This is a genomic window from Bradyrhizobium betae, from assembly GCF_004123905.1.
Classification (GTDB): domain Bacteria; phylum Pseudomonadota; class Alphaproteobacteria; order Rhizobiales; family Xanthobacteraceae; genus Bradyrhizobium; species Bradyrhizobium betae_A.
In genome coordinates this window covers 1-225391 of sequence record NZ_MZXW01000013.1, presented here as the reverse complement: position 1 = coordinate 225391, position 225391 = coordinate 1, and the positions used below count along the sequence as shown (strand labels likewise).

The following is a 225391-nucleotide window of genomic DNA, read 5'->3' as shown; positions in this document are numbered from 1 at the left end:
GGTCGCCGAAGCGTCCATAATTCGACTGCTACCGCCGTAGCCGTTAAGTCATGGACGAACGCCAAATCATCCATCATTCTGTCCGCGCTCCGCCGGCCCATCGGTCGGGGTCTCGCCAGCCCAAAATGTCAAAAGACAGGTGGCGGGGACATGCATCTGAGGGAGGACGGAATTCCATGGCGGGCATCCACGCGCTCGATCGGTTCATCGGCAACGACTATCCGGAGCTTTTGACGGACGCAGAGGTCCGGGCCTTCGAGCAGGTCCCTTACGCCGACCGCGTCGCGGCCGAGAGCACCTATGATGCCATCAGGCTTGGTGCAGCGCGCAATCCCGATGGGGCGGCGATCCAGTTCCTGCAGAATGCCGATCCCGCCGACACGCCGGTTGTGGTCACCCATCGCGATTTCATCGGCCGCGTCACGCAGGCCGCCAACATGTTTCATGCGCTCGGCGTCGAGAAGGGGGATGTCATCAGCTTCATGCTGCCGCTGGTGCCCGATGCCTTCGTGACGCTGTTCGGCGCGGAGGCGGCGGGCATCGCCAATCCCGTCAATCCGCTGCTCGAGCCGCACCAGATCGCGGAGATCCTGGAAGCCGCCAACACGAAGATCCTGGTGGCGCTCGGGCCGATGCCCGGCACCGACATCTGGCAGAAGGTCGAGCAGATCCGCCCGCAGCTGAAACATCTCAAGGCGATCGTGCAGGTGTTCGGTGGTGGCGACCCCGCCAAGGGCATCTATGCCTTTGGCGACCTCATCAAGCAGCAGCCCTCCGATCGGCTTATCAGCGGGCGCAAGATTCTTGGCAGCGATATTGCCGCCTATTTCCATACCGGTGGCACCACCGGCACGCCAAAGCTGGTGCGGCATACTCACACCAATCAGGTCTATCAGGCCTGGGCGCTCAACCTGCTGCTGAAGGCGAAGCCCGGCGCCAACATGCTGTTCGGCATGCCGCTGTTTCATGTCGGGGGATCGCTGACCCAGGTGCTGCTGACGTTGTCGGCCGGCGGTTCGCTGGTGGTGCTGTCGCCGAGCGGCTGGCGCAATCCGAACGCGGTGAAGAACATCTGGGGACTGGTCGAGCGCTTCAAGCCCGAGGCGCTGTCGAGCGTGCCGACGGTGCTGGCGGCGACGCTGGCGGTGCCGCCGGGCAACGCGGACATCTCCAGCCTGAAATATGCAGCCGGCGGTGGCTCGGCGATCCCCGTCGCCGTCGGATCGGCGATCCAGGAGAAGCTCAAGCTGCCGGTGGTCGAAGTCTACGGCATGACGGAAACGTCGAGCGTGCACACGCTGGCCTATCCCTCACGGCCGATCCGGCTCGGCTCGGTCGGCCTTCCTATGCCCTATGCGCGCGTGCGCATTGTGCAGCTCGATGCCGACGGCCGCTTGATCCGCGACTGCGCGCCGGACGAAATCGGCGTCGTCATCATGGCCGGGCCCGGCGTGTTCGGCGGCTATCTCAATGACGAGCACAACAGGGGCGCCTTCGTCGACGAGGCCTGGGTCAATTCCGGCGATCTCGGACGGCTCGATGCCGACGGTTATCTCTGGATCACCGGCCGCGCCAAGGATCTCGTGATCCGCGGCGGCCACAACATCGACCCGGCGCCGATCGAGGAGATCATGTTCCGCCATCCCGCCGTCGGCTTCGCCGCGGTGGTCGGCCAGCCCGACGCCTATGCCGGCGAGCTGCCGGTCGGCTACGTGCAGCTGAAGCCCGGCGCGACAGTCGAACCGGGCGAGCTCGAGACGTGGGTGCGCGAGCGCACGCCGGAGCGTGCTGCCGTTCCGGTGCAAGTGATTCCGATCGATCCGATGCCGGTGACCGGCGTCGGCAAGGTGTTCAAGCCGCAGCTGCGCTGGGATGCCGCCCAGCGCGTGTTCGCCAAAGTGCTTTCGCCGCTCACTGAGCGCGGCATCGATTGCAAGGTGAAGGTCGGCGCCCACGGCAGCCACGGTTCGATCGCAACCGTGACCCTTACGAACCTGTCAGCGAACCAACGCGAAGTGGTGGCCGGTGAGGTGCACACGCTGCTCGCGCCATTCGTGATGCGGCACGAGGTGGTTTTCGCCTGACCGGCATTGTCGAGCGGGCCGGGCCGATGGGGCCGCGCGCAGCGTGGTTCCAGCCCTGCCGATTGGGTGACGTCTCGCCGCTACCCGCGGATCGCCGCATTGGCCCTTTCGGCTGCGCCCGTCATCGCATCCTTCGCCGATTTCGCGCCGTTGACCACTTCATTGACGCCGATCATGAAGGCGTCGAGGATCGGTCTCGATTGCGGATGGAAGAGGATTGCCTTGGCGCGGTCGACATCCGCATTCTGCAAGTTGGTCAGTGCCGCGTCGGCGGCTTGCGAGCCGAACGCCTTCTTGAAGCCCTCGCTCGACCAAGCCGACACGCGTGTCGTCGCCAGCCCCGCTGCGGCGGTCCGCAGCGAGGTCGCCTTGCTCGTCGCCCAGAGCAGGAACAGGAACGCCGCCCGCTTGTTTCGAGATTTGGAATTGATGCACGCCTGCCAGTGCGACATGAAGGGGACGGGCCCGCGACCGGCGAGATGCGGAAAGGTTGCAAATCCAGCCTGCTTGGCGACTCGGCTTTTCGCCGGATTGGAGATGTCGGTCGCGAAGTTGCTGCTGTCGATTGCCATGGCCGTCCGCCCCTGCAGGAAGTCGTCCAGCACGTTGTACCATTCATAGCTGCCGACGCCGGCAGGCCCGGCCTGGCTGAGCAGCTGTCCGTACATCTCGACGGCTGCGATCGCCTCCGGGCTTGCGAAAGCGACCCTGTTGTGCTCGACCATGGCCCCGCCGTAGGAGAACACGAAGCCCATGGCCGGTGGGGAGGAATTGCCGCCGGCCTGGGCTCGCATGGCGATCCCCGACATCCCGCTCGTTTTGACCGCCTTGGCGGCGACAAGGAGCTCTTCGAAGGTCTGGGGAATCGGCTGGTCCTTGGCTGCCAGCGCATCCCCGTTGATGAACAGGGTCATCGCCTCTGAGGTAATCGGGACGGCGTACCGTTCGCCGTCCGACCACAGCGGGAAGGCTCGGGCCGTCTTGAGCAGGTCGCTCTCGTCATACCAGGCGGCGTCGGTCAGCGACCTCATGGAATAATATCCGTTCAGTGGCTCCAGCCATCCGTTCGAGATGCCCTGGCCATAGGTCGTGAACATGAAGACGTCGGGCGTGCTGCTGCCGCGGGCCAGCCTGATCGGCAGCGCGCCGAGATACGTGGTTTCCAGCTGGAAATCGATGGCGACGTTGATGCCGGTGAGGATGGTGAACTCCGGCAACAGCGGCGCGATCGCATTCGACCACGGATGGATCGCGCCCGAAAGTGCGATCGCCTGTCCCGCAAATTGCTTCCAGTCGATCGCGGCGTTGGCACGGATCGCGGCGGCATCCTGGGCAAAACTCCACCGCGGCAGCATGCCAAGGGCCGGCAGCACCGCCCCCGCCGCGCCGAATCCCTTGACGAAACTGCGCCGGCTGACCGGCATTTGACGGTTCAGTGAGTTTTCACCCTGCGCCATGCCAATGCTCCTTCACCAAGGCAGTCATTCACGGCACGTGAGCGCGCCGCCGCACCCTGCGACATCGTCGCCCTCGCCAGACCACTTACGGGGTCCGAAGCCGATGTAGTCTGGTCGGCTTCGCGGCTCACCCATGCGGGCCTATCCATGCTATCATCCTAGCAATGCTCTGGCCTTGGCACCAGAAGACGCGCCGGTCACGCGAGCATGAGCCTAGACAAATGTCAGCCCCTGCTCCGGCCTTGTCTTTGCGATGGTTTGCTCGTCCGCTGATCCTTGCGGTCGCAGTGCTTGTGACCCTGTTTGCCGCCACAGGCTTCCTCGGCCTGCAATATTGGCAGGAGCGGCAAGCAGCTCATCACTTCATCGAGCATAGCCGCCAGGTCCTCGAAACGCTCGATCGGTTGCGGGCGATCGTCGCGGAACTGGAGACCGAAAGGCGCGGGTATCTGATGACCCTCGACCCCGCCTATCTCAAGGCCTACGGCGTCTCTGACGAGAGCGTACGACGGGAGGCTCAGGCGCTGCAGGCGCTGGTCGCGGACGATCCGTTGCAGGGCCTTCGGGCCGGACATGTGGCACTGACCATTGCAGCAACGCTGCGCGAGATCGACGAGCTGCTGAAGACGGCCGGCACGTCCGGGTTGGCCGCGCTGGCAATGATCCGCAGCATGGACGAGATCCGCTCGCAAATCGACCAGATGGTGGATCACGAGCGCTTTCGGCTCGCCGATCGGGAGTCGCGCGCCGAAGCATTCGAGCGACGCTGGACCTGGCTGATCGCCGGCGCCGTTGTCCTCGTCGTCGCGCTGGCCGGAGCGGCGCTGGCGCTCGCGCGGCTCGAAGCGAAACGGCGGAGAAAGGCGACCGAGGAGAACATCCAGCTCCAGAGTGATCTTGCAGCACGAGATATCAAGATCAGGCGCCTGTTCGACGCCAACATCATCGGTATCATCATCTGGGAAGTCGAGGGGCGCATTCTCGAGGCCAATGATGCATTCCTGCGCATCGTGGGATACGACCGGGAAGATCTCGCCTCAGGGCGCCTGCATCGGACCGACCTCACGCCGCCGGAATGGCGCGACCGCGACTTGCATACCGTGGCGGAATTGAAGCGGGTCGGGACGGCCCACCCATTCGAGAAGGAGTATGTGCGCAAGGACGGAAGCCGTGTGCCCGTGCTGATCGGCGGGACCATGTTTGGAGAAGCTACGGATCAAGGTGTCGGCTTTGTCCTTGATCTGACGGCTCTCAAGCGGGCGGAAGCCGAATCGCGCGAACACGAGCGGCGCTACCGTGAAGCCCTGCTGGAGCTCGCGCACGCCAATCGCGTCACCACGATGGGGCACCTCACCGCTTCGATTGCCCATGAAGTCAACCAGCCGATCGCCGCAATCGTGGCCAACGCCGAGGCCGGGTTGAACTGGCTGGAGGCTCAACCGCTAAATCTGGAGCGGGTTCGACAAACGTTCGGCTGGATCACCAGTGACGGCATGCGAGCGGGCGATATCATCGGTCGGATCCGGGCACTCATCAGGAACGCTCCCCCGCAAAAGGAGAATCTGGAGATCAATCAGGCGGTGCTCGAGGTCATTGCGCTGACACGCAGCGAAGCGTTCAAGAACGGCGTCTCGGTGCGAACGCAGTTTGCCGAAGGCTTGCCGCCCATTCAGGCAGATCGGGTTCAATTTCAGCAAGTGGTGCTCAACCTGATTGTCAACGCGATCGAGGCGATGGCCGCGGTCGGCGAGGGAGGGCGCGAGTTGCTGATCAGCACCGGCCGGGATGCCCCGGACGGCGTGCACGTCACCTTGCGGGATTCCGGTCCGGGGCTGGATCCGAAGAATGTAGAGCGCCTGTTCGACGCCTTCTACACGACCAAACCCACCGGCATGGGAATGGGCCTCGCCATCTGCCGCTCGATCATCGAGGCGCATGGCGGGCGGATGTGGGCGGGCGCAAACGAGCCTCGGGGCGCCGTCTTTCAGTTCACCCTGCCTCTCGCGTCGGACGAGACCGCATCCCGCCTGCTGAGGGCGGATGAGCCAACGGGTCTACGCTCTGCGGCCCGATGACGGATTCGAGGAGGTGGGACCAGGACCGCAAGCAGAGCGATGCCGCGCCCTCGGCGCCTCAGGCAAGCGGGCAGATGATCTGCAACAACGTCGGCTGCAGGCCGGTCGAAAGGGGTGCCGTCTCGGGCCGGTCTCCAATGCAAACGGCAGCGCCAAGATCACCGGCGAAGTCTGCAATTGATGGCCAGGCATCGGTGATGTTCGGCCGCACCAGAGACGTCTGCGGTTGAGGTGAGGGCGGACGACACGAGGCTTGCACGCCTCACCGCAAGCGCGCATCATCCTCCAAAAAAATGGGGGAAACCGATGCCTCAACTTTCGCGCCGCCGGCACCTTCAGCAATTGTCCGCCGTGTTCGGATCGGCCGCGCTGTCGGGTTGGTCGAGGCCGGCATGGGCTTCGGAAGCGGACGTCCCGCCGGAGGGGATCGGCAAGGGCATCCAGCACATCTCCTACAGCGATATCGGCGGACGGCCTGACAGCGTGCAGGTGATGTTCAACCGGCAACACGTCTATGTCGGACACATGTTCAGCGACGGCGTGACGATCCTGGATGCGTCCGATCCGCGGGCGCTGAAGCCGGTCAATTTCTTCACCGCGGGGCAATACACCCGCACCCACCATCTCCAGGTGGCGGAGGATATGCTGCTGCTTGCCAACGGCGCCAACATCGTCGCGATGCAGTCCTACGACAACATGCGCGGCTATTTCGAGAACACGCTGGTCGACAGCATCACCAAGGCCAAGAAATTCCGTTCCGGCCTTTCGATCCACGACATCTCGAAACCCGGCGAGATGCGCGAGATCGCATTCCTCGAAATGCCGGGCTTCGGCATCAACCGTCTGTGGTGGCCGGGTGGCCGCTGCGCCTATGTGTCGGCGCATCTCGACGGCTTCACCGACCACATCCTGTGCGTGGTCGATCTCAAGACCATCACGAAACCTGAGATCGTCGCGAAATGGTGGCTGCCGGGCATGAACCGCGCAGCCGGCGAGCCGGCAACGCCGAAGGGCAAGCGCTTTGCGCTGCATCACATGATCACGGCGGGCGATCGTGGCTACGCCGCCTGGCGCGACGGCGGCTTCACCATCCACGACATCAGCGATCCCACCAATCCGAAGCTGCTGTCCCACATCAACTGGTCGCCGCCGTTTGCCGGCGGCACGCATACGCCTCTGCCGCTGCCGAAGCGGCAGCTCGCGATCGTCGCGAATGAAGCCAACGCGGACCAATGCGCCAAGGGCCTGTTCCACACCTTCGTGCTCGACGTGCGCGCGCCGCAAAACCCGGTGCCGATCGCAACCCTGCCGACGCCGCGCGACCGCGATTTCTGCGTGAACGGCACTTTCGGTCCGCATAATCTGCACGAGAACCGCCCGGGTGCATTCCAGAGCGAGGAGACGATTTTCGCGACCTACAACAATGCCGGCGTCAGGGTGTTCGACATCAAGGACGCCTTTGCGCCGAAGGAGATCGCGTACTGGGTGCCGCCGGTACCGAAGAAGCTCGTCGATCCGCGCCCAAACGTCGCGCTCGCGGCCAAGACCTGCGACGCCTATGTCCGGCCTGACGGGATGATGTTTGTCAGCGACTGGAACGCCGGGATGCACGTGCTGCAGTATCAGGGATGAACTGCCGCCCGGGCGACGCTGCCGTAGGGTGGGCAAAGGCGCAACGCGCCGTGCCCACCACTCGCAATGGTGGGCACGCTTTCGCTTTGCCCACCCTACGAGACTAGCGCTAGCCGGCTGCCATCCGCGTCTCGACCAGACGCGCCCAGAACGAGGCGCCGTGACCCAGAATGTTGTCGTTGAAGACATAGGCCGGGTGGTGGCACTCGTTGCCGTCGCCCATGCCGACCAGCACCATCGCGCCGGGGCGGGCTTCCAGCATGAAGGAGAAGTCCTCGGCGCCCATCATCGGAATGAACTTGTCGTTGACGCGCTCGGTGCCGACGATATCGCGGGCGATGTCGGCGGCAAGGCCGGCCTCGCGCGCATGGTTCATGGTCACCGGATACATCCGCGTGTACTTCGTCTCCGCCGAACCGCCATAGGCACGCGCAATGCTGTCGGCGACTTCGCCGATGCGGCGCTCGACCAGATCGCGCACTTCGGGATCGAGCGTGCGCACGGTGCCGCCGAGCTCGGCGATCTCGGGGATGATGTTGAAGGCGGTGCCGGAGTGGAATTGGGTGATCGAGATGACGGCCGATTTGAGCGGATCGACGTTGCGCGCGACGATCGATTGCAGCGCATTGACGATCTGCGCGCCGATCAGCACGCTGTCGACCGATTTGTGCGGACCGGCGCCGGCGTGGCCGCCCTTGCCGTGGACCGTGATCTGGATGTTGTCGGAGGAGGCGAGCATCGCGCCGGGCGTGGTGGCGAAATGGCCCTCGGGCAGGCCCGGCATGTTGTGCATGCCGTAGACCTCCTGGATGTTCCAGCGCGTCATCAAGCCGTCCTCGACCATGGCCTTGCCACCGCCGCCGCCTTCCTCGGCGGGCTGGAAGATCAGAACCGCGTTGCCGTCGAAATTGCGCGTCTCGGCGAGATATTTGGCGGCACCGAGCAGCATCGCGGTGTGGCCGTCATGGCCGCAGGCGTGCATCTTGCCGGGGACCTTTGAGGCGTAGGCGACGCCCGACGTCTCCATGATCGGCAGCGCGTCCATGTCGGCGCGCAGCCCAATGGTCTTGCTGGAGCCGGACTTGCGGCCGCGGATCACGCCGACCACGCCGGTGCGGCCGATGCCCGTCACCACCTCGTCGCAGCCGAACTCGCGCAAGCGGTCGGCGACGATGCCGGCGGTGCGGTGGACCTCGTAGAGCAGCTCCGGGTTCTCGTGGAAGTCATGGCGCCAGGCGGCCATTTCGTCGGAGAGGGCGGCGATACGGTTGACGATGGGCATGCGGAGGGGTCCGTTTCTTATGATGAATTCGGTCGGTGGGTCAGCGTAGCGTAACCCACCGCCGTGTCACAGGAGCTTGTCGATCAGGCCGGCGCGCTAAGTCGGGGGGGGGACTGGGGGGGCCGGGCGGCCCGCCAGGCGGGGCCTGCAGCGCCGGGGTCGCAAAAATTAATTGTCAATCACGGATCATTGACTGACAGATATTGAAATCTGTCAGCGAGACGTGTATATCCGTTCCCGGACGCTCCGATTGGGCGTCACGCGGCAATCCCTCCCGGGGAGCCCGAGGTTCGTAACGATTTCGAACCAAGGGACGTCATTTTGGGGTGGGGACCGCGGACGAATGGAGACTTAAGACGATGACGACCGAAATCATCAATCTCACCGGAACAATTGGGCATTGGCTCAATTTGCTGGTGGCGCGCCAGATCGCGGCGCAGGCTGCAAAACTGCCTCATTAAGGCGAGAGCTTTCCGAAACGACCGGTTGGGGCGCTTCGGAAGCAGCTCCATCGCCGGGTGAACCCTGAACGGGAACAAGGTGCTGGCATGAATGAAGCCGTTATCCTGACGCCGGAGCGGATCCTCGAAGTCACCGAGGACGTCTTGCGGCGCTACGGACTTGCCAAGGCCACCGTTGTTGACGTTGCCCGTGCGCTCGATGTGAGCCACGGCAGCGTCTATCGCCATTTTCCGAGCAAGGCTTCGCTGCGCGAGGCCGTCGCCAAACGCTGGCTGGACCGCATCGACGCGCCGTTGCTGGCGATCGCCAAGGAGCAGGGCCCCGCGCCTGACAGGCTCGACCGCTGGCTGCGGACGCTGTTCGCGGCCAAACGTTCGCGCGTGCTCGACGACCCCGAGATGTTCGATACTTATCTGACGCTGGCGCGCGAAGCCTGCGCGGCGGTCAAGTGCCACAAGGATACCATGATCGACCAGATCGCGGGGATCCTGGCCGACGGCGTGAAGCAGGGCGTGTTCGCTGTCGACGACGTCAAAACCACCGCGCGCGCGATCTTCGATGCGACCGTCCGTTTCCACCATCCGGCGCACGCCGACGAGTGGAAGGATGCCGATCTGCCTGCGCGTGTGGATGCGACGCTGGCGCTGGTGCTGCGCGGGCTGAAGGCTTGCTAGACCGCTGCAGCCTTCGATACGCGCTGCAGCCAATCAACTTCTGACCTTGTTGAGAACGACGCCATTGCGGGCCGATGGCGAAGACGTGCGTGCTCGGAAAGTGGCGGCGGACGATGGGATGATGGGCGGACTCTCCGGATATGCATTGATCGCGATTTCGACGTCGTCCTTCGATCGCTTTCGAAGCCGCTCGAATGTCAGATCCTGATCGAGGGCGGGGCAGCGGAAATGGACGACGGCGGTATCGGGGAGGCGGCAGAGTTCGTCGATGAGATCGCCGACCGTGATGATCGCCGGATGGGCGACCGCCTTGTGATGACCCTTACTCATGACTCCTACTCCTTCACCCTGCTAACTGGAACGGAATAGCCTCTGTTCCAATCCGCCCGGCAGATTGAGAGATTTCATGTCATCTGAGGGAATGTGGAATCCTGCTGCTAAATCTTCGTCAGCCCGCAACTCGCAGCAAGCCGCACCAGCTGCGCATCCGTGCGTGCGCCGGTCTTGGTCTTGATCAGGTAGTGATAGTTCTGGACCGTCTTCACACTGAGATTGAGATGCGAGGCGATCTGCTCGGTGGTGGCGCCGCCGGCGAACTGGCGCAAAATCTCGATCTCGCGTTCACCGAGCTGATCCAGCGCCGAGCCCGCCGACAGGCTGTCTTCGGCCAGAATATGCGCGATGTCGTCGCTCATGGCGCGTTCGCCGCGGGCGACGCTGCGGATCGCGGTGACGACAGCGGTCGGCTCGCTGCTCTTGGTGACGAAACCGGAGGCGCCGGCGCCGAACGCGGCTTTCACCAGCACGGCTTCGTTGTGCATGGTGAAGACGAGGATGCGCGCCCGCGGATTGCGCGCGCGGATGTTGCGGATCGCTTCCAGCCCACTCGCGCCGGGCATCGAGATATCGAGCACGACGACATCGGGGTCGTGCGTCTTGAAAGCACCGTAGGCATCCGCAGCGTTGTCGGCCTCCGCCACGACGTGGAGATCGCCCTGGCTCTCCAGCACCCGCCGGTAGCCTTGCCGGACGATCGGATGGTCGTCGACCAGCAGCACCGAGATGCCTGTTGCCGCGACATCGCTCATTTGGACCTCACGCGGCGAGCGGGATGGTGGCGGCGACGCTGAGGCCGCGCTTGGCAGGCAGGATCGAGAGAGATCCGCCGGCCGCAGCGAGGCGCTCGCGAATGCCGGTGAGGCCGAAGCCGGCCGAGCGCGCGACACGTTCCGCATCGCCGCCGCCGTCGTCCTCGACCTGGATCAGCAGCGAATCGTCCTCGCCCGCGCGCCGCTCGACACGCAAGGAGATTTCGCGCGCCGCACTGTGACGCAGCGCGTTGGTCAGGCATTCCTGCGCCACGCGATAGGCGGTGGTGGCGGCCGGGCCGCTGATGTCGGTGAGATCGCCCCTGAGATCGAGCTGGATCGCTGGCCGCGCGGCGCTCTGCGAGCGCCAGCTGTCGACGAGGTTGACGAGGCTGGCCTCGAGCCCGAGCTCCTCGGGCAGGGGATTGCGCAGCCGCTTCAGCGCATCGCGCAGCGAGGCCATCAAATGATGGGTGGCCTGCGAGATTATGCGCGCATCCTGTGCGATGCCGCTGTCCACTTTCTCTTTCGCGCTCGCCGTCTCGATGGTGTTGGCGAAGGCGAGGATGGCCGAGAGATTCTGGCCGAACTCGTCGTGCAGCTCGCGGGCGAGCGCCCGGCGCTCGTCGTCGCGGATCTCGATCAGGCGCCGCGTCAGCGCCGCGCGCTGTTCGGTCGCTTCCTCCAGCCGGCCGCCGAGCTCGCCGACGGCGCCGCCGATCATCGCCAGCTCCATCGATCGGAAGTGCGGCAGTTTTGTGCGATACTGACCGCGCGCCATGCGCTGGAGCGCCGTGACGATGGTGCGCGCTGGCGCCAGCGCATGTGCGATCGCGAGCGAAGCGAGCAGCGAAATCGCCGCCGCCATCAGCAGCGCGACATCGACCACGTTGAGGAGATACTCCCAGGCGAGCGAGATGGCCGCCGCGGCATCCGGCGTTGCGACGACTGTCCCGGCGGCCGTCGCGCGGGGGCTGACGGGTCTTATCACTTCGGCGTGGCTGCCGAGGAAGATGGGGACGATCGATGCGAACCAGCGCGGCGGTGTCTTGCCGATCCCCTGGCTCTGGCCGCAGAGCGGCTTTTCGAATGCGATCGCCGGCTGGAACTCGACGCAGACGCCGGGCGAGATCAGCTTCATCGTTTCCAGCGTGCGCCATTCCGGAACCGGCAGAAGCTGTTCGCGCGTTCTGCTGCTGCGCAACAAGAACTCGTGCCAATACAGCGCCTGAAGCGCCTGGGCGACCCGCTGCGCCGAGGCCGCCGTCGCCCGGTCGACGCTGCGATAGGCATCGAACGTGGCCCAGACGGTCGCCGCGCCAAGGCAAAGAGCCACGATGAGAAGCAGACGGGCGACAAGCTGAAGCACGAGGCGCATGCGATCATCCCCGACGTTTGGTAAGCTCAGCCTAACAATGCGGCCGCGCCTTGCCAATTGCGGGGTTCGGGCCGGATCGCAGCTCGGGCAAATTTCCCAAGCCGGCTTGGGCATGGGTCTTTGGACCTGAAACGGCGGCTTTGATCTAATTGGGTGGAATCGTTGCAAGCCAGTCCTTGCAAGCCAGGAGCGGTGCAGCATGAGTTCGATGACGATTGGACCGATCGCGAGGCCTGCTGCCGACCCATCCGAGCGCAGTGCGCTGCTGTTCTGGATGATCTTCACCGGGCTGTCGATCTTCGCCGTCGTGCTGCTGTGGCGGTTCGGCTTGATCCGCCTGATGCTGACCTCGGACCGGACCTACATTTCGAGCGTCATCGCGGGGCTCTATATCCTGACCTGCGGCCATTGCTTCCTGCGCACGCGGGCGATCGCGCGGGAGGGGGCGGCGGCGCGGCGTTGCCGCGAGGCGCTCGCGGCGCCCGACGGCAGCAAGGTGCTCAATGCGAGCGCTACCGCGCTGCCGCGCGGGCTGGTGCGCGATCATATCGACAGCCTGGTGACCAAGGCTGCCGCGCAGGACTACAGGCCGGTTGACCAGACGCTTTTGCTGCGGACGCTGGCCGATCGCTTACGCGGCTCCAACGGGTTCGGCGCCTTCGTCTCGGACACGCTGATGAAGCTCGGCCTGCTCGGCACCATCGTCGGCTTCATCATCATGCTGGCGCCGATCGCGGGGCTTGACGCCGCCGACAAGGTCGCGATGCGCTCCTCGATGGGGCTGATGAGCGACGGCATGGCGGTCGCGATGTACACGACGCTCGCCGGCCTGGTCGGCTCGATCCTGGTCCGCATCCAGTACTACATGCTCGATGCCGCCACCCAGCGGGTGTTCTCGGATGCGGTGGTGCTGACCGAGACCTATGTCACGCCGGTTCTGGAGCGCAAAGGCGCTGGAACCCCGTCATGATGGATGATTTCGGTCTCTATCCGCGCGAGGAGCCGTTCGATCCGCTGGGCGTGATGCTGTTCAAGGCGCTCCAGGTGATCGCGTTCCTGTTCTTCCTCGCACTGCTCGCGGTCTCCCCCGATGCGAAGGACGGCAAGATCGACTCCAAGGCGGAGTTCATGATCACGCTGGACTGGCCGGACAGCCACCCCGACGATCTCGACCTGTTCGTGCAGGATCCCGCCGGCAACATCGCCTGGTATCGCCACCGCGAGGCCGGTTTCCTCACGCTTGACCGCGACGACCGCGGCGGCGCCAACGACTTCATCATGGTCAACGGCAAGAAGATCGTCTCGCCGATCCGGGAGGAGATCGTCACGGTGCGCGGCATCATCGCCGGCGAATACACGGTGAATGTCTCGCATTTCGTCGCGACGACCGGCGAACCCGTCACGGCCAATGTCAAGGTGCAGAAGCTCAATCCGACCGCGCAGGTGGTCTTCGACAACAAGTTCACGCTCGATCACACCGGCGACGAGAAGACGGCGGTGCGGTTCCGGCTCGATGCCGAAGGCAAGGTGGTCAATGTGGACCAGCGGCCGAAATCGCTGCTGGAGACGTTCCGCAGCAGCTGGCGCAACGGGGCCGATCTCGACCCGAGGACCGGTGTGAGCAAGAACGCTGCGAGGGTGCGCCGTGACTAGTCTGCAAACGGTCATCCTCACCCTGTCGGTCGCCTATGCCGTGATCGGCGCGCTGCTGCTGGTCGTGCTGGTCTATGCGCGGCTGCATTGGTCGATGAAGGCGGTGGCGGTGGTCGTGACCAGCGCCTTCTATATCGTCAGCTTCACGGAGATGCGCGGGCTGCTCGGCTGGGCCAGCGCCGAGCGGCTCCCCGCCTCCTTCAAGCTGCTGAAGGCCCGCATCGTCGAGCCGCATTCGCTGGAGGGCGATCCCGGCTCGATCTATCTCTGGGTCGAGCAGCTCGACGAGGATAATCGCCCGAGCGGCATCCCGCGGGCCTTTCGCGTGCCCTACGATGACAGGCTGGCCGACAAGACCCATGCGGCGGAGAACGAGATTGCACTCGGACATCCGCAGGGCGGCCGGGCCGCCGATTTCGGCGGCGGCGATGGCAGCCTCATCGACATGGTCCGGGAATATGTGACACCCAAGACCATTCTGGAGACCACCGGCGGCGATTCCTCGACCGGCGAATTCCTCGCGCCGCCAGCGGGTGCGCAAGGAGCGGTGTTCACCCCGATTCCGCCGCCCCGGATGCCGCCGAAGGACGAGCAATAGGCTCTTCACCATTGCTGCAGGGCAGCGCTGGCAAACTGCGCTGCGCTGGCGCATGTTCTTGACGTCCCTCAATTTGGCCTTATCGGCTTCGAATAAGAATCTGAGGGTGGAGGGTGCGTGCTTCTCGCGGTTTTCTCGGATATCCACGGCAACCGGCAGGCGTTCGAGGCATGCCTGAAGCTTGCCCGCGCGAAGGGCGCGGAGCGGTTCGTCCTGCTCGGCGACTTTGTCGGCTATGGCGCCGATCCGGAATGGGTCGTGGATACCGCGATGGAACTGGTGGCCCGGGGCGCTATCGCCGTCCGCGGCAATCATGACGAGGCGGTCAACACCACCACCGAGAGCATGAACAACGAGGCGCAGATCGCAATCGAATGGACCCGAGGGCGGCTCGACGTGGCGCAGCGGCGGTTCCTCGCCGAGTTGCCGATGGCCGTGGACGAGAAGGAGCGCCTTTACGTCCACTCGGAGGCCTCCAGCCCCCAGCGCTGGCACTATGTCCGCTCGACAGCGGATGCGGCCAAGAGCCTGATATCGACGCCCGCCCATGTCACCTTCTGCGGCCACATCCACCGTCCGGCGCTGTATTCGATGTCGGTGACGGCGAAGATGACGGGCCTCGTACCCAAGACCGGCGTGTCCGTGCCGCTCCTGCGCGGACGGCAATGGCTGGCGGTGCTCGGCTCGGTCGGCCAGCCCCGCGATGGCGATCCATCCGCGGCCTTCGTGCTGTTCGATACGGTCTCGTGCGAGATCACCTATTGCCGTGCGCCCTATGACATCGAGACGGCCGCGAGCCGGATTCGCGAGAACGGCCTGCCGCCCTGGCTTGCCGACCGCCTGTCGCAGGGGCGTTGACGGCCGATGCCGAAACCCCTGGTCAAATCAGGCGCGGAGATCGACGGCTACACCATCGGCGAATGCGTCCATGCCGGCGGCATGGCGACGCTGTGGACGGTCACCCATCCCGGCATCGACGTGCCGCTGCTGATGAAAATTCCGCGGGTGTCGGAGGGGGAGGACCCCGCCGCGATCGTCTCCTTCGAGATGGAGATGATGATTTTGCCGCGGCTTGCCGGGCCGCACGTGCCGTCTTGTTTCGGCACTGGTGATTTCGCGCACCAAGCCTATGCCGTGATCGAGCGCATTCCTGGCACCACGCTCTACAAGCGGTTGCCTGATTTGCCGCTACCCTACGAGGAGGCGCGGCTGCTGGTTGCGAAGATCGCGGCCGCGCTCACCGATCTGCACCGGCAGAACGTGATCCATCACGACATCAAGCCGAGCAGCATCATGTTCCGCGAGAGCGGTGAGGCGGTGCTGATCGACTACGGCCTGTCGCATCACAACCATCTGCCCGATCTGCTGCAGGAGGAATTCCGCCTGCCTTACGGCACCGCGCCCTACATGGCGCCCGAGCGGCTCCAGGGTGTGCGCGATGATCCGCGCAGCGATCTGTTTTCGCTCGGCGTGCTGCTGTATTTTTTCACGACCGGCGAGCGGCCGTTCGGCGAGGGCGAGACGCTGCGCGCGATGCGACGGAGGCTGTGGCGTGATCCGTATCCGCCGCGAAGTTTGCACACCGACTATCCGCCCTGGCTCCAGGAGGTGGTGCTGCGCTGTCTCGAGATCGATCCGGCGTGGCGCTATCCGACCGCGTCCCAGCTCGCCTTTGATCTCGCCCATCCGGACCAGGTCAAGCTCACGACACGGTCGGAGCGCCTGAAGCGGGATCCGTTAAGCGTGGTGTGGCGCCGTCGCTTCAATCTGGGCGCCATCCAGCCGCGCGCGAAAGCGGATGTCGCAGCTCAAATCGCCTCGAGCCCGATCCTCGCGGTCGCGCTCGACACGGTGGAAGGCGCGCCCGAGCTGAACGAGGCGCTGCGCGTCACCACCGAGCGCATTCTGGCGACGCTGCCCTCGGCACGGCTGGCCTGTGTCAATGTGCTGAAGCTGAACCGCATCGCCATCGACAAGACGCTGGACGAGCAGGGCTCCAACAAGCATATCGACCGTCTGGTCGCGCTCCGGCATTGGGCAACGCCGCTCAAGCTGGATGAGAGCCGGCTGACGGTTCACGTGCTGGAGGCGATCGATCCCGCGGCGGCGCTGCTGGAATTCGCCGAGATGAACTCGGTCGACCATCTCATCGTCGGCGCTCGGCAGGGCTCGTTTCGGCGCACGCTGCTCGGCAGCGTCTCGGCCAAGGTCGCCTCGGAAGCGGCCTGCACCGTCACCGTGGTACGGCCGCCGCGGATGGCGGCGGCAAAACCAGGCGCCGGCGTGGTATGGGGCTAAATCAGGCCGCGTGAGCGGTGTGGCCGGAGCGCTTGCGGCGGATCGGCCAGGAAAATTGCGGACCGGGCCCGCCGTGATCCGCGCTGCCGCCGAAATACTGGATGATCTCGCGGCAGGGTTCGCAGTTGAAGAGATTACGCGACGCGGACGCCTTGGTCATTTCCTTCAGGCAGTTCGGGCAGTGCGGCTTCATCGCTTCAAGTCCGGAAAAGGGATGTCAATGCCGGCGCGGTGACCGGAGCGGGTGATCCAGGTCCGCCGTATCGGGCCCGGTGTCGTCGCGCATCTCGCCTTCGGTGCGTTCGAGCCGTCCGAAGAAATAGTCGAGGTCCGGATGCGGGCGCCGCGGGATGCGGCACCTGCGCTTCGGTTGACGCTTCACGAGTGCGAACTGCACGGTGTCAGATCCGATTGCGACGGCTGTGACGCGCCGAACGTGCCGGGACCTGCGCCGGTCCGGCCGATGGGCCAAACACAACAAACGCACAAAAACCGATCCACAACGCCACGCCAGTCCAAACCAGGGTCGTCGTCATGATGTGCTCCCGCGAAAACAGGCAGGAATCACTAGCGGTGATTTGCGCGAATCCGGGAAGTCCGGAGGAGTACGGATCAAGGTTGCAATTTTAGGCATTGGCGCGCCGCCATGCCCGTAAAACTCGCGGCAAACGCTCGCCGCCGACCCATCCGGACAGGGCTTGTCTTTCGCCCGAAGATCAACCTATAGTAGTTCCTTGGCGATGGTCCCGATCCGGTGGTGTCGTGAGTGACGTGTCCGATCGCGAGCGGTTCGACTTCGAGCGCGAGAAATGGCGCGCAGACGTTACGTTGCGCGAGCGCGATACGACGCTCAAGGAGAAGGATAGCGCGGCGGCGCGGTGGCGCAGCCCGCTCGTGGTCGCCATCTTTGCCGCAGCTGTGGCCGCGGTCGGCAACGCCGGCGTCGCCTATCTCAACGGTTCGCAACAGCTGGCGGTCGAGAACGGGAAAGCGGAATCGGCGCGCATCCTGGAGATGATCAAGACCGGCGACTCCGACGCCGCTGCTCATAATCTGGATTTTCTCCTCAAGGCAGGTCTCATTACTGATGCCGATCGCATCCAGCGAGTCGCCGCATTTCTCAAGACCAGACCCGCCGGGACGGGACCGGCGCTTCCTTCGCCGTCGGGACGGGTCGCGTTCGAACCGACCGATGCGCTGAAGGATGGCATGCGGCAGTCGCTGGACAATCTGCTCCAGGGCTACATTGCGCGACTGGATGGTCTGGGCTTTCCCGCCGGCGAACGGGTCAGCATCAAGGTGGAGTCGACGGGATCCTATCCGAACGCCTACTACAAGGAGAACGCGATCGTCATCGATCCGAAGCTGGTGGTCGACCGATCGGTCCCTTTGCGCGAATACGGTCATCATGTTCTGACGGCCGGTCGAAACGTCGAATGGCGTGGCTTCTACGCGGCGATCGAGTCCGGTCTTGCCGACTATCTCGCCTGCAGTTACCTCGACAATCCGCGATTGGGTGAGGCGGTTGCGAAGCTGTTCTCGGACAAGCCGTTCATCAGGAATCTCGCCAACGACAAGAGCTTCGCCGAACTCCAGGCAGTCACATCGCGCGACGATATGGATATGCCCTACAAGGGGGCCGAAGTCTGGGGCGGGCTGTTCTGGAACTTGCGTAGCGAGCTCGGTCGCGATTCCGCCGATGCTCTCGTCGCCTCGGCCTGGCTCGCCACGAAATGGCCCGAGGCTGAGGACCAGAAGTCATCGGCTTTCACTGCCGCATTGCTCGCAGCCGCGGTGCAGAAGGTACCGGCGGATGCCGCGAGAGTCAGGAAGATCATGACGGCGCGGCGATTTCCGGTTCCGAGCTGAGGGACCGCGCCGACCCCGCAAAGCCGTGCTTGGTGAACCCGGTCAGATCGCTTCGCCGCGTGCCGTTGCCGCTGCGTTACGGATCGCGGCGATGTTGGTCTTGTAGGCGTCCTGCGTGCCGCCCCTGAAGACGGAGGTGCCGGCGACGAAGGCGTTGGCGCCGGCCGCGGCCAAGGGACCAGCGACGTCGGGGCCAACGCCGCCGTCGACCTCGATGTCGATCGGCCGGCCCGCCGTCATCGCGCGGATGTCGCGGATCTTGCCGATCGCGGACGGGATGAAGGCCTGGCCGCCGAAGCCGGGATTGACCGACATCACCAGCACGAGGTCGACGAGGTCGATGACGTATTCAAGCACGCTGATCGGCGTGCCCGGGTTGAGCGAGACACCGGCCTTCTTGCCGAGCGCGCGGATCGCCTGGAGCGAGCGGTGCAGATGGGGACCGGCCTCCGCATGCACGGTGATGTGGTCGCAGCCGGCTTTTGCGAAGGCCTCGAGATAGGGGTCGCAAGGCGAGATCATCAGATGCGCGTCAAAAATCTTCTTGGTGTGCGGGCGCATCGCCTTGATGACATCGGGGCCATACGAGATGTTGGGAACGAAGTGCCCGTCCATCACGTCGAGATGGATCCAGTCGGCGCCCGCGGCATCCACCGCGCGCACCTCTTCGCCGAGCCTGGAGAAATCCGAGGCCAGGATCGAGGGCGCGATGGCCAGGGGGCGGGGGGCGAAGGCTTGGGTCATGGCGCGGTTTCCCGTGGCGGCCGTGAAAGATGAACCCCGCCTAACATGGGCCTCTCGGCCGGGCAATGCAGGGACGGCGTGCTTCCTGTGGGCGGAAATTTCTGCCGCGACCGGCATGAATTGCCGGTGTTCCCCGGCCGCGCCATGCGCGGCAAGTGCGGATTTCATTGAGCTTTTTGCGCTGGCATGACGCTTGCTGACTTCACCGCCAGAACATTGGCCGCGGCATGCCGCATCGGTTGGAGTTGTGCAATGTTGTTTGCCCTGAGTGCCGTATCGAGCGCACTCGACGCGATCCAGTCGCTGACGAACTCGAAATCGTCCTCGTCGACCCAGAAGACGGGGTCTTCGCAAAGCGCGACGACCAATCCGTTCGCGATCGACAGCAGCAGCAACAGCACGTCCAGCGGCGCGACCTCGTCGGTCAATTCGGGCAATTGCGCGCAGATCTCGCCGGAGACGATGAGCGCGCTGATCGCCGCGCAGAGCCAGTCGTCGGACAGCAGCGCGGCGACCTCGACCTCCGCCTCCACCTCGTCGAGCTCGACCCCCTCGACGTCGACGAGCCGGGACGCTGCGCTCAAGGACCTGTTCTCGCAGATCGACGCCGACGGTGACGGCAACATCACCAAGTCCGAGTTCGAGAACGCGCTCGGCGCCGGCGGCACCAACACGGCGCAGGCTGACGACGTGTTCTCGAAGCTGGATTCGAATTCCGACGGCGACGTGAGCCTGGATGAGATGTCGAAGGCGCTGAAGAGCGGCCATGGCGGTCACCACGCGCAAGGTGCGAGCGGCTCGGGCGATGCTTCCGGCAGCGGATCGGATTCCTCGTCCTCGTCGAGCGGTGGCTCGACCTCGACCACGACGACCGCTGCGGACGGCTCGACCACCACGACCGTCACCTATTCCGACGGGTTCAAGATGTCGACGACGGTCCCGGGCACGTCCAGCTCGTCGAATGTGAACGGCGGCGGCAATTCGGCCTATGATCTGTTCGCGCAGTTGATGCAGCGGCAGGGCGGGCAGGGGCAGGGCTCTTCAGCGGCTGCCGGCTCATCCATGTCGATGAGCGTGTGAGCCGGATCCGAGCTATTCAGCATGCTCGTGAGTGATGTCACGATAGACGTAGCGATCGCGGATGTCGCGATTGAAAAACGTACCTTTTGAACGCGCCTCCCCGAACGCGGCGGCCACTTCAGGCGGAACCTTTTCGTAAATGTAGAGCCGGCCGCTGACGAAGGTTACCTTCAACTCGCGCGTGTCGGCGGCGTAGCGAAAAAAGCGGATCACAGAAGACGGCATGACGTGCACCTGGTCCCGTCAGACAACGCCCTTTGTGCCCATTCGTTTTTAGCCGAAGCGGTCCTTCCAGGCCGGCTGCGCCCCCGCAAACGGCAGTGCGTTCGCGCTGTAAACGCCCCGCGCGATCGCGCGCGCGACCACGTTGGCGGCGACGGTGCCGAGCTCGGTGAGGCCGACCAGCGGCTCGATCGGCTTCTCGCAGGTCGCGGCTGCAAACAGCACGTCGCCGTCGGTCGGCGCATGAACCGGGTAGATGGCGCGGGCAACTCCCGTGTGCGCGATCATCGCCAGACGCTTGGCTTGTGCCTTGGTCAGCGTGGCGTCGGTGACGACGAGGCCGATGGTGGTGTTTTCCCGCGCGCTCGCGGCGGGGCCGCCCTTGATGCGCATCGCCAGCATGTCCGGCGTGAATTTGGGCGGCAGGCCGCGCCCGCCGAATTCGCTGTTCTCCTCGAACGGCGCGGCCCAGAACCACGGCCCGTCGCCGATTGTTGCGCTGCCAACCGCGTTGACGACCATGAGGGCGGCGACCTTGATGCCGTTGGCGAGGACCGCCGAGGCCGAGCCGAGCCCGCCCTTGAAGGTCGCGGTGGTGGCCCCCAAGCCTGCGCCGGCGCTGCCCAGCGTGAAGTCGTGGCCTGCGGCCATCGCCGCGGCGTAGCCAAGATCGCGATAGGGGGCGAAGCGGCCCCAGCCCTTGTCGCCGCCATTGAGCAGGTCGAACATGATCGCACCCGGCACCAGTGGGATCACTGCGCCCCGGATATTGAGACCGCGGCCCTGTTCGGCGAGCCAGGCTTGCACGCCGCCGCCGGCCTCGATCCCGAAGGCGGAGCCGCCGGACAGCGCGATCGCATCGACCCGTTCTTGTGTGCTGGCAAGATCGAGCAGCGCTCCCTCGCGCGTACCGGGGCCGCCGCCGCGGACGTCGATCGCCGCGATCGCGGGGGAATCGAAGATGATCGCCGTCGTGCCGGAGGCGACTTTCGCGTCTTCGGCGTGGCCGACGCGAACGCCGGCGATATCGGTGAGAAGGTTTTTCAAGGACGGCACTCCATGCGCGGGAGCATGATCCGGAAGAGCGCGAAGCGGTTTTCCGAAAAGATCATGCTCGAACAAAGACCTGAAGCGCGATGACCAGCCAACCAAATCGCATCGCGCTGCTAGCTATCTGCGATAGCGTACCGATGCCGCAGGCTCAACTCGCAAGCGCCGTCCTGAGCATCTTGGCGAGCTCGGATTTGCGGTAGGGTTTTGCGAGCAGCAACACGCCGGAGTCGAGCCGGCCATGATGGACGATCGCGTTCTCGGTGTAGCCCGAGGTGAACAGCGTCTTCAGGTCGGGACGCCGCCGCACCGCCTCATCGGCAAGCTGGCGGCCGTTCATGTGGCCCGGCATGATGATGTCGGTGAAGAGCAGGTCGATGCCCTTGTCGGCATCGATGATGGTGAGGGCTTCGGCCGCGTTAGCGGCCTCGAGCGCGGTATAGCCGAGGCTCTTGATCTGGGTCACGACATACTGCCGGACGAGCGTGTCGTCCTCGACGATCAGGATCTTCTCGCTGCCCCCCGTGATGGGTACGTTCTGGAGCACCTCGTACTCGGTTTCCTGCACGCCAGTCGAACGCGGCAGGTAGATCTTCACGCTCGTGCCGTGGCCTTCCTCGCTGTAGATCTTGATGTGCCCGCCGGACTGCTTGACGAAGCCGAACACCATGCTCAAGCCCAGGCCGGTGCCCTTGCCGACCTCCTTGGTGGTGAAAAAGGGATCGAACACCCGCTCGATCAGATCCGGCGGAATGCCGGTGCCGGTGTCGCTGACCGCTATCATCACATAGTTGCCGGCGACGACGTCGGGATTCATGCTGGCATAGCCGTCGTCGAGGAAGATGTTGCGGGTCTCCAGCACCAGGGTGCCGCCATCAGGCATGGCGTCGCGCGCGTTCAGCGCAAGATTGAGGATCGCGGTAGAGAGCTGGCCCGGGTCCACCAGTGTCGGCCAGGCGTCCTCGGTCAGCTGCGGCATGATGGTGATCTGCTCGCCCAGCGTCGGATGCAGCAGCTTGGCGGCCTCGAGCGTCAATGCGTTGACGTCGATCTCGCGTGGCTGGAGCGGCTGCTTGCGGGCAAAGGCGAGCAGGTGTTTTGTCAGTTGCGCGCCGCGTTCGGCGGCGTCGTCGATCAGCTTGGTGATGGCGGCGAGCTCGGGCCGGTCGGCCACGGCATCCGCCAAAATGCCGATCGTGCCGGTGATGACGGTCAGCACGTTGTTGAAGTCGTGGGCGACGCCGCCGGTCAGCTGGCCGATGGAATCCATCTTCTGGACCTGCCTGAGCTGGGCCTCGGCGGCCTGCTTCTCGGTCAGGTCGCGGCCGATGAAGAAATGCCGCTTCACGGGCTCCGACCAGGTGCCCATCCAGTTCAGCGTGACCTCGTGCCCGTCGTGGTGGTAGTAGCGCGCCTCGAAGCTGCGCTTGACCGCGCCGCGCCGCGCCGTGCGCATCTCGTCCCGCGTCTTCTCGAGGTCATCGGGGTGAATGAACTCGGTCGCACTGTGCCCGACCATGTCGTCCGGGCTGAGGCCGAGAATGGCGGTGACGCTGGGGCTGACCTGGACGAAATTGCCAAATCCGTCGGTGACCAGGATCAGGTCCTGCGAGGTTTCGAAGATGCGTTGGCGCTCCTCGATCTCGCGGTTGAGAGCGGACTCCGCTCGCTTCCGCTCGGTGATGTCGCGGACCACTTTGGAGGCGCCGATGATGTTGCCGTCGCGCGATCGCAGTGGAACCTGGCTCAGCATCACGTCGATGGGCTGGCCGTTCTTGTGTAGCCGCACGGTCTCGTGCTGGTCGATCACCCCGCCGTTGCGGGTGCTGGCCAGCATTTCGTCGACTTCCTCGCGCTGTCCCTCGGACATGATGATGTCGACCTGACGGCCGATCGCCTCCTCGGCGGAATAGCCGAAGACGCGCTCCGCAGCATGGTTCCAGGACGTGATGGTGCCGTCGAGCGACTTCGTGATGATGGCGTCGTTGGAGGACTCCACGACCGCGCTGAACAGCCGCTCGCGCTCCGCATAATAGTTTCTCTCCGTGCTCGACTGCCGCTGGAGTGCGCCGACCATGCCCGCCATGTTGGCCTGGAGGCGCACGTTCTCGATGAGCAGCACCGCGAGCACGAAGCTCGACGCGCCGAGGCCGTAGAGCCGGCCGGCATAGAAGCCGAGATCGAAACGCGCGACGTTGACGATCGCCGACAGCGCGATATCGAACAGCCAGGCGCACATCGTGACCATGAGCCAGACGTCGATCACGGTGTGCGGCTTGCGAAACCACAGCATGAACAGCGCGGCGAAACTCAAGGACCACACGAACGAGACCACGCCGATCATGGTGCTGGTGTAATGGCCGTCCTTCAGCAAGATCGGCAGCAGGTCGTGCTGCGCCGTCACGAGCCAGGCGAAAACGGCCATTGCGATGAGCACGCCAACGACGGAGAGAGCAACCGCGCGCGACGTCGAGCCCGCAATCCTGTTGCCGCCAGTGTTGTCCTTCCGCGAGGCATAGCCCAGGACGAACAGCGGGAAGCCGCCGTGCCAGATCATGTAGAGCCAGACGGTGGTCTGCGAGCTGGCGCCGAACAGTCCGGTCGGGGCAAACAACCCCGGGAAGGTGAGGGCGTGGGTTACCGCAGCCGTGGCCGTGAACAGATAGCCGGTCGACAGCAGTAGCAGCCCGCGGCTGCGCAGGACGGCAAACTGCGACAGCAGCAGAACGGCAGTGATGATGTCGCTGACCGCGAGCGCCGACTGGTAGCTCGCCACGAAGGCTGGCACCTGCACGAGCGGCATGCCGGCAAACGGTACCGCCAGCGCGAACAGGATCGCGGAGATCCCGACGATCGCCATTGCCGTCCTGCGGTCGCTCTGCGTCGCCGGCAAGGTCGACAGGAAGGTGCTTCGGTCGTTGGGCGCTAGCACGTCGATCTCTCGTAAGCCGGCATGGTGACCTCGTACGTCAATCTCTTCCGGCCGGACAGCCGCTACTTTCATGGTAGCGGACTCCGGGCGCGCATCCTGACGGAAAGCGCTTGCGACTCAACCGAGGGTTACAGCTTACTTAACTTGGAGGGCGACTCGGAACGGGTAATTGGTAAGAAGTGCTTTACTGGCACGTATTCATACTGCCTTGTCGCCCTTTTGCGGTGAATTGAACCAATTAATGAGACGGATCCGGGAGTTGTTCCCATGCCGCGTGTGCTCGTTGTCGACGACCAGAAGGACGTCCGCGCGATGGTGGCGATCGTGCTTCGGGTCAACCATTATGACGTGGTCGAGGCCGAGAGCGGCGCGGCGGGCCTGAAGGCTTTCGGCGAAGGCGTTTTTGATGCCGCGATTGTCGATATTTTCCTGGCCGACACCAGTGGCGTTGACGTCATGGTGGCCATTCGTGAGCGGGTTCCGGGGTTTCCGATCGTCGCAGTCTCCGGCATGACCGCGCTGGATTTCATCGGCGAGGCTCCCGGGCTGGCCGACGTGGTGTGCCTGCAAAAGCCGTTTCGGCCGAACGATCTCCTGCAAGCCCTGCGGAAGGCCCAGGCTGCAGCGGGCGGCGAACTCTCGGCCGTCGTCTGACCGTGCTGCAAAAGGAAACGCCCCGGCGAACCGGGGCGTTGGGGCCGATCTGGTTAAAGGCGATTGGTTAAAGGGTCAGCCTTCCTGTCTCAGGTGCCGTTGCCCTTGATCTCGGCGTAGCCGCCTTTGGCGTCCCACTTGTACACGACATAGTCGAGCTGCTTGATATCGCCCTTGGCGTCGTACTCGATCGGGCCGATCACGGTGTCCCACTTGCCGGCCTTCATCGCTTCCATGACCTTCTTGGCGTCGGTGGTGCCGGCCTTCTTGGCGGCCTGCGACCAGACCTGCATCGCCGCATAGGTGTAGAGCGTGTAGCCTTCGGGGTCGATGTTCTTGGCCTTGAAGGCATCGACGATCTTTTTCGCGGTCGGCTTGTTGCGCGGGTCGGGGCCGAAGGTGAACAGCGTGCCTTCGCCGGCCGGGCCGGTGATGGAGGCGAACTCCTTGTCGGCGAGCGCGTCGCCGGCCATCAGAATGGTCTTCAGGCCCTGGTCGCGCATCTGGCGCACCATCAGGCCAGACTCCTGATGGTAGCCGCCGACATAGACGAGGTCGATGTTGTCCTTCTTCAGGCGCGACACGATCGCGTTGAAGTCCTTGTCGCCCTTGTTGTAGGACTCGTACATCTTCTCGGTGATGCCGGCCTTGTTGAGCGCCTTCTTGGTCTCGTCGGCCAGACCCTTGCCGTAGGTGGTCTTGTCGTTGAGGATCGCGATGTTCTTTCCCTTGAAATTCTTCGCGATGTACTGCGCCGCGATCAGGCCCTGCTGATCGTCGCGGCCGCAGACGCGCGCCACGTTCCACAGCTTGCGCTCGGTGAAGAGCGGGTTGGTGGAGGCTGGGGTGATCTGGAGCACGTTACCGTCGGCATAGGCTTCCGAGGCCGGGATCGACGACGACGAGCAATAGTGCCCGGCGACGAACGGGATCTTGGCGCCGGCGATCTTCTCGGCGATCGAGCGCGCCTGCTTGGGATCGCAGGCATCGTCCTCGACGGAAAGCGCGAGCTTCTTGCCGTTGACGCCGCCGGCGGCGTTGATGTCAGACACGGCCATCTCGGCGCCGTTCTTCATCTGGCGGCCGAAGGCGGACTCGCCGCCGGTCATCGGACCAGCGACTGCGACGGTGACATCCTGCGCGAATGCTGCGCTCGATAGCGCGAGCGATGCGCCGAATGCCAGACCGATGAGCTTCAGTGATTTCATGAGATACCTCGCGGGTGGTCGCCTGTGGAAGTTGCCGGATACGCCCGGTCCAAACCGGCGCCATTCTTGAATGAATCCTGGGAGAAGTCACCGGCAAAATACGGGCATTGGCGGAGATATCTCGCCGCATTCGGCCGCACATGGCCGTCTCAGCCGTGCCGGCCGCCTTCCAGATAGGCGGCGCGAATCTCGGGGCGCTGCAACAACTCGGCGCCGGTGCCCGCCAGCGTGATCAGGCCATTGACCATGACGTAGCCGCGATGGGCGAGCTTGAGCGCATGGTTGGCGTTCTGTTCGACGATCAGCACGGTCAGGCCGTCCTGCCGGTTCAGGGTGCGGATCGCGTCGAAAATCTGGCGGGCGATCAGCGGCGCCAGCCCGAGCGAGGGCTCGTCGAGCAGGAGCAGGCGCGGGCGGCTCATCAAGGCGCGGCCGATCGCCAGCATCTGCTGCTCGCCGCCCGATAGCGTTCCGCCGCGCTGGGCGTAGCGCTCCTTCAGGCGCGGAAACAGCGAGAACACCCGCTCGAGCGTCGCGTCGCGTTCCGCCTCCGTGCATCCGGTGGCGTCCGCCCCCATCTGGAGGTTCTCCGCCACGCTCATCCGTGGGAAGATGCGCCGCCCCTCCGGCGACTGCGCGATGCGCAAATGCGCGATCTCGTGGGTGGGAACGTCGGTGATGTCGCGGCCCTCGTACAGGATCTGGCCGGAACGGGCGCGCGGCTTGCCGAAGATCGTCATCATCAGCGTCGATTTGCCGGCGCCGTTGGCCCCGATCAGCGCCACGATCTCGCCGGCATTGATCTCGACATCGACGCCCTTCAGGGCCTCGATCTTGCCATAGGCGGCGCGAAGGCTGCGGATCGCGAGCAGGGGAGCGGGGGACGTCACGACCCGCTCTCCATCACGGCCACGGCTTCTTCCTCGTCGGTGCCGAGATAGGCTGCGATCACCTTGGGATCGTCGCGGACCTCGCGCGGGGAGCCTTGCGCGATCTTCACGCCATGGTCCATCACCACGATGTGGTCGGAGATTTCCATCACCACCGACATGTCGTGCTCGATCAGCAGGATCGAGGTGCCATCGTTACGGATCGACAGCAGAAGCTCGCTCAACGCCGCGCTTTCGCGGGCATTGAGGCCGGCGGCGGGTTCGTCCAGGCACAGCAGCGCGGGCTCAGTGCACATCGCGCGCGCGATCTCGAGCCGGCGCTGGTCGCCATAGGCGAAATTGCCGGCAGCGTCGTCGGCGCGGTCGAGCAGGTTGACCCGCTTGAGCCAGTCGGTGGCGAGATCGATCGCACGCTTTTCGGCATCGCGGTAGGTAGGGACGCCGAGGAGGCCGAGGAGGGTGAAGCCGGAGGCGCGCATCAGCGCGTTGTGCTGCGCCACCATCAAATTTTCCAGTGCGGTCATGCCGGGAAACAGGCGGATGTTCTGGAAGGTGCGGGCGACCTTGGCCTGCTTGGCGATGCGGAAATCGTTCAGCCGCTCCAGCGCGATCGTCCTGCCGTCGTCATGGCTGAGGCGAATGGTGCCGCCGCTCGGCTTGTAGAAGCCGGTGATGCAGTTGAAAACGGTGGTCTTGCCGGCGCCGTTCGGCCCGATCAACGCGGTGATCTTCTTCCGCTCGGCCGCGAAGGAGAGGTCCTGCACGGCGACGATGCCGCCGAAGCGCATGGTCAGCCGGTCGACGCTGAGAATGGTGTCGCCGCTCATCCGTGACCTTCCTTGACGAGGTCGGAGGAGATCGCCTGCGCCTGGGTCAGGTACACGGTCGGGGCGCGATGGCCGATCAGGCCGCGCGGCCGCCAGATCATGATCAGCACCATGGCCATGCCGAACACCAGCATGCGGTAGGTCTCGAGGCTGCGGAACAGCTCGAAGCCGCCGATCATGGCGAGGGCGGCGAGCGCAACACCGAGCTGCGAACCCATGCCGCCGAGCACCACGATCGCAAGCACCAGCGCCGATTCCTGGAAGGTGAAGGATTCCGGGCTGATGAAGCCCTGGCGCGTGGCGAAGAATGCACCGGCAAAGCCGCCGAACATCGCACCCGTCGCGAACGCGGTGAGTTTTGTGGTCGTGGTGTTGATGCCGAGCGCGCGGCAGGCGACCTCGTCCTCGCGCAAGGCTTCCCAGGCCCGACCGATCGGCAGGCGGCGCAGCCGGATCGTCACCCAGTTGGTGAGCAGCGCGAGCGCCAGGATCAGATAGAACAGGAAGATGATGCGATGGGTCGTCGAGTATTCGATGCCGAGCTTGGCAGCGAGCCCGTCATCGCTGTTATCGAGCGGAATGCCGAAGAAGGACGGACGGGGAATGCCGGAGACGCCGTTTGGGCCGCCGGTCAGCTCCTGCCAGTTGATGATGACGAGGCGGATGATCTCGCCGAAGGCCAACGTCACGATGGCGAGGTAGTCGCCGCGCAGGCGCAGCACGGGGAAGCCGAGCAGCACGCCCCAGAACGCGGCGAGGATGCCGGCAAGCGGCAGGCAGACCCAGAACGACCAGCCGAAATTGGTGGCCAGCAGTGCGTAGGAATAGGCGCCGACCGCATAGAACGCGACGTAGCCGAGATCGAGCAGGCCCGCGAGCCCGACCACCACGTTCAATCCCCAGCCCAGCATCACATAGGTGAGCACGAGGATCGCGAGATCGAGGATGTAGCGCTGGTCATAGAAGATGACCGGCACCAGCAGCGTGAAGATCAGCAGTGCCGGCGCGAGGTAGCGGCCGACGAACGACATGCCGCTCTGCACCGCCGGCGGAATGAGCTTCTCAGTGCCGGTCGGGCCGATCCATTGCCGCAAGAGATCGATCACGATCGAGCCGCCGAAGACGGCGGCGACGAGGGAGGCGAGCTCGCCGAAGCGCGTCCAGTAGGTGAGCTGGCCGTCGGAGCCCGCCTCGGTGCGGACGCCGACCATCAGCGAGAACAGCACCAGCGCGATCAGCGCGTTGACGAAGGCTGTCTTCAGGAGGGCGAGGATGCCCGTTGCAGGTTTGGCCGTATTGGTCGAGGGAGCTGTCACGCGGCGGTCCGTCAGACTTTTTCGACTTCGGGACGGCCGAGCAGGCCGGTCGGCATGAAGATCAGCACGACGATCAGGATCGAGAACGCCGCGACGTCCTTGTACTCGACCGAGAAATAGGCCGACCAGAACGTCTCGATCAGGCCGATCGCAAGACCGCCGAGCATCGCGCCGGGCAGCGAGCCGATGCCGCCGAGCACGGCCGCGGTGAACGCCTTGATGCCGGCGACGAAGCCCATGAAGAAATCGACCAAGCCGTAATAGAGCAGGTACATTAGGCCCGCGACCGCGGCGAGCGCCGCGCCGATCACGAAGGTCATGGAGATGGTGCGGTCGACGTCGACGCCGAGCAGCGCCGCCATGGTCTGGTCCTGCTCGCAGGCGCGCATGTCGCGCCCGAGCCTTGTGCGCGACACCAGCCAGGTGAAGAGCGCCAGCAGCACGATGGTGGTGACGACCACTATGATCTGGATGTTGGAGAGCTGGATGACGAACCCGTCCGCGCTCTCATGCAGCGTATAGCCGCCGGTGACGAGCGGCGGGATCGGCTTGACGCGGGCGCCTTGCGCGACCTGCGAGTAGTTGGTCAGCACGAACGACATGCCGATCGCCGACAGCATCGGGGCGAGGCGGAAGGAATGGCGCAGCGGCCGGTAGGCGATGCGCTCGATGGTCCAGCCATAGAGCGCGGTGATCGCCATCGCGACCAGCAGCACCACGAGCAGGATCACCGGGATCGCAGTCAGGCCGAGCGAGACCAGGATCAGGAAGGTGATCAGGGCGATGAAGCCGCCGATCATGAAGACATCGCCATGGGCGAAGTTGATCATGCCGACGATGCCGTAGACCATCGTGTAACCGATGGCGATCAGGCCGTAGATCGAGCCCAGGACGAGACCGTTGATGAGTTGCTGGGCGAAATAATCCATGCGCTGCCGTTACCAAACCTGACGTGGCTCAAAGGGAGCTTTTCGAGAGAGGGTGCTTTGAGTTTCTTGTCGGGCCCCGGCAGCCCTAAGCATTCTTCTCGTTTTGTAACAGGAGGGAACTGGCGGCTGCAACTGGGCTGGCCTCGGCATAAGGGCTTGTACAGAGGTCATTTCGGCTACGGATGTCACGGCCCGGTTCCGTAAATGCGAGGAACCTGGTTCCGCGAGCAACCAAACGAGCAAACTAGCAACCAAAATGGATGCCCGCCGTTAGCTCCGTCCTGACGTCCAACCAGGGAGTTCCCCCAATGACGAAGCAGCAGAACCAGAATCCGGGCCAGCAGGGCCAGAACCCGGGCCAGCAGCAGGGTGGTGGCCAGAAACCCGGACAGCAGCAGCAGGATCCGCAGCGCCAGGGCGACAAGCCCGGCCAGCAGCAGGGCGGTAAGCACGGCCAAGACAACAAGTAGCTACAACAAGTAGCTTTGGAAGCCCAGATTGGCCTCGCCGTAAGGCGGGGCCTTTTCTTTTGGGCGCGCCGCCCGGCAGCCCGGTTAAGGTAAACAAAGGGTTTAAATTGCCGCCACAGTCTCATGCGAGTTAGCTCCCGGCAAAGCCTTCCCATTGAAGGCGCGGTGCAGGCGAAGCGGGAAGCGGCATGTTCAGGAATTGGCGGATCGGCACAATCAACGGCGCGCTGCTGGCGGCCTATTTCATCCCGGCCTGGACGCTGGTCGCCTTCAACATCATGGTCGCGCCGGTGCACGGTCTCTACGAGCGGCCGAGCGTCGCGGTGGCGCTGTTCCTGAGCGACAATCTTCAGATGGCGGGGATGGACACGGTGCGTGCCGCCTGGCTGCTGGCGCTGGGCCGGCTGACCGTCGTGGCGTTCTTCGCGATCTATCTTGCGCTTCTGTGCATTCCGCGCGTCCGCAAGAATGGCGGCAGCGACGAGGCGCTCGGCATTGCGCTGGCGATCGGCAGTATCATCTCGTTTGCGAGCATGGTCATGGCCTCGAAGGTCGGCGAAATGGCCGCACTCCGGCTGCACGCCACCGAGCTGCTGCTGCTGCTCGGGGCCGCCATCGTGGTGGTCATCGAACGGCCCGAGGCGACGCCGAAGACCGTCGAGGTGACGGCGCCGCTAGCTCTTGAGCAGGCCGAGCTCCTGCACAATCGCTGAGGCTTCCTTGACGGCGTGGTTCGCCGCCGGCACGCCGCAATAGATCGCCTGCTGCAACAAAATTTCCTTGATGTCGTCAGGGGTGAAGCCGCCCTCGGCGAGCGCTGCGCGCACATGCAGGCGGAACTCGTCCCATTGCCCGAGTGCGACCATGGTGCCGATCACCAACACGCGCCGCGTCCGTTCGTCGAAATGCGGACGCGTCCAGATATCGCCCCAGGCATAGCGCGTGATCATGTCCTGGAAGTCGGTGTTGAAGGCGTTGCGGTTGGCGATCGACTTGTCGACCCAGGCATTGCCCAGCACCTTTCGGCGTACATTCATGCCGGCATCGCGGCGCTTCTGGTCGTCCATTGTTCTTTCCTCCTTCGTCATTGCGAGCGAAGCAGCAATCCAGGAATGTGTCCGCGGAGACAGTCTGGATTGCTTCGTCGCTACGCTCCTCGCAATGACAGCTGTTGTCAGCGCTGCGTCAAAAATCCCACCACCGCATCCGTAAACGCATGCGGCTGCTCGACATTGGAAATGTGGGCGGCGTCGATGATGGTCATGCTGGCGCCGGGAATGTTCGCGCGGATCAGCTCGCCCGCGGAGATCGGCGTTGCCATGTCATGGCGGCCGGCGATGACAAGCGTCGGGCTCTTGATCTCAGGCAACAACTCGCGCTGGTCGAGCGTCGACAGCGCCTCGCAGCAGGCGAGATAACCCTCCACAGGGGTCGCAAGCAGCATCGATTTCATCTTCGCAGCGATGTCGGGCTCGCGCTCGCGAAAATCCTGGGTCAGCCAGCCCGCGATCACGGCATCGGCGACGGCCGCGATGCCGCCCTTCTTCAGCGCGTCGATGCGCTCCAGCCATTTGGTCGGCTCGGCATAGTAGCAGGAGGTGTTCGCGAGGATGAGCTTGCCGAAGCGCTCCGGCGCATTGGCGCCCAGCCATTGCCCGACCATGCCGCCCATCGACAGGCCGCACCAATGCACCTTCTCGATGTTGAGGTCGTCGAGGATCGCCAGCACGTCGCGGCCGAAACGCTCCATCGTGTAGGGGGCGGGCGGGACGTTGGATTTGCCGTGGCCGCGGCGGTCGTAGCGGATGACGCGGAATATCTGCGTCAGCGCCTTCATCTGCGGCTCCCACATCTGCAGCGTGCAGCCGAGCGAGTTGGACAGCATCAGGGTCGGTCCGCCGTCGCGGCCCTCGACGGAGACGTTGATCAGGCAACCGTCGGCATCGATCATGGGCATGCGGCGTCTCCGTCGTATCTTATTCGCGGTCGAGGCTGTCGAGCAGCCGGTCGATCAGGGCCTGGGAAGCCCCTTGATAGGCCATCGGCTCGAACAATGCCGCAATTTTTTCCGGCGTCAGATGCGCAGTGACCAGCGAATCGGCCGACAGCACCTCGCGCAGATGCTTCTTCTCGGCGACCGCGCGCTTGCTGGCGGCCTCGATCAGATGATGCGCATCGCTCTTGCCGATCTTGTCGGCCAGCGCGAAGGTGACGGCCTCGGCCATGATCAGCCCGTGCGTTGCATCGAGATTGTTGCGCATGCGCGCGGCGTCGACGTCGAGGCCCTCGGCGATATCGACGATGGCGGCAAGCGCGCCGGAGGTAACCAGCATCAATTGCGGCAGCGTCGGCCATTCCGCATGCCAGGGCCCGGCGCTGCGCTCATGGTCCTGCACTTGCGCTGCAAATATCGTCGCGGCGAGCTGCGGCGCCATGGTCGCGCAGCCCAGCGCGCTCGCGGCAGCAACCGGGTTGCGCTTGTGCGGCATGGTCGATGAGCCACCGCGGCCTTCGCCGGCGGGCTCGAACGCTTCGCCGACATCCGTCTGCATCATCAGCGAGACGTCGCGCGCGATCTTGCCGCAGCTCCCGGCGAGAATCGCGAAGCATGATGCGGCTTCCGCAATCCGGTCGCGATGGGTATGCCAGGGCGCCTCGGGCAGCGGCAGGTTGAGTTCCTGCGCGAGTCGCTCGGCAACTGCGAGTCCCTTGTCGCCGAGAGCTGCAAGCGTGCCGGCGGCGCCACCGAATTGCAGTGCCAGGCCCTCGCGATTTAGCCGCCGCAGGCGGCAGCGGGCGCGGGCGAGGCTCGAGGCGTATTCGGCGGCCTTCAGCCCGAACGGCATCGGCAGCGCGTGCTGAAGCCAGGTCCGCGCCACCATCGCGGTGTCGCGGTGCTTGCGTGCCAACGCGGCAAAGCCCTTGATGGCGCGGCTGAGATCGGCGTCCAGCGCAGCGATGCCGGCGCGGAGCGTGAGCATGGTCGCGGTGTCGATCACGTCCTGGCTGGTCGCGCCCCAATGCACGTAGCGCGCGGCCTCCGCATCGGCCTTGCCGACATTGGCGGTCAGCATCTTGACCAGGGGAATCGCGAGATTGCCGGATCGCGTCGCAGCCTCGGCCAGGGCTGCCATGTCGAAGGCGTCAGCCTTGCAGGCGGCTTCGATCGGGCCCACGGCGGATGCGGGAATGACCCCCGTGGCGGCCTCGGCCCGTGCCAGGGCTGCCTCGAAATCGAGCATGTTTTGCAGCGTGGACCGGTCGTCGCAGACGGCGCGCATGGCTGCGCTCGACAGCATCGGCGCGAGCAGGGGGGAGAGGGCTGTGCTCATGTTGCGCGCGACCTAATCACCATGGCTCCGCTGTGCCAATCCCAAACCGGCGGCGCAAGCCTTTTGCAGGTGCGAATATGCATTGCACGTGACCGGGGGGCACCCTTTCCTTTGCGGCCTTCGTGCGTTACTTGAGCAGCATTATAGTGACGCATCCCGGGAGGCACCCCCATGGCCATGACGATGAACGGCGAAGTCCAGCTTGCGGCGCCGCGCGAGGCCGTGTGGGAGAAGCTCAACGATCCAGTGGTGCTGAAGGCCTGCATTCCCGGCTGCGAGGAGCTGGAGAAAACCGACGATGGCGGCTTCCGCGCCACGGCGAAAATGAAGGTCGGGCCGGTGTCGGCGCGCTTCAAGGGCAAGGTCACACTCAGCGATCTCGACCCGCCGAACGGCTACAAGATATCAGGTGAAGGCGAGGGCGGCGTGGCCGGCTTTGCCAAGGGCGGCGCAGTGGTCAAGCTTGCCGAGAAGGATGGCGGTACGCTTCTGTCCTACGAGGTCGAGGCGCAGATCGGCGGCAAGTTGGCGCAGCTCGGACAGCGCCTGATCAACGGCGCCGCCAAGAAGCTGGCCGACGAGTTTTTCACGAACTTCGCCAAGGCTGTACAGGGCTAACGGTACAGGACTGAAGGCCATCCTTTTGGCATGGCGCCTTGCGTCCGGGGCGATGTTGCCCCCGGGCATAATGGCCCATATGATAGGTTGGAATAACTATAAGAAAGAACCGCTTCGACGGGACCCGTCGGGGCGCTGACAGAGAGTGCTTATGGCAAAAATCTCCCTCATCGTGAACGGCAATCCTGTTACGGCCAACGTCGATTCCCGCACACTCCTGGTGCAGTTCCTGCGTGAAAATCTGCGCCTGACCGGCACCCATGTCGGCTGCGACACCTCGCAGTGCGGCGCCTGCGTCGTGCATCTCGACGGCAAGGCCGTGAAGTCCTGCACCACGTTGGCGGTGATGGCCGATGGCCATGAGGTCAAGACCATCGAGGGGCTGGCCGCTGACGGCGCGCCGCTTCATCCGATGCAGGAAGCCTTCCGCGAGCACCATGGCCTCCAGTGCGGCTTCTGCACGCCCGGCATGATCATGACCGCGATCGACATCGTCCATCGCAAGGGCAACGAGCTCGACGACCACACCATCCGGGAAGAACTAGAAGGCAATCTCTGCCGCTGCACCGGCTACCAGAACATCGTCGCCTCGATCTCCGCCGGCGCCAAGGCGATGGCGAAATCCGACCTCGCCTAAACCGCGCGCGCATTCCGCGATCAGGACATTCAGATGTACGAATTCAAATACCATCGCCCCGGCACCGTCCGGCAGGCCGCCAACCTCCTGGTGAAGAACGAAGACGCCAAGCTGGTCGCCGGCGGCCACACGCTGATTCCCGTCATGAAGCAGCGCCTCGCCAGCCCCCCGCATCTCGTCGACCTCTCCCATATCGAGGGGCTCAACACGATCGAGATGAAGGGCCGCGCGCTCGTGATCGGGGCCACCGCCAAGCATGCCGAGGTCGCGACTTCCGCGATCGTCGGTGAAGCCATTCCGGCGCTTGCGAGCCTTGCCGGCGGAATCGGCGATCCCGCCGTGCGCCACAAGGGCACGATCGGCGGCTCGCTCGCCAACAATGATCCGACCGCGGACTATCCGGCGGCCGTGCTCGCGCTCGGCGCGACCATCGTCACCAACAAGCGCCGCCTCAAGGCGGAAGAGTTTTTCCAGGGGCTGTTCACGACGGCGCTGGAGGCCGACGAGATCATCACCAAGGTGATGTTCCCGCTGCCGAAGAAGGCCGCCTACGTCAAGTTCCGCAACCAGGCCTCGCGCTACGCGCTGGTCGGCGTGTTCGTGGCGCGGCGTCCGTCGGACGTGCGCGTTGCCGTCACCGGTGCCGGCTCAGATGGCGTCTTCCGGGTCGAGGCGTTCGAGGAAGCGCTGAAGAAGCGTTTTGCTTCGAAGGCCCTGGAAGGCATCGAGGTGCCGGCGAACGGGCTCAACAGCGACATCCACGGCAGCGCCGAATACCGCGCGCATCTCATCGGGGTGCTGACGCGGCGCGCCCTCGATGCTGCCAACGCCAAGGCGTGAGTGAACCTCACGCCTCGGCCCAAACTTGTCCCCGGTGAGGGCGTAGCGAGACTGGCTTTTTCATGACTCTCACGGCTCTGCCGGCATCGGTCGATGCGATGCTCGAACTTCTCACTTCGCGCGGCTATCTCGCGGAGCGATCGCTGGCCACGGTGACCTATTTGTCGCTGCGTATGGGCCGGCCGCTGTTCCTGGAAGGCGAGGCCGGCGTCGGCAAGACCGAGATCGCAAAGGTGCTGTCGGCGGCGCTGGGGCGCAAGCTGATCCGCCTGCAGTGCTATGAGGGCCTCGACGTCTCCTCGGCCGTCTACGAGTGGAATAGCGCTGCGCAGATGATCGCGATCCGGATGGCGGAAGCCGCTGGCGACACCGATCGGGACCAGCTCTCGAGCGACATCTTCGCCGACCGCTACATGATCAAGCGGCCGCTGCTCCAGGCGCTGGAGCCCGACGTTGCGGGACCGCCGGTGCTGCTGATTGACGAGCTCGACCGCGCCGACGAGGCGTTCGAGGCGTATCTTTTGGAAATCCTCAGTGACTTCCAGGTGACCATCCCCGAATTCGGCACGGTGAAGGCGCCGCATCCGCCGATCGTCATCATCACCTCCAACCGCACCCGCGAGATCCACGACGCGCTGAAGCGGCGCTGTCTCTATCACTGGGTCGATTATCCCGCCGCCGACCGCGAGCTCGCGATCGTCAAGTCGCGCGTGCCCGGCATCTCTGCCAAGCTGTCGCAGCAGGTCGTGCGCTTCGTGCAGGCGCTGCGCAACCAGGATTTTTACAAGTCGCCCGGTGTCGCCGAGACCATCGATTGGGCCACGGCGCTGTCGGAACTCGACGCCCGCTCGCTGACCCCGCAAGTGGTCGGCGACACGCTTGGCGCGCTGCTCAAGTACCAGGACGACATCACCCGGATGCAGGGTGACACCCTGCAAAAGGTGCTGAAGGAAGCGACGAGCGACTAGCTCGTCATTCCAGGCTCGCGCCGGCGCGCCCCGGAATGACGAGGGGATGGATACGAGACCATGGCCATCAACCACCTTGCGCCCGAGCAGACCGAGCAGTTCGCCGACAACATCGTCGGCTTTGCCCGTGCGCTGCGTTCGGCCGGCATGCCGGTGGGCCCAGGCGCTGTCATCGACGCCATGAGCGCGCTCCAGGTGATCGATATCGGCAATCGCGCCGACGTCTTCACCACGCTGGAGGCGATCTTCGTCAAGCGTCACGAGCATGCGCTGATCTTCAAGCAGGCCTTCAACCTGTTCTTCCGCGCCTCGGAAGAGTGGAAGCACATGCTGGATTCGGTGCCGCTGCCGGAGCAGGCCAAGAAGAAGCCGCAGGCCGGCTCCCGCCGCGTGCAGGAGGCGATGTCGCAGCCGCGCATGACCGAGACATCGCAGCACCAGGAGCAGGATCTGCGCCTGTCGGTCTCCGACAAGGAGATCCTTCAGAAGAAGGATTTTGCGCAGATGAGCGCGGCCGAGATCACCGAGGCGTTGCGCGCCATCGAGCGGATGCGGCTGCCGCAGGCCGAGCTGCTGACGCGCCGGCACCGGCCCGATCCGCATGGCCTGCGGATCGATTTGCGCCGCACGCTGCGCACCTCCTTGCGGACCGGCGGCGAGATCATCGACATCCAACGCCTGGGGCGGATCGAGAAGCCGGCGCCGATCGTGGCGCTGCTGGATATCTCGGGCTCGATGAGCGAGTACACCCGCCTGTTCCTCCATTTCCTCCATGCTGTCGGCGACGCGCGCAAGCGCGTCTCGGTGTTCCTGTTCGGCACCCGCCTCACCAACGTCACCCGGGCGCTGCGCCAGCGCGACCCAGACGAGGCGCTGGCGAGCTGTTCGGCCTCGGTCGAGGACTGGGCCGGCGGCACGCGGATTTCGGCTTCGCTGCACAACTTCAACAAATTGTGGGCGCGGCGGGTGCTGAGCCAGGGCGCCATCGTGCTGCTGATCTCCGATGGGCTGGAGCGGGAGGCCGATTCCAGGCTGTCCTTCGAGATGGACCGGCTGCACCGGTCCTGCCGGCGGCTGATCTGGCTCAACCCGCTTTTGCGGTTCGGCGGGTTCGAGGCCAAGGCGCAGGGCATCAAAATGATGCTTCCGCACGTTGACGAATTCCGTCCGGTACATAATTTGAGTTCGATCCAGGAGCTGATCACGACGCTCTCCCGGCCGCTGCCGCCGCATCACCGCAGCTTGATCCGCTCCGCAGCCTGAGAGGCAAAGCCATGCTCGATCGCGACGAGGATATCCTGAAGGCGGCTGAGGACTGGCAGAAGGCCGGCCGTGGTGTCGCGCTGGCGACGGTCGTGGAGACCTGGGGCTCGGCGCCGCGCCCGGCGGGCTCGAGCCTCGTCATCAACGACGAAGGCACCTTCCTGGGTTCGGTCTCCGGCGGCTGCGTCGAGGGCGCCGTGGTCACCGAGGCCATGGATGTGATCCAGAGCGGCAAGCCGCGCATGCTGGAATTCGGCGTCGCCGACGAGACCGCCTGGAATGTCGGGCTGTCCTGCGGCGGCACCATCCGCGTCTTCGTCGAGAAGGTCGGCTAGCCGTGAAGCTCGCAATTTTGCACGAACTCAACGCCGAGCGCGCCGCACGCCGCCCGGCGATCCTGGTGACCGACACCGAGAACGGCGAGCAGCGCCTGGTCAAGGCCGCAGATTTTGCCAATGACCCGCTGCGTGCCGAACTCGACAAGCAGCTTCGCATGGGCAAGAGCGGCAATGTCGAGGCCGGCGGCAAGAAACTGTTCCTCAACGTCTACGCGCCGACCGCTAAGCTCGTCATCGTCGGTGCGGTCCATATCAGCCAGGCCTTGGCGCCGCTGGCGCGCTCGCTCGGCTATGACGTCACCGTTGTTGATCCGCGCACGGCCTTTGCGAGCCCCGAGCGTTTTCCTGACATTCCGCTGGTCGCAGAATGGCCCGACACGGCGTTGCCGCCGCTCAATGTCGATGCCTACACGGCTTTCGTCGCCGTGACGCACGATCCCAAGATCGACGATCCCGCACTGCTGCACGCCTTCGAGCGCAACTGCTTCTATATCGGCGCGCTCGGCTCGCGGAAGACGCATGCCAAGCGCGGCGACCGCTTGAGGGCTCAGGGCGCCAAGGATGCGGACATCGCGCGTATCCACGCGCCCATTGGGCTAGCGATCGGCGCGGTCTCGCCGTCCGAGATCGCGGTGTCGATCATGGCCGAGATCACGGCGGTGCTTCGGCTGCCCCCCAAAGAAAAAGAAGAAGCGGCATGAAGTTCGGCCCGGCGAGCCCCATGGATGCGATCGGCGGGGTGACCGTCCACACCCTGCGTCAGGGACCGCTGGTGCTGAAGAAGGGCACGACGATCGGCCCGGCCGAGGTCGAGTCGCTCACACGTGCGGGCATCAAGGACATCGTGGTGGTGCGGATGGAGGAGGGCGACGTCTCCGAAGACGTGGCGGCTGCCAGCATCGCGCTCGCCGTCGGCGGCGAGGGCATCCATGTCGAGCGCGCCTTCACCGGCCGCGCCAACCTGTTCGCCGCATGCCCGGGCGTGCTGGTGATCGACCGCGCCGCGGTCGACCGCATCAACAATATCGACGAGGCCATCACCTTCGCGACGCTGACCGCTTTCAAGCCGGTGGTCGAAGGCGAGATGGTCGGCACCGTCAAGATCATCCCGTTCGGTGTCGAAGGCCATTTGCGCGATGCCGCGGTGAAGGCCGCCGGCCACGACGTGCTGAAGATCGCGCCTTACACGATCAAGCGCGTCGGCGTGGTCTCGACGCTGCTGCCGGGGCTCTCTTCGAAGGTGATCGACAAGACCCTACGCGTCACCGCCGAGCGGCTTGCGCCGGCTGGCGCCAGCATTATCGCCGAGCGGCGGGTGCAGCACGAAGAGCGTGCGCTGTCCGCCGCGATCAAGGAATTGCTCACTCTTGGCGCCGAGCTTGTCATCGTGTTCGGGGCCTCCGCGATCGCCGACCGTCGCGACGTGATCCCGGCAGCGGTCACGAGTATCGGCGGCGAGATCGAGCATTTCGGCATGCCGGTCGATCCGGGCAACCTTCTGCTGATCGCGCGCGCCGGCGGTGTGCCTGTGCTGGGCGCGCCGGGCTGCGCGCGCTCGCCGGTCGAGAACGGGTTTGACTGGGTGCTGATGCGGCTGCTCGCCGGCATCAAGGTGACGCGCTCCGAGCTGATGGGCATGGGCGTCGGCGGCCTCCTGATGGAGATCGTGACGCGGCCGCAGCCCCGAGCAGAACCCGCGATCGAAGGCAATAGCCACGTCGCGGCCATCGTGCTCGCGGCCGGACGCTCGACGCGGATGGGCGGACCGAACAAGCTCTTGGCCGAGCTCGATGGCAAGAAGCTGGTGCGAATTGCGACCGAGCAGGCGCTGGCCTCCAAGGCATCCGAGGTGATCGTCGTGACCGGCCATCAGACCGAGCTGGTCGAGCAGGCGCTGCAAGGCCTGAACGTCAGGTTCGTCAAGAACCCGGATTTCGCCGGCGGCATCGCGAGCTCGGTCAAATCAGGCATCGCGGCCGTGCCGGAGACTTGCGACGGCGCCGTGGTTTGCCTCGGCGACATGCCGCTGATCGATGCCGGCCTGATCGACCGCCTCATCGACGGCTTCGCGCCGGACCGCGGCAACTTGATCGTCGTGCCCGTCAGCGAGGGCCGCCGCGGCAATCCCGTGCTGTGGTCGCGCCGCTTCTTCAAGGAGTTGATGGCCCTCGACGGCGACGTCGGCGCGCGGCATTTGATCGCGAAGCACACCGAGGCGGTCGCCGAAGTGCCAGTGGATGGCGAGAGCGCTTTCCTCGACATCGACACGCCGCAGGCCTTGGAAGCGGCAAGGCGCGGATAGTGCCGTAGGGTGGGCAAAGCAAAGCGTGCCCACCAATTTTCGATAGCGGATAGATGGTAGGCACGGCGCTTCGCGCCTTTGCCCACCCTACGGCACCTCTCGATCCTCCCGATTTCAACTCCCCGTTCACCATCTGGAAACGACCGGCGCTTACAGTGGCTTCCACTTGCCTTGGGGGGAGGGGTTTTTCCATGGCTTCGAACGTCGTCGCGCGCCGCTGCGCGATGTTTTTCTTTGCGCTGTCGGTTTGTGTTGCTGGCGCTCGCTATATGACAGAAGCCCACGCCGCCGGCGCCTTTGCGGTCGGCAAATGCGGGGCCTATGGCCAGGCCTTTGATTATGGCGCCGAGCACGACGCCCGCGCCGCGGCGCAGAAGCAGTGCAAGGGCGACTGCACGACGGTCACGATGAAGCGCGCCTGCGCTGCGATGTCGGTCGATCTGTCCAACCCTTGCGGCGCCTATGGCTATGCCGTCAAGCCGAAGATCTCCGCCACGCTCAACGCCGCCACGCGCGAATGCTACAAATACGGCGGCAAGGAATGCGTGATCCGCGCCTGGGCCTGCGACGCGAAGGGTTGATTCCCCTTGCCGTCATTCGGGGGCGATGCGTAGCATTGCCCGAGGAATGACATTCGAGGAATTGCATGCAGTTCGACACCAAGATTGCCGCCGTGATCCGCACCGACCTTCAGGCCTGGCAGAAGCTCAACGTCGCGGCCTTTCTCACCAGCGGTATTGCCGCGGCCTTTCCTGAATGCATCGGTGAGGCTTACGAAGACGCCTCGGGCACGCCGTATCTCTCGCTGATCGGCCAGCCGATCCTGATCTACGGCGCCGACGGTCCGGCGCTGTCGCGCGCGCTCGACCGTGCGCTGACGCGCAACGTCAAGCCGGCGGTCTATACCGAGGACATGTTCAAGACCACGCATGATGCGGCCAACCGCGAGGCGGTGAGGGCGGTGGCGCGAACCGATCTCAATCTCGTCGGCCTCGCCATGCGCGCCGAGCGCAAGGTGATCGACAAGATCGTCGACGGCCTCAAGTTCCATAGCTGACGGCGGGCTCTGCGCCACATCGTCATCGCAGCGTCATGATCGCGCCTGCGATCAATAAACTTGTGTTGTTTGACTCCAATCAAGGGCGCGCCAACTGGCATCGCTAGTCTGCTCCAAATATTGCAAAGGAGCAGACACATGCCGACCATGAAAGCCGCAGTCGTCAGACAATTCGGCAAGCCGCTGGTGATCGAGGACGTGCCGGTGCCGCAGCCCGGTCCCGGTGACGTCCTGGTCAAGGTCAAGGCCTGCGGCGTCTGCCACACCGATCTGCACGCCGCCTCCGGCGACTGGCCGGTGAAGCCGGTGCCGCCCTTCATTCCCGGCCATGAGGTTGCCGGCACCGTTGCGGCACTCGGGCCCGGCGTGAAAAATCTCAAGGTGGGCGACGCCGTCGGCGTCGCCTGGCTGCATGATGCCTGCATGTCTTGCGAATATTGCGAGACCGGCTGGGAGACGCTGTGCGAGCACCAGCACAACACCGGCTATAGCGTGAATGGCGGCTTTGCCGAATATGTCATCGCTTCGGCCGCCTTTGCGGCAAAGCTGCCGGCGACGATCGATTTCGCTGCCGTCGCGCCGATCCTCTGCGCCGGCGTCACCACCTACAAGGGATTGAAGGAGACCGAGGCAAGGCCCGGCGAGTGGGTCGTGATCTCAGGCGTCGGCGGGCTGGGCCACGTCGCGATTCAATATGCCAAGGCGATGGGGCTCAAGGTCGCAGCCGTCGATATCGCCGAGGACAAGCTCGCGCTTGCACGCGAAACCGGTGGCGATCTCGCCGTCAATGCGCTCGCGGCCGATTCCGTGGACAAGGTGCTCGCGGCAACCGGGGGAGGCGCCCACGGCGTGTTGGTGACGGCGGCGTCGACCGCGGCGTTCGCGCAGGCGCTGAAGATGGTCCGGCGCAAGGGCACGGTCAGCCTCGTTGGCCTGCCGCCGGGTGAATTCCCGACGCCGATCTTCGACGTCGTGCTCAAGCGCATCACTGTGCGGGGCTCCATCATCGGCACCCGCCGCGACCTGAACGAAGCCATCGCCTTCGCCACCGACGGCAAGGTGAAGGCCGAGGTGACGAAGGTGCCGCTTGCGCAGATCAACGACGTCTTCGAGCGGATGGAGGCCGGCAAGATCGACGGCCGCATGGTGCTGGATTTCGGCTAGCACCTCACCCTGGCGGCATGCCGGCGAATTTTGGCAGGTCGGGATCGAGGCGATCCCAATCATGTCCGCGGGCGGCGTAGGTGACGACCTGCGGCTTGTATCGCGCAGGCTCGTCGAGGCTTGCGGCGCGGATGGTGAAGATGTCGGGCATGGCGGCGAAGGTCAGGTAGACCGGCAGGCCGCATTGCGTGCAGAAACCGCGCGTCTTCACATTGCCGCTGTCACCGGTCATGTCCCAGTGCTTGGCTTCGCCCGTCACGGTGACGCCTTCGCGCGCGAAGGTCATGTAGGAGCCGTGGCCGCTGCCGCTTTCCCGCTGGCAGTCCCGGCACTGGCAGTGATTGCTGAACAGCGGCTCACCGGTGATCTCATAGCGGATCGCGCCGCAAGCGCAGCCGCCGGTAAAAGGTTTGTCCATTGCGATATCTCCTCACTCTTCGCCGCTGATGTCGTCGAGCTGGCGGACGACCTTCTTCCAGCCGCCGCTCATGCCCGTGTAGGCCGACTCGTTCCTGGGCAGGACAAAGCCTGCATGGACGAGGCGGATCCGCGTGCCGGCTTCGACCGGGGTGAGGGACCAGGTCACGACGGTGTCGAGTGGCGCGCCGTAGCCGGTGTTGCGCGCATCGCCGCCTTTCCAGGCGTAGACGAGGCGCCTGAAAGCCACGACCTCCAGAACCCGGCAATGGATCACGCCGTCCCAGGCGCCGCCCGGTTTGGTCTGGAACGTGAAGGCTTTGCCTTCGACGGCTTCGAAGCCGGTCGGCTGCATCAGCCAGCGCGCGATCAGTTGCGCACTGGTCAGCACCTTCCAGACCGTCTCCGGCGCATGGGGGAGCACCTCGTCGATAACGATGTCTTTTGTTTCAGCTTTCAACGCGGCAGCACTCACGGATCGATCTCCTTCAAGAGGTCACGCAGATTCTGGAAGCGCTCACGCCAGAAGACGCCGTAATGATCCATCCAGGTCACCAGCGGCTCGAGCCCTTCAGGCGCGGCGCGGTAATAGACGTTGCGGCCTTCGGCGCGCTCGGCGACAAGGCCGGCCTTCTTGAGCGACTTCAGGTGCTGCGAGATCGCGCCCTGGGTGACGCCGCTGCCGCGCGTCAGCTCGGCGACACTGATCTCCTTGCTCTCGAACACGCGCTCGAACACGGCGCGGCGAGTCGGATCGGCGAGGGCGCGCATCACGGTGGTGACGGGATTTGGGGTGGCTTCGATCATGGCGTTTCAATTAGCGGATGCTAATGCATTAGTCAATGCTAATTAATTGCCTGGTTGTGTCTGCCTTCTTGACTTGACCATGACTGACCAGTCAGTCATATATTGAACATGACAAAGAAGCCCGCCAAAGCCGCTGCGCCGTCCGCAACTCGCGCGAATCCCGAGGGCCCCGCGCCTGCTGGTGGTGAGGAGGCGACGACCTCGAACCGCGCCACGCGCGCGGCGGAGCGGCGGGCCGCGATCGTGGAGGCCGCGATGGAGGAATTCATCGCGCGCGGTTTTGCCGCGACGCGGCTCGATGACATTGCGAAGCGCGCAGGTGTGGCGAAGGGCACGATCTACCTGCACTTCAGAGACAAGGAATCGATGTTCGAGGAACTCGTGCGCACCGTGATCGTGCCAGTGGTGGCGAAGCTCAATGCGCTGCCGCCGCCGACGGGTTCGGTGCGCGACCTCGTCGAAGCCTTTGCCGGCAACTTTTTGAAAGAGGTGATCGGCACCAGGCGCGGCGATCTCGTGCGCCTGATCGTGGCGGAGGGGCCGCGCTTTCCGTCCGTCGCCGATTTCTACTACCGCGAGGTCGTCTCGCGCGGGATCGCCGGCATGCGCGCGCTGATCGAGCTCGGCATCGCCCGCGGCGAGATCCGCGAAAAAGACCTCGCGCGCTATCCGCAGATCCTGGTCGCGCCGGCGATGATCGCGGTGATCTGGCAGAGCCTGTTTGCGCGGCACGCGCCGCTCGACGCGCAGGACATGCTGCGCGTCCATCTCGATTTGATTTTTGGCGAACGGAGGACGACATGAGGTCGTCACGAGTCATTTCTGCATTTGCATTGGCCGTCGTGCTCGCAACTGGCCTTGCGGCTTGCACGGAGAAGCGCGATCCCGGCTTCCAGGGCTGGGTCGAGGCTGACATGATCTTCGTCAGCCCGGATGAAGCGGGCCGGGTGACCAAGCTCAACATCCGCGAGGGCGACGAGGTCAAGGTTGGCGATCACCTCTATTCCGTCGACGACGATCTCCAGCTTGCCGATCTCAACCAGAACAAGGCGACGCTCGCGAATGCGCAGCAGACCTATGACCGCGCGGCCTCGCTGAACAAGACCGGCTCGGGCACGCAGGCCAATCTCGACTCCGCCGTGTCCGCCTTGCGCGTCGCGGAAGCGCGGGTAGCGACGTCGGAGACACGCATGGCGCGTCGCAAGGGCTTTGCGCCTGTCGCCGGCACCATCCAGCAGATCTATTTCCGCGAGGGCGAGATGGTGGCGGCGCAGCGGCCGGTGCTCTCGATCATGCCGCCCGGCAACATGAAGCTGCGCTTCTTCGTGCCGGAGACCGAGCTGCCAAAACTTGCGATCGGCGACACGGTGCGGGTCGCTTGCGACAATTGCGCCGCCGATCTCACGGCGAAGATCTATTTCATCGCGACCTCGGCCGAGTACACCCCGCCCGTGATCTACAGCCTCGAAGAGCGAAACAAGCTCGTCTATCTCATCCAGGCGCGGCCTTCGCGGCCCGATGCCCTGCGCGTGGGACAGCCGATCGATGTCTATCTCAATCCAAAAACGCCGGTGGCGGAGAAGCGATGAACAGCGGCAACGGCATCGCGATCGACGTCAAGGGCCTGACCAAATCGTTCGGCGGCCGCGAGGTCGTGCACGATCTGTCGATGCAGGTGAAGCGCGGCTCGATCTACGGCTTCCTCGGCCCCAACGGCTCGGGCAAGACCACCACCATCCGCATCCTCTGCGGCCTGCTCACGCCCGACAGCGGCGAGGGCACCTGCCTCGGCTACGACATTTTGCGCGACGCCGACAAGATCAAGCGCCAGGTCGGCTACATGACGCAGCGCTTCAGCCTCTATCAGGATCTCTCGGTCCGCGAAAATCTCGAATTCGTCGCGCGGCTCTATGGCCTCGCGGATGCGCGCGGTGCGGCGCGCGAAATGATCAAGCGGCTCGGGCTCTCGGGCCGCGAGGAGCAGCTCGCGGGCGAGCTCTCCGGCGGCTGGAAGCAGAGGCTGGCACTGGGTGCCTGCACACTGCCCAGTCCTAAGCTGCTGCTGCTGGACGAGCCGACCGCCGGCGTCGATCCCAAGGCGCGCCGCGACTTCTGGAACGAGATCCACGCGCTCGCGGCCGATGGTCTCACCGTGCTGGTCTCGACCCATTACATGGACGAAGCCGAGCGCTGCCACGAGATCGCCTATATCGCTTACGGCCATCTGCTGACGCATGGCACGGTGGAGGAGGTGATCGCGGGATCGGCGCTGACGACCTACACGGTAACAGGCAAGGACCTGAACGAGCTCACGGCCGCGCTCACGGGCAAGCCCGGCGTGGACATGGTGGCGCCGTTCGGCACCTCGCTGCACGTGTCTGGCCGCCATGTCGCCGCGCTCGAAGCCAGCATCGCGCCGTGGCGCGACAAGAGCGGCCTGCACTGGCACCAATCGTCGCCCTCGCTGGAAGACGTGTTCATCGAATTGATGAGCCGCTCCAAGGACAATTTCCAATGAGCACCGTCGAGCATCCCGCATCCGGAATTCGGGAACGCTTCGGCTTCTGGAAGCGCTCCTATGCGATGCTGATCAAGGAGTTCATCCAGCTCAAGCGCGACCGCGTCTCGTTTGCGATGATCGTGATGCTGCCGGTGATGCAGCTTTTGCTGTTCGGCTATGCCATCAACACCACGCCGCATAACCTTCCGAGCGCGGTGTTGCTCCAGGAGGATTCCGATCTCGCCCGTTCGGTGCTGAAAGCGCTGGAAAATACAAAGTATTTCCGCTTCCTCTACGAGGTGCACGACGTCGAGGATTTCGACAATCTGCTGAAATCCGGCAAAGTGCTGTTCGGCGTCGAGATCCCGCGCGGCTTCGAGCGGGCGGTGCGGCGAGGCGACAGGCCGGCGCTGCTGGTCGCGGCCGACGCCACCGATCCCGTGGCGGCGAGCGCGGCGATCGGCTCGCTCGGCATGGTCGTGCAGACCGCGCTCAAGCACGATCTTTATATCGGCGATCCCCCGGAGATGCCGTTCGAGATCCGCGCCCATGCCCGCTACAATCCGGCGGCGGCCTCCAGCCTCAACATCGTGCCGGGCCTCGTCGGCACCATTCTCACCATGACCATGCTGATCTTCACCGCGCTCTCGGTCACGCGCGAGGTCGAACGCGGCACCATGGAGGCCCTGCTGTCGATGCCGATCAAGCCGGTCGAGGTGATGTTCGGCAAGATCATCCCTTACGTGCTGGTCGGTTTCGTCCAGGCCTTCCTCATCATCGGCATCGGCGTGCTGCTGTTCGGCGTTCCCGTGCTCGGAAACCTGATCCTGCTGGCGCTGCTCACGACGCTGTTCATCGCCACCAATCTGTCGATCGGCTACACCATTTCGACGCTGGTGCAGAACCAGCTCCAGGCCATGCAGATGTCGATGATGTTCTTCCTGCCGAGCATCCTGCTGTCCGGCTTCATGTTCCCGTTCGCGGGCATGCCGGCCTGGGCGCAATATGTCGGCGAAGCACTGCCCTTGACGCATTATTTGCGCATCGTCCGCGCCATCATGCTGAAGGGCGCGACCATGCAGAATTTGCGCTTCGACGCGCTGGCGCTGGCGCTCCTGATGGCGGTCGCCATGACCATCGCCGTGACGCGCTTCCGCCGCACGCTGGATTGAGGCACAATGCCCCGGAATCGAGGGGTGGAATGGCCAGGTTTGCGAGCAGGAAGACGCGGCATCACGCCGTGCTCTCGGAGGATTTCGAGCGCGAGCTGACGCGAGAGGTGCTGCGCACCGAGCTGCTGCGAGTGCGGGCGCTGATCATGACGGGCTGCGTCATGATGCTGTTCCTCACGGCGATCTATCTGGTCGACCCCGCCGTCGTGGACCGGGTCTGGCGCGGTACTGAAGGACTTGCCGAGGTCTATGGCTTGCTGGTCGGCTTCATCCTGTTCGAGGTCTGGGTCCACACCCAGATCAGGAAGAACCTCAGGCTCGATCGCGACCTGCCCGTTGTCAGGCGCTATATCGGCGCGCTGATCGAGACGTCGGTGCCCACGGTGATCCTGATCCTGCAAATCCGCTCGATGGGCGCAAGCCAGGCGCTCGGCTTCGCGGTGCCGCTGATGTATTTCATCTTCATCATTCTCTCGACCCTGCGGCTCGATTTCTGGCTCTCCACCTTCACCGGCTTTGTCGCTGCGGCCGAGCTGTTTGCCGTCGCGCTGATCACCGATTCCTCGATCTTCGGCGAGCCGCAGACCTATTTCCACGCCGTGCGCAGCATCATCATTCTGATCTGTGGTGTCCTGGCGGGCTCCGTCGGCGCGCAGCTCCGCCGGCAATTTGCCGCAAGCATCGCGGCGGCCACCGCGCGCGACCGCGTGACCAATCTGTTCGGCCAGCACGTCTCGCCACAGGTGGTGGAACGGCTGATGGCGTCGGGCGCCAGCACAGGCGGCGACGTTCGCCGCGTCGCCGTGATGTTCGTCGATTTCCGCGGCTTCACCGCCGGCGCGCAGTCGCGCACCCCGCAGGAGGTGGTCGACCGGCTCGACGGCGCCTTCGCCGTGCTGGTCGACATCCTCGACCGCGAGGGCGGCATCGTGAACAAGTTTCTCGGCGATGGTTTTCTCGCACTGTTCGGCGCGCCGCTTGCGGCCTCGGACGCCGCGCACCGCGCGGTTGCCGCCGGCCGCGAGATGCTGACTGCGATGGATCGCATCAATGCGGAGACGAGCTGGCCGCTGCGGATCGGCATCGGCATTCATTTCGGCGAGGTCGTCGCCGGCAATATCGGCTCGCCCCGCCGCAAGGAATACACGGTGATCGGCGACACCGTGAACTTCGCCTCGCGGCTGGAGGCGCTCAACAAGGAGTTTGGCTCGCAACTCCTGATCTCCGCGTCCGTGCGTGAGGCGCTGGGCGACGACGGCAAGGATGCTGTCGCGCTCGGCGAGGTCGAGGTGCGCGGTTACGAGCAGAAGGTGGCCGTGTTTCAACTTGGGTAGACTGCTCGCGTTTCGTTGAACGCGCGTGATGAAATATCGCGCGGGAATATCCGCTCCTGCACTCAGGAGGTCGAACCTCTCGGCTTCCGTTTGTCACGCGGAGAAAATCCATGACCCGATTGCCCCTTGTCGCGGCCGCCCTGATCGCCGCCGCTGTCTACCAGACCCAGGCCGCTGCCGCCCGCGACGCCGCCCCGCGGCGCACTCCTCCGCAGGCGACTGCGGATTGCGTGAGGGCTCCGGCGGAGGGCGCGTATGCCTCGGCTCCCTACACGCAGCCGCCCTGCATGCCCAAGACCACGAACTGACGATCAAGACCGGCGAGATCGGGCTGGAGAAAGCCACCAGCCCGGTCTTGCGTCCTGCGAGGGTGCGGTATCCCAGTAGTTCTTGACTCCGTCATCATCTAGTCATCTATATGACTATATGAGTTCAGCCCCGCGCGACCAGCGCCTGCCACGCTACCAGCTTCTGCGCGACGACCTCGCCGCGCGGATCAACCGCAATGAATGGCGGCCGGGCGAGCCGATCCCGTCGGAGGCCGAGCTCGGTGCTCATTACGGCGTTGCCATCGGCACCGTGCGCAAGGCGATCGACCAACTGGTCAGCGACAATGTGCTGGAACGGCAGCAGGGCCGTGGCACGTTCGTACGACGGGCGCGCTTCAATTCCTCACTGTTCCGCTTCTTCCGTTTCCAGTCCGAAAGCGGCGAGCGGCGCGTGCCGAAGAGCCGGATCATCCGGCGCAAGAGCGTGCCGGCGAATTCAGCCGTCGCCTCGGCGCTGCGCATCCCCGTCGGTGAGGCCGTGATCAGCCTGTCGCGCCTGCGCCTGATCGACGATGTGCCGCTGCTGGCGGAAGAAATTTGGCTCCAGCAATCGCGCTTCGCGAAGATCCTCGAGATCGACACCGCCGAATTCGGCGACCTGCTGTATCCGCTCTACGAGGAACGGTGTGGCGAGGTCGTGGTCTCCGCCGAGGAAATATTGACGGTCGAGACCGCCAACGAGATGCAGGCGCGCCTGCTCAGGCTCGAGTCGCATGCACCGCTGATTGTGATCGAGCGTCTCGCGCTCGACCTCGAGCGGCGGCCGATCGAATGGCGCCGCTCGCGCGGACCGGCGGATCGCTTCCGCTATCACGCCGAGATCAGATGAAGCGGCTCTTCAACGATATCAAGCAATAACGAGTACAGGGGTAGGAAACATGTCGAACTGGTACAGTGAAAGCTCGCCGCTGGAGCGGCGCACGTTCTGGGCAAGTTTTGGCGGCTGGGCGCTGGATGCGCTCGACGTGCAGATGTTCGGCCTCGCCATCCCCGCGCTGATCGCGGCCTTCGGCATCAGCAAGGCCGATGCCGGCCTGCTCGGCTCGGTCACGCTGTTCTTCGGCGCGTTCGGCGGCTGGCTCGGCGGTGCACTCGGCGATCGCTATGGTCGCGTCAAGGCGCTCCAGATCACGGTCGCTACCTTCGCGCTCGCGACCTTCGCCAGCGCGTTTGCGATGACCTACACCCAGCTCCTGATCTTGAAGGCGATCCAGGGCCTCGGCTTCGGTGCCGAATGGGCCTGCGGCGCGGTGCTGATGGCCGAGATCATCCGGCCCGAACATCGCGGCAAGGCGCTCGGCGCGGTGCAGAGCGCCTGGGCCGTCGGCTGGGGAGCCGCCGTGCTGCTCTCCGCGCTGGTCTTCACCTATGCGCCCGCCGACATCGCCTGGCGGCTGCTGTTCGCGCTCGGGCTGTTGCCGGCGCTCCTCATCATCTTCATCCGTCGCGGTCTGAAGGAGCCGCCGCGCGCGGTCACAGCCGACAAGACGCCGTTCTTCGCGACGCTCTCGGGCATCTTCCATCGCGACGTGCTGCGCTCCACGCTGATCGGTGGCCTGTTCGGCATCGGCGCGCATGGCGGCTACGCCGCGCTCACCACCTTCCTGCCGACCTATTTGCGCGAGGTGCGGCATCTCTCCGTGCTCGGCTCCAGCGGCTATCTTGCCGTCATCATCGTCGCCTTCTTCTGCGGCTGCGTCGCGAGCGGCATTAGCAGCGACCGCATCGGCCGCAGGGCCAATGTCGCCTTGTTCGCCAGCGCCTGCGTCGTCACCGTGCTGATCTACATTTTCGCGCCGCTGACCAATGGCGAGATGCTGGTGCTCGGCTTTCCGCTCGGCTTCTTCTCCGCCGGCATTCCCGCCAGCATGGCGGCTTTGTTCAGCGAGCTCTATCCCGCCGGCGTGCGCGGCACCGGCGTCGGCTTCTGCTACAATTTCGGCCGCATCGTTTCCGCCGCGTTCCCCTTCCTGGTCGGCTATCTCAGCGACCATATCGGGCTTGGGCCCGCAATCGGCATCGATGCGGCCTTTGCCTATTCGCTGGTGCTGATCGCTGTGGTGTTGTTGCCTGAAACCCGCGGCAAGGTCTTTGAACAGACCGCGCGCCCCTGACGCGGGATGGGGAGAAGCCACCATGACATTCGTCCCGCGCGGCCTCACGCGCCGCCAGTTCGGCGTGGCTCTCGCGTCGCTCGCCACGACGGCCGCGACCACAGCCAGGAGTGAGGCGGTCTTGCCTGTTATCGATACCCACGCCCATGTCTTTCACCGTGGCCTCAAGCTCGCGCCGGGGCGGCGCTATGCGCCCGACTACGATGCGCCGCTGGCGCTCTATCTGGAGCAGCTCGACCGCAACGGCATGACCAATGGCGTACTGGTGCAGCCGAGCTTCCTCGGCACCGACAATTCCTACCTGGTCGAATGCCTGAAGCAGGCGAATGGACGCCTGCGCGGCATCGCCGTGGTCGATCCCGCGGTGTCCGCGGACGAGCTGCGCACGCTCGATCGCGCCGGTGTGGTCGGCATCCGTCTCAATCTCGTTGGTCAGCCTTTGCCCGATCTCGCGGCGAGCGAATGGAAGACGCTGCTCGGACACGTGAAGGCTCTCAGTTGGCAGGTCGAGATCCAGCGCAACGCCTCCGATCTCGCCATGCTCGCGCCGCAGCTGCTCGATCACGGCGTCACTGTGGTGCTCGATCACTACACGCTGCCGGATCCAAAGCTCGGTGTCAGCGATCCCGGCTTCCAGCCCGTGCTGAAGCTCGGCGCGACGCAGAACGTCTGGGTCAAGATCTCCGCGCCATATCGTAACGGCGCGGCCGGCGAAGATTTTGCGAGGGCGGCCTATCCGCTGCTGCGCAACGCCTACGGTCTCGATCGACTGCTGTGGGGCAGCGACTGGCCGCACACGCAGTTCGAGGCGTCGCAGAGCTATGAGAAGAACCGGCAATTTCTCGACACGCTGATCGCCGATCCCGTCGAGCGTGCGCAGGTGCTGGCATCGCCGCATCAGCTCTTCCGCTTCTGACACGCCGTCCGCGATTGCTCCGATTGCACTCAATTTTGGGGCATGACGGACAATGTCGCGCGCTTGTAGAGTGCTACGCGAAGCGGCCGGTTGCGGCCGCCATTTGCGTGAGGACTTAGCCATGCAGCGCCGCTACATCACCGTCGACGTGTTCACCGACCGCGCCTTCGGCGGCAACCAGCTCGCGGTGGTGCTCGATGCCGGCGGGCTCACGACCGCGCAGATGCAGGCGATCGCGACCGAGTTCAATTATTCCGAGACCACCTTCGTGCTGCCGCCGCGCGACAAGGCCAATGACGCCGAGGTGCGCATCTTCACGCCGGTGCTGGAGATCGCCTTTGCCGGTCATCCCAATGTCGGCACCGCCTTCGTGCTGGCCTCGATGGCGAAGGAGCCGAAGCCGCGTCTGCTGTTCGAGGAGAAGGCCGGCCTCGTGCCGGTCGAGGTCGTGCGAGACCAGGGTCGGGTGGTCAGAACCGAGCTCACCGCGCCGCAGCCGCTCGAGCGACATGCGCCGCTGTCGGCTGCTGAAGCCGCGAGTTGCATCTCGCTCACCGCAGGGGACATCAAGACCGACAATCACGCGCCGCAGGTCGTGGGTGTTGGAAATTCGTTCCTGGTGATGGAGCTGCATTCGCGCGAGGCGCTGAAGCGGGCGCGGCCCGATGCTGTGGCCTACGGCAAGGTCTTGCCGCGCGACGGCGCCCGCTCGGTGTGGTTCTATACGCGCGACGTGCCCACGGCAGAGGCGCCTTGCGAGCGGCAGGCGCGGATGTTCATGCGCGGCGCCAGCGGCCTCACTGAAGATCCCGCCACCGGCAGCGCGACGGTCGCGGCCGCCGCGCTGTTTGCCGATCTCGATCCGACGCGCGACGGCGAGTTGAAGCTCACGGTCGGCCAGGGCTTTGACATGGGCCGGCCGAGCATTCTGCGCACCCGCGTGCGCAAGCAGGACGGCAAGATCGTGTCCGCCCATGTGGGCGGCAGCTGCGTGCAGATGATGGAGGGGACGTTTAAGCTGGCGGGGGAGGGCTGAGCACCTTCTCCATCCGTCATCCTGAGGTGCGAGCCCTTGCGAGCCTCGAAGGATGCACGGCCGAGGTGCAAACTTCGGGGCACGCCGTCGTCCTTCGAGGGCCGCTGAAGAAGCGGCCACCTCAGGATGACGGCTACGGATACAGTCGTCGTCTCGTCCTCTTCCGCGCGAACGGCAGCTACGCCTGCCGTCCCGCGAGATTCCTCACCGCGACCCCATCGCGCTCCTCGATGATCTCCGCGATCATCTGGCGGTGGCAGTGGGTGTGGTCGCGCTCGTAGCAGAGCAGGCACACCGGGCCGGCCTTCATCACCAGCGCCGAAAGCTCGTCCATCTCCTCCCGGGCCTGCGGCGTCTTCAGGTGCTTTGAATAGATTTTCTCCAGCACATCGTATTGCCCGCGGCGTGCGGCAAGCCGCCCCTCCTTGGGGGTGCCGAGCGCGGCAAGGTGGACATAGGCGATGCCGCGCTCATCGAGGCCGGCGGAGAGCTGCTTCTTGGAAAAGCCCGGCCGGCGCGATGACGTCACCGCGCGCACGTCGACCACGAGCTTGACGCCGGCCTGCTCCAGCTCGTCCAGCACCGCCTTGGGCGGTGTCTGCTCATAGCCGATGGTGAAGAGCTTTTTCGCCTTTGCCACGAACCATCCTCAGCTCACCCGCGCGATCAGTTCCATGGCGCCGTGCGGTGCGCGCACCTTGCCCTCGTGGATGACATAGGCGAACACGTCGCGCGGTTCTTTCTTCGGCTTGGTCTTGTCGACTTTCGGCAAATCGTCTGGCTCGCCGCCCTCGGCCCAGGCCTGAAGGCGCTCGGCCCAGGCGTCTAACTGCTTCGGCGGATAGCAGGTCTTGATCTCGTCATTGCCCTTCTGCAAGCGCGCATAGACGAAGTCGCTGGCGACGTCGGCGATCGCAGGATATTTGCCGTGCTCGGCGAACACGACGGGCGTCTCGAACTCGCGGATCAGCGCGATGAAATCTGGCGTGCAGAAACTGTCGTGACGCACCTCGACGACATGGCGCAGCGCGCGCCCGTCGAGCTTGCGCGGCAACAGCTCGAGGAACTTGCCGAAATCGGCGCCGTCGAACTTCTTGGTCGGCGCGAACTGCCACAGCACCGGCCCGAGACGGTCGCCGAGCTCCAGGACGCCGGAATCATAGAACCGTTTGACCGAGTCGCCGGCCTCGGCAAGCACACGGCGGTTGGTGGCGAAGCGCGGTCCCTTCAATGAAAACACGAAACCATCAGGCACCTCGCCCGCCCATTTGCGAAAGCTCTCCGGCTTCTGCGAGCCGTAATAAGTGCCGTTGATCTCGATCGAGGTCAGCTTCGAGGCGGCGTAGGACAGCTCCTTCGCCTGCGTCAGCTTCTCCGGATAGAACACGCCGCGCCAGGGCTCGAAAGTCCAGCCGCCGACGCCGATGAAGATGTTGCCTGATTTTTTGGACGCGGTTTTTGCTTTGGCCACGGAAGGATCTCGCATCGACGGGGAGGGACGCTTCATCCTAATCAAACCAGATGTGATTGGCCAGTTGGCCCGTCCCGTCTAAGCTTGCGACGTAACCCGCGAAAAGGAGAACAAGAATGCGGATGCTGATGGCGGGAGCGGCGCTCGTGATGATGACATCTGCTGCCATGATATCTTCAACGATGGCGGATGACGATGATGCCAAGGGTGCGCAGAAGCTCGCCATTCAGGGCCGGGACTATTATTGGCATTGTCTGGCGCGGGAATATTCGCGCGACAGCAATCAGGGACTGTCGGAACAGGATTTCGGCCGCTCGGTTGCAGGCGCCTGTCCATCGGAGCGGCAATATTACCGGGTGGCGTTGCTCGACTTTCTCACCGAGCAATATCCGGCCATCGATGCCGGCGCCCATCTCGCCACCGCGAACAAAGCGGTGGAAGCGGCGCAGAAGGACATCGTGACGGCCTTCGTCAAGCACCGGCCACCGCAGAAATAGCCACGCGCCTATGCCGTCCGGGAGCCCTTCCGGCCCCGCGTTCATTCGTGGTATCACTGGCCCCATCTGGAACAGGGATGGGTTTGCATGTCGTCTGAGTCGGTGGGTGGCATTCTGGGCGCGATCGTCGCGGCGGTCGTGCTCGCGGTCGCCGTCGTCTTCGGGCCGATCGGCCAGTACGGCAAGCCGCCCAAGCCGGTGAAAGTCGAGCCTGCCGCTGCTGCGGCGCCCGCAGCCCCGGTCGCGCCCGCGCCGCGCGGCCCGGTGATCAAGGAAGTCCCGAACTAGGTCCGGCCCGGAAAAAGTCTGCTTTCACCCCCTTGAAAAGCGGTATTGCCGTCCCCATTTAGCTTGTAACGGCGACGTTGAGCGAAAGCTCCGGCGCTGGGACGACCTTGGAATAGCTTGGGCTGCGCCGGATGTACGCGCGGTCCGCCGTTCCGGGGTCGTTGGCATTTTGGGGCCCTTTTGGGCCATCCCCCAGAGAAAACCCCGGCTTATAGCTCAAGAACTTGGCAGCGCAGGGCGCGGCGGATATACGCTGCCGTCATGAATGAAGTGATCAGACCGGGCGCCGACAATCCGCCACTGGCCCAAAATCAGGCGCAAGAGGGGCCGGAACTGTCGGTCATCGTCCCGACCTTCAACGAGCGCGACAACGTCACGGTGCTGTACCGGCGGCTGGAGGCGACCCTCGCCAATGTCGCTTGGGAAGTCGTGTTCGTCGACGACAATTCGCCCGACGGCACCTGGGATGTTGTACGCGAGCTTGCCCAGAAAGACAGTCGGGTGCGCTGTGTCCGCCGCATCGGCCGCCGCGGCCTGTCCGGGGCCTGCATCGAGGGCATCCTGGCCTCCAGCGCGCCCTTTGTCGCCGTGATCGACGCCGACCTCCAGCACGACGAGACGCAGCTGCCGAAGATGCTGTTGCTGCTCGCCAGCGACCAGGCCGATCTCGTGGTCGGCAGCCGCTATATCGAGGGCTACAAGACCGAAGGTTTTAACAAGCAGCGCGCCGGCGCCAGCGCGCTGGCGACCGAACTCGCGAGGAAGGCGCTGCGGGTCGAGATCGCCGATCCCATGAGCGGCTTCTTCATGATCCGCCGCGACCGTTTCGAGCAGCTTGCGCCAAAGCTGTCGGTGCACGGCTTCAAGATCCTGCTCGACGTCGTCGCCAGCTCGAACGGCACCTTGCGCGCCGTCGAAATCCCCTACACGTTCGGTGAGCGCCAACACGGCGAGAGCAAGCTCGATTCCATGGTCGCGCTGGACTTTCTCGGGCTGGTGCTGGCGAAGTTCACCAACGATGCCGTCTCGCTGCGCTTCGTCCTGTTCGCGATGGTCGGCGGCATCGGCCTCGTGGTGCATCTCACCACCCTGTTCATCGCCCTGCAGATCTTCAAGGCGCCGTTCGCGGAGGCGCAGGCGGCGGGCGCTCTCGTTGCCATGACCGGCAACTTCATCCTCAACAACTTCCTCACCTATCGCGACCAGCGGCTGAAGGGTTTTGGGCTGCTGCGCGGCCTGATCGCGTTCTACATCGTGTGCAGCGTCGGCCTCCTCGCCAATGTCGGCGTCGCCTTCTCGGTCTACGACCAGGAGCCGATCTGGTGGCTGGCCGGCCTGGCCGGTGCGCTGATGGGCGTGGTGTGGAATTATGCGATGTCCGGACTGTTCGTCTGGCGCAAGAAATAGCCGCAGGATGGGCGGGGCCGACGCGCGGATCGTCCGCAATACCGCGCTGGTGATCCTCGCGCTGGTTGGCTTGCGGCTGGTCGCGGCCGCATTCACGCCGATCACCTTCGACGAAGCCTATTACTGGATGTGGTCGAAGAATCTGGCGGGCGGTTATTACGACCACCCGCCGATGGTCGCCTACGTCATCCGCGCCGGCACCTTGATCGCCGGCGACACCGAGCTTGGCGTCCGCCTCGTCTCGATCCTGCTCGCTCTGCCGATGAGCTATGCGATCTATCGCTCGGCCGCGATCCTGTTCGGCGGGGCGCGGGTGGCCGCGACCAGCGCCATCCTGCTCAACGTGACGCTGCTGGCCTCGGTCGGCACGCTGATCGTGACGCCGGATGCGCCGCTGCTGGTTGCCTCCAGCTTCGTGCTGTTCTTCCTCGCCAAGGTGCTGGAGACCGGGCGTGGCGTCTGGTGGCTCGCGGTCGGCGTCGCCGTCGGCGCGGCGCTGCTGTCGAAATACACTGCGATGTTCTTTGGCGCTGCGATCCTGATCTGGCTTGCTTCCGTGCCAAAGCTGCGGCGCTGGTTCCTCTCGCCCTGGCCCTATCTCGGCGGCCTCATTGCGCTCGCGCTGTTCTCGCCGGTGATCCTGTGGAATGCGGATCATCACTGGGTCTCGTTCGCAAAGCAGCTGGGGCGCGCGAAGATCGAGGACTTCCGTCCCGTCTTCATCGCCGAGCTGATCCCGACCCAGATCGCGTTCGCGACCCCGCTGGTCTTCATCCTCGGCGCGATGGGACTGCACGCGCTGACCTGGCGCCGGGCCGGCGCGCTGGCCTCGCGCGTGCTGATCGAGACGATGTTCTGGACCATCGTCGCCTATTTCGTCTGGCATTCGCTGCATGCCCGCGTCGAGGCCAACTGGTTCGCGCCGGTCTACCCGCCCTTCGTGATTGCGGCTGCGGCCGCGGCCAACCTTGTGCAGTGGAAGCCGCGCGCGCGGCGCCTGGTGGATTTTTGCCTGCGCTGGGCTGCACCCACGGGCATCGTGATGTTTGCGGCTCTCATCGTGCAGGCCAATACGGGCTGGCTGTCCGGCTATCGCCGCGACGCGACCGTACGCAGTGTCGGCGTCGGCTGGCGCGAGCTCGCCGCGGGAATCGAAGCCGTCCGCGTCCGCAATGGCGCGACATGCGTGCTGGCGCCGGATTACGGAACCACGGGCTGGCTTGCCTTCTACTTGCCGCGCGGCAGCTGCGTCGTGCAGCAGAACCAGCGCATCCGCTGGGTCAACATGCCCGAGCCCGATGCGAAGCTGCTCGCCGGCAAGCTGATCTATGTCGATGAGCTGCGTGCGGATGGTCAGACCGCTCTCAAGGACCTCTTCACGCAGGTGACGCAAGTCGCGCAATTGCAGCGCAAGCGCGGGCCGCTCGTCGTCGAAACCTACGGCATCGATCTGCTGGAAGGCGCCAAGGGCGACGTGCTCGACCGTTCGCCGCCGCCTGAGCTCCAGCGCTGAGCGATCACAAGCTTTTGCCGCTGATCGCCGATTGATGCACGTAATGCAGGGCGGCGACGATGAGATCGCACTCGTCGTCGGTCATGTCGTTATAAACCGGCAGCGCAATCACGTTGTAGGCAGTGCGCTCCGTCACGTCCAACTTCACGTCGTTCTGAGTCCTGTAGGCCGTCATGTGGTGGCATGGCGGGCTGTAATACTTCCGGACGAAGACGTTGCATTTCTCGAGCGCGGCTGCCACCGCTTCACGGTCGAGACCAAATTGTTGGGCATCGATAATGACTGGCAGGAATAGCCAGTTCGCTTCCACGCCTTTGGGCTCTCGCCCCACGTGCAGGCCTGGAATTTCGGAAAGCCCGCGTCGCATCCGCTCGACTGCCCGGCGGCGTGTCGTAACGGCGAGCTCGAACGTCTTGAGTTGCTCGATGCCGATGAGGGCCGATACTTCCAGCATCTTGCCGTTCAGACCTGGCTCACCACAATCGGAACTGTCGACTTGCCCGAAATTGCGTACCGCTTTGACGCGGGCGAGCAATTCCGAATCGTGGCTGGAGACACATCCGCCTTCCATCGTCGAGAAGGTCTTGGTGGCGTGGAAGCTGAACATCTGCGCGTCCGCGAATCTCCCGACCGGTTGGCCATCGACGCGGGTGCCGAACGAGGGCGCGCTATCGACGAGAAATTTGAGCTTGTGGCGCTTGGCGATGTCGGCAAGTGACGCGTAGTCGCTGGCTACGCCGTAGGCATCTACGGCGAGGATGGCGACGGTGCGATCCGTGATCCTACGCTCGACATCATCAGGGTCGAGGCGCATGGTCAGATCATCCATGATGTCCGCGAAAACAGGTTCGGCGCCCACCCATTCAACGGCATGCGGTGTGGCGCAGAACGTGAATGACGGCACGATCACTTCGCCGGAGGTAATTCCGGCGGCCCGCAGCATGGCCATCAACCCGATCTGGCCATTGCAGAAGACGAGGGACGGGACGCCAAGATATTCGCTTAAGCGCTTCTCGAATTCGACAACCCAGCGTGAATTGTTCGCGACCTGTCCGGTTTCCAGCGCGGTCTCGAAGGCGGCCAGGAACTGCTCTGTCTTCGGAAAGCTGGGACGCACGATATTGAGAGGATTTGGAGCCCGGGGCATCGGAAATTCAGGCACGACCGTGTCAGTCCTCTCAAGGCGGCGACGAATACCGATATTGTCCTGCAACTTTTGCTCCATGGTGATGTGGCATGCCCAAGCCACTTGTATTCGCGACTGGAAGCAGATCGACTAATGATACTCTTTCTTTCCTGTCTGCGAGATGATCGGGATTTTCCGCAGCCAGAGCTGACGCGACCAGCGCTCCGTATTTTCGCGATACCAGTTGATCGTCCGCTTGAGGCCATCGTGCCACGTAAAGCTTGGCTTCCAGCCGAGCACGCGATTGATCTTCGACCAGTCACCGGTATGTCTCACGACCTGTCCGGGACGATCGCCGATGAATTCGATCTTGGCCGGTGAATAATTCATCTCGGATATGATGTCGTGGGCAATCTCGTTGATCGTGCGGTGTTCGCCGGTCGCGACATTGAAGACCTCGCCATGGACGAGCTCGCCGGGGGCCTGAAGGACGAGATCGATCGCGCGGCACGTATCCTCGACGTAAACGAAATCGCGCGCGGCCACACCGCCGCCGTGAACCGTCAGCGGTTCGTCGAGCATCGCGCTGGTGACGAAGCGGGGAACGAGCTTTTCGAGATGCTGCATCGGGCCGAAATTGTTGAAAGGCCGAACGATCACAACGGGGATCTTGTAGGTCGCCCAATAGGAATAGATCAGCCGGTCGGCACCGCATTTGGCGCTTGCGTAAGGGCTCATCGGATTCAGCGGGTGGTTTTCATCCATCTTGTCTGCGACCGCATTTCCATACACCTCGGATGTCGAGACATGGACAAAGCGTTTGATATTGCGTCCGAACCTGGCAACTGCATTCGCGAGCGTCTGGGTCCCCAGCACGTCGGTCTGGAAAAACTGGAGGCTGTCGTGAATCGAGCGCGTGACGTGAGTCTCCGCCGCAAGATGGATCACCACGTCGGCTTCTGCCACGAGCGTGTCGACCAGTGCAGCGTTGCAGACATCGCCGTACCAGAGCGATCCGCGAGCATCGTGCAGGCGAACCATGTCGGGCGGAAGATTTTCGACGGCGCCCGCGTAGGTCAGCGCGTCCAGGACCACGACCCTATCGGAAGGATACTTCCCCATAAGGTAGTGAACCAGATTTGCGCCGATAAACCCTGCACCCCCAGTAACCAGAATAGTGCGCATTCGAAATCCTGTTCGTAACGCGTTGCAAGGCTACGAAGACCCGACTTTCAGGCTGACATCTACGGTGCCCAATTTCATGCATGGCGGCCGCATCAGTCATCGCGAGTCCACGATGTTGGTAGGTTACCGATATCGGCTCTAGCTTGCGCGGAGCATGCCGTGCCGCGGGGCGCCGTCACAAACACGCAGATTTTGGAATGACGGGAGATGGCGAATCAGGGATCGATTGCTGGCTAATGGATCGTATCGGCATCCGCCTCAACGCCACGGTTGAAAACATGAAGAACTTCGTCGTCAATCTCGATCGCCAGCCGGAAAAATTCGAAAGATTCCTGAAGCGGAATGAAGGCTGCGGAATCGCCTTCGAACGTTTCCCTGCGGTCGACGGATCGAAATTGACCGACGAGGAGGTCATGGCGATGGGGCTTGTCGCCCCTGGTTCGCGGTTTGCCCCGGGTACTGTCGGTGGTACCGCCTCGATGTCGAAGATATGGAAGATGGTCGCCGAGCAGGATGAGCCGGCCCTCGTGTTTGAGGACGATTGCACCATCCGTCACGACACGCTTGCGCGCTTGTCGACGCTTCTTCCGACCCTTGGCGACTGGGATATTCTGGTGCTTGGCTGCAATACGGATTCGGTCCTCGATGTCGAGTGGGCGCCAGGCATGAAGGCGATGATGGGCTTCAGGCCCCAGCACCCGGATGACGTGAGCGATGCCGCTTTCCAGAGAGCGACAACCCAGGTTGCGGCCTTCCGCTTGAACTGCTGTTTCGGTCCGGGCGGGTACGTCCTGTCCCCTGCAGGTGCACGGCGCGTGTATCCGTATTGGCTTCCGATGGACAACCGGCTGGTGACCATCGAGGCGCTTGGCAACCGCGCGGTGCCGACGATGGGCGCCGATATGATGGCGAACAGCATCTATCGTTTCATCAAGGCGTACGCGTGTTTCGCACCGCTCGTGGTGCCCCGCAACAATATCGCGGCCTCGACGACTCAAAGTCATATCGCGAGTGCGGCGCGGACTTGGGGTTAGGATGGGAGCTAGGATTTGAGGCCAGGTTGCACAAGATGAAACTCGCGATCATGCAGCCGTATTTTCTGCCCTACATCGGCTACTATCAGCTCATTGGTGCGGTCGATGTTTTCATCGTCTACGACAACATCAAATATACGAAGAAGGGATGGATCAACCGCAACCGGATGCTGGTCAACGGGAAGGATGCCTTGTTCTCGCTTTCCTTGAAGAAGGATTCGGATGCCCTGGATATTCGGGACAGGGAATTGGCGGCCGATTTCGACCGTGCAAAGCTGCTCAATCAATGGCAGGGGGCCTATCGCACTGCGCCCTTTTTCAAGGACACCTTTCCGCTTCTGGAAGAGATCGTCGGCTTTCAAGACCCCAATCTGTTTCGCTATCTCTTCAATTCGCTGCGCATGACCTGCGCGCATCTGGGCCTGAGAACCGCCTTCAAGATCTCGTCCGAGATTCCCATCGACCATTCGCTGAAGTTTCAGGACAAGGTGCTCGCATTGTGCGAAGCGGTGGGGGCGCGGGAGTATATCAACGCTATTGGCGGCCTGGAACTCTACGATGCGGATGCTTTCCGCGCCCGCGGAATCGAATTTAAGGCGCTCCGAACGAGGCCGTTTCCCTATGAGCAATTCGGCCAGGCCCAGGTGCCGTATCTCTCCATCGTGGACCTGCTGATGTTCAACTCGGTTGCGAAGCTCCAGGATGTCATCGCCGACAACTATGACCTGGTTCGAGGTGCTCACTCCGAATCGTCGGGTCTGCTCTTCCAGGCGTAGAAGGCTTGTTCCCGCCATTGGGTCGACGGCGGGAACAAGCGACGAAGAGAAATCACAGGGTTCAGGCTTTCGATCGTCCAGGTTCGCAAACCAGGAAGATGCTCGAACAAAGATCCGGGTACTGCTGCCCCAACTTGTAGGCTCCCTCGAGATAGGCGTCCGAAATGATGTCCGTCTGCAGCAGGCGATCCCACTGGAAGTTGGCGAGGGCTTTAAAGAAGACCCCGGAGCGATGGATGACATCAAGCCCCGCTGCAACCGCATCACGTTCCAGCGTATCCAGCGAATATGTGATGCGATGGCCGTGCTCTGCTTCGGCAGGTGTAATGGCGGAGTTGTGCGAGATCAGTCCCATCTTGACCGCAATCTGCCTCGACGGGGCGTGTGCATTCGGGACTGCCAGAAACAATCGCCCGTTCTCCGAAAGCCACTTTTCGTTGATCAAGCGCAAGACGAGCTGGGGGTCGTCGAGATGTTCGAGAACATGGGTCATCACGATATTGTCGTATCGCTTCGGCAGTTGCAGGGTTTCAAATGTGGAATTGATGAACTGGATTCGAGAACCGTAACGGTCCTTGGCTTCGGCAATCGCGACATCCGATGCCTCGACACAGGTTACGTCCTCGAAAAACGGCAGAAATCTCCTGGTGAATTCGCCTTTGTGACTCCCTAGCTCGAGAAGAGAGTCGCCTCTGAAGAAGGGCGCGAAGGACCGGACCATGAACGGCTGGATCACATCAAAGTCGAACTGGTAGGCGTACTTCTGATTTTCGGCCTTGCCGGAGTCGTCCAGCTCTCGATTGTAGTTTCTCATTTGCGACATAAGGGCCTCTCAAAGATTTCGTGGTTACACCAGCTCGGCTAGTCCAAAGCCGAATTTTCCAAACTCGTTGCCGTTGTAGAGCATGTAGACTTTGTCATCGCAGGCGAAAACATGCGGATAGCATTGCATCTGCGAATCCCAGCCGTCCTGCGAAAGGTCGATACCGGCCTTTGAATCGTCTCGCGTCCAGCTGATCTGGTCATGCGAATAAGCGTATCCGAGACGATAGCTGTCGCCGCCGTTCCGAAACCCGTGACAGGGACGGAAGCAGAAGTACATGTGGTAGAGATCATTCCGGCGAAATACCGTCGGCAGCGCCTGGCATTCATCTTCGCCGAGGCGGTCAGAGATGATCTGTTTTCCGTCCCTTTGCCAATTGATTGCATCGACAGATGTGGCACAGGCGATCTTGTAAACTCTGTCGGGCGGCTCGTTTTCCGAAGACGATTTCCATTTCGTCCCGAAAATGTACCACATGTAGTAAATGCCACCGATCGACATCACGAACGAATCGGCGATCAGAAAGGGCTCGTTCAAAGAGGCGGCCATGATTGGACCCGTTCCGTGCTTCTGGAACGTCCGTCCGCTGTCTTTGCTGATAGCAACGCCAATGGCCGAATCTACTCCTACCGAGATCTTTCGATTGAACCCCGTGGTAAATCCAAGCACTTTATCGCCATCATCAAAAACATGCATGGGGAAAATACCATGCTCGTCGAAGGCACCAAGTCCGCCCAGTTCTATGACAGTGTGCTTGGAGATATCGAGAATCCCGTGCATGTCCCTGTCGAAATCGACATAGGCGATGTGGCTCAGATATTTCCCAAGCTCGTCGCGGCAACGAGTTGAAAAATAAACGCGCACACGATCCCCCAGAACAAGAGCCTGCGGCGATTGGGCAAACTCCAAACAATCGTTGGGCAGTTTGTGCTCAGTGGGGTCGAATATCTTCCCGAGCTTTCTCCACTTCATGGCTTGAACCAATCCGGACAATTTTGCAGGCGCGCCAAACCGATGCCCGTTCGTCCCATTTCATTTCCTTGATAGATCATGTACGTCTCGCCGTCCAAACTGAACACGTGACCATAGTTTGCCATTTCGGAATCCCAACCGTCGGCGGAAACGCCAAGTCCGGCCAGCTCGTCATTTCGTTTCCATTTCACCAGATCGTCCGAAACAGCGTAGCCGATGCGGTATCCGCCGTCCTTGCCTTTGTAGTTCTGGCTTTTCCGATAAGAATAGAACATGTGAAAACGGCCCGCGCGTGCGATGACATCGGCGCCTGCCTGGCATTCGTCTTCATCCAATCTATCTTCGATCAAATCGGCGCCGTCCCTTCGCCAATTCAATCCGTCGGAGGATGTGGCCACGCGAATTTTGATAATTGGCTCGGTCCGGCTCGCGGTTTTTATCCACCGCTTGCCTCCGGCGTACCAAAGATACCAAGTGTCGTTGAACCGTCGAATCCGGGGGCTTCCCAGCAGATACGGTTCATACGGCGTGTACGAGAGGACCGGACCTTCGCCAATTCTCTCGAAGGACTCGCCATTGTTGTTGCTGATGGCAACGCCGATCGCGGCGTTGAAGCGGACTGACTCGCATCGGGTCCATCCGGCGTAATACGCACGGATATGGTTCTCGTGCCGGATCACCGAGACCGGGTTCGTGCCGAATTCGTCGAAGGTCCCGAACCCGCCGAGATCCAGCGCCGGCTTGTCGCAGATGCGGAGCACGCGCGAAGGATTCTTTCGGTCAAGATCGATAAACGCAATGTAGCTCTTGTATTCGCCCTTCTCGTCGGGCGCCGGCCTTGAGCAAAAATAGACCCTGATGATGTCATCGAAAACCAGCGTGCTCGGAGATTGCGCGAATTCGCGCATCCAGGGGTGATCCTTGTGGTCGCGGGGGTCGAAGAGCTTTCCGAGCTTTTCCCACTGCAGCATGGTCTGATCTCAATCCTCAAGCCGTTGAAGCCGGTTCGCACCGGTCTTCAGTCCGCCGTAGTAGTAGTCGTTGAAGCCTGCGGTCTCCATCAGCTCGAATACCTTTCGCATGTCGTACGCGACCCGATGCAGTTCGAAGCTGTGGCCGTCAAAGATTGCGAACGCCGCGCGTGGATCGCCGTCGCGCGGTTGTCCGACCGATCCGGGATTGCAATAGGTCTTCTCCCCGAAGTGATGGAGACTTTGCACGTGGGTATGGCCGCTGACGAAGATGCTGCCGGGCAGTCGCGCGAAATAGGCTTCGTCGGGCTCCCTGAGGTATTCATCGATCGGATCCGACCACCCGCCATGGACGATTTGAGCGTCTCCCACCTGCATGTGCACACCGAACGTCCTGAGCCAGTTCAGGTTCTCGGACGTGATCACCTTCCTCTGATAGGCGAGGCAATCGTTGACGCTTTTGGATCTGATGCAAAAGCCGCCGAAGCCCAGGTACCAGTCGTGGTTGCCAAGAAGGCTCTTGATGCCGCGCCGTTTCAGCTCGTCGCAACATTCGTTGACCTGCGCATAATAGCCGACCACGTCGCCCACGCAGACAATCTCGGTGACATGCATGCGATCGAGCTCGGCGAGAACCGCCGTCAGCGCCTCGAAATTTCCATGGATGTCAGAGATGAACGCTATTTTCATAGAAGATATGATCCTCCGTGTAGCGGACGGCCCGACCGCGCTTGATGTCCGGCTGGCGCGGCATCCGGTTCTCGATGGCCAGTTCGACCGCCATCAACGCTTCGTTGTATCCAAAGGCGGCGCGTATCGATGTTGACGAGGAAATCCTCGGATTGATCTCGAGCAGCCTCAGGCCATGGTCGGTCTCGCGAAACTGAAAGTTGGTGGGGCCAACGGGAGAAAACCCCCGGCATAAATCCCGAACGGCTTCGGAAAACTCGGCCTCATCGACAACCTCTGCTTTCTCCGTGAATCCCTCCCTGGAGAGTTTTCGCCGCAGCGCCATGATCGCCGAATAGCTTCCAAGACCATCGCAAAACGCGGATACGGTGAATTCCTCGTCATCGCGTCCGACGATGGGTTGGGCCATCAGTGTCGCTTTTGTCGCGGGATCAATCCCGGCAAACTGCTCGGCAGTCGCGACCGCCACGATTCCCTTGGACCCAAAACCCCGGCGAGGTTTCAGCAGGAACGGCAGGCCGCATGTCTCCGTGAGAAAATCGAAGTCCATGTCCAGATAGCTCGGGATCGCGTAGGGCAGCTTCAGTTCCAGCTGGCGCTGGTAAAACGCCCATTTGTCGGAGCATCTGGCAATCAGGTCGGGCGAATTGATAACGACCTTGGTTCCGGTCGATTCAATCTCGGCCAGCCGGTCCGCCCATGTGTACATGTCTGCATCGATGCCGGGGATCGCCACGTCGACCTGATGCTTGCGGAGCAGCGCAACAAGCTGATCAAGGTAATCAGGCGCATCCGTCCTGGGCACCCGTTCAAAGACGTCGCAGAATCCCGGCGCCACCGAATCTGTATAGATCGAGGTGCCCACGAGCTTCATCGGCCTGTTCGAGCTTTTCAGCGAGCGCAAAATTCCATAGCCGACGATTCCGGCGGCGCCGGAAACCAGTATCGTTCTCATGCCGCCCGCCTTCGATGGGCTGCTTCCATCTGCATGCCCTGCGTCATGGAGATGTGGGGAAAATAGTCGAGCAGTCGGAACAATGTCTCATCGCAAGCAAAGCCATTGCTTGGAATATCAGGCTTGTCTTTCAGGAACGCGACCTTGCTCTTGCTTTCAAAGGCCGAAATGGCCGCGGCCGCAATTTGCGAATAGGTGACATTGTCGGGGTGCGCACAGCGATAGGTGCCTTCGAGTTTCGTCGCGACAGCGGCCGAGATGAGTTTCGCGACGTCCTGAGCGTGAATGAAATTCCGCAACGGGTCATTCAAACCAAAAAGATTGATGTCTTCATGGCTCTGGGCCTTGTCCATGATGGTGTAAAGGAATGGCTGATGCCGTCGAAACCCTGGCCCCACACCATAGATCTGGGATGGTTTTAGCACCGCGACCGGCAGCCCGAGCTCCCGGCCGCAAAATTGCGTGACCTCTTCGGAGTGTCTCTTTGAGAGCGAGTAGGCTCCGAAGAAGGGAGACGTGCTGTCGAGATCCGAGAAAATGCTGGAGATGTGTACAAGGTGTTTGGCGCCTGCCTTCGCGCTGGCATGACAGAGCTTCATGACACCGAGCACGTTGACATCCATCGCTTGCAGGATGTCGGTCAGCTCCTTGCCCCCGAACGCCGCGGCCAGATTCACGACGCAGTCGATCCCGGCGGGGAGTTGTATGTCACGCGAGGATAAATCGAGCGCGATATCGCAACCGTTCCGCCCGGCCGTCAGCAGTTCGCACTGTCCATGAAGGAGCGCGATAAGCGCCTGCGCCAACGACGAGGTTGCTCCAACGATCAATACTCTCATGATCGGGCCTGACAGATCGGACCAGCTGCCGATGTAGCCCGCAATCTCGCGTCGATTGCGCGAGTTAAAATCCGTGGTCCGGTCCCCTCGGGTAGAAGGTGGTCGAAATCACCAAAATATTCGTCAGGAAATCCAACGCCATCGTAACAGTTCAGCACGGAACTGATTTGGAATTCGCCGCAGATATCCATCAGTTCCTGGAATAGCTTGGTGGAGCGAGGACCAACAGCTTCTCGGTAGTCGGAGCGAACAGGAGGGATGACGATGCAGAGATTGTGTTTGAGGTGCCTGGCAAGCCGGATGATCTTGATCAAATACTGATTTGCATCGCTGCTGGGCCATTTGAGGTGATCATTCGCCCGTCGTGCCGCCCCATAAGTGTCTGGAGTGATGATCTGCACCCACTTGGGGAGGAACCCGTGCTTCCCTTCCAGTTGGATCACGACGTCGATGAAAGCGTCTCTTATCTGTTCAGAGAGCGCGGCGAAACGGTTCTCCTCGTATTTCAGCCCGAGAGAAAACAATCCATTGAGAGCAGGAGACAGGATCTTTTCTGATCGGGTGTTCTCCATGAAAAAGCCGGCCGAAAACACCGAGTAGAAAACAATGATATTTTTCAGGTTCGGTGCCAGCTTGCTGGTTGTTTCATAAAGCGCATACGAGTGCTTCAGGTCCTGCGTTCTGCTGCAGAGATTGAATGACTCATCGCAGAACTGCGGATCGAACCCATGGTCGCCATGCGACGATCCGAGAGCCAATGTCCGCAACTCGCCAATGTCTTCACGGAGCATTGCTCTTTTCGCGGCAAGAAGCACGATGGCGTCTTTCAACGGGCCCGTCACAAAGCTTTCCAGGAAGGCGTTGGTCTTGACGTCCAGAACGGCATCGGTCTTTGCGGCCATAACCTGGCCTTTCCCGATTGAAGTTTTGATTTCACGAAAATCAATGGCCAAACGACCGTCCTCTTTACCGAAGACCATTTCGGAAGACCGGACAAGATGCGCCGGTCACTGTTTGCTGCCATATCAGCGGCCCTTTTGATTCGCCACGCGCCGGCGCTGCCGCGCGAATGCGGTGCCAAGCTTCGTGCAAGCTACGGGCGGGATAGTCGAATGGCGGCGAGCTTCCCGAGGATCTGGGAATCGGGGTGACGCCTGCTGTCCCATGACCCGGAAGGTCCCCGATGAATTATCACGACGGCACTCTCGCAAGAACAGACGAGACCTCGACAGAGCCGTCGTCGCTGACGCGGGATGAATATTACCAGATCTGCCTGCGGCACCTGAAGACAGGCGAGCTGGCGCAGGCCGAAGCGCGCTGCCGGGAGGGGCTCGCCGCGGACGCAAACCATGCCGGTTTGCTTCATCTGATGGCGGGTGTGTCTCTGCTCAACGGCGACTTCGATGCCGCCATCAAGTGGGCCGGCCGTGCGCTCACAAACGAGATGAAGGCAACTTATCTGGCGACGTTCGGGACCGCCCTGCAAGGCAAGGGGCTGCAGGAACAGGCGCTGGAAGCGTTTCAGCGCGCGGTGGATCTCGATCCCGTCGATCCCTCGATCTGGGAGAATTATGGCCATGCCCTGAGCCGGGCGGGGCACGGCAACCAGGCGAGCCTTTGCTTCGTGATCGCGCGGGCCTATCAGAAGATGCCGTTCCTTGGCGAGTGCCGTTCTGCTCCTCGCAACGGCTGGAATGCCCTGACGGCGCAATTCAATGCTCATCTTCAGAACCGCTCGGGGTCGGAAGAGGCTCGCGATCTCATTCATTGCTTCTGGTCGGACACGCTGCCGAGCGAGATGTCGCATCTCGCGCTTCGATCGATGATCCGCCAGGGCCATCCGGTCAAGCTGTACACTTACGACGACGTGGCCACCATGCAGGCGCTTGTGCCATCAGGAGTCCTGGTGGCCGACGCGGCAAGCGTGGTGCCACGTTCGACCTACCACCACGCTCTCGTGCACAGCGAGATCCGCTACTTCAGCGACATCTTCCGCTATGCCGTTCTTCAGGAGTTCGGCGGGTGGTGGCTCGATACGGACATCGTGCTCCTCAAGCCGCTGGATTTCGCATCGGAGCACGTGTTTTCCACGCAATGGTCCGGTGTCGAGAACGGCCATGTCTGCGTCGGCGGCGTGATGCGCGCGCCCAAGGGCTCGCTGCACATGGCCAATCTGTATGCCCTGGCCCTCCAGCGCCTTTTCAGCGAAAGGCGCGTCGAATACGGTGCGGTCGGGCCGCTGTTGCTGAGCGAATATCTGCTCGGGTCAGACGACCAGCAGCTGCTCTCGTCCATACTGCCGCCGACGACCTTCAATGCGATCGACTGGCACGAAGTGGATTTGTTCGCCACCGAAAGCCGGGCCGGCTTCGAGCTGTTGAGCGATCCCCGTGTCACGGGTGTGCATCTGTGGGAAAAGACGTGGGCCGAGCGGGGGCTGCGCCTCGATGCTGTCTCCAAGCAGAGCGTTGCGGGTCATCTCAAGAAGCTGGTTCTCGAACCGAACTGATTTCAGTCGATCATCTCGGCTTTGGTTGCGGTCTGACCCGGTTGGTCCTGATCGCGCCAGAACCAGACGGTCACGACGCCGGAGCGGCCACGGACCTGCGTGAGCAGGGGGCCCGTCAGGATTCCGTCGGGAGCGCCGTGGAAGTCGGCTGCGTCCAGCAGCGTATCGGTCAGCGCGAGCCACGCACAGTTCTGCGCCGCAACCTCCATCAAGCGGCTCGCGACATTGACGGTGTCGCCGGTCGCCGTGATGTGCTGGTGGCTTTCGCCGAGGCGGGAGGCGATGATCGGGCCGAAATGCGCGCCGATCTTGAAGCCGAGTTGGCGGCGGATCGCTGATGGCAGCGAGGCGATCCAGCGATCGACGCTGCGATACAGGTCGATCGAACATTTCAGCGCGCGCGCCGCGTCGTCGGGCATCGGGTGTGGCAGGCCGAACAGGATCATGGCGCCGTCGCCGAGAAAGCCGGTGATCAGGCCGCCGCAATCGACCGCGGCCTTGTCGATCAGCGCATGAAACGCCTTCAGAAGATCCTGGAGTTCGTCCGGCTCGATCCTTTCGCTCAGCGCCGTGAAGCCCGAGAGATCGATGAAAACGACGGCCGCATCCTGCCGGACCGGCGTGGACAGAAAGTTCGGATCGCGCGTCAGCCATTCCTGCACGGCGGGCGCCTGGAATTGCGCCAGCGACCGGCTCTTGGCGGCGAAATATTGCGTGCGGCGGCCGCCGGCCCACAGCTGCACGCCGGCAAACACCGCGACCGGCGGCACGGCGGCGGCGAGCGTCGTCGCGGCATTCAGCCAGACGCCGTGCGTGAACGCGAACAGATTGAGTCCGCCCCAGGCGATCATCACCGCGGCTGCCGCGATGATGCCGAACGCGCTGCGCCGCCAGGCGAGCAGACCCACCAGCAGCACCGGCAGCAGGATCGCAGTCAGCGCGTCGGCGATGTGAACCTTGCGGTCGCGCACGATGTTGTCGCCGGCGACGAGATGCGTGATCGCGGTCGAGACCACTTCGACGCCGGGCATCAGCGAATCGAACGGCGTCGGATAGAAGTCGCCGCCGCCGGCGACCGCGGCGCCGATCACGACGATCCGGTTCTCGATCGCGGCGCGATTGAGTGTGCCGTCGAAGATGCTCTGCGCGCTGACGGTGCGGATGGTGCGGCGCGGGCCGTAATAGGTGATCGGCAGCGCGAAATCGGTGTCGGTCGGCACCGCGCGATCGCCGAGCATGAGTCGATCGGGCGCGATCGTCAGCGGCTTGTCGAGCGCGCGCGTTGCGACCCGCAAGGGAAATGACAGCTCGACCTTGTCGCGGGTCCGGAACAGCATCGGCACCGAGAGCGGCGAGCCCGATTGTCCGGTGGCGACGTTGACGACGCCGACCTCGGCGTGATCGGCGAAGGCCGGCAGCGGCAGCAGGAAGCGCTCGGCCTGCGGCAGGGCGGCGAGGGGACCCTGGCTGCCCGGCTCCACCGTCTCGCTGGCGGACGGAAAGATCGCCGCGGCGGCAAGCACCACGGGACCGGTGGCGAGCGTGTTGGCCAGCGTGGCGTCGCCGATCGCGGCGCTGCGGTCCACCAGCAAAAGGTCGATCGCGACGACCTTCGGCTTGAACTGAACGATGGTGTCGACGACACGGGCGAGATCGGCGCGCGGCAGCGGATAGCTGCCGCCGCGCTTGACCACGGTGTCGTCGATCGCGACGATGGTGACGAGATCGGGCGGAGCCTGCACGCCGCGGACCTGCGTCCGCAAATCAGTCAGTGTTGCCTCGAGCTGATCGAGAAAGCGCAGACGGCCGTTGGCGTGAGCCGCATAAATGCCCGCGCCCCACAGAGCGGTGAGAACGAGGGCCGCCAGGATCTGAACGCGTCTGGTCATGACGTACTGCAATCTTCTTTGTCGCCCACGCCTTGCTGCGAGGGCCTTAAATTGTCCAAGCCTTGTTGGCCAAGCCTCGTTGTTGGCCAAGCCTCGTTACTGACCAAGTCTCCTTATTGACCAAGTCCTTATTGACCAAGCCTCGCCATCAGCGCGTCGACGCGCGGCTGGCCCCATGTCTTGACGGTCAGCGGCCCGGTTGCCTCGACGTCGACGCCTTCGCCCGGGCCGAGCACAACGCCGCGTCCGCGGCTCCTGCGGGTGACGCCAACACGGCCATCGGCGACGAACACCGAGGTCTTGGCCTCGGCGACATCGACCGCCCATTTGGTGCCGCGCACGGCGGCGATGGCCTGCGGCGTCAGCACCCTGAAGGGATTGCCGCCGGGCTTCTTGGGCACCTCGACCAGCAGCGCTTTGCTGCTCAATTCGACGGAGTCTATATGTCCGTCGCGGTTGGCGTCCTTAAGTTCAAATCTGGCGCCGTTTTCCGCAACGATGGTGATGCCATTGTCGCAGCGCCAGACCTGCGTGCCCGCGGCCGCAGGCGATGCCGTGCAGCCCGCATTGGCAGCAGGCTGTGCACTTGCAGTCCCGGTCGATTGAAGTAACCACGCCAGAGCGAAAATACCGGCGCCCGCGATCCCTCTCATGCCAGCCTCCATTTGCGTGCGTGGCACAGTTCAAGGCGATGTTGATACGGTACCGTATCACGCGCAGAGGCTGCTGAAAAGTGCCGCTCTCGCAGCTATTTCCTCGCTGCGGTCTTTTCCAGACCAGTGCGATCAACTTTCAGTCAGGGCGCACACCTTCCTTCTTCCTCTCTCGTTCCTACAGGGGGAGAGGGCGAAGCAGAGCGAGCGCGCGCCAGCCTCGCGCAACGCTTCCCCGCTATCTTCCGGGTATTGAAGACCACGAAAAGGACTTGGTTGGTGCGTTTAGAGAGGCGGCCGGAACACGTCCGCAGAACGCGCCGACCCGGCCAAGAATTATAGTTAACAGACGCGTCTAAGTCCGTAGTTCTGCGGGCTTTTTTCTCAGAATGAGACAGCGTTAACCCGGTGCCCCACATCTGCCCGAACTTAATCCGCATTTAACTAAAAGTCGCCTTAATGACGCTCCGACCCTCTGCGAGATGCTGTTCCCGGATCGTGACCAGCTGCACTTCGAAGGGGGACTGAGTGACACTGTCCTGGACGCAAGGCGAATGAGTACGAGTATCGCTGCGCAGAGTAACGCGGCACGTAAGTCCAAAAATCCTGGCAAGAATTCATATCGGAAGCCTTCCCGGAAAATGACCACCCAAAACGTGCTTGGCGCCGCCGTGATCGGCTGTGTCGTGCTTGCCGGCTGGACCGTCTACAACAACATCTTCGCCGCCAGCGCCTTCCCGACCGTCGACAGCGCCGGTTACGACGAGCCCGTGATCAAGCGCGCGCCCAAGGTTGCGTTGCGCGAGGCGGGCGACGCCATCAAGGAAGCTTTTGCGCTGCTACCCGACCGTTTGCAGGTCGCAGCCCCGATCTCGCGCGAGATGTTCAACGAGCGTTTTGCTGCGGCGGCCACGCAGGGCGTGGAGTCGAATGCGGCCAGCGCCGCGCCCGCGACCAAGGTTGCCGAGGCCCCGAAGCAGAGCGTGATCGCGAAGGTCGCCGAAGCGCTGAAGCCGGCGGCCTCGTCCAGGATTGCTGACAAGGGTGCGGACAAGGCCAAGCGCGCGCCAGACGCGCAGATGCAACTGGCTTCGGCCGACCCAGCCGAGATCGTGCCGGCGCCGGAGGCAAAGCCAAAATCGTTTGCCGACCGTGCCAAGGCCGCGGTGATGTCGATCACCGGTCCGCGCCAGTCGATGGTCGAAAAACTCTGGGGCAAGCGTGAACCGTCCGGCGGGTTGCTCGCCTATGCCTCCGCCGATGCCAGCGTGACGTCTGCCATCGCGCCGAAGGAGCAGAACCCCATGCTCGGTGGTTCGTACCCCTACGAGCGTGACACCGCGGTCTACGACATCACCGCCAAGACGGTTTATCTGCCCGACGGCACCAAGCTCGAGGCACATTCCGGCCTCGGCTCCAATCTCGACGATCCGCGCTCTTCGCGCACCCGCATGCGCGGCGTGACGCCGCCGCACATCTACACGCTGAAGCCGCGCGAGGCGCTGTTCCACGGCGTGCCGGCGCTGCGCCTGACCCCGATCGGCGGCGAGAGCGCGATCTACGGCCGCGACGGCCTGCTCGCCCACACCTTCATGCTCGGGCCGAACGGCGACTCCAACGGCTGCGTGTCGTTCAAGGACTATTACGCGTTCCTCGACGCCTACCGCAACAAGGGCATCCGCAAGCTCGCGGTGCTGGCGCGGGTCGAGTGATCTCAGCTCATTCTGAATAACGCAAAAGGGCCGCTCGCAGCGGCCCTTTTCTTTTTGTGCTCAGCCCGGCCAACACTGTCCGCCGCCGTCGATCCGCAGCACCTGGCCCGAAACGAAGACGCCCATGGGCCCGGCGAAGAATTCGACGACGCGCGCGACCTCGTCGACGGTCGCGATGCGGTCGAGCGTGCCGGTCTCGACCATCCGGTTTGCGTCCACCGCGCGCGTGCCGAGGAAGCGGCCGGTGCGGGTATCGCCGGGCGCGATGCAGTTGACGGCGATGTCGTAGGGGCGGAGCTGGTCGGCGAGGCATCGCGTGTAGTGGGTCACGCCGGCCTTCGACACCGCATAGATCGCGCCCTGGGTGCGTCCCTTGAATGCGGCGACCGAGCCGAGCGTGACGATGCGGCCGCGTTTCCGTTCCATCATGCCCTTCGCGACCGCCTGGCAGGTCAGGATGGTCGAGAGCAGATTGCGCTCCAGCACCGCGCGCACATCGGCCTCCTTGATGTAGACCGCGTCGTTCGGGTTAGGCTTGCCGCCGGCAGCGGCGATGTCGCCGCCGGCATTGTGCACGAGAATGTCGATCGGGCCGAGCTTGGCTTCCGTCTCGGCGATCACGCGCGCGATGTCCTCGCCCTTGGTGAGGTCGCCGAGCACGCGCTGGCTGCGGACACCGAATTGCCGGCCGATCTCTGCGGCCACCGCGGTCAGCGTCGTGCCCTCGCCATATTCCGCCGGCCCGTTCTCGCGCATGCCGTGGATGGCGACGTCAGCGCCGAGCGCGGCGAGCTTCTCCGCAAAGGCGCGGCCGAGCCCACGCCCCGCGCCGGTCACGAGCGCAACCTGTCCTGACAATACTTTCCCGTCATGTGCTGCCATGATCTTCTCCTGTTCTGAAACACCCTAGTCTGCCGCGAGATCGAGTCCGATCGCCATCGCCTGCACCAGGCACATCGGCGCGACCAGCGTGCGCAGCGCCGGCTCGGGCATGTCCTGGATCTCGAACACGACGCGCGCGCCCTCGACGATCGGGCTCAACAGGCTGTCGGTGATGGAGATCGTGGGCACGCCGCGGGCGACGAGTTCGGGGAATAGCCGCGCCGTATCCGGATAGTAATTGCGGAAGCTGATCGCGACCAGCGCGTCCTCCGTGGTCGCGGCATGTGACTGCTCGTGGATGCTGCCGCCGAGACCGTCGAGCAGGACGACGCGCCGCCCGAGCTTGCGCAGCACGTAGGCGAGGTGGATCGCCACCGGAAACGAACCGCCGAGGCCGAGCAGATAGATGTCGCGCGCTTTTGCAAGGATCGCGGTTGCGGTGTCCAGCTCGCGCGCATGGACGGACTGGCTCAGCGCGACCAGCGACGATTGTGCTTCGGCGACGAAGCGTGACAGCACTGCAGCCGGCTGGCGGCCGAGCACCGATTTCTCCTCGCTCTTCATGCGAGCGAGTCGCGCCTTGTAGCTCGGCGCGACGCCGGCGACGAGGCGCGAGCGGAACACCTGCTGCATCTCGGTGAACCCGCCGAATCCGAGCGCGTGGGCAAAGCGAACGATCGCCGACGGCGGTACACCCGAGCGCTGCGCCACCTCCGCCACGGTACCGAGCGCGACATCGGTCGGATGATCGAGCACGAACTCCGCGATCTGCTGCAACCGGCCGGACAGCGCCCGGTGGCGCTGCGCAATGGCGCTGCGCAGCTCGTCGTAGCTCATCGCACCCTGGGCCTTGTTCATCGTCTCGGGTCTCCGGATCGGTCGCCTCTTTAACGGCATTTCACCGTTTGGATCAAATATTCCACTTTACATAACAAATGGAATGAATATTCTAATCGCACAAAAAAGCAAAAGACTTTGAAAACGGGAGGAAACGATGAGAGGGCGTCAGATCTCACGGCGAAGCGTTCTGAAGGGCAGCTTGATGGCCAGCGTCATCGGCGGCACGGGCAGCTTCTTTGGGCCGTGGAAAGAGAATCACGCGTGGGCGCAAGGCGCGGCCAAGCCGATCAAGCTCGGCCTGACCTGCGATGCCAGCGGCCAATACGGCAACAGCGGCCAGGATGATTTCCGCGGCATCAAGATGGCGATCGACGAGATCAACGCGAAAGGCGGCGTGCTCGGGCGCCAGGTGACGTTCATCACCGCGGACACCGAGACGACGCCCGCCACCGGCAGTCGCGTCGCCGAACGCTTCATCACCCGCGAGGACTGCACCATCCTGATCGGCGCGCTGCATTCCGGCGTCGCCAACGCCATCACGCAGGTCGCCAGCAAATACGGTGTGATCTACATGAACACCAATTCCTCCGCGCCGAGCGAGGCCGGGGAGAATTGCTCGCGCGTGAAGTTCGTTTGGGACGGCAACGGCACCAATTTTTCCAAAGCGTCGGTCAAGAACTCGGTCGATTCCATCGGCAAGAACTGGATGCTGCTGACCAACGACTACGTCTGGGGGCGCACCACGTCTGCCGCGACCAAGGCGCAGGTCGAGGCGGCCGGCGGCAAGATCGTCGACAATCTGCTGGTGCCGCAGAACACGCGCGACTTCACCGCTTATCTCCTGAAGATCCAGCAAGCCAAACCCGACGTTGTCGCAACCGCGATCGGCGGCGACGACATCAAGGCACTGCGCGAGCAGGTGGCGCAGCTCAAGCTCGACGGCAAGCCGGCCTGGATCAACAACCAGCAGGACTGGCCCGACGTCTGGGGCGCGCCCGATAGCCTGTTCGGCGTGTTCGGCACCACCTGGTATCACAAGCTGCCGCTGCCCGGCGTCGCCGAGTTCGTCAAGAAGTGGCAGGCCGCCAACAAGGACGGCCCGATTCCGGTGCCGGGCAACGTCTCCTACAACGGCTACATGTCGACGCGTGAATTGCTCCGTGCGATAGAGCGGGCAGGGTCGACCAACAACGTCAAGATCATCAAGGAGCTCGAGAACCTGAAGGTCTCGGCGACCGACCGCATGCAGCATTTCGATGCCTACATGGATCCGGTGACGCACCAGATGCAGCAGACGATCTATCTGGCACGGCGCAACGCCAAGCCGGCCGACAATACCGATCTGTTCGAGATCATCAGCTGGACCGAGCCGAAATCGGCCGCCGATGATGCGGCCCCCGGCAAGTGTAAGCTCACGCCGTACGAGCAGGTGCCGACCGTCGACTCCTAAGGGACGACGCATCACATCGCAGAACGAGCGGCGCGCAATCTCGCGCGCCGTGAGCTCCGGACCATCTTCGTCCGCGGTAAGCAATGCCAGTTGCGAGAGCCAAAACCTTGTTCGACCTTCTTCCGCATCTTCTGAACGGCCTGACGCTCGGGCTGTTGTTCGCCCTGATCGCGCTCGGCTTCATGCTCATCGTCGGGCTGATGGAGCAGATCAATCTTGCGCACGGTTCCCTGTTTGCGCTGGGGGCTTATGTCGCCATGCAGCTCACCGGGCCGCGCCCGCCATTGCCGGCTGACCTCGCCAAGGCATGGCTCGCGCTGCCGCTCGGCTGGCGCTACGCGGCCACGCTGGTTATTGCGCCCGTGATCGTCAGCCTGGTCGGCATGCTGATCGAGCTCTGCATGCGGCGTACCTACGGCAAGGACCCACTTTATGGGCTTCTCCTGACCTTCGGTGCGGCGATGGTGATCGAGGAGTTGATCCGTCTGGTCTGGGGGACGCGCGACTACGTGCTGCAGGTGCCGTCCGCCATCAACGGCGGCTTCCTGTTCGGCGATCTGATCTGGTCGACCTATCGCTTTTATGCGGCGGGCATCGCGGCCGGAATCATCGGCCTGCTCTGGCTGTTGATCGAAAAGACCTCATTTGGTGCGACGGTCAAGGCCGGCGCGCATGACAGCGAAATCGTCCGTGCACTCGGCATCAACCTGTCGCGATTGCGGCTGCTGGTGTTCGTGTTCGGCACGATGCTGGCCGCGGTCGCCGGCATCATCGTCGCGCCGATCTGGGGTATTCGTCCGCATATGGGCGTCGACGCCGTCATCCCCGCGTTCCTGGTGATCGTGCTCGGCGGCGTCGGCAGTTTTTGGGGCGCGGTCGTGGCGGGTCTGCTGGTCGGACTGTGCGTCGGCCTTGCCGGCGCCTACGCGTCCGAATGGTCGCTGTTGTCGATGTACATCCTGCTCGTTGCCGTCGTGACGTTCCGCGCGCGCGGCCTGTGGGGCAAGAAGAGCGTGCTCGAGGCCTAAGGGAATGATTGTGGGATCAAATTCTTCGTCCGACGCCGCGCGCCTCGTCACGCCGACGATGCTGGTGCTCTGGCTCGTGCTTGCAACGGTGCCGCTCTGGATCACGCGGATCGGACTCTATCCTTATCTCGGGATCGAAATTCTGATCTGGTCGCTCTATGCGCTGGCGTTCAATCTGGTGCTGGGCAGGGCCGGACTTCCGTCGTTCGGACACGGCGCCTATTTCGGCATCGGCGCCTATTCGTTTGGGCTCTGCCAGTTAGACATCGTCGCCAATCTCTGGATCTGCCTTGCTGCGGCGGCGGTGGTCGCTGGTCTCGCCGGGGTGCTGGTGGCAATGTTCATCTCGCACCGGCGCGGCATCTACTATGCCTTCATGACGATCGCCTTCGGCCAGATTTTCTGGACGCTGGCGATCAAGTCGCACCGGATCACCGGCGGCGAGGACGGCCTTCTCAAGATCAAGCGGCTGCCGGCCGATTTCGGGCTGGTGTCGTTCGATCTCACCGACAATGTCGCGTTCTACTATTTCGTGCTCGCCGTCTTCGCAGTCGGCGTTGCCGCATTGTGGCGGCTGGTGCATTCGCCTTATGGCCGCGTGGTCGCGGCGATCAGGCAGAGCGAGGTTCGCGCGGCCCATCTCGGCTATAATGTGTGGCTCTACAAGGCATCGGTCTTCGCGTTGTCGGCTGCCGTTTCCGGCTTTGCAGGCGGACTGTTCGCGATGGCGCAGCTCGCTGCATTCCCTGATGTGATGAGCTTGCATCAATCCGGCTACGTCGTGATGATGACGCTTGTTGGTGGCGGGCTTGTCAGCTTCTGGGGTCCGGTGATCGGCGTGTTTCTCTTCCTCACTGCGCGCGACGTGATCGGCGCGCTGACCAATGCCTGGATGCTCTATTTTGGTCTGCTGTTCATCGCGATCGTGCTGTTCCGTCCTGAAGGCATTGCCGGCGCGCTCTCGGCCGCTATGCAGCGGCACTCACTCAACGCGCTGCGGCGCCGCGGCACGTCCGCGATGCGGCTGTTGGTCGGAGGCGGCCGATGAGCATGTTGGAGGCTGCGGGCGTCCATGTCCGCTTCGGCGATCGCGTTGTGCTGGAAAGCGTCGATCTCGCGGTTGCCGAAGGCGAGTTTCACGGCGTGATGGGCCCGAACGGCGCGGGCAAGACCACTTTCTTCAACGTCCTCACCGGTCGGGTGAAACCGAGCCGCGGCAAGATCCGTCTCGGTGGCGAGGATGTCACGGGCTTGAGCCCACATCGCATCGCGAACAAGGGCATCGCCCGCTCGTTCCAGATCATGACGTTGTTCGACGAGTTCTCCGCTCGCGACAACGTCATGATGGGCTTGCCCGAGTTTCGCGCGCGCGGGCTCGATATCGCGCGCGCAGCAGCCGGCGACCGCAGGTTTGCCGAGCAGGCCTCCGACGCGCTCGCTGCGGTCGGGCTCGCCGACAAGGGCGATGTCCGCGCCAAGGACCTTTCCTATGGCGACCGCCGCGCCCTGGAGATCGCGGTCGCGCTGGCGCAGGCGCCGCGCGTGCTGTGTCTGGACGAGCCGACCTCCGGCCTCGGCTCCGACGGCGTGCAGCGCCTCGCCACGCTGGTCGCGCGTTTGAAGGGCAAGCTGACCATCGTCGCTATCGAGCACGACATGGAGTTCCTGTTCTCGCTGGCGGACCGCATCTCCGTGATTCATTGGGGCCAGGTCGTCGCGCGCGGTACGCCGCACGAATTACAGCAGAACGAATGGGTGCGGCGCTCCAATCTCGGGAAGTTCGCATGATCCTCGAAGTGGACACGGTCGATACCTTCTACGGGGAGACCCAGGCGCTGTTCGGCGCCTCGCTCGCCATCGAGCACGCAAAGGTGTTTGCGCTGCTCGGGCCCAACGGCGCGGGCAAGACCACCATGCTGCGGTCGATCCTCGGATTGACGCGGCCGCGCCGCGGCGCTGTCCGGTTCGACGGTCACGACGTAACGCGCGATCCGACCCACGAGATCGCGCGCGCCGGCATCGGCTGGGTGCCCGACGACCGGCGGCTATGCCCGACCTTGTCGGTGGCGCGCAATCTCTCGATCGCGCAGAAGCGCACGCGCTTTCGCAACTGGAGCGTCAAGGAGGCGGCTGCGATCTTCTCGCCGCTCGAATATCTCATGGAACGCGACTGCGAAAACCTGTCGGGCGGCGAGATGCAGATGGTCGCGATCGCCCGCGCACTGGTGGGTTCGCCGGGGCTGGTCCTGTTCGACGAGCCGAGCCAGGGTCTTGCGCCAAAGATCGTCGGCGACGTGCTCGCCACCATCTTGCGGATGAAGGACGAGGGCATCGCCTCGCTGGTCGTGGAGCAGAATGCCGAGATTGCGCTGTCGGTCGCAGACCATGCCGCGGTGATCGACCGCGGGCGGATCGTGTGGACCGGCGAGGCCGCGACCCTGCGCGGTGATCGCGACCTTCGACACCGCCTGCTGGGAGTACAATAAGTGGCCGCACCGCTGCTCGTTCTCGACGATATTCGCAAGGTCTATACCAGGGGCCGTATCGTCCGCCGCCCGACATTCACGCTTCAGGCAAACCTGTCGCTGGACGAGGCCGGTATTGTCGGCGTCGTCGGGCCGAACGGCGCCGGCAAGACGACCTTGTTCGAGATGATGACCGGCTCCAACGCGCCGACCTCGGGGCGCGTGCTGGTGGCGGGCACGGATATCCACGGCGTCAAATATCGCGAGCGCGACCGGCTCGCGATCCATTATCATCAGTCCTATCAGGTCCGGCGTTTCCGCAAGCGCGTTCCGTCCGCATTCCTCGCACCGTCGCCGACCAGGACGCCGCTGGTTCACCTGTTCGACGAGCCGCAGTTCAACCTGCAGGACGGCTATATCGGCTTCATGCTCGATTTCTTCCGCAAGCTGCGCAACGATGGCAGGCTGGTCATCCTCTGCATGCACCCGACGGCGGCCTGGCACCTCGACATCCTCGCGGAGATCGCGGGACGCTTCCTGTTCGTGGCCGGCGGCGGCGTGACGCCCATGGCGGACTTCGGCGCTCTCGTGGCCGATCCGCGTTGCCGTGCGTATCTCGGACCGGAAATGACAAAGGCGGCGGACGCGATTTGTCCAGGCGCCGTTCACAGCTCGACCTAGAGGAGATTCCATTGGCTTATTCGAACACTCAGCTTTTCATCGGCGGAAAATGGCGCCCGGCCCATTCGGGCAAAGTGATCGAGGTGCGCAATCCCGCGACCGAAGAGGTGATCGGCACCGTCGCCCATGCCGGCCAATCCGATCTCGACGAAGCACTGGCCGCGGCCAGCGCCGGCTTCAAGGTCTGGCGCAACGTCGCGCCGTTCGAGCGCTGCAAAATCATGCGCAAGGCTGCCGCCATCATGCGCGAGCGCAATGACGAGATCGCGCCGCTGCTGACGATGGAGCAGGGCAAGACGCTCGGCGAAGCCAAGATGGAGGCGATGGCCGCGGCGGACGTGATCGAGTGGTTCGCCGAGGAATCCAAGCGCGCCTATGGAAGGCTGATCCCCGCGCGCGGGCCCGGCATCTACCAGATTGCGATGAAGGAGCCGGTCGGCCCGGTCGCGGCGTTCACGCCGTGGAATTTCCCGATCAATCAGGTCGTGCGCAAGCTCTCGGCCGCGCTCGCCGCCGGCTGCTCGATCATCGTCAAGGCGCCGGAGGAGACGCCGGCTTCGCCCGCGCAGCTTATCCGCGCGTTTGCCGACGCCGGCGTCCCCGACGGTGTCATCAACCTTGTCTACGGCGTGCCCTCGGAAATCTCCGAATATCTGATCCCGCATCCGGTGATCAGAAAAATCTCCTTCACCGGCTCGACCTATGTCGGCAAGCAGCTCAACGCGCTCGCGGGCCTGCACATGAAGCGGGCCACGATGGAGCTGGGCGGCCACGCGCCGGCGATAGTGTTCAAGGACGCCGATGTCACGTCAGCCGCGAAGATCCTGGCGGCCGCGAAATATCGCAATGCCGGGCAGGTCTGCATCTCGCCGACGCGAATGCTGGTGCAGGACGACGTGTTCAGGCAATTCGTCGACACTTTTGTGGACAGCGCCAAGGCATTCAAGGTCGGCAACGGCCTCGATCCCGAGTCCAAGATGGGCTCGCTCGCCAATCCGCGTCGCGTCACCGCCATCGAGGGCATGGTGCAGGATGCCGTCGGCAAGGGTGCGAAGCTCGAGACCGGGGGCAAACGCGTCGGCAACAAGGGGCATTTCTTCGAGCCGACCGTGGTGAGCGACGTGCCGAAGGATGCCCGCGCCATGAGCGAGGAGCCGTTCGGCCCGCTCGCGCTGATCTCGCGCTTCTCGTCATTTGACGACGTCGTCGAGGAGGCCAACCGGCTGCCGTTTGGCCTGGCGTCCTACGCCTTCACCAGCTCGGCCAAGACAGCGGCGGCGATCGGCGCGGCGGTCGAGGCCGGCATGATGTCGATCAACAGTTTTGGGCTGGCGCTGCCCGAGGTGCCGTTCGGCGGCATCAAGGATTCCGGCTACGGCTCGGAAGGCGGCACCGAGGCCATGGAGGGTTATTTCAACACCAAGTTCATCAGTCAGACCGGTGTGTGACAGCGGTTAGCGCTTGACGAAGACCAGATTGCAGGCGCGCGCCTCGTTGCACTTGCCGGTGCCGCGGGTGCGATCGAACTGCGCATCGACCGTGAAGGCGTAGGGCGAGCCGGGCGCGAGGTTGTTGAGGGTGTAGGTGCTCGCCCCTGTGGTGCCGCGCGCACTCAACGTCGTCTTGCCGTCCGCCGGGATCTGGCCGTCGATCTCCAGCCGGTTGACGTTGTTGCCCGGGCCCTGCGCCTCGGCGTGAAACACGCCGTTGGTGACGGTGGCGACCAGGGGGCGGGTAAAGCCCTGCGCCTTGCCGGTGGCTTGGCAGTTCGAGGTCACGTCTCAGTTGCCGTCAAAATCCTTGCTTCCCGTGGTTCTGGCGTTGCCGCTCGGCGCCACCGCTAACCTTCTGCTTCAGGCCTTCAACGCGCGCCGTGACGTCCTGTCACGCTGCGCTCACCCCAGCGTTTTCCGCAGCGCCATCTCCGTCGCAATCACCTCCCGCACTGCGGGGCGCGCCTGCATGCGCTCGAGATAGGCCGACAGGGATGGCCATTGCGCGATGTCGATGCCTGCGGGACGGAGCAGCAGCAAGGCCCAAAGGAGGTGGGCATCCGCGACGGTGAAACGGTTACCGACGAGGAATTCGCGACCGGCGAGATGCGCCGATGGCACCGCCAATGTCTGCGTGATCCTCGCCCGCGGCTTGGCGAGCGAGCCGTCGTCCTTGTACCAGAAGGTCGGAAACAGGAACGCCTTGTGGATCTCGGCGCCGACAAAACTCAGCCATTCCTGGAGGCGGTAGCGATCGGGATCGCCGAAGGGCGGAGCAAGGCCAGTCTCCGGCCTCCGATCGGCGATGTATTGCAGCACCGCCGCGCTCTCGGTCAGCCGTTCGCCGTTCTCCAGCACCAGCACCGCGCCTTTCGGCGAGATGCTGCGAAAGTCACTGTCGTCGTCGACGATCGTTTTGGTCCAGAGATGCACCAGATGATAGCGCGCATCCAGGCCTGCTTCCATCAGCGCGATGCGGCTCGCAAGCGAGCAGGCCATCGGCGAGAAATAGAGTTGCAGCATCGCGTTGCTCCGTTATGTCAGCGCATCGCCGCGCGCGATGATCGCGAAGCGGTCGGATAGCTCGGCGAGCGCAACCTCGTGGATGGTCCGGGCGTCCAGCGTGCCGCCGCGGCCGTCGGGCAGGTCGCGCGTGGCGCAGGAATCGGCGTCGATCGTCGTGCGAAAGCCGAGGTCGAGCGCGGCGCGCGCAGTGGAGGAGACGCACATATGCGTCATGAAGCCGGCCAGTACGATGTTTGTCCTGTCGGTGGCGGCAAGGCGTGCTTGCAAATCAGTGCCGGCAAACGCATTCGGCAACTCCTTCTCGATCACCAGCTCGCCGGCACGCGGGCTTAGCTCGGCGACGATGGCGCCGCGGTCGGCGCCGCGATCGAACAGGCTGCCGGCCTTGCCGCGATGGGCGATATGGATGATCGCGGCTCCACTCTCGCGGGCCCGCGCCAGGAGCGCCGCCGCCCGCGCGATCGCAGGTCGGGCGTCGGGCAGAGCGAGAGGACCTGCGAGATATTCGTTCTGAATGTCGATCAGCACCAGCGCAGCGTCGCCAAGAAGCGGCGGGTTGAGATCGGCGCCGGCGAGCTGCAGCAGGGTCTTTGCGGCGGTCATGGTTTTGGAAATCTCCGGGGCAAAACGCGCGACAAGCATAGCCGGTGGAGCGCCTGCCGATATGCAGGAATATTGCAGCTAGTGGCTGCGATATTGCAGGCTGCTTCCGGCCGGTATAACCTCGCGCCATGAACTGGGACGATCTGCGCATCATCGCTGCCGTCAGGGACGAGGGCACCTACGCGGGCGCCAGCACGCGGCTGCGCATCGACGAGACGACGGTCGGGCGCAGGCTGTCGCGCATCGAGCGTGCGCTCGGTTTGCGTCTGTTCGAGGCCGCCGACGGCGTCCGCAGGCCGACGCGGAGTTGCGAGGCGGTGCTGGCGCATGTCGAGGCGATGGCCGTACATGCCGCCGAGATCGGTCGCGTCGGTGAGAGTCTGGCAGGTCCGGTGGGACGCCTGCGCATCGCCTCCACCAACACGGTCGCCGAGGAGGTGCTGTCGCCGCGCGCGAGCGACTTCCTGCGCGCCAATCCCGGCCTGGCGCTGCAATTCCTCACGTCGAGCGAGAACGTCAAGTTCTCGCGCTGGGAGGCCGACCTCGCCATCCGCCTGCGCAAACCCGACAAGGGTGACTTCGCGATCTCGAAGCTCGGTGACATCAAGCTCTATTATTTCGAGCCTGTTACGACCGAGCGCGAGCCGGTGCTGTGCGCCTATCCGGACGAACTCGGTGCAATTCCCGAGATGCAATTCCTGCGCACGAAGCAAGGCCGCGCGCGCTGCGTCACCGACAACGTTCGCGTCATCCGCAGCGTGATCCGCGCGCATGAGGCCGCCGGCGTGTTGCCGGAGTATGTTTGCGCGGATCTGCTCGCCGATCGCCGCCTGCGTGCCACGCTGCTGCCGAAGCGACGCGACGTCTGGCTGCTCGTGCAAAATCACCTCAAGCGCGACGCCGCAACGCGCGTGACGATCGACTGGGTGAGGGTGTGTTTTCAGGAGATGTCCCGGGCGTGACGCGATGTCGCGTTGTGCTTGTCGCGTCACAGTGCAGGAGGCGCGATGAAAAATCTTGCCGCTCCCCCTTGCAACCCGAACGTGCTTCGTCTATTAGCCCGCTCCTTCGCTAGGCTGTGTGTCCGGGCTCTCTGAGATCCCGGCTGGCGCGAGCCGGTCTCCGGTTTCGTGTTCCGCCGAATGAAGGCCAAACGCAGGACGTAGCTCATGGAGAGCGTCGGGCTTGAACACCCGAAGGCATCGGTTCGATTCCGGTCTCTTGCACAAAAGGATAGCTCAGTTGGTAGAGCAGATGACTGTTAATCATCGTGACGCGGGTTCGAATCCCGCTCCAGCGCTCCGTTTCAGCCTGAAAAGCTGATTCCTCTGAAGGGGACCGGACGCGCGCTTCAGTCGCAGTCCGGCCGTTTTGCCGCAAGGCTTTCCGTCCGAACCTGGACACTGTGAGACCGGCTTCGCGCCGCGGTGGATACCGCTTGCGCTGATGCCGGGTGGCTCCGCTCGGCCACGCGACATCCGTCGCGTGATCGCGCGCGCGCGCCTGTCATCGTGCAAGCTCAAGCCCCGGCCCGCCGATATCATGGGAAGCGTCGTCCGCGTCCTCACGTCCTTTGCAAACGAAAACCTGTTGTTCGGCATCCGGCCGGGCGCGAACGAAGGAGGCGTGCCATGACTTGGCATTTGCTGATGACCACGATCACCGTGAAGGACGGTGAGCGCGCGCTACTCACGCGAAACGGCCAGCTCGAGCGTGTGCTCGCGCCTGGGCGGCATCGCCTGTTCGATCTGCGCAACGAGCTGACGGCCACCGTGTACAACGTCGTGGGGACCGAATTCCCCACGGATCGCTACGCGGTGCTGAAGGCCGCGCGGCCTGATCTCGCCGCCGAGCTGTTCGAGGCGGTCGAGACCGGGGCGGACGAGGTTGCCATCGTCAGCCTCGACGGCCGGCCCGTGCATCTGATGACGCCCTGGCAGGTGCGCGTCTACTGGAAGGTCGCGACCCGCATCGATGTCGAGCGCATCGATGTGTCCGTTGATCCCCGGGTCGGCGCGCGTCATCTGACCATGATCGAGCGCAACCGCTCGACTGTGTCGTCGGAGACGGTGGTCGAGAACCACGAGGCGGGTCTTCTCTACGTCGAGGGCCGGCTCGTGGAGCGGCTCGCGCCCGGCCGGCACGCGTTCTGGACCGTCGGCCGCAAGATCGAGGTGAAGCGCCTCGATCTGCGGCCCCAGGCGGTCGAGATCACCGCGCAGGAGATGCTGACCAAGGATCGCATCGCGCTGCGGGTGACGCTGACGGCGTTCCGCAAGGTGGTCGATCCCGAGCGCACGGTTGCCACCGTGCCCGACGTGGATGCGTGGCTGTACCGCCTGGTGCAGTTCGCGATCCGCGAGGCGGTCGCGGGCCGGACGCTGGACGAGGTGCTGTCTGCGAAGGCGGCGCTGGATGCGGAGCTGCGCGACTATGTGCGGGCACGCGTCGCAGAGTCCGGCGTGGAGGTGACCGAGCTCGGCGTCAAGGATGTGATCCTGCCCGGCGAAATCCGGGAGCTGGTGAACAAGGTGGTGGAGGCGGAGCGGCTCGCGAAGGCGAACCTGATCCGCCGACAGGAGGAGACCGCGGCGACGCGATCGCTCCTGAACACCGCCCGCCTGATGGAGGAGAACCCCCTGCTGCTGCGGCTCAAGGAGCTGGAGTCGCTGGAGCGGCTGGTCGAGAAGGTCGGTCGCATCGATCTCCATGCCGGCAACGGCGAGGGCCTCGATGCCCTCCTGACCCGGCTCGTGCGCCTGAAGGCGCCCGAGAGCACGTGAAGCAGAAGGGTCGCCCACGGGCGGCCCTTCATTTGTCCGTCCTCCTCGCTTGCCGTGAACGCGTGCGCGTGCCGACCAAAAACGTGCGCAGGTATTGCACGCGCGCGAAGGTTGCGTAAGCTTACCGCGACGATCACAGTCTTGATCAGGGCAGGCCAATGACCACGCTCCAGCAAACCATCCGTCCCCCGGCGCAATCGCGGGAATGGAAGGCGATCGTCGTCCTGATCCTGCTGGTCCCGGTGCTGTGGTCGCCGCCGTTCCTGTTTCGCTTCTTGCTGTATCAGCCGTTCAATATCCCGTCGGGGTCGATGACCCCGACGCTGGTCGTCGGCGACTACGTGCTCGCCTCGAAGCACGCCTATGGCTACGGTCCTTATTCATTTCCCTTTGCATCGTCACTGATCTCCGGCCGTGTCCTCGCGGCCGAGCCTGAGCATGGCGACGTCGTCGTGTTCCGGTCGCCAAAGGACACTTCGGTCGACTACGTCAAGCGCGTGGTCGGCCTGCCCGGCGACCGCATCCAGATGCGGCAGGGCCAGCTCGTGCTCAACGACCGCCCGGTGACGCGCGTCGCTCTGGGAAGCGTGCCCGGAACCTCCGCCTGCGGTGTGGATGATGGCACCAAGGTCAAGCGCTGGCGCGAGACGCTGCCGAACGGCGCGAGCTACATCACCTACGACTGCGTCGATAATGGATATGTCGACAACACCAATGTCTACACGGTGCCATCAGGCCATTTCTTCGTGCTCGGCGACAACCGCGACAACTCGACCGATAGCCGCTTCATGTCGGTGATGGGTTTCATCCCGATGGACAATCTCGTCGGCAAGGTGACGCGGATCTTCTGGTCGCTCGACACCCACGGCCGGCTGCGCGCGGAGCGGATGGGGAAGGTGTGGTAGCCCCGTCATTCCGGGGCGCGCGCTTCGGGTGCCCCGGAATGACGATCCCACAAACAAAAACCCCGGCATCGCTGCCGGGGTTTCGTAGTTCTTGAGGGTGCGGGACCTTAGAAGTCCATGCCGCCCATGCCGCCGCCCGGGGGCATTGCCGGACCGGCGCCGCCCTTCTTGGGCAGCTCGGCGACCATGGCTTCCGTGGTGATCAGCAGCGCTGCAACCGAGGCTGCGTTCTGGATCGCGGTACGGACCACCTTGGTCGGGTCGATGATGCCCTTCTTGACGAGGTCGCCGTATTCGCCGGTCTGGGAGTCGAAGCCGTAGGCGTACGACTTGTTCTCCAGCACCTTGCCGACGATCACCGAGCCGTCTTCACCGGCGTTGATCGCGATCTGGCGAGCCGGAGCCGACAGCGCCTTGCGGACGATCTCGACGCCGGTCTTCTGGTCGTCGTTCTTGGTGCGCAGGCCCTTGAGCTGCTCGGAGGCACGGAGCAGGGCGACGCCGCCGCCCGGGACAATGCCTTCTTCCACGGCCGCGCGGGTCGCATGCATCGCGTCATCAACGCGATCCTTGCGCTCCTTCACCTCGACCTCGGTCGCGCCGCCGACGCGGATCACCGCGACGCCGCCCGCGAGCTTGGCAAGACGCTCCTGGAGCTTCTCACGGTCGTAGTCCGAGGTGGTTTCCTCGATCTGCGCCTTGATCTGGGCCACGCGCGCCTCGATGTCGGCCTTCTTGCCGGCGCCGTTGACGATCGTGGTGTTCTCCTTGTCGATCATCACCTTCTTGGCGCGACCGAGCATGTTGAGCGTGACGTTCTCGAGCTTGATGCCGAGATCTTCCGAGATCGCCTGGCCGCCGGTCAGGATCGCGATGTCCTGCAGCATGGCCTTGCGGCGATCGCCGAAGCCCGGAGCCTTGACGGCCGCGACCTTCAGGCCGCCACGCAGGCGGTTGACGACGAGGGTGGCGAGGGCTTCGCCTTCGACGTCCTCGGCGACGATGACCAGCGGCTTGCCGGTCTGCACCACGGCCTCGAGCAGCGGCAGCAGCTCGTTCAGCGAGGAGAGCTTCTTCTCGTTGATGAGGATGTAGGCGTCGTCCATCTCAACGCGCATCTTGTCGGCGTTGGTGACGAAGTAGGGCGAGATGTAGCCGCGATCGAACTGCATGCCCTCGACGACGTCGAGCTCGGTCTCGAGCGACTTGGCTTCCTCGACGGTGATGACACCCTCGTTGCCGACCTTCTTCATGGCGTCGGAGAGGAACTTGCCGATCTCCTGGTCGCCGTTGGCCGAGATGGTGCCGACTTGGGCGATCTCGTCGTTCGAGGTGACCTTCTTGGAGTTCTTGACGAGGTCCGCGACGACGGCTTCGACCGCGAGATCGATACCGCGCTTGAGGTCCATCGGGTTCATGCCGGCGGCAACCGACTTGGCGCCTTCGCGCACGATCGCCTGGGCGAGCACGGTGGCGGTGGTGGTGCCGTCGCCGGCCGCGTCAGCGGACTTGGAGGCGACTTCGCGCACCATCTGCGCGCCCATGTTCTCGAACTTGTCCTCGAGCTCGATCTCCTTGGCGACGGTGACGCCGTCCTTGGTGATGCGGGGAGCGCCGAACGACTTGTCAAGCACGACGTTGCGGCCCTTCGGACCGAGCGTGACCTTCACCGCGTTGGCGAGAATGTCGACGCCGCGCAGCATCTTGTCGCGCGCTTCAACCGAGAATTTGACTTCTTTGGCTGCCATCTGGAATTTTCCTTGGATAATGTTTGACTGGAGGGAGAGAGGGGCTGTTAGGCCGCCTTCTTCTTGGAAGCGGGGACGTCGAGGACGCCCATGATGTCGCTTTCCTTCATGATCAAGAGATCGACGCTGTCGATCTTGACCTCGGTGCCGGACCACTTGCCAAACAGCACGCGATCGCCAACCTTCAGGTCGATCGGGATCAGCTTGCCAGCCTCGTCGCGGCCACCCGGGCCGACGGCGACGACTTCACCCTGCGAGGGCTTTTCCTTGGCAGAGTCGGGAATGATGATGCCGCCGGCGGTCTTCTCTTCTGCGTCGATGCGCTTGACCACGACGCGGTCGTGAAGCGGACGGAATTTCATGCAGTCCTCCTAAGTAATTGCACTAGTTGGGAATTTCTGGATGTTAGCAGTCTGTGCCCGCGAGTGCTAGCACAGGCGAGGCTGAAATAGGACAGGAATTTTGCGGGGGCAAGGGCTTCTAGCAGAAAATTCAGCACTCTGAAGGCCTGGGTGCCAAATTCCTTGACCATCGTTAACCGGTCTGAGGAGCCCTCTGGGGACCGTATTAGCACGGAGCCCTCTCTGCTGCTAACGCATTGAATTTCAACAGCTTGTTAAACTTTTGGGCTTGAGATGGATTATCAGTTTGCGTCACATTTCTCTCATGTGAGCGCATCTCCACCGGGTGGCTCGTAAGCAGCGTACCGGCAAGCCACCCCTTGAATATGCGCTCCTGCACAGGAGGTTGGCATGGTCTCGCGGGTTGGGGTTGTTTCCGACGATTTCCGGAAACAGGTGCTGGGTTACGGGCTGACGACGGCGGAAATTCTCTACCGGATGCCGGATCACAAGTCGCTGCTTCAGACCTATGTCTGGCAGAACTACGACATGTTTCCGAAATTCCCGGCGCTGACGGACTTCCTGGCGTTCTGGCAGGAGAAGCTCGACGGTCCGCTGTTCTCGGTGACCGTCGCGCATTCCAAGCTGATCAAGCCCGCCGAGCTGCGCGCCGTCGACGGCGTGTTCCGGCTGCATTGAGGCGAGATGCCGTAGGATGGGTTTCGCTGAAGCGAAACCCATCGTCTTCGCAAGTTGCGAGATGATGGGGTTTCGCAAGGGCTCTACCCATCCTACGAGTCCTGTTCTTGTGCTAGCCTCCCCGCATAACAACAGCGGGAGGCCGGCCCATGGCCAAGAAAGCCAACAAGAAAACAAAATCGCGCAGCGCAGCCCAGACCGCAGCTAAGAAGCGGAGCGCTGCCAAGCCCGCCGCGCGATCATCCGCGCGCAAGGCGGTGAAATCGAAGGCGCGCACGACCCCGCCGAAAAAGCCCGCCCGCCCGAAACAGCGCGTCGCCATCAGCCATCACCACGAGGAAGATTTCAGAGCGGACGGCCTGCGCACCTACGCAAAGTACCGCGACCTCGGCATCGCCGCCGCAAGCAATGGTCTCGCGCAGGCGCACGTCATCCGGCTGCAAGGTCCCTGCAATCCGGCCGAGGTTTCAAAGCTGCACTTTCACGACGTCGAATTCCAGATGGTCTACGTGCTCAAAGGCTGGGTGAAGACCTACATGGACGGCGAGGGCGAGACGCTGATGAAGCAAGGCAGCGCCTGGACCCAGCCGCCGAAGATCAAGCACATGATTCTGGATTACTCGGATGACGTCGAATTGCTGGAGGTGATTCTGCCGGCAGAGTTCAAGACGGTGGAGTTGAAGGCGTAGGCCTCATCTCTCTCCACGCGTCATTGCGAGGAGCTCGCGACAAAATTGCGAAGCAATTTTGCGCTGATGCGACGAAGCAATCCAGACTGTCTCCGTGGATGCATTTCTGGATTGCTTCGCTTCGCTCGCAACGACGAATGAAGAGTTCGTAGCCCGGATGGAGCGCAGCGCTGCCTGCGACGGCGCACACCGTCCCGGATTCCATCCGGGCTACGGACTCGGTTCAAACCCCCACCACCGGCCGATCGCTAGAATGCGATCAATCCGGGAAACCAGGCCGTTACCAGCCGGAAGGTTCCAGCCGCCCCGCAGGACGGGCGCTAACCAGTCGAAAACAATCCTCCCGTCAACTCGAGGCTGTGAAAACGCGGGACATGCTTTCATGGCAACCAACACGTTTGGCCGACGCGGCGTCGTGGCGCCGCCTCCGAGAGGATCGTTTCAACCTGCATCGCCTCAACCCGTCGCCGTGCCGATCGCTCCTCGGCCCTTGTCCCCCGAGGCGACGCTGTTTCGCGACAACAAGCTGCTCGCCGATATCCCTTTCCTCACCATCGGCCTGATCTTCGTTCTGCTCCTGATCTACGCTCTGCAACGCAGTCTGGCCATCGACGTTGCCAAGGACGGCTCACTCGATGTCCGTTCGCTGATCGCCCAGGGCGCATCCGGCTACGATCTGGTCGTCGGAAGGAACGAGTGGTGGCGGATCGGCCTTGCGCCGCTTCTGCATGGCAGCCAGTGGCACCTCATCGGCAACTGCGTTGCGCTGTTCATCGTCGGCGTCAGGCTGGAGAGTCTCATCGGGCGTGGCTGGTTTTCGCTGATCTTCGTGGCCAGCGCAGTGGCAGGCGAAGCCGGCTCGCTGCTGGGCAATGGCCCCGCCGTTGCGGTGGGCGTCGGTGCGTCCGGCGCCATCACCGGACTCATCGCCGCGCTGTTCGTTGCGAGCTTCGAGCCGGAGGCTGACGCCGGCCAGACCATCTCGCGACTGAAGACATCGCTCTTCTTCGGCATTCCCGCACTGCTGCCGCTGGCCTTCGGCGCCTCCGGCAATGTCAACTATTATGCCCATGCCGGCGGTGCGGTGGCCGGCGCCGCGCTTGCCATCACGCCGTGGCTCGCCTTCTGGTCCTATGAAAGCCTGCCGCGGAGCGCCGGCATGACGTTGCTCGCGGGATTGGCGGCGTCCCTGGTCTGCGCCGGCTTCGCCGTCATGCATTATTCGTCCTACATGGCCGACGCCGCGCATTACATCCGCGCGTCGGAAGCGCCGACCAATGCCGAAGAGATGGCCAGCCGGTCGCTCGATCTCGTCACCCGCTATCCGAAGGACCCGCGGGCTCATCTGTTCCGCGCGATCGCCTATTTGGAAAAAGCCAGCTTCAATGCCGCCGAGACGGAAGCGCGAACCGCCATATCGCTCGCCGCCTCGGATGTGGCGGGTGGGCCAGTGCGCTCCGGCGCGCAGGGCTTGATGGCGGTGTTGCTGTTGGCGCAGGGACGAACCAGCGAAGCGAAGGCCATGGCGGCCGAGCCGTGCCGCGCCAAGATGGCCGAGGTGCGTCGCATCTTGCAAAAGCAGAAATTGTGCGGCTGAGCGGAATTGCGCTGGCCGCCTAGCGCTCGAGATAACCCAACTCCGCGCTCATGACCTTGCGAGCATATTCGCTGAAGGCATCGATCAACCGGCCGGGCGCGGCATGAGGTGGATAGAGCAGTGCGATCGTCACGGGGACAACAGGATTGAAGGGGCGCGTGGTCAGAGCCGCGCCGGAGCTTTCATCGTGTGCGGCAATCGGGTTGATGATGCTGACGCCGAGGCCAGCTGCGACCAGGGCACAGACCGATGCGCCGAGATCGGTCTCGGCAACAATGCGGCGTGTGACGCCGGCCTGCGCGAAGATCGCATCGATGCGGCCGTGAAGTGGACTCCCCGTGGCGAAGGAGATGAAAGCCTCATTGGCGAAATCGGCTGGGCGCAACGTCTTCTTCCGTGCAAGACGATGCGCCTTCGGCATGATCGCGACGCAACGTGTCCTGAGCACCGGCTCGACATGCACGCCCGCAACCTCGTCGTAGAGCATGGCCAACCCCATGTCGCAAAGCCCGGAGTTGACCCAGTCGTGCACGGCACTCGCCGTGCCGGATCGGATCGAGATCATCACGTGCGGATAGTCCATTTTGAAGCGCGCTGCGATGTGCGTCAGCAGGCCGCCGGCCAGACGCGGCATCGCCGCAACGCTGAGCCGCCCCATGCCGAACGAGCGGATGCTGGCTGCGCTGGCCTCCAGGCCGGCCAGGCCGATGAAAGTCTTCTCGACCTCCTGGAAGAAGCGCGATCCGTCCACGGTCGGGCGGAGGCGGCCGCCACTGCGGTCGAACAGCGGGAATTGCGTGATCGCTTCCAGCTGCCCGATCAGGCGGCTGATCTGGGGCTGCGAGGTATGCATGCGCTGGGCTGCCTGCGTCATCGATCCCGTCAGGAAGACGGCCCGAAAAGCCTCCACATGCTTCAAGCCCATGCGTCTGGTGGCCATATCAAATCCGTATAGGACAGTGTGAAACTGGAATTTCCATCAGACCGGGCTTTTGGACGATAGTCCAGAGCACGAAGCCGTTCGCACGGAGCTGTTCTGGCGTTGCTCCCTGGGTGTGGGCGGCGTCACGCACATTCGCGACGAGAGGGGACGACATGAAAGCGACGACGATCAAGGCACTCGCCACGGCGACCGTCGTGGCATGTCTTCTCTCCAGCGAGGCCGTGGCCCAGGGGGCGGGCAGGCTGGATAAGATCCGTGAGAGCGGCTCGATCACATTGGGGTATCCCGAGACCTCGGTGCCCTTCGCCTATCTCGACGCCAACCAGAAGCCCATCGGCTACACCGTGGAAATCTGCGAACAAGTGGTGCAGTCGATCAAGACGGCCCTCAAGCTCCCCAAGCTCGAGATTCGCTACGCTCCCATAACCTCGGCCACGCGTATTCAGCTGCTCGCCAACGGCACGATTGATCTCGAATGCGGCAACACGACCAATAATGTCGAGCGGCATAAACTGGTCGCCTTTGCTCCGACCATCTTCGTTGCGCAGGTCGTTCTCGTCGCGCGGAAGGATGGCGGGGTCGATGTCAACGACCCGAATTCGTTTCGCGGCAAGGCCATCGCCGCCCAGGCCGGCGGCCAGACGTTCAAGGTGATTACGCTGATCAATGCCAAGAGCAATCTTGGTATCACGGTCGTGCCGGGCAAGGACACCGCCGAGACCTTCCTGATGCTGTCGACCGGCCGGGTGGCCGGTACGGCCAACGACGACGGTCTCGCTTATGCCACGGTTGCCACGTCCAGGACCCCGGATGACTTCGTGATCGGCAGCAAGGGTCTCGAGACCGCGCCTTACGGCATCGTCGAACCCAAGGATGATCCTGCCTTCAAGAAGGTCGTCGACGAGGCCGTGATCGACATGATGAAGAACGGACAGATTGTGGCGCTCTACGACAAATATTTCAATTCACCGATCCCGCCGCATGGCCTCAATCTGAAATTTCCGATGAGCGCCGCCCTCAAGCGCGCGTTGGCCAACCCGACCGATTCCGGCGACCCCGCAGCCTACGAATGAAGCGCCAGGCGCTTGAGAGGTTCCGCAATGGCACATCAACCTGAGACGAGTCCGGTGGGTGCAGAGTTGCCGCCGGTCGACCTGCGCAGCGATACGGTCACCAAGCCAACCGAGGCGATGTATGCCCGCATGGCTTCGGCGCCGATCGGCGACGACGGGCTGGATGGTGACCCCACGGCACGGGAGCTGGAGCAGGTCGGAGCGGCTGCGTTGGGCAAGGAGGCCGGCCTGTTCGTGCCGAGCTGCACCATGGCCAATCTGCTCGCGACGCTCGCACAGTCGGAGCGCAGCGAACAGGTCGTGCTGGAATCGGCCGCCCACATGTATGTTTCCGAACGAGGGGCGGCGACGTTTACGGGGCTGTTCTACCTTGCAGTTGCCGGCACCGCCGGCGCGATGGACCTGAATGTGCTGGAGGACGCCCTTCAGGGCGAGGGGCTCAAGCTCAGAACCGCCCTCGTCGCGATGGAAACTTCGCACAACAATGCGAGCGGCGCCGTGCTGCCGCTGGAGCATATGCAGGCGGTCCACGCCATGGCCTCGTCCCGCGGCGTCCCGGTGCATCTCGACGGAGCGCGGATCTTCAACGCCGCAACAGCCCTTGGCGTGGCGCCGGATCAGGTCGCGAAGCATTGCGACACGGTCGCTCTGTGCCTGTCGAAGGGCCTGAGTGCGCCGGCCGGCGCCGTGCTCGCCGGGCCGCGCGAAGTGATCGACAGGAGCCGCAGATTTCGCCGCATGCTGGGAGGCTCGCAGCGCCAGATCGGCGTCCTGGCCGCGGCTGGCCTCGAGGCCGTTGAGGTTATGGGCAAACGCCTGGCGGAGGATCACCGCCGTGCGCGAGCCCTGAGTGATGCGTTGAACAAGATGCACCCAAAGCTCAGCGCGACAATCCCGCAGACGAATATCCTGCAGGTTGATGTCTCGCGCTCCGGACGCGACAGCGCCGCGTGGTCGGTGGCCCTGGAGACGGCGGGCGTGAAGGCGAGACCCTGGGGCAGGCAGCGATTGCGCTGCGTGACCCATCGCCATATCGACGATGCGGATATCGAGCGCGCGGTCATGGCATTTCGCGCCGTGGCCTCAGGTCTGGTTGAGAGCATCCGCTGATTTGACCCGGGGGAGGGGAGTTCGTAGCTCCTCGTCATTGCGACCCTAGCGAAGCAATCCAGACTGTCTCTGCGGATGCATTTCTGGATTGCTTCGCTAGCTCGCAATGACCGCGGAGATATCTACGTCAACACCCCCACCACCGCGCCCATCAGGCACGTCGTCAGCGTCCCTGATACGATCGACTTCAGCCCGAGCGCGTTGATCTCCTCGCGCCGCTCCGGCGCCATGACGCCCAGGCCGCCGATCATGATGCCGAGGCTGGCGAAATTGGCGAAGCCGCACATCGCGTAGAGCATGATCAGGCGCGAGCGCGGATCGAGCGCATCGGGCGGCAGCTTTGCAAAGTCGACATAGGCGATCAATTCATTGAGCACGGTCTTGGTGCCCATCAGGCTGCCAGCGGTCACCGCCTGGTCCCACGGCAATCCCATCAGCCAGCACACCGGCGCCATCACCAGGCCGAGCAGCCGCTGCAACGAGATCGTGGCGCCGCCAATATTCGGCAGCAGGCTGAGGACCGCGTTGACGAGATAGACCAGCGCCACCAGCACCAGCAGCATCGCGACGATGTTGATCAATAGCTCGATCCCCGCGCCGGTGCCTTTGACGATCGCATCCATCGTGCTGGAGACTTCCATCTCCGGATCCTCCAGCGCACCGCCGGTACGTTTGTCGGAGGTTTCAGGGACCATGATCAAGCTGACGAGGATCGCGGCCGGTGCGCCCAGTACGGAGGCGATGACGAAATGCGCGGCGGCGTCAGGGATGAGCGGCGCCAGCAGCGTCGCATAGAGCACCAGCACGGTGCCGGCGATGCCGGCCATGCCGCCGGTCATCACCAGAAACAATTCGCTGCGGCTCATCTGCGCCAGATATGGCCGTACGAACAGCGGCGCCTCGACCATGCCGAGAAAGATGTTGGCGGCGGTCGAGAGCCCGACCGCGCCACCGACCCCTAACGTCCGCTCCAGCAGCCAGGCCATGCCGCGCACGATCGGCGGCAGCACCCGCCAATAGAAAAGCAGCGTCGTCAGCACGCTCATGACCAGCACGATCGGCAGCGCCTGGAACGCGAGGATGAAATCGGCGCCCGGCACTTTAACGTCGAAGGGCAGGGGGCCGCCGCCGATATAGCCGAACACGAAGGCGGAGCCGGCGCGTGAGGCCGCCGAGATGGCACCGACCGCGTCGTTGATGGCGCCGAAGGCGCGGGCGACGACAGGCACCTTCAGGAGAACGAACGCGGTAACGAAGGTCGCGACGAGGCCGATCGCCGCCTGCCGCAGCGAGACGGCGCGCCGCTTCTCTGCCAACGCGAAGGCGATCAGCAGCAATGCGAAAATGCCGAGTGCCGATTGCAAGCGCAGCATGATGTCCCCAAAGCCCCAATGATTATGGCCGCGCCTGCGTTGCAAAGGCAATGCCGGAAGGCCTCCCGAGCCGCCCGCTGTTGACAAGCCGGTCTGCGTCAGTCACGCGGAGCACGTCCATAGGAGCGACGGTCAGGGGTGACCCAACAGGCGATGCCAGAGCAGCCAATATCCGCAAATCCGCCGGTCAGCGCCGGCGCGCTGCTCGCCCACCCTGCCTTCCTGTTCTTCCTGCTCTCGCGCAGCCTGTCGCGCTTTTCCAGCCAGATCGCGGCGGTCGCGATCGGCTGGCAGATCTACGATCTCACCGGCTCGGCCTTCGACCTCGGCATGGTCGGCCTCGTGCAGTTCCTGCCCACCGCGCTGCTCGTGTTCGTCGCCGGCCACGCCGCCGACCGTTTCGAGCGCAAGCGCGTGGTCCAGCTCTGCCAGCTCGTGGAGGCCGCGACCGCGCTCTATCTCGGTGTCATCACTTATCTCGGCGCGGTCAGCGAGGTGCAGATCTTCATCGCGACCTTCGTGCTCGGCATTGCCGGCGCTTTCGAGAGCCCGACCACCGCGGCGCTGTTGCCGGCGATCGCACCGCAGGGCTCGCTCCAGCGCGCCACCGCTGTCTCCAGCGGCGCGGCGCAGGTCGCGACCATCACTGGCCCCGCGCTTGGCGGCTTCGCCTACGCGATCGCGCCGCATTTCGCTTATGCCCTCATGCTGCTGTTCTGGATTCTTGGCATGATCCTGACCGGCTTCATCCGGCCGCGCCCGCAGGCGGTCGCCAGGGAGGGGACGGACTCGGACAATATCTTTGCCGGCGTCCGATTCATCCGCAGCAATCCCGCGATCCTCGGCACCATCTCGCTCGATCTGTTCGCGGTGCTGTTCGGCGGCGTCACGGCGCTGCTGCCGATCTACGCCCGCGACATCCTCCAGACCGGCCCGATGGGGCTCGGGATCTTGCGCGCCGCGCCCGCGGTCGGCGCACTGCTGATGACCATGGTGCTGGCGCGCCACGCCATCTCGCGGCATGTGGGCTTGCGCATGTTCCAGGCGGTGATCGTGTTCGGTATTGCGACGATCGTGTTCGCGCTGTCGTCCTGGATGTGGCTGTCGGTGCTCTCGCTTGCGATCCTGGGCGCAGCCGACACGATCAGCGTCGTGATCCGCTTCTCGCTGGTGCAGCTGTCGACGCCCGACGAGATGCGCGGCCGGGTCGGCGCGGTGAATTTCCTCTTCATCAACGCCTCGAACCAGCTCGGCCAGTTCGAGAGCGGCGTAGCGGCCGCATTGTTCGGGGCCATGCCCGCCGCAGTCCTCGGCGGCGTCTGCACCGTCGCGGTCGCCTTGCTGTGGATGAAGCTCTTCCCCAGCCTGCGCAAGGTGGAGAGCCTGGAGTAGGGGAAGGTCTCGTGTCCCGGACGCGGTGCGGCACGAAGTGACGCGCCGCAGAGCCGGGACCCAGAACGCCAAGAACGAGATCGCGGGGGCATGGGCCCCGGCTCAGCAGCGCGTCATTGCATGCCGCGCTGTGTCCGGGGCACGTGATATCGACTCAGCCTCGTCCGACGAACGGCATCTTGGTCGCCATCACCGTCATGGTCAGCACGTTGGCGTCGAGCGGCAGGCCGGCCATGTAGGCCACCGCATCGCCGACCGCCTTGGCGTCCATGCGCGGCTCGTGCTTCATGGTGCCGTCGGGCTGCATCACGCCGGGACCTGCGACCATGCGGTCGGTCATGGGCGTTGCCGCATTGCCGATGTCGACCTGGCCGACCGCGATGTCATACATGCGGCCGTCGAGGTTGGAGGCCTTCGTCAGGCCCGTGATGGCGTGCTTGGTCGAGGTGTAGGCGGCCGAGAACGGTCGCGGTGCATGCGCCGAGATCGAGCCGTTGTTGATGATGCGGCCGCCGCGCGGGTTTTGGTCCTTCATGATGCGGAAGGCGTGCTGGGTGCACAGGAACGGGCCGGTGAGGTTGGTGTTCACCACCGCCTGCCACTGCTCGAGGCTGAGGTCCTCGAAATTCACGGGCGGCGCGCCCATGCCGGCATTGTTGAAGAGCACGTCGAGCCGGCCATAGGTCGCCTTCACTTTGTCGAACAGCGCGGCAATCGAGTCCGGCTTGGTCATGTCGGCGGTGACGCACAGGCTCTTGCCCGCGGCGCCGAGCTTCGCGGTCTCCTCGAGCATCTCCATTCGGCGGCCGACCAGCACCACGGTGAAGCCGGTGTTCATCAGCGCCAGCGATGCCGCGCGCCCGACTCCGGTGCCGGCGCCTGTCACCACTGCGATCTTTTTTGCTTCACTCATCGTTTCCTGCCTTTTCTCTTAAGCTGTCAGGTTTTGGGTTCTTTATCGTTCTTGTAGGGCGGGCGCGGGATGTTCTGATGCGCCGCGCGCAGCGCCGCCGACCAGCGCGAACGCAAATCGTGGAAATAAGGCTCGCCCGCCTCGATGCGGTGGTTCAGATCGGCATCGCAGGCATCCGCCCGCACCACCAGCACGTCGATCGGCAGGCCGACGCCGAGGTTCGAGCGCATGGTCGAATCCATCGAGATCAGGCCGGTCTTCAGCGCCTCGTAGAGCTCGACGTCGTAATGCATGGCGCGGTCGAGCACCGGCTTGCCGTATTTGTGCTCGCCGATCTGAAGGTAAGGCGTGTCGGTGGTGCACTCGATGAAATTGCCTGCCGTGTAGACCATGAACAGGCGCATCCGCGCGCCCTTGATCTGGCCGCCGAACAGGAAGGAGACGTCGAACGAGACGTCCTCCGATTTCAGCGCCGGCCCTTCGGTCGCATGCACCGCCCGGATCGCCCGGCCGATGCGCTGGGCTGCCTGGAACATGGTCGGCGCGTTCATCAGCGTCTCGATGTCGCCGGTGTTGGGGTCCTCGAGGCCTTCGGTCAGCGTGGACAGCACCGACTGACTGATGGCGAGGTTGCCGGCGCTGGCGATCGCCATGATGCGGTCGCCGGGCTTGGAGAAGATGTGCAGCTTGCGGAAGGTCGAGACATTGTCGAGGCCGGCATTGGTACGGGTATCGGCGATCATCACCAGACCGTCCCGAACCAGAATTCCGCAGCAATAGGTCATTTCCGGTCCCCGAACGCGTTTGCGGGGAATTACTAGCCAATTTCAGGGAGGCATGAAACCCCCGATTACCGGGGGCGGGACCTCAGTCGGCCGCATCGACCAGAAACGCCGCGTCGACGGGGACGCCGAGCGCCGTGACCAGCCGATTCGTCTCCGCGGCCATGCCGACGATGGCGAGCAGCTCGCCATATTCGGCCTCGGTCATGCCTTTGGCCCGCGCGGCGGCGGTGTGGGAGTGGATGCAGTAGCTGCAGCCATGCGCGATCGACACCGCGACATAGAGCATCTCCTTGACCTTTGGATCGAGCGCCCCCGGCGCCATCACCTCCTTGATGCTCTCCCAGGTCCGCCGCAGCGTCTTCGGATCGTGCGCCAGCGCGCGCCAGAAATTGTTGACGAAATCCGACTGCCGCACCTTGCGGATGTCGTCGAAGACGGCGCGCGCCTCACTGGAGAGCTCATCGTCTGAAAGCAGTTTTACGGTCGCCATGGGGGCCTCGCGGGATCGGGTCTGATCCCGCGAGTGTAGCACGGCTCACGCGGTCAGCCGGCCTGGTCGGCCGAGCGGCGCAAGGCCAGCTTGCCGACATCGACATAGAGCCGCTGCTGCGCGTGAGCGTGCTGGGCTCCGACGTGAAGGTCGCGCAGGCGCCGCTGCAGCGGCGAGCTGTCGTAGACTGCGCTGCTGCCGGCCAGCGCAAAGCAGGCATCCGCGATGCCGACGCAGGTCGTGGCGAGCCAGACCGCGGATCTCGCCCCCTCGATCATGAGATCTTCGTCTCTCAGTGTGCCGGCCAGCGCACGGCGCCAGTGGCTGGCGATCTGGACTTCGAGAAAGGCCTGCGCCGCCTTAAGGTTGGCAGAAATCCGTCCGAGCTCGTATTGGAAGGTCTCGGAGTCTCGCATAGGTACGGCCGCGTACAATTGCTGCCTCCCGGTGTGGGCCAGCGCGAGCAGGTCATCGACGGTGCCCTCGGCCATGCCCACCGAGAATGTGCCGTGAAGCAATGGCAGCCATTGCCGCAATGCATGGTAGAGTGGACCCGACATGCGAGGAGGAGCTTCGAGATCGAAGAGATGAGTCTCGGGAACCAGCCTCTCCCGCAGCGTGATGTGATGGCTGCCGGTACCCTTCAGCCCCGCCGCGTACCAGGTGTCCTCGATGTCCCAGTCGCGCGCTGGCAGCACAACGACGCGAACCAGCGGCTTGCCCTGCGGGCCGGGGATCGGCTTGCCATTTTCGGTGACGATGCAGAACCCGCCGATCCAGTCGGCGTGGGTGCAGGAGCTGGCGAACGGCCAGCGCCCCTTGATGCGATAGCCGTCGGCCACACGCTCTGCCGTTCCGCCCGGCTGCGATGAGCCGCAGATCGCCACGTCCGGTCCATCCTGATAGACTCGCTGGTACACGTCAGGGCTTGCCGCGGCGGCGAAAAGGCTGCCGACCCCGCCCACGATCGAGATCCAGCCGATCGAGCCGTCAAGGCGGGTCAGAGCCTTGATGATCTCCAGTCCGGCCGGAAAATCGAACTCGAGCCCGCCCTGGCTCCGCGGGACGAACATCCGAAAGAGTCCGAGGTATCGCAGCCGTTCCACGATATCGGGCGGAACGCGGCGCGCAGCTTCGATCTCGGCGGCGCGGACCTTGATTTCGGGAGCCAATTCCTGGATGCCCGCAAGGATGTCCTCGCGGGGATCACGCAGTGGCAGGGAACGCTTGCTGATCTTTTCTTGAAGCTGCATCTGTCTTGACCTCTGTTGCAGGAAACGGATCGCAACGGAGGTTGGACAGACGGCGCTACGGGGTGGTTTCAGGGCGGCGGTCGCGGGTTACGGCTGTAACTACCCGCCCGATGATGTCCCGCCTGCTTCGTGGCGAGAGATCGCCGCGCCTAGCTTTGCCGCTGGGACTGCGATTGCGACTGCCCGCCGCGGCCGGCATGCTCGACCTTGACCGCCACTGACAGCGTCTCGGCGCCGCCGCCATAACGGGTGCCGCGCACCGGGGCTGCGCCGAGATAATCGAGCCCGATCGCGACGCGGACATGGGCGTCGGTGGCGCAGATGCTGTTGGCGGGATCGAAGCCGACCCAGCCGAGACCGTCGACATAGGCTTCCGCCCAGGCATGGCCGGCGTCCTGGTGCACGGTGCCGTCCGAGCGCAGGAAATGGCCGGAGACGAAGCGCGCCGGCACGCCGCCGCTGCGGGCGCAGGCGATGAAGATGTGCGCGTAGTCCTGGCACACGCCGCGCTTGAGCGTGAACGCTTCGGCCGCCGACGTGCCGCTGTTGGTCGGGTCCTCGTCGAAGGTCATGTGATCGCTGATTTGCGACATCAGCGTATGGAGGAAGCCGAGCTTGTCGCTCTCGGCCTCGCTGCGCAGCTGTCGCGCGACGGCCATCATTGCGGGATTGACGGAGGTGAGGTCGGTGGAGCGCAAAAACATGTCGGCCGGAAAGCGCTCGTCGGCGCCGCGCAGCACGCCGCCAGTGTCGTGGGTCTCGATCAGGCCCTCGGCGGTGATCTTGATGTCGCTGACCGGCCCGCAGGACAGCACATGGGTGACGTTGCCGAACGCGTCCTCGTGGGTGTCGAGCCTGGTGTCGGTCGAGACATCGATCTGCCACTCCGCCACATATTGCCCGTCATGGCTGCACGGCGTCATGCGCAGGATCTGGATCACGCTCGTGGCCGCCGGCTCGTAGCGATAGGTCGTGATGTGCTGGATTCGCAGGCGCATGGTGGACCACAGTTCTTATGCCGTCATTCCGGGGCGGTGCGCAGCACCGAACCCGGAATCTCGAGATTCCGGGTCTGGTCCTTCGGACCATCCCGGAATGACGGAGGTCAAATCAAATACTGCTTCGTGATGATTTCGCCCAGCCTGGAATTGTCCGAGATGAATTCCTGAATGAATTCATGCACGCCATGCTGGAAAATGTCGTTCATATTGCTGTGTTCCAGCCGGTTGCGGATGCCGCGGGCGTGACGCTGGGCGGGGCCCTGGCGGCCATAGGCGACGCCGATCTGGTCGAGGTTGCGCGTGAGATTGTCGTAGCAGCTCGCAAGCGAGCGCGGCAACGTGCCGTTGAGGATGAGCAGATCCGCGACCAGCCACGGTTTCAGTGTCTCGCGATAGACCCAATGATAGGCCGTCAGCGCCGACACCGAGCGCAGGATCGAGCTCCACTGATAGAAGTCGAGCGGGCCGCCGACATGCTCTTCCTCGGGCAGCAGCACGTGGTACTTCACATCGAGGATGCGTGCAGTGTTGTCGGCGCGCTCCAGGTGCAGGCCGAGTCGCGAGAACCAGTAGGCGTCGTTGCGCAGCATGGTCCGGTACGCCGAACCGTCGAAGCGCAGCGAGGTCTCCTGCACGAAGCGCAGGAATTTTGCGAGATCCTCGCGGGTCGAGGTGCCCTTGCTCCAGACCTCCTGCAATTCGATCCAGGCCGAGTTGATGGTGTCCCACATCTCGCTGGTGAGCGCGGTGCGCACCGAACGAGAGTTCAGCCGCGCCGCTTCGATGCAGTTCCGGATCGAAGACGGGTTGTCGGCCGAGAACGAGAGGTAGTCGACGACGTTGCGCTCGTTGGCTTCCTCATAGGTCTGATAGAAGGTGGTGGCGACGCCGGCGGTGAGAAGTGCCGAGTCCCATTCATTGGTCTTGCCGATATAGGCGGCGGGAAGCGCGGTGACGCGCAGCGTCGCATCGATGGTGCGCGCGAGATACTCGGCCCGTTCGACGTAGCGGGCGAGCCAGTAGAGGTTTTCGGCAGTACGCGACAGCATCTCTCTACTCGTCCAAAATCCAGGTGTCTTTGGTGCCGCCGCCCTGGCTCGAATTCACCACCAGAGAGCCTTCCTTCAGCGCGACGCGTGTGAGCCCGCCGGGCACGATCGTGGTGGTCTTGCTGCCGGTGAGCACGAAGGGCCGCAGGTCCACGTGGCGCGGCGCGAGGCCGGACGCCGTGCAGGTCGGGCAGGTCGAGAGCGCCAGCGTCGGCTGCGCAATGAACCCTTCCGGCTCGCGCTTGAGCTTCTCGCGGAACGCTTCGATCGTGGCCTTGGTCGCGGCGGGGCCGATCAGCATGCCGTAGCCGCCGGAGCCGTGGACTTCCTTGACGACGAGATCGCCGAGATGGTCGAGCACATAAGCGAGATCCTTCGGCTCGCGGCAGCGCCAGGTCTGAACGTTCTTCAGGATCGGCTCCTCGCCGAGGTAGAATTTCACGATCTCCGGCATGTAGGAGTAGATCGCCTTGTCATCGGCGATGCCGGTGCCGACGGCGTTGGCGAGCGTGATGTTGCCGGCGGCATAGGCCGACATCAGCCCGGGCACGCCGAGCGCGGAGTCGGGCCGGAAGGTGAGGGGATCGAGGAAGTCGTCGTCGACCCGGCGGTAGATCACGTCGACCCGTTTCACGCCCTCGGTCGTCCGCATGAACACTTCGTTGTTCTTGACGATGAGGTCGCGGCCCTCGACCAGCTCGATGCCGAGCTTGTCGGCAAGGAAAGAGTGCTCGTAATAGGCGGAGTTGTAGACGCCCGGCGTGAGCAACGCGACCGTCGGCTCGCCCGAGGCGCTTTGCGGCGCGACCGAGCGCAGCGCGGAGAGCAGTTCGTCCGGATAGCGCTCGACCGGCGCCACCCTGTGGCGGGCGAACAGATCCGGAAACAGCCGCATCATGATCTCGCGGTTTTCCAGCATGTAGGACACGCCCGAGGGCGTGCGCGCATTGTCCTCCAGCACGATGAAGTCCTCGGCATCGACCCTGATGATGTCGATGCCGGCGATGTGCACGTAGACGTCGTGCGGCACCTGCTGGCCGTTCATCTCGGGCCGGAACACCGGGTTCTGGAAGATCAGATCGTCGGGCACGATCCCGGCGCGGAGGACATCGCGGCCGTGATAGATGTCGCGCAGGAACATGTTCAGCGCCTTAACGCGCTGCTTCAGGCCCTTCTCCAGCAGCGTCCATTCCTTGCCGGACATGATCCGCGGGATCACGTCGAACGGGATCAGGCGCTCGGTGGATTCGGACTCGCCATAGACGGCGAAGGTGATGCCGATCCGGCGGAACAGGAGCTCGGCTTCCTGGCGGCGATATTCGAGCGCCTCGGGAGGCGTCTCCTTGAGCCAGCGCGCCAGCTCCTGATAGGCGGGGCGAAGGTCCCCACCAGGAATATTCATTTCATCAAACGCGACTGCCATAGAACCCGACTTGTCTCCGCAAGGCGTTGCGCCATTCGACAGGTCGTCCGGCCTTGGTGAAGACCGCAACGTCCTGGCCATGCGGCAAGAGTGCATGACTTTCATGTGGTAGCAAGGGGCGGGCCAGCGCGATAAGCATGGACTGGCAGGATTTACCGGGGATGGCTGGTGGCTTGCCTGAAAAAATGGCTGAGGTCTGCTTATTTCGGCAGCAAAACCGCGTGACTTCAACGCGTTACCTCGGCAAAGTCGGGACCAGAGGTGAGGGACTTAAGGCATGAGCGAGATCGTCACGGCGGGCATTCTGGTCATCGGGGATGAAATCCTGTCTGGCCGGACCAAGGACAAGAATATTGGCTTCATCGCCGAATACCTCACCAATATCGGCATCGATCTGAAGGAAGTCCGGGTCGTCTCCGACGATGAGCCCGACATCATCGCGGCGTTGGATGCACTGCGGCATCGCTACACCTACGTCTTCACCACCGGCGGGATCGGGCCGACCCATGACGACATCACGGCCGACAGCGTCGCCAAGGCGTTCGGCGTCGGTATCGACCATCACCCGGAGGTGGTCGCCCGCTTCCGCGAGCGCTGGAGCGAGCAGGACCTCAACGAGGCCCGCCTGCGCATGGCCCGTATCCCCGACGGCGCCGAGCTGATCCAGAGCGCGACCATCCTCGCGCCGGGCTTCAAGATCGGCAATGTCATCGTCATGGCCGGCGTGCCCTCGATCATGCAGGCGATGATGGACATCGTCTCGCCCAAGCTGAAATCCGGCGTGCGCATGCTGTCCGAATCGGTCCGCGCCAATGCGCGGGAAGGTGATATCGGCGGCCCGCTGCGGGCGATCGCCGCCGACCACCCCGACACCATCATCGGCAGCTATCCCTTCATGGACGAGGAGCAAAAGCCCAACACCAATCTGGTGGTGCGCTCGCGCGATGCGGACAAGCTCGCAGCCGCGATGGCCGCGGTGAAGGACATGCTGGCGGGATTGAACATCACTCGCTAGCACCGGTAGACGAAGCAGGAGACGACAATGGCTGGTGAAGCCCCGGAATTGAGTGCGCAGGAGCGCGCTGGCAAAGCCTTCCCGGTTTCTTGGGATCAGTTCCACCGCGATTGCCGGGCGCTGACCTGGCGGCTCAACGAGGTCGGCCCGTTCCACGCGGTGATCGCGATCACCCGCGGCGGCCTGGTGCCGGCTGCGATTGTGGCGCGTGAGCTAGGGGTGCGCGTGATCGATACGGTCTGCATCGCCAGCTACGACCACGACAAGCAAGGCGAACTCCAGGTCCTCAAGGGGATTTCCGACGCGGCGATGAAGCTCGGCGGCGGCACCGGCAAGGGCCTTTTGATCGTCGACGATCTCGTCGACACCGGCAAGACCGGCAAGCTGGTCCGCAAGATGCTGCCCGATGCGCATTTCGCCACCGTCTACGCCAAGCCGATGGGCCGTCCGCTGGTAGACACCTTCATCACCGAGGTGTCGCAGGACACCTGGATCTTCTTCCCCTGGGACACCGCACTGTCCTACCACCCGCCGCTGCGCGACGGCGCGGCGTAGTTTCTTCGCCTCTCCCCGCGCGCGGGAAGAGGCCGGATCGCATCGAAGATGCAATCCGGGTGAGGGGGGGACTCTCCGCGAGTCCGATTCTCACCATATCTGCGGATGCAGCCCCTCACCCCAACCCTCTCCCCGTAAGAACGGGGCGAGGGAGTGGACCTACACCATGCCCCTGCAAAACCGCGTCACGCCCACCGGCGACATCATCGCCACACCACACCGGGGCATGTTCACCGGCAACCGCGGCATCATCCACGATCCCGCGACCAAGACGCTGCTCAGGAAGCGCTGGTCGTCGCCGGCCTGGCTCACCTGCACCTGTGAATTCCGCGGTCGCCGCCGCGAGGTGATGGCGCAGCGAAGCTGGACCGAGCTGTTCTTCCTGGATGAGGCCACCGCGCTCGCCGCCGGACATCGTCCCTGCTTCTACTGCCGCAAGGACGACGCCAATCGGTTCCGGGCCGCATGGGAGAAGGGCAACCGCGTGCATGACGTCCGCATGCACGACATCGACACGGTGCTGCACCACGAGCGGCTCGATCACGGCAAGAAGCGGCTGCACGCGCTGCTGGTGCCGCTCGACCAGCTTCCCGCCGGCGCCATGGTGCAGCAGGGCGAGGAGAGCTTTCTGGTTACGGAGGGCAGGGCGCTGCTGTGGTCGCCGTTGGGCTATAGCGCGGTCGAGCGTCAGCTTGGCGAACCAGCGCTGCTGACGCCGCCGTCGACGCTGCGCACGCTCAACGCCGGCTATCAGCCGACGCTCCATCCGACTGCGTTGTCCTAACGCAACGGCCGCCCCTGTTCGTCCACGGTCGTTCGTGCATCGCGCAGGGCCCATTCGCGGATGATCTGGCGGCAGCGAGTCAGCTCGGCCTCGCTTGCGCTGCGGGCATCTTTTTCCGCGCGCTCGACCATCGCCTTGCAACTGAGAAGCACGGAGCGATCCTCCGCGTGCGCAGGCAAGCTGATCGCCGCGAGCGTCGCGACGACGAGGATCGTCCGGACCACCACCCTTATCCCAGCTTCTCCCGCGCCAGCGCGGCGCCGGCGCCGAGCGCCATCAGCTTGGCTTCGGCGATCTCGCGTCGCATCGGCGCCATGCCGCAATTGGTGGTGGCGATGATGTTGCTCTTGGGCACGAACTTCGACACCGCGTCGATCACCTTGACGACGTCTTCCGCGGTCTCGACCTCGTCACTGGCAACGTCGATGACGCCGGCCTGCACGATCTTGTTCTTGAGCAGCGCGAGCAGATCGAGCGGCACTTTCGAATTGCGGCACTCGATCGCGACCTGCTGGATCGGGCTGGCGTCGATCGCCGGGAAAATCTGCTCGTACTGGCGCCATTGCGCGCCGAGCGTCTCCTTCCAGTCGGTGTTGGCCTTGATGCCGTAGCCGTAGCAGATGTGCACGGCAGTGGCGCAGGTCAGCCCTTGCGCGGCGCGTTCCAGCGCCTTGATGCCCCAGTCGTTGACCTCGTCCATGTAGACGTTGAAGGCTGGCTCGTCGAACTGCACGAGATCGACGCCGTCGGCCTGCAACGCCTTGGCTTCCTCGTTCAGCAGCTCGGCGAAGGCAAAGGCCATCTTGACGCGGTCGCCATAGTAACTGTCGGAGATGGTGTCGATGATGGTCATCGGGCCGGGCAGGGTGAACTTCAGCTTCTTCCTGGTGTGCGTGCGCGCGACGCGCGCCTCGTCGGCATGGACGCGTCCCCTAAGCCGGAGCGGCGCGACCACCTGCGGCACCATCGCCTTGTAGCGGTCCTTGCGGATGCCCATCTCGACCTTGTGGGCGAAATCGATGCCGTCGATCTTCTCGAGAAAGCCGTGCACGAAATGCTGGCGGGCCTGCTCACCCTCGGTGACGATGTCGATGCCGGCGTCCTCCTGGACTTTTACGGCAAGCATGGTCGCATCGCGCTTGGCGCGGACAAGCTCGTCGCCTCCAGACTTCCAGGGCGCCCAGAGCATGTTGGGCTCGGCAAGCCATTCCGGCTTCGGCAAGGAGCCGGCGATTGTGGTTGGAAACAGCATGGGTCCCTCCGGCGGGTTGTGATTGCGCCACTGTGTGCCATGTCTTAACGTCGAGGTACAGAACAACAAAAGTCGCCCACTATTCCGACGGCGATGGCAGGGAAGGCCCAAGGAAAGGTCATGATCGATCTCCATTATGCGCCGACGCCGAACGGCTGGAAAATCTCGATCATGCTGGAGGAGCTTGGGCTGCCCTACACGGTGAAGCCCGTCAATATCCGTTCCGGCGAGCAGTTTGCGCCTGAGTTTCTGGCGATCTCCCCGAACAACCGCATTCCCGCGATCGTCGATCACGATCCCGCCGATGGCGGCGAACCGTTCTCGGCCTTCGAGACAGGCGCGATCCTGATCTATCTCGCGGAGAAGACCGGCCGCTTCCTGCCGGCGGATCTGCGCGGCCGCTCCACCACCATCCAATGGGTGATGTGGCAGATGGGAGGCCTTGGTCCCATGCTCGGCCAGCACGGCCATTTCTCGCTCTATGCGGCGGAAAAGATTCCCTATGCGATCGAGCGCTACCGCGACGAGGCCGCGCGGCTCTATGGCGTGCTCGACCGCCAGCTCGCAAAGACCGGCGCCTATGTCGCCGGCGACTATTCCATCGCCGACATCGCCTGCTTCCCCTGGACCATGACCCACAAGGCGCAGGGCTTTACCCTCGACGACTATCCGAACGTAAAACGCTGGTACGCCGAGGTGCGGGCGAGGCCGCAGGTGCAGGCGGGGCTTGCGATCGGAAAGTTCGTGAAAGAGCCGTTCGACGAAGAATCACGCAAGATCATGTTCGGCCAGAGGGCCAAGGAAGTGTTGGGAAAGACGTAGGCACCGCTCTCTCCCCGTCATTGCGAGGAGCTCGTGACAAAATTGCGTAGCAATTTTGCATTGATGCGACGAAGTAATCCAGAAGTGTGTCCGCGGAAAGATTCTGGATTGCTTCGCTGCGGTCGCAATGACGGAGGTGAGAGCGAGATAAACAAGATACAAGGAAACGCCATGATCGAATTCTTCTTCGACTGCTCCAGCCCCTGGACCTATCTCGCCTTCCACAACATCCAGCCGCTCGCAAAAGAGCTCGGCGCCGAGATCAGCTGGCGGCCGATCCTGGTCGGCGGCATCTTCAATACGGTCAATCCGAGCGTCTACGCCCAGCGCGAGACACCGGTGCCGCTCAAAGCGCGCTACATGAAGAAGGACCTCGCCGACTGGGCGCGCTCGGCAGGGCTCTCGATCAAGATGCCGCCGACGGTGTTTCCGGTGAACAGTGTCAAGGCCATGCGCGGCTGCATCTGGTTGGGCAAAGACATGGTGCCGTTCGCGACCGCGGTGTTCGAGGCCTATTGGGGCGGCGACAAGGACATCTCGCAGGACGCGGTGCTGGCCGAGATTTGCAAGAAGGTCGGCGTTGACGAGCAGAAATTCTTCGCCGGCATCGCAGAGCAGGGGATCAAGGATCAGCTCAAGGCCAACACCGAAGAGGTCGTCGCGCGCGGCGGCTTTGGTTCGCCGACGATCTTCGTCAACAAGACCGACATGTACTTCGGCAATGACCGCCTGCCGCTGATCCGCGAGGCGCTCAAGCGCAGCAAGGCGAGCGCGGCCTGATGGTGCGCGCTGTCGTCTGCCGCGAACTCGGCGCACCCGAAACGCTGCGGCTGGAGGAGTTTCCGTCGCGCCCCCTCAAACCGGGCGAGGTGCGCGTCGCGATCCGCGCGGCCGGGTTGAACTTTCCTGATGTGCTGATGGCAGCGGGTGAGTATCAGCTCAAGCCTGAGCTGCCGTTCACGCCGGGTATGGAAGCCGCTGGTGATGTCACCGAGGTCGGCGAGGCGAGGGGAGTCGCTGTCGGCGACAAGGTCATCGTCAAGATGCGCCACGGCGCATTCACGGACGAAGCCGTGGTGACGCCATCGCAGCTCACGCCCATGCCCTCGACCTTCGACTACGCGGAAGCCGCAACCTATCTCGCCGGCCACGGCACCGCCTATCACGCGCTGATCGATCGCGGCCGGGTCGAGCCGGGCGAGGTGCTGCTGGTGCACGGCGCCGGCGGTGGCGTTGGGCTTGCCGCTGTCGAGATCGGCAAGATGCTCGGCGCGACCGTGATCGCGACCGCCTCCAGCGACGAAAAGCTTGCGATCGCGAAATCACGCGGCGCCGATCATCTCATCCGCTACGACCGCGAGCCGTTTCGCGATGCCGTCAAGCGCATCACCGACGGCCGCGGCGCCGACGTGGTGTTCGATCCTGTTGGAGGCGAGGTGTTCGAGAACTCGATGCGCTGCATCGCCTGGGGCGCGCGGCTACTGGTGATCGGTTTTACGGGCGGCATCGGCTCGGCGAAGACAAACCTTCTGCTGATCAAGGGCGCCAGCGTGCTGGGCGTGCGCGCGGGGGAAGCCGTGCGGAAAAATCCCGCGCTCGGTGAGGTGCGCCTGAAGGCGCTGCTGCAATGGGCGGAGGAGGGCAAGCTGCGTCCCAACATTTCGCACCGATTGCCGCTGGAAGACTATGCGAAGGCGATGCGATTGTTGCTCGACCGCAAGGCGATCGGCCGCGTGGCGCTCGTGATGGAGTGACGGTGCCGTAGGGTGGGCAAAGCGAAGCGTGCCCACCATTCTGGATTTGGTCGCTAATAGGTGGTGGGCACGGCGCAAGAGCGCCTTTGCCCACCCTACGAGAGCCTCACTTGTACTCCCGCTCCGACCACCACGGGAAATAATCCGGCATATCACTGGATACCTTGTTCTTGAACTCCGCCGGCCGCTTCTCCAGGAACGACACCACGCCTTCCTTCACGTCCTCCGAGCGACCGCGCGTGTAGATGCCGCGGCTGTCGACCTTGTGGGCTTCCATGGGATCATCGGCGCCCATCATGCGCCACATCATCTGGCGGATCAGTGCCACCGACACCGGTGCGGTCTTCGTCGCGAATTCTTTCGCGAGCGCGCGCGCGGTCGGCAGCAGATCATCCGGCGCGACGACCTTGCTGACGAGACGCCCTGCGAGCGCTTCCTGCGCCGGGAACACGCGGCCGGAATAGCACCATTCCAGCGCCTGCGAGATGCCGACGATGCGCGGCAGGAACCAGCTCGAGGCTGCCTCCGGCACGATGCCGCGCTGGGAGAACACGAAGCCGAAGCGGGCGGCCTCCGAGGCAATGCGGATGTCCATCGCGAGCTGCATGGTGACACCGATGCCGACGGCAGGGCCGTTCACCGCGGCGATCACGGGCTTCAGGCATTTGAAGATGCGCAAGGTCACCTGGCCACCGCCGTCGCGCACCTGCGGATCGCTGTAGTCGACCTTGCCATCGGCAAAGCGCTTCACCGGCCCGCGCCGCGCGTCGCGATCGAATGTGTCAGCCCCCGAGGAAAGATCGGCGCCTGCGCAAAAACCGCGGCCGGCACCTGTCACGATGATGGCGCGGACGTTGTCGTCCTTGTCGGCGGCATCGAACGCGTCGATCAGCTCTCCTTGCATCTGCGCGTTGAAGGCGTTGAGCTTGTCGGGCCGGTTCAGCGTGATGGTGAGGATCTGCTCGGCGACCTCGTATGTGATCGTCTCATACGCCATGGTGGTTTCCTTCCCTGTCTTGAATTCTGTCTCGATGAGACGAGATGCATGGTCGGCGCCGTCCGTCTTGCGCGGACTGGGCATGCGGCCATGACGGAGCGCAGCTACTTCGCCGGCGGCTTCGGCCAGGGCTTCTGCGGTCCGCGCAGGCCCTCGAACGCCTTGGCCATGCCGAGCACGCCGATATCGTCGAAGCGGCGGCCGACGATCTGCACGCCGATGGGAAAGCCCTTATCGTCGAAGCCGCCATTGAGAGAGACGGCGGGGTTCTCCGACATATTCCACGGCACGGTATAGCAGATGTGCTCGAACGGTCTCATCGGATCGTTCGTGGGCGAGGCCCACTCTGCCGGATAGTTTACGTTCGGCGCGGTCGGCGAGATCACATAGTCGAGCTCACAGAACAGCTTTGCCGCAGCGTTGCGGATCGCCATGGTCTGGTTGAAGCCGCGGATCACGTCGACGCCCGACAGTTTTGCGCCGGACTCGCCCCATCTAAAGATATAAGGCAGCACCTTTTCCTGCTCGGCCGGATTCAGCTTCGACAGATCGTCCCACATCCGCGCGCGCCAGAAATTATCAAGGCCATCGAGCATGTCGCGCGTCAAAATGCCGTCGACTTCGATGACGACGCTACCCGCGGATTCGAACGCCTTTGCGGCTTTCACTGCGACGTCACGGACGGGCCTTTCCGCGGGCAGGCCGACGCCCGCATCGAGCATCAGGCCGATGCGGAGTTTACGCGGCGACTTTTCCAGCCCCTTCCAGTTGAGCGGTTCGGCGGGCAGGCTCATGCCGTCGCGCCGGTCGGGCTTTGCGATCACGCTCATCATCAGCGCGCAATCGTCGACCGTGCGGGTCATGGGACCTGCGACGCGGCCGACATAGACGGGATCGATCGGCACGCGGCCAAAGCTCGGCTTCAGGCCGACGAGACCGCACCAGCCGGCGGGCAGGCGCACCGAGCCGCCGATATCGGTGCCGAGATGCAGCGGCCCATAGCCGGCCGCGGCCGCAGCGCCAGCGCCCGCGCTGGAGCCGCCGGGATTCTTGGAGAGATCCCAGGGATTGCGCGCGAGCGCGTGGAAGCTGGAGAGACCCGAGGACAGCATGCCGTAATCAGGCATGGTGGTTTTTGCGAAGATGATCGCACCGGCCTCGCGCAAACGCGCAGCGGGCGGGGCGTCCTTCTCGGCGGGCACGAGCTTCACGCTCGCCGCGCCGAGCGGCACCGGCACGCCCTTGGTCGCGATGTTGTCCTTCACCGTGACGGGCACGCCGTCGAGCGCGCCAGAGGGTTCGCCCCCGGACCAGCGCGCGGTCGAGGCCTTGGCGGCCTCGCGCGCGCTGTCGGGATCGAATGCATAGAGCGCCTTCAGATGCGGTTCCCACGCAGCGACATGCGCGAGCAAATCCTCCAGCACCTCGCTCGGCGAGAACTGTTTTGCCCGATAGCCCGCGATCAGATCGACCGCGGAGAGATCGTGTAGCGAGGTGACCGCCTCTTCGACGCTCTTTTTCTGCATCGCTAGCCCACCGGCATGCGGGTTTCGATGATGCGGGCGAACATGCTGGCGCCGATCGGCAGGATCTTGTCGTCGAGCACGAAGCCCGGATTGTGCACGGGCACCGAGCCGTCGTGGCCGACCCAGAAATAGGCGCCGGGAATGGTTTGCAGCATGTCGGCGAAATCCTCGCTGCCCATCTTCGGCTGGGCGCGCGTAATCACGTTGGCAGGGTTGACGACGGTGCGCGCGACCTCCTCGACCACCTTGGACTGCTCGACCTGGTTCACCAGCACGTCGAAGGTGTCGCGGATGTCGACGTCGATCACGCACTGATAGGCGCTCGCGATGCCGGCGCAGATGGTGCGGATGCGTTCGGCGATCAGGGTGCGGACTTCTTTCGAGAAGGTGCGGATAGTGCCGCACAGATGCGCGTCGCCGGGAATGACGTTGTAGGCGGAACCGGCGTGGATCTGGGTGATCGAGATGACGGCGGCCTGCAGCGGCTCGACGTTGCGGCTGACGATGGTCTGGATCGCCTGCGCCAGCGTGGTCGCGATGATCACCGCGTCCTTGGAGCGTTCGGGCATCGCGCCATGCGCGCCGTAGCCGGTGATGCGGAGGTCGAAGAAGTCGGCGCTGGCCATCGCCGGGCCGGGCAGGATCGCGATCTCGCCGTGATTGAGGTCGGGGGCGTTGTGAAGACCATAAAGCTCGTCGCAGGGAAACTTCTCGAACAGGCCATCCTTGATCATCGCGCGCGCGCCGCCGAGGCCTTCCTCGGCCGGCTGGAAGATCAAATGCACGGTGCCATCGAAATTCCTGGTCTCGGCGAGGTAGCGCGCGGTGCCGAGCAGCATGGTGGTGTGGCCGTCATGGCCGCAGCCGTGGAAGCGGCCCGGAATCTTCGAGCTCCATTTCAGATTGGTGTTCTCTTCCATCGGCAGCGCGTCCATGTCGGCGCGAAGGCCGATGCGCTTGCCGCTCGAACCCTTGCCCTTGATGACGCCGATCACGCCGGTGCCGCCGAGCCCGCGATGCACCTCGATGCCCCAGCTCTTCAGCTTGTCGGCGACGATGCCGGAGGTGCGCACTTCCTCGAAGCCGATCTCGGGATGGGCGTGGAGGTCGCGGCGGATGGCGGTGAGTTCGTCGGCAAAGCCGTCGATGCGTTCGATCGTGGGCATGTATCCTGTCCGGTTAGCGTGAGGAGGGAGTGAAGGCGGGGCCGTTCGGCTTGATGCGGATGCCCGGGCGCAGGCGCGTCCAGGGCAGTGTGGCAGTGTCGGCCGGCATCGCGCCGGGCGCGGCGCAGATCATCAGCTTTTCCGCGATCGGCTCGAAATCGGCGCGGAAATGCACGGAGCTCTTGTTGACCAGAATTTTCTCAGTGGTCGGCTCGATGCCGACATAGCGGTACATCGCCTGGTCGGCGAGCTGCGCCTTGTGCGAGGAGACGACGATTCGGACGTCGCCGATGCGCAGGCAGGCGGAGGGGCCCATCTCCATCTCGCGGCCGCCGTAATAGGGGCCGGACGCGATGAAGCGGCCGTCGGAGAGTTTTTCGACCACAAAGGTCTCGCGATAGGGCTCGTCGCCGGGAACGCCGGACTTGCCGCCGAGCGACAGCGTCACGGTGGCGCCGATGCCGGCCGCATGCGCGGCCTTGGCCGATTCCGGATCGTAGATCGCGCCGGTCGCAGCGCTCGCCTTGTTGCGCACCAGCGCGCGCAGCATCCCTGTCGTGTCGGAATCGCCGCCGGCACCGGGATTGTCCTGGGTGTCGGCGATGATGATCGGCTTGCTGGCGTTCTTCGAGAGTTCCATGGCATGGCGCACGCCGTCGTCGGGCGTCCAGATCTTGCCGTCGAAATCGTCCTCATGGCTTTCGATCAGCTTGACGATTGCGTCGGCCGCGCGGTCGGCGTCGGCTTGCGTCTTGCCATAGGCGAACACGCTCGGGCCGCAGTCGCGGAAATCGGCGGCGGGGAAGCCGGGCGCGAAGGACAAAGTCGGAACCCCATCGCTTTCGAGAGCGGCGAGCCTTTCGTAGATGCCTTTGGTGGGATAGTCGTTGGTGCATTGCCAGCTGATCGCGATCAGGAAAGGCAATTGGCGGAACGACTTTGCGAAGCGCTGCTTGGTCTTCAGCAGCAAAGCGAGGTGGCGCGCTGAGGCGCGGCCGGTCTCGGCCATGTCGACATGTGGATAAGTGCGGTAGGCGATCAGCGCGTCCGCATGTTCCATCATCTCGGGCGTGACGTTGGCGTGCAGGTCGAGGCTCGCGACCAGCGGAACGTCCTTGCCGATGACGCGGCGCACGCGCGCCAGAATCTCGCCTTCGCCGTCGTCGAGATGTTCGGTCACCATCGCGCCGTGCAAATCGAGATAGACCGCATCGATCGGGCCGGCGGCTTTGATGCCCTCCACCATCACCTTCACGATGCGCTCGAAGGCGTCCTTGGTGACGTGCGCCGAGGGACTTGCGCCGCAGGCAATGGTCGGAACGAGTTCCCAGCCGTTGGCTTCAGCGCTGTCGACGAAGCCGGCGAGGCCGACATTGATGCGTCGCATCACCTTCAGCACGTCGACACCTTGCGTCATCGCCGGCCAGCCGCCGCCATGCTGGAAGTCCGCAAATGTCGCCTTCGTCGGAGCGAAGGTATTGGTCTCGTGCAGGAAGCCGCCGACGGCGATACGTGTCATCAATTCAGTCCAGGCGATTGAAAGTGCGCGACGTTAGCCCTGTGCTTGCGGCGAGAGCAAGCCGGGAAGCAATCGCGCCGCGCATGGCCTCAAGCTGTTTTGGGAATGCTGCGGATGCGGGTTGTCTTGAGAAGGCGCTTCCAAATTCTCAGTGTCGTCCCCGCGAACGCGGGGACCCATAACCCCAGGGAGGAGTTTGGCGAGGCCGGTCGTTCGGGATTTGCACCACGCGCGATCGACAAATTCCGCGGTATGGGTCCCTGCTTTCGCAGGGACGACACCGGTGAGTGCCGCTAAGCGCTCGCCACCACGCCTTCCGACACCGGCCGGAAGTTCGCAAAATCCCAGCCGCGGCCGGGGGCTGCCTCCAGCAAGGCCCTGGTGTAGGCCTCCTTCGGATGCGTCAGCACTTCGGCGGCCGGGCCCTGTTCGACGACGCGGCCGTGCTGCATCACCACGACCTCGTCGCAGATTTGCGCTGCGACGCGCAGATCATGGGTGATGAACAGGATGGCGATGCCGAGCCGCTTCTGGATCTCGTCCAGCAGTTCCAGCACCTGCGCTTGCACGGAGACGTCGAGCGCCGAGACCGCTTCGTCCGCGACCAGCACGTCCGGATCGAGTGCGAGCGCACGCGCAATGGCGATGCGCTGGCGCTGGCCGCCGGAGAACTGGTGCGGATAGCGCGTCACAGCATCGGCGGGCAGGCCGACCAGCTCGAGCAGCTCGCGCGCCCGCTTCATCGCGTCGGCGTGCGAGACGCCGTAGTTGATCGGGCCCTCCGCGATGGTCTCCCCGACAGTGACGCGCGGGTTGAGCGAGCGATAGGGATCCTGGAACACGATCTGGATCTTCTGCCGGTGCGGCTGGAGCAGGCGGCGCGAAAGGTCGGAGATCTCGCGGCCGGCGAGGCGCACGCCGCCGGAGGTTGGATCGATCAGGCGCACGATACAGCGTGCCACGGTCGATTTGCCCGAGCCGCTCTCGCCGACGATGCCGAGCGTGCGGCCCTTGCGCAGCGTCAGCGTCACCTTGTCGGCGGCGACGACCTCGCGGCCTTTGCCGAAGAACGCGCGTTCCTTGTAGACCTTGCCGAGGTCGTTGGTCTCGAGCACAACGGGCTCTTTGGTCTCGGGCCGCGCCGCGCGTGGCACCAGGCTCGGCACCGCAGAGAGCAAATTGCGGGTGTATTCCATGGTCGGATTGCGCAGCACGGTTTCGAGCGGCCCGGTTTCGACCAGTCGGCCCTGCCGCATCACAGCGACGCGGTCGGCGATTTCGGCGACCACGCCCATGTCGTGAGTGATGAACAGCACGGCCGTGCCGTGATCACGCTGGAGGTCGCGGATCAGGGTCAGGATCTGCTTTTGCGTGGTGACGTCGAGCGCAGTGGTCGGTTCATCCGCAATCAGCAACTTCGGTTCGAGCACGAGCGCCATCGCGATCATGATGCGCTGGCGCTGGCCGCCGGAGAGGCGGTGCGGGTAGGAGGCGAAGATGCGCTCGACCTGGGGCAAGCGCACCTGCTCCATCATCTCGAGGATGCGCTTCTTTCGCGCCCGGGCGTCGAGATCGGTGTGGGCGCGCAGCACTTCGTCGATCTGGCGGCCGACCGGCACGACAGGATTGAGCGCGGTCATCGGCTCCTGGAAGATCATGGCCATCTGCGTGGCGCGGAGCTGGCGCAGGCGGCGGTCGGTCGCGGTGAGGATCTCCTCGCCGACCAGCTTGACGCTGCCGCCTGATGGAACCAGCGTGCCCTTCGGCAGCAGGCCCATCGTGGTGAGCGAGGTCACCGATTTGCCGGAACCGCTTTCGCCGACGAGGCACAGCGTCTCGCGCTCATGGACCTGGATCGAGATGCCGTCGATGATCTTTGGCCCATTCGGCTTCTTGCCGACGGAGACGACGAGGTTGCTGATCTCGAGGATCGGGTTGGTCATCGCTTGATCGCTCATCACTTGCCTTCCCGCTGCTTCATGCGCGGATCGAGTGCGTCGCGGGCGGCGTCGCCGATCAGATTGATGCTGAGGATGGCGATCGAGAGCAGCAGGCCCGGCCAGAAGATCAGCGTCGGCTTGAGCTGAAAATACTGGCGGCCTTCGGCCATGATGTTGCCCCAGGTCGGCGTCTCCGGCGAGATGCCGGCGCCGAGGAAGGAGAGGATGGCTTCGGTGAGGATCGCCGACGCACAGACATAGGTGCCCTGGACGATCAGCGGCGCGATCGTGTTCGGCACCAGATGGCGCCACATGATTTTCGGCAAGCTTGAGCCGACCGAGATCGCGGCTTCGACATAAGGTTCTTCGCGCGCGGACAGCACGACCGAGCGCACCAGACGCGCCACGCGCGGGATTTCAGGAATTGTGATCGCCACCAGCACGGTCCAGATGCTGGCGCCCGACAGCGACACGACGGCGATCGCGAGCAAAATGCTCGGCATCGCCATCAGGCCGTCCATGACGCGCATCAGGACCGAGTCGACCAGCTTGAAGAAGCCGGAGACGAGGCCGATCGCAAGCCCGATGACGACCGCAAGGATCGCCGAGCCGATGCCGATCAGAAGCGAGATGCGGCCGCCATAGATGACGCGCGACAAGAGGTCACGTCCGTACGCGTCGGTGCCGAGCAGGAACTGCGCGGAGGAGGGCTTCAACCGTTGCGACGGCGCAAGCTGGATCGGATCATGCGGCGCGATCAGCGGCGCCAGGATCGAGACCAGCACGATCAGCGCGAGCAGGATCGTGGCCGCCGCGATGATCGGCGTCGAGGTGAGGAAGCCGAAACGCGGCCGTAGCGGCGAGGTGATCGGAATGGAGGACTGGGGGAGGCTATCGACCGTCATTGTTGTTGTTATCCTTGGCCCTAGTACCTGATACGGGGATCGAGCAGCGTGTAGGCGACATCGATCAGGAGATTGACGACGACGTAGATCAGCGAGGTCAGCAGGATCATCGCCTGGATCACCGGATAGTCACGCGCCAGCACCGCATCGACCGTCAGACGGCCGATGCCGGGGATGTTGAACACGCTCTCGGTGACGACGACGCCGGAGATCAGCAGCGCAAAGCCGGTGCCGATCACGGTGATCACGGGCACGGCCGCGTTGCGTAGCGCATGCCGCATCATCACGGCGACTTCGTTGATGCCCTTCGCGCGTGCGGTGCGGACGTAGTCTTCACCCAGCACGTCGAGCATCGCTGCCCGCGTCATGCGCGCGATCAGCGCGATATAGATGAAGGAGAGCGCGCAAGTCGGCAGGATGATGCGCTCGAAGAACGGGCCGAAACCGTTAAAGATGCTGCGGAAGCCCTGCACCGGCACCCAACGCAGGTCGATCGCGAAGACCTCGATCAGGATGTAGCCGACCACGAACACCGGCACCGAGAAGCCGAGCACGGAGAGGCCCATCACGAAGCGGTCGATCCAGGTGCCGTGCTTCCATGCCGCGACGACGCCGAGCGGCACCGCGACGATGACGGCGAGGATGATGGTCGAGAGCGCGATCGAGATCGACGGCTCCATGCGCTGGCTGATCATCTTCACGACCGGCAGATTGGAGATCAGCGAGGTCCCGAGATCGCCGTGCAGCAGCTTGTTCACCCAGGTGATGAACTGCACGATCAGCGGCTCGTTGAGGCCGAGCGACTCGCGGATGCGCTCGAGCCGTTCCGGTGTCGCGTTGTCGCCGGCGAGAATCGCTGCGGGATCGCCCGGGGTCAGCCGTAGCAACAGGAACACGAACAGCGCGACGACGCCCATCACGGGCACCGCGGCCAGAACGCGGCGAATGAGATAACCTAGCATGCACCTATCTCCGGCTGCGGAACTTGTGGGGCCCCAGGGCGCCCGTGGATTCGATCTTGTCTATCATGCGCGCCTGTCATTCGGGCTGGAAAGCCGGCCGGAGATGCCGGCTTTTCGGGGCAAATTGTGTGCCAAGGGCAGGGCGGTCGCAAGGACCGCCAGCCTCCCGCTTCAACCACTTAGGATGCATGACGCAGCTCGCGCTCAACCCTGAGTGAGGGTGCGGTCGGCGGTGCGTTGAGCCCGCGCCAGCCGTCGATGGTTCCGGCAATCATCTGCGCAGTGGCGGCCGACAGGGTCCAGCCGAGATGGCCGTGGCCGGTGTTGAAGAACACGCCCGGCATCCGCCCTGCGCGGACCACCGGCATCATGTTCGGCATCATCGGCCGCAGCCCGGCCCACGGGATAACGCGCGACGTCTCGACAGCCGGAAAATTGCTGCGCACCCAGTCGACCAGCGGCTGCACGCGGTCGGCACGGATGTCGCGGTTGAAGTCGTTGAACTCGGCCGTGCCCGCAACCCGAAATCGATCCGCGCCGAGCCGGCTGGTGACGATCTTGGCGGCCTCATCGAGCAGGCTGACGGTCGGCGTCGCGTTGCGGCTTTCGGCGGTGTCGAGCTGCACGGTGATCGAGTAGCCCTTCACGGGATAGACGTTGACGCGCTCGTCGAGGAGAGCGGCGAAGTGGCGGCTGGCAACGCCGGCGCAGACCACGACACCATCCGCCTTCAGCATGCCGCGCGAGGACGGGACAGCATCGCTTGCAGCAAGATCATCCCAGCCGATGACAAAGCCGCCTTGGGCTTGCGCGATGGAGTCGATGTTGACTTCGTGGATGAAGGTTGCGCCACGACGCTTGCAGGCCTCTGCAAGCCCGCGCGTGAACTTGTGGATATCGCCGGTCGCGTCCGACGGCGTGTAGAAGCCGCCGTAATAGTCTTTGCGCAGCGTCGGCTCGATGGCGCGGATTTCTTCCGGCGTCACCGGGCGGCGATCGAGCCCGCCTTCCTGCAACAGCGCGTTGACGCGCAGGCCGGATTCAAAACCCTTCTTGTCGTGATAGATGTGGAGGATGCCGCGGCGTTCGAGGTCGAAGTCGATGCCTTCGCGTTCCGCGATCTCGAACAGATGCTTGCGGGCTTCGATCGCGAGCCGGGTGGTCTCGATGGTATTGGCGCGGTAGTTGCCGATATTGGCGACGAACTCGCTCATCCAGGAATATTTGTGCCAGTTCGGCCGCGGGTTCATCAGCAGCGGCGCATCGCGCCGGAACATCCAGCGCAGGCCTTTGAGGATCGTTGCGGTGCTGTTCCACACTTCGGCATTGCTGGCGGAGAGCTGTCCGCCATTGGCGAAGGAGGTCTCCATCGCGGCGTAGCGGTGCTTGTCGAGCACCGTCACTTTGTAGCCGCGTTCGAGGAGGGCATAGGCAGTCGTCACGCCGGTGATGCCGGCGCCGATGATGGCGATATGGGTCATGGCTGGTCTCGGGGCTCCCGTGAGTTAGAGTCGGCTAACCGCCGGCCAAAGGCCGTTGGCGGCGCCCCATCTGTCACGGTTACCTGAGAGCTTGATCCGTTGCGGATTTCGCAACGGACTATCCCCTTCGGTGGACGTCACGATTTGCAAAATCGTGCCGTCTCTCTCCAGATCGTCCTGACGATACAGTCCTTTTGCCTGAGAGTTTCCGGGGCGGTTGCTCCGTCGGCGCCGTCACGAAAGCCGAAGCTGTCGTCACGATCTCTCCCGCATCGTCGCGTGGACCCGGGAGCAGTACGATGCGCCTCATTTTTAGACAAGGCTAAATTTCAACCGCGGCTGCCAACGTATTGTGCAGTGCCGAATTGATTTAATTATTCAAGCGTCGCGAGCAGCCCTGCCATCAAGCGGCCGCGTTCGACCAGACTGTCGACCTCGATGAATTCCTCCAGCGTGTGGCCATTGCCGCCGCGCACGCCGAGGCCGTCGAGAGTCGGGATGCCCATCGCGCCTGTAAAGTTGCCGTCGGAGCCGCCACCTGAGCTTGCGTGTGGCAGCTTCGCGCCGAGCGACTCGGCGATGCCGCGCGCCTTCTCGTAGAGCGCCATGGTGCCGGCATCCGGCTCCCACACCGGACGGGTCACGCCGCGCGTCACCTTGAAAGTGACGTCATTCGCCGTGCCCGAGAGCGCCAGCATGCGCTCGACGCCGCGATCAAGATCGGCCTGGCGCTTGGCCATGGACAGCGCCTCGCCGGTGGCGGTCGTGGCAACGCAATTGACCCATTGTCCGCCATGCACGACACCGACCGAGAAGGTGCAGTCCTCCGTCGTCATGGCGTCAATCGCGAGAATCTGGCGCGCCATCTCGCGGATTGCCGAGCGTCCTGCCGACAGCGTTGCGCCGGCGTGGCTCGGGCGTCCTGTCGCTTCAAGATTGAAGCGCGCAATGGCGTAACGTCCGGTGGTGACGCCGTTGTCGGCGCGGCCGGGCTCGGGCACCAGCACATATTTGTTGCGCGCGGCTTCCGCTTCGATGATGTCGCGCGTCGAGGGCGTGCCGACTTCTTCGTCGGGCGTGAACAGGATGGTAATCGGCAACGGCGTCGTGAAGGAGGCGCGCGCCAGTTGCCGGATCGCTTCCAGCGAGAGGTAGTTGCCGCCTTTCATGTCGTAGATGCCGGGGCCGTAGCATTTGTTGCCCTCGCGCCGCCATTTCAGCTTCTCGATGGTGCCGACCGGGTGAACGGTATCCATGTGTCCGGCGATCAGAATGCCCGGCTCACCCTGCTTCGGATGCGGGAAACGCGCGCGGATGACGCCGCCAAAGCCCTGACGGCCGCCGATGCGTTCGATCGTCGCACCCATGATTGCCATATCCCGCGCTGCGATATCGAGCATGCGGTTAACGGCGCTTGCGTCCCAGGTCGGGCTTTCGCATTCCACCCAGGTGCGCAGGCCTTCGAGCATCGCCTCGGAATCGAAGGGAAGATTGGCTGGATTCATCTTAATGTCTCTCAAGCTGCGAAAGATGGAACGCGCATTGCATTGGCGCAGGGCAGGACAAGCGGAGAGCTTTGTAGAGCGAAACCGATCCTTGTGGAGCCCGTGCGCACGCCGCAAGGGCTTGCAGCGAAACCGGATTGACGCGCTCAAGACTGTCTGCAAGTCTCGAAAAGATAAAGGCATTGCATGAGGTTAGTTCGCCTAAGGAACGAACCGAATGCTCAACCAATAACCTGCCTTTGACCAGTTTCACGTCAGGAGAACTTTTATGTTGAGCTTGATGCGCCGGGGGCGACGCGCGTTCGCTTCCACACTTGCGCTGTCGGTCGTCGCGCTGTCCACGGCGATGGCCTCGCCGGTATTTGCGGCAGGCAAGACCATCACCGCGGTGATGCATTCGGATCTGCGCATCATCGATCCGATCTTCACCACCGCCTACATCACGCGTGACCATGGCTACATGGTCTACGACACGCTGATCACGACGGATTCGAGCTTCAAGATCCAGCCGCAGATGGCGGACTGGAAGGTCTCCGACGACAAGCTCACCTACACCTTCACGTTGCGCGACGGCCTCAAATGGCATGACGGCGCGCCGGTGACGGCGGAAGACTGCGTCGCCTCGCTCAAGCGCTGGGCCGCCGTCGACGGCATGGGCCAGCAGATGATGACCTTCACGGCCAGCATCGAGGCGACCGACGCCAAGACCATCACGCTGAAGCTGAAGGAGCCCTACGGCCTCGTGCTCGAATCGATCGGCAAGCCGTCCTCGCGCGTGCCCTTCATGATGCCGAAGCGTATCGCCGAAACGCCGCCGGACAAGCAGATCCCCGAGCAGATCGGCTCCGGCCCCTTCAAGTTCGTGCAGGGCGAATTCCAGCCCGGCGTGAAGGCGGTCTACGTCAAGAACACCGACTACGTGCCGCGCAAGGAGCCGTCGAGCTGGACCGCCGGCGGCAAAGTGGTGAAGGTCGACCGCGTCGAGTGGATCACCATGCCGGACGCGCAGACCGCGGTGAACGCGCTGCAATCGGGCGACATCGACTTCATGGAAGTGCCGCCGTGGGACATGCTGCCGGTGCTTGAAGGCAATGCCGACCTCAAGGTCGATACCCTGAACAAGTTCGGCTACCAGACCCTCGGCCGCATGAACTTCCTCTATCCGCCCTTCGACAATCCGAAGGTCCGCCGTGCAGCACTTCTGGCGATGAACCAGAAGGACGTGCTCGACGCGCTCGTCGGCAATCCCAAATACTACAAGGTCTGCGGTGCCTTCTTCATCTGCGACACCCCGTTTGCGACCGACGTCGGCTCGGAATCGCTGGTGAAGGGCAACGGCATGGCGGAAGCCAAGAAGGCGCTCGCCGAATCCGGCTATGACGGCACCCCCGTCGTGGTCATGGTGCCCGGTGACGTCGTCACGCTGAAGGCGCAGCCGACGGTGGCGGTGCAGCTGCTCCGTGAGGCCGGCTTCAAGGTCGACGCGCAGGCGACCGACTGGCAGACGGTGGTGAGCCGCAGAGCCAGCCAGAAGCCCCCGAAGGAGGGCGGCTGGAACATGTTCTTCACCAACTGGGTCAGCGCCGACGTGTCCAACCCGATCTCCAACCTCTCGATCGGCGGGCAGGGCAAGAAGGGCTGGTTCGGCTGGGCGGAGAACGCCAAGATCGAGAAGCTCAAGGACGATTTCGTCCGTGCCGCCTCGCTCGACGATCAGAAGAAGATCGCGACCGAGATCCAGAAGGAAGCCTACGACCAGGTGATCTACGTGCCGCTCGGCCAGTACCTGGCGCCGAGCGCGTGGCGGAAGTCGCTCTCCGGCGTGCTCGACGGCCCGGCGACCCCGGTGTTCTGGAACATCGACAAGTCCGAGTAAGGCAAGCCGATAAGGCCAAAGGCGCGTGCCGCGCTTTGGTCCCGATCATCATGCGGCGCCGCTGTCATCAGCGGCGCCGTTTGCCGGAAGAACTTGCAAGGAGAGCTTCAATGTTCCGACTTATGCGTCGTGCGTTCGCCTCCAGACTTGCGCTTTCGGTGGTGGCGTTTTCGGCACTGGCCTCGCCAGTTCTGGCCGCAGGCAAGACCATTACCGCCGTGATGCATTCGGATCTGCGTGTCCTCGATCCGATCTTCACCAGCGCCTATATCTCGCGTGATCATGGTTACATGGTCTATGACACGCTCATCGCGACGGATTCGAACTTCAAGATCCAGCCGCAGATGGCGGACTGGACGATCTCCGACGACAAGCTGACCTACACCTTCACGCTGCGCGACGGCCTGAAGTGGCATGACGGTACGCCGGTCACTGCGGAAGATTGCGTTGCCTCCCTGAAGCGCTGGGCCGCGGTCGATGGCATGGGGCAGCAGATGATGCTGTTCACCGCGAGCATTGAGGCGACCGATCCCAGGACCATCACGCTGAAGCTGAAGGAGCCGTACGCGCTCGTGCTGGAATCGATCGGCAAGCCGTCCTCGCGGGTCGCTTTCATGATGCCGAAGCGTCTCGCCGAGACGCCGGTGGAAAAGCAGATCCCCGAGCAGATCGGCTCCGGCCCCTTCAAGTTCGTGCAGGCTGAATTCCAGCCCGGGGTGAAGTCGATCTATGTCAAGAACACCGACTACGTGCCGCGCAAGGAGCCGGCGAGCTGGACCGCCGGCGGCAAAGTGGTGAAGGTCGACCGCGTCGAGTGGATCACGATGCCGGACGCGCAGACGGCGTTGAATGCGCTTCAGTCGGGCGACATCGATTTCATGGAAGTTCCCGCCATCGAAATGTTGCCCGCCATCGAAGCCGACAAGGACCTCAAGATCGAGATTCTGAACAAGTTCGGATTCCAGACCGGCGCTCGGATGAACTTCCTTCATCCGCCCTTCGACAACGTCAAAATCCGCCGCGCGGCCTTCCTGGCGGTCAAGCAAAAGGACGTGCTCGATGCGTTGATCGGCAATCCCAAATACTACAAGACGTGTGCCGCGGCCTTCATCTGCGACACGCCGTTCGCGACAGAGGTTGGCGGCGAGACGCTGGCGAAGGGCGGCGACATTGCTGCGGCCAGGAAGGCGCTCGCCGAGTCCGGTTACGACGGGACACCCGTCGTGCTGATGGCGCCGGGCGACGTGCTGACGCTGAAGGCTCAACCGATCGTGGTGGCCCAGCAACTGCGCGACGCCGGCTTCAAGGTCGATATGCAGGCCACCGATTGGCAGACGGTGGTGAGCCGGCGCGCCAGCATGAAGCCTCCGAAGGAGGGCGGCTGGAACATGTTCATCACCAACTGGGTCAGCGCCGACGCCTCCAACCCGATCTCTAATGTCGCTGTCGGCGGGCAGGGCAAGAAGGGCGGCTGGTTCGGTTGGCCGGAGGACGCCAGGATCGAACAGCTCAAGGACGCCTTCGTTCGTGCTGCCTCGCTCGACGAGCAGAAGAAGATCGCGACCGAGATCCAGAAGGAAGCCTACGATCAGGTGCTCTACATGCCGCTCGGCCAGTATCTGTCGCCGAGCGCCTGGCGCAAATCGCTGACCGGCGTGCTCGACGGCCCGGCGACGCCGGTGTTCTGGAATATCGACAAGACCGAGTAAGGGAAGGGTGCGTCCTGCACCTTTTTGTCCCGATCATCACGCGGCGGCGCTGTCATCAGCGGCGCCGTTGTCGTTTTGCCGGGTGTCGTTTGCCGGTCATGTGACGCAAAGGCGTCGCGCTTTTAACTCTTCCAGTTTCCAATTGTTGCTATTTGTTTCCAATCTGAAATAGATGTGCGCAGTTCGTACATCACTTCCTTGCTGCATTTGATTCCCTTGCCGATCGATTTTGCATTCCAGGCGATGGCCGAACGGTCCGATCGCGCGCCAGCACGATGGCGACGGCCGTTTTTACACTGGCTCGATGGCATCGAGGCGGGCTGGGCGGTGCCGCTTCTCATTGCGTGCTTCGTTGTGGTCTGGACGCTTTATCTGGCGGTCGCCTATGCCGGCGGTGGCCTGCATCCCGATACGCTCGAGGCCTGGACGCTGGGACGGAATTTCGCCTTCGGCTATCACAAGCATCCGCCGCTGATGGGCTGGATCGCCGCGAGCTGGACCTTCGTCTTCCCGTCCAGCGACTGGTCGCTGCAGCTGATGGCGATGGTGAATGCCGGGCTCGCGCTGTTGTTCGTCGATCTGGTGTCGCGCCAGTTCGTGACCGGGCACAAGCGCATCCTGGTGCTGCTGCTCCTGATGCTGACGCCGGCCTATCAATTCCATGCCCAGCGCTTCAACGCCAATTCGGTGCTGCTGGCGGTCTGGCCGCTGGCGACCTGGTGCTTCCTGCGCGCGTTCGAGACGCGCTCGGCGCTGTGGGCGGTTGCGGCGGGATGCGCGACGGCGCTGGCGATGGTCGGCAAATATTATTCGATCTTTCTCGTCACGAGCTTTGTGTTTGCCGCGCTGGCACATCCGGCGCGGCGCGCCTATTTCACCTCCGCTTCGCCGTGGATCTCGATTGTTTCCGGGCTCGTGGTGCTGTCGCCGCATATCTACTGGTTGGCGACGACGGGCGCGTCGGCCTTCACCTATGCGCTGGCCCACGCCAACGGCAACGCCGCGAGCTCGCTCGGTGAGGTCAGGAATTTTCTGCTGGGGCTGGCGGCGGCGATGAGCGTGTCGGCCGTGCTCTGGATATTCATCGCCGGGACGCGGCTCAAGCAGTTCCCAGCCGACTTCGCGGCGATGAGTCCGGGCCTGCGGCTTCTCTTCTCAGTTGCGATCGGCACGATCGTGCTGCCGGTCCTGACGTCGCTCGCGATGGGCACGGATCTGCCGTCGCTTTGGGCGTTGCAGGGGCTGTTTCTGTTCGTCGTGCTCGTGGTTTGCGGCACGCGCTATCCGATCGAGCGCTTCTACACCGTCAACGTCACGGTGATCACGGCCGGCGTTGCGCTTGCCGCCGTCCTGGTCGCAGCGCCGATCCATGCCGTCTATCGCAACGATCGCGGCTATGAAGAGGGCCGGAATTTCTACGCGCAGGCGGCCAACGAGCTCACCCGCGAGTGGCGCGAACTGACGGGTGAGCCGCTGAGCGCCGTGAGCGGCGATGACTCGCTCGCTTTTGCGACGGCGTTCTACAGCCCGGACCATCCGAAATATGCGCGGCCCTTCGAGTACCAATACTCTTGGGGCCTGCCGCGTAAGACGACGCTGGATCGCGGCTGGGCCGCGCTCTGTTTTCGCGGGCAGGACTATTGCGGCCGGTGGATGGAGTGGGTTTCCGGAAGCGCCGGACACTTCGTCCGTCGCGAATTGACCGTGCAGGCGACATTGTGGGGGCGGCCCGGTCTCACGCGAGAGGTCGTGATATTGATGGTGCCGCCACGCGGAAACAGCGCGTCACCCGAGAGCGCTGCCGACGATTTCAGCGCCAGCAAAAGGGCAGCAGAGTAGTGCCTGTGCTCAGCAATGGCTGTCGCGCAACCGCTCAAGGCCTTCGCTTGCGAACGGCGCGGTGAACGTCGTCTTGTCGGTATTCGGCGCGGATCGCTCCGGCACCTGCCGGTCCGAAGCCGTACGATCTTCGCGGTGTTTCGGTTCCATTGCAGCGGCCTTTCGAATTGCTGCACTACAACATCGAGGCCGCCGGGAAGTTCCTCAAGCGATCGGACGATGATGCGGCTTGAACAGCCGTCCCTTTTCAACCACCAGCACGATCGCGAGCGCAGCGAGCGTCGACAGGAAGAAGCCGACCGAGAACGGCAGCAGCGTGCCGTCGAAGCTCTGGCCGATCGCCATGCCGACCACGATGCCGATCAGCGTCGTGATCGAGCCGTAGAGCGAGGAGGCGGTGCCGGCGATGTGGCCCTGCGGCTCCATGGCGAGCGCGGTGAAGTTCGCGACCATCATGCCGAACGAAAACATCATCAGGGCGGAGAGCACCATGAACAGCGGAAGCGGCAGCATGCCGAGGCTTTCCGTCAGCAGCATCACGCCCGCGACCGCCGTGTAGAGCGTCAGCGCGCCGTGCGAGATCACGCGCATGCCGAGGGTTCCGACAAACCTGGCGTTGAGGAAGCCGGCGACGGCGGTGCCGGCCGCGATCGCAGCGAAGGCGAGCGGAAAATAATGGCCGAGATGATAGATGCCGACAAAAACCTGCTGGGCCAGGAAGACGTAGGCGAACAGCGCGCCCATGACGCTGCCGGCGGCGACCGCATAGCCGATGGTCTGGCGATTGGTCACGGTCTGCCAGTAGGCGGCGAGCACGTCGCGTGGGGCAAGCGACCTGCGTTCGCTCTCAGGCAAGGTCTCCGGCAGCCGCAGCACAGACCATGCGAGCGCGAGCAGACCGTAGAGCATCAGCACGACGAAGATGCCGCGCCAGTGCGTCACCAGCAGCACCGCCTGTCCGAACGAGGGCGCGATCACGGGCACCGCGATGAAGATCATCATCGCGAGCGACATCACGCTCGCCATGCGGCGGCCGACGTAACAATCGCGCACGATCGAGGTGGCGATGACGCGCGTCGCCGAGGTGCCGAAACCCTGGAGCGCGCGCGCCAGTAGCAGCGTCTCGAACGACGGCGCTGCAATCGCCAGCACGCTCGCCACTGCATAGACCGCCATGCCGCCGAGCAGCACCGGGCGCCGTCCGAAACGGTCCGACAACGGGCCCATGACGAATTGGCCCGCGCCGAAGCCGATCAGGAAGGTCGACAGCACGAGCTGGAGATGGTTGGCGACGGGAATGTTGAAGGCTGCTCCGATATTGGGCAGCGCCGGCAGCATCATGTCCATCGCAAGCGGATTGAGCGCCATGATGGACGCGATCACGATGACGAATTCGGGAAAACCCATGGGGCGGTGTCCCGAGGACACCCAATCGTCGGCATTGACGTCGGACAAGAAGCTCACCTTTGAAATTCAGAGGCTTTATCTATCGGCCATGCTGCGATGCACAACCCATGTTTCGGGATGGCTGGCAGGCGAGGGCGGCTTTGAGCCGACTCGACCAGGACCGGCGCCAAATCTTCCGCCGTGCCCCACCTCGGGCCGGCAACCAGCTGTTCACCATAAGACCGGGGGCGCCGCACCCGGGAGATGAATCCGCAACCCATCCTGTCCATGGTGGCCTGACCGGGCGCCGCGCAGGGTGCCGAGGGAACCCAAGACGACAACTCAAGACGACAACCCAGAACGACAAGGTATTTTCGCGGTGTCCGACGTCACCGGTACAGCACGATGGTTGGGACCCGCGGCCGGCATGGCCGCGAGGCGCAACGTCTGGCTTGCCGGCCTGATGGTGCTGACCGCGCTGCTGGTGCTCGGCAATCTCGTCGCCGACGCCACGCTCGACGTGAGATATGGCTGGGATGTTCGCGTCAATTGCGCGGCGGTCGATGCGCACGCCGGCGGGCTCGATCCTTACTTCGTCGCCAATCTGAAGGGCACGAAGCTGTCCTATCCCTATCTGCCGGTGACGCTCGACCTGTTTCGCCCGCTTTGCGCGAGCGGCTTTGTCGTCGATCATTACAGGATCATCTATCTCGTGCTCGCCGTGCTGTGCGGCCTGCTCCTGCCCGGTCTCGGCCGGACGCGCGCGAGCGCGCGCGATGTCGCGCTCAGGGTGCTGTGCGCGCTCGGCGCGTTCGTCGGTTTTGAATTTGTCGCAGCATCAGGGAATTTTGCGATCCTGAGCGGCGTGCTGACCGCGATCGCGCTCAATCTGCTGCTTCGACCGCCCGCGCCTGACGCATGGGACGACGGGAGCTTTCCCTTGCGCCTCGCCGGCGCTGCGCTGCTCGGGCTCGTGACCTCGTTCAAGCTGGTGTTCTGTCCCGTGCTGGCGGCGCTGTATTTCCTGCCGCTGCCGCGCGCGCGCAAGCTGATGCTGATCGCGGTCGCGGCCTTCAGCTTCGCATTGCCGATCCTGGTCTCGCGGCTCTCGTACCCCGATCTGTTCGCGAGCTGGCTGCTTGCCATTGCCGGACAGATCCCGAACCAGCACGCCGTCGACATCGTGGAGATCAATCCGTCGCTGCTGCTGCTGGCGCGGAGCCTGATGGAGCATGCCGGGCTCGGCGACAGCAAGCCTGCCATGTTCGCGACCTATGCGCTCGCAGCCCTCGCGCTCGTGCTGGTGCCGTTCGCTTTGTCCGTGCTGCGTGCGGCCGGGAGCGGATCGGTGCGGGGAGGGGGATCGCTGCTGGCGCGACTGGATCGCTGGCTGATCGACCATCCCGGCACGGCCGCGCGCGTCACGGTGCTGGCCATGTTTGCGCTCTATCTCTCTTCGCCGCGCCTCAAGGAATATGCCTTCTTCGAGCTCGCGCTCTATGCCGCAATTCTCGTCGTCGATCTCCCCGCCCTGGCACTCGCCGCCGTTCTCGCCGTCGCTCTGCTCGCTCCCGCGGTGATCTCGATGATGGGGCATACGATCGAAGGCAATTTCACCCTCCTCATCATCGCAATGACATGCTTCTGGATCCTGTTGCTCGATTTTCGAGTCGAGCCCGGACGCCTCGAGCCGGAAAACGTGCATCCATGACAAGTCTCGCCTCGTCTGCCGTTTCAGGACAACAACGCTCGTTTGCTGCGGAGGCGTCACGGAGGAATTGGTTGACCCGCTTCATCCTGGCCGTGGCCATGCTGGTTGCGACGGCTGTCGCCATCGATCTCGGCGCGGACGAGACGTTCGGCTGGGACGCGCGGGTGAACTGCGCGGCGGTGGAGGCCCATGTCGCTGGGCTCGATCCCTATTACGTCAAGAACCTGAAGGACACCAAGCTGTCCTATCCCTATCTTCCTGTCACCCTCGACGCGTTTCGGCCGCTCTGCGCCGGCGGCTTTCTCGTCGCGCATTACAAGCCGGTCTTTCTTGTCCTGGCGGTGATCTGCGCGCTGCTGCTGCCGGGTGTCGGCAAGAGCCGCCGGGACTTTCAGGGTGTTGCGCTCCGGGTCGTGTTCGCGCTGGGTGGTTTCGTCGGCTTCGACTGGATCATCGCGACCGGCAATTTCGCGATTCTGAGCGGCCTGTTGACGGCGGCATCGCTGGCCCTGCTGCTGCGTCCCGTGCAGCCCGAACGCGGCGACACGAGCATTGCGCCGCAGCTCGCCGGTGCCGCTCTGCTCGGCCTCGTCACCTCGTTCAAGCTGGTGTTCTTCCCGGTCCTCGCCGCGCTCTATTTCCTGCCGCTGCCAAGAGGCCGCAAGCTCCTCCTGATCGCGCTGGCGGCCGGCATGTTCGCTCTTCCGATCCTGGTGTCGCTTGCGATCTATCCGGACCTGTTCAAGAGCTGGCTCGCTGCGATCTTCGGCCAGATCCCCGGACAGCATTCGCCGGGGAACGAGGTCAACCCGTCGCTGCTCTTCCTGTCGCTGACGCTTGCAGACCATTTTGGGCTCGCCGGCAGCAAGCCGGTCGCTGCTGTGCTCTATGGTCTCATCGCAGTCGCGCTCGTGCTTGCGCCGTTCGCGTTGTCCGTATGGCACATGTTCAGGGCGCAGCGTCCAGCCGGCAAGGCCTCGCTGCTTCAGGCGTTCGACGACTGGCTGATCAATCATCCCGAGGCCGCAATGCGCATCACCGTGCTCGCGATGTATGCGCTCTATCTCTGCGCGCCCAGGCTGAAGGAATATGCCTTCTTCGAGGTGGCGCTCTACGCCGCCGTTCTCGTCGTCAGTCTGCCAGCGGCGACGATGGCAGCGGTGCTCGCGATCGCTGTCGCCATTCCGACGCTGGCATCGGTCTCCGGCGTCGCCTTCATGGGCGGCTTCGGCCAGCTTGCGATCGCGCTGATCTGCTTCTGGCTCCTGCTTCCGCGGGAACCTTCACACCAGTCGGCGCCGCAGGCGAGTTGATCCTACCGCGCGGCCGCCGGCTGAGCGGTATAGAGGCTCATATACGCGCCGGTGTAGTCCTCTTTCCAGCCCCTGCGGCCGACGAGGAATTGCCTCAGCTGTTCGTGCCCCCTGATCCAGAGCACCGCATCGACCTTGTATTTGCTGATCACATTGTCCCAGGCGGCCTCGTCGATCTCCCACCGCACCAGCTTGAGATAGTCGCGCAGCAGTTCGTCCGGGTAAGCGGTCGCCGCCCTTCCGTCGACGAACATGGGCACTGATCCGTGCGTCCGGAAGATCAGGAGCCCACCGGAATTCCAGTGGTTCAGTACGCGCGAATGCGTGGAATGCGCCAGCAGATAGCCGGCATCCTCGTCCGAGAGCATCTCGGGCAGCGCCAGCGCCGGTCTCACCTGGATGAAGGCGAGCGGCAGCACCAGGACACCCACGAGACCCGCCGCCAGCATCGCGCGCCGGATGTCGAACCGCGCAAGGCGTTCGGGCAACAGCCGGTCGATGTGAAGCGCCATCGGGACCGTCGAGAAGATGAAGAAGAACGCGGCGTACCTGAACTGGTAGAGGCCGAGCGCCAGGAAGAGCCATGCGAGCAGGCGCGGCTCCAATGGAACGGGCTTTGAGTTTCGGTACCACAGCTCGAGCGCAACGAACGCCAACGCATAGGCGATGCCGGGAATGCTTCCCGGTATCTCCATGTTGTGGAAATACGGACGCCATTCGCCGATATTGGCCTGGATGAAATGGCCCATCGTCGCCATCACGCCGCCGGTGATGTGCCAGCCCAGCGGATTGACGAAGATCGCGGCGAAACACCCGACGCCGGCGAGGCAGTAATTCCTGAAGTTCGCCCAATCCCGCCGCAGCAAGGCGACGCCTGCGAACACGCCGATAATGGGAAAGGCGAGCATGAAGCCGCCATGCAGATTGACCCACAGCACCATCATCACCGGCAGCAGGAACCAGCCGCGTCGCCGCAGGCATTGCCCGTAGAAGATGACCGCGAACAGCATGGTCGCGATATTGGGTGAGGCCGCGAGATACGTGTTGGGCGCCGCCTCATAGCAGGGGTAGAGCAGGCAGGTGGCGAAGACGGTGATGCCGACCGCCGCGGCCGAAGCGCCGCTGCGCAAGGCCGCGAACGTCAGGTATCCAACGATGACCGCGCCGCAGGCGACGACCATCAGGACGATCCCGGCAAAGCCGGCGTGTTGATACAGCACGCTGGCGATCACGTCCCAGAGCCAGGAGAGATTGTACCATCGCTTGTCGCCGAGCGTGAACGCCCACGGATCCTGGAACGGAATTGCGCCGCGCTCCCGGATGAGGTCGCCGGCTGCGATGTGCCAGCCGAGGTCGTAATGGCTGAGCTGGATCGGCCCGTTCGACAGGTAGAACACGGACAGGAACGCGATCAGGAAGAGATAGACCTCACGCCCGTGCAAATGGCGTCCGAACGCATTGGGCGCTCCGCCAATCCCGGAATGGGACCAATTCTCGCGCGCGTCCATGAGAGCTCTCACCATCGAAGCCGGCCGCCCCGGGCCTTAGCGTTTCCATGAGGTCCGCAGCGACGGGCGCTGACCTCGCCAGCTTTAGGGGAGGACGATCTAAGGTGGAGTAAAGGCTGGTTGCCGCGCGCCGGTTCCAGGCGGGGAAGGGCGTGTTGGTAAACGAATGGCTGCTGAGTGGCGCCGATGATGGAGGCTGGCTCGCTTCTGCATCCCGTCACGGCGCCGGGGAATATCAGCTCTGTTGGTGCGGGCAGCCGGGGTCGAACCGGCACAGCGCTTGCGCACCGAGGGATTTTAAGTCCCTTGCGTCTACCAATTCCGCCATGCCCGCTTGATCCAACGAGATCAAACACTTAAGTCCATCCCTGGCCGTCTGGAATTGGCGCTTCGCTGGCCGGGTGGGTGGTTCTTCCTTAAGCGAGCCGGCCGCACAAGGCAAAGCCTCAATCCGGACATCTGTTGCTGCTTTAGGCATTCTCAATCCACGGGGACTATTCATCCGGCATGGCTGCTTCGTTTTCTCATCGCCTGCGCGGCTCAGGCGCGCTTCTCGCGCTGCTTGCGGCGGGCGCCGCGCTGTCCGGCTGCGCCGGCATGAGCGAGACGGTCGCCCCGGCCTTTGCCGATCCCGGGGCATACGAATTGTACGATTGCAAGCAGCTCGAGACCCAGCGCAAGCAGCTCGCCGCCCGCACCGCCGAGTTGCAGAAGCTGATGGACAAGGCGGAGACCGGAGCGGGCGGCGCCGTGGTGTCCGAGCTTGCCTATCGCAACGACTACCTCTCCGTGCGCGGGCACGCGCAGCTTGTCGAGGACGCCTGGCGCCGCAACAGGTGCCGGGAGACGCCGCCGAATGCCGCGCCGCCGGTCTCGGCGCCGCAGCGGCCGGACATCAAGCCCGCCCCGAAACCAGGCAGCGCCGCTCGCTGAGCCGGCGCCGCCGCGCCGCATCAGGGCCGCCAACCGTAGATCCAGTCCTGCCGCGCCAGCATGCGGTCCGGGCCGAGCGCGCGGATCGCGAGATCGCGCGCGATCGCGAGCGGTCCGCCGAGATGATAGATGCGGCCCTGCTGCCGCGCGGTCCGCTGCACCCGCCGCACCCGCGCCTGGCGCGCACGGCCATATTGCTTCAGCGCGGCGCTAATGCCAGCGGTGCTCTCAGTTGTCTCGGGGCTTAAAAGCTGCGCGAGCACGGCGGCATCCTCGATCGCCATGCCGGCGCCTTGCGCGGCGAAGGGCAGCATCGCGTGCACGGCGTCGCCGAGCAGCGCGACCGGGCCGCTGCTCCAGGGGCAGCCGTCGGGCACGCCGAACAGCGCCCATTTCCGCCAGTTGTCGACGGTCGCCAGCATCATCCGCGCCGCCGGCGGCCAGCGTGGCGCGGCGAAGGCGTCCATCACCTCGCCGGGATCGCCGGGCGTGCTCCAGCCCGGCCTGTTCCAGGTGCCAGGGAGCACCGCGACCACGTTGATCTGGCGGCCGCCCGCGATCGGATAGGCGACGAGATGCGCGTTCGCACCCATCCAGAGCTGCACCCGCCGTGCGGTAAAATCCTTCGGCAGCTGCGTGGCGTCCAGCGTGCCGCGCCAGGCGATCAGCCCGGAGAAGCGCGGCTGCACGTCGGGAAACAGATGCTGGCGGACCGTCGACCAGATGCCGTCGGCGCCGATCAGCGCGCTGGCGAGATCGCTGCGGCGGATCGTGCCGCTGCGATGGACGACCGTCAGTCCCTTGGCGTGAGGCGCGAAATCTTCGAAGGTCGCACCTAATTTGAGGTCGATATCGGGATGCTCGGCGACGGCGCCTGATAGCGCGGATTGCAGATCGGCACGGTGCACCACCCAATAGGGGGCGCCGGCGCGGGAGGAGGCGGCTTCGCCGAGCGGCATGCGCAGCAGCTCACCGCCGGCGCGCGCGCTCATGATCGAGACCGCCTCCGGGACCACGGCGCGCAGCTTCAGCCGCTCCGTCAGTCCAAGCTCGACCAGCACGCGGCTGGCATTGGGGGAGAGTTGCAGGCCGGCGCCGACGTCCTCGAGCCGCTCGGCCTTTTCCAGAACGACGATGCGGAAGCCGCGGGCGGCCAACGCAAGTGCGGCCGTCAAACCACCGATGCCGGCACCGGCGATGACAATCGTTCGGGAGAGCGCCACCCCTGACCGATGGACGCGGTCAGGCCACCTTGTCCTTCAGCACGCATTCCGGCGGGCGGGCTTCGCCGGCCTTCAGGTCCGCCGCGAAGCGGTACAGCGTCGAGCAGTACGGGCAGATGATCTCGTTGTCGTTGCCGAGGTCGAGGAAGACGTGCGGATGGTCGAACGGAGGGTTGGCGCCGACGCACATGAACTCTTGCGAGCCGATCTCGATGACGGGGACACCGGCATCGTTATGGAAGTGCGGGACGACATGGTCGGACATCGTAGTTCATCCTGGAGTGGCAATGGCGGCAGACACAATCAAAAACTGACGCGGCATCTTTATGGCGCCGCGGACCATACTGGCGGGTACTGATGATTGCTAGTCCGGCGGAACCGAAAGGCCCGCATTGCCCCATGCTCATTTGCTCATGCAAATTCGACACAATCTTGCGGCCTGAGAGAAGCCCTTCTTTCGTCGGGGACGTTGTGTCGCAATTTTGGCATACTATGTCTGTGGGCGAGTGGAATTGCGGCAGAAGACGAACCATCACGCGCAACCGATCTTGGGACCGTCCAGGCTTTTGGCATGAAGTGGCTGCGAATCAGCACAGCGTTGACCGGGATCGCGGCATGCAGCTTCCTGCTCGCGCAGGTGGCGCCGTACGCCCGTGACGCCGGCGCGATCCTCGCCGCCCAGGATGACCCGGCCGCGCTCTCCGAGCTCAAGCTCGACGCGGCTCTCGCGCAGAACGACCGCTTGGTCCGGGACAATATCGAGACCGCGCTTGCCGCGGGTGACGCCGATCTCGCCGACAGCTTTGTCGCGCTGGCGCGTGACCGCAACATCGCGCTGTCCGACGACCTGCTCAACCGCGTCAGCGATGCGGTCAAAGACGAAAAGTCCACCTCGCATTTTGCCAAACGCTTCGCGACCGGCCTTGTCACCGGCACCGCCGACGATGTCGCGAGCCTGTCGGGAACGGTGGCCGGCGATCTCTTCGTGATCGGTGACGTCAGGGACGTGGTCCGTGAAGGCAAGCACCTTGCCATGGGCGAGGACACCGACCGCCTGGTGCTCGGCCTTGCGACGGCCGGCCTTGCGGTCACGGCCGTGACTTACGTCTCGGTCGGCGGCGCCGCGCCCGTGCGCGCCGGGCTGACACTGGTGAAGGACGCCCGCAAAGTCGGGCGGCTCGGCGAGGGGCTCGCGGCGTGGGCCGGCCGGTCCGCGCGCGAGGTGGTCGATGCGCCGATGCTTCAGAATGCGGTCGCCAAGGGCTCGGTGTTCCGCCCCGGTGAGACCATCAGCGCGATCAAGGCCGCGTTCCGTGCCGAGAAGGCCGGCGCACTGGTCCGGCTCGGCAAGGACGTCACGCGCGTTGCCGAAAAGACCGGCACGCGCGGCGCGATGGACACGCTGCGCATCGCCGAGGGCCCGAAGGACGTCGCGCGCGCGGCCCGGCTTGCCGAAGCGCAGGGCAGCAAGACCCGTGCGATCATGAAGCTCTTGGGCCGCGGCGCGCTGCTGCTTGTCGGCGGCATGTTCGATCTCGCGCTCTGGCTGTTCGGCGCGGCACTGACGCTGTTCGGCCTGTTGTCCTCGATCAAGGCCACGACCGAGCGCCTCACCCAGGCCTGGTGCGATCGCAAACGCGCGCGGCGGCTCCGCCGTGCCCAGATCGCCGCCGCAGCCGCTCTGGCGGACGCGGCCGTCACAGCCTAAAGCGCGACGCGCTTTAGGTTATTGTTTGAGCATGATCTTGCCGGAAAACCGCTGCACACTTTTCCGGATCATGCTCTATGATCACCCTTTCCCCCCAACATCGCGGAACTGCTGATGCCGAGCTTTCACAACGGCGCCGTTGAAATTGCCTATCTCGACGAAGGCGAGGGCGATCCGATCATCCTGGTGCACGGCTTCGCCTCCAGCAAGAACGTGAACTGGGTCTATCCGACCTGGGTCTCGGAGCTGCGCAAGAACGGTCGCCGCGTCATCGCGCTCGACAATCGCGGCCATGGCGAAAGCGCAAAGCTCTACGAGCCCGCGCAATACTCCATCCCCACCATGGCCGGCGACGTGCTCGCGCTGATGGATCATCTCGCGATCCCGCAAGCCGACATCATGGGCTATTCGATGGGCGGGCGGATGACGGCCTGGCTCGGCCTCAACGAGCCGCAGCGTCTGCGCTCGGCGATCCTCGGCGGCATCGGCATCGGCGGCCTGATCGAGGGCACCGGCCCCGGCGAGAACGTCGCCAAGGCGCTTGAAGCGCCCTCGCTCGACGACGTCACCGATCCCGTCGGCCGCACCTTTCGTGCGTTTGCGGACCAGACCCGTTCCGACCGCCGTGCGCTCGCCGCATGCCTGCGCGGCACGCGCGATCTCATGACGAAGCAGGAAGCCGCGCGCATCGACGTGCCCGTGCTGATCGCGGTCGGCAGCACCGACGATGTCGCGGGATCCGCCAGCGCGCTCGGCGCGATCATCCCGGGATCGGAAGTGCTCGACATTCCCGGTCGCGACCACATGCGCGCGGTCGGCGACAAGGTCTACAAAACAGGCGTGCTGGATTTCCTGTCACGCCGCGGCTGAGGCCTTGTTGTCCGAGGCGATGAGGTTGTTGCCTTCGGGGCAACCGTCCGCTCCCTTCATGCGCAAAAACTGGGAGTCCGCTAAGGGCGATTATGAGACGTCAGCTCGAAGCGGGTAGTCACGTCGGGCAAAGGGCCAACAATGGAAGCAGCTAGGACAAAGCACTTTCGCGAAATGCATCGCGAATCCCCTCCCTAGTCAGGCGCAACACATCTGCTTCCAAAACAGCGCCGCCAAATAGGAACCTTTGGAACGCCCGGTCCGGTGCCCGATTGTCGGCCCGACATCGGAAGACGGGACGATGACCCAGCGCAGGCGCATCAAGCAGACCCATTCCCTGGAGCAGCGATTGAGCACGGAGGCCGAGCGATTGCGCGCGCAGGCCGAATTGCTCCGTCCCGGGCCCCTCCGCGATGCCGTGATCCGCAAGGCCGAGCAGGCCGAATCAGCATCGCAGATGAGCACATGGCTGACATCGCCGGGGACGCAGCCGTCCAAATCAACGGAAGGCTGACGCCGATGGCGCAGTTGCGAGCAACCCGCGAGACCTTGCTCCTCGCATTGTCAGTCGCCTGGTGCGCGGTGTTGGCTGGTAGCCTGCTCTATATCATCCTCAGGGTCGCGCCGTGAGGTCGCCGGCCGTCGGCCGATCTTTCGGTTTCAGGCGATCAAGCTTTCGGCTTCTTCATGAAGTCGAGATTGGCCGGCGGATGCGAGCCGGGCGAGGATATCCAATCATCGATGCCTGCGGCGATTTCGCTTTGCCTCGCCTTTTGCAGCAGGCGCTTGCGTTCGGGCCCGGCGGGCAACTGGTCCGCCTGCGCGCGCGCATCTTCCGCGCTTTTCAACAGGCGCTCCTGGAACGACGATTCATGCCTGACCCGCAGCCGCCGGATGATCGGCTTGCTTTCGAGCGGTGCCGGCTGCTCCTCCAGACCGACCTGCAGTTCAGGCGGGGCCGCGGCCTTCTTACGGTCGGTGTCGGACAAGAAGCGTTCGAGGCTTTCGACGAACTGATAACTGCGCGCGAGGTGACGCCAGCTTTGCGCAAGCCGCCCGTGGTCGGACCGGATCGCGGCATCAGTCGATTGCCGGGCGCGCTGCTCGGCTTCGGCAGCACGTTCAAGACAATTCGAAATATGCGCATTCAGCCTGAGGAGCACGGCTTCGTCACCATTTCCGGCCGATTATAGCCTGCTGAACGCCAGCACCACGAGCATAATCTACTGGATAGCCGGGCCTGAGCCCTCAAAGTACGACAGGTTTGCAGTCCTTGTTGTGATCGCTCCGGCAACACCCGACCGGTTCCGCTCAGTGTCAGGCGTCCAATGCTTGCGCATCGGCGAAACGTGCAGCGATCTCGTCGGTGCGCCGGATTGAATCACGGATGACGTTGGCTTCTGCCTCGAACTCAACCGCCTTGGTTGCCCACGAGCTGGCGATCATGGTCCGGCCGCTCTCGATCGCTTGCACCTCCAGTTTCCTGGCCAAGGCGACGCGCTCGTCGAGCGCCCGCAAGGCGCTGCCAAAGGCCCGCTTCAGATTCTCGTCAATCGCAAGACTCATGATCTCCGCCGTGTAGGCGTGGCCGACATGACATCGGTAGCGCACGAGTTCGCCTTCGTTGATTTCCCACATGATGCCGTGACAATCGGGACAGGCGAGTACCGAACGACGGCCGATCTGATCCATTTCATTCATGCTTCCGCGTCCACCGCTTGCGACGTTGACTTCATAGTAGAGACCGCTTGCGGCCGGCACCGCTTCACCTGCCGGTTCGCGCACCAGCTTTTCGAACAACGCGGGCATTCCCGCGAGGCTGACGACGTGATCGGGCTTTGACCGGATCAAGGCCGTGGTCGGCATTTCCGCAAACGCAGCATCGCTCGGGTCCTGCACCACGGTGACGCCGCCGGATTGTTTCAGCGCTTGCAGGCCCGCGGCACCGTCCCCCAGCGTCCCGGTGAGCACGGCGCCGACGCTCCGCGGACCACAACACAGCGCCGCGGACCGAAACAGCGGATCGAGCGCCGGCCGGGCGTTGTTCTCGCGCGGCCCAGAACCCAACCGCAAATGCCCGCCCTCCACGATCAGGTGACGCTCGGCCGGCGCAATATAGATGTGACTTTTCTCCAGTCTCTCGCCATCAACGGCAAAGCTGGCCGGCAGCGGCCCCGCCTGGGTCAGGATCGCGTCGAGCGCCGAACGGAATTGACTCGACAGATGAATCACCACCAGGACGGACGCGGGCAAATCGCGGGAGAATTCGCCGGCGAGGAAGCGCAATGCTTCGAACCCCCCGGCGGAGGTCCCGATGGCGAGAATGTCGCGATTAGCCATGCAAATGCTCCAGGCGTCCCAAGGGGAACCCTCGCCTGGATCATTCGTTCCGAATTTTGCGCGAGCCAATATTTCCTTGCCGAAGTCTCTGATAAGTGAGCCAAGTCTACGACAGATAGGCGACCGACTGGAAAGTGAGCCCACGCGATGGCTGAAACGAGCGACGGGGAACGGAACGAGGAAAGGGAGCCTGCCCGTCCCAAGACCATCGTCGTCGGCATCGGCGCCTCTGCGGGCGGCGTCCGCGCGCTACAGCATCTGTTCGCCTCCCTGCCTGAAAAAACCGGGGCCGCTTTCGTCGTGGTCGTCCATCTCGATCCGGATGTTCGCAGCGAGATGTCGAACATTCTGGCCGCGCGCACCCCGATGCCTGTGCTCCAGGTCGCCAATCCGGTGCCGCTGCAACCGGATCATGTCTACGTCATCCCGCCCGATCGCCGGCTGCATATCACCGACGACGAGATTGCCACCGCGGAATTCGATGAGCCGCGCGGCAGGCGGGCGCCGATCGACCTGTTCTTCCGCTCACTGGCGGAACAGCACGGCGATGGCTGCGCCGTGATCCTGACTGGCGCCGGCTCCGACGGCGCCGTCGGCGTCAGGGCCGTCAAGGAGTCCGGCGGCATCATTCTGGTGCAGGACCCGAGCGAAGCCGAATTCCCTTCCATGCCGCGCGCGGCGATTGCGACCGGCGTTGCGGACTTCGTCCTGCCGATACGCGAGATCGCGCAGCGCCTCACCGAACTGGTGCGCGAGAAGAGCAATGGCGATCCGGCAGGCTTGCAGGGTCTGAATCCCGACCTGCTGCGGCGGATCCTGGCGCATGTTCGGGTCCGGACCGGACACGATTTCTCCAAGTACAAAAGGGCGACGATCCTGCGCCGGATTGCGCGCCGCATGCAGGTCACGAGGTCGGACAGCCCCAACGCCTATTACGACGTGCTTCGCGACAATCCCGATGAGGCGCAGGCGCTACTGGGCGACCTCCTGATTTCGGTGACGTCGTTCTTCCGCGACAAGGAGGCGTTCCAGACCCTCGAGCTCCAGGTCATCCCGCAACTGTTTCACGGCAAATTTTCCGATCGCGCGATCCGCATCTGGGTCCCCGGTTGCGCCACGGGCGAAGAAGCCTATTCGGTTGCGATGCTGCTGCTGGAGCAGGCCTCCCGACAGGACATCCGTCCGACGATCCAGGTGTTCGGCTCTGATATCGACGCCAAGGCGCTGGCGATGGCCAGAGAAGGCCAGTACCCCTCCGCCATCGAAGCCGATATGGGCGAAGACCGCTTGCGGCGTTTTTTCGTCAAGGAAGCCGATCATTATCGCGTTCGCCAGGAATTGCGCGATCTGGTGCTGTTCGCAAGCCATAGCCTGCTGAAGGATCCGCCGTTCTCGCGGCTCGATCTCATCGCCTGCCGCAACTTGCTGATCTACCTCGACCGCGACCTTCAAGAGATGGCGTGCAACACCTTTCACTATGCGCTCAATCCCGACGGATTCCTGATGCTGGGCACATCGGAGAGTGCGGATAATCCGACCGGGCAATTCCGCACCTTCGACCGCAAGGCACGCATCTACCAATCCTCGGCCGCGCCGGGTGAACTGCGCCTGCTGCCGCGCCTGCTCGGCAGCGTTTCCGTCGTGCACGAACAGGCCGCAGTCCCGATGCGCCCGCCCAGCACCAGCGCATTGCTCAGCGAAGCTGCCGCGCACCGGCAGGCGCTGGAAAAGGTCGCCCCACCCAGTATCCTGGTCGACCAGTCGCATCGCGTGCTGCACATGTCGGAAAATTCCGGGCGCTTCCTGCAGCCGTCCGGCGGACCGCTCAGCGGCAATATCGTCGATCTGGTCCGGCCCGAATTGCGGTTCGAACTGCGTTCGGCATTGCACGGGGTCTTTGAGACCTCGCAACCCTGGCTGAGCCTGCCGATCCCGGTTCGTTTCAACGGCGCTGCACGTCGGGTGCTGATGCACGTCAAGCCCGCCAATGAACACAACGACAATGGAGAAGACCGGGCGATCGTTCTGTTCATCGAGGGCGGTACGGTCGAACCGGATACGGCAGGCCAGTCGGCGGAGAACGATGCCGGCAACGAAATCATCAACCGGCTGCGCGAAGAATTGCAGCAGACCCAGGCGCGGCTCAGGACCACCCGGGAGGAATCGGAGAGCGCCAACGAGGAATTGCGCGCAGCCAACGAGGAGCTGCAATCGATCAACGAGGAATACCGCTCGACCTCCGAGGAACTGGAGACCAGCAAGGAAGAGCTGCAGTCGATCAACGAGGAATTGCAGACCGTCAACAGCGAACTCAAGCTGAAGCTGGAGGCGGTCTCGCGCGCGCACAGCGACCTTCAGAACCTGATGGCGGCGACCGATTTCGGAACGCTGTTCCTCGATTCCAGCCTGCGCATCAAGCGGTTCACGCAACAGGTCACCGAACTGTTCAGCATCACACCGAGCGACGAGGGCCGCCCCATCTCGGATTTCGCCCACCGCCTGGAATATGAGAGCCTGGTCGGTGACGCCCGCAAGGTGCTGGCCAACCTCACGCCGATCGGGCACGAAATCCGCAGCCGTGACGACCGCTGGTACGATGTTCGCCTGCGCCCCTATCGCACGGTGGATGACAAGATCGATGGCGTCGTCCTCACGTTCGTCGACATGACGGACCGGCGGCAAACCGAAGAAGCGCTCAGAAACAGCGAGCGCCGCCTGCGGCAGCAGACCCAAACTGGTCGAACTCTCACGCGATCCGATCTTCATCTGGGATTTCGACGGCACGATCCTGGAATGGAATCGCGGCAGCGAGCAACTCTACGGCTACAGCCGTGAAGAAGCGGTCGGAAAGAAGAAGAACAAGCTGCTGGGCACGGTCGTGCCCGGAAGCTCATTCGCCGATCTGCAGGTCAAGTTGCGTGAGGAAGGAAGCTGGAGCGGCGAACTGAAGCACAGAACCAAAGACGGCCGCGAATTGATCATCGAGAGCCGCATCATTCTCGAGACGGTCGGCGGCCAGCAACTTGCCCTCGAGAGCACGCGCGACGTGACCGAGCGCAAGGCATGGGACACGCAGCAACGACTGCTGCTTCGCGAATTGACACACCGCGTCAAGAATACGCTGACGGTGGTGCAGTCGATCGCGCATCAGACGCGGCGCTTCAGCAGGAATTTCGAGGAATTCACCGACCGGCTGGATGGCCGCCTCGCCGCGCTTGCCGCAGCCCATTCGCTGCTGGTCGATACCGAATGGCGAGGCGCCGATCTCGCCACGCTGGCGCACAGGCAATTCGAGCCTTACGTCGGCGGCAATCCCCACCGGGTCACGATCACTGGCGAGCCGGTGTTCCTGCCGGCCGATCTGGCGACGCCGTTCGGATTGGTGTTCCATGAACTGGCGACCAACGCCGCCAAATTCGGCGCGTTTTCGCAGCCGGAAGGCACCGTGAATATGGATTGGAATTTGCAGCCCCGAAACGGCCAGCCGGTTCTGTCAGTGGTGTGGCGCGAGCGCGGTGGGCCGAAGACCATCGAGCCGAAGACCAGGGGTTTCGGCAGCGAGTTGATCGAACGCGCAATCCCGAATGCGACCGTGAAGCGGGAATTTACCTCGGGTGGGGTGATCTGCACGATCGATGTGCAACTGCCGAAGGACCAGGTCGCCGTCCTGTGACGTTTCCCCTGAACGAAGATCAGCAGCCGGACGAGTTCTTGGGACCTGGCAGAACCACTGATCCCGGATCGGAAAAACGGCCTTCCGCAACACCGCGGCCAACTCCCAACGCTTGCTGCAATGCGCCGTCCAATTCGTTGAGTTGATAGGGTTTGGTCAGCGTCGGCGCGCCACGGAAACGATCGGCAATCCCCTGTGCGCCATAGCCGGTCGCAAATACAAAAGGAATATCTCGCGCGGCCAGAATCTCGGCCACGGCAAAGGTGTTGCGGCCATTCAGATTGACATCGAGCAAGGCGGCATCGACCACGGTATCCCGCGCCATGGCGAACGCCTGATCCAGCGTGCCGGCCACGCCCACCACGTCCCATCCAAGGTCCGCCAGGAAGTCCTCGACCATCATCGCAATCATCATCTCGTCTTCGACAATGAAAATGCGATGCGCAGCCATGGCAACTCCAGGACTCGGGCGAACGCAATTGGAATGTTCGGTATCGCAGGATTAGTGCAAACGTTCCACGAAGCCCCAGCTGTCAATGCCTTCACCGCTTTCGGGTTCCTCACTCCGGGAAGGATATTTCGCGCTATTTTGGCAATCCGGGTAACCGGTAGGGGTCAAAACAGAACGCAACCAAAAGGGGCTGCCGATGTCGGCTCCGGGTCCAGGCGGACGTCGCGGCCACACGCCGGGGCCGAGATCATGCTTCACCAAGAAGCCAAGCGCGAGGACTCTTGATCCCAGTTTCATCGCGCTTTGGCGTCGTCGCCAAAACGGCGCGCCAGCGCCATCAGCACCACGAACGTCGCAACCCACACCATCCGCGCGCCGTAGCGGTCGTGCGGGCCGGAGATGACGGCGCAGATGAAGGCGTTGCCGAGCAGCGCCAGCGTCACGGTCGCCGCCAGCAGCGTCAGATCGTCGAGCCGGCGCCTCGCGAGCGCATGCGCGAGTAGGCCGACCAGCGCCAGCATCGAGGCCAGCGCGACGGGCACGTGCAGCCAGTTGACGTATTCGAAATCGACGCCCCAGTTCTGCTGGCGCCCGGCGCGCATCGGCACGATCTGCGAGGGGATGTAGCGCTCGATGATGCCACGGGTGTGCGGGATCCAGCCATTGGTGCCTTCGCCGGTCGCCACATGCAGCAATTGCTGGCCCATTGCCTTTAGCGCCGCGCCGGCCTGCCACGCCGGATAGTCTGCGAGCGATTGCACGACGATAGTGCCCATCTCGTCATTCATGCCTTCGAAGCGGCCGAGCGTGTTGAACATGCTGTTGCCCCACAGGAACTCGTCGGCGGTGGCAGGCAATTGGTTGCGATAGGGACAGAGCTTGAAGTTTTCGCGCGGGCAGCGGTCATTGAGAAAGCGCGCGACGATGCCGTCCTGCATCATGCGGCCGAAGGCAACGCCATAGCCGCCGGGCGTCCAGGCCCATTTGCCTGACAGCACGTGGTTCGCCGACACCAGCATCAGCCCGCCCACGACGATGGTCAGGCTCGCCTGGACCAGTCCCGCGAAGGGCAGGCGCGCGCGCAGGAACGGCCGCATCATCCAGCCGGCAACGCAGAGCCCGAGCAGCACACCGAGCGTGGCGCTGTGGGTCGCCGCGGCAAAGGCCGTGAAGACGAATAGCGAAATCTTTTCGAGCGTTGAAGTTCGGGGGCCACCGACGACCAGCAGGAACAACGACAGGATCGAGAGCCCGGCAAAGATGTCGGTGAGCAGCATGCTGGCGAGCCAGGGCAGCGCGGTTGACAGGATCAGGAGCCCGCTGATCGCGACGAAGCGAAACGTCTGCATCATCGAGAGTACGCGCAAGGTGAGCTGGAGTAGCCACAGCGTCGCCAGCGACTGGACCGCGAGGTTGATCCAGAAACCGAAGCTCTCGCCATAGTGTAGATAGAGGCCGAACACGGTGGAGCGGCTGGGGACGAGATAGCCCTCGTACCAGCGCGCCAGATAACCGCCGGTATCCCATTGCAACAGCGGATAGCCGTTCCAGAGCGCCGGCGCGATCATCAGGAGGGGCAAAAGCAAGGGAAAGCCGAGAGCGGCGAGCCGCAGCCACAAGGTATCAGCGGCGCGCGCGCGCAATTGGTCGGTGGTGGTGGTCAAATCCGCTCCGTCGTCGCCGGGACCATGCCCGCAATAACGGTTGGGGGAGAATTCACCAATAGTTTGACGGGGCCCGGCTTGAATTTGCCAAAAGCCTGACCATTTTTAGCCAACCTTGCCGCCTGGGGGCGTCAGAAGAAACTGTTGTGTTTCAACGCGTTGGCATGCTTTTGCGAGGCAAGGCGCTGTTCACTCCCAGGCAAGCCCGTCGGGACTTTGTCGCCTAGACTGTGTTATAGAGCCAACAAAACCAGCCAATTCGAAAGAGCAGATCTTATGGCAGTGCATCAGGTCAATCCGGGAGGAAAGCTCGCGACGCTCGATCCGATCTGGGATCGGATCCGCGGCGAAGCGGAGGACATCGTCCATCGCGAGCCGGAGCTTGCGACCTTCATCTATTCGACGGTGCTGCATCACAGCCGCCTGGAAGATGCGGTGATCCACCGTGTCGCCGACCGGCTCGACCACTCCGCGCTGTCGGGCGATCTGGTGCGCCAGACCTATGACGAGGCGCTGCGCGACGATCCCGATCTCGGCAACGCCTTCCGCGCCGACCTCGTCGCCGTCTACGATCGCGACCCCGCGACCTCGCGCTTCATCGATCCCTTGCTCTACTTCAAGGGCTTTCATGCGATCCAGACCCATCGCCTCGCGCATTGGCTCTGGCTGAAGGGCCGCAAGGACTTTGCGTATTATCTCCAGAGCCGCGCCTCCGCGGTGTTCCAGACCGACATCAACCCCGCCGCGCGCATCGGCCGCGGCATCTTCCTCGACCACGCCACCGGCTTCGTCTGCGGCGAAACGGCGGTCATCGAGGACGACGTCTCGATCCTGCACGGCGTCACGCTCGGCGGCACCGGCAAGGAGAACGAGGACCGTCATCCGAAAATCCGCCACGGCGTGCTGATCGGCGCGGGCGCAAAAATCCTCGGCAACATCGAGATCGGCCATTGCGCGCGCATCGCTGCCGGCTCGGTCGTGGTGAAGCCGGTGCCGCACAACGTCACGGTTGCCGGCGTGCCCGCCAAGATCGTCGGCGAGGCCGGCTGTGCCGAGCCGTCGCGCACCATGGATCAGATGATCAACGCCATGGGACTCTGAGACAGTCCTTGATCTCGCCTGTAAGGGCCGGATTCTCCGGCCTTTTTCGTCCCCAAATTCTTTGGCAATTCATGCTGGCGGTTCGTCGCGTCTCGTCCTAAAACGCGGCCTGCCAATTTTGATCGGAGACTTGCCGTGGACGTCAAAGAAGTCAGAAAGCTGGACGCGTATCTGAAGCGCGTATTCGGCAATCCCAAGATCCGCGTCGTGCCGCGGCCGAAGAAGGATGATTCCGCCGAGGTCTATATCGGCGAGGAATTCATCGGCGTGCTGTTCGTCGACGACGAGGACGATGATCGCTCGTTCCAGTTCCAGATGGCGATCCTCGAAGACGATCTCGTCGACCAGGAATAGTTCTAGACGCCTCCGGTGTCCCGGACGCACTGCAACGCCCTTGGCGTTGCTGTGCAGAGCCGGGACCCACGCCGCATCGATTGCGCGCAGAGACATGGGCCCCGGCTCTGCAGCGCACCGTCGAAGAGACGCTGCGCTGCGTCCGGGGCACGCGCGAAGATCGAGGCGCGCTCTCTCCACATCGTCATTGCGAGCGCAGCGAAGCAATCCAGGAATCTTTTCTGCAGAGGGATTCTGGATTGCTTCGCTGCGCTCGCAATGACAAATGGCGAGTCAGCGATCCTTGCAACTGCGCCGCGCGACGTCATCGCCGTGAGCAAAAAAATAGTCCGGCAGCGGGGGAGGGCTGATGCCCAATAACGTCTGTAAGTAGATGGACAGGAAATGTGCTTCGAGCGGAGCAGATCCACTCAGCACATAGTGCCTTTTATCCTCCGGCTCAGCGAAGGCAGCTTCGGGCCCGAATCTGAATCCCATGCAATCGATATGAAGATTGAGCGTCGATTTGGCTTGCCTCAGCCAAATGGGATGGAATGTCTCTTTGAAGTGCAGTTCTGACAGCACAATGAGAATGTGCAAAGTGAGTTCATCGATAGAATATTCGCCGCGGCAGGCCAAACATTTGCACGGTCGCACTCGCGCGATGCGCGCTAAACGCTAAATATTTAACTGTACAATCTGTGCTTGACGTTAGGCCATCGACCCTGTCTATTCATTCTCGGTCACTGACGACATTGAGCGGCACTCGGCGTGCGTCTCGCGAGCGGATTCTTGATGGCAATTGGCTGCCGGATAGTTTTGAGATCTGACATCCTCTCTGGATGGCAAATTCTGGCACGCGTTTTAGTTGCCCTCTATTTTCTTGTAACTGTAGTCGAAGCGAAGTCTTGCGAACAGACGGTGTGTCGCGAGTTGGCAGCGGCGTGCTTGGGACAGTCCTGTCGCCCCGGTGTCGTAGGAGGCAACTTCTTGCATGAGGAAGGCTCGATGGCGGTGAACTACCAGCCTCCTCTCGCATACTTTCTGGATGAATTTCCGAACGGTTTCGATCCAGCAAGTATGCTGCATGGAGAAAAGGAAGTTGCGATTGCTAGGGTGCGCGCGCTCGACATTCCAGTATGGCTAGGCAAACGGGATCAGTCCGGGGCCCAACGCTCTCGCGACAAGAGTTTTGTACGGATGCAGGTTCTTGAAGTTCGAAGCGGCAGCGCCTCTGTTGGTAAGACATACGAAGTTTACTTCGGCGACTGGAACCACGAGATGATCTATCCGCTCACGCCGGATCAACTCGCGCGCGACTACTTCGTCGTAATGTACTTCGATCCGACTGACGGAAAGCAACGGCTCGTCGGTTTTCCAATCAACAGCACGCAGCATCGGGATTGGCTCGCCAAGCGCTCAGAATATTGGCGGTCGCAGCACAAGAGATAAGTCAGCGAAAGGGTTGAGCATGGGTTGGTCTGACGTGAAGAACAGGATTAAGTTCTTTGGCCAGGACACAGACGACCTGGGCAATCCGACCGGGTTGGATGGTATGCCGACGACCGTTAACGGCATCGAACCCTACGGTTTGGCATTCTCCACCTCAACCGAGAACGGTGCCACAGTTCCTACGGAAAAAGCTGACATCCTCGCTGCGCTGGAGGATCTTTACGATCATTCGGCTACTGCTCGATCCATGCTGGACGCCGCCACGGCAGGTGAAGACATCTGGTTGATGAAAAGCATCAATGGATCTACGTCAAAACCAGGGACGGGCACAGCCAAGATCGACTTAGAAAGTGTTCCTGAATTTTGGTGGATGGGGAGCGACGGCAAGTTTCACCAAGAACAGCTTGGCGGCAATGTTATTCATGAACTCATCCACGCAGTATACGGATATGACGATCTTCGTGATCCGACTACCGGCCTAGCATTGGGTAACTATGACCATCGCGACTACAACAATCCGAACTTCGACTTCCTCGGGCAGACGGTGAGACTCCAGAACCAAATTTTCCAAGAACGGAATTTCGAAGAAGGATACTCTCAAGTTGGGTATGATGCGGCATTCGACATTGCGCCGAGCTTATTTAGAAAAGACATATCCTATACGGAAGGCCAGCTAATCGACCTCGCCTACTTCGACAACGCCGGCAATCTCGCTCCGAACGTGTTGGACCTGTCGCTACGCACGGACAGTTCAAGAGATCTCATCATCGGCCTCGCCGGAGATGATCGGATCAATGGAGGAGCAGGGCGCGACTATCTCTATGGAGGCGCCGGCAATGACACCATTTCGGGTGGCAGCGGAGATGATGTCATCCATGGTGGAGATCGAACAACTCCTCTGGTCGAAGACGGGAGCGATACCGCCGATTATTCGGTAGGAGATTCGCACCTTCCCGTGACTCACGGAGTCACCGTTGAGATTGATCCCAGTGCCGGTTCGAGCCTCGCCGACGTGATCGATGGTCTGACGCCAATCATTGTATCCGATGACGGATACGGATACCGGGACCGGCTGTTCTCTATCGAAAAACTTATGCTAACCGCCCATGGCGACACCGTTCTGATCGGCGCTGGCAGTGACGTGCTATTGAAGCCCCTGCAAGAGATCGATGCGGGGGACAACGGAACTGACGAAGCAGACATCCTTGATTTTTCAGGTTCCGACGGCGCCCTGACCGTTGCCGACGGCAAGCTGACCGGTACCGATATCAGCATTCTGATCAAGAACTTCGAACAGGTAATTGGCTCAAGCAGCGGAGATGCGTTCAACTTTGCAGGGACATCGGTCACTAAAGTTGAAGGGGGAGCAGGGGACGATGTCATCACGGCCGGAGATTCCTACGCAATTCTGCTGGGGGGTGCTGGCAACGATACCCTGATCGCTGGAAGCGCAGGTAGCATCCTCGATGGTGGCCAGAGCGATGGGTTTCTGTTCAGTGGCGATGCCAACCACTACGTCGGCGGAGACGGCGCCGACATTTTTGTGATTGGTAACGGCGCGGACGCGAAGAACGGCAGCAGCGCGAATTTTATTATCAGCAATGCGGGGGAGACCGATCGTCTCGTTCTTCGTTTGGACGACAGCTTGGGCTTTGCAAATGAGCAGAATTGGACGAAGGGAATCGTCCTAAACGGCGGTGTACAGGCGATCGGAGAAAATGGTGTCGATCCGGACCAGCTATATGCCGGTTTTTCGAATGTACTGGTCAATCCGACAGGGTTCGACACCAATAGCGATGGAATTTGGATTACGGAGACATCTCTCGATAATGTCAGGCCGGAACTCGGCTATTTTCAGGTTGCCTACCAATGGTACAAGCCAGAGTCTCAGCTCTTCGTTTACGTCGATTCCTCCTATGGCAAATTCGGCGTTCGAGTGGACGGCTTCGAGAACGGCGAACTGGGCCTCAATTTCACATCGGTTCCCGAACCAAAGATGAGCGTCTACGATGGGAGCCAGTCGCCGTCCGTGCTAACGGGTTCTTGGACTTCATATAACAACGCGATGCAATCATTGGTCGAGAGCACAACCCTCATAGATCTTCCGTCACCTGGCGATCCAACAGAGGGAAATGCGTCTCCTATTACTCCCTTTGCAGATCTCGCTTGGTGGCCCTACCCCCTTTCTCCCTAATGGCGGTTGTTAACGGCTTTAAGGACGCCAAAGGCGCGCAATCCGCCCTTATCTAGGACGTGGCCCATTGGCGCTCAGCCATAGTTCAATTGGAGCGAGTTGCGTGAAGGCGGGGTGTCCCTTGGACCTGTAAGCCGAACGCCCCTCGAGGATCTGCTCTACTTTTTTCGCACCATCATTTTGAGGTCTATCCAAGTTCTTTGAAATTCTCGTCGAACAATTTTTCAGATCCATCTCGGTCGACAAGTCGGGCTTTACATCCCTGAGATAACGTCTGATTCTCCTAGGCCGAGAGACCGCGCTGATCCGACGCCGGAGGCTTCAGGATCGCCCCATCATGACATCCTACCCCTGTTTTGCCCGACGGGTCAAGTTCTGATTCGAAAAATACGAATTACCGTAAATACGAAGCGATGCCAGAGGCTTGGCTACTGTGCATGGGGTTGTTTTCGACATTTTTGTCGGGAGGGCCGCCGGCGGCGGCAGAGTGGCCGGGCTCAGCCTTTCGGCCCGCGCAGTTGCGCCGTCAGCCGGTCCATCGCTTCCGCCGCGTCGCGCCATTGCGACAGCCAGCTGCGCGGATAGCGGAAGGTGAGGTCGGCGCCGCCGACGCGGCGCTCGGACAGGCACATGCCCGGAGTTGCCGCATCACGCGTGCAGCGCGCGGTCAGCGCGGGGCTTGCGGCGGAGTAGAAGTCCTCGCTGCCGTAGGGCGTCTCGGCGCGGAACATCCGCATCGTCAGCCCGTCCTCGGGCGTGGTCGCGGCCTGGTCGAGATAGCGCGGATAGATGGTGGCCGTTCGCTGTTCGGGCGAGAGCGCATCGTGATGGGCTGATATCGACAGGAAGATGCGGTCGATCGATTGCACGGCCGTTTCCACCGTGTCGGCGGTGACGTGCTTCGGCGCGCCGGGGGGCTCCAGCGAGGGATAGAGAAAGTCGAGATCGATGCGTTCCTGCGGCCCGGAGTGCCGCTGGATCTTCATCCGGATCGCAGTCGTCGGCAGGTTGAACAGCGTGCCGCCGATGCTCACCGGCAGCTTGTCCGGGGCGCTCGCGCCGCCGGTTCCCCAGGTCGGCCACAGCAGATAGGCGACCAGCGCGACCGCGCACAGGCCCGCCGCGCCGCCGAGCACGATCGGCACGACATGCGCCCGGGCGCGGGGAGAGCGGGGGGAGGCTGCCGAAAACACCGTCATCATGCGCACGCGTGGACCCGAGGTCGGCCGGTGGCCGACGAATCAGCGGCGAATATGCCATGCGGCGGCGAATTCGCGGAGCGTTCCCGGCTGCGGGGACGGGGGAGGGCCCTGCGCGGGCCGGGCGGCGGCGTTAACCTTCGCTTAAGGATAATGTAGCGTTAACCGGCACGATTTGTCACAGGAAGGTACCTCGCGTTGCGTATGGGCGGACCGTTCCGATGACACCTGAAGCTTTCAACACCTTCTTCTCGATCTGCATCGGTTTCGCGCTCGCGGGCGCGCTCGTGAACGGATACCAGGCGGTCTCGCAGCGTCCCGCAGGCTTCGGCCTGTTGCAGGACGGCGTGGCGCCGAAGACGTTCGCGGCCGTGCCGTTCCTGGTGTTCGCGGCGCCCTTCATCATCATGCGCAACACGTTGCGCGGCATGCGGGTGGAAAGCCGCCGCGTCGAATTCGTGGCGATGGCAACCGTCATCGCCGGCTTCTGGAGCATGATGAGCGGCACCTTCTTCCTGATGACGCTACGCGCAACAGGCGTCCTGAGCTGACGCTTCGCAGGGCTGCCCCGGTGCGGCGGCCCTTTGCCACGTCGCTCCCGTTTCGCTATGCCTGAGGTTAACGCGACAGGAGACCTTCATGGCGATCTACGAGCTCGACGGGCAGGCGCCCGATCTTCCCTCGGACGGCAATTACTTCATCGCGGAGACCGCCACCGTGATCGGCCGTGTGCGCCTGAAGCCGGGCGCGAGCGTCTGGTTCGGTGCGGTGCTGCGCGGCGACAATGAGTGGATCGAGATCGGCGAGGGCGCCAACGTGCAGGACGGTTCGACCTGCCACACCGATCTCGGCTTTCCCATGGTCATCGGCAAGAACTGCACCGTCGGCCACAACGTCATCCTGCACGGCTGTACGATCGAGGAGGGCGCGCTGATCGGCATGGGCTCGATCGTGATGAACGGTGCGAAGATCGGCCGCAACAGCATCGTCGGCGCCGGCTCCGTCATCACCGAGGGCAAGGAGTTCCCCGAGCGCTCGCTGATCATCGGCTCGCCCGCGCGCGTGATCCGCACGCTCGATGACGCCCAGGTCCAGAAGATGGGGAGCGCGGCGAGGTTCTACGTCGCCAACGGCCCGCGCTTCACGAAGGGCCTGAAGCGGATCGGCTGACGCCGGCGGCCCGTGCCCGGCCCGCGCATCCTGGTTCCCTACCGTAACAATACCGGCAGGCAATTTAATCCTCCGCTAGCGCCGTTGTGTCTATCCTCGAGCGTTTTCAACCAGGAGGAGCGGGGCCATGGCCGCAGCGGCACTGCGATCCGGGCTCGAGGCCGGAACCAGACTTTTCAAGAAGTTCGTCAGTTTCGCACGCGGCGCCGACACGCTCACCGTTGCGGAGAAGGTCTACAGCATCGCCGGCTTCCTCGCGATCGTGACCACCTTCCTGCTCGTGATGTCGATCCAGTCGGTGCGGCTGCAGACGACCTATCGTCACATGCACGCCACCTCCGCGGAGGCGGCGATCAATGTCGGCCGCATCAACGCGCTGATCTACGCCATCGTGATGGAATCGCGCGGCATCTACATGTCCGCCGATCGCGGCTCGATGAAGCAGTTCGCCGATGGACTGGTGCGCCGCAACCGCGATCTCGCCGAGGCGGTGAAGGGGCTCGAACGGACCGTCGGCGATGACGATGCCTTGCAGGTCGCGAGCTTCCGCCAGCGCATCGCGCAGTTCATCGAGTTTCGCCAGGAGCTGGTGCGGCGCGGGGTGGATATCAGCCCGGCGGCGGCGCGCGAATGGGGCGACAACGACGCCAACCGAACGCTGCGCAGCAAGCTCAACAGCGACCTCGAGGCGCTCGAACGGATCTACAGGCAACGCGCCAGCGAGGCCGACGCGCTCGCCAACGAGAACCGCTATGCCGGCGCCTATCTGTTCGCGCTCGGGCTTGCGGCCCTCATTCTTGCGGGGCTCAACGTCGTCGTGATGCGCGGCTCGGTGGTTGGCGCGCTCGACGAGATCACGCAGGCGACCGACCGGATCGCCGACGGCGACGTCAAGAGCAAGGTGCCGCATCTCGGCCGTCACGACGAGATCGGGCATTTGGCGCGGGCCGTGCAGCACTTCCGCGACGCGGTGGCGCGCATCTTCGAGCTGGAAGAGCTCGGGATCGGCACCGCGCAGGCGCGCGACGCGGCGATGGTCGAGCGCGACAATTTCAACGACAAGTACCAGGCCAAGAAGTGGCAGCTCTCGGCCGCAATCAACAGCATGCCGCAGGGCCTGATCATGCTTGACGGCAAGGCCAATGTGGTGGCGATGAACGCCAACTACCGGCAGATCTACAATCTGCCCGAGACGATCCAGGCGGGATCGACGCTCGAGGAAATCCTCCAACATCGGGTCAAGAGCGGGCTGTTCAGCGGCGACATCTCGAAATTTCTCGCGGCTATCCTCGATCGGATCGCCAAGCGCGAGCCGGCCGCCAACGAGATCGCCTTGAATGACGGCCGCATCATCAAGATCTACGAGCGTCCGATGGACGGCGGCGGCTGGGTGTCGGTGCAGGAGGACGTCACCGAGCAGCGTCAGCGCGAGCGCATCCTGGAGCGGATGGAGCGCTTCCTCGCCACCATCATCGAGAACGTGGCTGAGGGCATCATCGCCAAGGACGCGCGCAATTTGCGCTACGTCTTCGTCAACAAGGCGGCCGAGAAGATGATCGGGATGTCGCGCGGCGAGATCATCGGCAAGACCGCGCGGGAATTGTTCTCGGCGGAGGCGGCGGAATTGATCGAGCGGCGCGACATGCAGCTTCTGGCGCAGCGGCAGCAGCTCGAGCCGATCATCGACACCATCGACAATCCGACGCGCGGTCGCCGCGTGATCTCCGCCCGCCGGGTCCAGATCGGTGACGCCGGCGAGGAGTCCCACATGTTCGTGACCATGATCGAGGACCGCACCGAGAAGATGGCGGCGGCAGCCTAGCTGCCGGCGGCCTGGCGTCAGCTGCCCTCGGATTCGCGCGCTTCGATGCTTCCTGCGACCTTCTCGTGGCCGGCGGCCCAGAGCGCATGCTCGTCGCTGCCGTCGAGGTAAGGATTGGCCCCTGCCGGAATGTTCTCGCGCGCGGCGCGTTCGCCCTCTGCAAAGGGATCGCGATCGGTCATCTCGATTTGGCCTTTCTGGCTTTGCGGCGCGCGGCCAGTTTACGCATGATCGTGGCCGCCTCTTTGTTTCAAGCTGATGCGACGGCATTTGTTCCGGAACGCGTCCTGGTCAGGACCGTTGACGGCCAAAGGGAGAATTTCCGATGGCCTCATCGTCCGCAACTGCTTCAATGAAAACCTTGATCGTGATCCTCAGTCTCGCCGCGATGCCCGCCGTCGCATTCGCGCAGGCGACCGGCGGCACAGCCGGTTCCTCTGGATCGACCGGAGGTGTCGGCAACTCTCCATCACCGCCGCCAGGCACCAACAGCCTCGGCACGGCGCAATCGTCCGGCGCTGGCCCCGGCGTCACCACCGGCGCCGCCTCCGGTACAAATCCGGACGCTGACGCGACGGTGAGCACTGAGAATCGTATGCTCGACAAGAAACTCAAGAGCATCTGTCGCGGCTGCTGATGCTCGCGCGGAAGTGAGACAGGAAGGCTGTCGGGAAAGCCTGTGTGACGCTAGCTTGGTCCTGCTTTGAAGCGTGGAGCGTGTCCACGCGGAGGATCGAGTGATGTTACGGAAGATGATGATGGCGGCGCTGGCCGTCGCGGCGGTCGGACTAACGGCGCCGCAGGCGGCCCAGGCTGCGGGCGGTTTCGGTCATGGTGGCGGCTTCCACGGCGGTGGCGGCTGGCATGGTGGTGGTGGATGGCACGGCGGTGGCGGCTGGGGCCATGGCGGCCACTGGCATGGTGGTGGCTTCTGGCCCGGCGTCGGGATCGGGGTAGGCCTCGCCGGTGCCGGCTACTACGGCGGCTATTACGGCTACGGAAACCCCTATTACGGCGATCCCTATTACTATGGTACCGGCTATGACGATGGCGGTTATGGCGGCTGCTACGTCGTGCGCAAGCGCGTGATGACACCTTCGGGATGGCGATATCGTCGCGTCGACGTCTGCGAGTGAGGCGGGGACCCAGTAAAAAACAAGGTCGTTGACGCAGTATACCGTCAACGACCTTGCCAGCCCCGGATATTGAAATCGGCTCACGCCATCCGGTAGCGGACAGCATGGCGCGGAATCATACGGGCGAATGTGATCCAGTTCACAAGTCGAAAAATTTAAAGTCGCAAGCTATCCGCGCGAGCGCTTGCGCGCGCTGGCGTGGACGCGGTGCCGGGCTGGTTTCCCGCGGGTAACCGACGGCGTCTCGGCCTCGGAGGCCCGCGCGCTGGCAAAGGACTGCCGCAGGCTGTCGATGGACTCGTTCAGGGTTGTGACCTGCTCCGACAGGCGCTTGGTGTCGGCCTGCTGGGCGGCGAGCAGCCGCTTCACGGTCTGGAGCTGGTCCTGCACGACCTGGAGCTGGTCGATCGATTCCTGCTGGGTTGCCTCCAGCCCCTTGGTCTTCTCGACCAGCTGCTCGGAGGCCTGGGCGGTGCGGGTCTGGAGCTGGCGCGACGCCACCACCCGGTCGGTCTCCGGAGCGCCGGTATAGGCGCGCCAGATCGCGATCGAGGTCACGCCGGCGATCAGCAGGAGCAGCGCGGCGGCGGTCAGCGCGATCGGCTGGGCGCCAAGGCGAAGCAGGGAGTTGGACGGTGCGTCCTCTGCGAGATCGATCATCGCTGACAAAACCCCAAATTGAAACTTGGTGAGTGGCGAAGTCCGGCAGCCCAAAAGCGGCCGCCGGGATGTCCCGAAAGTGTTACTGTTCGGCAACAATTGGGACCAAAAAGAGGCCGCGAGCCGAAAAACATAGTTGTCCCAACCTCGAAAGCCTCCCTATTCGGAATAGGCGCAGCGGAAGCAGAGGTCAGGTATCCGGCGATGGCGGCGGCGCTAGCGGCGGGCCACTAGGACGCCGAGCATGAAGGCCACGACGAGCGACGGGATCGGGGCTTCGCGAGCCACATCGCGCAGAAAGGCGAGCGTCTGGCCTGACGGCCGTCCCTCTTCGAGATTCCGTCGTACGCTCTGTGCGGTCTCGCGCACACTCTCCGACACGTCCTTCACTTTGCCCAAGACATCTTCGCTGTCCATCTGATCATCCTCCTGTAGGTCGCAGCACGCCAAGCGTGTCGAAGGTCAATCGTTCCTACACGGCGTCGCAATTCGCGGCGCATCGGCAGCGGGGCTTTGCCGCTCAATGTCTCTGCGCCGCGGCACTCAACAACGATAGGAACAAGCGCAATGCCGGCTCGTTCGGAATTCATCTTCCTTCAAGCCCAGGGCACTTCCACATGTATCACCACGTCAAGAAACTCATGTTCACCGTTCGCGTCGATGAGCCGGATCCGCGGTTCGGCAACATGCTGCTCGAGCAGTTCGGCGGCGCCAACGGCGAACTGGCAGCGGCCATGCAGTATTCGATTCAGGGTCTCAATTGCGAAGACCCAGATCGCAAGGACCTGTTGATGGACATCGGCACTGAAGAGCTGAGCCATCTGGAGATCGTCGGCACGCTGGCACGGATGCATCTCAAGCCTTCGAAGTTCGACCGGCAGGCCGCCGAGGCCGATCCGTTGATTGCGATCGCGGGCGGCGGCGGCGTCAATCTGTTCAATTCGCAAGGAAATGCCTGGACCGCCGACTATCTGAAGATCACCGGCGAGCTGGACGTCGACCTGCGCAGCAACATCGCGGCGGAAGCGCGCGCCAAGATCGTCTACGAACGGCTGATCAATTTTTGCGACGACGCCGGCACCAAGGACGCGCTGCAATTCCTGATGACGCGTGAGATCACCCACATGAAGGCGTTCTCGCTGGCGCTGGAGAGCATGGGCAAGCCGGCCTTCAGCATCGGGCGTATCGCGCCGACGCCTGGCCTCGTCGATCAGTTCTTCAACGATTCGACCGGCGCCGGCGATCACGGCGAGATCGACACCCGCGGCCCCTGGAACGAGGGCGGCGATTGGGTCTTCACGGATTCGCCCGCGATCCAGGCTGGTGAGCCCGGTCCGGCAACGGCCATCGTAACTGAAAGCTCGCCGCCGGCAGACGAGGCTGGCCTCGGCGATCTGTTGCTCGACGAGCTCCGCGATCTTCTGCACGCGGAAAAACAATTGACCAAGGCGCTGCCAAAAATGGCGGAAGCGGCTCGCTTTGATCAATTGCGCGAGCTGTTCGAACAGCACCTTGGCGAAACCGAGACCCAGATCGAGCGCATCAATGAATGCTTCGAGCTGCTCGGAAAAACCGCCCGGGCGAAGCCATGCAAGGGGATGATGGGGCTGGTCGAGGAAGGCCAGGACATCATGGCCGAAGGCGAGGACAAAGAAGATGCTGCCGCCGACCTTGCGTTGATAGGTGCGGCGCAACGCGTGGAGCACTACGAGATTGCCGGCTACAGCACCGCGCGCAACCTAGCCCAACAGCTGCGTCACAGCGCCATCGTCAGCTTGTTGTCGAAGTCGCTGGCGGAAGAGGAAAACGCGGATCAGTTGCTCAATCAGGTCGCTCGTTCCCTGATGTCGGTCGCGAAGATGCCGGCTGCGGTCGAGCAAACCGAATAGGACACTTGTTGACCTCCGGCAGTCCTCGCCCGAGGGGGCTGCCGGCATGGTCAGCCTACGGCTGAAACGACGAAAACGGCCCGGAATAGATCTTCGAGCGCGGCGAGGCATAGGGTCCGAGCCGGGACGTCTTCAGCCCCAGCCGTACCAGGGATTCTGCCAGCGTCACTGCGGCGGCGACGCCGTCGATCACGGGCAGGCCGTGCGTGGCGCCGAGCTCGGCGGCGAGATCGGCCATGCCGGCGCAGCCGAGCACGATGGCCTCGGCGCGGTCGTCGCGGATCGCGGCGGTGATCTCGGTGGAGATTTTTGCCAGCGCGTCGGTGTTGCGCTCTTCCAAGGCCAGCACCGGGACTTCCGCGGCGCGGACGCGGGCGCAGCGCTCAGCGAGGCCGTACTTCTTCAGATTATATTCGATCGGCACGATGGAGACACCGAGCGTCGTCACCACGGCAAAGCGCGCGGCGATCAGGCTCGCCATGTGAAAGCCGGCTTCGCCGATGCCGATCACCGGCGCATTTGCGGCGGCGCGTGCGGCATCGAGGCCGGTGTCGTCGAAGCAGGCGATGATATGCGCATTCGCGCCGTCGCGATCGGCCTCGCGGATGCAGCCGAGCATGCCGGGGACGGCGAAGGCTTCGTCGTAAAATCCCTCGATCGAGACCGGGCCCATCGTCGGCTGGCGCGCGTCGATCATGGTGTCGGGCAGCGCGACGCTGCGCGCAGCCGCGGCGATCTTCGCCGTCATCGACGTGGTGGTGTTGGGATTGACGACGTGAAGTCGCATCGCAGTTAGACGAGCCCTTTGCCGGCGTCCGAGCCCTTGGCCGCCTGCCGCTTGTTGAGCATGTGGATGGTGCCGAGCGCAAGCGTGATCACCGCAAAGGACACTGCGGAGATGATGGTGCCGAGCGCATAGATGTCGGGGTTGGTCACGGTGGTGGTGAGGCCCTGGAGATCGAGCGGCAATGTATTCACCGCGCCGATCGCCTGGCTGGAGCGCGCGAGCTCGTCCCAGGACAGCGTGAAGCCGAACAGGCCGATGCCGATCACCGATGGCAGGATGATCGGCAGCACGACGTGGCGGAAGGCCTGCCACGGCGTCGCACCAAGATCGCGCGCGGCTTCCTCGAGCCGGGGATCAAAGCGGTTGAAGATCGCAAACATGATGAGCAGGCCGAACGGCAGCGTCCAGGTCAGGTGCGCGCCAAGGCCGGAGGTCAGCAGGCCCATCGAGGTCTCGAAATTCTCGTTCCAATGCGCCTTGATCAGATCGTCGATGATACGAAATTCAAGCGAGATGCCGAGCGAGGTGATGATCGAGGGAACGATCAGGCTCGCGATCGCCGAATAGAACAAGATGCTTTGCGCCTTGAACTTGCGGCGGAACGCCATGCCGGCGGCGACCGACAGCACGACGGTGACGATCATCACGATCACGCCCAGCAGCAGCGAACGGCGGAATGCCGCGCCGAGATCGACGATGCCGGTGCCCTGGAACAGTTTTGCGATCCAGAAGGTCGACACGCCGTTCATCGGGAAGGTGAGGCCGCCCTGCGGTCCCTGGAACGACAGTACGTAGATCGCGATCATCGGGCCGTAGAGAAACAGCGTGTAGGCCGCGAAGAAGATCGCGAGCACGTAGAAAGAGCGGGGGCGTCCTTCCTTCATGCTCTACAGCTCCTTCTTGATGTCGACGATGCGCGACATCATGGTGATGATCAGGAAGGTGATGACGAGCAGGATCACGGCGTTGGCCGCGGCGGCCGGGAATTGCAGCGCGTTCACCCGCGTCTCGATGATCTTGCCCGCGGCGGCGATCTGCTGGCCGCCCATCACGCCGATGGTGATGAAGTCGCCCATCACGATGGTGATGACGAAGATCGAGCCGATCACGATGCCGGGCTTGGCGAGCGGAATGATGACGTTCACGAGCGTCTGGAATCCGGTCGCGCCGGCATCATAGGCGGCCTCGATCAGCGATTTGTCGATGCGCACCATCGAGTTAAAGATCGGCACCACCATGAAGAAGGTGAAGAGGTGGACCAGCGCGAGCACCACGGAGAATTCGGAGAACAGCAGCCATTCCAGGGGATGGTTGATCAGCCCGGTCTTCACCAGTCCGGAGTTGACGAGGCCGTTGCGGCCGAGCAGCGGAATCCAGGCGATCATACGGATCACGTTGGAGGTCCAGAACGGGATCGTGCAGAGCAGCGACAATCCCATCTGCCAGGTCTTGGACTTGACGTGGAAGGCGAGGAAGTAGGCGACCCAGAAGCCGATGAAGAGCGTGATCACCCAGACCAGGAAGCAGAGCTTCAGCGTCTTCAGATAGGTCTTGGCGATGGTGCAGAGATCGGGCAGCTGCGCGATGCAGCCCTCGAACGTGTCGGTGTAGCCGCGGCCGGAGAACGCCGGCAGCAACTGGTATTCGTTGTAGTCCCAGAACGAGACGATGATGACAAAGACGAGCGGAATGAGGAAGAAGGCGAGAAACACCAGCATCATCGGCCCGGCCTGAAGCCAGGAGATGAAAGACGGCGACAGGCGCGTCGGCTTTGCCGCGCGCGCTGTGCCCGACCCCGGGATCAAGCCCGGGGACGCCTGTTGCAAAACTTCTTCCGACATGTCCATCACGCCGCGATGAACTCGTTCCACTTGCGGACCATGTAGTCGTTCTCGTCCATCACCGCGTTCCAGCAGGCGACGCCGCCCATGCGGTCCTCATAGGAGCCGCCGTCGCGCACGGCACCAGCCTTCTCCAGCAGCGAGCCGTCGGGCGCCTTGATGTCCTTCTCGGCCGGCTTGCCTTCCATCCAGTAGGCCCACTCGTACGGCTCCATGTGCGCCTTGGCAGTGGAAAGCACGGCGGAGTAGTAGCCTTGGCGGTTGAGATAGGCGCCGGCATAGCCTGACAGGAACCAGTTGACGAACTCGTAGGCCCATTCGAGCTTTTGACCCGACACGCCCTTGGAGACACAGAAGCCCGAGGCCCAGGAGCGATAGCCTTCCTTGAGCGGCTGGAAGGTGCAGGCGATCCCCATCGAGCGAACCTTCGTCACTGCCGGCGACCACATCGACTGGATCACGGTTTCGCCCGAGGCCATCAGGTTGACGCTCTCGTTGAAGTCCTTCCAGAACGCGCGGAACTGGCCGGCCTTCTTGGCTTCGGTCATCACCTTCATGGTGAGATCGATCTCTTCCTTGGTCATGTTGCCCTTGTCGGCATATTTGTACTTGCCGGTGGCTTCCACGACCATCGCGGCATCCATGATGCCGATCGAGGGGATGTTGAGGATCGAGGCCTTGCCCTTGAACTCGGGGTTGAGAAGTTCAGCCCAGGAGTTGATCGGGCGCTTGATGATGTCAGGGCGGATGCCGAGCGTATCGGCGTTGTAGACGGTCGGGATCAGCGTGACGAACTCGGTCGCCGTCTTGGAGAAGGTCTTGGAGTCCTTGCCTTCGAGATAGAGCACTTTCCAGGGCGCGGTGCCCTGATTGCCGATCTTCTTGCCGCCGGGCGTCTCACCCTTGGTGAAAACGGGCGTGATGTTGTCGAATTCCTTGATCTTCTTGGCGTCGAGGGCAAGGATGTTGCCCGACGGCACCAGCTTCTTCAGCGAGAAATATTCGGTGTCCAGCACGTCGAAGGAGTTCGGCTGGGTCATCACGCGCTTGGTGACGTCGTCGGTGGTCGCGGTGATGTATTCGATCTTGATGCCGGTGTCTTTCAGGCACTGCTTGGAGATGTCGTCGCCTTCGTTCACGGCGGTGCCGAGATAGCGCAGCACCTTCGCATCGGCCGACTTCACATAGGGAAATCCGGTGATGGCGCCGGAGCCGGCGGCAAGGCCCGCGAGACCCGCGGTGCTCTTCAATAGCGTGCGGCGGCTGACGCCGGTCTTTTTGGTCGTCTCGGTCATATCGCTCACTCCTCTGTGTTGCGCATTTTCTAAAATGACGGCGCTATTGCAGGCGCTGCGCCTTGGCGGGATCCCAGGTGGCCAGCACGCGATCGCCCGGGCGGAACGGGTGGACGTCGAAGGTGGCCTCGGGAAGGTGGGAGAACAGGGCGGTGCCGTCGTCGAGCGTGAGCGAGACGGCGATGTAGGAGCCCTGGTACTCGGTTTGGGTCAGCAGCGCCGGCGCGCCGTACGCGCCGTCAGTGAACGGCACGATGCCGAGCTGATCGGCGCGCACGGCGATGAGGTTGCCGTCGTCGCTGAGGACGTTGTGGCCGCCGATGAAGCGGGCCACGAATTCGGTGCGGGGATGGTGGAAGATGTCGCGGGCCGAGCCCTGCTGCTCGATCTTGCCATGGTTCATCACCACGATGTGGTCGGCAAGCGCCATCGCCTCTTCCTGGCCGTGGGTGACCTGGATGAAGCTGATGCCGAGCTCCCGCTGCAGCCGTTTGAGCTCGCCGCGCATCCTCACCCGCAGGAACGGATCGAGCGCCGACAGCGGCTCGTCGAGCAACAGGATCTGCGGCTCGGTGATCAGCGCACGCGCGAGCGCGACGCGCTGCTGCTGGCCGCCGGAGAGCTGCGCGGGGAGGCGGCCGGCATAGGGGCTCATGGCGACGAGCTCGAGCAATTCGCCGGCGCGCTTGTGCCGCGTCATGCGGTCGATGCCGCGCATTTTCAGGGCAAACGCGACATTGTCGAGCACGGTCAAATGCGGAAACAGCGCATAGGACTGGAACATCATGGCCGTGCCGCGCTTGGCCGGCTCCAGATCGGTGACGTTCTGCGCGCCCAGGATGATGTCGCCTTCGCTGACTGCCTCGTGGCCGGCGATCATGCGCAAGGTCGAGGTCTTGCCGCAGCCGGACGGGCCGAGCAGGCAGCAATAGGTGCCGGCCGGGATCTTCAGATTGACGGTGTCGACCGCCAGCGTCGTGTCGTAGCGCTTGGTGACGGCGACCAGTTCGAGAGCGGCAGGAGTGGCCATGGCGTGTCCGCTGGGAGGGCGATGCTCCGGCTTTCTCCGCAAGGTCCGTGCCAACCGCGCGGAAACTGCCGAATTGCAAAACTGTGCAGTGGAGTCAGGTCGTTAGATCAAATCCGGCGCAGCAGCACGGCTCGCCGAACGGGCAATAATATGCACACAAAATGGGCGCAGATTGTATAAAGTTTCGCCTGTGATTGGATACAGCTCGTCGACTAACATTCGAGGCCAGACGTCGACGATCGAGTCCTCAAACCCGAATCCTCCAACCAATGGCCGCCAAGACCCGCCAAAAATCCGATGCGCCAGATGCGAGTGATCGCGTCAGCCGTATCAGGGAGGGCGTGACCGCGGCGATCCTCGAGCATCGCCTGCTGCCGGGCACGAAGCTCGGCGAGGACGAGATCGGCGAGATCTATGGCGCCAGCCGCACGCTGGTCCGTACCGCGCTCCAGCAGCTCGCGCATGAGGGCATCGTCAACATCGAGAAGAACCGCGGCGCCTTCGTTGCACGCCCGACGCCGGCCGATGCCCGCGAAGTGTTCGAGGCGCGCCGCCTGATCGAGCCCACCATCGTCGACCACGCGATCGAGGCGGTCTCGCCGGCCTGGCTCGCTCGTCTCCAGCAGCATCTCACCGAAGAGCGCGAGGCGGAGCTGCGTGGCGACGCGAGGGCGTCGGTCCGTCTCTCCGGCGAATTTCACAAGCTCGTCGCCGAGATGTCTGGCCACAGCATCTATCTCGGTTTCCTGAAAGAACTGATCGCGCGTTCCTCGCTGATCATCCTGCTCTACCGCCGTCACGACACGCCGGCCTGCGGCACCGATCATCACGCCGGCATCGTTAGCGCGATCCGCAAGCGCGACAGGCAGTCCGCGCGCGCGCAGATGCTGTCGCATCTGAACGAGATCGAGGCTGAACTGTTTTTGAAAGACCCGGCCGCCGACGAATTGCGGCTCGCCGACGTGCTCGGCGTGTGAGCCCGACGAAGCGTCCGCACCAGGATTCGGCCAGGACTATTGCGGCTCCAATCCGAGAGACTTGATCGACTTGAGCCAGATCGGCCCTTCCTTTTCGTACAGCGCAACCGAGGATGCGCGATCCATTGCCGGCGAGTCGACTCCGAATGCTTCGAGCAGTTTCTGCACGCGCTCCGTCTTGCCGCCTTCAACCATCAATTTGGCGAGCAGTTCGATCCGGTCTGTTGGCGTCGCAGCGGGCGCCACCAGCGTTGTGAAGCTGGTGAGCTGGAAGACATTGCCGGTGACGCCTTGCTCGATAAACGTCCTGGTTTCGGGCAGCTTCTTCATGCGCACCGGTGTCGGCACGGCAATTGCGCGGCCGACGCCGGTATCGAGCACCGGAAGCGCGGCCTGATAGCTGCCGACCGCCGCCTGGATGACGCCGGCTGCGAAATCCTGCCACATCGGGGCTTCGCCGCGGTAATGCACGATGGAAATGTCGAGGCCGAATTGCCGGTTGAGCTGGGCGATCGCAATGTGTGCGAACGAGCCGATGCGTACGAGCCGGCCGTGACCTTGTTGGCGCGCGCATAGGCGACGAACTCTTCCAGCGTCTTTGCACCGGTGGCCGTATGGGCCACCAACGGCAGGTGTCCTGAAGGCGTCACCGCGACAATTGCGAAATCCTTGTCCGGATCATAGGCCAGCGATTTCAGCAGCAGCCGGTTACCGAGCAGGGTGGATGAGATCGTGTACATCAGCGTATAGCCGTCCGCCGCGGAATCCTTCACCGATTGCGCCGCCAGCGCACCGCTGGCCCCGGTCTTGTTTTCGACGATGACCGGCTGGCCGAGCTTCTGCGAGATATAGTCGCCATAGGCGCGGGCGAAGGCATCGGTGATGCCGCCTGCCGGCGTGGAGACGACGATCCTGATTGCCCGGGTCGGCCAGACTTCGGCCCAAGCCGTTTCAGCAGAGGCCAGCGTCAGACATGCAATTGCGGCACCCACAATTCTGGCGCATGTCCACACTTCGGCCTCCCCTTGTCATTGCGTCATTGGGTGGCCAGCGGCCGCCGGGAAGACGTGTCACACGGGCCAGCAAGAGCGTCAAGAAATAGAAATGCCGTTTCACTGTATGAAATGGCTAGCTTTGGGCAGAAAGAGTGCTCGGCGCGGCAAGCTTGGCGCCAAGCGCCTCGGCAAGCGCGGAGGCGACTTTCTTCATCGGCGGTACGAAGCGACGTGCGCCGTCCTCCGTGCTGACCGCTTCGCGGAGCATCATCACGTTCATGCTGGCGAACAGGCGATCCCGCAGAACGACGGGAACGCCGATGGCCCAAACTGCGCCGCCGAAAACGTGGCGGCTGTAGCTCTCGTCCATGACCGCGAATCCGGCGTTGCGGATCGTGCGGAGCACCTTGGCGAGCCTGCCGGGATTGCGTGCCAGATCGTTCCAGGGCTCGGGACTGAGGGCAAGGCGGGCGACGATGCGCTCCCGCTCGGCGGGCTCGCAGAAGGCGAGATAGGCGCGTCCCATCGAGGTGCCCAGAACGGGAAAGCGAAAACCGGGCGGACGGCTGAACAGCAGGGAGCCGTCCACCCGCGTCGTATGGGCGATGACCATGGACTCCTGATCGAGTACGGCGATGTCTGATGGCCAATGGATCTGTTTGCGGAACTTGTTCAGGATGGGTTCGGCAATGCCGCCAATCCAGGTGGGCTCGTCATAGCCCGCGCTGAGCAGCAGCGCCCGTCCCGTTGGCGCGTAGCTGGCGGGCTCGGTCCGGCGGACCACATAGCCTTCATGCTCCAGCGTCTCGAGCATGCGCACGATCGTTGCCTTGTTCAGCCCCGTCGCTTTGTGCAGCGAGCCGACGGTCGACTGCCGTTCCTGATTGATCACCCGCAGGACTTCGAGACCCCTGGACAATGCGATGACGGGGCGGAACGACGCCATGGCAGCTCCTTGTGATTGCCTGTGGCGGTACCCAATGAAGCAACCGCTGGATCAGTCAACAGCGCAGTTGAAGTGGTAGCCGGTGTCCGTCCAGGCAGCGACGTTCTCGTTCCGATTGTCGGGAATGAGGCGAGCTGTTCTTGAAGGATCCCGCCGCCGAGATGCGGCCTGGGGCGCGCCCGGGGCGTGAACGAGCCGTGGCCGCAGGCTAGGTCAACGGAGGCTCTCGGTTTCGTCTGATGATCTTCAGCACGAGCAGGCCGGCTCCAAGTATCAGCAGCAGCACGCCGACGAAAGTCGTGCCGCCATATTCGAATGTCACGCCGACGGCCGTCAGCAGGCATCCCAATATGATTGCGAAGAGTCCGCCGAGCTTCTTGGTCAGCAGAACGTATCCGTCACTCGTTTGTGCCACCATGTTACGCCTCGTTCACTTGATGCCGGATTTGTCTTCGAGCACTTCCTTCTGCCCCATGATCTTCTGCGCAGCCCGCGCGGGATCGTACTCCAGTGCAAGCGCGTTGCAATCTGGCGTTGACGAAGGTTACAGCGCGCTATCTGCCTTTTGATTAGAGTTCGACGCATGCGGGACAGTGTCACTTACGCATGTGCCAAGAATTCCTGCTGCATTGCGTACTCGATGCATCTTGCAGGGAGTCGTATGGCAGGGCTGCATAATCGTCTTATGGTTGCAAATTGACTCTGCTTGATCCGCGGAATCAACTGCCCTCAGCGTCGAGTTCTGGAACGGAGCCGACATCAGTTGAATCCGTTCTGCGAGATTTCCAACGATGAGGCCGCTGCGAAAACCTGAGTTGACGACAAAGGGCAAGGGGATTTCGCGAAGGAGAACGCCGGGAATGAAACCAATGAGTGAGATGGATCGGCGCGCCGCGCTGCGGACGCTGTTCGGAGGCGTGATCCTCGCGGGAGCAGGCGTGAGCCTGTGGTCACGCGATGCCGCAGCCCTGCCCGAACTCTTGCCGGAGCTGTCGCCAATCGATCAACCCGTTGCAGGCAAGCGTGAGCCTGCCGGCCGTGACTATGCGCAGCAGACGGCCCGTCCGTTGCCGGCACCAGGTCATCGCCCACCGCATCGGCCGCCAAATCGTCCGCCGCATCGGCCGCCACACCGTCCGCCGCCACGACCGCCGTCATGGCACCGGCGGCGTCGGCGTTGGGAGTGCTGGTGGCATCGTGGCCGCCGTCATTGCGGATGGCGCTGGAGATAAACCGGGGAGGACGACATGACGACCTACGACCATAGCGCGCCGATGGGCGCGACCGGCCCGCAGCCGCCCCGTTGGGTCTGCGTGCTGCTTGGTCTCTTCATGGTGTTCGCGGGGCTGATGGTGCTGGGCGACGTCGCGTTCTTTACCGTCGTCAGCGCGCTGTTCATCGGCTGGATGGCGATCGCCGCGGGCGCCTTCGAGATATTTCACGCGTTCTGGACCAAGGGCTGGGGCGGCTTCGTCTGGCAGATCATACTCGGCATCCTCTACATTGCGTTCGGCATCGTGCTGGTCAGCCAGCCGCTGACGGGAGCGCTGCTGCTCACTTACGTGCTCGGCATTGCGCTGCTCGCCTCCGGCGTGGTGCGCATGCTGATCGGCATCGGCCGCTGGCAGCAGGGCGGCGGGATCATGGTGGCCTCCGGCCTGTTCGGCGTTCTGGCGGGACTCATCATTCTCACGGGCTTTCCCACGACAGGCGTGTGGGTGCTGGGCTTGCTGCTCGGTATCGACCTGTTATCGCACGGCATCGGGTGGATGACCTTTGCATGGCTCGCTTTGGCCAGACCTGCGTAAGTGCCGCGGAGACTGAACATGTTGAGTTGGCCTATGCCGGTGACGCTCGCGCGCGCCGCTGCGGTGCTTGGTTTCGTTGGAGCGAGCCTTGGTCTCTCACCGGCGTCGGCCCAGCAAGACTCCTCAGTCCTGTTCCGCAACATCAGGATTTTCGACGGAAAGAACGCTGCGCTTTCGGCCGCGTCCAATGTTCTCGTCCGGGACAGGACAATCGAGAAGATCTCGGTTGGCGACATCATCGCCACCGGTCAGGTGATCGAGGGCGGCGGGCGCGTTCTGATGCCGGGACTGATCGATGCGCATTGGCATGCGATGCTGGTCCGTCCAACGCCGATGGCCTCGCTCGCGGGCGATATCGGCTACAACAACCTGCTCGCCGCAAGCGAGGCGACCGCGACGCTGATGCGCGGCTTCACCACCGTGCGCGACATGGGCGGGCCGAGCTTCGGACTGAAACAGGCCATCGACGAGGATCTCGTCGCCGGCCCCCGGATCTATCCCTCCGGCGCCATCATCACCGTCACCAGCGGTCATGGCGACTTCCGGCAGCTTTCCGATCTGCCGCGCACGATTGGTGGCATGCTCAGCCGCATGGAAGTGATTGGCGGCAGCATGGTCGCCGACAGTCCGGACGAAGTCCGCGTGCGTGCGCGCGAGCAGCTGATGCTGGGCGCCTCGCAGGTCAAGCTCACCGCGGGCGGCGGCGTCGCGTCGCCATTCAGCCCGCTTGACGTCTCTACCTTCACCGAGCCCGAACTCCGCGCCGCGGTCGAAGCCGCCGACAATTGGGGCACTTACGTTGCCACGCACGCCTACACGCCGGTCGCGATTCAGCGTTCGATCGCGGCCGGCGTGAGATGCATCGAGCACGGCCATCTCATGGACGAGGCGAGTGCAAAATTGATTGCGGAGAAGGGCGTCTGGCTCAGTACGCAGCCGTTCCTGGATATCTCCGGCGCTGCGGCGCTGGGACCGTCGGAGCAGGCCAAGATGCGGCAGGTGGTTGCCGGCACCGACCGCGTCTACGCGCTGGCGAAGAAGTACAACATCAAGACCGCGTTCGGAACCGACGTGCTGTTCTCGAAGGCGCTGGCGGACAGGCAGGGCTCGATGCTGGCCGCGCTGACGCGCTGGTATACGCCTGCCGAAGCGCTGGCCATGGCGACCTCGATCAATGCCGAATTGCTGAACCTGTCAGGCCTGCGAAATCCCTATCCGGGCAAACTCGGCGTGGTCGAGGAGGGGGCGCTCGCCGATCTCCTGCTGGTCGATGGCAATCCGCTCGAGAACATCGCTCTCGTCGAGGATCCGGCGAAGAATTTCGTCGTGATCATGAAGGGAGGCAAGGTCTACAAGAACATCGTGCCGCGCTGACGCGCGCAGATGCGGGCGTGATCTTGCGACTTTGGATCGCTTCTAGTCCCGCTCTCAGGGCACCGGCTTTTTGCGCCGTGAACCAGACTCGGCCTCGGGAACCGCGGGAGGCCGCGCAGGATTTGTGACAAGACGGCTCGTCACAATCGCGGGCATGTCATCGGAGGCGTGACTTCGAAGCGTCTCCAGAACCAGAAAGAATTTTTCGGCTAGCATGAGTCAAGCTCGCTGACGCGTTCATCTCGCTTTCGGGAACCGCGAGATTCGTTGTCAATTCGATCACTTACAGTACATGACGGCAATTCAATTCGTCATGCCGAGCCCAATTATGACAGGCCTTGCCGGATATTAGCGCCGGGCACTACGTGTGGACGATCGCGCGCCGGGAGTTAACGTGACTATTCCTCGCGGGCCGCACCAGCTATATGCTGTCGCTCTGTCATCAAACCGTCATGTCATCGGAAATGCTAAAATCAGACGCTACGCCGGGTCGCAAAACTGTGGGCGCGCCGGACGGGAATCCTGTCCCCAAGGACAACAAGAGAACGCAAGTCGTTGCCGGCTTCCTCAGGCACATTGAACCGGCCGAGCGAGGCGCGGAACCTGCGATCGTCGAGGGCGCCGTGATTGATCAGACGCCGTCGCTGGACGTGACGCCTGCACCGGAACCGACCCCGTCGAACGCTGCTGCGCGGTCCGCCGGTGAAATCGAGCTCAAGCTTCTCGTCGATGCCGATCGCATGGCGCATTTCAACGCTGCACCTGTCATCGCGGCCAACGCGCGCAACAAGGGCTCGCGAAAACATCTCAAATCTGTCTATTACGACACGCCCGAGCGCCTGCTTCGACGTAACGGCCTCAGTCTGCGCGTACGCCAGAGCGGCGCGCGCTTCGTACAGACCGTGAAGACCGAGGCCGCGGACGATCCGCTGCGCCGCGGCGAGTGGGAGGCGAGCGTGCCGTCGCTTGCGCCCGATCTCGCGCTGGCGATGCCCTTCATCCCGGAGAAGCTTCGCAGCCATCTCGAAGCGCATCCTCTCGCAGCCGTCTTCACCGCCGACATCCATCGTCACGCGCGGATGATTGATCTTCCGTCCGGTACGGTCGAGATTGCCTTCGACCAGGGTGAGCTGACGGCCGGCCATCGCTCGCTGCCGGTGAGCGAGATCGAACTGGAGCTCAAGAGCGGCGCCGCAAGCACGATCTACGAGATCGCCTCGCTGCTTGCGGAGCAGGGGGCGGTGAAGCCGTCGATCCGCACCAAGTCGGCGCGAGGCTTTGATCTCGCCGCCGACAAGCCGCCAGCGGCGCGACGCCCGCGCAAACTCCGCCTCGATGCATCGGTCACGGTGGATGAGGCTTTCGCGACGATCCTGCGCTCCTGCTTTTTCCATCTGCTTCAGTCGCTGCCGGCGGCGGAGGACGGGCGCAATCCGGAAGGTGTGCACCAGCTGCGCGTCTCGCTGCGCCGGCTGCGCTCTGCGCTCGATTTGATGCGATCGGTCGGCGCGCTCAGCAATCTCGATGCGCTGCGGTCGGAAGCGAAATGGCTGGCGCAGGACCTCTCCGCCGCGCGCGACTGGGACGTGTTCCAGCTCCAGACCTTGCCGACGATCGCAACGGCTTGTCCTTCGGTCGCCGGCTTTGACGCGCTGGGCAAGGCCGCGGGCAAGCGTCAGTCCGAAGCCTACCGCAAGGCGCATCATGCGCTTGCCGATCGCCGCTGCGCCGTCTTCCTGATCAGTCTCGGAAACTGGATCGAGACGCGGGGCTGGCGCAACGGCGTTGCCGCCGAAGATCTCGGCCAGCTCGCCGAGCCCGCCGTCAATTTCGCGCAGCGCATTTTGTCCGAGCAGTACGCGAAGGTGCTCAAGCGCGGCCGCCGCTTCAAGTCGCTTCCCGCCGAACAGCTGCACCGGGTGCGGCTCGCGACCAAGCGGCTGCGCTATCTCAGCGAGTTCCTGCTGCCGCTGTTTGCCGATCGCAGATGCGCGCGAAAATTCTCGCGACGGCTCGCTGGCCTCCAGGAGGAGCTCGGCGCCTTCAACGACATGGCGGTCACGGCATCGCTGCTCGACGGGCTCGGCACCGAACCGGACAGCGCCATTGCGGCTGCCGCCATCGCCGGCTGGCAGGCCCGCGCATCGGTCGGCGTGCAGCCCGCGCTGCAAAGCTCATGGCGCGATTTCACCGCCGCGCGCGTGCCGTGGTCGTCGCTGGACTGATCGCGCATTCCCAAAAAAGTTGCGCCCAGCCATTGGGGGATGGCTGGGCGCGCGCGAACCGGTCTGGGACGGGGAGGGGTGGGGATGTGACCGGGTCGCGTAACCTGTTGTCTCGTTCCTATTGATCTCTTGCGCTGGCGGTGGAGACCGCCGGCTTGGTATCGCCGAGCGAGACCCAGACGTTGGGATCGCCCTGCGACTGGCGCTTGACGAAGCGGTAGCCGGTCTCCGTCCAGGCAATGACGTTCTCGTTCTGATTGTCGAGAACGAACTCGCCCTTGTCGGTCTTCACCGTCAGCACCGCGTGTCCTTCGCCCTTCTTGTCACGCACGACGGTGATGAGCAGGGCCTCGCGCGGCCATCCGGCGTCGATCAGCATCTTGCGCTTCAACAGCACGTAGTCTTCACAGTCGCCGTAACCGTCAGTCGGCAGCGACCACTTCTCGATCACGCCCCAGTGCTCCTGGTCGGTCAAAGGCTTGACGGTCTCGTTGACCCAGCGATTGACCTTGACGAGGTCGCGCCACGCCGTCTGCGACATCACGATGTCGCGCGGCTGCGTCGGCCCGCTCTGGCACTGCGCGGCATTGTCCGCACAAAACTCGACCCAGCCGATCGGCGCCCGCGTGGTGTCGCCGAGGCTTGCGTAGAGCAGACGGCTCTCACCGGCCTGCGCTGTCGCGCTGATCCCGAAGAGCATGGCGGCCAGCGCCAAACCCTTCCCCTGTCCCCTGAAATCCAACACTGCGGCCCCCGTTTCTTGTTGGGGACCACATTGCGCACGCAGCTTTTGAGTTGGCGCTAAGTCAGCCAAGTCAAGTCGAGACGAATGCAAGTAAAAGGCGAGGCAAATTCGATCTATACTTGAATCGAATTCGACTAAAATTAGAGAATACTGCAATTGATTCAAACTTTATCGATTAACGCGGAAACGCTGGCGGAACCGTCGTTTGCGCGCGGAAAGGCCGGTGCGTTAACTCACGCGGGGCCTGTCTCAGCGCACGAAAAAGGCGGCGTCCGCATCGCGGAGGCCGCCTTCAGGGCTGGAAATCCAGTGGTTTTGGCGTTGTCGCGCTTTACCGCGCGGTAACGCTCTCTTCGAGTGTCTCGATCGGCTGCGAGTGCAAGAACTCCAGCGCGAAGCCGTCTTCGAGATTTCGGACCACGCGGCCCTGGACCCGGCCGAGCAGAACCGTCGATTTGAGCGGCGGGCGGTTCTCCGCGGCGATGGCAGCGCCGGACAGAGAAAGGTCGATGATGCGGCAGGTCATCTTGGTGCCGTCCTCGAGTGTCAGCACCGCGATCGGGTTGCGCGGCACGATACGGTCGTGGCGGCGGTCCTCCGGCAGATTGAGGATGTCGCGGTTGGCGAGCCAGGTCAGCTGGGCCGCGAGCTTGTCCCGCTTCCTGGGCGTCGCACCGACCGTCATGGCGAAGCCATTGTCGATGATGCGGGTGATCTTGCCCTCGACGCGGCCAATATGGTCGAGATAGGCGACCACGCGGTCGCCGACATTGCCGATGCCGGGGGCGAGCAGGGCGAGGCCACCCGGCGACATGTTGATCACCTGGCAGGGGAATTCACGGCGGTCCGGCAGCATGTAGCGGCCGAGCAGGTGAACCTTCACCCGCTGGAAACGCCGTCGTTCCTCGGCGGCCGGAAGAAATTTTTTGTTCGCCAACGCCATTTTCACAACCTGACCCCCCGCCTGGCGGAGTCCGGGACGACCCTAAGGTGCACAGGGTTAATGCCGCGTTAGGATTGGGCGCGTCGTTTACGGACAGACACAATGCGTTCAAAAAGCCACATCAGGGGCGGACAAGCCAGCACCGCAAGCGCGCCGAGGTCCAGCGCGGCCGCCGCGGTCCCCGCCGTTTTAGCGAGCCGCCCCGCCACCGCCGGCCCCAGCATCATCGCGGCATAGAACAGCGTGTAGAACACGCCCATGCCGATCGCCCGTGTCTCCGGGGCGAGCACGCGGGCGGCGAGGCTCATGATCGGGCCCGCGGGATGTCCGCCGACCAGGCCGATCAGGACGAGGATCGTGATCACCGCATCGGACCGGGTCAGCCAGGCCAGCAGGGCGGCCACCGTGAGGCTGGCGGCAATCGCCAATATCAAGGGCCGCTTGAAGCGATCGGCGAGATAGCCGCCGGCCGGCACCGAGATCACCGACAGCCACATCACGACGCTGATCGCCGAGCCGGCCGCCGCGATGCTCCAGCCGCGCTCGGCGAGCAGGGAGGGCCCGAACGAGAAGATCATGGCGAAGCCGACATTATAGAGGCCCCAGATCATGCCGGCGACGATCACCGCCAGCAGCGCGAGGCGATCAAGCCGGCCTGAGCCGGTCGCACTGGCCGTTGCGCCCGGCGGCGGCTGGTAGAACATGATCAAGAGAATGCCGATCGCGGTCAGCGCGCCGGCGGCCAGGAACACGGCGCCCGCGCCATAGGCGGTGCCGATCGCCGGCAGCACCAGCAGCGAGATCGCAACGCCGGCCGGCCAGGAGTTGACGAAGATCGCCATCGCGGTTGCGATCTCTTTCCCGGCAAACCAGTCGGTGCCCATCTTGGTGAGCTGCACCGTCAGCAGCACGCCGCCGGCTCCGGAGGTGAGGCGGCCCGCCATCTGCCAGCCCCAGACATCGGTGGTGGCCATGACGAGGCTGCCCGCCGTCATCAGCAGCAGCGCTGCGATCGTCGTGGGTTTGTCGCCAAGCGTTCGGCCGATCGCGCCGCCCGGCAGCGCCAGCACAATGCCCGGCGTGAAATATAGCCCGATCAGGATGCCGATATCGGCGAGCCCGACGCCAAAACTCTGTTGCAGCAGCGGCGCGACCGCTGCCACGCTCTGGAACTGGAACGCGATGGTGAGGCGCACGACGAACAGGATCGCAAGAATGCCCCAGCGATTGCGCAACGCGTCATCTCCCCAAGCCCTCAGTCGAAGGTGCGGTGCGGAAGGACGAGAGTCAACCTTCTGCCTTCCTCGTCGCGCGCTGATACAGCAGACACAGCAGCGCCAGCAGCACGACGGCCGAGAGCCCGAGCGACCAGTGAATGCCGATCGCAGCGCCAAAGACGCCGACGGTGATGCCGCTGAAGGCCCGCATCCCGAGGCCTGCCATGTTGTAGAGGCCGACGACGCGGCCGCGGATGTCGTGCGGCGCGTTCAGCTGTACCAGCGCCTGCGCCATGGTGTTGAACGACAGCTCGAAGAAACCCGCAAAGAACAGCAGCACGATCGCGACCGGATAGATTTTCACTGCCGCAAAGCCGAGCAGCGCCACGCTCCACAGCATCGCCAGTGTGATCGCGGTGCGCGGCGTGCCTTTCAGCCGCCCCCACGATTCCAGCGCGATGCCGGCGAGCAGCGCACCGGCAGCGTCGGCCGCGAGCAGCACGCTATAGGACACGCCGGGATCGCCATGGCCGAGATCGCCGGCAAAGCCCGGCATCTGCGCATGATAGGCATTGCCGATCATGAAGGAGGTGAGGCCGGCGAGCCACGTCATCGCGGTCAGCACCGGCTGCGTGCCGATGGCGCGGATGGTCAGCATGATGTCGGCAAAGCCGCGTACCGCAAAGCGCCGCACGGCCACGCTGCTGTCGCGCACCGGCGCCCAGAACAGCCACAGCAGCATCGGCAGATAGAACAGCGTGTTGAAGATGATGCCGTGCGAGGTGCCTAGCGTCAGCATGATGATTCCGCCGACGGCAGGTCCGACCAGAATGCCGAGATAGCGCGCCATCGCGTTCAGCCGCACTGCGCTCGGAAGATCAGCGGGGCCGACGAGGTCGTAGAGCAGCAACTGGTTCGGTGTCTGCCACAGCACGCCGGCGCAGCCATGGATCACCAGCAGCAGCATCGCGTGCCACATCTGGATGGTGTCGGTGATGAAGAAGAAGCCCCAGCCGGCCGAGGCCAATATGAACAGCAGCATGCCGCACTGGATGATGCGGCGCGGATCGACCCGGTCGGCAAGCCCGCCGACCGCGACCGAGAACAGCAGGAACGGCAGCCAGTGCGACAGCACGGCAAAGCCTCCCAGCGTCGGCGAATGGAATTTCTGGAACACCACCCAATAGCTGATCACATGCTCGATATTGTCGGCCATCATCGCCAGTACGTAAGCGATGAACTGGAGCCGGTACGGCACCGACTTCATCGCTGCGAACGATCCGGACGCGACCACGGGATTTTGGGGCAGGGGGTTCAAGCGGGCACCAGGAAAGGACTGTTGCGGCATTACACGTTCGCCGCCGACCGCTCAAGACACTTGGCTGTGGTTCTTGCTACGGGCTAAACGAACGCCAATCCGGCCGCGATCAGCACCATCAGTCCGAGCGTGACGTTGAGCGCGCGCTCGCTACTCGGCGACAGCCGCAATCGACGCAGGAACACCCCGACATAGAGCCAGATGATGTCGACCACGATCATGACCACGACCAGCAGGAACCACTTCGCAAGCGTGTCGTGTTGCGCGCTCTCCTTGATCAAGGTGTATGACGCCAGCAGGGACGCGAAGGCCAGATACGCCTTCGGGTTCGTCATGCCCAGGAGAAATCCGGCCGCAGGCGAGGCGTGTGTGCGACTGCGTTCCTCGGCGGTGTCTCCGACAGGGGACGATGCGATCTTGTAGGCGAGATAGATGAGGTAGACCGTGGCGGCGATCGTCATGATACGCAGTGCCGACGGAAACGCCGCCAGCAGCGAAAACAGTCCTGCAGCGGTCACGCCGGCGGCGATGGCGAGCCCCACCTGAAGTCCGAGAAAGTACGGCAGCCCCCCGACAAAGCCCCGGGCGCGACCGACCGCGATGAGCGCCGCGATCGCGGGACCCGGCGAACCCAGCAATCCCACGGCCGCAGTCAGGAATATGCCGAGTGCGACCATGTCCATTGCGAAACCCCTTCCGACGCGTGGCAGGGCGAGGACTAGCTGGCTCTCCTCCAACAGAGAAACCATTTATTTCGATGAGCGGCATTGATTTTCTGAATTGGCAGGATGGACGGATTGGGCGTTGAGTCCATGCCCGGATGAGCGCAGCGACATCCAGGGCCGCTCCCGCATGACGTTGCGCTTCATGCAAAGCTACGAGGTCGCCTCTACCCCAGCGCCTTCACATACACCCCATACGGCACGCCCAAAATATCCGGCGCGTCGCGAACCCTGGCAAATCCCATTCGCAGATACATCGGCAGCGCCACCGTCATGATCGGCGTCGTGTGGAGCGCAATGACGGCCGCCTGATCGCGCTCGGCGCGGCGCAGGCATTCTTCCGTCAGTTGCCGGCCGACGCCCTTGCCGCGCGCCAAGGGATCGACCACCAGCATGCGGATAACAGGCCATGCCGGATCGAAGAACGCCGGCTTCGGCGCTCGCGGCCCGACATAGGCGACAGCGCCGACGATCTGGCCATCATCTTCGGCGACGATGATCTCGCCGGTCCTGGAAAGCTGCGGCATCTTCGCGACATTGGCATTGAACAGCGGCCAATCGGAAAAATGCGGCTCGAACTCCGCGAACGCAGCCAGCGCGACGCGTACGATCGGCTCGGCATCCTCTTCGCGATAGTCACGCAGCATCGGCTACTCCGTCGCGCAACTTCGCACCCGTCAGCCGCCGCAGGCCTGCTCGCTCCGGCAGATTATCGGGCGTCCTGACATTCCAGATGAGCCCGACGGCCTCAAGCGACCGGATCAGCCACCAGCCCGGATCGACCTGTCCCGGCAACAGTCCGAGCTTCGCCGAGCCGGGATAGGCGTGATGGTTGTTGTGCCAATTCTCGCCCATGCTGATCAGCGCCGCGAGACGGACATTGTAGCCCTGGGCCGCGACGCCATCTATGACCCAGACCTGCTCGCCTCTGGTGTGGGAGAAATGGCCGACCAGCCAGTGTCCGGTCACGCAGACGCTGACCCGCACACAAATGCCCCACACCAGCCAGTCCACGCCGCCGATTGCGAAGAAGAGCATGGCCCACGGCAATTGCTGCAACATCCAGGTGCGCTCGACCAGGGCGTAGAAGCGGTCATTGGCGAGCCGCGGCTCGAGTCTGAAGTCCGGCGGATGACGCAACACCAGCCGGCAATGCAATTGCCACCACGCATCGCGCCAGAAGCCGGCACTATGACGGGAATAGTCGTGGCACGCGGGCTGGCGTTGCGCCCAGTCGCGGAAATCGTGCAGGCGGATCATGCCGAACGGGCCGGCCATGCCGACCAGCGTGCCGAGATAAACGAGCAGATGTTCGAGCCAGAGCGGACAGTCGAAGCTCGCATGGATCAGCTTGCGATGCATGCCGACCGAATGGCCGCAGCAGAGCGTGACGGCACTGATCGCGATGAACAGCGCGAACGCCGACCAGGAGAAGCAGGCCGGTCCAAGCACGATAGCGACCGCCGTCATGCCCGCGAGCCACAGCGATTTGTCCGGCGCCCAGCGCACGGTGCCCTCCAGCGGATCGGTGTCAGGCGTGACGACAATTCGTTCCGAGCCCGGTCGCAAATCCATGGTGTGATCCCGGCAGAGTTCCGAAGCAGGCGTCGCTGCGGCACGTCCAGCCTGCGGATACAACTGCGGCGTGTCAACGTCCGCCTTGGTATTTCCAATGTCGCGATGCTGTCATAGGCTGATCCCGGATCCGCACCATCAATCATAACAAGCGGGCAGTGAGGAAACAGCCATGGACCAGATCCGCGTCTGCACCCACGCAGGCCCGGGCAGCGAGCCCGTCATCCGCACCGTGCCATGGCCGAAGGTCGGCAAGAAGGCCGCGCTGATCAAGGTCGGCGCCTGCGGCGTTTGCGGCACCGATCTGCATATCCTGAAAGGTCACTGGCCGAAGCCGCTGCCATGGCCGTTCACGCTCGGCCACGAACTCGGCGGTGTCATCGTCGAATGCGGCGATGAATTCACCGAGGATTTCATGAGCAAGCCGCTGAAGGTCGGATCAAAAGTGATGATCCCGCCGCTGATGCCCTGCGGCCGCTGCTATTACTGCATCCATTATCCCCAAACCGCCAACAAATGCCTGACGCCGGTCTATTACGGCCGCTATCTCGGTTTCGACAAGGCGCCGCACATGTGGGGCGGCTGGGCCGAATATGTCTATGTCGATCTCGAGATGCTGCCGGGCACAAAAATCTACAAGCTGCCCGACGACATGTCGCTGCGGCTCGGCGCGTTGTCCGAGCCGCTGACGTCCTGCATCCGCGCCTTCAACCGCGCGAGCCGCGCCGGCGGTTTTTCCTGGGGCGGCACGGTGGTGATCCAGGGCTCGGGCCCGATCGGCATTCTGGCGGTTGCCGCCGCGAAGGAGATGGGAGCGGGGCGCGTGATCTGCGTCGGCGCGCCGGAAGAGCCGCGGCTCAAGCTCGCGCGCGAGTTCGGCGCGGAGGCGACGGTGAACATCGAAGAGATCAAATCGCCGCAAGAGCGCATTGCGCGCGTGCGGGATATTGTCGGTGGCTTCGGCGCCGATCTGGTGATGGATTGCTCGGGCCATCCGACTGCCGGCCCCGAGGGCATCGAGATGCTGCGCGACGGCGGCACCTATGTCGAGATGGGCCAGTTCACCGATGCCGGCTCGATCGAGACGTCCTGGCACCGTATCTGCACCAAGGACCTCAACGTGCTCGGGTCCTGGGGTTTTACCGGTAATGATCTCCCGCTCGGCGTCGACATGCTCTACCGCACCCGTGACAAATATCCCTGGCTGAAGATGCAGACGATCTATCCGTTCACGGAAGCGGGCGTCGCGCAGGCGGTGAGGGATGCGATGGCGATGAAGACGGTAAAGTCGACCATCGTGCCGTGGCCGGAATTGGTGGATTAGATTTGCATCTCAGGCTCCTCTCGCCGAGAGAAGGCACGCTATCGCAAAAAAAAGCGTGGCCGTGACTTCCATTTTACGTTGAAGCCGCTAGCCTGCGCACCTCGCAAAGCCCGCAGGTGTCATGAACAAATCATTAGAGATTCCCGACGCTTCCCTGGCATCCCTCATTCCCGACATCGATCGGCTCGCCGCGGAAGCGATGGCGGTCTGGAAGGTGCCGGGCGCTGCTCTCGCCATCGTGCAGGATGGCAAGGTCGCGCTCACGCGCGCCTACGGCCAGCGCGATGTCGAGGCCGATCTGCCGGTGACGCCGCACACGCATTTCGTGATCTGCTCGATTACCAAGTCGTTCACCGCCACCGCCATCGCGTTGCTGCAAAATGACGGCGTCCTCGACTGGAGCAAGCCGGTCCGCGACTATCTGCCGGAGTTTCGCCTCTCGGACGCGGTCGCGACCGAACGCGTCACCATTCGCGACCTGCTCAGCCATCAATCGGGGCTGCCGCGGCATGATTGGGTTCATATGCCCGGCGATCTCTCGCCGGCCGAAATGCTGCCGCTGATGCGGCACCTCGAATTGAGCCGCGACATCCGCGGCGCCTGGCAATACAGCAATCTCTGCTACAACGCCGCCGGTCTCCTGATAGAGCGGCTGAGCGGGAAGAGCTTTGAGGCCTTCGTGCGCGAGCGCCTGACCGACCGGCTCGGCATGAACATCAGTTTCTCTCTCGATGAGCTCGAAGCTGGAGCGGAGCCGGCGCGGCCCTACAAGATCGACGTCGACACGCGGTCTCCGGCGCTGCGGCTGCCGATCCGCACCACGGCCGCAGGCGCCATCAACACGTCTGTCGCCGATCTCGCCAACTGGATGCGGCTGCATCTCGGCAAGGGCGAGTTCGAAGGCGAGCGCCTGCTTCCGGCTACGCTGGTGGAGCAACTGCACGCGCCGCTGGCGCTGGTCGGCAAGTCGGAATTTTCCGAGAACGGCCACCACATACATTATGGGTTAGGGCTTCAGTCCCACACCTATCGGGGCGAGCGCATGGTATCGCACAGCGGCGGCTGGAACGGCTGGGGCTCGCTGATGGCCTTGGTGCCGGAGGCCGGCATCGGCGTCGCCGTGCTGACCAACCGCAGCTCAAGCGGGATACCGCTGATTCTGTCATTGTATATCATCGACCGGCTGCGCGGCCGGGAGCCGGTCGACTGGCTCTCGCGCTTCCGCAAGCAGCGCGACGATTTCATCGCCCACATCCCGGCCGACAAGGAGGCGCGCGAGAAGGCGCGTCACAAGGACACCACGCCGGCGCATGAATTGTCGGCCTATGCGGCCGACTATGCCCATCCCGCCTATGGTGTGATCTCGATCCGCGAGCGGGACGGCGCACTGCATTGGTCGTGGCGCGGCATGGGCGCGCCGCTGTCGCACCGGCATTTCGAGACGTTCGTCACGCCGGAGATCATCGACCAGCTCCATCCTGATAATGTCCCCATCACCTTCCAGACCGACCGTGAGGGCAACATTGTGCACCTGTCGGTGCCGCTGGAGCCGATGGTCAAGGACATCGTGTTCGAGCGCCGTGCGGCCGGCGACTGCGTCGATCCTGCATTCCGCACACGCTGCGTCGGGCAGTTCAAGAGCGGCGCCATCACCCATCGCGTTACCCTGGACAGCGAAGGCAGGCTTATTCTGAAGCCGGACTACCAGCCGGCCTATCGCCTGGAGCCGCAGCAGGGCCGCGGGTTTCGCATCGCCGAGCTGGAGGGTTTTGCCGTCGAGTTTCGCGGGGAGGGGGAGCGTATCGACCAGATCGTCTTCCACCAGCCGAACGGCATCTTCGTCGCCGACCGCGTGATGGAGCAGGAAAGTGGTCACTGATGGAGTCCAGTAGGCAGCGTTCCCCCTTCCGCGCCATCCGCGCGATCGACTACACCGTCATCTTCGTGCGCGACATGACGGCGATGCGTCGGTTCTACGAAAACGTTCTCGCCTTATCCCTGCTGCGTGAGCTGTCGCCGAACTGGATCGAGTATGGCCTCGGCAGAAACACGCTGGCGCTGGCCAGGCCGAGCCGCACCGCCGCCGATGCCCCGACGCCGGCAGGGAGTGCCTCGCTGCAACTGGCCTTCAAGGTATCCGCAACGGAGGTCGATGCATGCGCCGACGAACTCGTGCGGCAGGGCGTGGCGCTGCTGTCGCCGCCGACGAACCAGTCGTTTGGCCATCGGACGCTGTTCTTTCGCGACCCCGACGGCAATCTGCTGGAGATCTACGCCGAGATCTGAGCGCGCAGGCCAGCCGTAGCCCAAAAAGTTCCATCGGAAATCCGCGAACTATTCACGCTGAGGTGAAACTTAGGCCCCAGTTCCGGCTTTCAGTTCGTGGGAGAGGTATCGTGAAGCAAATCCTGAAACCCGTCACTTACATCCTGGCTGCCATCTACTTCCTGGTGGATGCCGTCTTCATGGCCGTGGCGAGACCAATCTCGAGCTGGATAGGGCGGCATCTCGAATTCAAGCGGTTGCGCGCCTGGATCAGATCGCTGCCGCCTTATCCCTCGCTCGCCCTGTTTTCCGTGCCCGTGATCATTCTGGAGCCGATCAAGCCGGTGGCCGCTTACCTTGCGGCAACTGGTCAGTTCGTGAGCGGCGCGGCAACGTTCATCGTCGGGGAGTTGCTCAAGCTGGTGCTGGTCGAGCGCCTGTTCCATCTCACGCGTGACAAGCTGATGCGGATTCCGGCTTTCGCCTGGGCCTATGGGAAATTCGCCGAAGTGAAGGCATGGCTGCAAGCAACCGAAGCCTGGCGTGCCATCCGCGCCTTGAGCCTTGCAGCGAAGGACGCCGTTGCGCGGGCGAGAGCCAAGCTGGTCGGCAGCTTCAGCAGGCTGGCGACCTCCAGGGATTAAGACCGGCGCGTTCGCCTCCTCTACGCGAGCTTGCGTGCTGCGGCGGTGGCCTTGTCACCCGTGTTCGGCGTGCCGGTCGGTTCGATCAGCATCAAATGAACCTCCTCGCGCGCCACCGGGCGATGTTCGACACCTTTGGGCACGACGTAGAGTTCGCCCGGACCGAGCGTTACCGTGCGATCCCGTAGTTCGATGTCCAGCTTGCCTTTCAGGACGAGGAAGAAGTCGTCGGTGTCGTCGTGCTTGTGCCAGGTGAATTCGCCCTTCACCTTCACCACCATGACGTCGCAATCGTTGAAGGTCGTGACCGTCCGCGGCGACCACAGATCCTCGAAGGTCGCGAGCTTGTCGGCAAGCGATATGCTGTCGGCCATGTGTCCCCCATGAGTTTCTCGTGAGACACGATGTGGGATCGGATGACGCATAGGACAAGTCCAGCATCCATCCGCGTTACAGTGGCGGAGTAACGGGTATCGCCTGCGACCGTCTCCCTTATGCGCGCGACACGTGAGCAGAGACGCACTGCCAACGTCCGTCCCGGAATTGCCAATCGTCCGTGTACCGGCCAGCACCCTTGCCGCCGTCCGGCTTACGATAGCTGGTGCGTGCATGAATGATGGCGAAGTCCCCGAGCACGCGGATGATCACGTCGTGCTCGCGAATGTCGCGCACCGCCGAGCCGCGGCCGATCTGCACCAGGAATGTCGACCGGTCGATCAGTGTGCCGTCCGGATTGGTGTTGCGAAAGTCCGCCGCGAGATTGGCGTCGAACCAGGCTACGTCGTCTTCGTCAACCGCGCGGACGTAATTGCGATTGAGATCCGCCAAAGTAGCCTCTGTGGTCTTTTTGTCGGACATTGCTTGTTCACCTGTTTGCCTGCTCGCGAGTCACCAATGCGATATCGAGCCGGTGTCGCAGGTCCATGGTCGCCTCGATCGTGCCCGGAGCCTAATGCAATTTGCCGATCCGATGGTTCGGACTCGATCGAACCGTCCCTGCTTGCAAGTTAAGCCAGGTGGCCGCGAAATCTGCCGATCTCGCCCAAAAGCGCTCCAGACGAAATAAAATGACTCCAGAACGCCGAATGGAGCACCTGCGAGCCTGTTCACCGTGTCGGCGACGCCATGCATCATAAGCATGGTGATTTGCCCGCGCTTGGCGTAAAGAGCGTCCAAATCAAATCGTCACGCGTGTGACTGGGCCTTCTGCCGCGAGTGCGGCGTCTCCGGCCCCCTCGGTTCGCCGTTCCGCGCCTGAATTAACCAAGGTTTTCCATCTCGTGTCTTTTCCGGCCCTGACCCCGCCGCTCGCCCGTGCATTGGCTGAGCGCAATTACGACCGTCCGACCCCCGTTCAGCTCGCTGTGCTTGCGGACGAGGCAGCCGACCGTGACCTCCTGGTTTCGGCCCAGACCGGCTCCGGCAAGACGCTGGCCTATGGTCTGGCCATGGCCAGGGATCTGCTCGGTGACGCCGAGCGGTTCGAGCGGGCGGGCGCGCCGCTTGCCTTGATCGTGGCGCCGACCCGCGAGCTGGCCCTTCAGGTCCATCGCGAACTGGCCTGGCTGTATGAGCACGCAGACGGGCGCGTCGTCTCCTGCGTCGGCGGCATGGATCCGCGGCGCGAGCAGCGCGAGCTTGCCGTGGGTGCCCATATCGTCGTCGGCACGCCCGGCCGGTTGTGCGACCATTTGCGACGTAACCGCCTCGACATTTCGGAATTGAAGGTCGTCGTTCTCGACGAGGCCGACGAGATGCTCAATCTCGGCTTTCGCGAGGACATGGAATTCATCCTCAAGACCACGCCGGAGTCGCGCCGCACCCTGATGTTCTCGGCGACGTTTCCGCGCGGCATCGTCGCGCTGACCAAGCAGTATCAGCAGCAGGCGTTCCGGATCGAGGTCGCCGGCGACGAAGGCGGTCACGCCGATATCGAGTACCGCGCGATCCGGATCGCGCCCGCCGATGCCGAGCACGCGGTCGTCAACGTGCTGCGTTTCTACGAGGCGCCGAGCGCGCTGGTGTTTTGCAGCACGCGCGATCACGTCAGGCATTTGCAGGCGGCGCTGCTGGAGCGCGGCTTCTCTGTTGTCGCCTTGTCAGGCGAATTGACACAGAACGAGCGGACCATGGCGCTGCAGTCGCTGCGCGACGGGCGCGCCCGCGTCTGCGTGGCGACCGACGTTGCCGCCCGCGGCATCGACCTGCCGAGCCTCGATCTCGTCATTCACGCCGATCTGCCGAACGACGCCGAGGTCATGCAGCATCGTTCGGGTCGAACGGGGCGCGCGGGACGAAAGGGGACAAGCGTCTTGCTGGTGCCGCCGATACGACGGCGGCGTGCGGAAATGCTGCTGAATGTCTCGGGGATCGACGCGGTCTGGGGGACAGCACCGCAAGCGGAAGAAATCCGCAAGCTCGATCACGACCGTATGAAGGACGTGTTGTTCACGGAAGAGACCGCTCCCGACGATCTGGTGCTGGCGCAGGCGCTGCTGGCCGAGCGGTCGGCTGAGGATATCGCCGCCGCACTCGCGCGACTCTATCGGGCGCGACTGCCGTCACCGGAAGACATCCTCGATCCCGGCGAGCGGGCTGGCCGGCCGCGCGACGATCGCGGTCGCGACAATGTCCGCACGCCGCGCGACGACCGGACGCCGCGCGACGATGCCCGCAATTCGCGCGGCGATGATCGCGCCGAAAGGCCTCGACCCAAATCGGGGAAATCGTCGCCGAAACACGGCATGGGGGAGGCCACCGTCTGGTTCCGGGCCAACATTGGACGAAGAAAGAACGCGGAAGCGCGCTGGCTTCTGCCGATGATTTGCCGTCGCGGCGGCATTGACAAGGGCGACATCGGCGCCATCAAGATCATGGACACGACGACCGAGTTCGAGATTTCCGAGCGGGTCGCGGAATCCTTCGCTGCCAAGATCAAGCGTCCGGACAAGGAAGACAATATCCGCCTCGAGCCGATGGCGGACGCGCCGCAGCGGCAAGCGCCTGCAGAAGAGCGATCACACCCCCCCCGGCACGAGAGCCGCGACATCGATCATCGTGAACGGCGCGATGATCGCCCGCGCGACAAAAGTGAATTCAAGCCACGGGGCAAGCCGCACGGTGAGCGCGCGCCGAAATTCGATGATGCGCCGTCGTTCGGAAAGAAAAAGAAACACAAGAACAAGCCGGGCCACGCGGAGCCTTCAGTCACGCCGTGGCCCGGGAAGGGCGCGCCCGGAAAGAAGGCGAAGAAGAAGCATCGCGGCTGAACGGCCGCCTGCTAGCGCAGACAACAATGATGCCGCCGGATCGCGCCGGCGGCATCATGATCTCGGGGGGCGTGTGACCTCAGCGGCCGCCACCGCCGCCACCACCACCACCTCCGCCGCCACCACCGCCGGCATCACGCATCGCCGAATTGTAGCGGGGGTCGGTCTGCTTCATGTAGATGGGCGAAGTATCCCGGTCGGTGCGAACGCGGCGTCCGCCCTGCTGCGGCGCTTCGATGAGGCCGGCGCAGCCTTCGAAGAAGGCGAACTCGCAGCCATAGGTATGGACCTGCGCGGCGTTGGCGCTGGTCGCGCTGAAGGCGGCGGTCGCAGCGAGTGCAAACAATCCAACTTTCGACAATGTGAGTTTCATGGAAATTCTCCAGCCTCGGTGTAGCGAGACCGGAACGGCTCGCACACAGCTTCGACGGGGCCTGGCTGTGTCAGGTTCGAGGCGGGCGCTTCACGCCCGCGTGAGCCGGGCCGGCCTGGGCTGGGCGTTACGTCGCAGCGAGGTCGCGGAGCATGTAGGTCGCGCTGTCGCCGTAGGATGCAAGCTTTGCGCGTAGCTCCGCATCCGCCGTGACCGGCCGAAAGCCGAGACGCTCCCACAGCGGCCGCGTGGCGTAGACCGACACGAGTGCGAGCATTGCGATGCCGGAAGCGCGCGCCAGCCCCTCGATATCAGCAACGTAAGCGCGCGAAGCGCCGCCGCGAAAATCGGGCAGCACGGCAACGTCGTGCACGTAGAGGCAATCCGCGTCGACGGGGAGTCGTTCGAGGAAATCGTCGAGTAGCGGAATCCGGTGCTGTCTCCAGGGATGCGCAAGGCCGTAACCAACGATCTCATCGTCCGCGATGAGCACGCGGCAGCCTTCGGGATAGAGCCGCATCTTTTCCGCGAACACGTCGGGACGTTCCGGCAGGCCGGGATGGATGCGCGTCGCGATCGCGCTGATCGCCGGCAGGTCGGATACGCGCGCGGGGCGCCAATGCGGCTTGGTCATATCGGTCCGTCTCACGTCATCCAGTTTATTCCGTAGCGAAGCTGCGCGTAGCGAAAAATATCGTTGGCGCGGCGTAAGGAATACCACGGCTCGTGCGGCGTCCTACTCCTGCAAGCCAATTGCATGACAGGAGACACCATGACGACATCCCCGATCCGCCTCGCGCTCACGCTCGCTGCATTGCTCGCAATCGTTCCCGCCGCCTTCGCCGCGCCGCCGACCAAGACCGGCAAGACCGACAAGGGCAACGTGCTCACCGACGCCAAGGGCATGTCGCTCTACACCTTCGACAAGGACGCGGACGGCAAGTCGGTCTGCAACGGTCCGTGTGCGACGAACTGGCCGGCGCTGAAAGCCGAGGCCAGCGATGCCGCCGCCGACGGCTACACCGTCATCACCCGCGACGACGGTTCGAAGCAGTGGGCCCACAAGGGCAAGCCGCTCTACACATTTGCCAAGGACACCAAGCCCGGCGACATCACCGGCGATGGTTTTCTGAACGGCGCCTGGCATCTGGCGATGCCGTAAGCGATCTCCGAGATACGCGGGACGGGTTGCACCACGCAGCCTGTCCTCGCATCGCGCGTTTTAAGCAGGCGGCGCCGGCACCAGACCGTAGCGCAACATTGTCTCTTTCATCTTCGCCGGATCGGGTGGCGCGCCGGCCGACAGGAGCGCGGCCATCTCCTTGAAATATTGCGGTCCCAGCACGCCGGGGCTCAGGATGCACAGGCATGTCGCAGGCCCGGCTGACCGGTTGGTGAAGCCGTGTACGACGCCGCGCTTGATGAATACGGATTCGCCGGGGCGGACCTCGATCTCCTGGCCGTCGATCGTCCAGGTCGAGATGCCACCGAGCCCGTAGATCGTCTCATCCCATCGGTCGTGATAATGCGGGATGGGCATCCGCGCATTCGGCTGCAGCGTCATTTCGAAGATGTCGACGCTGCCGGCGGTGTCTTCCTTGCTGTGCAGGAAGCGGAGCTGAAGTGAGCCGAAATTGATGATGTCGGACATGGCTGTTTCGCCCAAATGAGGTTGCATCGAGGTCGCGGCGATCGCTCAGACGGAAGCTATCGCAGCCCCTCATACACCATCGGCCCGCGTGTGACCGGCAATTTGCCGATCGCGGTGCAGGCGGCAAAGCATTCCGGGCAGGCTCAAACGGCTCCGGGCACCGGCATCTCCGAGCCGCTCGCCGGAGTTGATCTCAAGTTGGCGGAAGCATTTGCGGCAACTTCAAAGAAGTAAAAACGCCGCCTGTGCCGCTTCGTCGCTCAAATCGAATTTATTCAAGTTGAGAGTCCGAAAGCGAACTGAAGGCCCGACCTTGGTTGGTCATAGTCGGCTTCGGCAGGGGCGAGAGCCGCAGAGCAGCGGCAGCATCCTTCCATTTTGAGAGTAGGGGCACTGGTTTCCGGGTGCGGCCCGCATCTGGGAGCTTCCGGGGGTCTTCAGTCCATTATCTGGTTTCGCGTGAAAGGGATGAATGACGATGAATGATGCCAATGTGAAAGCCGAAACGAAAGCCACGCCGCTGGATGGGGTGGCGAACGGTGATGCAAAGCTCAAGTTCGAGATGCCATTTTTCAACATCCAGGCGATCTTCGGCGATCTCGCCGAGCAGGGCGCCGCGCGGGCCAAAGCAAATTTCGAGCAGATGAAGGCGGCTTCCGAGGAGATCACCGAAGCTCTCCGCGAAGCCTGTTCGACCAATGCCACGCGTGCCGCCGATTACGGCACCAAGATGATCGAAATATCAAACATCAATACCAGCTCCGCGCTGGAATTCCTGTCCCAGCTTGCGGATGCGAGGTCGTTTGCGGATGTCGTGACCCTCTCCACCACCCACGGCCGCAAGACCTTTGAAGCGGCTTCCGGCCAGAACCGGGAGCTTTGGGACCTTGCCCAGAAGGTCGCGACCGAGACGGCCGAGCCGATCAAGAAGAGCTTCAACCGGGTTCTGCACAGGGCTGCTTGAATCGAGGCTACCGGCCGCGTGAATCGGCTGGGCGAGCGTCTTCGCCAGAAGAGACGCCGTCCAGCCGATGGCGGCCCCACCTTGCCGTGAGGTGATGCCAAGCTGGAGGAGTTCAGGATGGGTATAGTGATGATCAAATGCCCGGAAACGGGCCGCGCGATTTCGACGGGCATCGAGATGGATCGCGACCGATTTCGATGCAGTGCAGTGTTCTTTTCGCGCACATATTGCGGGATCTGCGCGGCGACGCACGAGTGGTTCGCCAGAGAGGCCTGGGTCTACGAGTCGGTCTTGGCGAACGGGAAGTCCGGGGGCGGGCAGCCGCTCCGTGCCGGCGCGGCGTGAAGCAGCCTGACGGCATCCTGCGAAACGATCCGATCGATCCGGCGGCTCATCACCTTGTAACACTCGCATGCGATGACCTCGAGCCGCTGCCTGTCGATATCGAGTTGGCCGCGCCGACTGGATTTCAGGGCCCTTGACGTGCGAAGTGCGCTCACGACGTGCGTGACCGTGGTACGCCGGACGCCGAGCAGTTCCGACAACGTCTCTTGCGTCAGGGGCAGAACGTCGCCGCCGCCATCCGTCCGGTCGTGAATGTGAAGGAGCCAGCGGGCCAGGCGGGCTTCGACGGAGTGCAGCGCATTGCAGGCCGCGACGTGCTGGACTTGCGTCATCAGCGCCCTGGAGAGAAGCTGAACCAGACTTCGGAGGGCGGGACTGCGTTCGAGCGCCGTCTGGAATCGCGCGGGCGAGATTTGCAATGCGGTGCCGGCGACGCGGACGACGGCCGTCATGGGTGAGCGGTGGGGGCCGAGCGCCGTCATGAGTCCGACGGCGCCGTCGTTGCCGATGACGGCGGTCGCGGCCGTCTGCCCGTTCGGCAACTCCATGATGAAGGCGATCGCGCCGCTGCAGGGGAAGTACAGGTGTTCGATCCGGTCGCCCGACCGAACGAGGACTGCATCGTGGAGAAGCGGTACTTTCCGCAGATGCGGTGCAAGCAAGGCGAAGTCGGCCGGCGGTAATGCAGCTAACAGGCGATTACCAACTCTGGTCGCGTGCTCCACCACGGGGTAACCGTCCCTCGACGGAGGCCCGGCGGCTAGCAAACGCATCGACTCCGGTCGGGCCGCGTTGCCGTGCAGACACTTGCCCGGCAGACAGGGAAAACCTGCCATGACGGGTAAGGTTCCCATGATGGATCGCAAGTCCACGCGCCGGCGCGTCCATCCGCGATCTGATCCAGCGATGATAATGGGCCGTTTGCGCACGCTGCGCGGACGGCACGCGCGTTGCTCTACCTCAACCCCTCATACACCATGAGCCCGCGTGCGATCTGCAATTTGCGGATCGCGCGCGGCAATAGTTTCTCCGGCTGATGCAGATAGCGCCAGGAGGTGAGGGTGAAGCGACCAAGCGCGCCGCATTCGTCGTCGAACGGCGCGAGCACGCCTGTCACGCTGACAGGCGTATGCGGTCGGGCGTTGAAGGGCAGCAGCAGCAGCTCGAGATGCGCCTTGCTGCCGTCCTCGCGCGCGGCCGTGACGCCGGCGATGGCGCCGAGCCTCTCGTCGGCCACGATGGTCGTGATCTCCTCGATCTCGCGGCGGCTCGCCTCGTTGAACAGCGCAGTGAAGCTCGAGTCCTTGAGATCCGTTCCGGCAAGCGCGCAGACGCGCGTGCCGGCGACGCGGAACGGGAAGCCGAGATTTTGCTCGCAGGAGAGGACGAAAATGTCGCCGAGCAGGCCGCGGACCGCGGCCGGATCGATATCTGCCCGGTCAGGGGCCCGCGCAGTGCCGCGCTTCTTGTCCCAATATGCGAAGAACTCGCGGCTCGACGGATGTTTCATGACCGAACGCTAACCCCGGGGCGCAACCTCGCGGGACAGACCTGTCCCGCTTCAGTGCACCCGCGATCCCTGTGTTGTTGTGCAGGAGGGGATTTGCAGCGTCCATGCCGCAGGGGCGTTTTCGCACCCGTTAAGCCGGTCTTTGCGTCGTTAACGTTAAATTAACTACGCGCTTCCCGCCCGCCGCCCCGCTGCTATGGTGATCGCGGTCGCAAGCCTCGCCGCTTTCTCCAGGTTCTCGGCGAGGCCTGTACACAGGCGTCAAACAGTTTGGCCACGGGCCGGGGAGGGGTGGGGATACACCTTCATTCCTCTGGTGCCGGAAGGCCGACAAGGACAGGCAGGGCTTTCCCAGGGCCCTGCCTTTTCCTTTTGCGGGGCACACTCTCGTGCCCCGGACGCAGCGCAGCGCTTCTTCAGCGGTGCGCTGCAGAGCCGGGGCCCATGTCGCAAACACAACAAGTGCCGGGACCCAGTCAGCCCGCCAGCGAATTCAATTCATCGGTGAGGTTGCGCCAGTCTGGATTGAGGTCTTCTATCAGTTTGAGCTTCCAGGCACGCCGCCATCGCTTCAGCGAATTCTCGCGCGCCCTTGCTTCGAGGATGGAGCCGTAGGTCTCGAAATTGACCAGCAAAGTCACCCCGTACTGCTTCGTAAACCCGGGGACGAGCTTGGCCTTGTGCGCGGCCATCCCGCGCGCGAGGTCGTTGGTGACGCCAATATATCAATATATAATGTGCCGTTTCGTCTGCTCGCGAGGATGTAGACGAAGAACGCGGTTTGCATGGGTGTAAACCCGGAAGGTTGAACTACCTAAAATTGCACGGTTAGAGCTTGCCGCCAATCTAGGTCCCGGCTCTGCGGCGCGTCACTTGTCCGGGACACGAGACCAGCCCAGGCCGGCAATATCTCCGTGTCCCGGACGCAGTGCAGTGCCCCAGCGATGCACTGCTGGGCCGGGACCCAGCGTCTCGCCGGGGTTCAAACGAGCCCTAGTTCACGAATTCCTTTTGTGCACTTGCGCAAGGCCGGCAAAGGCGACTATCTCCAAGGCTTGTCGTTAAGCCTGTCGCTCCGATCGCGCCTGAAAGCGAAGCTGCCTTGGATTCCCCGCCACAAGATTCGTCGCCGCAAGCTCCGGAGCTGCCGGCCGTCACCGAGGAGGCTCCGCGCGAGCCGATCCTGACGCTGCCGGCGGCGCTGACCGCCTATATCGTGCTGCTGGCGGTGATCCATCTGCGGGTGCTGCTGCCGCCGGAGCTCGAGAACTGGACCATCGACGTCTTCGGCTTCATCCCGAGGCGCTACGATTCCTCGCTGCTGAACTTGCAGATCCCCGGCGGGGCCGGTGCGAAGGTCTGGACCTTCGTCACCTATTCGCTGCTGCACGCCAATCTCACCCATATCGGCTTCAACGTGATGTGGCTGCTGCCGTTCGGCAGCGCGCTGGCGCGACGCTTTGGCGCTGTCAGGTTCTTCCTGTTCATGGCGGTGACGGCGGCGGCCGGTGCGCTCGCCCATCTCGTCACCCATGAGCATGCGGTGGCGCCGATGATCGGCGCCTCGGCCTCGGTGTCGGGTGCGATGGCAGCCGCGATCCGCTTCGCGTTCGGTCGCGGCAGCTTCCTGTCGTTCACCCGCTCGGACGCCGATACCGCCGCAAAGGTTCCAGCCCTGCCGCTGTCGCGCGCGCTGCGCGACGGGCGGGTGGTCGGCTTCCTGGCGGTGTGGTTCGGCGTCAACATCATCTTCGGCGTCGGCGCGATCGGGGTCGATGCCGAGACCACGAGTGTCGCCTGGCAAGCCCATATCGGCGGCTTCTTCGCAGGGCTCCTGCTGTTCGCGCTGTTCGATCCCGTGCCGCGCATGCGAAGTGATGCTGCGGATGCGTCATCACAGGACGTTTCAGACCGTATTTGAAGCGGCGCTTGCAGCGCGGCCTGAATTCATCCATCATTCGCGAGAAGAATGTTCCGAAGCGACAAGCTGCTCGAGCATGATCCGGAAAAGTGTGCAGCGGTTTTCCGGTAAGATCATGCTCAAACAATAACGAAGCAATGCTTCGCAAAGCGCACGAGCGTGAAACCGGCGCTGAAACTGTTAGTTGAAGACTCGCGAACAAGTCCGGGCCGCGAAAAGCGGCTGGCTCCGATTCAGGGAGACGACAATGACGGTACGTTCCATTCTCAATGCCAAGGGCCACCAGATCATGAGCGTCGAGCCGGACGCCAAGCTGTCGGCTGCGGCAAAGCTGCTCGGTGAGAAGAAGATCGGCGCGGTGCTGGTGATGGACCAGAGCCGGCTCGACGGCATCCTGTCAGAGCGCGACATCGTGCGCGTGGTCGGCGAGCGCGGCGCCGCCGCGCTGGAGGAGCCGGTCTCTCAGGTCATGACCCGCAAGGTCGTCACCTGCAAGGAGACCGACACGGTCGCCGAGCTCATGGAGATGATGACGACAGGCAAGTTCCGCCATCTGCCTGTGGTCGACAACGGCAAGGTGGTCGGCCTGATCTCGATCGGTGACATCGTCAAGCGCCGCGTGCAGGAATACGAGAACGAGCAGGAAGCCCTGCGCGACTACATCAAGACGGCCTGAGCGAACTTCACGCGTCCGCTTTGGGCGCGTTGCCCGCGGGCGCCGGTGCGAGCACCGCGATCGCTTCCTGGATCGAGTCCAGCGCGCGCTCGGCGGCGCGCGTGCCGTGCGCGATCAGGTCTTCGGAGCGGTGGAAGTCGAACCAGCCGAACTGGCCGACCCGCGGCGTGATCAAAAGGTCCGGCGGATCGCCGGCGAGGCGCGCGCGGGTGATGCGGTCCTGCATGATGTTGAAGGCGTCGACCATCACCGAGGAGATGCCGGGCCGTCCGCCGCTGCCGAAGAACTCGCGCTTCATGGCTTTCTCCGCCGAGAACAGCCGCGGAAAGCGCCGCTTGGCGGTCGGCTCCTCCGGCTCGGCCGCGACCGGCACTGGCATCGCGCCGTGCGAATAGATCGTCGTGGAATGGGTGAAGATGTCGCTGGAAAGATTTGCCGCGATGACGATTTCGGCGCCGAGGGCGCGGGCGGCTGAGACCGGCACGGGATTGACCAGAGCGCCGTCGACCAGCCAGCGGTCGCCGATCAGCATGGGCTGGAAGATGCCGGGCAGGGCATAAGAGGCGCGCATCGCGTCGACCAAGCGGCCACGCGTCAGCCAGATCTCATGCCCGGTACGGACCTCGGTCGCGACGGCGGCGAACTTGATGGGGAGGTCCTCGATCAGGGTCTCGCCAACCGCTTCCTCGAGGCGGTTAGCCAACTTCTCGCCGCCGAGCAGGCCGGAGCCGTTGAGGCGGATGTCGAGATAGCCGAGGATGTTGCGCATCCCCCCCTGCAGACTGCGTCCCCACGCCTCCAGCGTATCGAGCCGGCCGGCCGCATGGAGGCCGCCGACCACGGCGCCGATCGAGGTCCCGACCACGACATCGGGCACGATGCCGTTGGCCGCCAGGGTCCTCAGGATTCCGATATGGGCAAAGCCGCGCGCCGCGCCGCCGCCCAGCGCAAGGCCGAGGACCGGGCGGCGGGTGGTGCCAAGGCCAATCTTCTCGCCGTTCGAGCCGTTCGCGCCCCGACCTTTCAAGATGTCCAGCACTGAAACTCTCCTACGCCGGGGCCAGCCCGCGTCATCAGACTAGGCACCGCATTTGCCGTCCGCCAGAACCGGCGCGAAGCATGGTTTATGCCGCTTTGGGGAAGGCGCTGGGCAGGAGTATGGCGAGGGCGGTTGCTGCTAGTCTAATCACGCAGGCGTCAACCGGGTTCCATAGAACAGTATCAAGGCCGTATTTCCTGGGGTATCAGAGGCTTGAATTCGCCGCGTTTTCGGTGAAAAGCAGGTGACATGACACGCGGGGGTGACGGCATCATCAGATGGCGGCGCAGCGGCAGGCTGCTGCCGGCGCTGATCCTTGCTGCGTGCCTTGTTACCCTCACTCAAGGCGCTGCGCAGGCGCAGCTTTTCACCGATCGTCCGCCGCCGGTGCCGCCCGCCTCGGTGCCCGACCCCGGCGGCGCCGTCAGCCTCGCGCCACCCTCCGGTCCGGGCGCCGGCCCCCCGAGCCTGCCGCCGACCCTGACGCAGCCGGTGACGCCGAGCATGCCGCCGCCCGCCGTCACGACCGTGCCATCGGCCCCACCGCTCAACGCGGCCGTGCCCGGACAGGGCGTGCTGTCGCTGACCGCGAAATACGGCAAGGACACCCCGGCGATCACCAGCGGCCTGGTCTGGCGGGTCTTCGCCGACCGTCCCGACGAGAACGGCACCTTCAAGCTGATCCGCGAGGACCGCAACGCCACGCCCAACATCGTGCTGCCGCCCGGCAATTACGTCGTGCACGTCGCCTTCGGCCTCGTCAGCGCGGTGCGCACCGTCAGCCTGAAGGCCGAGACCGATCGCGAATCCTTCGTGCTGCCGGCCGGCGGCCTGCGCATCGAGGGCCGCGTCGGCACCAGCCGCATTCCGCAGAACCAGATCTCGTTCGCGATCTACAAAGGCAGCCAGTTCGAATCCGGCGAGCGCGCCTCGCTGGTGCCGAACGTCGCCGCCGGCGATGTCGTGCTGATCCCGGAGGGGACCTACTACATCGTCTCAAATTATGGCGACGCCAATTCGGTGGTGCGCTCGGACATCCGCGTCCAGGCCGGCAAGCTCACCGACGTCACCATCACCCACCGCGCCGCCGTGATCACGCTCAAGCTCGTCAGCGACAGGGGCGGCGAGGCGCTCGCCAACACCGCCTGGTCGGTGCTGACCCCCGGCGGCGACGTCATCAAGGAATCGATCGGCGCCTTCCCCCGCGTCGTGCTCTCCGAAGGCGAATACCGCGCCATCGCCAAGAACGAGGGCAAGGTCTACGAGCGCGGTTTCAACGTCGTCAACGGCGTCGACGGCGAAGTCGAAGTCGTCGCGCGCTGATCCTGCTTGCCTAGCTGTAGCTTTCGTGTCCCGGACGCGCTGCAACGCCTCTTAGCGTTGCTGCGCAGAGCCGGGACCCAGGAGGCCGCGCAATCGCTGTTGCGCATGGGCCCCGGCCCTGCAGCGCATCGCTGAAGAAGCGCCGCGCTGCGTCCGGGGCGCGAGAGCTAGCCCTCACTTCCGACCGCAGCGCCTCCACCAGCACGGCAAACGCCTGCGTCGGCTGCCGCCGGCTCTGACCGGCGCGATCACCGAGAGCACGACGTTCGATGCGAACGACTTCCGCAACATCGTACCGCGCTTCTCATCCAGCGCACGCAAAACCAATCAGACCCTGGTCGATCTGCTCGGCGAGATCGCAGCCGCGAAGAAAGTGACGCCGGCGCAGATCGCATTGGCCTGGCTGCTGGCGCAAAAGCCCTGGATCGTGCCGATTCCCGGCACCACCAAGCTGCACCGGCTCGAGGAGAATCTCGGTGCGGCGGTGGTAACGTTGTCTCAAGCCGATCTCGCTGCGATTGCGAAGGTGCTGGCCAAGGTGACGGTGGAAGGTAATCGCTATCCCGCCCATCTCCAGGCGCGGGTCGGCCGCTAGAATCTGCCATTGAGGTCCGGTGAGCATTTGCTTACCGGACCTCTGCGCCTGTGTTCCGATTTGAATACCTTTGGCAGCGCTATCAAGCTGTATCGAAGGCCGCCAAACACCGGCAGCATCGGCTTATTCCAGACACGTCGTGACTTCGTCATGGCCGGTGGAAGATACGTAATTCCGATAATCAATTTTATTCTCTTTCCATCCTGCTGCGTTATATGTCGGGCATCCGTCTAACGGGGGAGGCCGGAGCAAGCGTGCGCTTGCGAGACCGGCAGGAGCAGGGGACCCAGCCGGTCGGCATGTTCGAAGTGATTCTTACCAGGCGCAAACGGTTTGGTTGGCGGTGGCAGGTGTGTGACCAGTCCGGCAAGATATTTGCCGACGGGTTCGAGCGCACCCGGCCGGCCGCCAAATATCATGGCGAGCGCGCATTGTTCTTCCTGTTGTCGCAGGCCTATCTCCGCAACCGCTCCGCAGCGTCCAGCGAGGACTAGCGGCGCGCGTGCTCGGCTCCATCCGGGCTACGAGATCTTGCGTTGTCCGACGGGCAAAACACCCAAGCTGCCGGTCAATGCCCGGTCGCAAAAATATTCCACTTTACCGAAATTCGGAAACGGCGTATCCATCGCCGCAACCCGGCCCAAGGAAGAGGGGCGTATCGCGATCGTCACGAACGCGGGCCGGGCGGCGGTGGACGTGGGTCACATCGGCGCGAAGGTTTTCGCAGGGCGGGCAACCGTGAGCGAAGACGTCGCGCGCACGACCGGTGTGATCGGCGTACGGCAAAATCGTGTGGTCCTGACGCCCGGGGTCTGTGCGTCAAGTCTTGCGGTGATGTGAGCGCCCGACCGGGTGCGCGCATCAGTTATCTGTAAGGCGACGGGGGCAATAGTGCATCGCTCCCCGGGGAGAGCACGACATAAGCCGTCAAACCACTGCGCAGGGAAGGCCGGATGTCCTGGCTACACCTGTATGCCGCTGTGCAAACATCTTACTGCACCTTCGCACAGTGGACCTCGGGTGCCAGCGGGCTCCCGGTCTTCCCTGCGCCCTCTTTCAATTGAGGGCAAGGCAACGAAGCAAAGCTCGGGCGAAATGCGCCGCGAGGATGCGAAGGTGTGTCTGCGATGAAGATGCGAATGGTAAACCGGCGCCGTCACCCCCACACTCCGTCATTGCGAGGAGCCCTTGCGACGAAGCAATCCAGACTGTTTCCGCGGAGGGATTCTGGATTGCTTCGCTGCGCTCGCCAATGACGACGTGGAGGCAGTCTTGCGCCAAACACCGCGCTCGTGCCCCGGACGCAGCGCAGCGCGCAGCGGTGCGCTGCAGAGCCGGGGCCCATGCGACGTCGAGCGCGCGGCCTGCTGGGTCCCGGCTCTGCGCAGCAATGCTTACGCGTTGCAGCGCGTCCGGGACACGAGAGCATTTTAAGCAGCTGTCATAGTCTCTAACGCGCGCTAACCAACGCCGGACTTAAAACTGTCATAATCGCCGAATGGAACGCGCAACTGCGTCCTTTTTACACGGCATTAAGCGCGCGGCGCATTGGATGCGCGGGGAAAGTGCGTTGGGGACTGCAATGACTGCCGCGAAGAAGATGCCGGGAAAACCGGCCACCGAAATGTTCGATGACATCCCGGTGCTTCAACGCAAATGGCGTGCCGCGTTGAAGCCGGGCGAACGGCTGCCGCGCTATGAGGACGTGATGCTGGGCAGCCTCGGGCGGCTCGCCGATCACATCGCGCTGCTGAAGAATGACGGCGCGCTCGAGCTGTCGCGCAGCGGACGCTACGTGCAGAAATGGCTCGGCGAGGAGCGCTGGGACATTCCGGTCGCGGAGCTATCGCCGGATTGCGCGACCGCGCTGTCGGAAGCGGTGGCGAACGCGCTGAACAACGGACGACCGCACCAGGCCAGCGCGCATTGCGTGCGCGACGGCATGGTCCGGACCTATGATTTGCTGGCGCTGCCGACCGCCTCGCGCTGGGGCGCCACGCTGGTCGGCGCCTACATCAACGAGCGCGGCGCGCAGTACAATCTCCTCGACGCGATTTTCTCATCGACCGATGACGCCGTGGTCTCGCTGGCGACGTTGCGCGATGCCGAAGGCAGGCCGTTCGATCTTCAGGTGGTCCACCACAACAAGAGCGCGGGGCTGCTGCTGAAGGCTGCGGGCGCCGGCCTGTTGTGGCGCCGGATCGGCGAGGGCGACACCTTGCTCGCCGCGCCCGACATCATCAAATTCCTGTTCAAGACCGTCTCCGGCGGCCGCGGCGAGCAGCTCGAGATCGAGCACGAGGACCGCAATCTTCGCCTCAGCGCCACCGCTTTCGCCGACGTGGTCTCGCTGACGATCTCCGACGTCACCGCATTCAAGCGACGCGACGCCTCGTTCCGCCTGCTGTTCGACAACAACCCGATGCCGATGTGGGTGTTCGACGCCGAGACCAAGGAATTTCTCAGCGTCAACGATGCCGCGGTCCAGCATTACGGCTATAGCCGCGCCACCTTCCTGCGCATGAAGCTGCCCGAGATCTGGCCAGAGGACGAGTGGGACAGCCATGCCGAGGCGCTCGAACGCGTCGGCGACACCTATCATTCCTCGCGCAACTGGCGGCACCTGTGCGCCGACGGCAGCGAGATCGAGGTGCTGACCTTCGGCCGCCGCGTCGCCTTCGACGATCGCGACGGCTATCTGGTCGCGGTGGTCGACATCACCGAGCGGCGCAAGGCCGAGGCGCGGATCGCCCACATGGCGCATCATGATGGGCTGACCGACCTGCCGAACCGCGAATATTTCCAGGAGCGTCTGAAGCAGGCGCTCGACCAGGCCGGCGGCAAGCGCGTCGGCGTGCTCTATATCGATCTCGACCTGTTCAAGAACATCAACGATTCCTTCGGCCATCCCGTGGGCGACCGCCTGTTGAAGGAGGTTGCCGAACGCCTGACGATCGCGGTCCGTGGAGCCAATCTCGCCGCACGCCTTGGCGGCGATGAGTTCGCGGTGATTCTTGCTGCTGACGTCTCGCCGAACGAGGCCAGCGCCTGCGCGACCTTGCTGATCGACTTGCTGCGCGCACCCTACGAGATCGATGGCCAGGAGATGGTGATCGGGGCCAGCATCGGCATCGCGCTGTCGCCGGGGGACGGCACGACGCCGGAAGCGTTGATGCGCAATGCCGACATGGCGCTGTACCGGGCGAAGTCCGACGGCGGCGGCGTGCATCATTTCTTCGAGCGCGAGATGGACCTCCAGGCGCAGAAGCGCCGCGACATGGAGCTCGACCTGCGCCGTGCGTTCGCCAATGGCGAGTTCGAGCTGCACTACCAGCCGCTGGTCTCGATCGCCTCCGACCGCATCTCCGGCTTCGAGTCACTGCTGCGCTGGCGTCACCCCGACAAGGGCATGATCTCGCCGGCGGAGTTCATCCCGGTCGCGGAAGACATCGGCCTCATCACCCAGCTTGGCGAGTGGGTGCTGCGCGAGGCCTGCGCCGAAGCGGTGAAATGGCCTGTCGACATCAAGGTCGCGGTCAATCTGTCGCCGGCGCAATTCCGCAGCCGCAACCTCGTGCAGATCGTGATCTCGGCGCTGGCGCAATCCGGCCTGTCGCCGAAGCGGCTCGAGCTGGAGATCACCGAGTCGATCTTCCTGGCCGAAACCGACGCCAATCTCGCGATCCTGCATCAACTGCGCGAGCTCGGGGTCAGCATCTCCATGGACGATTTCGGCACTGGCTATTCCAGCCTGAGTTATCTGCGCAGCTTCCCGTTCGACAAGATCAAGATCGACCGTTCCTTCGTGAAGGATCTGGCAGAGCGGCCCGATTGCGGCGCGATCGTGCGCGCGATCTCCGGGCTCGGCCGCAGCCTCAACATCACCACGACCGCGGAAGGCGTCGAGACCGAGGATCAGCTCGACTGGTTGCGCGCCGAAGGGTGCAACGAGGTGCAGGGTTTTCTGTTCAGCGCGGCTCGGCCCGCCGCCGACATCGCCAAGCTGCTGGCCGATTTCGGCCAGCGTGCCTCACGGGCGGCGTAGCTCGGGCGGGAAGGTGCCGTAGACCAGCTCCTTGAAGGCAGGCGTGATGCGGCTGCGCTCGTTCTGGGTCTGCTGCATCAAGAGGTAGACCATGTCGAGCTTGGGATCGACGCCGAAATAGGTGCCGCTCCCTGAGTCCCATTTCAACTCGCCGATGGAGCCCGCCGCCGGCGGCTTCGCGTTGCCGGGATCGGTACGCACGCCAATGCCGTAGCCATAGCCGAAACCGTCGCCCGGGAAATAGAAGTAATCGCGGCCGACGCCGGAGCCGGGCCCGATATGATCGGTCGTCATGGCTTTGAAGGCTGCGGGGCTGAGGTAACGCTTGCCTTCGAATTCGCCGCCATTGAGCAGCATCTGCGAGAAGCGTTGATAGTCGGTGATGGTAGAGAGCAGGCCGCCGCCGCCGGATTCCCATTCGGGATGGTCGAGACGGTCGCGCTCGCCGGCCAGCAGGACCGGGTCGTTCGGCAGCGGCCGCGCCATGCGTGTGCGCTCCTCCGGCGTCTTCAGCACGAATTTGGTGCTGCTCATGCCGAGCGGATCGAGGATGCGTGCTTTCAGGAATTCGTACAGCGTCTGGCCCGAGATGATCTCGATGACAGCGCCGAGCACATCGGTGGAATGACCGTAGCGCCACAGCGTGCCGGGCTGACGCGTCAGCGGGAGCTTCGCGATGCGGTCGGCGAATTGCCTGTTGTTGAAAGGGCCGTCGAAGATCTTGGCGGCCAGATAAACGTCCATGACCCATGGCGCGCCGATATAATCGTAGCTGATGCCAGAGGTGTGCCGCAGCAGATCCTCGATGTTGACGGGACGGACCGGCGGCTCGAGTTCGATCGTCGTCGGACCGTCGGGCTTGGTGATCTCGATGCCCACCTTGGTGTCGGCGAAGAGGGGAATATATTTCGACACGGGGTCGGTGAGCGCAAGCTTGCCCTCGTCGATCAGCATCATCGCGCCGAGGCAGGTGATCGGCTTGGTCATCGAATGGATGGCGAAGATCGTGTCCGGCGTCATCGCAAGGCCGGTTCGGGTGTCGCGGACGCCAAAATTCTTGAGGTAGACCGGCTTGCCGTGCTGCTGGACGAGGACCACCGCGCCCGGCAGGCGACCGCTCGTCACCTCGTTGTCAAAAAACGCGGTGATGCGATCGAGCCCTGCGGCCGATGGGGCGGGGATGTCGGCCGCGCGGCTGCGCGCCATCGTGCCGGCGAGCAGCGCGGCCCCGACCAGAAATTCACGACGCTTCATCCGGGCTTCCTCCCTCGCCGGGAACAAAGCCGCAAGACGTCAGAGGCGTCAACAAGACTTCGATTAAAAACGCGTCACGATTTCCGAAAGGAACGGTCGCGGACGGTCCTCGCTCGGCTTGGTCGGCGTGCCCACGTGGATGAAGCCGGCAAGCTTCTCGTCCGGCTTGAGGCCGAGGCCGTCGAGCACGTCGCGGTCGAAACACGCCCAGCCTGTCAGCCAGCAGGCGCCGTAGCCGAGCGCGGTCGCGGCCGTGACGATGTTCATGGCGCTGGCGCCCGCCGACAGTTCCTGCTCCCACGCCGGCACCTTTGGATGCGGCTTGGTGAAGCTGACGATGCCGATCACCAGCGGCGCGTCCATGAGCCGCTTGCGCTCGGTCTCGACGTCGGCCGCGGGCGCGCCGGGATTCTTGCGGGCAAACACCTTGGCGATCACCTCGCCGGCGCGCATCCGGGCATCGCCCTCGAAAATGATGAAGCGCCAGGGCGCGAGCTTGCCGTGATCGGGCACGCGCGCGCCGATGGTGAGGATCGTCTCGAGCTCGGCCGGGGAGGGACCGGGCCCGGTCATCTCGCGCGGCTTGACCGAGCGGCGGGTCTTCAGGAGTTCGATGGCGTCAGGCACTGCGATATCCTCTTCGGCTGGTCGTCGGGCGTGCCATGCCCAGATAAGCATGCACGCCCGCAACCGAAAGCGAATTTAGACCAATTTCAGGGATCAGGCCGCGTCGCGCGCCCGCCGGACATCCGGCGGGGTGGCTTCGTCGACGAGGGCCGCAAGCGCCTCCACCGTCGTCATCACCTTCTGGCCGTCGCTGCCGAGCCGGCGGACGGAGACCGACTGCGTCTCGGCCTCCTTCTTGCCGCACACCAGCAGCGCCGGGATCTTGGCCAGCGAGTGCTCGCGGACCTTGTAGTTGATCTTCTCGTTGCGAAGATCGATCTCGGCCCGCAGCCCGGCGCGCCGGACCTGCTCCAGCACCTGCTTGGCATATTCATCGGCTTCCGAGGTGATGGTGGTGACCACCACCTGCACCGGCGACAGCCAGAGCGGGAAGTTGCCGGCATAGTGCTCGATCAGAATGCCGATGAAGCGTTCCATCGAACCGCAGATCGCGCGGTGCACCATCACCGGCGCCTTCTTGCCGCTGTCATGGTCGATGTAGAACGCACCGAACCGCTCCGGCAGATTGAAGTCGACCTGCGTGGTGCCGCACTGCCAGTCGCGGCCGATGGCGTCGCGCAGCACATATTCGAACTTCGGCCCGTAGAAGGCGCCTTCGCCCGGATTGATCTCGGTCTTGATGTGGTTGTTCTGCGCCTGGATCTGGCTCAGCACCGTCGCCATCACGCGCTCGGCGTGATCCCACATCGCATCGGTGCCGACGCGCTTGTCCGGCCGGGTCGACAGCTTGACCGTGAGATCGCCGGTGAAGCCGAAATCGGCGTAGGTCGACAGGATCAAATCGTTGATCTTCAGGCACTCGTCGGCGAGCTGGTCCTCCATGCAGAAGACGTGGGCGTCGTCCTGGGTGAAGCCGCGCACGCGCATCAAGCCGTGCATGGCGCCGGAGGGCTCGTAGCGATGCACCACGCCGAACTCGGCAAGGCGCAGCGGCAGGTCGCGATAGCTCTTCAGGCCATGCTTGAAGATCTGCACGTGGCCGGGGCAGTTCATCGGCTTCAGCGCAAACCAGCGCTTGTCCTCGGCCTCATCGCCGGCCGACTGCGCCGCGAACATGTTCTCGCGGTACCAGCCCCAATGGCCCGAGGTCTCCCACAGCGACTTGTCGAGGATCTGCGGCGCGTTGACCTCGCTGTAGTCGCCGGCGAGGCGCCGGCGCATATAGGCGATCAGCTGCTGGAAGATGGTCCAGCCCTTGGCGTGCCAGAACACGACGCCCGGACCTTCCTCCTGGAAATGGAAGAGGTCGAGCTCGCGCCCGAGCTTGCGATGGTCGCGTTTTTCGGCTTCCTCGATCTGCTTCAGATAAGCGTCGAGGTCCTCCTGCTTGGCGAAGGCGGTGCCATAGATGCGGGTCAGCATCGGGTTGTTGCTGTCGCCGCGCCAATAGGCGCCGGCCACCTTCATCAGCTTGAAGGCGTTGCCGACCTTGCCGGTCGAGGTCATGTGCGGGCCGCGGCAGAGATCGAACCAGTCGCCCTGGTAGTAGATCTTGATCGGCTCGTTGCCGGGGATCGCATCGACCAGCTCGACCTTGAAGGCCTCGCCCTTGTCGCGAAACACCTGTTTGGTCTTCTCGCGGTCCCAGACTTCCTTGGTAAAGGGTTTGTCGCGCGCGATGATCTCGCGCATCTTCTTCTCGATGGCCGCAAAGTCTTCCGGCGTGAACGGCTCGTTGCGGAAGAAGTCGTAGTAGAAGCCGTTCTCGATCACCGGGCCGATGGTGACCTGGGTGCCCGGCCACAGCGTCTGCACGGCTTCGGCGAGCACGTGCGCGCAGTCGTGGCGGATCAGCTCGAGCGCGCGCGGATCGTCGCGGTTGATCAGCTCGATCTTGGCGTCGGCTTCGATGGGATCGTCGAGGTCGACGACCACGCCGTCGAGCGCCATCGCAACGGTGCGCTTGGCCAGCGACGGCGAGATGCCCTTGGCGATATCGAGGCCTGTGATGTTCTGGTCATATTGGCGCTGGGCGCCGTCGGGGAAGGTGAGGGTAACCTTGGCGGCGGGGGTCACGGGCTTGAGATTGCTCAGGCTGTATTGGAAACCGGATTCGGATTTGTTCTGGTCGGTCATTGCTTTTCTCCTGAAGCTCACTCCTGCGAACGAGCGCAGGTAAGCGGGAACGAGCGATATATCAGGCGATTCGGCCTGCGCAATCCGGCATTTCCAAGAAAGTGGCGCGCAAAAGCCGGGGCGGTGCTCCAACTATTTCGCACTGCGCCCTTTAACAGGCTGCGCGGCTGCTCTACATGCACTTGCATGGAAAATCCGCCCGCCGTCGGCCGTTTCGCGCCAACCGCCCTGATGCTCGGCAATCTCGTCACCGGCTGCTCGGTGCTGGCGCCGGCGGGCATGCTGCCGGAATTGTCGGCGGGGCTCGGCATCAGCATCCATGCGGCCGCGCTGCTGATCACCTTCGGCGCGGTCACGCTGTGCATCGGCTCGCCGCTGACGGCGTGGCTGACCAGCCGCATCGAACGGCGGACGCTGCTGACGACGACTCTTGCGGTGCTCGCTTTGGGCAATCTCGCCTCGGCCTTCGCGCCCGACTATGCGAGCCTCCTGGTCATCCGCCTGGTGATGCTCGCGGTCGGTGCGCTCTATACGCCGCAGGCAGCGGGCACGGCGGCGTTGATTGTGCCGGTCAAGCGGCGCGGCAGTACGATCGCCTACATCTTTCTCGGCTGGTCGCTGGCTGCTGCCGTCGGCCTGCCGCTGATCACCTTCATCGCCAGCCGCTATGGCTGGCGCGCGGCCCATGGCGGGATCGGTGCGCTCGGCTGCATCAGCTTCCTGTTGTTGCTGCTGCGCCTGCCGGCGGGCCTGAAGGGCGCGCCGGTGGATTTGAAGACCTGGAGCGCGGTCGGGCGGAATAGGACGATCCTGCTGTTGCTTGCGATCACGATGCTGCAAATGTCCGGGCAGTTCGTGGTGTTCACCTTCATGGGCCCGCTGCTCAAGAAGCTCACCGATGCCAGCCCCGATGCGATCGGCATGGTGTTCGGCATTTACGGCGTGTGCGGCTTCCTCGGCGTCGTGATCGCGACTCGCATCGTCGACACCTGGGGGCCTTATCGCACCTCGCTGCTGTTCACCTGCCTGCTGCTGGTGGGGATCACGGGCTGGGCGCTGAGCGCCGGCACCATCGCATTGATGGCGCTCGCGGTCGCGATCTGGGGTCTCGGCTTTGCCTCGACCAATTCGATGCAGCAGGTGCGGCTGGTCGCGGCCGCGCCGCAGCTGGCATCGGCGACTGTCGCGCTCAACACCTCCGTCCTCTATATCGGCCAGGCCCTCGGCTCCGCCATCGGCGGATTGCTGTTCGCCCGCGAGCTGCTGCATCCGCTCGGCTTCGTCGCCGTCGGCTTCGTCGTGGCGGCGCTGGTCCTGGTGATCCTGACCCGGCCCCGGCCGACTGTGGCCGCCACGGCCTGATCCCGCGTTTTCCTGTGCGCAAGGCGCTTGGCAAACCGCGCGTCAGAGCGCTAGAAGGCGAGGCATGGGGACCAAAGAGAGTTGACTGAAATGAGGATGATTCTGGCGGTTGCCGCGGTGCTCTATTCAGCCTCCGCGTTTGCGCAAACCGACAAGCCACCGATGGTGGGGGACAAGCCGCTGGTGCAGGTCAAGCCCAAGGGGACCAAGGCGGGGACCAAAGAGGCCGCGGCCAAGCCTGCCGCGGCGCCGAAGGGCAAGCCGCAATCGGTCGCGGCGCGGCTCCAGGCCTGCCTCGACATCGACGACGGCACCAAGGACCGCCTCAACTGCTACGATGGGGTGATGCCACCGGCGCCAAAGCCGAAGCCGGCCAAGGCCAAGGGCTACGCCGATTGCCGTTTCTTCAAGGAAGAGGATGAGCGGCTGGCCTGCTACAACGGTTTTGCCGAGAGCATTCCGAAGCTGCCCAAGACCTGAAGCAACTCAGTCGCTGATCCGGCTCAGCACGGCCCTGAAGGCAACGCCCGGTACTTGCAGGGCGGTGCCTTCGAACTCCGCCGTGTCGCCGTCCTCCCGGCCGGTGAGCGTCAGCGTGATCCTGTCGTTCCCGAACAGCGGCTTGAAGGACGGATCGTCGTTGTAGCGCTGCGTCGAGATCTTGACCTTGATGCTGTCGCCTTCGCCGGTGTAGGTGCCGATGAAGGCGAAAGCGGAATTGCCGCCGCGCATCTTTCCGTCGGTCACATAGACGACGCCGGAGCCGGTTCCATGAACCGTGTGGAAGTCGACCTTGTATAGTCCCTGACGCACTCGCTGTCCCCGCGGAATTCCAATACCAACTTGGCCGGCAAATTATGATCGTTGCCAGCGGAAACAATCCGGTGGCCCCCGGGGATGTCGGCCATCAACATCACATTTTTGATCAAAGCCTGAGATAATTGCAGGCAGCGCGGCCAAATCCCGGTTGGCGCAATATGCGAGCCTAACGGCTCGATGCGGAGGAAGTGGTCGCCGCCACGCGCGTCAGCGCCAGTGCGGGCGTTGCCGACATCTTCACCAGCACGTCCTTCAGCGGATATTGCGTCCACGCGCGGTTGACGTAGTCGCGATGGGTGATGCCGTCGCCGGTCCCGACGAACACCACGCTGCCGGGGCGCAAGGGGCCGTCCATGTCCTCGGACACGCCGATGCCCTTCTGACGAAGCATGCTCATCAGTTCGCGATCGCGCCGTGCTGTGCCGCGTGTGTAAGAGCTGACGAAGAAGCCGGAGCGATGGCTCTCGATCCAAGAGGCGAACTTGTCCATTTCGCCATAGACGGCGTCGAGCAGCACGACGCCGCGGACGCGGTCGCTGATGCCGCCGACCTCGAGGCTCCAGGCGGTCGGCAGGAAGCCGCCGCTGTAGCCGACGATGACGATCGGCATGTTGGCGAAGGCGCGGGCGCTGTTGGGATCTCCTGTGAGGCGGGCCAGATGGCTCGCGGACTCTTCCATGAAGCGCTTGAGGCCGCCGGGCTGCCAGAATTTTCCGGCGCTGGAATCGGCGGCATCGATCGCCATCTGCGGCGCGAGCAGGATGGCATTGGCGCCGGAATCGGTGACCTGCTGCGGCACCAGCTGCCGGTCGCGCACGTCACGCTCGAGCGTCGCGCCATTGCCGTGGAAGAACAGCACGATCACGCCCGGCTTGCGCACGTCGAAATGCTCGGGGATGTGAACCAGCACGCGGCTGTCGCTGTAGGTCTCGTCCTGCCAGTAGACGCGCCCCGAATAGCTGCGGTGGCCACGGCGGTCGCCCTTGGAGATGTTGAGGAAAGGCGCGTCGGAAGCGGGGTTGTTGCCGAAATAGGGGAAGGCCGACGACTTCATGCTGACCAGCGTCGTCAGGTCGTCACGGGCCGGACGCTGATAGGGGACTTGCGGTGCGAGCGAGGCCACCTTGTACGGCGCCTGCTGCGGTTGCTGCTGTACGGCGCGCTTGGGCGAGAAGTCCGACGTCTGCCGTTGCAGAAAACTCTCGCTCGCGGACGGGAAGCGTTCTTTGAACTGCGGGGCAGGGAAGCGGTCCTCGAACGTATCACCGCTTGCGACTTGTTGAGGATTGGTTTTGGCGACCACCTGGACATTGGCCTGCGAGTTCGCCGCGAGTGCCGCCGGGTTCGGCGCCTTGCCGCATTGAACCAGCGTCAGCGACAACGGCACCAAGGCTGAGATCAGGCCGATCCGGAGCGCACGACCGCGCGCATCGGACGACGTCCGATCGGCACGACTAGCAGCTCTCAGATTCGGAACGGCCCCGACCATCCACCCATGACCCCAAGTCACGACCCAAGTCACACGTCCATCGGCAATCTCTAGGCAATTGAGCCGACTGGCGTTTAGGCGACGTTAAGTGTCCGGAGAAACTCCCCACATCCGGAACGCTCAAAAGGACCACGTAATCGTGTCCTGATTGTGGGGATCAGAAACGGGATTCTCCGGTGTTTCCGCAGGTTTATTGCCCGCCACCGTGCATTAGAGGTTCCTAATTACCTATTTCCGCTGCCTCATTTAACCCTTGTTAACCCTGCTTGAATTGACTGGACCAAATGCACGATGCTTCCACGTGGCGTGACGCCTGAGGTTTAAGGACCCCGATGACGGCATCAGATGCGGGACCCGCGCCCTGGACCGGGCGGCTGACCGGAGGTAGCTCCGGGGTCTCCGTTCTGGTCGCAACCGCCATCGTCGTTGCCGACATGGTCGGGGTCGGCGTCTTCACCAGCCTCGGCTTTCAGGTCAAGGACATCCCGTCCGGCTTCTCGATCCTGTTGCTGTGGACCGTCGGCGGCATTGTCGCGCTGTGCGGGGTGTTCTCGTATAGCGAGCTAGGGGCGATGTTTCCGCGCTCGAGCGGCGAATACAATTTCCTCAGCCGTGCCTATCATCCCGCCTTTGGCTTTCTCGCCGGCTGGGTCTCGGCGACGGTGGGGTTTGCGGCACCCGTGGCGCTTGCCGCGATGGCATTCGGCGAATACGCCAAATCGGTCGTCCCTGATGTGCCACCGATCCCGCTCGCCATCGGCGTGGTATGGCTGGTCTCGATCGTACAGCTGACCGGCGTCAGGCACTCCTCGACCTTCCAGCTGATCTCGACCATCCTGAAGGTCGTGCTGATCGTCGCCTTCCTGGTCGCCGGCTTCGTCATCGGCGTGCCGCAGCCGATCGCCTTCACGCCGCAGGCGGGCGATCTCGCGCATATCGTCAGTGCACCGTTCGCGATCGGGCTCGTCTTCGTGATGTACTCGTTCTCGGGCTGGAATGCCGCGACCTATATCATCGGCGAGATGAACATGCCGCAGCGGGATCTGCCGCGCGCGCTGCTCGCGGGGACGCTGATCGTGCTCGTCCTGTACGTCGCGCTGAACGCGGTGTTTCTCTACTCCACGCCTGTCAGTGCACTCGCCGGCCAGCTCGACGTCGCAAGCGTCGCCGGCCGCGCGATCTTCGGTAATCTCGGCGGCAGGATCGTCGGCGCGATGATTTGCTTCGGCCTGATCTCGTCGATCAGCGCGATGATGTGGATCGGCCCGCGCGTGATGATGACGATGGGCGAGGACATCCCGGCCCTGCGGGTGTTCTCGAAGCGGTCGGTGAGCGGTGCGCCGGCCTACGCCATCCTGTTTCAGCTCGCGGTCGCCAACCTGCTGCTGTTCACGCGCAGCTTCGAGGCGGTGCTCGACTTCATCCAGTTCGCGCTGCTGTTCTGCTCGTTCTTCACGGTCGCCGGCGTCATCAAGCTGCGCATCACCGATCCCGATCTGCCCAGGCCTTATCGTGCCTGGGGATACCCGTTCACGCCGCTCGTTTTCCTGCTCGTGACCGCCTTCATGATGTACTACCTTTTGACGGAGCGGCCGACGCATTCGCTCTCGGGGATGCTCGTCATGCTCTCGGGCCTGTTGATTTATGCTGTTTTCCGCAGGCGGCCGGTCGCCGCTGGCACTTCACACAATCGCGAATAGACATGTTTGGAGCCTTAAGAATTGCGGCCGTCGCACTTGCCTTGCTGGCCGCGGCCGTCTCGTCCGTACGTGCCGCCGACGTCACCTTCGACGACACCGCGCGTTTCCTCGCGGGCATGCAGCCCTCGGCGGACTCGCCGCTGGTGCCGCTGACCAGGGACCCCAGCTGGCAGCATCACGCAAAATTCTTCGACGGCGCCTTCGCCCAGCTCGAGCAGCGGCAGCTCGCCAAGATCCGCACCTGGTCCGACGTCAACCTGGCCGCGCCCAGGCCGACCATGTTCTACATGTTCAGCGGCCCGGATTTCCTCTACGCCAACGCCTTCTATTCCAAGGCCAGCACCTACGTGCTCGGTGCGCTGGAGCCGGTCGGTGCCGTGCCCGACCTGACGCGGCTGCCGCGCGGTTCGGTCGGCACTGCGCTCTACAATGTCGAGCGCTCGCTCGGCTCGATCCTGAGCTTTTCCTTCTTCATCACCAAGCAGATGAAGGTCGATTTGCATGCCAACCAGGTCAACGGCACCTTGCCGATCCTCTACGTTTTCCTCGCGCGCTCCGGCAAGACCATCCGCAACGTCGAGATGGTCGCGCTCGATGCCAAGGGCGGGATGCACACCGGCAGTGACTATCCGGGACCGAACGCCACGCACGGCGTCCGCATCACCTTTGCAGGCTCCGACGGCGAGGCGCGCACGCTGTATTATTTCTCGACCGACCTTTCCAATGCCGGCGCGCGCAACACCGGCTTCCTGAAATTCTGCGAGACGCTCGGGCCCGGCAACAGCCTGCTCAAGAGCGCGTCCTATCTGCTGCACAAGGGGGACTTCGCGGTTGTCCGCGACTGGCTGCTGGCCAACAGCGCAACCATCATCCAGGACGATTCCGGCATCCCGCTTGCCAATTACAATGTGCGGCAGTGGCGGTTCTTCCCGTTCGGCCGTTATCTCGGGCCGATCGGCGAATTCCCCGGCCGCTACCAGGAGCGCTACGCCGAACTGTTCACGCGCGCCCAGCCGATCGATTTCGGCGTCGGCTACCGCTGGCGCATGCACGAGTCGAACCTGCTGCTGTCCGTGAAGGTGCCGGGGACCGAGACCGAGCCGGCTGCGGAGACCACTTCATCCGCCGAGCCGCCGCCCAAGCCGGTGCGTCCGAAGCGGCTACGTCCGCCCGAGCCGATCCCGCCGCCGCCCGGGCGATTCTATTGGTTCCGCTAGGCTATTTGCCGAGGCCCGGCGTCAAGAGCTCTGGGCCACGACGACCAGAACCTCCGCCTTCTGCCGGCCGAGGCTCCTGACTTCGTGCGGCGTCTCGCCTGAGAAATACAGGCAGTCGCCCTTGCCGAGCGTCAGCTCCTCGCCGTCGAGCTTGATTGCGATCTTGCCGTTGATCACGAACAGCAGCTCCTCGCCCGCATGCGAGGCGCGCGTCGCCGATTTGTGTGGCGGGCTGAGCAGGAACGGCTCCATCATCTTGCGGGTGCGGCCGGTTGCGAGCGGCACCACGCCAAAATTGTCCTGGAACAGCGGGACCTTGCCGCCTTCGCGGCGGAACAGCGTGTAGCGGGGCGCGGGCTCGGCGTTCGGGTCGAAGAAGTTCGCGACATTGACCTCGAGGGCCGCGGCCATCCGCAGCAGCGCGGCCAGCGAGGGGATCTTCAAATTGCGCTCGACCAGCGAGATGTAGCCGCGCGTGAGGTCGCTCTGCTTTGCAAGCTGGTCCAGCGTCAGGCCCTTGGCAATCCGCGCCTGGCGGATATTGGCCCCGACCGCTGTCGCTTTGCTGACGTCAAGCACGCATGAATCTCCCGAACCGCTGAGGCCTCTTTTGCAACAGATGCGGCCCGACTGCCAGCCCGGCGGCACGCGCTGCTCATTTCGGGGCCCGGCGCTGTATTCTAAAGGAAAACTCACGCGCGGAAATTTCAAGCAGGGTCGCGGATATTGTGAGCATGTGCACTAGTATATCGCGAAAAATAGCTGAAAAATGGTGCAAATTAAGCGCTTTGCCGCGATCGGCGGCATTTGCCGCATTCGGTGGCGTTGATTTCTATCAGTAAACATGATCGATTTTTACCGTCGCGGCTGCCGATGGGCTCCGCGGATCGAACCAACTGCTTTTCCCTGGCGCCGGTACCTTTTGGAGAGATCGATGACCGTAGCAGACGACGTAACCCTGAACGTAGCGCCGGACGAGGCGGCGAGCTTGCGACGGATCGTGTGGTCGAGCGTGATCGGCACCGCGGTCGAATGGTACGACTTCCTCATCTACGGCACGGCGACCGCGCTGGTGTTCAACAAGGTCTTCTTTGCCGCCGGCAATCCCACGCTCGCTACGATCGCCGCCTTCGGCACCTACGCCGTCGGATTTCTGGCGCGGCCGCTCGGGGCTGCGATCTTCGGTCATTACGGCGACCGGGTCGGGCGCAAGGCGATGCTCGCGATCACGATCATGGTGATGGGCATCGGCACCTTCCTGATCGGCCTGCTGCCGACCTATCAGCAGATCGGCATCGCGGCTCCGCTGCTTCTGATCGGCTTGCGCTTCCTCCAGGGCATCGGCCTCGGCGGCGAATGGGGCGGCGCCGTGCTGATGGTGGTCGAGAACTGCCCGACACATCGCCGCGGCCTGCTCGGCAGCATGGTCCAGGTCGGCAACCCCATCGGCAATCTCGCCGCGATCGGCATGTTCGCGCTGGTGGCGAGCCTGCCGGAGAGCGACTTCATGACCTACGGCTGGCGCATTCCGTTCCTGCTCTCGATCCTGCTGGTCGGCGTCGGTCTCTATATCCGCCTCAACATGGAGGAGACCGCAGCGTTCCGTCAGGTCCAGGCCAAGAAGGACGTCGCGAAGATGCCGCTGGTGGAGATCTTCAAGCACCATCGCCGGCCGTTCTTCACCGCAGTCGGGCTGAAGATCTCGGAAATCGCCTATGCCAGTATCGGCGGCGTGTTCGTGATGTCCTACGCCACGGCCAATCTGGGGCTGTCGCGCGGGGTGGTGCTGAACGGCGCGTTCGCCGCATCGCTGGTCGCGCTGCTCGCCATTCCCTTGTTCGGCTGGCTGTCCGACATCGTGGGCCGCAAAAGGATGTTCTATGCGAGCTGCTTGTTCTCGGCCCTGTTTGCTTTTCCTTTGTTCTGGCTGCTCAATACCCGCGACCCCACCATCGTGATCTGCACCATCGTGATCGCGATCACCTTCGGCCAGATGGTGATGTTCGGCATCGGCGCGCCCTGGTACTCCGAGCTGTTCTCCGCGCGGTTGCGCTACAGCGGTGCCTCGCTCGGGTTTCAGGTCGGTGCGGCCATCAGCGGCGGGTTGACGCCGCTGATCGCCGCGTCTCTGATGGCGTGGAGCGGTGGTGCCACCTGGCCGGTCTCGCTGCTGCTGATCGGCTGCGCCGCCATCACCGCGACCGCGACCAGTTTCGCGCCGGAGATGGCGAACAAGGAACTGACCTGATCCCGCGGCGCGCGGCCATCAGCTGCGCGCCATCGCTTCACACAAGGATTTTGTCATGCTCGATACCATCAGTGCCGGTTCGGCGCAGAATGCAGCACAGCTCGGCTGGACCGGCGTGGTGCGCTTCCTTCATCTCACCCCACGTGCGTTCCTGCCGATGCGCGCAACTGAATCGATCAATCTCGTCGCCGGCAGGGGAATCGAAGGCGATCGCTACATGATCGGCAACGAAGAGGGGTTTTACTCGCACAAGCCCGAAGAGGGCCGTCAGGTTACGTTGTTCGAGCTCGAGACGCTGGTTGCGCTCAAGCGTGATGCCGGCATCGAGCTCGGCGCCGAAGAGCATCGGCGCAACGTGACGGTCGAGGGCGTGCCGTTGAATCATCTCGTCGGCCGCAAGTTCTGGCTGGGCGAGACTCTGCTGGAGGCGACCCGGTTATCGATTCCCTGTCGGCACATCGAGGAGATCACCGGCAAGGCGATCTTCGATCCCCTGATCAACCGCTCCGGCCTCAATTGCAAGATCCTGCAAGGCGGCATCGTGAAGGTTGGCGACACCGTACGGAATGCGGCATGAAGGTGCGCGCGATTACGACGGTCAAGACGGTTGTCGCCGGCATCGAGGAGGCAGGTAGCGGGATCAAGCTGTTCACTCTGGTTGATCCCGACCGTTGGGAATTGCCCCCGTTCAAGCCTGGCGCGCATATCGATCTGCATCTGCCGAACGGACTCGTGCGCACTTACTCGCTGTGCAACGAGCCGGCGGATAATACGCGCTACGTCATTGCGGTGAAGCGCGAGGCGGACGGGCGCGGCGGCTCGCGTGCGCTTCACGACGATGTCCGGGTTGGCGATGTCATTGGCGTCTCGCTGCCGCGTGGCGGGCTCGATCCCGGTGCGGGCATCGCGCGCTATGTATTCGTGGCTGGCGGCATCGGCGTGACGCCGTTCCTGTCCATGGCGCGACATCTCGAACGAACGGAGCAGGCCGATTTCACGCTGCATCTGATCATACGCGAGGAGGTGCCGCTTGCAGCGCATCTCGGATCGCTGATCGAGAAGGGGCGGATCGTGATGCATCGGACGTCCCTGACCGGGCGTCCTGATCTTGCGGCGCTGGTCGGGGAGGACGGAGCGGGCACGCTGGTCGCGTGCTGCGGGCCTGAAGGCATGACCGACGATTTCGAGCGGGTGACCGCAGCCTGGCCCGCTGCCAATGTTCATATCGAGCGCTTCGTCGCGCCGCCGCCGGTCATTGATCCCGACGCCAAACCGTTCACGCTGTCCCTGGCGCGCACGGGGACCGAGATCCAGGTTCGTGCCGGCCAGACCATGCTGGCCGCGTTGCAGGAAAGAGGCATCGACATCGCGACCTCCTGCTGCGGCGGCATCTGCGGCGCCTGCAAGGTTGGATGGATCGAGGGCAAGCCGGTGCACCGCGACCGCATCCTGTCGCCGTACGAGCGCGAGCGCTACCTCATGGTCTGCGTCTCGGGATCGGATACGGAACGGCTGGTGCTGGACCTCTAGGATCCGGCACTACCAATGCACGCTCTGGCTCGGCACGATGAAAGCCGTCGTGCCGGGCGGTGTTGCAAGGCTCGTCGCCAGATACCAGCCGGAACCGAGCACGAGTGCAAGCAGGGCAATGATCGCGAGCATGTCGATGGTTCTGGGATCGTGGTGATGCCGGCTGGGACTGGACTGCGGGCCAAGCCTGAAGTGAAAATGAGGGCTGATTTTCCAGCGCATTGTTGTTTCCTCCCCGCGGAGCATCACAACAACGCGAGGGGAAAGTTCCGGTTCCGCACAGGGCAGCGATGCGCAAAGCACCGCAGCATACTTATGACGCGTTGACGCCGCGCCAGCGGGCATAACGCCAGGGCAGGTACCAGCGCGCGCCTTGCGGCGCGGTCAGAGGTACGTTGTCGATGCCTGAGGTGCCGAAGGGATTGCAGCGCAGCAGGCGCGCGAGCGTCATCCAGCCGCCGGCCCAAAGTCCGAACCGCTCGATCGCCTCGTCGCCATAGACGGAGCAGGTCGGCAGGTGCCGGCAGTTGTAGCCGACCAGCGGCGAGAGCGTGTGGCGGTAGAGCCAGATCAGCGCGCGTCCGAATCGGCGCGGCAGCCGCAGCGCGCTCTCGACCGGAGTGGAACAATGTTCGCAAGCTGAGTGCTTCATGTGCGCTGTGCTGCGATCGTGAGCGAGGTATTGCGCGGTTCCGGCGCAGGGAACCGCAAGTTGTTGTTTCTGCGCCATATTTATCGTGCTTTTTGGGAGCAGTGCAGCAAGTACCTGTGGACGATCTGTAGTCCCCCGGATACCATTTTTATGACGTCCGTGTGTAGAAACATACGCCCGTATGATGGACTCAGAGGGCGCTGCCGAGGATTGTTAGGGGACCTTTGGGGCTTGGGGAAGGAACCAGATTGAGACTTCTGAACTCCCTTGATCGTCGCGGTTGGTTGTTGCTTGGGGCCGCCGCACTTGGCGCCGCGCTCTTCGGAGCTGTCGCCACGACCGGCACAACGGCTCATGCCGGGGCCGCGCTCGAAGAGCGCAAGCTGCCGATGAAGTTCAACTGGGTGGCCTGTGAGCCGAACTGCCGCGGCTGGGTCAGCGCGGTCGGCATCATCACGGCTGATACGCCTAAGGATTTCGAGGAGTTTTCTCGGGGACGCCAGCTCGGCGGCGCCACCGTGGTGCTGGATTCCAGCGGCGGTTCCGTCAACGACGCGATCACACTCGGCAGGCGCTTCCGCAATCTCGGGCTTTTGACCACGGTCGGGATCAGCCTCCAGGACCGCGGCGGGCAGTCGGCCCGTCCGGCGGTCGCGTCCGAGGCCTATTGCGAATCCATGTGCGTGTTCCTGCTGCTGGCCGGCAAGAAGCGTTACGTGCCGGAGGCCGCGCATGTCCGCGTCCACCAGATCTGGATGGGCGACCGCGCCGACGACGCCAAAGCGGCGAGCTACAGCGCGCAGGACCTGATGATCGTGGAACGCGATATCGGCCGGCTCGCCAAATACACCTTCGACATGGGCGGTGCCGGCGATCTTCTGTCGCTCGCGCTCAGCGTCCCGCCCTGGGAAGATCTGCACGAGCTGGACGCCGGCGAGCTGAAGCTCACCAATCTCGTGACGACTGATCTCGTCGCCGACGTGTTGCCACATGTGGACGTGACAGCGCCGGCCATGGCAGAGCTTTCACCGAAGACGCAGGCCAGGTTCGGCGCGGAACAGGAACAGCCGGCCAAGTCGACCAGGACGGCGGAAGCCGCGGTGCCGACCGGGGCTGCGCCAATTGCGGCGTCGCAGAAGTAGACCTTCGCGCGCCGCCGACGGACCTCAGCGCAGACTGACTAGCCCTGTGCCCCAGCCGGCTGCATGGCCTTGGCTTCGATCTGGCCGATGGCATCGACCACGGCATCGAAGGTCAGGAGCGTCGAGGCGTGCCGCGCCTTGTACTCGCGGACCGGCTCAAGGAACTTGATCTCTTCCCATTTGCCTTGAGGAGGCGCGCCGTTCTCCTTCAGCATCTTGCGAACGGTTTCGCGTAACTCACGGAGTTCGCTCGCAGTCGAGCCGACGATGTGACTTGCCATGATGGATGAAGAGGCTTGACCCAGCGCACAGGCCTTCACGTCATGGGCGAAGTCGGTGACGGTGTCGCCGCTCATCTTGAGGTCGATCTTGACGGTCGAGCCGCACAATTTGGAGTGGGCGGTGGCGGTGGCATCGGCGTCCGATAGCCGTCCGAGGCGCGGAATATTCCCGGCCAGTTCGATGATCCGCTTGTTGTAGATGTCGTTCAGCATGTGATGGAGTCCGGGACTTCCGCAGTGGATCGGCCTTGGCGGGCGCCGTCCACGGTCCTATATAGGGCTGGAACTGGCGGAAAAACAGTCCAGCGGTGCGGCAGCGGCGGTCCAGATCTGCGCTGCCGGCGTGGTGACCCAGGGACCTTTTTCGCCAAAACTGTGCTCTTCAGGCGTCCGGCGGCTTGCCGCCCCGTCTGCCGGTGACACTCCGGCCGCAAGGCCGTCGAACGGAGTAGACATGGACGCTACAATCAAGCCGATCCGCCCGAGCAAGCAGCCCGAGAGCCGCCCGGCCGAGCTCGATCCTGCCGAGTTCCTGGCGGCCGCCGTCCGCGCCGACCAGCCGCGCCCCGCGCGCGCCGAGGCGGAAGCCGCGGTGAAGACGCTGCTCGCCTATATCGGCGAGAACACCGGGCGCGAGGGCCTGCTCGACACGCCGCGCCGCGTGGTCGAGGCGTTCGACGAGCTTTATCAGGGCTACCACCAGTGCCCGGCCGAGGTGCTCGACCGTACCTTCGGCGAGACCGCCGGCTATGACGACTTCGTGCTGGTGCGCGACATCGAGTTCACCTCGCAATGCGAGCATCACATGATGCCGTTCTACGGCAAGGCGCACATTGCCTACACGCCGGTGGAACGCGTCGTCGGCCTGTCGAAGCTCGCGCGCCTGACCGACATCTTCGCCCGCAGGCTCCAGACCCAGGAGCACATGACGGCGCAGATCGCGGCGGCCATCGACGAGATCATGAAGCCCCGCGGCGTTGCGGTGCTGATCGAGGCCGAGCATACCTGCATGTCGGTGCGCGGCGTCGCCAAGCATGGCGCCTCCACCTTCACCAGCCGCTTCACCGGCATGTTCCGCGACAATCCGGCGGAGCAGGCCCGTTTCCTGTCCCTGGTGCGAGGCACGCGCTGACCTCGCGAATGAACCGGCGAGATCGTCGTGTCCGCTCACTCCCATGAGATCGAGGAAGGCCTCGCCTTCCTTCCCAAATTCGACGCGGCCGGACTCGTGACGGTCGTTGCGACCGACGTTGTCACCGGCGACGTGCTCATGGTCGCGCACATGAACGACGAGGCGCTGCGCAAGACCATTGCGACGGGCGAGGCTTGGTACTTCAGCCGCTCGCGCAATGCCTTGTGGCGAAAAGGTGAGACCTCAGGTCAGACCCAGCGCGTGGTCGAGATCCGCACCGATTGCGATCAGGACGCGGTCTGGATTCGTGTCGAGCAGATCGGAGCGGCCTGCCATACCGGTCGCCGGTCCTGTTTCTATCGCAAGGTCGAGGCTGACGGCGGGGGTGCGAAGCTGGTGTTCGTCGATGCGGACAGGCTGTTCGATCCGGACGCAGTCTACAAGAAATAGCCCGCTGTCATTCCGGGCTTCTGTGGTCCGCCCCGGAATGACGGTGAGAGCCAAATTAACTCCGCATTAACCATACCTGTCCCACGGTGAGACGACAGGGCGCCGAATTGCCGGCGTCGCTCAACGCCGCGCGGGGCGGGCACTTCATCATGTCGGTCGACAACTCCAGTGCCTCTCAGACGGCGGGTCTCGATCCGTCGCGGGCACGCGTCGCCGGTGCGATCAAGCAGGTCTCCAGCCGGACCGGCGTCAGCTTCCAATACATGCTGACCACCGCCAAGATGGAATCGGATTTCGATCCGGCGGCGGGGGCTGCCACCTCGTCCGCGCACGGGCTCTACCAGTTCATCGACCAGACCTGGCTCGGCACCGTGAAAGAGGCGGGCACCCAGCTCGGCTATGGCAATTATTCCGACGCCATCACCAGGACCTCGTCGGGCACTTACACCGTCGATGATCCCGTGATGAAGCGGTCGATCATGAAGCTGCGTGACGATCCGGAAGCCGCATCCAGCATGGCCGCGGCGCTGACGCAGTCGAACAGTTTCAGGCTCACCGGCCTGCTTGGCCGCCGGCCGAGCGACAGTGAACTCTACATGGCGCATTTCATGGGCGTCGGTGGCGCTGCAAAACTGATCGCCAATGCCGAGGACAATCCGCATGCGGTCGGCGCGCGGCTGTTTCCCAATGCGGCCTCCGCCAATCGCTCGATCTTCTACGCCAGGGACGGTAGCGCCCGCAGCGTCTCGGAAGTCTATTCGGTGCTCGACGCGCGCTACGCCAGTGCGGCGAATTCGAAGACGACCCGCAGCGCGATGGCGATGTATGGCGACACGCCGTCGACGACGCAGGTCGCGAGCGCCAATGGCGTGCAGCCGACCGCGCCTGTCATCGACAACGCCGCTTATCTCCAGACCTTTCCGGATGCGCGTGGCGTCACGCCGGTGAGCGCGACATCATCAGCTTCAACGACGGTCGCAGACAACACGCCGGTCACACCCGCATTCCGCTCGATCTATCAGCCCGGCGATGTCACGCAGCCGGTCTCGACGACTGTCCAGAAATTGTGGGGCAATAACGCCTCGCTGACGTCCGTCGCGTCACCGACACCGGACGTGCGCCCGCCGCAGCCGCTCGATCTCTTCAGCGATCGTAGCGGCACGTTCTCGAGCTAACACTCACTCTCGTGTCCCGGACGCGCTGCAGCGTGAAACGCTGCTGCGCAGCGCCGGGACCCAAGCCGCGCGCACCTCTCTCGGAGATTCAGCAGTGCATCACTTGCGTGCTGCGCTGCGTCCGGGGCACGAGCGGCAGCAGCTTTGTTCCCTTAACAAAACGTCAATAAAACCAGCCAGTTATGGTGAACGCTTTGTTAAGCGTCGTGGTTTATTTTGTGTTGCAGGTGACGAGCCGTCACCATTTTTCGTTTGTTGTGTAAGCCGGAAGCTCCATGATTGTTCGGCAGTTCATCAATTGGATCAGGACGGCGCCCGCTGGCGAGCGGGCTGAGGCAACGCGGGCCTTGGCTCGCGCCTGGCTGATCTCAGACCTTTCCCATAACGACCGCGTCGCGGCCGAAGGCGCGCTGCTGATGCTGCTCGACGATGCCTCGCCGCTGGTGCGGCAGGCGATGGCCGAGGCTTTTGCGCGCAGCACGGATGCCCCGGCGTCGATCGTGCGGGCGCTGTCGGCGGACCAGCCGACCGTGGCGCTCCCCGTGCTCGAACATTCGCCGCTGCTGATAGATGCCGATCTCGTCGACATCGTCGCGACCGGCAATGACGAGGTGCAATGCGCGGTCGCCCGCCGCATCGCACTGCCGGTATCGGTCTGCGCCGCCATCGCAGAAGTCGGTTGCCCAGCGGCAGCGCTGGAGCTGATCGAAAATCCCCATGCCGAGCTTGCGCCGTTCTCCTGGAATCGCATCGTCGAGCGTCACGGCCATCTCGCCGCGATCCGCGAGGCGATGCTGGTGCTGGAGGATCTGCCAGCCGCCACGCGCGCCGCGCTGGTGGCCAAGCTTTCCGAGACGCTGGCGCAATTCGTCGTGGCGCGGAACTGGCTAAGCCCCGACCGTGCCGAGCGCGTGACGATCGAGGCGCGCGATCGCTCCACCATGAACATCGCAGCGTGCTCGCGCGGCGAGGACATGCAGGGCCTGGTGCATCATTTGCGTGTCACCGGCCAGCTGACCGCGGGCCTGATCCTGCGCGCACTGCTGTCGAGCAATCTCGATCTGTTCGACGCATCGCTCGCTGAACTCGCCGACCTGCCGCTGGCGCGCGTTTCCGCGCTGCTGCACGACCGCGGTGGCAACAGCCTGCACGCGCTGCTCCGCCGCGCCGGTCTGCCCGAGGCAACGTTTGCGGCATTCCAGGTCGCGCTCGACGCCTGCCACGAGCAGGGCTTCGTCGACAGCGACGACGGCGCGGCGCGGCTGCGCCGGCGCATGGTCGAGCGCGTACTCACCCATTGCGAGACCGACCGCGGTGCCGCCGAGCCGCTGATGGTCCTGCTCCGCCGCTTCGCCACCGAGTCGGCACGCGAAGAGGCAAGGCTGTTCTGCGATGAGATCGTCGCGGACGACGCGATCGATCCGGTTTATGATGATCTGATCGCGGCCTAGCTGGATCTCCAAACTCCGTCATTGCGAGCGCAGCGAAGCAATCCAGAATCCCTCCGCGGAAAGACTCTGGATTGCTTCGCTGCGCTCGCAATGACGGGGGAGACCGGCATGCTCTTCCGCCGGCACGCTGGGCCGCGCGCGGACCCATTCGAGAGTCCAGGCGCGGCCGCGGTGTGCCGCGGCCACAGCGTCGGTGGACATGGGCCGCGCGGCCGCTCGAGGCCCGGGACACTACCCGGTACTCTCGGCATGGCGGTTCGCGGGCCGGATGCTGCAGAGG

At 63.8% G+C, this 225391-nt stretch carries 220 protein-coding genes, 2 tRNA genes, 7 pseudogenes and 2 riboswitches (1 of these 231 cut by a window edge); of the genes and pseudogenes, 119 read left to right on the top strand and 110 right to left on the bottom strand.

Translation table 11 applies throughout. From position 1 onward, the window contains the following. Nucleotides 1-20: the end of a hypothetical protein gene (locus tag B5V03_RS07070; protein ID WP_129268541.1), read on the top strand. The gene continues 802 nt to the left of window position 1, outside the view; 20 of the gene's 822 nt are visible here — the last part of the coding sequence; its start codon lies off the left edge, out of view; it ends in the stop codon at nucleotides 18-20. A 156-nt stretch (nucleotides 21-176) separates the two neighbouring features. Next, entirely contained in the window at nucleotides 177-2084 is a 1908-nt protein-coding gene (locus B5V03_RS07065; RefSeq protein WP_129268540.1) for an acyl-CoA synthetase, read from the top strand. Nucleotides 2085-2164: 80 nt separating this feature from the next. Here B5V03_RS07065 and B5V03_RS07060 read toward each other — a convergent pair whose 3' ends face one another. Further along, nucleotides 2165-3541 (bottom strand): ABC transporter substrate-binding protein, encoded by a 1377-nt coding sequence (locus tag B5V03_RS07060; protein WP_129268539.1) that lies wholly within the window; start codon nucleotides 3539-3541, stop codon nucleotides 2165-2167. 164 nt (nucleotides 3542-3705) lie between these two features. Here B5V03_RS07060 and B5V03_RS42225 point away from each other — a divergent pair. From B5V03_RS42225 to B5V03_RS07045, 3 genes and pseudogenes are all read left to right on the top strand, one after another. Next, a pseudogene (locus B5V03_RS42225) lies at nucleotides 3706-4224 on the top strand (CHASE3 domain-containing protein); the annotation flags it as partial. A 96-nt stretch (nucleotides 4225-4320) separates the two neighbouring features. Next, nucleotides 4321-5616, top strand: a pseudogene (locus tag B5V03_RS07055) (sensor histidine kinase); the annotation flags it as partial. Nucleotides 5617-5922: 306 nt separating this feature from the next. Next, entirely contained in the window at nucleotides 5923-7248 is a 1326-nt protein-coding gene (locus B5V03_RS07045) for an LVIVD repeat-containing protein (RefSeq protein WP_129268537.1), read from the top strand. 109 nt (nucleotides 7249-7357) lie between these two features. Here the strand turns inward: B5V03_RS07045 and B5V03_RS07040 are convergent, their stop codons facing one another. Next, nucleotides 7358-8530: a M20 aminoacylase family protein gene (locus B5V03_RS07040; RefSeq protein ID WP_129268536.1), complete on the bottom strand. Its 1173-nt coding sequence runs from the start codon at nucleotides 8528-8530 to the stop codon at nucleotides 7358-7360. A gap of 548 nt (nucleotides 8531-9078) precedes the next feature. On the opposite strand from B5V03_RS07040, the gene B5V03_RS07035 reads away from it, so the two are divergent. After that, entirely contained in the window at nucleotides 9079-9666 is a 588-nt protein-coding gene (locus B5V03_RS07035; protein ID WP_164987831.1) for a TetR family transcriptional regulator, read from the top strand. A gap of 33 nt (nucleotides 9667-9699) precedes the next feature. Here B5V03_RS07035 and B5V03_RS07030 read toward each other — a convergent pair whose 3' ends face one another. The 3 genes from B5V03_RS07030 to B5V03_RS07020 all read right to left on the bottom strand — a co-directional run bounded on the left by B5V03_RS07030 (nucleotide 9700) and on the right by B5V03_RS07020 (nucleotide 12132). After that, a complete protein-coding gene (locus tag B5V03_RS07030) occupies nucleotides 9700-9996 on the bottom strand; it encodes a hypothetical protein (RefSeq protein ID WP_129268534.1) in 297 nt (98 codons plus the stop codon). A 107-nt stretch (nucleotides 9997-10103) separates the two neighbouring features. Next, nucleotides 10104-10754, bottom strand: a complete 651-nt coding sequence (locus B5V03_RS07025; RefSeq protein ID WP_129268533.1) for a response regulator — start codon at nucleotides 10752-10754, stop codon at nucleotides 10104-10106. Between the two features lie 7 nt (nucleotides 10755-10761). Next, the gene (locus tag B5V03_RS07020; protein WP_129268532.1) at nucleotides 10762-12132 is read right to left on the bottom strand and encodes a sensor histidine kinase; all 1371 of its coding nucleotides are present in this window, start codon (nucleotides 12130-12132) and stop codon (nucleotides 10762-10764) included. 199 nt (nucleotides 12133-12331) lie between these two features. Between B5V03_RS07020 and B5V03_RS07015 the strand changes: the two genes are divergently transcribed. From B5V03_RS07015 to B5V03_RS06995, 5 genes are all read left to right on the top strand, one after another. Then, nucleotides 12332-13102, top strand: coding sequence for a MotA/TolQ/ExbB proton channel family protein (locus B5V03_RS07015; RefSeq protein WP_129268531.1), 771 nt, complete (start codon nucleotides 12332-12334; stop codon nucleotides 13100-13102). Then, nucleotides 13099-13785 (top strand): hypothetical protein, encoded by a 687-nt coding sequence (locus tag B5V03_RS07010; protein ID WP_129268530.1) that lies wholly within the window; start codon nucleotides 13099-13101, stop codon nucleotides 13783-13785. Before B5V03_RS07015 ends, B5V03_RS07010 begins: the two co-directional genes overlap by 4 nt. Then, nucleotides 13778-14383: a hypothetical protein gene (locus B5V03_RS07005; RefSeq protein ID WP_129268529.1), complete on the top strand. Its 606-nt coding sequence runs from the start codon at nucleotides 13778-13780 to the stop codon at nucleotides 14381-14383. Before B5V03_RS07010 ends, B5V03_RS07005 begins: the two co-directional genes overlap by 8 nt. A gap of 117 nt (nucleotides 14384-14500) precedes the next feature. Continuing rightward, nucleotides 14501-15241: a metallophosphoesterase family protein gene (locus B5V03_RS07000; RefSeq protein ID WP_129268528.1), complete on the top strand. Its 741-nt coding sequence runs from the start codon at nucleotides 14501-14503 to the stop codon at nucleotides 15239-15241. 6 nt (nucleotides 15242-15247) lie between these two features. Continuing rightward, nucleotides 15248-16681 (top strand): serine/threonine protein kinase, encoded by a 1434-nt coding sequence (locus B5V03_RS06995; protein ID WP_129268527.1) that lies wholly within the window; start codon nucleotides 15248-15250, stop codon nucleotides 16679-16681. Nucleotide 16682: 1 nt separating this feature from the next. On the opposite strand, the gene B5V03_RS06990 is transcribed toward B5V03_RS06995, so the two are convergent. Both B5V03_RS06990 and B5V03_RS06985 read right to left on the bottom strand, forming a co-directional pair. Next, on the bottom strand, nucleotides 16683-16874 hold the full coding sequence (locus B5V03_RS06990) for a hypothetical protein (RefSeq protein ID WP_129268526.1): 192 nt from the start codon (nucleotides 16872-16874) through the stop codon (nucleotides 16683-16685). A 24-nt stretch (nucleotides 16875-16898) separates the two neighbouring features. Beyond that, the gene (locus B5V03_RS06985) at nucleotides 16899-17078 is read right to left on the bottom strand and encodes a hypothetical protein (protein WP_092028231.1); all 180 of its coding nucleotides are present in this window, start codon (nucleotides 17076-17078) and stop codon (nucleotides 16899-16901) included. A gap of 365 nt (nucleotides 17079-17443) precedes the next feature. On the opposite strand from B5V03_RS06985, the gene B5V03_RS06980 reads away from it, so the two are divergent. Continuing rightward, on the top strand, nucleotides 17444-18550 hold the full coding sequence (locus B5V03_RS06980) for a hypothetical protein (protein ID WP_129268525.1): 1107 nt from the start codon (nucleotides 17444-17446) through the stop codon (nucleotides 18548-18550). Nucleotides 18551-18592: 42 nt separating this feature from the next. On the opposite strand, the gene rpe is transcribed toward B5V03_RS06980, so the two are convergent. Beyond that, complete coding sequence (gene rpe / locus B5V03_RS06975) at nucleotides 18593-19294, bottom strand: ribulose-phosphate 3-epimerase (RefSeq protein WP_129268524.1); 702 nt, start codon at nucleotides 19292-19294, stop codon at nucleotides 18593-18595. A gap of 252 nt (nucleotides 19295-19546) precedes the next feature. On the opposite strand from rpe, the gene B5V03_RS06970 reads away from it, so the two are divergent. Next, nucleotides 19547-20374: an EF-hand domain-containing protein gene (locus B5V03_RS06970; RefSeq protein ID WP_129268523.1), complete on the top strand. Its 828-nt coding sequence runs from the start codon at nucleotides 19547-19549 to the stop codon at nucleotides 20372-20374. 12 nt (nucleotides 20375-20386) lie between these two features. On the opposite strand, the gene B5V03_RS06965 is transcribed toward B5V03_RS06970, so the two are convergent. The 3 genes from B5V03_RS06965 to B5V03_RS06955 all read right to left on the bottom strand — a co-directional run bounded on the left by B5V03_RS06965 (nucleotide 20387) and on the right by B5V03_RS06955 (nucleotide 24650). Then, nucleotides 20387-20599 carry a KTSC domain-containing protein gene (locus B5V03_RS06965; RefSeq protein ID WP_129268522.1) on the bottom strand — a complete coding sequence of 71 codons (213 nt, stop codon included), beginning with the start codon at nucleotides 20597-20599 and terminating at the stop codon, nucleotides 20387-20389. Between the two features lie 48 nt (nucleotides 20600-20647). Further along, nucleotides 20648-21643 (bottom strand): P1 family peptidase, encoded by a 996-nt coding sequence (locus tag B5V03_RS06960; protein WP_129268521.1) that lies wholly within the window; start codon nucleotides 21641-21643, stop codon nucleotides 20648-20650. 154 nt (nucleotides 21644-21797) lie between these two features. Beyond that, nucleotides 21798-24650: a PAS domain S-box protein gene (locus B5V03_RS06955; RefSeq protein ID WP_129268520.1), complete on the bottom strand. Its 2853-nt coding sequence runs from the start codon at nucleotides 24648-24650 to the stop codon at nucleotides 21798-21800. Between the two features lie 195 nt (nucleotides 24651-24845). Here B5V03_RS06955 and B5V03_RS06950 point away from each other — a divergent pair, with 195 nt between their 5' ends. Further along, the gene (locus tag B5V03_RS06950) at nucleotides 24846-25232 is read left to right on the top strand and encodes a response regulator (protein WP_129268519.1); all 387 of its coding nucleotides are present in this window, start codon (nucleotides 24846-24848) and stop codon (nucleotides 25230-25232) included. Nucleotides 25233-25321: 89 nt separating this feature from the next. Here the strand turns inward: B5V03_RS06950 and B5V03_RS06945 are convergent, their stop codons facing one another. The 5 genes from B5V03_RS06945 to B5V03_RS06925 form a co-directional block, all read right to left on the bottom strand. Further along, complete coding sequence (locus B5V03_RS06945) at nucleotides 25322-26440, bottom strand: branched-chain amino acid ABC transporter substrate-binding protein (protein ID WP_129268518.1); 1119 nt, start codon at nucleotides 26438-26440, stop codon at nucleotides 25322-25324. A gap of 149 nt (nucleotides 26441-26589) precedes the next feature. Continuing rightward, nucleotides 26590-27330 carry an ABC transporter ATP-binding protein gene (locus tag B5V03_RS06940; protein WP_129268517.1) on the bottom strand — a complete coding sequence of 247 codons (741 nt, stop codon included), beginning with the start codon at nucleotides 27328-27330 and terminating at the stop codon, nucleotides 26590-26592. Next, nucleotides 27327-28157 carry an ABC transporter ATP-binding protein gene (locus B5V03_RS06935; RefSeq protein WP_129268516.1) on the bottom strand — a complete coding sequence of 277 codons (831 nt, stop codon included), beginning with the start codon at nucleotides 28155-28157 and terminating at the stop codon, nucleotides 27327-27329. The genes B5V03_RS06940 and B5V03_RS06935 overlap by 4 nt, the downstream gene beginning before the upstream one ends. Further along, nucleotides 28154-29473, bottom strand: coding sequence for a high-affinity branched-chain amino acid ABC transporter permease LivM (livM, locus tag B5V03_RS06930; protein WP_129268515.1), 1320 nt, complete (start codon nucleotides 29471-29473; stop codon nucleotides 28154-28156). The genes B5V03_RS06935 and livM overlap by 4 nt, the downstream gene beginning before the upstream one ends. Before the next feature lie 11 nt (nucleotides 29474-29484). Then, nucleotides 29485-30402, bottom strand: coding sequence for an ABC transporter permease subunit (locus B5V03_RS06925; RefSeq protein ID WP_129268514.1), 918 nt, complete (start codon nucleotides 30400-30402; stop codon nucleotides 29485-29487). A 308-nt stretch (nucleotides 30403-30710) separates the two neighbouring features. On the opposite strand from B5V03_RS06925, the gene B5V03_RS41365 reads away from it, so the two are divergent. Then, nucleotides 30711-30872 (top strand): hypothetical protein, encoded by a 162-nt coding sequence (locus tag B5V03_RS41365; protein ID WP_164987830.1) that lies wholly within the window; start codon nucleotides 30711-30713, stop codon nucleotides 30870-30872. A 188-nt stretch (nucleotides 30873-31060) separates the two neighbouring features. Continuing rightward, on the top strand, nucleotides 31061-31585 hold the full coding sequence (locus B5V03_RS06915; protein WP_129268513.1) for a hypothetical protein: 525 nt from the start codon (nucleotides 31061-31063) through the stop codon (nucleotides 31583-31585). On the opposite strand, the gene B5V03_RS06910 is transcribed toward B5V03_RS06915, so the two are convergent. From B5V03_RS06910 to B5V03_RS06900, 3 genes are all read right to left on the bottom strand, one after another. Next, nucleotides 31547-31939 (bottom strand): carboxymuconolactone decarboxylase family protein, encoded by a 393-nt coding sequence (locus B5V03_RS06910; RefSeq protein WP_129268512.1) that lies wholly within the window; start codon nucleotides 31937-31939, stop codon nucleotides 31547-31549. The genes B5V03_RS06915 and B5V03_RS06910 overlap by 39 nt on opposite strands. Nucleotides 31940-32046: 107 nt before the next feature. Continuing rightward, the gene (gene pcaD, locus B5V03_RS06905; RefSeq protein WP_129268511.1) at nucleotides 32047-32829 is read right to left on the bottom strand and encodes a 3-oxoadipate enol-lactonase; all 783 of its coding nucleotides are present in this window, start codon (nucleotides 32827-32829) and stop codon (nucleotides 32047-32049) included. A 19-nt stretch (nucleotides 32830-32848) separates the two neighbouring features. Beyond that, the gene (locus B5V03_RS06900) at nucleotides 32849-34204 is read right to left on the bottom strand and encodes a 3-carboxy-cis,cis-muconate cycloisomerase (protein ID WP_129268510.1); all 1356 of its coding nucleotides are present in this window, start codon (nucleotides 34202-34204) and stop codon (nucleotides 32849-32851) included. Nucleotides 34205-34375: 171 nt separating this feature from the next. Here B5V03_RS06900 and B5V03_RS06895 point away from each other — a divergent pair, with 171 nt between their 5' ends. From B5V03_RS06895 to adhP, 11 genes are all read left to right on the top strand, one after another. Next, nucleotides 34376-34822 carry an SRPBCC family protein gene (locus B5V03_RS06895; protein WP_129268509.1) on the top strand — a complete coding sequence of 149 codons (447 nt, stop codon included), beginning with the start codon at nucleotides 34376-34378 and terminating at the stop codon, nucleotides 34820-34822. Nucleotides 34823-34973: 151 nt separating this feature from the next. Next, on the top strand, nucleotides 34974-35459 hold the full coding sequence (locus tag B5V03_RS06890) for a (2Fe-2S)-binding protein (protein ID WP_129268508.1): 486 nt from the start codon (nucleotides 34974-34976) through the stop codon (nucleotides 35457-35459). A 33-nt stretch (nucleotides 35460-35492) separates the two neighbouring features. Beyond that, nucleotides 35493-36299, top strand: coding sequence for an FAD binding domain-containing protein (locus B5V03_RS06885; RefSeq protein ID WP_129268507.1), 807 nt, complete (start codon nucleotides 35493-35495; stop codon nucleotides 36297-36299). A 62-nt stretch (nucleotides 36300-36361) separates the two neighbouring features. Next, nucleotides 36362-37267: an AAA family ATPase gene (locus tag B5V03_RS06880; RefSeq protein WP_129268506.1), complete on the top strand. Its 906-nt coding sequence runs from the start codon at nucleotides 36362-36364 to the stop codon at nucleotides 37265-37267. Nucleotides 37268-37327: 60 nt separating this feature from the next. Next, nucleotides 37328-38530: a vWA domain-containing protein gene (locus B5V03_RS06875; RefSeq protein ID WP_129268505.1), complete on the top strand. Its 1203-nt coding sequence runs from the start codon at nucleotides 37328-37330 to the stop codon at nucleotides 38528-38530. A gap of 11 nt (nucleotides 38531-38541) precedes the next feature. Then, a complete protein-coding gene (locus tag B5V03_RS06870; protein WP_007602422.1) occupies nucleotides 38542-38865 on the top strand; it encodes an XdhC family protein in 324 nt (107 codons plus the stop codon). A 2-nt stretch (nucleotides 38866-38867) separates the two neighbouring features. Then, nucleotides 38868-39569: an XdhC family protein gene (locus B5V03_RS06865; protein ID WP_129268504.1), complete on the top strand. Its 702-nt coding sequence runs from the start codon at nucleotides 38868-38870 to the stop codon at nucleotides 39567-39569. Further along, complete coding sequence (locus tag B5V03_RS06860; protein ID WP_129268503.1) at nucleotides 39566-41170, top strand: NTP transferase domain-containing protein; 1605 nt, start codon at nucleotides 39566-39568, stop codon at nucleotides 41168-41170. The genes B5V03_RS06865 and B5V03_RS06860 overlap by 4 nt, the downstream gene beginning before the upstream one ends. Nucleotides 41171-41361: 191 nt before the next feature. Continuing rightward, entirely contained in the window at nucleotides 41362-41751 is a 390-nt protein-coding gene (locus tag B5V03_RS06855) for a DUF4189 domain-containing protein (RefSeq protein WP_129268502.1), read from the top strand. 65 nt (nucleotides 41752-41816) lie between these two features. After that, nucleotides 41817-42227, top strand: coding sequence for a DUF2000 family protein (locus tag B5V03_RS06850; protein ID WP_129268501.1), 411 nt, complete (start codon nucleotides 41817-41819; stop codon nucleotides 42225-42227). Nucleotides 42228-42365: 138 nt separating this feature from the next. After that, nucleotides 42366-43391, top strand: coding sequence for an alcohol dehydrogenase AdhP (adhP, locus tag B5V03_RS06845; protein WP_129268500.1), 1026 nt, complete (start codon nucleotides 42366-42368; stop codon nucleotides 43389-43391). Nucleotides 43392-43395: 4 nt separating this feature from the next. On the opposite strand, the gene B5V03_RS06840 is transcribed toward adhP, so the two are convergent. From B5V03_RS06840 to B5V03_RS06830, 3 genes are read right to left on the bottom strand one after another with little or no spacing between them, the layout of a single operon-like run. Then, complete coding sequence (locus B5V03_RS06840) at nucleotides 43396-43809, bottom strand: GFA family protein (RefSeq protein ID WP_129268499.1); 414 nt, start codon at nucleotides 43807-43809, stop codon at nucleotides 43396-43398. Between the two features lie 12 nt (nucleotides 43810-43821). After that, nucleotides 43822-44283, bottom strand: coding sequence for an SRPBCC family protein (locus B5V03_RS06835; protein WP_129268498.1), 462 nt, complete (start codon nucleotides 44281-44283; stop codon nucleotides 43822-43824). Further along, nucleotides 44280-44615, bottom strand: a complete 336-nt coding sequence (locus tag B5V03_RS06830) for an ArsR/SmtB family transcription factor (protein ID WP_129268497.1) — start codon at nucleotides 44613-44615, stop codon at nucleotides 44280-44282. Before B5V03_RS06830 ends, B5V03_RS06835 begins: the two co-directional genes overlap by 4 nt. A gap of 108 nt (nucleotides 44616-44723) precedes the next feature. Here B5V03_RS06830 and B5V03_RS06825 point away from each other — a divergent pair, with 108 nt between their 5' ends. From B5V03_RS06825 to B5V03_RS06780, 10 genes are all read left to right on the top strand, one after another. Beyond that, nucleotides 44724-45419: a TetR/AcrR family transcriptional regulator gene (locus B5V03_RS06825; RefSeq protein ID WP_129268496.1), complete on the top strand. Its 696-nt coding sequence runs from the start codon at nucleotides 44724-44726 to the stop codon at nucleotides 45417-45419. Continuing rightward, nucleotides 45416-46204: an HlyD family secretion protein gene (locus B5V03_RS06820; RefSeq protein WP_129268495.1), complete on the top strand. Its 789-nt coding sequence runs from the start codon at nucleotides 45416-45418 to the stop codon at nucleotides 46202-46204. The genes B5V03_RS06825 and B5V03_RS06820 overlap by 4 nt, the downstream gene beginning before the upstream one ends. Beyond that, a complete protein-coding gene (locus B5V03_RS06815) occupies nucleotides 46201-47133 on the top strand; it encodes an ABC transporter ATP-binding protein (RefSeq protein ID WP_129268494.1) in 933 nt (310 codons plus the stop codon). The genes B5V03_RS06820 and B5V03_RS06815 overlap by 4 nt, the downstream gene beginning before the upstream one ends. After that, complete coding sequence (locus tag B5V03_RS06810) at nucleotides 47130-48287, top strand: ABC transporter permease (protein WP_129268493.1); 1158 nt, start codon at nucleotides 47130-47132, stop codon at nucleotides 48285-48287. Before B5V03_RS06815 ends, B5V03_RS06810 begins: the two co-directional genes overlap by 4 nt. Before the next feature lie 29 nt (nucleotides 48288-48316). After that, nucleotides 48317-49621 (top strand): adenylate/guanylate cyclase domain-containing protein, encoded by a 1305-nt coding sequence (locus tag B5V03_RS06805; RefSeq protein ID WP_129268492.1) that lies wholly within the window; start codon nucleotides 48317-48319, stop codon nucleotides 49619-49621. 110 nt (nucleotides 49622-49731) lie between these two features. After that, nucleotides 49732-49929: a hypothetical protein gene (locus B5V03_RS06800; RefSeq protein ID WP_129268491.1), complete on the top strand. Its 198-nt coding sequence runs from the start codon at nucleotides 49732-49734 to the stop codon at nucleotides 49927-49929. Nucleotides 49930-50047: 118 nt separating this feature from the next. Continuing rightward, nucleotides 50048-50779 (top strand): GntR family transcriptional regulator, encoded by a 732-nt coding sequence (locus B5V03_RS06795; protein ID WP_129268490.1) that lies wholly within the window; start codon nucleotides 50048-50050, stop codon nucleotides 50777-50779. Between the two features lie 49 nt (nucleotides 50780-50828). Beyond that, nucleotides 50829-52064, top strand: coding sequence for an MFS transporter (locus tag B5V03_RS06790; protein WP_129268489.1), 1236 nt, complete (start codon nucleotides 50829-50831; stop codon nucleotides 52062-52064). A gap of 22 nt (nucleotides 52065-52086) precedes the next feature. Beyond that, entirely contained in the window at nucleotides 52087-52980 is an 894-nt protein-coding gene (locus tag B5V03_RS06785) for an amidohydrolase family protein (RefSeq protein WP_129268488.1), read from the top strand. Between the two features lie 121 nt (nucleotides 52981-53101). Next, a complete protein-coding gene (locus tag B5V03_RS06780; protein WP_129268487.1) occupies nucleotides 53102-54016 on the top strand; it encodes a PhzF family phenazine biosynthesis protein in 915 nt (304 codons plus the stop codon). Nucleotides 54017-54194: 178 nt separating this feature from the next. Here the strand turns inward: B5V03_RS06780 and B5V03_RS06775 are convergent, their stop codons facing one another. After that, entirely contained in the window at nucleotides 54195-54656 is a 462-nt protein-coding gene (locus tag B5V03_RS06775; RefSeq protein WP_129268486.1) for a DUF488 domain-containing protein, read from the bottom strand. Between the two features lie 9 nt (nucleotides 54657-54665). Continuing rightward, nucleotides 54666-55502, bottom strand: coding sequence for a DUF72 domain-containing protein (locus B5V03_RS06770; RefSeq protein WP_129268789.1), 837 nt, complete (start codon nucleotides 55500-55502; stop codon nucleotides 54666-54668). A gap of 101 nt (nucleotides 55503-55603) precedes the next feature. On the opposite strand from B5V03_RS06770, the gene B5V03_RS06765 reads away from it, so the two are divergent. From B5V03_RS06765 to B5V03_RS06750, 4 genes are all read left to right on the top strand, one after another. Then, on the top strand, nucleotides 55604-55984 hold the full coding sequence (locus B5V03_RS06765) for a hypothetical protein (RefSeq protein ID WP_129268485.1): 381 nt from the start codon (nucleotides 55604-55606) through the stop codon (nucleotides 55982-55984). An 87-nt stretch (nucleotides 55985-56071) separates the two neighbouring features. Next, on the top strand, nucleotides 56072-56272 hold the full coding sequence (locus B5V03_RS06760; RefSeq protein WP_129268484.1) for a hypothetical protein: 201 nt from the start codon (nucleotides 56072-56074) through the stop codon (nucleotides 56270-56272). Between the two features lie 261 nt (nucleotides 56273-56533). Continuing rightward, nucleotides 56534-57679: a glycosyltransferase family 2 protein gene (locus B5V03_RS06755; protein ID WP_129268483.1), complete on the top strand. Its 1146-nt coding sequence runs from the start codon at nucleotides 56534-56536 to the stop codon at nucleotides 57677-57679. A gap of 7 nt (nucleotides 57680-57686) precedes the next feature. Next, nucleotides 57687-59192 carry a glycosyltransferase family 39 protein gene (locus tag B5V03_RS06750; protein WP_129268482.1) on the top strand — a complete coding sequence of 502 codons (1506 nt, stop codon included), beginning with the start codon at nucleotides 57687-57689 and terminating at the stop codon, nucleotides 59190-59192. 4 nt (nucleotides 59193-59196) lie between these two features. On the opposite strand, the gene B5V03_RS06745 is transcribed toward B5V03_RS06750, so the two are convergent. Continuing rightward, nucleotides 59197-60405 carry a DegT/DnrJ/EryC1/StrS family aminotransferase gene (locus B5V03_RS06745; RefSeq protein WP_164987828.1) on the bottom strand — a complete coding sequence of 403 codons (1209 nt, stop codon included), beginning with the start codon at nucleotides 60403-60405 and terminating at the stop codon, nucleotides 59197-59199. 63 nt (nucleotides 60406-60468) lie between these two features. Next, complete coding sequence (locus tag B5V03_RS06740; protein ID WP_129268480.1) at nucleotides 60469-61503, bottom strand: dTDP-glucose 4,6-dehydratase; 1035 nt, start codon at nucleotides 61501-61503, stop codon at nucleotides 60469-60471. A 197-nt stretch (nucleotides 61504-61700) separates the two neighbouring features. On the opposite strand from B5V03_RS06740, the gene B5V03_RS06735 reads away from it, so the two are divergent. Further along, nucleotides 61701-62537 carry a glycosyltransferase family 25 protein gene (locus tag B5V03_RS06735; RefSeq protein WP_129268479.1) on the top strand — a complete coding sequence of 279 codons (837 nt, stop codon included), beginning with the start codon at nucleotides 61701-61703 and terminating at the stop codon, nucleotides 62535-62537. A gap of 35 nt (nucleotides 62538-62572) precedes the next feature. Further along, nucleotides 62573-63313, top strand: a complete 741-nt coding sequence (locus B5V03_RS06730) for a WbqC family protein (protein ID WP_129268478.1) — start codon at nucleotides 62573-62575, stop codon at nucleotides 63311-63313. Nucleotides 63314-63374: 61 nt separating this feature from the next. Here B5V03_RS06730 and B5V03_RS06725 read toward each other — a convergent pair whose 3' ends face one another. From B5V03_RS06725 to B5V03_RS06695, 7 genes are read right to left on the bottom strand one after another with little or no spacing between them, the layout of a single operon-like run. Continuing rightward, entirely contained in the window at nucleotides 63375-64127 is a 753-nt protein-coding gene (locus B5V03_RS06725) for a class I SAM-dependent methyltransferase (protein ID WP_245502176.1), read from the bottom strand. A 33-nt stretch (nucleotides 64128-64160) separates the two neighbouring features. Beyond that, nucleotides 64161-65108 carry a hypothetical protein gene (locus tag B5V03_RS06720; protein ID WP_129268476.1) on the bottom strand — a complete coding sequence of 316 codons (948 nt, stop codon included), beginning with the start codon at nucleotides 65106-65108 and terminating at the stop codon, nucleotides 64161-64163. Then, nucleotides 65105-66079, bottom strand: coding sequence for a glycosylase (locus tag B5V03_RS06715; RefSeq protein WP_129268475.1), 975 nt, complete (start codon nucleotides 66077-66079; stop codon nucleotides 65105-65107). Before B5V03_RS06715 ends, B5V03_RS06720 begins: the two co-directional genes overlap by 4 nt. 9 nt (nucleotides 66080-66088) lie before the next feature. Next, nucleotides 66089-66769 (bottom strand): metallophosphoesterase family protein, encoded by a 681-nt coding sequence (locus B5V03_RS06710; protein ID WP_129268474.1) that lies wholly within the window; start codon nucleotides 66767-66769, stop codon nucleotides 66089-66091. Continuing rightward, nucleotides 66747-67724, bottom strand: a complete 978-nt coding sequence (locus B5V03_RS06705) for an ATP-grasp domain-containing protein (protein WP_129268473.1) — start codon at nucleotides 67722-67724, stop codon at nucleotides 66747-66749. The genes B5V03_RS06710 and B5V03_RS06705 overlap by 23 nt, the downstream gene beginning before the upstream one ends. Next, nucleotides 67721-68563, bottom strand: coding sequence for an NAD-dependent epimerase/dehydratase family protein (locus tag B5V03_RS06700; protein WP_129268472.1), 843 nt, complete (start codon nucleotides 68561-68563; stop codon nucleotides 67721-67723). The genes B5V03_RS06705 and B5V03_RS06700 overlap by 4 nt, the downstream gene beginning before the upstream one ends. After that, entirely contained in the window at nucleotides 68560-69543 is a 984-nt protein-coding gene (locus B5V03_RS06695; protein ID WP_129268471.1) for a hypothetical protein, read from the bottom strand. Before B5V03_RS06695 ends, B5V03_RS06700 begins: the two co-directional genes overlap by 4 nt. Nucleotides 69544-69746: 203 nt before the next feature. On the opposite strand from B5V03_RS06695, the gene B5V03_RS06690 reads away from it, so the two are divergent. Then, nucleotides 69747-71072 carry a glycosyltransferase gene (locus B5V03_RS06690; protein ID WP_129268470.1) on the top strand — a complete coding sequence of 442 codons (1326 nt, stop codon included), beginning with the start codon at nucleotides 69747-69749 and terminating at the stop codon, nucleotides 71070-71072. A gap of 2 nt (nucleotides 71073-71074) precedes the next feature. On the opposite strand, the gene B5V03_RS06685 is transcribed toward B5V03_RS06690, so the two are convergent. Both B5V03_RS06685 and B5V03_RS06680 read right to left on the bottom strand, forming a co-directional pair. After that, complete coding sequence (locus tag B5V03_RS06685; protein ID WP_129268469.1) at nucleotides 71075-72961, bottom strand: CHASE2 domain-containing protein; 1887 nt, start codon at nucleotides 72959-72961, stop codon at nucleotides 71075-71077. Between the two features lie 128 nt (nucleotides 72962-73089). Beyond that, nucleotides 73090-73614 carry a FecR domain-containing protein gene (locus tag B5V03_RS06680; RefSeq protein WP_164987827.1) on the bottom strand — a complete coding sequence of 175 codons (525 nt, stop codon included), beginning with the start codon at nucleotides 73612-73614 and terminating at the stop codon, nucleotides 73090-73092. Between the two features lie 641 nt (nucleotides 73615-74255). Between B5V03_RS06680 and B5V03_RS06675 the strand changes: the two genes are divergently transcribed. After that, the gene (locus B5V03_RS06675) at nucleotides 74256-75326 is read left to right on the top strand and encodes a DUF2778 domain-containing protein (protein ID WP_164987826.1); all 1071 of its coding nucleotides are present in this window, start codon (nucleotides 74256-74258) and stop codon (nucleotides 75324-75326) included. A 60-nt stretch (nucleotides 75327-75386) separates the two neighbouring features. On the opposite strand, the gene B5V03_RS06670 is transcribed toward B5V03_RS06675, so the two are convergent. Continuing rightward, nucleotides 75387-76208: an SDR family NAD(P)-dependent oxidoreductase gene (locus B5V03_RS06670; RefSeq protein ID WP_129268466.1), complete on the bottom strand. Its 822-nt coding sequence runs from the start codon at nucleotides 76206-76208 to the stop codon at nucleotides 75387-75389. A 24-nt stretch (nucleotides 76209-76232) separates the two neighbouring features. Then, nucleotides 76233-77066: a MurR/RpiR family transcriptional regulator gene (locus tag B5V03_RS06665; RefSeq protein WP_129268465.1), complete on the bottom strand. Its 834-nt coding sequence runs from the start codon at nucleotides 77064-77066 to the stop codon at nucleotides 76233-76235. A 184-nt stretch (nucleotides 77067-77250) separates the two neighbouring features. On the opposite strand from B5V03_RS06665, the gene B5V03_RS06660 reads away from it, so the two are divergent. From B5V03_RS06660 to B5V03_RS06630, 7 genes are all read left to right on the top strand, one after another. Next, the gene (locus B5V03_RS06660; protein ID WP_129268464.1) at nucleotides 77251-78498 is read left to right on the top strand and encodes an ABC transporter substrate-binding protein; all 1248 of its coding nucleotides are present in this window, start codon (nucleotides 77251-77253) and stop codon (nucleotides 78496-78498) included. 107 nt (nucleotides 78499-78605) lie between these two features. Further along, nucleotides 78606-79526: a branched-chain amino acid ABC transporter permease gene (locus B5V03_RS06655; protein WP_129268463.1), complete on the top strand. Its 921-nt coding sequence runs from the start codon at nucleotides 78606-78608 to the stop codon at nucleotides 79524-79526. A 4-nt stretch (nucleotides 79527-79530) separates the two neighbouring features. Continuing rightward, nucleotides 79531-80574 (top strand): branched-chain amino acid ABC transporter permease, encoded by a 1044-nt coding sequence (locus B5V03_RS06650; protein ID WP_129268462.1) that lies wholly within the window; start codon nucleotides 79531-79533, stop codon nucleotides 80572-80574. Then, nucleotides 80571-81314 (top strand): ABC transporter ATP-binding protein, encoded by a 744-nt coding sequence (locus tag B5V03_RS06645; protein ID WP_129268461.1) that lies wholly within the window; start codon nucleotides 80571-80573, stop codon nucleotides 81312-81314. The genes B5V03_RS06650 and B5V03_RS06645 overlap by 4 nt, the downstream gene beginning before the upstream one ends. After that, nucleotides 81311-82012, top strand: coding sequence for an ABC transporter ATP-binding protein (locus B5V03_RS06640; RefSeq protein ID WP_129268460.1), 702 nt, complete (start codon nucleotides 81311-81313; stop codon nucleotides 82010-82012). The genes B5V03_RS06645 and B5V03_RS06640 overlap by 4 nt, the downstream gene beginning before the upstream one ends. Next, entirely contained in the window at nucleotides 82013-82672 is a 660-nt protein-coding gene (locus tag B5V03_RS06635) for an ATP-binding cassette domain-containing protein (protein ID WP_129268459.1), read from the top strand. A gap of 11 nt (nucleotides 82673-82683) precedes the next feature. Then, entirely contained in the window at nucleotides 82684-84120 is a 1437-nt protein-coding gene (locus B5V03_RS06630) for an NAD-dependent succinate-semialdehyde dehydrogenase (protein WP_129268458.1), read from the top strand. Between the two features lie 6 nt (nucleotides 84121-84126). On the opposite strand, the pseudogene B5V03_RS06625 reads toward B5V03_RS06630, so the two are convergent. From B5V03_RS06625 to B5V03_RS06615, 3 genes and pseudogenes are all read right to left on the bottom strand, one after another. Then, nucleotides 84127-84544: pseudogene (locus tag B5V03_RS06625) on the bottom strand (caspase family protein); the annotation flags it as partial. Between the two features lie 23 nt (nucleotides 84545-84567). Beyond that, nucleotides 84568-85188 (bottom strand): glutathione binding-like protein, encoded by a 621-nt coding sequence (locus B5V03_RS06620; RefSeq protein WP_129268457.1) that lies wholly within the window; start codon nucleotides 85186-85188, stop codon nucleotides 84568-84570. A gap of 12 nt (nucleotides 85189-85200) precedes the next feature. Next, nucleotides 85201-85794 carry a cysteine hydrolase family protein gene (locus tag B5V03_RS06615; protein WP_164987825.1) on the bottom strand — a complete coding sequence of 198 codons (594 nt, stop codon included), beginning with the start codon at nucleotides 85792-85794 and terminating at the stop codon, nucleotides 85201-85203. Nucleotides 85795-85922: 128 nt separating this feature from the next. Between B5V03_RS06615 and B5V03_RS06610 the strand changes: the two genes are divergently transcribed. The 4 genes from B5V03_RS06610 (at nucleotide 85923) to lepB (ending at nucleotide 89482) form a co-directional block, all read left to right on the top strand. After that, nucleotides 85923-86756 (top strand): LysR family transcriptional regulator, encoded by an 834-nt coding sequence (locus tag B5V03_RS06610; protein ID WP_129268455.1) that lies wholly within the window; start codon nucleotides 85923-85925, stop codon nucleotides 86754-86756. A gap of 193 nt (nucleotides 86757-86949) precedes the next feature. Beyond that, nucleotides 86950-87020 (top strand) — tRNA-Ser (locus B5V03_RS06605). A gap of 405 nt (nucleotides 87021-87425) precedes the next feature. Then, complete coding sequence (locus B5V03_RS06595; RefSeq protein WP_129268454.1) at nucleotides 87426-88577, top strand: slipin family protein; 1152 nt, start codon at nucleotides 87426-87428, stop codon at nucleotides 88575-88577. A 158-nt stretch (nucleotides 88578-88735) separates the two neighbouring features. Continuing rightward, nucleotides 88736-89482 (top strand): signal peptidase I, encoded by a 747-nt coding sequence (gene lepB / locus B5V03_RS06590; RefSeq protein WP_129268453.1) that lies wholly within the window; start codon nucleotides 88736-88738, stop codon nucleotides 89480-89482. Nucleotides 89483-89589: 107 nt separating this feature from the next. Here lepB and groL read toward each other — a convergent pair whose 3' ends face one another. Both groL and B5V03_RS06580 read right to left on the bottom strand, forming a co-directional pair. After that, on the bottom strand, nucleotides 89590-91230 hold the full coding sequence (gene groL, locus B5V03_RS06585) for a chaperonin GroEL (RefSeq protein ID WP_092192333.1): 1641 nt from the start codon (nucleotides 91228-91230) through the stop codon (nucleotides 89590-89592). 47 nt (nucleotides 91231-91277) lie between these two features. Then, nucleotides 91278-91592 (bottom strand): co-chaperone GroES, encoded by a 315-nt coding sequence (locus B5V03_RS06580; RefSeq protein WP_129268452.1) that lies wholly within the window; start codon nucleotides 91590-91592, stop codon nucleotides 91278-91280. 390 nt (nucleotides 91593-91982) lie between these two features. Here B5V03_RS06580 and B5V03_RS06575 point away from each other — a divergent pair, with 390 nt between their 5' ends. The 3 genes from B5V03_RS06575 (at nucleotide 91983) to B5V03_RS06565 (ending at nucleotide 94556) form a co-directional block, all read left to right on the top strand. Beyond that, the gene (locus tag B5V03_RS06575) at nucleotides 91983-92270 is read left to right on the top strand and encodes an usg protein (RefSeq protein ID WP_129268451.1); all 288 of its coding nucleotides are present in this window, start codon (nucleotides 91983-91985) and stop codon (nucleotides 92268-92270) included. A gap of 149 nt (nucleotides 92271-92419) precedes the next feature. Beyond that, nucleotides 92420-92959, top strand: coding sequence for a cupin domain-containing protein (locus B5V03_RS06570; protein ID WP_129268450.1), 540 nt, complete (start codon nucleotides 92420-92422; stop codon nucleotides 92957-92959). A 382-nt stretch (nucleotides 92960-93341) separates the two neighbouring features. After that, nucleotides 93342-94556, top strand: a complete 1215-nt coding sequence (locus B5V03_RS06565; protein WP_129268449.1) for a rhomboid family intramembrane serine protease — start codon at nucleotides 93342-93344, stop codon at nucleotides 94554-94556. A 19-nt stretch (nucleotides 94557-94575) separates the two neighbouring features. Here B5V03_RS06565 and B5V03_RS06560 read toward each other — a convergent pair whose 3' ends face one another. After that, nucleotides 94576-95496: a LysR substrate-binding domain-containing protein gene (locus B5V03_RS06560; RefSeq protein ID WP_129268448.1), complete on the bottom strand. Its 921-nt coding sequence runs from the start codon at nucleotides 95494-95496 to the stop codon at nucleotides 94576-94578. Between the two features lie 155 nt (nucleotides 95497-95651). Between B5V03_RS06560 and B5V03_RS06555 the strand changes: the two genes are divergently transcribed. After that, the gene (locus B5V03_RS06555; RefSeq protein WP_129268447.1) at nucleotides 95652-96572 is read left to right on the top strand and encodes an amino acid ABC transporter substrate-binding protein; all 921 of its coding nucleotides are present in this window, start codon (nucleotides 95652-95654) and stop codon (nucleotides 96570-96572) included. A 54-nt stretch (nucleotides 96573-96626) separates the two neighbouring features. Continuing rightward, the gene (locus B5V03_RS06550; protein WP_349643386.1) at nucleotides 96627-97682 is read left to right on the top strand and encodes a threonine aldolase family protein; all 1056 of its coding nucleotides are present in this window, start codon (nucleotides 96627-96629) and stop codon (nucleotides 97680-97682) included. Nucleotides 97683-97804: 122 nt separating this feature from the next. Here B5V03_RS06550 and B5V03_RS06545 read toward each other — a convergent pair whose 3' ends face one another. Continuing rightward, entirely contained in the window at nucleotides 97805-99055 is a 1251-nt protein-coding gene (locus B5V03_RS06545; protein ID WP_129268445.1) for a NupC/NupG family nucleoside CNT transporter, read from the bottom strand. Nucleotides 99056-99208: 153 nt separating this feature from the next. Between B5V03_RS06545 and B5V03_RS06540 the strand changes: the two genes are divergently transcribed. Continuing rightward, nucleotides 99209-100447: an MFS transporter gene (locus B5V03_RS06540; protein WP_129268444.1), complete on the top strand. Its 1239-nt coding sequence runs from the start codon at nucleotides 99209-99211 to the stop codon at nucleotides 100445-100447. A gap of 154 nt (nucleotides 100448-100601) precedes the next feature. On the opposite strand, the gene B5V03_RS06535 is transcribed toward B5V03_RS06540, so the two are convergent. The 7 genes from B5V03_RS06535 to B5V03_RS06500 form a co-directional block, all read right to left on the bottom strand. Continuing rightward, nucleotides 100602-101360 carry an SDR family oxidoreductase gene (locus B5V03_RS06535; RefSeq protein WP_129268443.1) on the bottom strand — a complete coding sequence of 253 codons (759 nt, stop codon included), beginning with the start codon at nucleotides 101358-101360 and terminating at the stop codon, nucleotides 100602-100604. Between the two features lie 26 nt (nucleotides 101361-101386). Then, complete coding sequence (locus B5V03_RS06530) at nucleotides 101387-102145, bottom strand: proteasome-type protease (RefSeq protein ID WP_129268442.1); 759 nt, start codon at nucleotides 102143-102145, stop codon at nucleotides 101387-101389. Between the two features lie 82 nt (nucleotides 102146-102227). Next, nucleotides 102228-102635 (bottom strand): carboxymuconolactone decarboxylase family protein, encoded by a 408-nt coding sequence (locus tag B5V03_RS06525; protein WP_129268441.1) that lies wholly within the window; start codon nucleotides 102633-102635, stop codon nucleotides 102228-102230. Between the two features lie 53 nt (nucleotides 102636-102688). Then, nucleotides 102689-103888, bottom strand: a complete 1200-nt coding sequence (locus tag B5V03_RS06520) for an acyl-CoA dehydrogenase family protein (protein ID WP_129268440.1) — start codon at nucleotides 103886-103888, stop codon at nucleotides 102689-102691. Nucleotides 103889-104037: 149 nt separating this feature from the next. After that, a complete protein-coding gene (locus tag B5V03_RS06515; RefSeq protein ID WP_129268439.1) occupies nucleotides 104038-104886 on the bottom strand; it encodes a transglutaminase family protein in 849 nt (282 codons plus the stop codon). Nucleotides 104887-104993: 107 nt separating this feature from the next. Next, on the bottom strand, nucleotides 104994-105938 hold the full coding sequence (locus tag B5V03_RS06505; RefSeq protein WP_129268437.1) for an alpha-E domain-containing protein: 945 nt from the start codon (nucleotides 105936-105938) through the stop codon (nucleotides 104994-104996). A 4-nt stretch (nucleotides 105939-105942) separates the two neighbouring features. Continuing rightward, on the bottom strand, nucleotides 105943-107361 hold the full coding sequence (locus B5V03_RS06500) for a circularly permuted type 2 ATP-grasp protein (protein WP_129268436.1): 1419 nt from the start codon (nucleotides 107359-107361) through the stop codon (nucleotides 105943-105945). Nucleotides 107362-107638: 277 nt separating this feature from the next. On the opposite strand from B5V03_RS06500, the gene B5V03_RS06495 reads away from it, so the two are divergent. From B5V03_RS06495 to B5V03_RS06485, 3 genes are all read left to right on the top strand, one after another. Further along, the gene (locus B5V03_RS06495; protein ID WP_129268435.1) at nucleotides 107639-108376 is read left to right on the top strand and encodes a competence/damage-inducible protein A; all 738 of its coding nucleotides are present in this window, start codon (nucleotides 107639-107641) and stop codon (nucleotides 108374-108376) included. 27 nt (nucleotides 108377-108403) lie between these two features. Next, nucleotides 108404-108931, top strand: a complete 528-nt coding sequence (gene gpt / locus B5V03_RS06490) for a xanthine phosphoribosyltransferase (protein WP_092028307.1) — start codon at nucleotides 108404-108406, stop codon at nucleotides 108929-108931. Nucleotides 108932-109097: 166 nt separating this feature from the next. After that, nucleotides 109098-109715 carry a hypothetical protein gene (locus tag B5V03_RS06485; protein ID WP_129268434.1) on the top strand — a complete coding sequence of 206 codons (618 nt, stop codon included), beginning with the start codon at nucleotides 109098-109100 and terminating at the stop codon, nucleotides 109713-109715. Here B5V03_RS06485 and B5V03_RS06480 read toward each other — a convergent pair. Both B5V03_RS06480 and B5V03_RS06475 read right to left on the bottom strand, forming a co-directional pair. Then, nucleotides 109712-109939: a hypothetical protein gene (locus B5V03_RS06480; RefSeq protein ID WP_245502175.1), complete on the bottom strand. Its 228-nt coding sequence runs from the start codon at nucleotides 109937-109939 to the stop codon at nucleotides 109712-109714. The genes B5V03_RS06485 and B5V03_RS06480 overlap by 4 nt on opposite strands. A gap of 5 nt (nucleotides 109940-109944) precedes the next feature. Continuing rightward, nucleotides 109945-110967 carry a methionine synthase gene (locus tag B5V03_RS06475; RefSeq protein WP_129268433.1) on the bottom strand — a complete coding sequence of 341 codons (1023 nt, stop codon included), beginning with the start codon at nucleotides 110965-110967 and terminating at the stop codon, nucleotides 109945-109947. Between the two features lie 120 nt (nucleotides 110968-111087). Between B5V03_RS06475 and B5V03_RS06470 the strand changes: the two genes are divergently transcribed. The 3 genes from B5V03_RS06470 to B5V03_RS06460 all read left to right on the top strand — a co-directional run bounded on the left by B5V03_RS06470 (nucleotide 111088) and on the right by B5V03_RS06460 (nucleotide 113543). Continuing rightward, nucleotides 111088-111789, top strand: a complete 702-nt coding sequence (locus B5V03_RS06470; RefSeq protein ID WP_129268432.1) for a glutathione S-transferase N-terminal domain-containing protein — start codon at nucleotides 111088-111090, stop codon at nucleotides 111787-111789. A 171-nt stretch (nucleotides 111790-111960) separates the two neighbouring features. Beyond that, nucleotides 111961-112569: a 2-hydroxychromene-2-carboxylate isomerase gene (locus B5V03_RS06465; protein WP_129268431.1), complete on the top strand. Its 609-nt coding sequence runs from the start codon at nucleotides 111961-111963 to the stop codon at nucleotides 112567-112569. Next, entirely contained in the window at nucleotides 112569-113543 is a 975-nt protein-coding gene (locus B5V03_RS06460; RefSeq protein WP_129268430.1) for an NADPH:quinone oxidoreductase family protein, read from the top strand. The genes B5V03_RS06465 and B5V03_RS06460 overlap by 1 nt, the downstream gene beginning before the upstream one ends. Before the next feature lie 106 nt (nucleotides 113544-113649). Here B5V03_RS06460 and B5V03_RS06455 read toward each other — a convergent pair whose 3' ends face one another. The 9 genes from B5V03_RS06455 to B5V03_RS06415 form a co-directional block, all read right to left on the bottom strand. After that, on the bottom strand, nucleotides 113650-114540 hold the full coding sequence (locus tag B5V03_RS06455) for a crotonase/enoyl-CoA hydratase family protein (protein ID WP_129268429.1): 891 nt from the start codon (nucleotides 114538-114540) through the stop codon (nucleotides 113650-113652). A gap of 104 nt (nucleotides 114541-114644) precedes the next feature. After that, the gene (locus B5V03_RS06450; protein ID WP_129268428.1) at nucleotides 114645-116066 is read right to left on the bottom strand and encodes an amidase; all 1422 of its coding nucleotides are present in this window, start codon (nucleotides 116064-116066) and stop codon (nucleotides 114645-114647) included. Between the two features lie 2 nt (nucleotides 116067-116068). Next, nucleotides 116069-117232: a M20 aminoacylase family protein gene (locus B5V03_RS06445; protein WP_129268427.1), complete on the bottom strand. Its 1164-nt coding sequence runs from the start codon at nucleotides 117230-117232 to the stop codon at nucleotides 116069-116071. A gap of 13 nt (nucleotides 117233-117245) precedes the next feature. Then, the gene (locus B5V03_RS06440) at nucleotides 117246-118751 is read right to left on the bottom strand and encodes a M81 family metallopeptidase (RefSeq protein ID WP_129268426.1); all 1506 of its coding nucleotides are present in this window, start codon (nucleotides 118749-118751) and stop codon (nucleotides 117246-117248) included. 293 nt (nucleotides 118752-119044) lie between these two features. Continuing rightward, a complete protein-coding gene (locus tag B5V03_RS06435) occupies nucleotides 119045-120694 on the bottom strand; it encodes an ABC transporter ATP-binding protein (RefSeq protein WP_129268785.1) in 1650 nt (549 codons plus the stop codon). A 14-nt stretch (nucleotides 120695-120708) separates the two neighbouring features. Beyond that, a complete protein-coding gene (locus tag B5V03_RS06430) occupies nucleotides 120709-121596 on the bottom strand; it encodes an ABC transporter permease (RefSeq protein WP_129268425.1) in 888 nt (295 codons plus the stop codon). Between the two features lie 20 nt (nucleotides 121597-121616). Beyond that, nucleotides 121617-122558, bottom strand: coding sequence for an ABC transporter permease (locus tag B5V03_RS06425; protein WP_164987824.1), 942 nt, complete (start codon nucleotides 122556-122558; stop codon nucleotides 121617-121619). 179 nt (nucleotides 122559-122737) lie between these two features. After that, entirely contained in the window at nucleotides 122738-124039 is a 1302-nt protein-coding gene (locus tag B5V03_RS06420) for a D-amino acid dehydrogenase (protein ID WP_129268424.1), read from the bottom strand. A 68-nt stretch (nucleotides 124040-124107) separates the two neighbouring features. Further along, a riboswitch (glycine riboswitch) is annotated at nucleotides 124108-124212 on the bottom strand. Between the two features lie 3 nt (nucleotides 124213-124215). Beyond that, nucleotides 124216-124319, bottom strand: a riboswitch (glycine riboswitch). Between the two features lie 94 nt (nucleotides 124320-124413). Then, nucleotides 124414-125544 carry a M20/M25/M40 family metallo-hydrolase gene (locus tag B5V03_RS06415; protein WP_129268423.1) on the bottom strand — a complete coding sequence of 377 codons (1131 nt, stop codon included), beginning with the start codon at nucleotides 125542-125544 and terminating at the stop codon, nucleotides 124414-124416. 268 nt (nucleotides 125545-125812) lie between these two features. Between B5V03_RS06415 and B5V03_RS06410 the strand changes: the two genes are divergently transcribed. Further along, nucleotides 125813-127420 carry an ABC transporter substrate-binding protein gene (locus tag B5V03_RS06410; protein WP_129268422.1) on the top strand — a complete coding sequence of 536 codons (1608 nt, stop codon included), beginning with the start codon at nucleotides 125813-125815 and terminating at the stop codon, nucleotides 127418-127420. 110 nt (nucleotides 127421-127530) lie between these two features. Beyond that, complete coding sequence (locus B5V03_RS06405) at nucleotides 127531-129129, top strand: ABC transporter substrate-binding protein (RefSeq protein ID WP_129268421.1); 1599 nt, start codon at nucleotides 127531-127533, stop codon at nucleotides 129127-129129. Nucleotides 129130-129251: 122 nt separating this feature from the next. On the opposite strand, the gene B5V03_RS41360 is transcribed toward B5V03_RS06405, so the two are convergent. Then, complete coding sequence (locus B5V03_RS41360) at nucleotides 129252-129470, bottom strand: hypothetical protein (protein ID WP_164987815.1); 219 nt, start codon at nucleotides 129468-129470, stop codon at nucleotides 129252-129254. Between B5V03_RS41360 and B5V03_RS06400 the strand changes: the two genes are divergently transcribed. Further along, nucleotides 129373-130968, top strand: coding sequence for a glycosyltransferase family 39 protein (locus B5V03_RS06400; RefSeq protein ID WP_129268420.1), 1596 nt, complete (start codon nucleotides 129373-129375; stop codon nucleotides 130966-130968). The two genes, B5V03_RS41360 and B5V03_RS06400, sit on opposite strands and share 98 nt — an antisense overlap. Nucleotides 130969-131172: 204 nt before the next feature. On the opposite strand, the gene B5V03_RS06395 is transcribed toward B5V03_RS06400, so the two are convergent. After that, on the bottom strand, nucleotides 131173-132423 hold the full coding sequence (locus tag B5V03_RS06395; RefSeq protein WP_129268419.1) for a multidrug effflux MFS transporter: 1251 nt from the start codon (nucleotides 132421-132423) through the stop codon (nucleotides 131173-131175). A 310-nt stretch (nucleotides 132424-132733) separates the two neighbouring features. Between B5V03_RS06395 and B5V03_RS06390 the strand changes: the two genes are divergently transcribed. Beyond that, nucleotides 132734-134065 carry a hypothetical protein gene (locus tag B5V03_RS06390; RefSeq protein ID WP_129268418.1) on the top strand — a complete coding sequence of 444 codons (1332 nt, stop codon included), beginning with the start codon at nucleotides 132734-132736 and terminating at the stop codon, nucleotides 134063-134065. A gap of 71 nt (nucleotides 134066-134136) precedes the next feature. Next, the gene (locus B5V03_RS06385; protein ID WP_245502174.1) at nucleotides 134137-135378 is read left to right on the top strand and encodes a glycosyltransferase 87 family protein; all 1242 of its coding nucleotides are present in this window, start codon (nucleotides 134137-134139) and stop codon (nucleotides 135376-135378) included. Nucleotides 135379-135380: 2 nt separating this feature from the next. Here B5V03_RS06385 and B5V03_RS06380 read toward each other — a convergent pair whose 3' ends face one another. Beyond that, nucleotides 135381-136886 carry a hypothetical protein gene (locus B5V03_RS06380; RefSeq protein ID WP_129268416.1) on the bottom strand — a complete coding sequence of 502 codons (1506 nt, stop codon included), beginning with the start codon at nucleotides 136884-136886 and terminating at the stop codon, nucleotides 135381-135383. A gap of 245 nt (nucleotides 136887-137131) precedes the next feature. After that, a tRNA-Leu gene (locus B5V03_RS06375) sits at nucleotides 137132-137220 on the bottom strand. Between the two features lie 173 nt (nucleotides 137221-137393). Here B5V03_RS06375 and B5V03_RS06370 point away from each other — a divergent pair. After that, entirely contained in the window at nucleotides 137394-137819 is a 426-nt protein-coding gene (locus tag B5V03_RS06370; RefSeq protein ID WP_129268415.1) for a twin-arginine translocation pathway signal, read from the top strand. 20 nt (nucleotides 137820-137839) lie between these two features. On the opposite strand, the gene B5V03_RS06365 is transcribed toward B5V03_RS06370, so the two are convergent. Beyond that, nucleotides 137840-139042, bottom strand: a complete 1203-nt coding sequence (locus B5V03_RS06365) for an FAD-dependent monooxygenase (protein WP_129268414.1) — start codon at nucleotides 139040-139042, stop codon at nucleotides 137840-137842. 19 nt (nucleotides 139043-139061) lie between these two features. Beyond that, nucleotides 139062-139307, bottom strand: a complete 246-nt coding sequence (locus tag B5V03_RS06360) for a zinc-finger domain-containing protein (RefSeq protein WP_007602543.1) — start codon at nucleotides 139305-139307, stop codon at nucleotides 139062-139064. A gap of 306 nt (nucleotides 139308-139613) precedes the next feature. Here B5V03_RS06360 and B5V03_RS06355 point away from each other — a divergent pair, with 306 nt between their 5' ends. The 3 genes from B5V03_RS06355 to B5V03_RS41355 all read left to right on the top strand — a co-directional run bounded on the left by B5V03_RS06355 (nucleotide 139614) and on the right by B5V03_RS41355 (nucleotide 142250). Continuing rightward, the gene (locus B5V03_RS06355; protein ID WP_129268413.1) at nucleotides 139614-140750 is read left to right on the top strand and encodes a hypothetical protein; all 1137 of its coding nucleotides are present in this window, start codon (nucleotides 139614-139616) and stop codon (nucleotides 140748-140750) included. A 114-nt stretch (nucleotides 140751-140864) separates the two neighbouring features. Further along, on the top strand, nucleotides 140865-141620 hold the full coding sequence (locus B5V03_RS06350; protein ID WP_129268412.1) for an alpha/beta fold hydrolase: 756 nt from the start codon (nucleotides 140865-140867) through the stop codon (nucleotides 141618-141620). 465 nt (nucleotides 141621-142085) lie between these two features. Next, entirely contained in the window at nucleotides 142086-142250 is a 165-nt protein-coding gene (locus B5V03_RS41355) for a hypothetical protein (protein ID WP_164987823.1), read from the top strand. 38 nt (nucleotides 142251-142288) lie between these two features. Here B5V03_RS41355 and B5V03_RS06340 read toward each other — a convergent pair whose 3' ends face one another. Continuing rightward, nucleotides 142289-142468 (bottom strand): hypothetical protein, encoded by a 180-nt coding sequence (locus tag B5V03_RS06340; protein ID WP_245502173.1) that lies wholly within the window; start codon nucleotides 142466-142468, stop codon nucleotides 142289-142291. 24 nt (nucleotides 142469-142492) lie between these two features. On the opposite strand from B5V03_RS06340, the gene B5V03_RS41350 reads away from it, so the two are divergent. Then, nucleotides 142493-142813, top strand: coding sequence for a hypothetical protein (locus B5V03_RS41350; RefSeq protein ID WP_164987814.1), 321 nt, complete (start codon nucleotides 142493-142495; stop codon nucleotides 142811-142813). A gap of 124 nt (nucleotides 142814-142937) precedes the next feature. On the opposite strand, the gene B5V03_RS06335 is transcribed toward B5V03_RS41350, so the two are convergent. Beyond that, on the bottom strand, nucleotides 142938-143960 hold the full coding sequence (locus tag B5V03_RS06335; RefSeq protein WP_129268410.1) for a chemotaxis protein CheB: 1023 nt from the start codon (nucleotides 143958-143960) through the stop codon (nucleotides 142938-142940). Nucleotides 143961-144107: 147 nt separating this feature from the next. Between B5V03_RS06335 and B5V03_RS06330 the strand changes: the two are divergent. Beyond that, nucleotides 144108-147633: pseudogene (locus B5V03_RS06330) on the top strand (chemotaxis protein CheB). A 19-nt stretch (nucleotides 147634-147652) separates the two neighbouring features. On the opposite strand, the gene B5V03_RS06325 reads toward B5V03_RS06330, so the two are convergent. Then, the gene (locus B5V03_RS06325; RefSeq protein WP_129268409.1) at nucleotides 147653-148084 is read right to left on the bottom strand and encodes a response regulator; all 432 of its coding nucleotides are present in this window, start codon (nucleotides 148082-148084) and stop codon (nucleotides 147653-147655) included. 293 nt (nucleotides 148085-148377) lie between these two features. Next, nucleotides 148378-149748, bottom strand: a complete 1371-nt coding sequence (locus B5V03_RS06320) for a hypothetical protein (RefSeq protein WP_164987822.1) — start codon at nucleotides 149746-149748, stop codon at nucleotides 148378-148380. Nucleotides 149749-150024: 276 nt separating this feature from the next. On the opposite strand from B5V03_RS06320, the gene cysE reads away from it, so the two are divergent. Continuing rightward, complete coding sequence (gene cysE, locus B5V03_RS06315; RefSeq protein ID WP_129268408.1) at nucleotides 150025-150849, top strand: serine O-acetyltransferase; 825 nt, start codon at nucleotides 150025-150027, stop codon at nucleotides 150847-150849. A gap of 135 nt (nucleotides 150850-150984) precedes the next feature. Beyond that, nucleotides 150985-151203: a DUF3126 family protein gene (locus tag B5V03_RS06310; protein WP_007602550.1), complete on the top strand. Its 219-nt coding sequence runs from the start codon at nucleotides 150985-150987 to the stop codon at nucleotides 151201-151203. 273 nt (nucleotides 151204-151476) lie between these two features. Here B5V03_RS06310 and B5V03_RS06305 read toward each other — a convergent pair whose 3' ends face one another. Then, nucleotides 151477-151782, bottom strand: a complete 306-nt coding sequence (locus B5V03_RS06305; protein WP_129268407.1) for a hypothetical protein — start codon at nucleotides 151780-151782, stop codon at nucleotides 151477-151479. Between the two features lie 408 nt (nucleotides 151783-152190). Between B5V03_RS06305 and B5V03_RS06300 the strand changes: the two genes are divergently transcribed. Both B5V03_RS06300 and B5V03_RS06295 read left to right on the top strand, forming a co-directional pair. Further along, nucleotides 152191-152634 (top strand): hypothetical protein, encoded by a 444-nt coding sequence (locus tag B5V03_RS06300; RefSeq protein ID WP_129268406.1) that lies wholly within the window; start codon nucleotides 152191-152193, stop codon nucleotides 152632-152634. Between the two features lie 19 nt (nucleotides 152635-152653). Then, entirely contained in the window at nucleotides 152654-154828 is a 2175-nt protein-coding gene (locus B5V03_RS06295) for a calcium-binding protein (RefSeq protein ID WP_129268405.1), read from the top strand. Nucleotides 154829-155325: 497 nt separating this feature from the next. Here the strand turns inward: B5V03_RS06295 and B5V03_RS06290 are convergent, their stop codons facing one another. Continuing rightward, the gene (locus tag B5V03_RS06290; protein WP_129268404.1) at nucleotides 155326-156027 is read right to left on the bottom strand and encodes a hypothetical protein; all 702 of its coding nucleotides are present in this window, start codon (nucleotides 156025-156027) and stop codon (nucleotides 155326-155328) included. Between the two features lie 221 nt (nucleotides 156028-156248). Here B5V03_RS06290 and B5V03_RS06285 point away from each other — a divergent pair, with 221 nt between their 5' ends. From B5V03_RS06285 to B5V03_RS42010, 3 genes are all read left to right on the top strand, one after another. Further along, complete coding sequence (locus tag B5V03_RS06285; protein WP_129268403.1) at nucleotides 156249-156578, top strand: DUF6949 family protein; 330 nt, start codon at nucleotides 156249-156251, stop codon at nucleotides 156576-156578. Between the two features lie 88 nt (nucleotides 156579-156666). Beyond that, entirely contained in the window at nucleotides 156667-157197 is a 531-nt protein-coding gene (locus B5V03_RS06280; RefSeq protein WP_092028345.1) for a gamma carbonic anhydrase family protein, read from the top strand. A gap of 127 nt (nucleotides 157198-157324) precedes the next feature. Continuing rightward, nucleotides 157325-159019 (top strand): PAS-domain containing protein, encoded by a 1695-nt coding sequence (locus B5V03_RS42010; protein ID WP_129268402.1) that lies wholly within the window; start codon nucleotides 157325-157327, stop codon nucleotides 159017-159019. A gap of 17 nt (nucleotides 159020-159036) precedes the next feature. Here the strand turns inward: B5V03_RS42010 and B5V03_RS41340 are convergent, their stop codons facing one another. Then, nucleotides 159037-159201, bottom strand: a complete 165-nt coding sequence (locus B5V03_RS41340; protein WP_164987821.1) for a hypothetical protein — start codon at nucleotides 159199-159201, stop codon at nucleotides 159037-159039. A gap of 143 nt (nucleotides 159202-159344) precedes the next feature. On the opposite strand from B5V03_RS41340, the gene B5V03_RS06270 reads away from it, so the two are divergent. Beyond that, nucleotides 159345-159656 carry a hypothetical protein gene (locus B5V03_RS06270; protein ID WP_129268401.1) on the top strand — a complete coding sequence of 104 codons (312 nt, stop codon included), beginning with the start codon at nucleotides 159345-159347 and terminating at the stop codon, nucleotides 159654-159656. Between the two features lie 103 nt (nucleotides 159657-159759). Continuing rightward, the gene (locus B5V03_RS06265; RefSeq protein WP_129268400.1) at nucleotides 159760-160155 is read left to right on the top strand and encodes a hypothetical protein; all 396 of its coding nucleotides are present in this window, start codon (nucleotides 159760-159762) and stop codon (nucleotides 160153-160155) included. Nucleotides 160156-160323: 168 nt separating this feature from the next. Here the strand turns inward: B5V03_RS06265 and B5V03_RS06260 are convergent, their stop codons facing one another. Both B5V03_RS06260 and B5V03_RS06255 read right to left on the bottom strand, forming a co-directional pair. Further along, nucleotides 160324-160815, bottom strand: a complete 492-nt coding sequence (locus tag B5V03_RS06260; protein ID WP_129268399.1) for a hypothetical protein — start codon at nucleotides 160813-160815, stop codon at nucleotides 160324-160326. Nucleotides 160816-161031: 216 nt separating this feature from the next. Next, complete coding sequence (locus B5V03_RS06255) at nucleotides 161032-161232, bottom strand: hypothetical protein (RefSeq protein WP_129268398.1); 201 nt, start codon at nucleotides 161230-161232, stop codon at nucleotides 161032-161034. 200 nt (nucleotides 161233-161432) lie between these two features. Between B5V03_RS06255 and B5V03_RS06250 the strand changes: the two genes are divergently transcribed. Beyond that, nucleotides 161433-162704, top strand: coding sequence for a DUF892 family protein (locus B5V03_RS06250; protein ID WP_129268777.1), 1272 nt, complete (start codon nucleotides 161433-161435; stop codon nucleotides 162702-162704). Nucleotides 162705-162759: 55 nt separating this feature from the next. Here B5V03_RS06250 and B5V03_RS06245 read toward each other — a convergent pair whose 3' ends face one another. From B5V03_RS06245 to B5V03_RS06225, 5 genes are read right to left on the bottom strand one after another with little or no spacing between them, the layout of a single operon-like run. Beyond that, a complete protein-coding gene (locus B5V03_RS06245) occupies nucleotides 162760-163491 on the bottom strand; it encodes an aspartate/glutamate racemase family protein (RefSeq protein ID WP_129268397.1) in 732 nt (243 codons plus the stop codon). 5 nt (nucleotides 163492-163496) lie between these two features. Next, nucleotides 163497-164375: an ABC transporter permease gene (locus tag B5V03_RS06240; RefSeq protein WP_129268396.1), complete on the bottom strand. Its 879-nt coding sequence runs from the start codon at nucleotides 164373-164375 to the stop codon at nucleotides 163497-163499. A gap of 3 nt (nucleotides 164376-164378) precedes the next feature. After that, nucleotides 164379-165338 carry an ABC transporter permease gene (locus B5V03_RS06235; RefSeq protein WP_129268775.1) on the bottom strand — a complete coding sequence of 320 codons (960 nt, stop codon included), beginning with the start codon at nucleotides 165336-165338 and terminating at the stop codon, nucleotides 164379-164381. Continuing rightward, nucleotides 165338-166627 carry an ABC transporter substrate-binding protein gene (locus tag B5V03_RS06230; RefSeq protein WP_129268395.1) on the bottom strand — a complete coding sequence of 430 codons (1290 nt, stop codon included), beginning with the start codon at nucleotides 166625-166627 and terminating at the stop codon, nucleotides 165338-165340. The genes B5V03_RS06235 and B5V03_RS06230 overlap by 1 nt, the downstream gene beginning before the upstream one ends. 43 nt (nucleotides 166628-166670) lie before the next feature. Beyond that, nucleotides 166671-167657 (bottom strand): ABC transporter ATP-binding protein, encoded by a 987-nt coding sequence (locus B5V03_RS06225; protein ID WP_129268394.1) that lies wholly within the window; start codon nucleotides 167655-167657, stop codon nucleotides 166671-166673. A 269-nt stretch (nucleotides 167658-167926) separates the two neighbouring features. Here B5V03_RS06225 and B5V03_RS06220 point away from each other — a divergent pair, with 269 nt between their 5' ends. Further along, complete coding sequence (locus B5V03_RS06220; RefSeq protein ID WP_129268393.1) at nucleotides 167927-168634, top strand: GntR family transcriptional regulator; 708 nt, start codon at nucleotides 167927-167929, stop codon at nucleotides 168632-168634. A 36-nt stretch (nucleotides 168635-168670) separates the two neighbouring features. Here the strand turns inward: B5V03_RS06220 and B5V03_RS06215 are convergent. From B5V03_RS06215 to B5V03_RS06205, 3 genes and pseudogenes are all read right to left on the bottom strand, one after another. After that, a pseudogene (locus B5V03_RS06215) lies at nucleotides 168671-169626 on the bottom strand (Bug family tripartite tricarboxylate transporter substrate binding protein). Between the two features lie 136 nt (nucleotides 169627-169762). Further along, nucleotides 169763-170575 carry a helix-turn-helix domain-containing protein gene (locus tag B5V03_RS06210; RefSeq protein ID WP_129268392.1) on the bottom strand — a complete coding sequence of 271 codons (813 nt, stop codon included), beginning with the start codon at nucleotides 170573-170575 and terminating at the stop codon, nucleotides 169763-169765. A gap of 208 nt (nucleotides 170576-170783) precedes the next feature. Then, nucleotides 170784-170993 (bottom strand): hypothetical protein, encoded by a 210-nt coding sequence (locus B5V03_RS06205; protein WP_129268391.1) that lies wholly within the window; start codon nucleotides 170991-170993, stop codon nucleotides 170784-170786. 829 nt (nucleotides 170994-171822) lie between these two features. Here B5V03_RS06205 and B5V03_RS06195 point away from each other — a divergent pair. The 3 genes from B5V03_RS06195 (at nucleotide 171823) to B5V03_RS06185 (ending at nucleotide 175982) form a co-directional block, all read left to right on the top strand. Next, complete coding sequence (locus tag B5V03_RS06195) at nucleotides 171823-172383, top strand: HdeD family acid-resistance protein (RefSeq protein WP_129268390.1); 561 nt, start codon at nucleotides 171823-171825, stop codon at nucleotides 172381-172383. A gap of 18 nt (nucleotides 172384-172401) precedes the next feature. Further along, a complete protein-coding gene (locus B5V03_RS06190) occupies nucleotides 172402-173757 on the top strand; it encodes an amidohydrolase family protein (protein WP_433995328.1) in 1356 nt (451 codons plus the stop codon). A 464-nt stretch (nucleotides 173758-174221) separates the two neighbouring features. Further along, on the top strand, nucleotides 174222-175982 hold the full coding sequence (locus tag B5V03_RS06185) for a CYTH and CHAD domain-containing protein (protein WP_129268389.1): 1761 nt from the start codon (nucleotides 174222-174224) through the stop codon (nucleotides 175980-175982). A 118-nt stretch (nucleotides 175983-176100) separates the two neighbouring features. Here the strand turns inward: B5V03_RS06185 and B5V03_RS06180 are convergent, their stop codons facing one another. The 7 genes from B5V03_RS06180 to B5V03_RS06150 all read right to left on the bottom strand — a co-directional run bounded on the left by B5V03_RS06180 (nucleotide 176101) and on the right by B5V03_RS06150 (nucleotide 182502). Next, entirely contained in the window at nucleotides 176101-176682 is a 582-nt protein-coding gene (locus B5V03_RS06180; protein ID WP_433995329.1) for a transglutaminase-like cysteine peptidase, read from the bottom strand. A gap of 376 nt (nucleotides 176683-177058) precedes the next feature. After that, a complete protein-coding gene (locus tag B5V03_RS06175; protein ID WP_027536189.1) occupies nucleotides 177059-177670 on the bottom strand; it encodes a PilZ domain-containing protein in 612 nt (203 codons plus the stop codon). Between the two features lie 68 nt (nucleotides 177671-177738). Further along, the gene (locus B5V03_RS06170; RefSeq protein ID WP_129268387.1) at nucleotides 177739-178905 is read right to left on the bottom strand and encodes an MFS transporter; all 1167 of its coding nucleotides are present in this window, start codon (nucleotides 178903-178905) and stop codon (nucleotides 177739-177741) included. 52 nt (nucleotides 178906-178957) lie between these two features. Further along, nucleotides 178958-180205, bottom strand: a complete 1248-nt coding sequence (locus tag B5V03_RS06165) for an MFS transporter (RefSeq protein ID WP_283811533.1) — start codon at nucleotides 180203-180205, stop codon at nucleotides 178958-178960. 83 nt (nucleotides 180206-180288) lie between these two features. Then, complete coding sequence (locus tag B5V03_RS06160) at nucleotides 180289-180888, bottom strand: LysE family translocator (protein ID WP_129268386.1); 600 nt, start codon at nucleotides 180886-180888, stop codon at nucleotides 180289-180291. A 206-nt stretch (nucleotides 180889-181094) separates the two neighbouring features. Continuing rightward, nucleotides 181095-181574: a GNAT family N-acetyltransferase gene (locus B5V03_RS06155; protein ID WP_129268385.1), complete on the bottom strand. Its 480-nt coding sequence runs from the start codon at nucleotides 181572-181574 to the stop codon at nucleotides 181095-181097. After that, nucleotides 181564-182502: an acyl-CoA desaturase gene (locus tag B5V03_RS06150; RefSeq protein ID WP_129268384.1), complete on the bottom strand. Its 939-nt coding sequence runs from the start codon at nucleotides 182500-182502 to the stop codon at nucleotides 181564-181566. The genes B5V03_RS06155 and B5V03_RS06150 overlap by 11 nt, the downstream gene beginning before the upstream one ends. A gap of 172 nt (nucleotides 182503-182674) precedes the next feature. Here B5V03_RS06150 and B5V03_RS06145 point away from each other — a divergent pair, with 172 nt between their 5' ends. From B5V03_RS06145 to B5V03_RS06130, 4 genes are all read left to right on the top strand, one after another. Beyond that, complete coding sequence (locus B5V03_RS06145; protein ID WP_129268383.1) at nucleotides 182675-183826, top strand: zinc-binding dehydrogenase; 1152 nt, start codon at nucleotides 182675-182677, stop codon at nucleotides 183824-183826. Between the two features lie 121 nt (nucleotides 183827-183947). After that, nucleotides 183948-185705: a serine hydrolase gene (locus B5V03_RS06140; protein ID WP_129268382.1), complete on the top strand. Its 1758-nt coding sequence runs from the start codon at nucleotides 183948-183950 to the stop codon at nucleotides 185703-185705. Further along, on the top strand, nucleotides 185705-186112 hold the full coding sequence (locus B5V03_RS06135) for a VOC family protein (RefSeq protein ID WP_129268381.1): 408 nt from the start codon (nucleotides 185705-185707) through the stop codon (nucleotides 186110-186112). The genes B5V03_RS06140 and B5V03_RS06135 overlap by 1 nt, the downstream gene beginning before the upstream one ends. Nucleotides 186113-186222: 110 nt before the next feature. Beyond that, nucleotides 186223-186735: a hypothetical protein gene (locus tag B5V03_RS06130; RefSeq protein WP_129268380.1), complete on the top strand. Its 513-nt coding sequence runs from the start codon at nucleotides 186223-186225 to the stop codon at nucleotides 186733-186735. Nucleotides 186736-186755: 20 nt separating this feature from the next. Here B5V03_RS06130 and B5V03_RS06125 read toward each other — a convergent pair whose 3' ends face one another. Then, a complete protein-coding gene (locus tag B5V03_RS06125; RefSeq protein ID WP_129268379.1) occupies nucleotides 186756-187109 on the bottom strand; it encodes a cupin domain-containing protein in 354 nt (117 codons plus the stop codon). Nucleotides 187110-187227: 118 nt separating this feature from the next. Further along, a complete protein-coding gene (locus B5V03_RS06120; protein ID WP_129268378.1) occupies nucleotides 187228-187593 on the bottom strand; it encodes a nuclear transport factor 2 family protein in 366 nt (121 codons plus the stop codon). Between the two features lie 422 nt (nucleotides 187594-188015). On the opposite strand from B5V03_RS06120, the gene B5V03_RS06115 reads away from it, so the two are divergent. Next, nucleotides 188016-190004 (top strand): DEAD/DEAH box helicase, encoded by a 1989-nt coding sequence (locus tag B5V03_RS06115; RefSeq protein WP_129268377.1) that lies wholly within the window; start codon nucleotides 188016-188018, stop codon nucleotides 190002-190004. A 79-nt stretch (nucleotides 190005-190083) separates the two neighbouring features. Here the strand turns inward: B5V03_RS06115 and B5V03_RS06110 are convergent, their stop codons facing one another. Beyond that, nucleotides 190084-190377 (bottom strand): hypothetical protein, encoded by a 294-nt coding sequence (locus B5V03_RS06110; protein WP_129268376.1) that lies wholly within the window; start codon nucleotides 190375-190377, stop codon nucleotides 190084-190086. Nucleotides 190378-190504: 127 nt separating this feature from the next. After that, the gene (locus B5V03_RS06105) at nucleotides 190505-191011 is read right to left on the bottom strand and encodes a GNAT family N-acetyltransferase (protein WP_164987820.1); all 507 of its coding nucleotides are present in this window, start codon (nucleotides 191009-191011) and stop codon (nucleotides 190505-190507) included. A gap of 138 nt (nucleotides 191012-191149) precedes the next feature. Between B5V03_RS06105 and B5V03_RS06100 the strand changes: the two genes are divergently transcribed. Then, nucleotides 191150-191539, top strand: a complete 390-nt coding sequence (locus B5V03_RS06100; protein WP_164987819.1) for a COG4315 family predicted lipoprotein — start codon at nucleotides 191150-191152, stop codon at nucleotides 191537-191539. Between the two features lie 60 nt (nucleotides 191540-191599). Here B5V03_RS06100 and B5V03_RS06095 read toward each other — a convergent pair whose 3' ends face one another. Next, on the bottom strand, nucleotides 191600-192028 hold the full coding sequence (locus B5V03_RS06095) for a cupin domain-containing protein (RefSeq protein WP_129268373.1): 429 nt from the start codon (nucleotides 192026-192028) through the stop codon (nucleotides 191600-191602). Nucleotides 192029-192506: 478 nt separating this feature from the next. On the opposite strand from B5V03_RS06095, the gene B5V03_RS06090 reads away from it, so the two are divergent. Beyond that, nucleotides 192507-192992, top strand: coding sequence for a phasin (locus B5V03_RS06090; RefSeq protein ID WP_129268372.1), 486 nt, complete (start codon nucleotides 192507-192509; stop codon nucleotides 192990-192992). 278 nt (nucleotides 192993-193270) lie between these two features. Here the strand turns inward: B5V03_RS06090 and B5V03_RS06080 are convergent, their stop codons facing one another. The 3 genes and pseudogenes from B5V03_RS06080 to B5V03_RS06070 all read right to left on the bottom strand — a co-directional run bounded on the left by B5V03_RS06080 (nucleotide 193271) and on the right by B5V03_RS06070 (nucleotide 195634). Then, nucleotides 193271-194065, bottom strand: a complete 795-nt coding sequence (locus B5V03_RS06080; RefSeq protein ID WP_129268769.1) for a Crp/Fnr family transcriptional regulator — start codon at nucleotides 194063-194065, stop codon at nucleotides 193271-193273. Between the two features lie 227 nt (nucleotides 194066-194292). Further along, nucleotides 194293-194847, bottom strand: coding sequence for a PAS domain-containing protein (locus B5V03_RS06075; protein WP_129268370.1), 555 nt, complete (start codon nucleotides 194845-194847; stop codon nucleotides 194293-194295). Nucleotides 194848-195323: 476 nt separating this feature from the next. Beyond that, nucleotides 195324-195634: pseudogene (locus B5V03_RS06070) on the bottom strand (GIY-YIG nuclease family protein). Nucleotides 195635-195949: 315 nt separating this feature from the next. Here B5V03_RS06070 and B5V03_RS06065 point away from each other — a divergent pair. Together B5V03_RS06065 and B5V03_RS06060 are read left to right on the top strand one after the other, a co-directional pair. After that, nucleotides 195950-196768 (top strand): rhomboid family intramembrane serine protease, encoded by an 819-nt coding sequence (locus B5V03_RS06065; RefSeq protein ID WP_206736123.1) that lies wholly within the window; start codon nucleotides 195950-195952, stop codon nucleotides 196766-196768. Between the two features lie 247 nt (nucleotides 196769-197015). Beyond that, entirely contained in the window at nucleotides 197016-197444 is a 429-nt protein-coding gene (locus tag B5V03_RS06060; RefSeq protein WP_129268368.1) for a CBS domain-containing protein, read from the top strand. A gap of 7 nt (nucleotides 197445-197451) precedes the next feature. On the opposite strand, the gene B5V03_RS06055 is transcribed toward B5V03_RS06060, so the two are convergent. Beyond that, entirely contained in the window at nucleotides 197452-198483 is a 1032-nt protein-coding gene (locus tag B5V03_RS06055; RefSeq protein ID WP_129268367.1) for a patatin-like phospholipase family protein, read from the bottom strand. 249 nt (nucleotides 198484-198732) lie between these two features. On the opposite strand from B5V03_RS06055, the gene B5V03_RS06050 reads away from it, so the two are divergent. The 5 genes and pseudogenes from B5V03_RS06050 (at nucleotide 198733) to B5V03_RS06025 (ending at nucleotide 204446) form a co-directional block, all read left to right on the top strand. Next, nucleotides 198733-199806: a hypothetical protein gene (locus tag B5V03_RS06050; protein WP_129268366.1), complete on the top strand. Its 1074-nt coding sequence runs from the start codon at nucleotides 198733-198735 to the stop codon at nucleotides 199804-199806. Nucleotides 199807-200041: 235 nt separating this feature from the next. After that, nucleotides 200042-200401: pseudogene (locus tag B5V03_RS06045) on the top strand (aldo/keto reductase); the annotation flags it as partial. 254 nt (nucleotides 200402-200655) lie between these two features. Beyond that, nucleotides 200656-200895: a hypothetical protein gene (locus tag B5V03_RS41335; protein ID WP_245502172.1), complete on the top strand. Its 240-nt coding sequence runs from the start codon at nucleotides 200656-200658 to the stop codon at nucleotides 200893-200895. 37 nt (nucleotides 200896-200932) lie between these two features. Beyond that, nucleotides 200933-201241 (top strand): hypothetical protein, encoded by a 309-nt coding sequence (locus B5V03_RS42210; protein ID WP_245502171.1) that lies wholly within the window; start codon nucleotides 200933-200935, stop codon nucleotides 201239-201241. Nucleotides 201242-201983: 742 nt separating this feature from the next. Next, entirely contained in the window at nucleotides 201984-204446 is a 2463-nt protein-coding gene (locus tag B5V03_RS06025) for a putative bifunctional diguanylate cyclase/phosphodiesterase (RefSeq protein ID WP_129268364.1), read from the top strand. Here the strand turns inward: B5V03_RS06025 and B5V03_RS06020 are convergent. From B5V03_RS06020 to thrS, 3 genes are all read right to left on the bottom strand, one after another. Next, nucleotides 204432-205700 carry a serine hydrolase domain-containing protein gene (locus B5V03_RS06020; RefSeq protein ID WP_129268363.1) on the bottom strand — a complete coding sequence of 423 codons (1269 nt, stop codon included), beginning with the start codon at nucleotides 205698-205700 and terminating at the stop codon, nucleotides 204432-204434. The two genes, B5V03_RS06025 and B5V03_RS06020, sit on opposite strands and share 15 nt — an antisense overlap. A gap of 63 nt (nucleotides 205701-205763) precedes the next feature. Then, nucleotides 205764-206327 carry a nitroreductase family protein gene (locus B5V03_RS06015; protein ID WP_164987818.1) on the bottom strand — a complete coding sequence of 188 codons (564 nt, stop codon included), beginning with the start codon at nucleotides 206325-206327 and terminating at the stop codon, nucleotides 205764-205766. A gap of 93 nt (nucleotides 206328-206420) precedes the next feature. Then, nucleotides 206421-208463, bottom strand: a complete 2043-nt coding sequence (gene thrS, locus B5V03_RS06010) for a threonine--tRNA ligase (RefSeq protein WP_164987817.1) — start codon at nucleotides 208461-208463, stop codon at nucleotides 206421-206423. 186 nt (nucleotides 208464-208649) lie between these two features. Here thrS and B5V03_RS06005 point away from each other — a divergent pair, with 186 nt between their 5' ends. Together B5V03_RS06005 and B5V03_RS06000 are read left to right on the top strand one after the other, a co-directional pair. Beyond that, nucleotides 208650-209825, top strand: coding sequence for an MFS transporter (locus B5V03_RS06005; protein WP_129268360.1), 1176 nt, complete (start codon nucleotides 208650-208652; stop codon nucleotides 209823-209825). Nucleotides 209826-209915: 90 nt separating this feature from the next. Continuing rightward, a complete protein-coding gene (locus tag B5V03_RS06000; protein WP_129268359.1) occupies nucleotides 209916-210305 on the top strand; it encodes a hypothetical protein in 390 nt (129 codons plus the stop codon). Between the two features lie 6 nt (nucleotides 210306-210311). Here the strand turns inward: B5V03_RS06000 and B5V03_RS05995 are convergent, their stop codons facing one another. Together B5V03_RS05995 and B5V03_RS05990 are read right to left on the bottom strand one after the other, a co-directional pair. Beyond that, the gene (locus tag B5V03_RS05995) at nucleotides 210312-210638 is read right to left on the bottom strand and encodes a GrlR family regulatory protein (RefSeq protein ID WP_129268358.1); all 327 of its coding nucleotides are present in this window, start codon (nucleotides 210636-210638) and stop codon (nucleotides 210312-210314) included. 172 nt (nucleotides 210639-210810) lie between these two features. Further along, nucleotides 210811-212133 (bottom strand): alpha/beta hydrolase, encoded by a 1323-nt coding sequence (locus B5V03_RS05990; protein ID WP_129268357.1) that lies wholly within the window; start codon nucleotides 212131-212133, stop codon nucleotides 210811-210813. 332 nt (nucleotides 212134-212465) lie between these two features. Between B5V03_RS05990 and B5V03_RS05985 the strand changes: the two genes are divergently transcribed. Both B5V03_RS05985 and B5V03_RS05980 read left to right on the top strand, forming a co-directional pair. Further along, on the top strand, nucleotides 212466-213833 hold the full coding sequence (locus tag B5V03_RS05985) for an APC family permease (RefSeq protein WP_129268356.1): 1368 nt from the start codon (nucleotides 212466-212468) through the stop codon (nucleotides 213831-213833). A 2-nt stretch (nucleotides 213834-213835) separates the two neighbouring features. Next, nucleotides 213836-215050: a hypothetical protein gene (locus tag B5V03_RS05980; protein WP_129268355.1), complete on the top strand. Its 1215-nt coding sequence runs from the start codon at nucleotides 213836-213838 to the stop codon at nucleotides 215048-215050. 21 nt (nucleotides 215051-215071) lie between these two features. Here B5V03_RS05980 and B5V03_RS05975 read toward each other — a convergent pair whose 3' ends face one another. Next, entirely contained in the window at nucleotides 215072-215629 is a 558-nt protein-coding gene (locus B5V03_RS05975; RefSeq protein WP_129268354.1) for a helix-turn-helix domain-containing protein, read from the bottom strand. A gap of 355 nt (nucleotides 215630-215984) precedes the next feature. Between B5V03_RS05975 and B5V03_RS05970 the strand changes: the two genes are divergently transcribed. The 3 genes from B5V03_RS05970 to B5V03_RS05960 are packed head-to-tail and all read left to right on the top strand — an operon-like array spanning nucleotide 215985 to nucleotide 218828. After that, complete coding sequence (locus tag B5V03_RS05970) at nucleotides 215985-217298, top strand: MFS transporter (protein WP_129268353.1); 1314 nt, start codon at nucleotides 215985-215987, stop codon at nucleotides 217296-217298. A 55-nt stretch (nucleotides 217299-217353) separates the two neighbouring features. After that, on the top strand, nucleotides 217354-217875 hold the full coding sequence (locus B5V03_RS05965) for an MOSC domain-containing protein (RefSeq protein WP_129268352.1): 522 nt from the start codon (nucleotides 217354-217356) through the stop codon (nucleotides 217873-217875). Continuing rightward, a complete protein-coding gene (locus tag B5V03_RS05960; RefSeq protein WP_129268351.1) occupies nucleotides 217872-218828 on the top strand; it encodes a PDR/VanB family oxidoreductase in 957 nt (318 codons plus the stop codon). The genes B5V03_RS05965 and B5V03_RS05960 overlap by 4 nt, the downstream gene beginning before the upstream one ends. A 9-nt stretch (nucleotides 218829-218837) precedes the next feature. Here the strand turns inward: B5V03_RS05960 and B5V03_RS05955 are convergent, their stop codons facing one another. After that, nucleotides 218838-219050, bottom strand: coding sequence for a hypothetical protein (locus B5V03_RS05955; RefSeq protein ID WP_129268350.1), 213 nt, complete (start codon nucleotides 219048-219050; stop codon nucleotides 218838-218840). Between the two features lie 91 nt (nucleotides 219051-219141). Continuing rightward, the gene (yidD, locus tag B5V03_RS05950; protein WP_129268349.1) at nucleotides 219142-219480 is read right to left on the bottom strand and encodes a membrane protein insertion efficiency factor YidD; all 339 of its coding nucleotides are present in this window, start codon (nucleotides 219478-219480) and stop codon (nucleotides 219142-219144) included. 248 nt (nucleotides 219481-219728) lie between these two features. On the opposite strand from yidD, the gene B5V03_RS05945 reads away from it, so the two are divergent. Further along, a complete protein-coding gene (locus tag B5V03_RS05945) occupies nucleotides 219729-220622 on the top strand; it encodes a hypothetical protein (RefSeq protein ID WP_164987816.1) in 894 nt (297 codons plus the stop codon). 38 nt (nucleotides 220623-220660) lie between these two features. Here the strand turns inward: B5V03_RS05945 and B5V03_RS05940 are convergent, their stop codons facing one another. After that, entirely contained in the window at nucleotides 220661-221116 is a 456-nt protein-coding gene (locus tag B5V03_RS05940; RefSeq protein ID WP_129268348.1) for an iron-sulfur cluster assembly scaffold protein, read from the bottom strand. Nucleotides 221117-221357: 241 nt separating this feature from the next. Here B5V03_RS05940 and folE point away from each other — a divergent pair, with 241 nt between their 5' ends. The 4 genes from folE to B5V03_RS05920 all read left to right on the top strand — a co-directional run bounded on the left by folE (nucleotide 221358) and on the right by B5V03_RS05920 (nucleotide 225111). Further along, entirely contained in the window at nucleotides 221358-222035 is a 678-nt protein-coding gene (gene folE, locus B5V03_RS05935) for a GTP cyclohydrolase I FolE (protein WP_129268347.1), read from the top strand. Between the two features lie 27 nt (nucleotides 222036-222062). After that, a complete protein-coding gene (gene hisI, locus B5V03_RS05930) occupies nucleotides 222063-222485 on the top strand; it encodes a phosphoribosyl-AMP cyclohydrolase (RefSeq protein ID WP_129268346.1) in 423 nt (140 codons plus the stop codon). 107 nt (nucleotides 222486-222592) lie between these two features. Next, nucleotides 222593-223660 carry a lytic transglycosylase domain-containing protein gene (locus B5V03_RS05925; RefSeq protein WP_164987852.1) on the top strand — a complete coding sequence of 356 codons (1068 nt, stop codon included), beginning with the start codon at nucleotides 222593-222595 and terminating at the stop codon, nucleotides 223658-223660. A gap of 275 nt (nucleotides 223661-223935) precedes the next feature. Beyond that, entirely contained in the window at nucleotides 223936-225111 is a 1176-nt protein-coding gene (locus B5V03_RS05920; protein WP_129268344.1) for a DUF2336 domain-containing protein, read from the top strand. Nucleotides 225112-225391: the final 280 nt, after the last annotated feature.

Bases quoted from the DNA above. Each gene is read 5' to 3' on its own strand.
- B5V03_RS06740 (WP_129268480.1), bottom strand. From the start codon at position 61,503: ATGCGCACTATTCTGGTTACTGGGGGTGCAGGGTTTATCGGCGCAAAT.
- B5V03_RS06405 (WP_129268421.1), top strand. From the start codon at position 127,531: ATGTTCCGACTTATGCGTCGTGCGTTCGCCTCCAGACTTGCGCTTTCG.
- B5V03_RS07015 (WP_129268531.1), top strand. From the start codon at position 12,332: ATGAGTTCGATGACGATTGGACCGATCGCGAGGCCTGCTGCCGACCCA.
- yidD (WP_129268349.1), bottom strand. From the start codon at position 219,480: ATGAAGCACTCAGCTTGCGAACATTGTTCCACTCCGGTCGAGAGCGCG.
- B5V03_RS06075 (WP_129268370.1), bottom strand. From the start codon at position 194,847: ATGAAACATCCGTCGAGCCGCGAGTTCTTCGCATATTGGGACAAGAAG.
- B5V03_RS41360 (WP_164987815.1), bottom strand. From the start codon at position 129,470: ATGAGAAGCGGCACCGCCCAGCCCGCCTCGATGCCATCGAGCCAGTGT.
- B5V03_RS06615 (WP_164987825.1), bottom strand. From the start codon at position 85,794: ATGACCGCCGCAAAGACCCTGCTGCAGCTCGCCGGCGCCGATCTCAAC.
- B5V03_RS06185 (WP_129268389.1), top strand. From the start codon at position 174,222: ATGCTAAAATCAGACGCTACGCCGGGTCGCAAAACTGTGGGCGCGCCG.
- B5V03_RS06145 (WP_129268383.1), top strand. From the start codon at position 182,675: ATGGACCAGATCCGCGTCTGCACCCACGCAGGCCCGGGCAGCGAGCCC.
- B5V03_RS06785 (WP_129268488.1), top strand. From the start codon at position 52,087: ATGACATTCGTCCCGCGCGGCCTCACGCGCCGCCAGTTCGGCGTGGCT.
- B5V03_RS06735 (WP_129268479.1), top strand. From the start codon at position 61,701: ATGACGGGAGATGGCGAATCAGGGATCGATTGCTGGCTAATGGATCGT.
- B5V03_RS06760 (WP_129268484.1), top strand. From the start codon at position 56,072: ATGTCGTCTGAGTCGGTGGGTGGCATTCTGGGCGCGATCGTCGCGGCG.
- B5V03_RS06350 (WP_129268412.1), top strand. From the start codon at position 140,865: ATGCCGAGCTTTCACAACGGCGCCGTTGAAATTGCCTATCTCGACGAA.
- B5V03_RS06690 (WP_129268470.1), top strand. From the start codon at position 69,747: ATGAATTATCACGACGGCACTCTCGCAAGAACAGACGAGACCTCGACA.
- B5V03_RS06415 (WP_129268423.1), bottom strand. From the start codon at position 125,544: ATGAATCCAGCCAATCTTCCCTTCGATTCCGAGGCGATGCTCGAAGGC.
- B5V03_RS06465 (WP_129268431.1), top strand. From the start codon at position 111,961: ATGATCGAATTCTTCTTCGACTGCTCCAGCCCCTGGACCTATCTCGCC.
- B5V03_RS06800 (WP_129268491.1), top strand. From the start codon at position 49,732: ATGACCCGATTGCCCCTTGTCGCGGCCGCCCTGATCGCCGCCGCTGTC.
- B5V03_RS06565 (WP_129268449.1), top strand. From the start codon at position 93,342: ATGGCAACCAACACGTTTGGCCGACGCGGCGTCGTGGCGCCGCCTCCG.
- B5V03_RS06450 (WP_129268428.1), bottom strand. From the start codon at position 116,066: ATGCAGAAAAAGAGCGTCGAAGAGGCGGTCACCTCGCTACACGATCTC.
- B5V03_RS06570 (WP_129268450.1), top strand. From the start codon at position 92,420: ATGGCCAAGAAAGCCAACAAGAAAACAAAATCGCGCAGCGCAGCCCAG.
- B5V03_RS06915 (WP_129268513.1), top strand. From the start codon at position 31,061: ATGTTCAGGAATTGGCGGATCGGCACAATCAACGGCGCGCTGCTGGCG.
- B5V03_RS05990 (WP_129268357.1), bottom strand. From the start codon at position 212,133: ATGGTCGGGGCCGTTCCGAATCTGAGAGCTGCTAGTCGTGCCGATCGG.
- B5V03_RS06925 (WP_129268514.1), bottom strand. From the start codon at position 30,402: ATGGATTATTTCGCCCAGCAACTCATCAACGGTCTCGTCCTGGGCTCG.
- B5V03_RS06460 (WP_129268430.1), top strand. From the start codon at position 112,569: ATGGTGCGCGCTGTCGTCTGCCGCGAACTCGGCGCACCCGAAACGCTG.
- B5V03_RS06360 (WP_007602543.1), bottom strand. From the start codon at position 139,307: ATGTCCGACCATGTCGTCCCGCACTTCCATAACGATGCCGGTGTCCCC.
- B5V03_RS06645 (WP_129268461.1), top strand. From the start codon at position 80,571: ATGAGCATGTTGGAGGCTGCGGGCGTCCATGTCCGCTTCGGCGATCGC.
- rpe (WP_129268524.1), bottom strand. From the start codon at position 19,294: ATGACCCAAGCCTTCGCCCCCCGCCCCCTGGCCATCGCGCCCTCGATC.
- B5V03_RS41350 (WP_164987814.1), top strand. From the start codon at position 142,493: ATGCCTGACCCGCAGCCGCCGGATGATCGGCTTGCTTTCGAGCGGTGC.
- B5V03_RS06090 (WP_129268372.1), top strand. From the start codon at position 192,507: ATGAATGATGCCAATGTGAAAGCCGAAACGAAAGCCACGCCGCTGGAT.
- B5V03_RS06475 (WP_129268433.1), bottom strand. From the start codon at position 110,967: ATGCTGTTTCCAACCACAATCGCCGGCTCCTTGCCGAAGCCGGAATGG.
- B5V03_RS06815 (WP_129268494.1), top strand. From the start codon at position 46,201: ATGAACAGCGGCAACGGCATCGCGATCGACGTCAAGGGCCTGACCAAA.
- B5V03_RS06575 (WP_129268451.1), top strand. From the start codon at position 91,983: ATGGTCTCGCGGGTTGGGGTTGTTTCCGACGATTTCCGGAAACAGGTG.
- B5V03_RS05970 (WP_129268353.1), top strand. From the start codon at position 215,985: ATGACCGTAGCAGACGACGTAACCCTGAACGTAGCGCCGGACGAGGCG.
- B5V03_RS06290 (WP_129268404.1), bottom strand. From the start codon at position 156,027: ATGACGGTGTTTTCGGCAGCCTCCCCCCGCTCTCCCCGCGCCCGGGCG.
- B5V03_RS06140 (WP_129268382.1), top strand. From the start codon at position 183,948: ATGAACAAATCATTAGAGATTCCCGACGCTTCCCTGGCATCCCTCATT.
- adhP (WP_129268500.1), top strand. From the start codon at position 42,366: ATGCCGACCATGAAAGCCGCAGTCGTCAGACAATTCGGCAAGCCGCTG.
- B5V03_RS06175 (WP_027536189.1), bottom strand. From the start codon at position 177,670: ATGGCGTTGGCGAACAAAAAATTTCTTCCGGCCGCCGAGGAACGACGG.
- B5V03_RS06955 (WP_129268520.1), bottom strand. From the start codon at position 24,650: ATGAAAGTAGCGGCTGTCCGGCCGGAAGAGATTGACGTACGAGGTCAC.
- B5V03_RS06125 (WP_129268379.1), bottom strand. From the start codon at position 187,109: ATGGCCGACAGCATATCGCTTGCCGACAAGCTCGCGACCTTCGAGGAT.
- B5V03_RS06540 (WP_129268444.1), top strand. From the start codon at position 99,209: ATGCCAGAGCAGCCAATATCCGCAAATCCGCCGGTCAGCGCCGGCGCG.
- B5V03_RS06730 (WP_129268478.1), top strand. From the start codon at position 62,573: ATGAAACTCGCGATCATGCAGCCGTATTTTCTGCCCTACATCGGCTAC.
- B5V03_RS06410 (WP_129268422.1), top strand. From the start codon at position 125,813: ATGTTGAGCTTGATGCGCCGGGGGCGACGCGCGTTCGCTTCCACACTT.
- B5V03_RS06860 (WP_129268503.1), top strand. From the start codon at position 39,566: ATGAAGTTCGGCCCGGCGAGCCCCATGGATGCGATCGGCGGGGTGACC.
- B5V03_RS07035 (WP_164987831.1), top strand. From the start codon at position 9,079: ATGAATGAAGCCGTTATCCTGACGCCGGAGCGGATCCTCGAAGTCACC.
- B5V03_RS05980 (WP_129268355.1), top strand. From the start codon at position 213,836: ATGTTTGGAGCCTTAAGAATTGCGGCCGTCGCACTTGCCTTGCTGGCC.
- B5V03_RS06895 (WP_129268509.1), top strand. From the start codon at position 34,376: ATGGCCATGACGATGAACGGCGAAGTCCAGCTTGCGGCGCCGCGCGAG.
- B5V03_RS06710 (WP_129268474.1), bottom strand. From the start codon at position 66,769: ATGAAAATAGCGTTCATCTCTGACATCCATGGAAATTTCGAGGCGCTG.
- B5V03_RS06620 (WP_129268457.1), bottom strand. From the start codon at position 85,188: ATGCTGCAACTCTATTTCTCGCCGATGGCCTGCTCGCTTGCGAGCCGC.
- B5V03_RS06695 (WP_129268471.1), bottom strand. From the start codon at position 69,543: ATGGTCTTCGGTAAAGAGGACGGTCGTTTGGCCATTGATTTTCGTGAA.
- B5V03_RS06270 (WP_129268401.1), top strand. From the start codon at position 159,345: ATGGCCTCATCGTCCGCAACTGCTTCAATGAAAACCTTGATCGTGATC.
- B5V03_RS05955 (WP_129268350.1), bottom strand. From the start codon at position 219,050: ATGCGCTGGAAAATCAGCCCTCATTTTCACTTCAGGCTTGGCCCGCAG.
- B5V03_RS07045 (WP_129268537.1), top strand. From the start codon at position 5,923: ATGCCTCAACTTTCGCGCCGCCGGCACCTTCAGCAATTGTCCGCCGTG.
- B5V03_RS06000 (WP_129268359.1), top strand. From the start codon at position 209,916: ATGAGGATGATTCTGGCGGTTGCCGCGGTGCTCTATTCAGCCTCCGCG.
- B5V03_RS06850 (WP_129268501.1), top strand. From the start codon at position 41,817: ATGCAGTTCGACACCAAGATTGCCGCCGTGATCCGCACCGACCTTCAG.
- B5V03_RS06520 (WP_129268440.1), bottom strand. From the start codon at position 103,888: ATGCAGCTTCAAGAAAAGATCAGCAAGCGTTCCCTGCCACTGCGTGAT.
- B5V03_RS06250 (WP_129268777.1), top strand. From the start codon at position 161,433: ATGTATCACCACGTCAAGAAACTCATGTTCACCGTTCGCGTCGATGAG.
- B5V03_RS06910 (WP_129268512.1), bottom strand. From the start codon at position 31,939: ATGGACGACCAGAAGCGCCGCGATGCCGGCATGAATGTACGCCGAAAG.
- B5V03_RS06355 (WP_129268413.1), top strand. From the start codon at position 139,614: ATGAAGTGGCTGCGAATCAGCACAGCGTTGACCGGGATCGCGGCATGC.
- B5V03_RS06430 (WP_129268425.1), bottom strand. From the start codon at position 121,596: ATGACGGTCGATAGCCTCCCCCAGTCCTCCATTCCGATCACCTCGCCG.
- B5V03_RS06660 (WP_129268464.1), top strand. From the start codon at position 77,251: ATGGCCAGCGTCATCGGCGGCACGGGCAGCTTCTTTGGGCCGTGGAAA.
- B5V03_RS06280 (WP_092028345.1), top strand. From the start codon at position 156,667: ATGGCGATCTACGAGCTCGACGGGCAGGCGCCCGATCTTCCCTCGGAC.
- B5V03_RS06445 (WP_129268427.1), bottom strand. From the start codon at position 117,232: ATGCCCACGATCGAACGCATCGACGGCTTTGCCGACGAACTCACCGCC.
- B5V03_RS06300 (WP_129268406.1), top strand. From the start codon at position 152,191: ATGGCGGTGAACTACCAGCCTCCTCTCGCATACTTTCTGGATGAATTT.
- B5V03_RS06685 (WP_129268469.1), bottom strand. From the start codon at position 72,961: ATGACCAGACGCGTTCAGATCCTGGCGGCCCTCGTTCTCACCGCTCTG.
- B5V03_RS06990 (WP_129268526.1), bottom strand. From the start codon at position 16,874: ATGAAGCCGCACTGCCCGAACTGCCTGAAGGAAATGACCAAGGCGTCC.
- B5V03_RS06935 (WP_129268516.1), bottom strand. From the start codon at position 28,157: ATGAGCGGCGACACCATTCTCAGCGTCGACCGGCTGACCATGCGCTTC.
- B5V03_RS06205 (WP_129268391.1), bottom strand. From the start codon at position 170,993: ATGGTGGCACAAACGAGTGACGGATACGTTCTGCTGACCAAGAAGCTC.
- B5V03_RS06370 (WP_129268415.1), top strand. From the start codon at position 137,394: ATGGCTGCTTCGTTTTCTCATCGCCTGCGCGGCTCAGGCGCGCTTCTC.
- B5V03_RS06580 (WP_129268452.1), bottom strand. From the start codon at position 91,592: ATGAAATTCCGTCCGCTTCACGACCGCGTCGTGGTCAAGCGCATCGAC.
- B5V03_RS05985 (WP_129268356.1), top strand. From the start codon at position 212,466: ATGACGGCATCAGATGCGGGACCCGCGCCCTGGACCGGGCGGCTGACC.
- B5V03_RS41355 (WP_164987823.1), top strand. From the start codon at position 142,086: ATGGCTGACATCGCCGGGGACGCAGCCGTCCAAATCAACGGAAGGCTG.
- B5V03_RS06870 (WP_007602422.1), top strand. From the start codon at position 38,542: ATGCTCGATCGCGACGAGGATATCCTGAAGGCGGCTGAGGACTGGCAG.
- B5V03_RS06855 (WP_129268502.1), top strand. From the start codon at position 41,362: ATGGCTTCGAACGTCGTCGCGCGCCGCTGCGCGATGTTTTTCTTTGCG.
- B5V03_RS06060 (WP_129268368.1), top strand. From the start codon at position 197,016: ATGACGGTACGTTCCATTCTCAATGCCAAGGGCCACCAGATCATGAGC.
- B5V03_RS06495 (WP_129268435.1), top strand. From the start codon at position 107,639: ATGAGCGAGATCGTCACGGCGGGCATTCTGGTCATCGGGGATGAAATC.
- B5V03_RS06285 (WP_129268403.1), top strand. From the start codon at position 156,249: ATGACACCTGAAGCTTTCAACACCTTCTTCTCGATCTGCATCGGTTTC.
- B5V03_RS06680 (WP_164987827.1), bottom strand. From the start codon at position 73,614: ATGAGAGGGATCGCGGGCGCCGGTATTTTCGCTCTGGCGTGGTTACTT.
- B5V03_RS06180 (WP_433995329.1), bottom strand. From the start codon at position 176,682: ATGCTCTTCGGGATCAGCGCGACAGCGCAGGCCGGTGAGAGCCGTCTG.
- B5V03_RS06440 (WP_129268426.1), bottom strand. From the start codon at position 118,751: ATGACACGTATCGCCGTCGGCGGCTTCCTGCACGAGACCAATACCTTC.
- B5V03_RS06095 (WP_129268373.1), bottom strand. From the start codon at position 192,028: ATGTCCGACATCATCAATTTCGGCTCACTTCAGCTCCGCTTCCTGCAC.
- gpt (WP_092028307.1), top strand. From the start codon at position 108,404: ATGGCTGGTGAAGCCCCGGAATTGAGTGCGCAGGAGCGCGCTGGCAAA.
- B5V03_RS06720 (WP_129268476.1), bottom strand. From the start codon at position 65,108: ATGAAGTGGAGAAAGCTCGGGAAGATATTCGACCCCACTGAGCACAAA.
- B5V03_RS05920 (WP_129268344.1), top strand. From the start codon at position 223,936: ATGATTGTTCGGCAGTTCATCAATTGGATCAGGACGGCGCCCGCTGGC.
- cysE (WP_129268408.1), top strand. From the start codon at position 150,025: ATGGCAGTGCATCAGGTCAATCCGGGAGGAAAGCTCGCGACGCTCGAT.
- lepB (WP_129268453.1), top strand. From the start codon at position 88,736: ATGACCACGCTCCAGCAAACCATCCGTCCCCCGGCGCAATCGCGGGAA.
- B5V03_RS07010 (WP_129268530.1), top strand. From the start codon at position 13,099: ATGATGGATGATTTCGGTCTCTATCCGCGCGAGGAGCCGTTCGATCCG.
- B5V03_RS06500 (WP_129268436.1), bottom strand. From the start codon at position 107,361: ATGGCAGTCGCGTTTGATGAAATGAATATTCCTGGTGGGGACCTTCGC.
- B5V03_RS06595 (WP_129268454.1), top strand. From the start codon at position 87,426: ATGACTTGGCATTTGCTGATGACCACGATCACCGTGAAGGACGGTGAG.
- B5V03_RS06020 (WP_129268363.1), bottom strand. From the start codon at position 205,700: ATGAAGCGTCGTGAATTTCTGGTCGGGGCCGCGCTGCTCGCCGGCACG.
- B5V03_RS06190 (WP_433995328.1), top strand. From the start codon at position 172,402: ATGTTGAGTTGGCCTATGCCGGTGACGCTCGCGCGCGCCGCTGCGGTG.
- B5V03_RS06650 (WP_129268462.1), top strand. From the start codon at position 79,531: ATGATTGTGGGATCAAATTCTTCGTCCGACGCCGCGCGCCTCGTCACG.
- B5V03_RS06230 (WP_129268395.1), bottom strand. From the start codon at position 166,627: ATGACCGAGACGACCAAAAAGACCGGCGTCAGCCGCCGCACGCTATTG.
- B5V03_RS06780 (WP_129268487.1), top strand. From the start codon at position 53,102: ATGCAGCGCCGCTACATCACCGTCGACGTGTTCACCGACCGCGCCTTC.
- B5V03_RS06105 (WP_164987820.1), bottom strand. From the start codon at position 191,011: ATGACCAAGCCGCATTGGCGCCCCGCGCGCGTATCCGACCTGCCGGCG.
- B5V03_RS06260 (WP_129268399.1), bottom strand. From the start codon at position 160,815: ATGATCGATCTCGCAGAGGACGCACCGTCCAACTCCCTGCTTCGCCTT.
- B5V03_RS06120 (WP_129268378.1), bottom strand. From the start codon at position 187,593: ATGTCCGACAAAAAGACCACAGAGGCTACTTTGGCGGATCTCAATCGC.
- B5V03_RS42010 (WP_129268402.1), top strand. From the start codon at position 157,325: ATGGCCGCAGCGGCACTGCGATCCGGGCTCGAGGCCGGAACCAGACTT.
- B5V03_RS06665 (WP_129268465.1), bottom strand. From the start codon at position 77,066: ATGAACAAGGCCCAGGGTGCGATGAGCTACGACGAGCTGCGCAGCGCC.
- B5V03_RS06160 (WP_129268386.1), bottom strand. From the start codon at position 180,888: ATGGACATGGTCGCACTCGGCATATTCCTGACTGCGGCCGTGGGATTG.
- B5V03_RS06005 (WP_129268360.1), top strand. From the start codon at position 208,650: ATGGAAAATCCGCCCGCCGTCGGCCGTTTCGCGCCAACCGCCCTGATG.
- B5V03_RS06890 (WP_129268508.1), top strand. From the start codon at position 34,974: ATGGCAAAAATCTCCCTCATCGTGAACGGCAATCCTGTTACGGCCAAC.
- B5V03_RS06420 (WP_129268424.1), bottom strand. From the start codon at position 124,039: ATGACCCATATCGCCATCATCGGCGCCGGCATCACCGGCGTGACGACT.
- B5V03_RS06950 (WP_129268519.1), top strand. From the start codon at position 24,846: ATGCCGCGTGTGCTCGTTGTCGACGACCAGAAGGACGTCCGCGCGATG.
- B5V03_RS41340 (WP_164987821.1), bottom strand. From the start codon at position 159,201: ATGACCGATCGCGATCCCTTTGCAGAGGGCGAACGCGCCGCGCGCGAG.
- B5V03_RS06110 (WP_129268376.1), bottom strand. From the start codon at position 190,377: ATGAAACTCACATTGTCGAAAGTTGGATTGTTTGCACTCGCTGCGACC.
- B5V03_RS06265 (WP_129268400.1), top strand. From the start codon at position 159,760: ATGTTACGGAAGATGATGATGGCGGCGCTGGCCGTCGCGGCGGTCGGA.
- B5V03_RS06755 (WP_129268483.1), top strand. From the start codon at position 56,534: ATGAATGAAGTGATCAGACCGGGCGCCGACAATCCGCCACTGGCCCAA.
- B5V03_RS07040 (WP_129268536.1), bottom strand. From the start codon at position 8,530: ATGCCCATCGTCAACCGTATCGCCGCCCTCTCCGACGAAATGGCCGCC.
- B5V03_RS06965 (WP_129268522.1), bottom strand. From the start codon at position 20,599: ATGCCGTCTTCTGTGATCCGCTTTTTTCGCTACGCCGCCGACACGCGC.
- B5V03_RS06805 (WP_129268492.1), top strand. From the start codon at position 48,317: ATGGCCAGGTTTGCGAGCAGGAAGACGCGGCATCACGCCGTGCTCTCG.
- B5V03_RS41365 (WP_164987830.1), top strand. From the start codon at position 30,711: ATGACGAAGCAGCAGAACCAGAATCCGGGCCAGCAGGGCCAGAACCCG.
- B5V03_RS06525 (WP_129268441.1), bottom strand. From the start codon at position 102,635: ATGGCGACCGTAAAACTGCTTTCAGACGATGAGCTCTCCAGTGAGGCG.
- B5V03_RS07065 (WP_129268540.1), top strand. From the start codon at position 177: ATGGCGGGCATCCACGCGCTCGATCGGTTCATCGGCAACGACTATCCG.
- B5V03_RS06380 (WP_129268416.1), bottom strand. From the start codon at position 136,886: ATGGACGCGCGCGAGAATTGGTCCCATTCCGGGATTGGCGGAGCGCCC.
- B5V03_RS06675 (WP_164987826.1), top strand. From the start codon at position 74,256: ATGACCACCCAAAACGTGCTTGGCGCCGCCGTGATCGGCTGTGTCGTG.
- B5V03_RS06995 (WP_129268527.1), top strand. From the start codon at position 15,248: ATGCCGAAACCCCTGGTCAAATCAGGCGCGGAGATCGACGGCTACACC.
- B5V03_RS06715 (WP_129268475.1), bottom strand. From the start codon at position 66,079: ATGCTGCAGTGGGAAAAGCTCGGAAAGCTCTTCGACCCCCGCGACCAC.
- B5V03_RS06245 (WP_129268397.1), bottom strand. From the start codon at position 163,491: ATGCGACTTCACGTCGTCAATCCCAACACCACCACGTCGATGACGGCG.
- B5V03_RS06545 (WP_129268445.1), bottom strand. From the start codon at position 99,055: ATGCTGCGCTTGCAATCGGCACTCGGCATTTTCGCATTGCTGCTGATC.
- B5V03_RS06530 (WP_129268442.1), bottom strand. From the start codon at position 102,145: ATGACCTATTGCTGCGGAATTCTGGTTCGGGACGGTCTGGTGATGATC.
- B5V03_RS06220 (WP_129268393.1), top strand. From the start codon at position 167,927: ATGGCCGCCAAGACCCGCCAAAAATCCGATGCGCCAGATGCGAGTGAT.
- B5V03_RS06640 (WP_129268460.1), top strand. From the start codon at position 81,311: ATGATCCTCGAAGTGGACACGGTCGATACCTTCTACGGGGAGACCCAG.
- B5V03_RS06700 (WP_129268472.1), bottom strand. From the start codon at position 68,563: ATGAGAGTATTGATCGTTGGAGCAACCTCGTCGTTGGCGCAGGCGCTT.
- B5V03_RS06455 (WP_129268429.1), bottom strand. From the start codon at position 114,540: ATGGCGTATGAGACGATCACATACGAGGTCGCCGAGCAGATCCTCACC.
- B5V03_RS07020 (WP_129268532.1), bottom strand. From the start codon at position 12,132: ATGCGCCTCGTGCTTCAGCTTGTCGCCCGTCTGCTTCTCATCGTGGCT.
- B5V03_RS06025 (WP_129268364.1), top strand. From the start codon at position 201,984: ATGACTGCCGCGAAGAAGATGCCGGGAAAACCGGCCACCGAAATGTTC.
- B5V03_RS06335 (WP_129268410.1), bottom strand. From the start codon at position 143,960: ATGGCTAATCGCGACATTCTCGCCATCGGGACCTCCGCCGGGGGGTTC.
- B5V03_RS06670 (WP_129268466.1), bottom strand. From the start codon at position 76,208: ATGGCAGCACATGACGGGAAAGTATTGTCAGGACAGGTTGCGCTCGTG.
- B5V03_RS06235 (WP_129268775.1), bottom strand. From the start codon at position 165,338: ATGGACATGTCGGAAGAAGTTTTGCAACAGGCGTCCCCGGGCTTGATC.
- thrS (WP_164987817.1), bottom strand. From the start codon at position 208,463: ATGACCGACCAGAACAAATCCGAATCCGGTTTCCAATACAGCCTGAGC.
- B5V03_RS06515 (WP_129268439.1), bottom strand. From the start codon at position 104,886: ATGCGCCTGCGAATCCAGCACATCACGACCTATCGCTACGAGCCGGCG.
- B5V03_RS06435 (WP_129268785.1), bottom strand. From the start codon at position 120,694: ATGACCAACCCGATCCTCGAGATCAGCAACCTCGTCGTCTCCGTCGGC.
- B5V03_RS06135 (WP_129268381.1), top strand. From the start codon at position 185,705: ATGGAGTCCAGTAGGCAGCGTTCCCCCTTCCGCGCCATCCGCGCGATC.
- groL (WP_092192333.1), bottom strand. From the start codon at position 91,230: ATGGCAGCCAAAGAAGTCAAATTCTCGGTTGAAGCGCGCGACAAGATG.
- B5V03_RS06830 (WP_129268497.1), bottom strand. From the start codon at position 44,615: ATGATCGAAGCCACCCCAAATCCCGTCACCACCGTGATGCGCGCCCTC.
- B5V03_RS06900 (WP_129268510.1), bottom strand. From the start codon at position 34,204: ATGAGCACAGCCCTCTCCCCCCTGCTCGCGCCGATGCTGTCGAGCGCA.
- B5V03_RS06750 (WP_129268482.1), top strand. From the start codon at position 57,687: ATGGGCGGGGCCGACGCGCGGATCGTCCGCAATACCGCGCTGGTGATC.
- B5V03_RS06765 (WP_129268485.1), top strand. From the start codon at position 55,604: ATGCGGATGCTGATGGCGGGAGCGGCGCTCGTGATGATGACATCTGCT.
- B5V03_RS05960 (WP_129268351.1), top strand. From the start codon at position 217,872: ATGAAGGTGCGCGCGATTACGACGGTCAAGACGGTTGTCGCCGGCATC.
- folE (WP_129268347.1), top strand. From the start codon at position 221,358: ATGGACGCTACAATCAAGCCGATCCGCCCGAGCAAGCAGCCCGAGAGC.
- B5V03_RS06970 (WP_129268523.1), top strand. From the start codon at position 19,547: ATGTTGTTTGCCCTGAGTGCCGTATCGAGCGCACTCGACGCGATCCAG.
- B5V03_RS07030 (WP_129268534.1), bottom strand. From the start codon at position 9,996: ATGAGTAAGGGTCATCACAAGGCGGTCGCCCATCCGGCGATCATCACG.
- B5V03_RS06725 (WP_245502176.1), bottom strand. From the start codon at position 64,127: ATGAGAAACTACAATCGAGAGCTGGACGACTCCGGCAAGGCCGAAAAT.
- B5V03_RS06195 (WP_129268390.1), top strand. From the start codon at position 171,823: ATGACGACCTACGACCATAGCGCGCCGATGGGCGCGACCGGCCCGCAG.
- B5V03_RS06225 (WP_129268394.1), bottom strand. From the start codon at position 167,657: ATGGCCACTCCTGCCGCTCTCGAACTGGTCGCCGTCACCAAGCGCTAC.
- B5V03_RS06100 (WP_164987819.1), top strand. From the start codon at position 191,150: ATGACGACATCCCCGATCCGCCTCGCGCTCACGCTCGCTGCATTGCTC.
- B5V03_RS06885 (WP_129268507.1), top strand. From the start codon at position 35,493: ATGTACGAATTCAAATACCATCGCCCCGGCACCGTCCGGCAGGCCGCC.
- B5V03_RS06825 (WP_129268496.1), top strand. From the start codon at position 44,724: ATGACAAAGAAGCCCGCCAAAGCCGCTGCGCCGTCCGCAACTCGCGCG.
- B5V03_RS06400 (WP_129268420.1), top strand. From the start codon at position 129,373: ATGGCCGAACGGTCCGATCGCGCGCCAGCACGATGGCGACGGCCGTTT.
- B5V03_RS06255 (WP_129268398.1), bottom strand. From the start codon at position 161,232: ATGGACAGCGAAGATGTCTTGGGCAAAGTGAAGGACGTGTCGGAGAGT.
- B5V03_RS06210 (WP_129268392.1), bottom strand. From the start codon at position 170,575: ATGGCGTCGTTCCGCCCCGTCATCGCATTGTCCAGGGGTCTCGAAGTC.
- B5V03_RS06810 (WP_129268493.1), top strand. From the start codon at position 47,130: ATGAGCACCGTCGAGCATCCCGCATCCGGAATTCGGGAACGCTTCGGC.
- B5V03_RS06875 (WP_129268505.1), top strand. From the start codon at position 37,328: ATGGCCATCAACCACCTTGCGCCCGAGCAGACCGAGCAGTTCGCCGAC.
- B5V03_RS06770 (WP_129268789.1), bottom strand. From the start codon at position 55,502: ATGCGAGATCCTTCCGTGGCCAAAGCAAAAACCGCGTCCAAAAAATCA.
- B5V03_RS06295 (WP_129268405.1), top strand. From the start codon at position 152,654: ATGGGTTGGTCTGACGTGAAGAACAGGATTAAGTTCTTTGGCCAGGAC.
- B5V03_RS06705 (WP_129268473.1), bottom strand. From the start codon at position 67,724: ATGAGAACGATACTGGTTTCCGGCGCCGCCGGAATCGTCGGCTATGGA.
- B5V03_RS06560 (WP_129268448.1), bottom strand. From the start codon at position 95,496: ATGGCCACCAGACGCATGGGCTTGAAGCATGTGGAGGCTTTTCGGGCC.
- B5V03_RS07025 (WP_129268533.1), bottom strand. From the start codon at position 10,754: ATGAGCGATGTCGCGGCAACAGGCATCTCGGTGCTGCTGGTCGACGAC.
- B5V03_RS06425 (WP_164987824.1), bottom strand. From the start codon at position 122,558: ATGCTAGGTTATCTCATTCGCCGCGTTCTGGCCGCGGTGCCCGTGATG.
- B5V03_RS06840 (WP_129268499.1), bottom strand. From the start codon at position 43,809: ATGGACAAACCTTTTACCGGCGGCTGCGCTTGCGGCGCGATCCGCTAT.
- B5V03_RS06820 (WP_129268495.1), top strand. From the start codon at position 45,416: ATGAGGTCGTCACGAGTCATTTCTGCATTTGCATTGGCCGTCGTGCTC.
- B5V03_RS06485 (WP_129268434.1), top strand. From the start codon at position 109,098: ATGCCCCTGCAAAACCGCGTCACGCCCACCGGCGACATCATCGCCACA.
- pcaD (WP_129268511.1), bottom strand. From the start codon at position 32,829: ATGCCCATGATCGATGCCGACGGTTGCCTGATCAACGTCTCCGTCGAG.
- B5V03_RS06610 (WP_129268455.1), top strand. From the start codon at position 85,923: ATGAACTGGGACGATCTGCGCATCATCGCTGCCGTCAGGGACGAGGGC.
- B5V03_RS06535 (WP_129268443.1), bottom strand. From the start codon at position 101,360: ATGAGTGAAGCAAAAAAGATCGCAGTGGTGACAGGCGCCGGCACCGGA.
- B5V03_RS06155 (WP_129268385.1), bottom strand. From the start codon at position 181,574: ATGCTGCGTGACTATCGCGAAGAGGATGCCGAGCCGATCGTACGCGTC.
- B5V03_RS06470 (WP_129268432.1), top strand. From the start codon at position 111,088: ATGATCGATCTCCATTATGCGCCGACGCCGAACGGCTGGAAAATCTCG.
- B5V03_RS06880 (WP_129268506.1), top strand. From the start codon at position 36,362: ATGACTCTCACGGCTCTGCCGGCATCGGTCGATGCGATGCTCGAACTT.
- B5V03_RS06555 (WP_129268447.1), top strand. From the start codon at position 95,652: ATGAAAGCGACGACGATCAAGGCACTCGCCACGGCGACCGTCGTGGCA.
- B5V03_RS06050 (WP_129268366.1), top strand. From the start codon at position 198,733: ATGACACGCGGGGGTGACGGCATCATCAGATGGCGGCGCAGCGGCAGG.
- B5V03_RS05940 (WP_129268348.1), bottom strand. From the start codon at position 221,116: ATGCTGAACGACATCTACAACAAGCGGATCATCGAACTGGCCGGGAAT.
- B5V03_RS06505 (WP_129268437.1), bottom strand. From the start codon at position 105,938: ATGCTGTCGCGTACTGCCGAAAACCTCTACTGGCTCGCCCGCTACGTC.
- B5V03_RS06240 (WP_129268396.1), bottom strand. From the start codon at position 164,375: ATGAAGGAAGGACGCCCCCGCTCTTTCTACGTGCTCGCGATCTTCTTC.
- B5V03_RS06325 (WP_129268409.1), bottom strand. From the start codon at position 148,084: ATGGCTGCGCATCGCATTTTCATTGTCGAAGACGAGATGATGATTGCG.
- B5V03_RS06150 (WP_129268384.1), bottom strand. From the start codon at position 182,502: ATGGATTTGCGACCGGGCTCGGAACGAATTGTCGTCACGCCTGACACC.
- B5V03_RS05965 (WP_129268352.1), top strand. From the start codon at position 217,354: ATGCTCGATACCATCAGTGCCGGTTCGGCGCAGAATGCAGCACAGCTC.
- B5V03_RS06790 (WP_129268489.1), top strand. From the start codon at position 50,829: ATGTCGAACTGGTACAGTGAAAGCTCGCCGCTGGAGCGGCGCACGTTC.
- B5V03_RS06945 (WP_129268518.1), bottom strand. From the start codon at position 26,440: ATGAAATCACTGAAGCTCATCGGTCTGGCATTCGGCGCATCGCTCGCG.
- B5V03_RS07060 (WP_129268539.1), bottom strand. From the start codon at position 3,541: ATGGCGCAGGGTGAAAACTCACTGAACCGTCAAATGCCGGTCAGCCGG.
- B5V03_RS06795 (WP_129268490.1), top strand. From the start codon at position 50,048: ATGAGTTCAGCCCCGCGCGACCAGCGCCTGCCACGCTACCAGCTTCTG.